General features: G+C 48.3%; 145 protein-coding genes, 1 tRNA gene, 1 other RNA gene and 1 riboswitch. Of the genes, 67 read left to right on the top strand and 80 right to left on the bottom strand.

Annotated features, from left to right (window positions below; translation table 11 throughout):
• Positions 1-319: 319 nt before the first annotated feature.
• The 6 genes from ACYQ2M_RS02740 to ACYQ2M_RS02765 form a co-directional block, all read right to left on the bottom strand.
• On the bottom strand, positions 320-4,723 hold the full coding sequence (locus tag ACYQ2M_RS02740) for a hypothetical protein (protein ID WP_459914781.1): 4,404 nt from the start codon (positions 4,721-4,723) through the stop codon (positions 320-322).
• Entirely contained in the window at positions 4,716-5,516 is an 801-nt protein-coding gene (locus tag ACYQ2M_RS02745; protein ID WP_459914782.1) for a hypothetical protein, read from the bottom strand. The genes ACYQ2M_RS02740 and ACYQ2M_RS02745 overlap by 8 nt, the downstream gene beginning before the upstream one ends.
• A gap of 13 nt (positions 5,517-5,529) precedes the next feature.
• On the bottom strand, positions 5,530-7,137 hold the full coding sequence (locus ACYQ2M_RS02750; RefSeq protein WP_459914783.1) for a hypothetical protein: 1,608 nt from the start codon (positions 7,135-7,137) through the stop codon (positions 5,530-5,532).
• 4 nt (positions 7,138-7,141) lie between these two features.
• A complete protein-coding gene (locus ACYQ2M_RS02755) occupies positions 7,142-7,717 on the bottom strand; it encodes a YkgJ family cysteine cluster protein (protein WP_459914784.1) in 576 nt (191 codons plus the stop codon).
• Between the two features lie 131 nt (positions 7,718-7,848).
• On the bottom strand, positions 7,849-8,016 hold the full coding sequence (locus ACYQ2M_RS02760; protein ID WP_459914785.1) for a YqaE/Pmp3 family membrane protein: 168 nt from the start codon (positions 8,014-8,016) through the stop codon (positions 7,849-7,851).
• 76 nt (positions 8,017-8,092) lie between these two features.
• Entirely contained in the window at positions 8,093-8,545 is a 453-nt protein-coding gene (locus tag ACYQ2M_RS02765; RefSeq protein ID WP_459914786.1) for an SRPBCC family protein, read from the bottom strand.
• Positions 8,546-9,039: 494 nt separating this feature from the next.
• Here ACYQ2M_RS02765 and ACYQ2M_RS02770 point away from each other — a divergent pair, with 494 nt between their 5' ends.
• Positions 9,040-9,369, top strand: coding sequence for a transcriptional regulator (locus ACYQ2M_RS02770; protein ID WP_459914787.1), 330 nt, complete (start codon positions 9,040-9,042; stop codon positions 9,367-9,369).
• Positions 9,370-9,668: 299 nt separating this feature from the next.
• Here ACYQ2M_RS02770 and ACYQ2M_RS02775 read toward each other — a convergent pair whose 3' ends face one another.
• From ACYQ2M_RS02775 to ACYQ2M_RS02795, 5 genes are all read right to left on the bottom strand, one after another.
• The gene (locus tag ACYQ2M_RS02775; RefSeq protein WP_459914788.1) at positions 9,669-10,244 is read right to left on the bottom strand and encodes a VOC family protein; all 576 of its coding nucleotides are present in this window, start codon (positions 10,242-10,244) and stop codon (positions 9,669-9,671) included.
• A 375-nt stretch (positions 10,245-10,619) separates the two neighbouring features.
• Entirely contained in the window at positions 10,620-11,963 is a 1,344-nt protein-coding gene (locus ACYQ2M_RS02780) for a hypothetical protein (RefSeq protein ID WP_459914789.1), read from the bottom strand.
• Positions 11,964-12,287: 324 nt separating this feature from the next.
• Entirely contained in the window at positions 12,288-14,048 is a 1,761-nt protein-coding gene (locus ACYQ2M_RS02785; protein ID WP_459914790.1) for a hypothetical protein, read from the bottom strand.
• Positions 14,048-15,538 (bottom strand): hypothetical protein, encoded by a 1,491-nt coding sequence (locus ACYQ2M_RS02790; protein ID WP_459914791.1) that lies wholly within the window; start codon positions 15,536-15,538, stop codon positions 14,048-14,050. The genes ACYQ2M_RS02785 and ACYQ2M_RS02790 overlap by 1 nt, the downstream gene beginning before the upstream one ends.
• 267 nt (positions 15,539-15,805) lie before the next feature.
• Positions 15,806-17,680 carry a hypothetical protein gene (locus ACYQ2M_RS02795; protein WP_459914792.1) on the bottom strand — a complete coding sequence of 625 codons (1,875 nt, stop codon included), beginning with the start codon at positions 17,678-17,680 and terminating at the stop codon, positions 15,806-15,808.
• A gap of 390 nt (positions 17,681-18,070) precedes the next feature.
• Here ACYQ2M_RS02795 and ACYQ2M_RS02800 point away from each other — a divergent pair, with 390 nt between their 5' ends.
• Positions 18,071-19,381, top strand: a complete 1,311-nt coding sequence (locus tag ACYQ2M_RS02800; RefSeq protein ID WP_459914793.1) for an amidohydrolase — start codon at positions 18,071-18,073, stop codon at positions 19,379-19,381.
• Positions 19,382-19,425: 44 nt separating this feature from the next.
• Here the strand turns inward: ACYQ2M_RS02800 and ACYQ2M_RS02805 are convergent, their stop codons facing one another.
• Positions 19,426-20,730 carry a KamA family radical SAM protein gene (locus ACYQ2M_RS02805; RefSeq protein WP_459914794.1) on the bottom strand — a complete coding sequence of 435 codons (1,305 nt, stop codon included), beginning with the start codon at positions 20,728-20,730 and terminating at the stop codon, positions 19,426-19,428.
• A gap of 684 nt (positions 20,731-21,414) precedes the next feature.
• On the opposite strand from ACYQ2M_RS02805, the gene ade reads away from it, so the two are divergent.
• The 13 genes from ade to ACYQ2M_RS02870 all read left to right on the top strand — a co-directional run bounded on the left by ade (position 21,415) and on the right by ACYQ2M_RS02870 (position 39,133).
• A complete protein-coding gene (gene ade, locus ACYQ2M_RS02810; RefSeq protein WP_459914795.1) occupies positions 21,415-23,133 on the top strand; it encodes an adenine deaminase in 1,719 nt (572 codons plus the stop codon).
• Positions 23,134-23,157: 24 nt separating this feature from the next.
• Positions 23,158-24,267 carry an S-methyl-5-thioribose-1-phosphate isomerase gene (gene mtnA, locus ACYQ2M_RS02815; protein ID WP_459914796.1) on the top strand — a complete coding sequence of 370 codons (1,110 nt, stop codon included), beginning with the start codon at positions 23,158-23,160 and terminating at the stop codon, positions 24,265-24,267.
• A gap of 211 nt (positions 24,268-24,478) precedes the next feature.
• Positions 24,479-24,946, top strand: coding sequence for a siroheme decarboxylase subunit beta (gene ahbB / locus ACYQ2M_RS02820; RefSeq protein WP_459914797.1), 468 nt, complete (start codon positions 24,479-24,481; stop codon positions 24,944-24,946).
• Between the two features lie 8 nt (positions 24,947-24,954).
• Positions 24,955-26,289 (top strand): B12-binding domain-containing radical SAM protein, encoded by a 1,335-nt coding sequence (locus ACYQ2M_RS02825; RefSeq protein WP_459914798.1) that lies wholly within the window; start codon positions 24,955-24,957, stop codon positions 26,287-26,289.
• Positions 26,290-26,541: 252 nt separating this feature from the next.
• Positions 26,542-26,967: a DUF1178 family protein gene (locus ACYQ2M_RS02830; protein ID WP_459914799.1), complete on the top strand. Its 426-nt coding sequence runs from the start codon at positions 26,542-26,544 to the stop codon at positions 26,965-26,967.
• Positions 26,968-27,048: 81 nt separating this feature from the next.
• Complete coding sequence (locus tag ACYQ2M_RS02835; protein WP_459914800.1) at positions 27,049-27,708, top strand: MlaD family protein; 660 nt, start codon at positions 27,049-27,051, stop codon at positions 27,706-27,708.
• An 8-nt stretch (positions 27,709-27,716) separates the two neighbouring features.
• Positions 27,717-31,355, top strand: a complete 3,639-nt coding sequence (locus ACYQ2M_RS02840; protein WP_459914801.1) for a translocation/assembly module TamB domain-containing protein — start codon at positions 27,717-27,719, stop codon at positions 31,353-31,355.
• Between the two features lie 111 nt (positions 31,356-31,466).
• On the top strand, positions 31,467-33,800 hold the full coding sequence (gene bamA / locus ACYQ2M_RS02845; RefSeq protein ID WP_459914802.1) for an outer membrane protein assembly factor BamA: 2,334 nt from the start codon (positions 31,467-31,469) through the stop codon (positions 33,798-33,800).
• An 84-nt stretch (positions 33,801-33,884) separates the two neighbouring features.
• Positions 33,885-33,981: signal recognition particle sRNA small type (gene ffs / locus ACYQ2M_RS02850), an RNA gene on the top strand.
• Positions 33,982-34,155: 174 nt separating this feature from the next.
• Positions 34,156-34,773, top strand: a complete 618-nt coding sequence (grpE, locus tag ACYQ2M_RS02855) for a nucleotide exchange factor GrpE (RefSeq protein WP_459914803.1) — start codon at positions 34,156-34,158, stop codon at positions 34,771-34,773.
• Between the two features lie 39 nt (positions 34,774-34,812).
• Positions 34,813-36,723, top strand: a complete 1,911-nt coding sequence (gene dnaK / locus ACYQ2M_RS02860; protein ID WP_459914804.1) for a molecular chaperone DnaK — start codon at positions 34,813-34,815, stop codon at positions 36,721-36,723.
• 120 nt (positions 36,724-36,843) lie between these two features.
• Positions 36,844-38,433, top strand: a complete 1,590-nt coding sequence (locus ACYQ2M_RS02865; RefSeq protein WP_459914805.1) for a class I adenylate-forming enzyme family protein — start codon at positions 36,844-36,846, stop codon at positions 38,431-38,433.
• 34 nt (positions 38,434-38,467) lie between these two features.
• Positions 38,468-39,133, top strand: coding sequence for a LolA family protein (locus ACYQ2M_RS02870; RefSeq protein WP_459914806.1), 666 nt, complete (start codon positions 38,468-38,470; stop codon positions 39,131-39,133).
• Positions 39,134-39,374: 241 nt separating this feature from the next.
• Here the strand turns inward: ACYQ2M_RS02870 and ACYQ2M_RS02875 are convergent, their stop codons facing one another.
• The 3 genes from ACYQ2M_RS02875 to radA form a co-directional block, all read right to left on the bottom strand.
• Positions 39,375-40,118 carry a YebC/PmpR family DNA-binding transcriptional regulator gene (locus ACYQ2M_RS02875; RefSeq protein WP_459914807.1) on the bottom strand — a complete coding sequence of 248 codons (744 nt, stop codon included), beginning with the start codon at positions 40,116-40,118 and terminating at the stop codon, positions 39,375-39,377.
• Positions 40,119-40,138: 20 nt separating this feature from the next.
• Positions 40,139-40,750 carry an SAM-dependent methyltransferase gene (locus ACYQ2M_RS02880; protein ID WP_459914808.1) on the bottom strand — a complete coding sequence of 204 codons (612 nt, stop codon included), beginning with the start codon at positions 40,748-40,750 and terminating at the stop codon, positions 40,139-40,141.
• Between the two features lie 134 nt (positions 40,751-40,884).
• Positions 40,885-42,246 carry a DNA repair protein RadA gene (gene radA / locus ACYQ2M_RS02885; RefSeq protein ID WP_459914809.1) on the bottom strand — a complete coding sequence of 454 codons (1,362 nt, stop codon included), beginning with the start codon at positions 42,244-42,246 and terminating at the stop codon, positions 40,885-40,887.
• A 433-nt stretch (positions 42,247-42,679) separates the two neighbouring features.
• Here radA and ACYQ2M_RS02890 point away from each other — a divergent pair, with 433 nt between their 5' ends.
• Entirely contained in the window at positions 42,680-43,582 is a 903-nt protein-coding gene (locus ACYQ2M_RS02890) for a lytic murein transglycosylase (protein WP_459914810.1), read from the top strand.
• A 12-nt stretch (positions 43,583-43,594) separates the two neighbouring features.
• Positions 43,595-43,795 (top strand): PLDc N-terminal domain-containing protein, encoded by a 201-nt coding sequence (locus ACYQ2M_RS02895; RefSeq protein WP_459914811.1) that lies wholly within the window; start codon positions 43,595-43,597, stop codon positions 43,793-43,795.
• 126 nt (positions 43,796-43,921) lie between these two features.
• Here the strand turns inward: ACYQ2M_RS02895 and ACYQ2M_RS02900 are convergent, their stop codons facing one another.
• Positions 43,922-44,185 carry a hypothetical protein gene (locus tag ACYQ2M_RS02900; RefSeq protein WP_459914812.1) on the bottom strand — a complete coding sequence of 88 codons (264 nt, stop codon included), beginning with the start codon at positions 44,183-44,185 and terminating at the stop codon, positions 43,922-43,924.
• 284 nt (positions 44,186-44,469) lie between these two features.
• Here ACYQ2M_RS02900 and ACYQ2M_RS02905 point away from each other — a divergent pair.
• Positions 44,470-44,544: transfer RNA gene (locus ACYQ2M_RS02905), tRNA-Glu, on the top strand.
• Between the two features lie 1,727 nt (positions 44,545-46,271).
• Complete coding sequence (locus ACYQ2M_RS02910) at positions 46,272-46,430, top strand: transposase (RefSeq protein ID WP_459914925.1); 159 nt, start codon at positions 46,272-46,274, stop codon at positions 46,428-46,430.
• Between the two features lie 138 nt (positions 46,431-46,568).
• Here the strand turns inward: ACYQ2M_RS02910 and ACYQ2M_RS02915 are convergent, their stop codons facing one another.
• Positions 46,569-46,727 (bottom strand): hypothetical protein, encoded by a 159-nt coding sequence (locus ACYQ2M_RS02915; RefSeq protein WP_459914813.1) that lies wholly within the window; start codon positions 46,725-46,727, stop codon positions 46,569-46,571.
• 331 nt (positions 46,728-47,058) lie between these two features.
• Between ACYQ2M_RS02915 and ACYQ2M_RS02920 the strand changes: the two genes are divergently transcribed.
• Entirely contained in the window at positions 47,059-47,781 is a 723-nt protein-coding gene (locus tag ACYQ2M_RS02920) for a GntR family transcriptional regulator (RefSeq protein WP_459914814.1), read from the top strand.
• 32 nt (positions 47,782-47,813) lie between these two features.
• Positions 47,814-48,188: a winged helix-turn-helix domain-containing protein gene (locus ACYQ2M_RS02925; protein WP_459914815.1), complete on the top strand. Its 375-nt coding sequence runs from the start codon at positions 47,814-47,816 to the stop codon at positions 48,186-48,188.
• Positions 48,189-49,224: 1,036 nt separating this feature from the next.
• Here ACYQ2M_RS02925 and ACYQ2M_RS02930 read toward each other — a convergent pair.
• Positions 49,225-51,108 (bottom strand): methyl-accepting chemotaxis protein, encoded by a 1,884-nt coding sequence (locus ACYQ2M_RS02930; RefSeq protein ID WP_459914816.1) that lies wholly within the window; start codon positions 51,106-51,108, stop codon positions 49,225-49,227.
• A 223-nt stretch (positions 51,109-51,331) separates the two neighbouring features.
• A complete protein-coding gene (locus tag ACYQ2M_RS02935; protein WP_459914817.1) occupies positions 51,332-52,042 on the bottom strand; it encodes a GntR family transcriptional regulator in 711 nt (236 codons plus the stop codon).
• 224 nt (positions 52,043-52,266) lie between these two features.
• On the opposite strand from ACYQ2M_RS02935, the gene ACYQ2M_RS02940 reads away from it, so the two are divergent.
• The 13 genes from ACYQ2M_RS02940 (at position 52,267) to ACYQ2M_RS03000 (ending at position 67,250) form a co-directional block, all read left to right on the top strand.
• Complete coding sequence (locus ACYQ2M_RS02940) at positions 52,267-53,721, top strand: trimethylamine methyltransferase family protein (RefSeq protein ID WP_459914818.1); 1,455 nt, start codon at positions 52,267-52,269, stop codon at positions 53,719-53,721.
• A 250-nt stretch (positions 53,722-53,971) separates the two neighbouring features.
• Positions 53,972-55,216 carry a trans-sulfuration enzyme family protein gene (locus tag ACYQ2M_RS02945; RefSeq protein WP_459914819.1) on the top strand — a complete coding sequence of 415 codons (1,245 nt, stop codon included), beginning with the start codon at positions 53,972-53,974 and terminating at the stop codon, positions 55,214-55,216.
• A gap of 195 nt (positions 55,217-55,411) precedes the next feature.
• Positions 55,412-56,611, top strand: coding sequence for a putative sulfate/molybdate transporter (locus ACYQ2M_RS02950; RefSeq protein WP_459914820.1), 1,200 nt, complete (start codon positions 55,412-55,414; stop codon positions 56,609-56,611).
• A gap of 135 nt (positions 56,612-56,746) precedes the next feature.
• Positions 56,747-57,508, top strand: coding sequence for an HDOD domain-containing protein (locus ACYQ2M_RS02955; protein WP_459914821.1), 762 nt, complete (start codon positions 56,747-56,749; stop codon positions 57,506-57,508).
• Positions 57,509-57,551: 43 nt separating this feature from the next.
• Positions 57,552-58,352, top strand: coding sequence for an outer membrane lipoprotein-sorting protein (locus ACYQ2M_RS02960; RefSeq protein WP_459914822.1), 801 nt, complete (start codon positions 57,552-57,554; stop codon positions 58,350-58,352).
• A gap of 176 nt (positions 58,353-58,528) precedes the next feature.
• On the top strand, positions 58,529-59,770 hold the full coding sequence (locus ACYQ2M_RS02965) for an ABC transporter permease (protein WP_459914823.1): 1,242 nt from the start codon (positions 58,529-58,531) through the stop codon (positions 59,768-59,770).
• Between the two features lie 48 nt (positions 59,771-59,818).
• Positions 59,819-61,039 (top strand): ABC transporter permease, encoded by a 1,221-nt coding sequence (locus ACYQ2M_RS02970; RefSeq protein WP_459914824.1) that lies wholly within the window; start codon positions 59,819-59,821, stop codon positions 61,037-61,039.
• Positions 61,040-61,047: 8 nt separating this feature from the next.
• Complete coding sequence (locus ACYQ2M_RS02975) at positions 61,048-61,737, top strand: ABC transporter ATP-binding protein (RefSeq protein WP_459914825.1); 690 nt, start codon at positions 61,048-61,050, stop codon at positions 61,735-61,737.
• 79 nt (positions 61,738-61,816) lie between these two features.
• Entirely contained in the window at positions 61,817-63,100 is a 1,284-nt protein-coding gene (locus tag ACYQ2M_RS02980) for a hypothetical protein (protein ID WP_459914826.1), read from the top strand.
• A gap of 184 nt (positions 63,101-63,284) precedes the next feature.
• The gene (locus ACYQ2M_RS02985; protein ID WP_459914827.1) at positions 63,285-64,277 is read left to right on the top strand and encodes a sugar ABC transporter substrate-binding protein; all 993 of its coding nucleotides are present in this window, start codon (positions 63,285-63,287) and stop codon (positions 64,275-64,277) included.
• 102 nt (positions 64,278-64,379) lie between these two features.
• Positions 64,380-65,123, top strand: coding sequence for an ATP-binding cassette domain-containing protein (locus tag ACYQ2M_RS02990; RefSeq protein WP_459914828.1), 744 nt, complete (start codon positions 64,380-64,382; stop codon positions 65,121-65,123).
• Position 65,124: 1 nt separating this feature from the next.
• Positions 65,125-66,093: an ABC transporter permease gene (locus ACYQ2M_RS02995; protein ID WP_459914829.1), complete on the top strand. Its 969-nt coding sequence runs from the start codon at positions 65,125-65,127 to the stop codon at positions 66,091-66,093.
• 2 nt (positions 66,094-66,095) lie between these two features.
• Positions 66,096-67,250, top strand: coding sequence for a double-cubane-cluster-containing anaerobic reductase (locus ACYQ2M_RS03000; protein ID WP_459914830.1), 1,155 nt, complete (start codon positions 66,096-66,098; stop codon positions 67,248-67,250).
• A gap of 224 nt (positions 67,251-67,474) precedes the next feature.
• Here ACYQ2M_RS03000 and ACYQ2M_RS03005 read toward each other — a convergent pair whose 3' ends face one another.
• The 7 genes from ACYQ2M_RS03005 to ACYQ2M_RS03035 form a co-directional block, all read right to left on the bottom strand.
• Positions 67,475-69,085, bottom strand: coding sequence for a long-chain-fatty-acid--CoA ligase (locus tag ACYQ2M_RS03005; protein WP_459914831.1), 1,611 nt, complete (start codon positions 69,083-69,085; stop codon positions 67,475-67,477).
• Positions 69,086-69,278: 193 nt separating this feature from the next.
• Complete coding sequence (locus ACYQ2M_RS03010) at positions 69,279-70,598, bottom strand: hypothetical protein (protein WP_459914832.1); 1,320 nt, start codon at positions 70,596-70,598, stop codon at positions 69,279-69,281.
• A 664-nt stretch (positions 70,599-71,262) separates the two neighbouring features.
• Positions 71,263-71,931, bottom strand: a complete 669-nt coding sequence (locus ACYQ2M_RS03015; RefSeq protein ID WP_459914833.1) for a response regulator transcription factor — start codon at positions 71,929-71,931, stop codon at positions 71,263-71,265.
• Complete coding sequence (locus ACYQ2M_RS03020; RefSeq protein ID WP_459914834.1) at positions 71,928-74,207, bottom strand: cache domain-containing protein; 2,280 nt, start codon at positions 74,205-74,207, stop codon at positions 71,928-71,930. Before ACYQ2M_RS03020 ends, ACYQ2M_RS03015 begins: the two co-directional genes overlap by 4 nt.
• A 765-nt stretch (positions 74,208-74,972) precedes the next feature.
• Complete coding sequence (locus tag ACYQ2M_RS03025; RefSeq protein WP_459914835.1) at positions 74,973-77,132, bottom strand: dipeptide ABC transporter ATP-binding protein; 2,160 nt, start codon at positions 77,130-77,132, stop codon at positions 74,973-74,975.
• A 281-nt stretch (positions 77,133-77,413) separates the two neighbouring features.
• Positions 77,414-78,310, bottom strand: coding sequence for an ABC transporter permease (locus tag ACYQ2M_RS03030; protein ID WP_459914836.1), 897 nt, complete (start codon positions 78,308-78,310; stop codon positions 77,414-77,416).
• Between the two features lie 379 nt (positions 78,311-78,689).
• Positions 78,690-79,988 (bottom strand): ABC transporter permease, encoded by a 1,299-nt coding sequence (locus tag ACYQ2M_RS03035; RefSeq protein ID WP_459914837.1) that lies wholly within the window; start codon positions 79,986-79,988, stop codon positions 78,690-78,692.
• A gap of 558 nt (positions 79,989-80,546) precedes the next feature.
• Between ACYQ2M_RS03035 and ACYQ2M_RS03040 the strand changes: the two genes are divergently transcribed.
• Positions 80,547-81,023 carry a CYTH domain-containing protein gene (locus ACYQ2M_RS03040; RefSeq protein ID WP_459914838.1) on the top strand — a complete coding sequence of 159 codons (477 nt, stop codon included), beginning with the start codon at positions 80,547-80,549 and terminating at the stop codon, positions 81,021-81,023.
• 217 nt (positions 81,024-81,240) lie between these two features.
• On the opposite strand, the gene ACYQ2M_RS03045 is transcribed toward ACYQ2M_RS03040, so the two are convergent.
• From ACYQ2M_RS03045 to aroF, 5 genes are all read right to left on the bottom strand, one after another.
• Complete coding sequence (locus ACYQ2M_RS03045; protein WP_459914839.1) at positions 81,241-82,218, bottom strand: NAD(P)H-dependent oxidoreductase; 978 nt, start codon at positions 82,216-82,218, stop codon at positions 81,241-81,243.
• Between the two features lie 167 nt (positions 82,219-82,385).
• On the bottom strand, positions 82,386-83,093 hold the full coding sequence (gene bamJ, locus ACYQ2M_RS03050) for a BamJ family beta-barrel-assembly machinery protein (RefSeq protein ID WP_459914840.1): 708 nt from the start codon (positions 83,091-83,093) through the stop codon (positions 82,386-82,388).
• 382 nt (positions 83,094-83,475) lie between these two features.
• A complete protein-coding gene (locus ACYQ2M_RS03055; protein WP_459914841.1) occupies positions 83,476-84,060 on the bottom strand; it encodes a class I SAM-dependent methyltransferase in 585 nt (194 codons plus the stop codon).
• Positions 84,061-84,366: 306 nt separating this feature from the next.
• The gene (aroB, locus tag ACYQ2M_RS03060; RefSeq protein WP_459914842.1) at positions 84,367-85,383 is read right to left on the bottom strand and encodes a 3-dehydroquinate synthase; all 1,017 of its coding nucleotides are present in this window, start codon (positions 85,381-85,383) and stop codon (positions 84,367-84,369) included.
• Complete coding sequence (gene aroF, locus ACYQ2M_RS03065; RefSeq protein WP_459914843.1) at positions 85,380-86,393, bottom strand: 3-deoxy-7-phosphoheptulonate synthase; 1,014 nt, start codon at positions 86,391-86,393, stop codon at positions 85,380-85,382. The genes aroB and aroF overlap by 4 nt, the downstream gene beginning before the upstream one ends.
• Before the next feature lie 645 nt (positions 86,394-87,038).
• On the opposite strand from aroF, the gene ACYQ2M_RS03070 reads away from it, so the two are divergent.
• The 3 genes from ACYQ2M_RS03070 to ACYQ2M_RS03080 are packed head-to-tail and all read left to right on the top strand — an operon-like array spanning position 87,039 to position 89,761.
• The gene (locus ACYQ2M_RS03070) at positions 87,039-88,160 is read left to right on the top strand and encodes an SPFH domain-containing protein (protein WP_459914844.1); all 1,122 of its coding nucleotides are present in this window, start codon (positions 87,039-87,041) and stop codon (positions 88,158-88,160) included.
• 3 nt (positions 88,161-88,163) lie between these two features.
• Entirely contained in the window at positions 88,164-88,847 is a 684-nt protein-coding gene (locus tag ACYQ2M_RS03075) for a zf-TFIIB domain-containing protein (RefSeq protein WP_459914845.1), read from the top strand.
• A complete protein-coding gene (locus ACYQ2M_RS03080) occupies positions 88,832-89,761 on the top strand; it encodes a DMT family transporter (protein WP_459914846.1) in 930 nt (309 codons plus the stop codon). The genes ACYQ2M_RS03075 and ACYQ2M_RS03080 overlap by 16 nt, the downstream gene beginning before the upstream one ends.
• Before the next feature lie 24 nt (positions 89,762-89,785).
• Here ACYQ2M_RS03080 and gap read toward each other — a convergent pair whose 3' ends face one another.
• The gene (gap, locus tag ACYQ2M_RS03085) at positions 89,786-90,850 is read right to left on the bottom strand and encodes a type I glyceraldehyde-3-phosphate dehydrogenase (protein WP_459914847.1); all 1,065 of its coding nucleotides are present in this window, start codon (positions 90,848-90,850) and stop codon (positions 89,786-89,788) included.
• A gap of 109 nt (positions 90,851-90,959) precedes the next feature.
• Positions 90,960-91,355 (bottom strand): adenosylmethionine decarboxylase, encoded by a 396-nt coding sequence (speD, locus tag ACYQ2M_RS03090; protein ID WP_459914848.1) that lies wholly within the window; start codon positions 91,353-91,355, stop codon positions 90,960-90,962.
• 349 nt (positions 91,356-91,704) lie between these two features.
• Between speD and ACYQ2M_RS03095 the strand changes: the two genes are divergently transcribed.
• The 4 genes from ACYQ2M_RS03095 to ACYQ2M_RS03110 all read left to right on the top strand — a co-directional run bounded on the left by ACYQ2M_RS03095 (position 91,705) and on the right by ACYQ2M_RS03110 (position 93,838).
• Positions 91,705-92,199, top strand: coding sequence for a hypothetical protein (locus ACYQ2M_RS03095; protein ID WP_459914849.1), 495 nt, complete (start codon positions 91,705-91,707; stop codon positions 92,197-92,199).
• Between the two features lie 92 nt (positions 92,200-92,291).
• Positions 92,292-92,870 carry an RNA polymerase sigma factor gene (locus ACYQ2M_RS03100; protein ID WP_459914850.1) on the top strand — a complete coding sequence of 193 codons (579 nt, stop codon included), beginning with the start codon at positions 92,292-92,294 and terminating at the stop codon, positions 92,868-92,870.
• On the top strand, positions 92,867-93,355 hold the full coding sequence (locus ACYQ2M_RS03105; protein ID WP_459914851.1) for an anti-sigma factor family protein: 489 nt from the start codon (positions 92,867-92,869) through the stop codon (positions 93,353-93,355). The genes ACYQ2M_RS03100 and ACYQ2M_RS03105 overlap by 4 nt, the downstream gene beginning before the upstream one ends.
• Positions 93,356-93,376: 21 nt before the next feature.
• Entirely contained in the window at positions 93,377-93,838 is a 462-nt protein-coding gene (locus tag ACYQ2M_RS03110; protein ID WP_459914852.1) for a hypothetical protein, read from the top strand.
• A gap of 530 nt (positions 93,839-94,368) precedes the next feature.
• Here ACYQ2M_RS03110 and ACYQ2M_RS03115 read toward each other — a convergent pair.
• Positions 94,369-95,055, bottom strand: coding sequence for a DUF554 domain-containing protein (locus tag ACYQ2M_RS03115; protein ID WP_459914853.1), 687 nt, complete (start codon positions 95,053-95,055; stop codon positions 94,369-94,371).
• Positions 95,055-96,593, bottom strand: a complete 1,539-nt coding sequence (locus tag ACYQ2M_RS03120) for a sigma-54 interaction domain-containing protein (protein ID WP_459914854.1) — start codon at positions 96,591-96,593, stop codon at positions 95,055-95,057. Before ACYQ2M_RS03120 ends, ACYQ2M_RS03115 begins: the two co-directional genes overlap by 1 nt.
• Positions 96,594-96,764: 171 nt before the next feature.
• Here ACYQ2M_RS03120 and ACYQ2M_RS03125 point away from each other — a divergent pair, with 171 nt between their 5' ends.
• Complete coding sequence (locus ACYQ2M_RS03125) at positions 96,765-97,970, top strand: GAF domain-containing protein (protein WP_459914855.1); 1,206 nt, start codon at positions 96,765-96,767, stop codon at positions 97,968-97,970.
• 130 nt (positions 97,971-98,100) lie between these two features.
• On the opposite strand, the gene ACYQ2M_RS03130 is transcribed toward ACYQ2M_RS03125, so the two are convergent.
• A complete protein-coding gene (locus ACYQ2M_RS03130) occupies positions 98,101-98,934 on the bottom strand; it encodes an NAD(+)/NADH kinase (RefSeq protein ID WP_459914856.1) in 834 nt (277 codons plus the stop codon).
• Between the two features lie 365 nt (positions 98,935-99,299).
• Between ACYQ2M_RS03130 and ACYQ2M_RS03135 the strand changes: the two genes are divergently transcribed.
• The 7 genes from ACYQ2M_RS03135 (at position 99,300) to recN (ending at position 107,070) form a co-directional block, all read left to right on the top strand.
• On the top strand, positions 99,300-100,415 hold the full coding sequence (locus ACYQ2M_RS03135; protein WP_459914857.1) for a branched-chain amino acid ABC transporter substrate-binding protein: 1,116 nt from the start codon (positions 99,300-99,302) through the stop codon (positions 100,413-100,415).
• Between the two features lie 176 nt (positions 100,416-100,591).
• A complete protein-coding gene (locus ACYQ2M_RS03140; RefSeq protein ID WP_459914858.1) occupies positions 100,592-101,500 on the top strand; it encodes a branched-chain amino acid ABC transporter permease in 909 nt (302 codons plus the stop codon).
• 18 nt (positions 101,501-101,518) lie between these two features.
• Positions 101,519-102,715 (top strand): ABC transporter permease subunit, encoded by a 1,197-nt coding sequence (locus ACYQ2M_RS03145; RefSeq protein ID WP_459914859.1) that lies wholly within the window; start codon positions 101,519-101,521, stop codon positions 102,713-102,715.
• Positions 102,716-102,739: 24 nt separating this feature from the next.
• Positions 102,740-103,525, top strand: a complete 786-nt coding sequence (locus ACYQ2M_RS03150; protein WP_459914860.1) for an ABC transporter ATP-binding protein — start codon at positions 102,740-102,742, stop codon at positions 103,523-103,525.
• A complete protein-coding gene (locus ACYQ2M_RS03155; protein ID WP_459914861.1) occupies positions 103,518-104,225 on the top strand; it encodes an ABC transporter ATP-binding protein in 708 nt (235 codons plus the stop codon). Before ACYQ2M_RS03150 ends, ACYQ2M_RS03155 begins: the two co-directional genes overlap by 8 nt.
• 180 nt (positions 104,226-104,405) lie before the next feature.
• On the top strand, positions 104,406-105,374 hold the full coding sequence (locus ACYQ2M_RS03160) for a nucleoside recognition domain-containing protein (RefSeq protein ID WP_459914862.1): 969 nt from the start codon (positions 104,406-104,408) through the stop codon (positions 105,372-105,374).
• Entirely contained in the window at positions 105,334-107,070 is a 1,737-nt protein-coding gene (recN, locus tag ACYQ2M_RS03165; RefSeq protein ID WP_459914863.1) for a DNA repair protein RecN, read from the top strand. The genes ACYQ2M_RS03160 and recN overlap by 41 nt, the downstream gene beginning before the upstream one ends.
• A 155-nt stretch (positions 107,071-107,225) precedes the next feature.
• Here recN and ilvY read toward each other — a convergent pair whose 3' ends face one another.
• The gene (gene ilvY, locus ACYQ2M_RS03170) at positions 107,226-108,104 is read right to left on the bottom strand and encodes an HTH-type transcriptional activator IlvY (RefSeq protein WP_459914864.1); all 879 of its coding nucleotides are present in this window, start codon (positions 108,102-108,104) and stop codon (positions 107,226-107,228) included.
• Positions 108,105-108,187: 83 nt separating this feature from the next.
• On the bottom strand, positions 108,188-109,336 hold the full coding sequence (locus ACYQ2M_RS03175; protein ID WP_459914865.1) for a hypothetical protein: 1,149 nt from the start codon (positions 109,334-109,336) through the stop codon (positions 108,188-108,190).
• Positions 109,337-110,211: 875 nt separating this feature from the next.
• Between ACYQ2M_RS03175 and ilvC the strand changes: the two genes are divergently transcribed.
• Positions 110,212-111,684: a ketol-acid reductoisomerase gene (ilvC, locus tag ACYQ2M_RS03180; RefSeq protein ID WP_459914866.1), complete on the top strand. Its 1,473-nt coding sequence runs from the start codon at positions 110,212-110,214 to the stop codon at positions 111,682-111,684.
• Positions 111,685-111,839: 155 nt separating this feature from the next.
• Here the strand turns inward: ilvC and ACYQ2M_RS03185 are convergent, their stop codons facing one another.
• Positions 111,840-112,319, bottom strand: coding sequence for a hypothetical protein (locus tag ACYQ2M_RS03185; RefSeq protein WP_459914867.1), 480 nt, complete (start codon positions 112,317-112,319; stop codon positions 111,840-111,842).
• A gap of 592 nt (positions 112,320-112,911) precedes the next feature.
• Between ACYQ2M_RS03185 and ACYQ2M_RS03190 the strand changes: the two genes are divergently transcribed.
• The gene (locus ACYQ2M_RS03190; RefSeq protein ID WP_459914868.1) at positions 112,912-113,691 is read left to right on the top strand and encodes an enoyl-CoA hydratase/isomerase family protein; all 780 of its coding nucleotides are present in this window, start codon (positions 112,912-112,914) and stop codon (positions 113,689-113,691) included.
• A gap of 7 nt (positions 113,692-113,698) precedes the next feature.
• On the opposite strand, the gene ACYQ2M_RS03195 is transcribed toward ACYQ2M_RS03190, so the two are convergent.
• From ACYQ2M_RS03195 to ACYQ2M_RS03235, 9 genes are all read right to left on the bottom strand, one after another.
• Positions 113,699-113,875 (bottom strand): helix-turn-helix domain-containing protein, encoded by a 177-nt coding sequence (locus ACYQ2M_RS03195; protein ID WP_459914869.1) that lies wholly within the window; start codon positions 113,873-113,875, stop codon positions 113,699-113,701.
• A 109-nt stretch (positions 113,876-113,984) separates the two neighbouring features.
• On the bottom strand, positions 113,985-115,283 hold the full coding sequence (locus tag ACYQ2M_RS03200; protein ID WP_459914870.1) for an ammonium transporter: 1,299 nt from the start codon (positions 115,281-115,283) through the stop codon (positions 113,985-113,987).
• A gap of 478 nt (positions 115,284-115,761) precedes the next feature.
• Positions 115,762-116,409, bottom strand: a complete 648-nt coding sequence (locus ACYQ2M_RS03205) for a cytochrome b/b6 domain-containing protein (RefSeq protein ID WP_459914871.1) — start codon at positions 116,407-116,409, stop codon at positions 115,762-115,764.
• Positions 116,410-116,414: 5 nt separating this feature from the next.
• A complete protein-coding gene (locus ACYQ2M_RS03210; protein WP_459914872.1) occupies positions 116,415-118,040 on the bottom strand; it encodes a tetrathionate reductase family octaheme c-type cytochrome in 1,626 nt (541 codons plus the stop codon).
• Between the two features lie 219 nt (positions 118,041-118,259).
• A complete protein-coding gene (locus tag ACYQ2M_RS03215; protein WP_459914873.1) occupies positions 118,260-118,610 on the bottom strand; it encodes a cytochrome c family protein in 351 nt (116 codons plus the stop codon).
• A gap of 10 nt (positions 118,611-118,620) precedes the next feature.
• Positions 118,621-118,794, bottom strand: coding sequence for a hypothetical protein (locus tag ACYQ2M_RS03220; protein ID WP_459914874.1), 174 nt, complete (start codon positions 118,792-118,794; stop codon positions 118,621-118,623).
• A complete protein-coding gene (locus ACYQ2M_RS03225; RefSeq protein ID WP_459914875.1) occupies positions 118,769-118,942 on the bottom strand; it encodes a hypothetical protein in 174 nt (57 codons plus the stop codon). Before ACYQ2M_RS03225 ends, ACYQ2M_RS03220 begins: the two co-directional genes overlap by 26 nt.
• Positions 118,943-118,956: 14 nt before the next feature.
• Entirely contained in the window at positions 118,957-120,657 is a 1,701-nt protein-coding gene (locus ACYQ2M_RS03230) for a DUF3373 family protein (protein WP_459914876.1), read from the bottom strand.
• A 5-nt stretch (positions 120,658-120,662) separates the two neighbouring features.
• Positions 120,663-121,325 (bottom strand): rhodanese-like domain-containing protein, encoded by a 663-nt coding sequence (locus tag ACYQ2M_RS03235; protein ID WP_459914877.1) that lies wholly within the window; start codon positions 121,323-121,325, stop codon positions 120,663-120,665.
• A gap of 670 nt (positions 121,326-121,995) precedes the next feature.
• Between ACYQ2M_RS03235 and ACYQ2M_RS03240 the strand changes: the two genes are divergently transcribed.
• From ACYQ2M_RS03240 to ACYQ2M_RS03260, 5 genes are all read left to right on the top strand, one after another.
• On the top strand, positions 121,996-123,387 hold the full coding sequence (locus ACYQ2M_RS03240) for a sigma-54 interaction domain-containing protein (protein ID WP_459914878.1): 1,392 nt from the start codon (positions 121,996-121,998) through the stop codon (positions 123,385-123,387).
• 1,068 nt (positions 123,388-124,455) lie between these two features.
• Complete coding sequence (locus ACYQ2M_RS03245; protein WP_459914879.1) at positions 124,456-124,659, top strand: hypothetical protein; 204 nt, start codon at positions 124,456-124,458, stop codon at positions 124,657-124,659.
• 139 nt (positions 124,660-124,798) lie between these two features.
• A complete protein-coding gene (locus ACYQ2M_RS03250; protein ID WP_459914880.1) occupies positions 124,799-125,284 on the top strand; it encodes a YchJ family protein in 486 nt (161 codons plus the stop codon).
• Between the two features lie 84 nt (positions 125,285-125,368).
• Complete coding sequence (locus ACYQ2M_RS03255) at positions 125,369-126,952, top strand: NAD(P)/FAD-dependent oxidoreductase (RefSeq protein WP_459914881.1); 1,584 nt, start codon at positions 125,369-125,371, stop codon at positions 126,950-126,952.
• A gap of 261 nt (positions 126,953-127,213) precedes the next feature.
• On the top strand, positions 127,214-128,914 hold the full coding sequence (locus tag ACYQ2M_RS03260) for an ABC transporter substrate-binding protein (RefSeq protein ID WP_459914882.1): 1,701 nt from the start codon (positions 127,214-127,216) through the stop codon (positions 128,912-128,914).
• A gap of 229 nt (positions 128,915-129,143) precedes the next feature.
• On the opposite strand, the gene ACYQ2M_RS03265 is transcribed toward ACYQ2M_RS03260, so the two are convergent.
• Positions 129,144-129,938: a cytidylate kinase-like family protein gene (locus tag ACYQ2M_RS03265; RefSeq protein ID WP_459914883.1), complete on the bottom strand. Its 795-nt coding sequence runs from the start codon at positions 129,936-129,938 to the stop codon at positions 129,144-129,146.
• A gap of 221 nt (positions 129,939-130,159) precedes the next feature.
• Between ACYQ2M_RS03265 and ACYQ2M_RS03270 the strand changes: the two genes are divergently transcribed.
• The 5 genes from ACYQ2M_RS03270 (at position 130,160) to ACYQ2M_RS03290 (ending at position 134,041) form a co-directional block, all read left to right on the top strand.
• Positions 130,160-130,984 (top strand): crotonase/enoyl-CoA hydratase family protein, encoded by an 825-nt coding sequence (locus ACYQ2M_RS03270; RefSeq protein WP_459914884.1) that lies wholly within the window; start codon positions 130,160-130,162, stop codon positions 130,982-130,984.
• A gap of 293 nt (positions 130,985-131,277) precedes the next feature.
• Positions 131,278-132,195, top strand: coding sequence for an AEC family transporter (locus ACYQ2M_RS03275; RefSeq protein WP_459914885.1), 918 nt, complete (start codon positions 131,278-131,280; stop codon positions 132,193-132,195).
• Positions 132,196-132,520: 325 nt separating this feature from the next.
• The gene (locus ACYQ2M_RS03280; RefSeq protein WP_459914886.1) at positions 132,521-133,219 is read left to right on the top strand and encodes a cytochrome c biogenesis CcdA family protein; all 699 of its coding nucleotides are present in this window, start codon (positions 132,521-132,523) and stop codon (positions 133,217-133,219) included.
• Positions 133,220-133,317: 98 nt separating this feature from the next.
• Positions 133,318-133,785: a thioredoxin family protein gene (locus tag ACYQ2M_RS03285; protein ID WP_459914887.1), complete on the top strand. Its 468-nt coding sequence runs from the start codon at positions 133,318-133,320 to the stop codon at positions 133,783-133,785.
• Between the two features lie 64 nt (positions 133,786-133,849).
• Positions 133,850-134,041, top strand: a complete 192-nt coding sequence (locus ACYQ2M_RS03290) for an FmdB family zinc ribbon protein (RefSeq protein WP_459914888.1) — start codon at positions 133,850-133,852, stop codon at positions 134,039-134,041.
• 128 nt (positions 134,042-134,169) lie between these two features.
• Here ACYQ2M_RS03290 and ACYQ2M_RS03295 read toward each other — a convergent pair whose 3' ends face one another.
• The 4 genes from ACYQ2M_RS03295 to ACYQ2M_RS03310 form a co-directional block, all read right to left on the bottom strand.
• Positions 134,170-135,963, bottom strand: coding sequence for an adenylate/guanylate cyclase domain-containing protein (locus tag ACYQ2M_RS03295; protein WP_459914889.1), 1,794 nt, complete (start codon positions 135,961-135,963; stop codon positions 134,170-134,172).
• 158 nt (positions 135,964-136,121) lie between these two features.
• Positions 136,122-136,706, bottom strand: a complete 585-nt coding sequence (locus ACYQ2M_RS03300) for a hydrolase (RefSeq protein WP_459914890.1) — start codon at positions 136,704-136,706, stop codon at positions 136,122-136,124.
• 8 nt (positions 136,707-136,714) lie between these two features.
• Complete coding sequence (locus tag ACYQ2M_RS03305) at positions 136,715-137,620, bottom strand: hypothetical protein (RefSeq protein WP_459914891.1); 906 nt, start codon at positions 137,618-137,620, stop codon at positions 136,715-136,717.
• Positions 137,621-137,624: 4 nt separating this feature from the next.
• Positions 137,625-138,476 (bottom strand): HD domain-containing protein, encoded by an 852-nt coding sequence (locus ACYQ2M_RS03310; protein WP_459914892.1) that lies wholly within the window; start codon positions 138,474-138,476, stop codon positions 137,625-137,627.
• Between the two features lie 326 nt (positions 138,477-138,802).
• Between ACYQ2M_RS03310 and ACYQ2M_RS03315 the strand changes: the two genes are divergently transcribed.
• Complete coding sequence (locus ACYQ2M_RS03315) at positions 138,803-139,753, top strand: substrate-binding domain-containing protein (RefSeq protein ID WP_459914893.1); 951 nt, start codon at positions 138,803-138,805, stop codon at positions 139,751-139,753.
• Positions 139,754-139,855: 102 nt separating this feature from the next.
• Here ACYQ2M_RS03315 and ACYQ2M_RS03320 read toward each other — a convergent pair whose 3' ends face one another.
• From ACYQ2M_RS03320 to ACYQ2M_RS03345, 6 genes are all read right to left on the bottom strand, one after another.
• Positions 139,856-140,560, bottom strand: coding sequence for an anaerobic ribonucleoside-triphosphate reductase activating protein (locus ACYQ2M_RS03320; RefSeq protein ID WP_459914894.1), 705 nt, complete (start codon positions 140,558-140,560; stop codon positions 139,856-139,858).
• Positions 140,561-140,719: 159 nt separating this feature from the next.
• Positions 140,720-142,813 (bottom strand): ribonucleoside triphosphate reductase, encoded by a 2,094-nt coding sequence (locus tag ACYQ2M_RS03325; protein WP_459914895.1) that lies wholly within the window; start codon positions 142,811-142,813, stop codon positions 140,720-140,722.
• 427 nt (positions 142,814-143,240) lie between these two features.
• The gene (locus tag ACYQ2M_RS03330) at positions 143,241-143,846 is read right to left on the bottom strand and encodes an NUDIX hydrolase (protein WP_459914896.1); all 606 of its coding nucleotides are present in this window, start codon (positions 143,844-143,846) and stop codon (positions 143,241-143,243) included.
• 136 nt (positions 143,847-143,982) lie between these two features.
• Positions 143,983-145,482 (bottom strand): B12-binding domain-containing radical SAM protein, encoded by a 1,500-nt coding sequence (locus ACYQ2M_RS03335; protein ID WP_459914897.1) that lies wholly within the window; start codon positions 145,480-145,482, stop codon positions 143,983-143,985.
• Positions 145,479-146,822, bottom strand: coding sequence for a B12-binding domain-containing radical SAM protein (locus ACYQ2M_RS03340; protein ID WP_459914898.1), 1,344 nt, complete (start codon positions 146,820-146,822; stop codon positions 145,479-145,481). The genes ACYQ2M_RS03335 and ACYQ2M_RS03340 overlap by 4 nt, the downstream gene beginning before the upstream one ends.
• A gap of 15 nt (positions 146,823-146,837) precedes the next feature.
• Positions 146,838-148,421, bottom strand: coding sequence for a DUF2284 domain-containing protein (locus ACYQ2M_RS03345; RefSeq protein WP_459914899.1), 1,584 nt, complete (start codon positions 148,419-148,421; stop codon positions 146,838-146,840).
• Between the two features lie 164 nt (positions 148,422-148,585).
• Positions 148,586-148,787: riboswitch (cobalamin riboswitch) on the bottom strand.
• Between the two features lie 307 nt (positions 148,788-149,094).
• Here ACYQ2M_RS03345 and ACYQ2M_RS03350 point away from each other — a divergent pair.
• Complete coding sequence (locus ACYQ2M_RS03350; protein ID WP_459914900.1) at positions 149,095-149,622, top strand: gamma carbonic anhydrase family protein; 528 nt, start codon at positions 149,095-149,097, stop codon at positions 149,620-149,622.
• A 125-nt stretch (positions 149,623-149,747) separates the two neighbouring features.
• Here the strand turns inward: ACYQ2M_RS03350 and ACYQ2M_RS03355 are convergent, their stop codons facing one another.
• The 8 genes from ACYQ2M_RS03355 to ACYQ2M_RS03390 all read right to left on the bottom strand — a co-directional run bounded on the left by ACYQ2M_RS03355 (position 149,748) and on the right by ACYQ2M_RS03390 (position 160,099).
• Positions 149,748-150,212, bottom strand: coding sequence for a biotin/lipoyl-containing protein (locus ACYQ2M_RS03355; RefSeq protein WP_459914901.1), 465 nt, complete (start codon positions 150,210-150,212; stop codon positions 149,748-149,750).
• A gap of 124 nt (positions 150,213-150,336) precedes the next feature.
• Positions 150,337-151,278 (bottom strand): choice-of-anchor U domain-containing protein, encoded by a 942-nt coding sequence (locus tag ACYQ2M_RS03360; RefSeq protein ID WP_459914902.1) that lies wholly within the window; start codon positions 151,276-151,278, stop codon positions 150,337-150,339.
• A gap of 30 nt (positions 151,279-151,308) precedes the next feature.
• A complete protein-coding gene (locus ACYQ2M_RS03365; RefSeq protein ID WP_459914903.1) occupies positions 151,309-152,457 on the bottom strand; it encodes a sodium ion-translocating decarboxylase subunit beta in 1,149 nt (382 codons plus the stop codon).
• Between the two features lie 15 nt (positions 152,458-152,472).
• Positions 152,473-154,011 carry an acyl-CoA carboxylase subunit beta gene (locus tag ACYQ2M_RS03370; protein WP_459914904.1) on the bottom strand — a complete coding sequence of 513 codons (1,539 nt, stop codon included), beginning with the start codon at positions 154,009-154,011 and terminating at the stop codon, positions 152,473-152,475.
• Between the two features lie 161 nt (positions 154,012-154,172).
• The gene (locus ACYQ2M_RS03375; protein WP_459914905.1) at positions 154,173-155,744 is read right to left on the bottom strand and encodes a class I adenylate-forming enzyme family protein; all 1,572 of its coding nucleotides are present in this window, start codon (positions 155,742-155,744) and stop codon (positions 154,173-154,175) included.
• A gap of 254 nt (positions 155,745-155,998) precedes the next feature.
• Positions 155,999-157,234 (bottom strand): beta/alpha barrel domain-containing protein, encoded by a 1,236-nt coding sequence (locus ACYQ2M_RS03380; protein WP_459914906.1) that lies wholly within the window; start codon positions 157,232-157,234, stop codon positions 155,999-156,001.
• A gap of 160 nt (positions 157,235-157,394) precedes the next feature.
• Entirely contained in the window at positions 157,395-157,619 is a 225-nt protein-coding gene (locus ACYQ2M_RS03385) for a hypothetical protein (protein ID WP_459914907.1), read from the bottom strand.
• A 590-nt stretch (positions 157,620-158,209) separates the two neighbouring features.
• Positions 158,210-160,099, bottom strand: coding sequence for a GNAT family N-acetyltransferase (locus ACYQ2M_RS03390; RefSeq protein WP_459914908.1), 1,890 nt, complete (start codon positions 160,097-160,099; stop codon positions 158,210-158,212).
• A gap of 481 nt (positions 160,100-160,580) precedes the next feature.
• On the opposite strand from ACYQ2M_RS03390, the gene ACYQ2M_RS03395 reads away from it, so the two are divergent.
• Positions 160,581-161,168 carry a DUF2889 domain-containing protein gene (locus ACYQ2M_RS03395; protein ID WP_459914909.1) on the top strand — a complete coding sequence of 196 codons (588 nt, stop codon included), beginning with the start codon at positions 160,581-160,583 and terminating at the stop codon, positions 161,166-161,168.
• Between the two features lie 249 nt (positions 161,169-161,417).
• On the opposite strand, the gene ACYQ2M_RS03400 is transcribed toward ACYQ2M_RS03395, so the two are convergent.
• The 13 genes from ACYQ2M_RS03400 to ACYQ2M_RS03460 form a co-directional block, all read right to left on the bottom strand.
• The gene (locus ACYQ2M_RS03400) at positions 161,418-162,071 is read right to left on the bottom strand and encodes a response regulator (RefSeq protein WP_459914910.1); all 654 of its coding nucleotides are present in this window, start codon (positions 162,069-162,071) and stop codon (positions 161,418-161,420) included.
• A gap of 278 nt (positions 162,072-162,349) precedes the next feature.
• Complete coding sequence (locus tag ACYQ2M_RS03405; RefSeq protein ID WP_459914911.1) at positions 162,350-163,597, bottom strand: radical SAM protein; 1,248 nt, start codon at positions 163,595-163,597, stop codon at positions 162,350-162,352.
• Positions 163,588-164,043, bottom strand: a complete 456-nt coding sequence (locus ACYQ2M_RS03410; RefSeq protein WP_459914912.1) for a hypothetical protein — start codon at positions 164,041-164,043, stop codon at positions 163,588-163,590. The genes ACYQ2M_RS03405 and ACYQ2M_RS03410 overlap by 10 nt, the downstream gene beginning before the upstream one ends.
• A gap of 21 nt (positions 164,044-164,064) precedes the next feature.
• Positions 164,065-166,122 (bottom strand): thiamine pyrophosphate-binding protein, encoded by a 2,058-nt coding sequence (locus ACYQ2M_RS03415; RefSeq protein WP_459914913.1) that lies wholly within the window; start codon positions 166,120-166,122, stop codon positions 164,065-164,067.
• Positions 166,123-166,215: 93 nt separating this feature from the next.
• Complete coding sequence (locus tag ACYQ2M_RS03420; RefSeq protein ID WP_459914914.1) at positions 166,216-166,437, bottom strand: hypothetical protein; 222 nt, start codon at positions 166,435-166,437, stop codon at positions 166,216-166,218.
• Positions 166,438-166,606: 169 nt separating this feature from the next.
• Complete coding sequence (locus tag ACYQ2M_RS03425) at positions 166,607-167,524, bottom strand: MBL fold metallo-hydrolase (protein ID WP_459914915.1); 918 nt, start codon at positions 167,522-167,524, stop codon at positions 166,607-166,609.
• 84 nt (positions 167,525-167,608) lie between these two features.
• On the bottom strand, positions 167,609-167,980 hold the full coding sequence (locus ACYQ2M_RS03430; protein ID WP_459914916.1) for a transporter: 372 nt from the start codon (positions 167,978-167,980) through the stop codon (positions 167,609-167,611).
• Positions 167,981-168,136: 156 nt separating this feature from the next.
• Positions 168,137-168,916 (bottom strand): acyl-CoA dehydratase activase, encoded by a 780-nt coding sequence (locus ACYQ2M_RS03435; RefSeq protein ID WP_459914917.1) that lies wholly within the window; start codon positions 168,914-168,916, stop codon positions 168,137-168,139.
• Entirely contained in the window at positions 168,913-169,785 is an 873-nt protein-coding gene (locus tag ACYQ2M_RS03440) for an acyl-CoA dehydratase activase (RefSeq protein WP_459914918.1), read from the bottom strand. Before ACYQ2M_RS03440 ends, ACYQ2M_RS03435 begins: the two co-directional genes overlap by 4 nt.
• Positions 169,786-169,805: 20 nt before the next feature.
• The gene (locus ACYQ2M_RS03445; RefSeq protein WP_459914919.1) at positions 169,806-170,966 is read right to left on the bottom strand and encodes a 2-hydroxyacyl-CoA dehydratase subunit D; all 1,161 of its coding nucleotides are present in this window, start codon (positions 170,964-170,966) and stop codon (positions 169,806-169,808) included.
• Between the two features lie 47 nt (positions 170,967-171,013).
• On the bottom strand, positions 171,014-172,342 hold the full coding sequence (locus tag ACYQ2M_RS03450) for a 2-hydroxyacyl-CoA dehydratase subunit D (protein WP_459914920.1): 1,329 nt from the start codon (positions 172,340-172,342) through the stop codon (positions 171,014-171,016).
• 95 nt (positions 172,343-172,437) lie between these two features.
• Positions 172,438-173,289 (bottom strand): 3-hydroxybutyryl-CoA dehydrogenase, encoded by an 852-nt coding sequence (locus tag ACYQ2M_RS03455; RefSeq protein WP_459914921.1) that lies wholly within the window; start codon positions 173,287-173,289, stop codon positions 172,438-172,440.
• A gap of 146 nt (positions 173,290-173,435) precedes the next feature.
• Positions 173,436-174,611 carry an acetyl-CoA C-acetyltransferase gene (locus ACYQ2M_RS03460; protein WP_459914922.1) on the bottom strand — a complete coding sequence of 392 codons (1,176 nt, stop codon included), beginning with the start codon at positions 174,609-174,611 and terminating at the stop codon, positions 173,436-173,438.
• Between the two features lie 820 nt (positions 174,612-175,431).
• Between ACYQ2M_RS03460 and ACYQ2M_RS03465 the strand changes: the two genes are divergently transcribed.
• Together ACYQ2M_RS03465 and ACYQ2M_RS03470 are read left to right on the top strand one after the other, a co-directional pair.
• Positions 175,432-176,550, top strand: coding sequence for a response regulator (locus tag ACYQ2M_RS03465; protein ID WP_459914923.1), 1,119 nt, complete (start codon positions 175,432-175,434; stop codon positions 176,548-176,550).
• Between the two features lie 396 nt (positions 176,551-176,946).
• The coding region (locus ACYQ2M_RS03470; RefSeq protein ID WP_459914924.1) for a hypothetical protein at positions 176,947-177,154 on the top strand (208 nt) is incomplete at its 3' end.

A 177,154-nucleotide genomic window follows, 5' to 3' on the forward strand; every position in this document is an offset into this window, starting at 1 on the left:
GAAGCAATTGGCATGCCGGAGGTACGGCCACAATGCACAGGACATTTTTTTACGTTGGACCATGATAAAATTTAACACCATCCCTCCCAACATAATTCAGAGAAGGGGAGATTTAGGCAAGAAAACGCCCCAAGAAACAGCATAAACAATGCACCGGCCCAGGTGTCGTTTTTTTTTACAGATTGTAAATCAAAAAAAGTATAATCACCAAACGGATAAAAGCGCAATCCCATAAAAAAGGATGGGCTTGATTATAACATCGACAACCCGTCACAATTGCTGAAACAGCGGGGTCAGGCGTGTGTTATTTTTTTTAAATTTACACGTCCTCCACATTTTGCTCAATGACCTCAAGGCTCTTGTAGGACTTCCCCCCCACCTGAATGTGGCTACCGCTGTGACGGATGGCCATTCGGTGCTGGAAAAGCCCCAGGGACTCCCGGTCGTTGATGCCGGTAAAATAAATACACTGAATACCCATGGCCCGGGCCACCTTAAGCTGGGTGTCCAGAAAATCGGACCGGTTGCACACCCCCAGGGGATTATCGGCAAGGAGAAAAGCGGGCAGACGATCATCCCTTTTGTTCCGTCGTCTCTGGCGCATGGAGGTAAGAAGGGAGTAGAGCAGCACCGCCGTGGTGAGGGCTTCCCCCCCGGAACCCAGGTCTTTGCCCACGGGCTCGTAAGTGCGCCCGGTGTCATCACATTTAAGCAGGCGGATGCCGAACTCCTGCTTTGCCGACGAAACCTTGAGCAGACGGTAGAGAAGTTCCATGGCAAGGGTATCGCCTGCCCTGGCACTCACCTCCGGAATATGATTTTTCTCAATCAGCTCATCCAGCCAGTTGTCAATGGTTTTACGGTAGATCATTGTGTGCCGGGTAAAATCCAGGCGGGTACCGGCCTTTAAAATGGGCTTGCCGCCATAAACAAACACGTTGTCCGGCATAAGCTGTTTTGAAGCGGTCTGGAGTTTCTGGTAGGCCACCCTTACATGCTGGAACAGCTGATCCACAAGGCTTTCAACAAACCTGGCAGACCGTGACAGATCACTTTCGATGTTGGCTGCAATGTAGCTGCATTTTTCCATGAGGTCACCGCTCTGCCCCCCCAGGCTTTCGGCATCGTGCCGGGAAAGCTCGTCCACAATGGCGGGAAGCTGATTTTTCAATGCCTCATCCTTGAGTTCCCCCTTCAGATGGTCAAAGGCGCGGCCCATGTTTTTGCGGCTGCTCTCCATGAGGGTTTCCATCTCTTTTCTGGCGGTTAAAAGGGTTTTCATTTCTTCCCGGAAGAGAAGGGTATTTTTCGCCGGATCTTCCACCGCCACAAGCCCTGGCCATTGCCTGCGGGGGGAATCACTGTCCCAGAAGGAAGCGTGATCACTCACCGTTGCCAGCCCCAGTTCAAGCTCGCCTGCCCATCGTCGATTCCTTTCCAGCTCAGCTATCCTGCGACCGGCGTTCTTTTTCAGCTCATTGATTTTTTCTTCCCGGGCTGCAGCCAGATTTTTATAATGTAAAATCAACCCCTCCAGATCTGTATTTTCAAGATCCCGGGAATCAATATCCCCATTTATACCACGGCTGGCAAGGGTTTTGAGTTCCGCCCGGCAGCGGGCAAGATCCCGTTCCCGCCCTTCGAGTTTACCTTTGTGTCCGGCCCGCTGTTCCTTTATTTCCTCCAGCTTACCCGAAAGAAATGCGGTGCGTTCGTCCCGCTCCCGGCTGCTTTTTGTGGCCCATGTACAGGCACACGCCTCGTCAAAGGTATTTTTTTTACGATATCGCTCCAGATCGTTGGTTGTCTTCTGCAGTGTCTGTCTTACCCGCTGCAGGTCGTTTCTCAATCCATCAATGCCAAGTTCGCTGGCAATGCGGATGGCGTTGCTCTGGGCCTGTTCATATTGACGTCTCAAGGCAGATAGATCCATGGACAGAGCCTCCTGCACCTGGAATTGGGCGAGAACCAGCCCCTCTGTGACGGGAATATCATCGGCCCGCTCCTCCAGATTTTTAAACTCCGCCCGTTTTCCAGCCAAGGTGCCATGGAGGTGGGAGAGGGTGTCAGCGGTTTCTTTTTCTTTTTTCCGGATCTGGGAGGCAATATGGTTCAGCTCCAGCCGTTTAATCTCTCCCCTGGAAAGTTCGATTTCCCACGCCGCCATCTCCCCATACTGGGAAAGCCAGTTTTTCAGCTGTTTTACCTGGTTTTCCAGGCGGGCATGGGTACGGGTTTCGGTGCGGGAAATTTCTTCCAGCTCCTTTTTTAACGTGTTATGGCCATCCATCTTTTTTTCCATGGCAAGGATATCAGATGTCATGCCCGCCAGGGTTTCCCGTGCCGATTCTAGACTCCGGGACAGGCCTTCCACAGCAACAAGATCGGGATATTGTGCCCGGTATTCCCGGAGCCGGGCCTCTGTGGCCTCCATGGATCGAATTTTAGAAATCCGTTCTGCCACCTGTTCCCTTAACGTATCGCATTGCCTGTAAAGGGACTTTTTTTGCTCCTCCAGGTAGGATTTACTGTACACCATGGGGTCTTTGGGGGAGATCACACAATATGCCGCAACCGACTCCCGTTCCATATTCCGGGGTGTTGACATCACCACCGGCTTGTGGAGCCAGTCGGGCACAGGCAGGGTTTTAATCTTTTCCATCACCTCTTCCGTAAGGGCCATGATACCTGAAAATCGTCCAGGATCACCTTCCACCACCCTGGCAATCTCCTGCGGGGTTTTATCCATGCCTGAAAGGTAATCCAGAAAGGGTTGTACTTCAGAAGAAGAAACCCCCTGGGCGGTGCAGTAAGCAACAAGCCTTGACACCTGGGCATCCACCAGAAGACAGTTCATGTTTTCCAGACGTCTGAGCTCGTTTTTCATCTCCAGAAGCTGTTCCTGAAGGCCTTCGGTGCGGGTGCGGCTGCGGGCAATGGATTCCCCCAGGCGCGTGGACAGATCCGCCCGGGTGGGTTCAAAGCTTGCGGAACCGGCGATGCGTATAAGATGGGCATCCCCCAGCAGCTTATCCCTTTTGAGCTTTTCATCTGCCATGGATTTCTGGACTTGTTTCAGGGCTTCCTCTGCCTGGATGCGGGAGCGGTGCAGCTCCTGAAAACGGGCCTGGCTCCGCTGCTGTCGTTCTTCCATCTCCTGGAGCCGGGTTGTGGCCTGTGCCATTTTTTCCCCACTGGCATGGATCTGCCGCTCAAGTTCTGCCAGACTTTCCCCGGGATTTTCCCCGGAGGCAAGCCCCAGATTCTTCCTTGCCACCCGGGCAGCTCCCACCTGGGCGGAAAGCCGGGTGAGAGTCTCATTGTGGCGTGCAATTTTTCGTTCCTGAGCCTTGAGGTCTTCCTTCAAGGCTTCATGTTTTTTTTCCGTGTCACCTCGCTCTTTTTCCATGGAGCGGATGGCGGATTCGTTCTCCATGCGCTGACTTCCCAGGTGGACATGGTACTGGGCCGCCCTTAAATCCGTCTGCTGCCTTGCCGGTTCCAGCTGGGAATCTTTACCGGCCAGGGCTTTTTCCCTGGATTCCCACTCGGCCTTGAGCTGTCTTAATGACGCCATCAAATCGGCAGCCTTGAGGGCCATACGTTCGGCCTCACAGTCTTTCAGATGCCCATCCGCCTCGGTGATCAGGCGTTTGAGCTGTGAAACTTCCCGGTCATGAGTTATCTCCTCAATCTTCACTTGATTGGCCTGGGCTGTCTCAAACTCACCCTTGATAACTTTTTGCCTGTCATAGGTCTGTCTTACCCCGGCATCGGCTACTTCAAGGACCAGAACCGCCTCTTTTTTTGCAGATGTGAGCAAATGGACCGCTTCCCCCAGCTGAATCCGGCTCTCCTCCATTTCCCCGTGAACACCCCGCCACTGTCTGCCGGTTTCGTGAAAGGTCTCCAGATTTTTTTTAAGTAAAATAACGGCGGCCAGCTGCTTTTTCTTTTCAGGACGGTTTTTCATCTTGTCAATGGTCTGGGCCGTGTTTTTCCGGATGGCCATGGCTCCGTCAAGATCAGATACGCATCCCAGAAAAAAACTTAAAAACTCGGCTTCACTTTTAAACTTAAACGACTCCTTTATGCCCCCTTCACTGCGGGAAAAATCCACTTGGCGATTCATCAGCCAAGGATCAAGTCCCAGGGATTCAAGGATTTGTGTCCACTCGGTCTGGTTGTCCGTCTGAAACACCTTGTCGTTGAGATACTCCTTTACGGCTGAATGGGGGCTGTTGCTCGCCGACAGGGCTTCCCATTGCAGACGGAGGCCATCAAAAAAATCGGCCGCCTGGGTAATCGAATCGGCAGCATCAGATCCGGCAATGAAATAGCTTCGCCGGATCTTGTCCGGGGCGGTCCTGTCACGATAAAGGAGCTGCCCGATCACAAGGTGCTCCCGTGGCTTTTCATCAAAAAGGGTGGGTGTCAGATTGATGGAAAGATCCAGCATAATCACGGCGGGTCGGCCGGGCACCAGGTATTGTTCCAGGCTCTTGTCTCCATTGGATTGCAGATACTGCACAAAACGGCGGCGGTCAGGGGCAAAAACGCTGAACAGAAAGGAGAGCAGCGTGGTCTTGCATGAACCGTTGGCCGCCACAATAATCCCATGATCGGCCCGGCTGTTTGTCTTTAAAATGGGGAAAAAACCATTTCTGAGAATGTTCTCCCCTGCCACAATATCACTTACAAAAAATCTGCTGAGTTTATACATTGCTCATCTCCCCTGAAGGGTCCCGGGGTGACGCTTCCCGATCTTTCCCTGCTGATACCACCGCTTTCTGATCCGCCACAAGCTCCCGGAAGGCATGGAACGCATATACAGCGGCCGTTCTCATGGCACTCTGATAGGCGGGGGTGGGTCGATACTCCACCACTTCATCCCCTTGTTCCTGAAATTCCAGGAGATAACCCGTTGCCACCAAGTGCTCCAGCACCCGTATGATCAGCTCAAGCCAGCTGTTGCCCCCCACGGCCCGCTTGCTGTCCGGGTTTTCTTCTGGAAGCTGCCTCAGTCTTCCGGCGGCGGTTCTCACCTCCGGGTGAAAAATCTCGTCTTCCGGATCCATGCGCTCTTCGGCCTTTGCAAACTGCCGCAAAATCTCAACGACATCACCGGGAACGATAACCCCCAGATCCTCCACCGGCGCATCCAGGTCAGATTCTGTGGGAAAAAACGCCGTGGCCACGGCACAGTGCACACAGAGCAATTCGCCGGCTTTAAGGGGGGTGCGAGCCAACATTCTTCCGTAATCGGTGAGGGTGGTGGCAAAAAAACTGCCGGAATTTCTGGACGACAGCCTCAGGGCCATGGGCTCCACCTCCAGGAGTTGGAGTTCCATGGCCCGCAGGTTTTCCATGACTGCCTGACGAAAGGCATCTTCTGCCTGGAAGCGTTGGAGAAGCTCCATCAGCTCAGTTTGATGCTCTGTGATTATGCGCTTATTACCATTGCTGTAGGCCAGACTCAGATAGACGAGACGGCTTGTTTCATAAATATTTTCCATGGTGATCTTTCACTTATTTTTTGGGGGAAAGGAATGGGTCTGAATTGACAGGAACCAAAACCAGATGGTGACCACGATAAAGCCTGCCACCGGGCAGGGTCATGGAGAACTGCCTTGCCGGGGAGGCAAGCTTGACCAGAAAACCATTACGCCCACCGATACGGTGATCAATGATGGCCTGAAACACGGTCATGGCAACGCCCATGGGCAACAGGTGGCCCTTGTTTTCAGGCGTGGGCTCTTTGGGGTTAATTTCCTGGATGTCACCCCCTTCAAGGATGGCCTCCTTCAGAAGCTCTTCCATCATGGTGCCCTCGGCGGTGCGGACCCGATCTTGAATCATGACAACTGCTTTTTCCATCAAGGCTTCTGTAAGTTCTGTTTCATAATGGACAATGGATTCCCCGTCAACCTCCTGGAGGGGCAGCACTTTATCACCGGTGCTCCCCCGGCGTTCCAAGGCCTGGCTCATGGTATCAATTATGGCACCAGGATCAAACAGGGGGATTTGAACCGGGGGATCAAACAGGGCCATGAACTCCCGGGCCACGGCGGCAGCATCGTTTTCTTCCATGCGGCACACCCGTCTCAACACTTCATCCATGGGCGGCAGGATTCCGGACATGCGTTTTCTGAACAGTTTATGGCTGTTCTCGTGATAATCATCGGGTAGGCGCTGCAATTCCCTCACCAGCTCCATCTGGCGGCGATTCAACTTTTTAAGATGCCGGGCCAGTTGAAGTAGTTTATTCTCCTGGGCCCCATCCTTTGTCATCAAAAGGTTATCAAGCACCATGTGATGAAGACGGCTGCTCTCAAATTGAATCTGGGTGGCCTGCCCTGCCCCCTGGTCGGCCATGGCATTGACCTTTTCAAAATCAATGGAGTGTATGTTTCTCTGTATGGCCCGGCGGATGTTTCTTATTTCGTGGGCCTTTCTGGTACACTGCTTGTTGTTCTGCTCGGCAACGGTAATGGCATCGTCCACGTTGCCCCGTTCTATTAAAAGCTTGATACGAAGATTACCGATGGCAGTGGAGTCAAGGGCACTGGTTTCATGGAGGCCAAAGTAGGCGGCATACCCTTCTTCTGTGAGGGAAAACAGGCTATCCTGTCCCTTGTCCGTGTACACGGCTTTAATCAACCAGAACCGACGAGATTTAAAGGTGCCGAAGGCCCCATCAAAATAGCGATATTTGAAAGGAAGATAGCGATTATCCCGGTTCACCAGGTGGTCAAACACCTTTTTGAGCAGGTTCAGCAATGCTTCCCGGGAAATCTCTTCTCCGGCGCTGCGGATCTGATTTTCAATGGCCGGGGTGACCTTGTCCAGCACCTCTTTTCGGGTAACCCCCACGTGGTACTCGGTGAGTTCAGACACGCTGTCAAGTATGGCAAAGGCCACCCACATGAGATCCACCAACTCCCGGATATCTGCCCCATCTTCTGGTTCATCGTCCATGGAGGAAGAAGTGTTGGTGGAAATAATGGTGAATCTGCGGGCCTCCAACTCATAGATGGGACGCATGATAAGGCTGGAGTGGACTGCCCTGGTTACGTCGGATTCCCGGGTTCTGAGCACCTGGGCCGCATCTGCCTCCAAAAAATCAACGGTACTCATTATTTTAGACCACCATCTTGTTAATGACGATCCTGTGGGATTTACCAAACACCATGATCTCTTCGGGTTTACACGCCCCTTTCAGGTAGGTATCCAGAAACTGGGGGATAGATAACATGTAAAGAATATAGGAGAGATGTCCTGAATATCCGGTGATATCCAGCTCCTGCAGAGCTTTAATGGCATCAGCAGCATCTTCCATGACCTGACGGCTGACCATGGGAGGATTTTCCCTGGTGCACACATGGGTGGAATAGATTCTTCTACAGGAGAAAGGCCTGTCCTCATAGATCATGCAGGCGCTATTTTTCATCAGAAACGGGCAGGGGGTGACAACGCCCTTTTCCCTTTTTTTGATCTCCTGCTGGAAAAGTTTTGTCAGGGTTTTCTGCCGGGACCGGGGAAGGGCTCTCATGGCGTTTCTTATGGCCAGGCCTTCAAGGGTGGTTATGTCAATGCTTCCAGCCTCCTTGCAGCAGAAGCCACACCCCTTTACACAGGCCTGTTCTCTTTTTGATTCATTGGCCTTGCGGGCAAAGGTTTCATAAATATCTTTTAATGCAGGTATTTTGTCTTCCATATTTTCCAATTTTATCATGATTATTGCGGTACTTCTGTCTGCAACGTGGCGAGCAGGCAGCACGCCTGCCCCGGTGATCCATCACCTATGATGGCCGGCCAATGTTTAGTGTGATATTATGATCAAGTCCGTTATTTTTTATTTTTCGCAATGATCCATACGGCATGAACCATGCCTGGAATAATACCCAGTATGGTCAATACAATATTGATCCAGAAGTGTTTCCCTATGCCAACCTGCAGAAAAGCCGCAACTGGTGGAAAAATGATTGCACATACAATTTTTATCAAATCTTTCATTTTTAATCCTTAAAATCTGGTTGCTCTTTTTTAAAAAAAGGGGCCTGAAAAAACAGGTATCTACACTTTTTCTTTATTACTTGAGAATAGCCTCAAAACGTTCCCGACGGTAATCAAAAATCTCATCCAGCAATGGTCTTATTAAGAACGGGTGTACCGCCCGGCCAAGCAGAGAAAATGGCGGAGAATAGGTCACATGATCCAGGATTTTAACACCGTTGTCCACAGCCCGGATTTCATGATAATGGTACCAGAAAGAATAGGGTCCCAGGCGCTGTTCATCCACAAACGAGCAATGGGGTCTGATATGCTTGATCTCTGTCACCCATGTGCGCCGTCCCCACAGGGGGATTTTAATCTCATACTCAATCAAAAGCCCGTTAAACATCTCTTGGGGTAACGGTGATTTTATTTCAAAGGCCAGAGAAGGGGGCGTTATCCCGTTGAGGTTGGCGGGATTACTGATAAATTCCCACACCTTTTCAATGGTTGAGTTCACCGTTTGATTTTGTTGTATGGTATACACCACGCGTAAATTGTCCCCGAAATTTAAAGGATAATAGAAAGTTAGGCCCGTATTGCCAGGGCTTCCGCCTCTACAGACTGTATGGCCTGCAAAAGGTCATAACTGTCTTACATGAGAAACCAGCTTTCAGGAGATCGACCAGACATTTAGACAAACGCAGGACCTTTCCCGGACGGATGGAACTATTTCTTTTGTCAGCCCTTATTATACAGCATGGCTCGCAACACTCAACGCTATTTTTCAAGGTGATGCCCCTTCATGATTTTTTTTCTACATTTTCAGCCCACAACCTACTTGACATCTACTGCTAATGCGGCCAAATTTGATGGGTTACAGATGAATTTGGGCCATCCGCAATCAAAAAACAAATGTATACCAATCCGGTTCAACAGCTGCTGCACTTTTATCAGCAAGCTGCGGGATGCGGCCGATGGCGTCCAGAGTTAAAGAGTCCGCGGAGTCAACTAACCAGCTCAATTTTAAGGAGACTTCTTTTCATGGTGAAATCTTTTAATAGCAATGAAAAAACACAGACCATCAGGCAGGAAATCATAAGTCGTCTTGAGAACGGCCCCATGACGGTACGGGAAATTTCCCAATCGGTTGGTATTATAGAAAAAGATGTTTACCATCATCTGATATCCATAGAAAAAACAGTTAAAAACCATAAGAAAAGAATAGATGTGGAACCCTATTATTGCCAGGATTGTGGATTTCAATTCAAGAAACGGAAGACTTTTAAAAAACCAGGTAAATGTCCAAGGTGCAGAGATGGCAGAATTGTATCTGCTGTTTTCCGGATTATATCTCAACATGATAAAGTATGATTCCAGCCATGTGAATTGAGGACTTGGTCACAAGATGGACCACCCGTAACCATTGATGGGCCAACGGGGTCAGGCTTGTGTTCTTGTGATTTTGCCAACCGCCTGGGTTTAAAAGCAATTTTAAACAAAAACGCCAATAACGCAAGCCTGACCCCTCCCTACTGACCCCTCCCTAAAATGGCCCACGTTGTGATCAAGCCCTGAATTGATGAGATCTTTCGAATTCTTATCTATTATTTCCATGTTATTTTTGGAACCTGCTTAAAAATATAATTGGCGCAGGTATTAAATATAGATCATTATTTTTCGCGTAAAATAATCCCCTCACCAGGATAAACCTCCCGGTCCGCTTCTGGAATGGGAGCTTTAATTTCCGGCCATCTGCCTTTCTGGGGTTCCGGCCCTTCAACCGCCATGGGCGACGGGCTGGTGTCAGCCATTTCAGGATGCTTTCGAAGACTCACCTCTGGAATTGCATAGCTGAATTCAATGGGAATATTATTGGGGTCAAAGGAATAGATGGAGTAGATAAACCCATGATCAATGACTTCTGAAACCCAGAACTCTGCGGCTTCAAGCTTTTGTTTTAAGGCCCAAAGATCTTCTTCTGCTTCAACACCAAGGGAAACATGATCAAAGGCCAAGGGACCTTTAACGGGGGCACCATGGTCTTTTTCAGGAATTTTTTCGACATCAGGCCATTCAAAAAAAGCTATCATGTCATATGGTGAAATCTCAAAAAAATAGTGGCGGTATCCCGGATGTCCAAGCCCTGCGACAAGTCTCATTCCCAAAAGATCTCTCCAGAAGCGGATGGTCATGTCAATGTCCGCCGTAGCCATGGCCAAATGATTTATACCTTTGTAGTTCACCATAGTTGCGTCCCCACATCATTGTTGTTGATAATTATAAACAAAGCTGTCCTTTTCTGGTCTAAAGCAAAAAGGGGACAGATTTGTTTGTCCCCTTTTTCTTCTTTCCATTCCTGCCCAAAAAATGCCGCCCCCTTATAAAATCAGGCAAAATCATACCCCCGTTCACCATGCAGAGATTGATCAAGTCCAAGATGGTCCCTTTCCGGATCAAGCCTGAAACCGATGTTTTTTTCCACTTCCATGGATTTTATAAATAACAGGGATCAAAATCAAGACAGAATTCTTTTTTGATGGCGGTCTTTAGCGCACAACTTGACCAGGAATACGCATCCGGGAAATCGACCATGGCTACCTCCACATAACGGCAACAGGCCGTTACCACTTATCAAGTTCTTTGATAATCTGGCTCTGGCTCACACCTTGTGGCGCATATTTTTTAAAAAAATGTATAATTAAAACTTTACGTTGGCTGGATGAAGGTTGGTTGATGATTATTTCTTTATCCACACCCTTGAGGGAAAGAACCCGCTGAAGACTCCGGAAATCCACCACCGTAAAAGCAAATGGGTTTTGCTGTTCTTCGACGCTTATGTCCTTCAGTTCAGTCCATTCCATCCGTCTGCTGCCAAGTGCTCCAAATGATGTAATACCTTTTTCATCAATATGAATACGTTGGGCAGAAAGGCTGGTGAACCACAACGAGAGTAAGGGCAAAGCAATAAAAACTGCAGGAATAGAAACAAAATGCAGGCCCGTAATCATCTGTTGTGAGGGCCAGTCGGGGACGATACCAAGTAGGGATGGCTGCCCCAGCACCTTTATCCAAAAAGAGTCGATGAAAAGCGCAAAGAAAAAAACAGATCCGCTAAGAAGGATAGTATCACAAAGAACACTCAGCCAGACTGACGCAACAGGGATACCTTGTCGTCTCCCGGCCAATCGATGGGCAGAAATCCCAACAGCAATCCCCAGTAGTATTGCCATTGCACCTAAAATTTGACAAAACCTCTTAAGCCAGGGGATTTTCAAGGTCCATGGTACCGGCTGATCAATTGTTCCACTGATAAAAAGTTTGCTGTTATAAGTAAAGGCGGGCCTGAATGAGTCTTGATCAAGAAATTTCTGCGCAAAACCCTTCCACAGTTTTGGCGTAATATTGAGTATTTTTTCATTGGGAACTGTTCCTTTTAAAAGCCCTTCCAGCTCCACTTTTATTCCGGGATAGTCCATAAAATCTTTTTCACTGAGCTGGGGAACATCGTCTTGTTTGCTGTCAATGTACCTGGCAAGAAAAGAAACTTCTAAACAAGTTGTATCAGCAACATCCTGGGTTAATAATCGCTCCACGCTGTTAATGCGGTAAATACCTTCATTAAAAGAAAACACTATTCCTGTCCCAACAGCTTCAGTGCGCTGAAATGTGCTTAAGAAAGAGGCCCATTGGGAACTGGAAACACACCCACCTCCAGATCTGTCCATCAAACCAAGAAAAACTTCCCGTACTTCAGGTTGGTGCGACAGCCTTTCATAACTGAGTTCTATAAAATCTGCACCAAAGCGCTTTGCAGCACTCAGCCTGGTATAGGGTGTATTTTCGATTTCCAAGATCAACATTTTTTTTATTCGTTCACCTGCAAGGCTAACTGGAAATTGCAAAAACTGCAGGGCTATTCCTGTTGCCAATAAAATGAACGTAATGAATTTACGAAACCATAACATTGAATCCCCCACATATTTTTTATAAACGCCATGTTTTTCAAAATAGAGGATCTTGTAAAAAATCTGCCATCATTATTAGCTGCCCGATGGCGGAAGGCGTACCAAAGGCTGTCTTACTGGGAAAAAGGTGGTATCAGTGCCGCTCTTAACTTAACTCCTGGGAAGTTGTGCCGCAATCAATAAACCCTTGACCAAATTCCCCGACTGTTTCCTGATATCTGCTTTGGTCTGCTCTGTTAACTGCAAGCCACAAGCCATCCTTGTTATTGGGAGGCGCTGGTCCACCTATTACGGAGATCATCGCCCCCCCCACTGCCTCTTTAATCAGACATGTGAAGCCCAGGCCAAATCAAAGGCCTGGTCGTTCTGCTCCAGATTAGTGATAATCAAAGAAGGCGTAATCCATGCCTGGTCATCAAATTCATGCTTGTCGGCAATCTTAATAACCGGATAGGCTGTCTGACGGGCAATTTTCTTCACCGTCAGAAATCGGGTGGCATTTTCCCCGGAGGCAATGCGGGTGAAAGCCAGATGTAAAACATTGTTTCGCTGGGCAGCCTTCTGGTAGTTTTCAAAATCCTCCATGTTGTACTGCTTGCCGGGAAGGATTTCCATGCGATTGGTGTAACGGGTGTCCACATCCAGAGCGATGTAATAGCGGTGCTCGTCAAAATCAATTTCATAGCCGTCATACAGGGTATAGACATTGCCAAGGATGGTGATGAGCTTTTCAAAATTTGCAATCTTCTTTGCGTAACGCTCCCCTTCCTGGTTTTTGCCCACATGGTAATAGTCGGCCATGAACAGACAATGCTCAGGCAAAAGCAACAGTTCTTCCTTGTTAAACTCCCGCAGAATAAACCGGGACATGATCTCCCGCACCTTGGGGGCCTTGGTGGGACGTCCGGAAATCAAAAAATAGATCCCGTCCAGGCATTGTTCCCTTCGCCACTCCTGGAGAAGCGCATATTGCTTGCCAAATAACAATTCCAGAAATCGGGAAAATTCTCTTTCAATGAAGACATCGGAATCCCACCATTTTTCTTCATCATCGGCATGGCGGGTTTCTCTAAAGAGCTCGGCAAAAAACTCGCCTGCCTTTTTTTCTGAAAAAGATTCCTTTCGCTTCAGGGTGGTGGTGATACCAAGATCCGGATCTTCAAAGGAGCGCATGAGCAAAATACTGGCATCGGTGGTCAAACCGCCGATGTCCACATGGCACACCACAAAGGTAAGCCCCTTCTTCTTTTCCTGGAGGGCGTTGCGTTTCTGGGAAAAAAGAAAGGCCACCTCCTGTAAATCCGGCAGGCGGTCCTTTTCGCTGGAAAGATCCCAGAAGGGCATGAGCTTGATAAGATTAAGAAAATACAACTCGCATGATCCGCTTTCATCGGCGGAAATGTTGACAAAGGTTTTTTTAAGGCCTCTCAGATTGGGGGGTAAAAGCACCTTCCATTTGTTGTGAGCGGCAAACTCCATGCACACGGAATAGATGCTTTCCCGGTAGCCATTTCTCAGATTCTCTATGAAAAGATCCGGCACCGTCACCCGGATCTCGGTGATCACCGGAACGGCAGGTCCATTCCATGGACGGCCTTCCTTTGGGGCCGTGATATATTTAAAGCTCTCCTCAAGTACCTTTTTTATATAAATGCGAAACTGAGGCACATTTCCCTTGTAAGCCGCAAACTTGCTGGCAAACACCGATTTTGCACTTTTAACAATCTGGCTGTTGGAGACATTGATGTCATCAAAATCATCCACAAAGGCAAAATCCCGCTCATCCCCGGAAGGTGGATTGATGAAGGCCGACGGAAATCCCCCGCCATTGCCCTTGCCGTTCTCATAGTGCACCACATACTGCCAGGTATCGGTGATCTTGTCCCGGCCAAAACTGCAGGGCCAGCACAGCACAGAGGTGCGGTAGGAGCCGAAATCCACAAACAGAATATATTCTTCACGGTTATTGGGATCCCGTGAGGTTCTGCCTGCAATGGTTTCATAATAAAGCCGATTGTCATCCGCCAGCTCCAGATGGAAATCATCCACCTTTTTTTTCTTTCGTTTAAAAAAATCAAAAAACATTATACGTCCTCCAGTACCCTTCCCATGAGCGCAATGTCCCCCCTGATCAGGGCATTTGGCACATAAAGTTCGGCACTGTTCATTATGATATAGGGCAAATCTTCTTCCCGGGTGCCCAGGAAACCCTTGTTTCCACCATCCAGTCGTTCCTTCAGATTTTCCCACAAAGCCTCAGACACCCCTCGGCACATGGCATCATTATCAAAGAACTGCATAAGATACTGGGCAAAGACCCCAGTCCAGAATCGTTGATGATTTTCCACAAGACCATCTGCCTGGGTGGCCATCTCATTATTGAAATACGTTCTGATGGAACGATACCGTCCCTGGACAATCAGCCTGCGCATCCGTTCTTTTACCTCGGATACCTCGTCATAGGTTTCAATTTCATTGAGGGTGGCCATGGCATGGGCAAGACAGTTTTCCGCAGTATCCATCCAGGGCATAAGAAAAATAATATCCAGGGCCTCTTTAATGGTTTCACCGACACAGATGGATTCAAGAAGATGCCGGGACCAGGCAATGCCGCCATCCAGGGTAATGCTATCCTGAATCTCTTCAAGATCTTTGTAGCGGCTCAGTCGGGAAATCCAGCCATCCACATAGGGACCGGGTTCTCCGAAGGTCACCGGATACCGATCATTGCAGGGATTTACCAGCTGAATCACCGTGTCAAAGGCAGGATAACTCTTGAAATCCGTTTCAATATCTTTTTCCACATGGGTATTGCCACAATATCCGGCAATGGCACTTTCACCCTGCAAAGACACCACCAGGGGCAGTTTCCTGTCCAGGGGACCGGTGTCCAGCACTTCACGGTATTTTTTCAGTATGATGTCCATGGGATGGCCCGGGGGAATGGCAATCTTATGCTGGAAACAAGCCACCAGGATGCCGGGAAAACGGATAAGATTATCCACCAGGTTTTTTTCAAAGGTTTTATGAAGAATCTGCTGGGACTCCAGAGCATCTGCCCCCTCCTTGATCCCGGGATACTCAATAACCGGAAGAGTCATGGGGGTCTGGGCGGCGGGCACCAGCACCTGGAGCAGGTAATCACCGGGCACAGCCCCCTGGGAAAGGTCATAGAGTTTCCCGAAAAGATCCGGTGAAATATCATCTCTCATGATCCCGCCGGTACTGATGGCCAGTTGACGGATCACAATGCGTGTTACGGTGTCCGAGGGCTCCACCAGACAGGGAACAGCAGTGTTCTCCGAAGTATTGTGGGCCTTCACAGAAAACAGTTCCCCCAGGTCAGCATGGTCAAACAGATCCAGGAGGTAACTGGTTTTAAAGGACTTGTCCGTGCCCATGATATGTACATACACCGGGGTATCCGTGGCCGGTACATGGTCCAGGCACTCCCTGCAAGCCGTTATGACCGAAGACGCTTTTTCCATCTGCTGGGCCGGCGTGGCTTTTAATTTTTCAATTATACTTTCAATACTATCTCTTAGCCGCGCCAGACGGCTTTCATTAAAACGCATGGGATTTTTTACTCCTGAGAACGGTTTAATCCGGGCTTGGTCTCAACATGAACCGCATGGGGTGGGTTCTGGCTTGGGTTATTGTACTTTTGTTAAAATCTGTCTTGAAACACAGACAGTTGTCAAAAGCATAGAGCCGGATAAATACTAAGGCCCTAATAGAACAAGCCTGAACCCGTCGGCCCGAACGATGACGATTGGCCCAGGTTATGACCAAGCCCTTTAATCCTGATGGGTGTGATGTTTTGTTATAATTTCCGTCACGGTTTAATCCAGCTCCATGATCTGATATCCGCCATCCACGGACTTGTTAATACTAAGTCTTTTCTGACCGATTTGAAATTCCATTCCGTTTATCTCATGTTTGTAACTGAAGGTGATACTGTCATTGTACACCATGAAAGAAAAGGGGTTAAACACATTGATATCCGCCCTTTCAAATTTAACTGTCCGTCCATTTTCAAGCTTTCCCCGGAAATGGTCAGCATCTTTAAAAAGGGAGACAATTCCTGATCTGCCAGGGCTGATATTCACAGCCTGGGTGGAAGAACTGTCGTCTTTGGACAGCTGCACAAGGGAGGTGTTGACCTGGATGGGGTCTCGTTTAAGGGTAACATGGCTGGTTTTTTCAAAGGAAGATTTGCTGATAAGATTGGACAGCACAAGAGAGGTCAACGGATCATAGCACTGGATACCATACTTTCCCTTGGCATCTTCCATCAACAGTTCACGGTGTACGGCCACGGGGAAATGGGAATCAATCCGACTGAGTTGCATCTGATCAATCTTTTCAGATATCAGTGCCAGCTTAAATGATTGGCCAACCTTTTCGGTGAAATACACCGCCGAGGTCTTGGAAATTTTTAATTCCTGCTGCTGATCATCGTCAATGGCATACCAGGTATAGGTCTCACCGGTTGATTCGCCTCCCATAAGGGCTGCAGCAACGCGCCGGGGCACCAGGGTGGACTCATCCCGCCGGAAAAAACCGGCAAAGGTCAATTTACCGTCGGCATTTCTCCCGGCCAGGAGATACCAGTCTATATCTTCCAAGGGGGCTTCGATCTTTAAGGGAGAAAAGGTATACACATCGGCAAGGAAATTTTTCAGTTTAAAATCAATGGTATCTGCCTTGAGCATCTGGGAAAACTCCTGGGAATCCCGCAGTCGCTTGTAATCTGTATAGGAGATCATGTTATCGCTTAGGAACTGGTTCACCTGGGGATGCTTGATGTTAAGATCCCCCACCTTGAAATAAAACACATTACTGGTGTAACCCGATGCTTCACAGGAATAAATCCGGGCAAGACGGTTCATTTCCGTGCCGGAAAGCTGCATATCATATTTTCTGAGAGCTTTGGTCACGTCCCGGTTGTAATTAAAATAAACAAAGAGGGCCAGCCGGTCACCCTTGAAATTGATATCACTGTCCGAGGCATCCCGGTAGGAGTCCTGATTCATGCAGGACAGAATATCCTTTACATAATCGGGATTCAAGAAGGTGTCTGCAATTTTTTTCTCATCGGGCAATTCAGAATCCCGCCATGCATACACCTCCGGAAAATGGCGGCTGTAAAACGTCATCTCCATGGAATCCGGATCAGAACTTCCCAAGGAAAAGTCAAAGGTCTTACCGGTGAAAAATTTATCGTAAAGGGCATAGCCACCGGCGGACAAAAGAGCAACCACTCCCAAAATCACAATCAGCTTGACCATAAAAACGGTTTTGGGTCCACCTTTCTGGAGTTCTTTAAGCAGGGCAATGGCCCGGGACTGCCCCTGGAGGGAATCCTTATACACCACATTGGCTCCATAGGCGGTTATGATTTTTTTATCTTCAGAGCGAAAAAAAACCCACCGGGAACCAATGTTATCTCCCCTTGTCACCCGCAGCTTAAGGTATTCAATGAACTCTTTTCTCGCACCTCCGGACAGCCTAGACATGGGGATCTGGGTCATTCCCTGTTCCAGGGGAATTCTCCCATTAATATCAATGATTCTCACATCCAGGCTGGAGGTTACACTTTGATATCGCCTTACATCCTGAAAGATACTGCATTCCGGCGGTACCAAGGCCTCAAAAACCAGGGGATATGCCTGAACTTTTTCAACGGGCAGCTCAAAATCATCAAATCGCCCCATTTATATTTTCTCCTGTAAAATCAAATTTGTAGATCAGCTGCATCGAGACTTGCAAGGCCGATTTTATGCATTTTAAATAAAATTAGTTATTTTATCTAAAAACTATCTAAAAGTCAATTTAGCTGAATTTTAATTCATGGGCACTTGCTCCAGGTTCAATCATCCCGGGCCATGGAGGATGTTGCCGGGATCTCAAAAACGAAATAACACTGGGGCAGCCATTCCCCATGGGCGAATCCTAACAACATCTGACGTTGGATAAAAAAACTCAGGGGGCCTGGGAACCCAACATCACCCCCCTTTACAAGCAATCCAGATCCTGTTATTTCCATTAAAAAACCCAGAACCCAGCATCTACCTTTTCACACCTCCCAAAAAAGGAAAACTCCCATGGACCTATTAATAAAAAACGGCCTGATACTGACCATGAATACGGATATGAAAATCATTGAAAACGGTGCCGTAAGGGTTAGGGATGGCGTTATTATTGCTGTGGGCAACCCGGAGGATACCTCATCATCCATCCCCACGCGGGAAATTGATGCCCGGGGGGGCATCATCATGCCAGGCCTTGTCAACAGCCATACCCATGCCGCCATGACCCTGTTCCGGGGCCTGGCCGACGATCTGCCTCTGATGGTGTGGCTCCATGACCACATTTTTCCGGCAGAATCCCGAATTACGGCAGACATGGTGTACCGGGGTGCTCTTCTTGCCTGTGCGGAGATGCTGCTTTCCGGAACCACCTGTTTTTGTGATATGTATCTCTTTGAAGAAGAGGTGGCCAGAGCCGCCGACCAGGCGGGCATGAGAGCCGTGGTGGGGGAGGTGCTCTATGATTTTCCGTCACCCTGCTATGGCCCCCTTGACAAGGGATTTGAGTATGTCAACACCATGATGGCAAAATGGGAAAACCACCCACTGATAACAGTGGCGGTGGAGCCCCATGCCACATACACCTGTGCCCCGGAACTGCTCACCCGGGCGGCTGATTTGGCCAGGACCCGTAAGGTGCCTTTTGTGATCCATGTGGCAGAAACAAGCAACGAAGTAAATCTCATTGAGGAAAAATACGGAAAAACCCCGGTGCAGTTCCTGGCAGACCTGGGCGTTTTAAGTCCCAACGTGGTGGCCTGCCATTGTGTACACCTCACCCAGGAAGACCGGGCGTTATTAGAAAAATTCAATGTCAAGATGGCCCATTGCCCGGAAAGCAACATGAAGCTTGCCTCGGGGGTGGCCCCGATACCTGTGCTTCTGGCGGAGGGAATCTGCGTATCCCTTGGCACCGACGGGTGCGCCAGTAATAATGATCTTGATCTTTTTGGGGAAATGAACTCCGCCGCCAAACTGCACAAGGTGTTTTCCATGAATCCCGAAGCCGTGGATGCCAAAACCGCCCTTAAAATGACCACCATTAACGGGGCAAAGGCTCTGGGTTTGGAAAGGCAAATCGGATCTCTGGAGGTGGGAAAACAGGGGGATATCATCGTTGTGGACACCCAGGCACCCCACATGGTGCCCATGTATAATCCCTATTCTCAACTGGTGTATGCGGCCCGGGGAAGTGATGTCACCACCACCATTGTCAACGGCAGGGTCTTGATGGAGAACAGAAAACTTGTCACCCTTGATGTGGATAAGATAATGGATGATGTCCGGATCCTTGCCAAGGAGATTGCAGCCGGGGATATATCCTGATCCTGCAGAATATTTACTCCAGTTTGTACCATTGCCTTAAAAAATCAGCTTTCCTGGAAAAAAAACCGTTCCCGGCCAAAGGCAGGCTTAAGGTCGTCCAGCCACGTGGCCGTTTCATCAAACTTTGCATAAAAGGGCCGATTAACCCAGCTGGTATCCCGGGCCTGGATAAACTTCAGGGCAAAGACCTTCTCCCCATGGATTTCGGGGATACCGTCCACAAGCACCTTGCCAGGAGCTGCAGACATGGATGGCCCCCGGACCGTACGGCACAGGCCGGACACGTTGGCATAGGCTCTGGTGAAAATATCATGGGCCCGGGCCAAGGGAACTTCAAAATACGCCTGGGGTCCGGTGTTACGGGCAATGAACATGTAATAGGGGATCATGCCAAGATGCACCTCTTTTTTCCACAAGGTCCGCCACACTTCGGAATCATCATTGATGTGACGAACCAGAGGGGCCTGGCAACGCATCTGTGCACCGGTACCAAGAATTCGTTTCACAGCCGCTTCCACCAGGGGAGATGCAATCTCCCGGGGATGGGTAAAATGTGCCATGATGGTCAGATGAATGCCGGACTGAACGATTTTTTCGAATAATCTTAAAAGGTCATCGGCATCCTTGTCCCCCAGAAAGCGATGAGGCCAGTAGGACACGGATTTGGTTCCCATACGGATACTGGTAAGATTACCAGATTTAAGGGCCAGAAGGGGTTCCACGTAACGGGCCAGGGTTTGGGTCCGCATGAACAGGGGGTCTCCTCCGGTGAAAAGGACATCATTGACCTCGGGATGTAGAGACAGATAATCCGTAAGATGTCTGGGGGAGGAAGATGCAAACTTCAGATCCTCCATGCCCACAAACTGAACCCATCGAAAACAATAGGTGCAGTATGCATGGCAGGTCTGTCCCTGGGTGGGAAAGAAAAGCACCGTTTCATTATATTTATGCTGCAACCCACTGAATTCAAATCCATTTTCAACGGGAACGTTTTTTTCAACCTGGGCTGCCGGATGGGGATTCATGGCCTCCTGAATCCGACGGACTTCCTGGGGCAAGGCCCCCTGCTGTCCCGGGGTGCGCTGAAGGTCTTTGATGCGGTTGAGATCTTCAGGAGAAAGCATAGCTGGCTGGGGAAAGGTCAGCTGAAAGATCGGATCCTGGGGCACCTTTGTCCAGTCAATGAGTTCATTGATCACATGATTATTGACACGAAAGGGAAATACCTCGGCCACAGCGGCCATGTTGTCCATCACCTCCCGGTCAATCTCGTTCATCTGGGGAATGGTTCTAAAATTCTTCTGGGTATACACCCTGTATTTTTGGCTGTTATCATTTGTTTTCATGGATACCTCCTTTAAATCGCTGATAGAAAAACTCCTTTTCTGTTGCAGGTCATTAATTTCTGCTGTAGGGCATTAGTTAAAATCTGGATCAAACGATGAAGGGCGGGGAATACACTGAAGGACACACATACGATCGGGTCAAGAAAAGACGGAAACCATTCATAAACTGAATGGCTCATTCACAAACTGGTGGGGTCAGGCTAATATGGTTATGCTTTTGATTGACAACTACCCGGTGCCCTTTGGTTTATATGAAATAGTAGGTAAGTCTAATACTCTTTCATGCTTCGTTGTGGGCAGAACGAGATCAGAATAAGGTTTGCCCATGGCAGTTATAAACAAAGCACATCAGCACGAGGCTGACCCCAGGCACCCGACATATTCCGAGTTGTCAATCATAACGATCAATCCAAAGCAAATATTAATCATAATAATAATCGGAATCTGCTTTTTTTCAAGGGTTACATATTTTTTGCTTATTATGCTCACACTTGACCTTCAAGTTTTTTATGCTGATAAAACTGGAGGAGAAGATACCCCGGAATTGAATTGTTGCATGAAAGCTGATAAGTTGGGCTTAGTGATTACATGGGCCATTCATCACGATTGACGGGCCAACTGGATCAGGATTAAATCATTGAAGGCTGACGGTCGGAACATAAGTGCCATCAAAAGGATAAACAGATGACAATGGATATTAAATCAAAAATTGCAGCGGCGGCAGGCAGAGAAATGGCGGACATTTTGTTTGTCAATGGAAACATTATCAATGTCTTCACTGGAGAGATCCTGCAGGAATCCGTTGCCATTAAAGCGGGGCACATCTGTGGATTCGGTGAATATGAGAGCCGGGAAACAGTGGATCTTAAAGGGGCTTACATGGCACCGGGATTCATGGACAGCCATGTGCACATTGAAAGTGCCATGGTAACCCCGGACGCCTTTGGTCGGGCTGTGGTCCCCCGGGGAACCACAACGGTCATTGCAGATCCCCATGAGATTGCCAATGTGCTGGGCTTGACCGGCATCACATACATGATACAATCTGCCCGTAGCCAGCCCATGAATATCCTATTTGCCCTGCCCTCTTGTGTACCGGCCACCGCCATGGAAACCGCCGGGGCAACATTGACCGCCACCGACCTGGAACCGCTTTTTTCCCACCCATCGGTCTGCGCCCTGGCCGAAATGATGAATTATCCCGGTGTCATTTTTCAAGACCCAGGGGTGATGGACAAACTCAATGTTGCCGGGAAAGCGGGTAAACCCGTGGACGGCCATGCCCCCGGCCTGACAGGAAAATCGCTTTATGCCTATGTGGCCGCCGGAATTCAAAGCGACCATGAATGCACCACCTGTGAAGAAGCCCTGGAAAAGCTGCGCATGGGGATGCACATCCTGGTGCGGGAAGGCACCTGCGCAAGGAACCTGGAGGCACTGATGCCAGCCATCACCGACCATACCTGGTCCCGCATGATGTGGTGCACCGACGATAGGCATCCCGGGGACATCCTCTTTGAAGGCCATGTGGATCATATCATCAGAAAAGCCATTTCCTTAGGGCTTGACCCCATCCGGGCCATACAGATGGGCACCATCAACTGTGCCCGATATTTCGGTATTCAGAATGCCGGGGCCATTGCCCCGGGCCGACGGGCCGATATTGTCATTTTTCAAGATCTGCAAAAACTCGATATTGAAAGGGTATATGCCAAGGGAGTGCTGGTGTCTGAAAAAGGAGAGACACTCTGCCCTGATGAGCAACTTGCACCCTCGTCCCCCTGCCTTGCCGCCATGGATGTCAACATGGATACCATAAATTTTTCCATTCCCCAGAAAAGTTCCCGGGTAAGGGTGATCAAGGCCATGGCCCATCAGGTTGTCACAGGGTATGAGACCATGGATGTCCTTGGAAGGGGCGGATATGCCGTGGCAGATCCTCAACGGGATATGGCAAAAATTGCGGTGATCGACCGGCATTCCGGGAACACCGGCATGGCCACAGCCTTTGTAACGGGCCTGGGGATTGTAACCGGGGCAATTGCCTCCAGTGTGGCCCATGATTCTCACAACATCATCGTGGTGGGAATGGATGATGGGGACATGATGCAGGCAGTGCGAGAAGTGGTAAACATGGGGGGAGGCGTCAGTGTGGTCAATGCAGGCAGAACCCTTTCCTCCGTTGCTCTGCCGGTGGCTGGATTGATGTCCCATGCCCCCATGGCCCAAGTGCACCAGGAGATGGAAAAGGCAATTGAAACGGCCCAGGCATTGGGCTCACCGCTCAGTGATCCCTTCATGACCCTTGGCTTTCTGGCCCTGCCGGTGATTCCTCACCTCAAGATCACGGATAAAGGACTGGTGGATGTGGACAAATTTGAACTGGTGGAACTTTTTGTATAATTAAAGATAAGGATACAGATAACAATGAAGGTTGATGGAAAAGAGATGAGACCCATCTGGTTTGGTACCACCTCACAAACCCCCTGGGTGATTGACCAAAGAAAACTGCCCCACCGGCTTGTCACAGCCAATCTTGACACAGTCAATGCCGTCATTGAAGCCATAAAGGAAATGTTTGTCCGTGGTGCCCCCCTCATCGGAGCCACCGGTGCCTTTGGGGTGTACACCGCCCTTTTTGAAAGCCAGGAAAAAAAAGAGATGGACACCGACCATCTCATCCATGAATGCCAGCGTATCAAAGATGCCCGTCCCACGGCGGTGAACCTGGCCTGGGGAGTGGACAGAGTACTTGAAATGGTTTTACCCCACACCACCCATGAAAAAAGACTAAAGGCAGCCCTTGACGCTGCCTTGGTCATTGTGGAAGAAGAAGCCGAAAACTGCAAACGCATCGGACTGCACGGGGTCTCCCTGATAGAAGCCATTGCCCGCACAAAAAAAGAGGGTCCCGTGAACATCCTGACCCATTGCAATGCCGGATGGCTGGCCACGGTGGAATACGGCACGGCAACAGCTCCCATGTACACCGCCTTTGATAAGGGCCTTGACATCCACGTGTGGGTGGATGAAACCCGCCCGTTGAACCAGGGCGCACGCCTGACGGCCTGGGAACTTGGCAAACACGGCATCGCCCACACCGTTATCACCGACAATGCCGGAGGCCATCTTATGCAGCACGGCATGGTGGATCTGGTCATTGTGGGCACAGACAGAACCACCCGCACCGGAGACGTGGCCAACAAGATCGGCACCTATTTAAAGGCCCTGGCAGCAAGGGACAACAACGTCCCCTTTTATGTGGCCCTGCCCTCCAGTACCTTTGACTGGACCCTGCGGGACGGCATTGCAGACATTCCCATTGAGACCCGTGATCCCCATGAGATCACCCACATCCAGGGACTGGATAGAAACGGTCATCTAACCACGGTGATGGTCCCCCCGGCCCACAGTCCGGCGGCCAACCATGCCTTTGACGTGACTCCGGCCCGCCTGGTGTCCGGATTCATCACGGAACGGGGAATATGTGAGGCATCCGAAGCAGGTATTCTTTCTCTTTTCCCCGAACGGACATAAGCACAACCATGTCAACTTCAGCCCCCCGGCAGTGGGTGATTTCAGGAGATAAAGAGTCAACGGGCGGACAACGGCCGTGTTCCAGATCTCCCCACCGCTGAAGGCGGCATAATAACATTTTCGTTGCAGGGCACAGCAACAGACAGAAATAAAAAGAACCCGACAAAATTTAGTACTTGACAATGAAAGGGTAAAATACATAATAAAACGCATGTTAACTGACATCGAAAAAAAAGTTGTGGCCTCCCTTCAAGGGAACATTCCTGTGTGTCAACGTCCTTTTCAGGACCTGGCCCAGGCCATTGGCATCTCAGAGGCGGAATATCTGGCCATTGTCACCCGGCTCAAAGAGCAAGGCATTATCCGGCGGTTTGGTGCCACCCTGAAACACCAGAAATCCGGATTCAAGGCCAATGCCATGGTGGCATGGAAGGTGGATGAAGACCGGGCAACTAAGGTTGGAGAAATCATGGCATCCTTCCAGGAGGTGACCCACTGCTACCGCAGAGATCCGGCAGCCACCTGGCCCTATAATCTTTACACCATGGTTCACGCCGCAGATGAGGCCACCTGCCACGCCATTGCAAAAAAGATTTCCCAGGCCACCGCCGTCAACGACTACACCCTGCTCTTTAGCCGAAAAGAATTGAAAAAAACCTCCATGCAGTATTTTGAGTGAGTCCCGGCGTGAAAGTTCCCCATATTCTCTGTGTCAACCCCTGGATACACGATTTTGCCGCCTATGATTTTTGGGCCAAGCCCTTAGGGCTTCTGGGGCTTGCCGCCATTTTAAGGGACCATGGCATGACGGTAAAATTCCTGGACTGCCTGGACAGGTTTCACCCCCGTGCCGGATCAGGGGCGAAGATTTTAAATGACGGCCGGGGCCCTTTCCTGAAAAAAGAAATCCCCCCACCCCGGGGTGTGGGGCACATGGGTCAGCGTTTTTCCCGGTATGGCATTGAACCGAACTGGTTCCGCCAAGACCTTAAGAACACCCCTGTGCCGGATATTATTTTTGTCACCTCCATGATGACATACTGGGCATCGGGGGTACAGGAAACCATTGCTGTAATCAAGGAAATGTTCCCCGGGGTTCCAGTTATTTTAGGAGGCGTATACGCATCTTTGTGTACGGACCATGCCCGGAAATTTTCCCTGGCCGATGAGGTCGTCACCGGCAGCGGCGAAGTGCAGATTCCTGCCATCATCCACCATCACACCGGATTTTCCTTTACCCCGAAATATGATCTCAATGAGCTGAATGCCCTGCCCTACCCGGCTCTGGATCTGGTCTCAAAGATGACCTACGCCCCCATTCTCACCTCCCGGGGGTGTCCCTTTTCCTGCACCTATTGCGCATCCTCGTTTCTGGAAAAAAGCCTTCGCCATCGCTCTCCGGAAACGGTGTTCCAGGAAATTGAGCACTGGCACAGGGTCCATGAAATAACAAACTTTGCATTTTACGATGATGCCCTGCTCATCCACCCCACTGAGCATATTCTTCCCCTTCTGGAAAAAATCATCCAATCCGCCATGCCCCTGTCTTTTCATACACCCAATGCCCTGCACATAAGACAGATCAGCCAGGAGGTGGCAACGATGATGTTCAGGGCCGGTTTTAAAACCATCCGACTGGGCCTTGAAACAGCGGATGTCTCATCCTCCCGCACCGAGGATCACAAAGTCCGGGGCAATGAATTTTCCCTGGCGGTGGATCACTTGAAACAGGCGGGTTTTTCATCGGATCAGATCGGTGCCTATCTGTTGTGCGCGCTACCGGAGCAGCCCCCTCGGGCCGTAGCCCGGTCCATCATGGCAGTTAAGGAAAAGGGGATACAGCCGGTGCTGGCTTATTATACCCCCATTCCCCACACCCTCATGTGGGAAACGGCAAAAAAACATTCCCGATTTGACCTGGAAGCAAACCCTGTATTCACAAACAACGCCCTGCTACCCTGCATGGAGGAAGACCATGCCTTTGAAACCATCCACAAACTCAAAGCGTTAACAAGACAATAAGATTCACAGCAGGGGTGGCAAGTGAAGAGTCAGATTTGCATTATTGGCACCATCCATGATATTTTGGGTTCGCAACGGGTTGGGTGGATAACGCCAATAACAAAAGCTAGACGCGTTCTTGCAAAGGCGGCCCAAAAAACTTGAACATCGAGATATAGTACTAAAGGTACTGTTTTTTAAAAAACATTACAACCAACAACGCGATGCGCCCCCAGGGGTACGCCATCGTCATGGTCACCAGGACAGCCAAACATGATTATATTTGATCTGGAATGCATTAACGGCCACACCTTTGAAGGATGGTTTGACGGCCGTGCCGATTTTGAACAACAATACCAACAGGGTCTTTTATCATGCCCAGTGTGCGATACCACATCTGTGGAGCAGATACTCTCCCCCGTGGCGGTGAAAACCTCTTCCCAGGCCACATCCATTCAAAGAAAACAACAAGATATGCTGGCCGGAATCAACCAGAAACTGACCCGTTACGTGGAAAAAAACTTTGAGAATGTGGGAACCGGTTTTGCCCGGGAGGCCCTGAAAATCCATTATGGCGCATCAGAACCCAAGAACATAAGAGGAATCACCACACCTGAAGAAGATAAACTCTTGGACAAGGAGGGGGTTCCGGTGATAAAATTTGCAATGCCGGAAAAAACCAAAGAAGAACTCAACTGATGGACGTAACCATAACACTTACCAATCTCGAACAATGCCGGTTTTATGAACATCCATTAAATGATCCACAGGGAGGACATCATGCATTACAGAGTAAAACACTTGTCAATAATGTTGTTCACGCTTCTGCTGCTCATGGGATGCAATAATTTTCTACTGAACCTGTCCTTTTCCGACATCCAGGGCCTTAAAAAAGAAGCCCCTCTGTTTTTCGATCAAAACAAAGTGGGCCGTGTCACCCACATTGCATACACCGACACGGGAGACTTTCTGGTATCTGTTGAGATTGATACTGCCTTCCAATCAGCCTTCACGGAGCATTCACGATTTGAAATCATCCCCTCCCCCCTGAAAGAAGATGAAAAAGCCATCCTCATGACCCTGACGAAAAAAGGAGGCGAAAAACTGGAAAAAGGGGCAACGGTAAAAGCCACCCCCCCGTCTCCTTTTCAGGGGCTGACACCCTTTTTTGACAAGTTCAAAAGCGGGTTTGACGACCTGATGAACAACATGAAGTCAATCCCTGAAAGCGACCAATACCAAAAACTTGAAAACCAGATCGACGAACTGACCCAAAAGATGAAAACATCGGGACAAGCCCTCCAGGAAAGTATCAGAAACGACCTCATTCCCAGACTGAAACAGCAGATTGAAGAGCTGAGCAGGCAATTAAAAGAAAAAGGAATGGAAGATAAAGCCGCGCCCCTGGAAAAGAAACTTCAAGCCCTTGAGGATGTCTAACAATTCATATGCTGAAAAAAATATCCATCATCACCGCTGCCACCCTTGCGGGGCTGGCTCTCCTACTCTGCATCACCCTTGTTTCCGGCCTGTTCTACATTGAGTCCCGCCCGGGAACTGAACGGCTGCAAAAAACCATCAATGACCGCATTCCCGGCAGCCTCACCTGGAAAACGCTTACGTTGTCCCCGGCCAGGGGCATATTGGAGATAACCGGGGCATCACTTGTTTCTGCAGAAAACAACCCGGTGGCAGACTTCAAACGCCTGCTGCTGTCTCTGGATCTGTCCGCCCTGTTAAATCGGGAACTTGTCATAAAAGAGTTCGCCATTGAAAATCCCACCGTCACCATTGAAAAAAACAGTGCCAATATATTAAACATCCTTGCCGCCCTCACCGATGCGCCGCCTTCATCCACAAAGGCCCCACCGGAACCGGAAGACTCCCCTCTGGTGCTGCCGTTTAATATCATTGCCCACACCATTGGCATCACCCATGGCACTATCTCCTTTGTTTCCGTTCCCGATGCAATCAATACCAGCGTTGGGGATTTATCCCTTCAATGCCGGGGCAACCTGGGCAAAAAACAGTTGGATCTCACCCTGACCACGGGCAGCGCAAGCATCAACCTTCCCCAGGCCCGCACCACCATCCACCGCCTGAACCTGACCGCCGCTTTTTTAAAAGATGCCCTTACAGATATAAATGTCCAGCTGGATACCGATGCCGGAAACCTTGCCCTTACAGGCAATGCCCATACCCTTTTTTCCACCCCGGAAGCAGATATCAACCTGACCGTGGACGGCGACATTGCCCGAACCTTGAAATCCATGGAAAACACCTCGGATATTTCAGGAACTATTGCGGCCCGGGCCACAATTAAAGGCCCCGTAAACAACCCGGAGGTCACCCTTTTTCTGGACTATCCCGGCGGAAAGATATTGGGTCATAACATCAACCGGGCACACATTGACATTGACATGAAAGATAAAATCTGCCGCATCGGTGAATTGCTTCTGGACCATGACAGTGGCAGGGTCAACGCAAAAGGAACGGTGGACCTCTCCCGTACCTTTCCTTCAGGATTTCTTTCCCCCGAACAAAAACTGGATGCCCTGGCCTGGGATATTCGTCTTGACGGCAAAGACATCATGCCGGGCCCCCTGCTTGATAGCTTTGACATCAAGGGCATTGCCGGTGTCTGCCAGCTGGCCATGGACTTTTCCGGGGGGATCTCCGCTCCCCCGACGGGAAACCTAACCCTTAAAGCCACAGGTGCCGGATATGGGCCCTATCCCCGGGCAGATGCAGATATCCAATTTTCCCTTGACAAGGGAATCCTCACCGTCAAAAAATGCACCCTGTCATCGGAACCTGTCAGCTTAGACCTTCTGGGAAAAATAGCCCTTCTGGAACCGGGTAAAATGATCCCCCTTAAAAATCCCCTGATCCAGCTCTCCCTCTCCTCAAGCCCCCTGGCCCTGGAAAACCTGAGTCCATATATCAGTGCGTTGAAAGATCAGGGTCTTAAAGGAATCCTCACTCTCAAGGCCGACATAAATGGCAGCAAAGAGGTCCCCAAAGCCCTGGTAACCCTGGCAGGCCAGCGCATTGAAGTGGCTGGAGAATCAGTGGAGAGAATAGATCTTATCGCCCGTCTTGACCTTCAGAAAGTTTTTTTGGAAAACCTGGACATCTACCTGGGAGAAAACCGGAAAATCAATGCCGTGGGATGGGCAGATACCCTTCACCAGTTTGACATAAAACTCAATGCCAACGGCATCCCCCTTTCCCGATTTAACCTCATCCGGGAAAAAAGCCCAGCCGACGGCATCTTTTTTGCCGACCTGTCTGCCACCGGCACCTTTGAAGACCCACAAGTTACAGGGGACATTGCGCTCAAATCCTTCACGGTGGATGGAAAACCCATTGAGGACCTTATTGCCAGCGTTGACATCAAAAACCAGTATGCCACCATAAAGGGGCGACTCAATTTTGACATCACCGCCGGGTTTAATCTGGGCACCCGGGATTTCAAGGGCAACCTGCTCTTTAAAGACACCAACCTGAGCCCCTGGTTTCAACTGGCAGGACAAGACGAAATATCCGGCAATATCACCGGGGAAATAGCCCTGGACGGCAATGCCGAAGCCCTCGATAACATCAACGTACGCACCGACATCAAAACCATTTCCATTGCTCTTCAGGAAAAATTCAATATCACCTCAACGGATATCAAGGCCCAGCTCCAGGGTAAAACCTTTCAGGTACCCCCTTTCACCACCTCTCTGCCCGAACAGGGAACCCTTACACTCGGGGGATCAGGAACGGTGGATGGCGATATCACAGCCAAAGCCAGTGCCAGGGTTCCGGTCAGTGCTGCCCGGCAGTTTGCCGACGACCTCCCGGATCTCACCGGAAATATTTCCCTGGATGTCACGGCCCTGATCAAAAAAGAGATAAAAGACTCCCGGTTTAATGCGCAACTATCCATCAATGATGTGGGGGTTACCCTCCCAGACTTTCCGTCAAAAATTCACGCCATCAACGGCACCATCCTGGCCAACAGGGATCAGGTGGAAATAAGAGAGATCACAGGCTTTCTGGATCAGGGGAACTTTTCCATCACGGGCAAAACCAGCCTCACCGATTTCATGCCCCGGGCCTACACGGCAAAACTCACGGCCCAGTCCCTACCCGTCAACGTCCCGGAGGGCCTTGATGCCCTGTTTGATGTAGATTTAAACCTTGCCGGCACCATGGAAAAATCAGCCCTCTCCGGCACCATTGTCCTTGATTCCGGGGAACTGACCCGGGAGATAAATATCAATAAAGAAATCATCTCCGCTGTGACCAATCCCCAGCGATCCAGAAAGGGAGTTAACCAACAACAAGAGGGCAACCCCTATCTGGATAACCTGACCCTGGATATTTTTGTCCAGGCCAAAAACAATTTCATCGTTGATACCAACCTTGCCAACTTGGAAATTCATCCGGATCTACGCATTCAGGGTTCTCCCATGGCACCGGTGGTTTCAGGGCGGTCCACCATTGATCCGGGTACCATTCACCATTACAATAAAGAGTTTACCCTGACCCGGGGCACCATTGATTTCATAAATCCGTATAAGATTGAACCGGAACTTGATATCCAAGCCCTGCATGAAATCAGGGACTGGGACATTACCCTGTCCGTCACCGGCACCCCGGATGCCCTGGTGCTCTCACTGGCTTCGGACCCGCAACTGGAACAGGCCGACATCACCTCCCTCCTGTTGAGGGGAAAAACCACCAACGAACTTATCTCCTCCGAGGGGGGAACCACCTTTTCTCCGGGGAACGCTCTTGCCCAGTTTGCCACCTCTTCCGTGCAGGACAATGTCCGGGCCGCCACTGGTCTTGATATCCTTGAAGTGGGGTTTGATGACCCCGAGGGCAATGGCAGTGTGGGCAATGTAAACCTCACCGTGGGGAAAAAACTCACCGATCGGGTGACCCTGAAATATGGCACGGCCTCCGAGGATGGCCAGATGATTCAGACCACCTCCGCCGAATATCAGATGACCGACACAATGACGGCCACCGGATTTCAGGACTCCCAGGGGAAATTTGGCGGTGAAGTGAAATATCGACTGGAGTTCAGATAAACGCCCCCTGCCCTGAAGGAACAGAGGATTTTCAAGCCTGACCACCCCATCGCCAAGAAGCTCCGGCCCGGGGAAATGGGAATAAGCCCAACAGGAGATTAAGAATTATTTATGAAAAATTTTCTCATCATTACCATGGTTGCCCTGACAGCATTTTTTATCACCTTACCCGCCGGGGCAGAAACAACCCCTCTTTCCACAAACTGCATCCGACTCCAAAACATTCAATTCAAAGGCAATAATCATTTTTCCACCACTCGACTCAAGCTTCGCATGAAGTGCTGGAGCACCTCTCTTTTACCCGGACAAATGAACTGCCTGAATGAAGACTGGCTGAAACTTGATGTAAAGAATCTGATCTCCTTTTACCGTGGGAAAAAATTTGCGGAAGCTTCCATTGAAACAGAAATAATCCCCATTACCGGTGGGGGAAAACACATTCTTGCCATCACAATTCAGGAAGGCCCCCGGTACGAAATCGTCTTTTCCGGCAACACCTTTTTTTCCCAACGTCAACTGAACAAAGAGCTCTCCATCTTTGAAAAGGGAGATCCCAATGGCTCGGGACTGAGAAAGGGCCGTTCCAACATCCGAAAAAAATATAAAAAGGCAGGATTCCCAGATGTGGAAGTAAAACTTGACACGGAAATCCTCAAGGAAAAGACAGAAAGCATCAAACAGGTCACCTATAGCATCACCCAAGGAAGACAAATGGTGGTACAAGCCCTTGACATTAAAGGAAACAACCGTGTTGATACCGCCAAAATAAAGGACGCCATGATCACCCGGCCCAAGGGCCTACTAGACCCCGGCGGATTCAATGAAGACACCCTTAAAAAAGATCTGGATGCCATTTCCCTGGTCTATATCAGCAACGGGTTTCTCAATGCACAGATTTCCCGGGAAATCCGAGTGGAAGAGAAAGAGGTCTCGGCCCCCGAAGAAAAACACAGCGACACCCCCCGGCAGGTCTTCATAACCATCCAGATAGTAGAAGGGATCCAGACCCTGGTCAACAGCGCCGTCATCTCGGGCCTGGAAGACATTATCTCTCCCAAAAAAGCCCTGGCAGCCATGACCTTATCCTCCGGCAAACCTTTCAGGGATTACATGGTTAAAAGCGATTCCAATGTATTGGCGGCACTGGTATCGGAAAGGGGGTATCCCCACGTCAAGGTCACCAGTGATACCCAGCTGAACCCGGACAAAACCCGTGCAGATATTTCCTGGCAGGTCATCCCGGGTTCTTATACCCGATTTGGAACGGTACATTTTTCCGGCAACCAGCGTTTAAAGCAGGAGACCATCCAGAAAAAAGTTAAAATAACCCCCGGGGCACCCTTTTCCCTGAAAAAACTGTTTGCCACCCAGAAACGTGTCAGGGAAATTTATTCCGTATCATCTGTTAAAATAACCGTCCCGGGCCTAAAGGCAAAGGAAGCACAGCCAGACATCAACATTGAGGTGACTGAACGTAAACCCTATTATGTGGAAGCCGCTGCAGGCTATGATACGGAAAACGAAGCCTATCTCAAGGTAAAAACCGGTGATACCAACTTCATGGGCCGGGACATGAATGCCTGGGTGCAGGCCAATGTCAGCGGCATCGGTCACCGCTTTGAAACCGGGGTCCGGGACCCCTTTTTCCTGGACACCCTAATCGCTGCCACCTTCACCATTTATCAGGAGGATGAACAGGCCTTAAACCAGGATTTCGGCATCCGTTCCTGGGGGGCAGACTCTGGATTTTCAAGGGATCTCACCCCTAGCCTCACAGCGGGTCTGAACTTTAAATATGAAAACAGAATTCAATATGACGGAGACAATGATGCAGAGGAAGAAACAAGAAACATTCTCATCACCTCCGCGTCCCTGGCATGGGACAAGCGCGATTCCGTCCTGAAACCCACCAGCGGATTTTTATCTTTTGCCTCGGTGGACCTGTTCACAGGGATCAACAGTGACCTTGACCGGTTTCTTAAATATCAGCTGGACATGAGGCACTATAGATCCCCTTTTAAGGGCTTGACCTTTGCCATGGCAGGACGTGTGGGGTATATCCAGCCCCTGGGGGCCGCCAATAGCGTTGCCGAAGATCAGCTTTTTTTTCTGGGCGGCATCTCCGACGTCCGGGGATTTGAGGAGAACATGCTCCGTGTGGACAGCGATGATGATGCCCTGGGGGGAAGAACTTCCCTGTCCGCCAGCCTGGAAGCCCGCATTGATCTGCCCGCCAATTTTGAACTGGCATTTTTTCTGGACACCGGTAAAATTGATGAAACTGACCAGGTAGATGCCTTGGATGACTTTCGATATGCCGTGGGTACCGGACTTAGATACAACACGCCCATCGGACCCATCGGACTTCTTTACGGGCATAAACTCAATCCCGAGGATGGGGAAAGTTCTGGACAGATTCATTTTTCCATTGGGTATACATTTTAATGTTTTTCCTTGTAAAATCCAGCAAATTAAAGTATAGAATTTATCTCCCGGCTGTGCTGTGTTAAATTGCCCCATGGGTATTCTGATCGGTCGCCGCGTAACAGAAGGTCATGAACCTCGTCAGATCCGGAAGGAAGCAGCGATAAGTGATATCATCTGTGTCGTGGATTGATCCCGGTCCTGCAATATTCCGGCAATTTACCAGCCAGCCGGGTCTCTCCTTAAAGCCCACCCCTTCCCCCATTTTTATTTCTTGACATGGCATCAAACGGTCTTATTTTCTCCTAAAATTAAATCTATGTTTATTATATACTTTTTAAGACGTTATATATCAAAATACTTGGATCAGGAGAAAATGTTGGCTGAAAAAGATGAATCCCTAAGGGAAGACACCGGCAAAGAATCCGTCAACGGTGACAGCAAAACAGAAGCAGCGTCATCCGAAGCAACGGATTCAGCATCTGAAAAAGATTCCTGCAATAAAAACAAATCAACCGAAGCACAACCGGACATTGAGACGCTTCAGACACAGCTCCGGGCAGAACAGGACCGTTGTCTGCGGCTTTCTGCGGAGTTTGACAATTACAAGAAGCGCTCTTCAAGGGAACTTGCGGACTTCAGACGATTTGCCAATGAATCGGTTTTCAAGAAACTGCTCACGGTGGTGGATAATCTTGAGCGTGCCCTTGATTCAGGGGAAAAGCACAGTGATGCCGCCAGCATCCTTGAAGGAATCCAGTTGACCCACAAAGAACTGATCAAACTGTTTGAAACCTTCAACGTGAAATCCCTGAAATCCCAGGGAGAACCCTTTAACCCGGCATTTCACCAGGCAGTCACCCAGCAGGAGACCGATGAACACCCGGAAAACACGGTGATCAACGAACTTCAAAAGGGATATCTAATCCACGATCGCCTGCTGCGACCGTCCATGGTGGTGGTTTCTAAATCCGTTGCAAAACAAGAAAATTAAAGACAGATCATATATACATCATATTTGGAGGAATAGATCATGGGTAAAATAATCGGAATTGACCTTGGAACAACCAACTCATGCGTGGCCGTCATGGAGGCGGGCGAAGCAAAAGTAATTACAAACCCCGAAGGCGGAAGAACCACCCCTTCTGTTGTGGGCATCACGGAAAACGGCGACCGCCTGGTGGGTCAAACCGCCAAGAGGCAGGCCATCACCAACCCTGAAAATACCGTATTTGGCGTAAAACGTCTGGTGGGAAGAAAGTTTAATTCCAAAGAAATCCAGGGAGACATCAATGTCCTTCCCTATAAGATTGAAGCCGCATCCAATGGCGATACAAGAATTAATCTGCGGGGAAAACAGCACAGCCCGGCGGAGGTATCGTCTTTTATTCTGGCCAACATCAAAAAAACGGCCGAAGAATATCTGGGAGAAGAGGTAACAGAGGCGGTTATCACCGTACCAGCATACTTTAATGACAGCCAACGCCAGGCCACCAAGGATGCCGGTAAAATCGCAGGCCTTGATGTAAAACGTATTATCAATGAGCCCACGGCAGCCTCCCTTGCCTATGGTCTGGATAAAAAAGGCGAAGAAAAAATTGCCGTATTTGACCTTGGTGGCGGTACCTTTGACGTCTCCATCCTTGAAATCGGCGATGGCGTATTTGAAGTAAAGTCCACCAATGGCGATACCCATCTGGGTGGTGAAGATTTTGACTTAAGGGTCATTGATTACATTGCCGATGAATTCAAAAGAGAGCAGGGCATTGACATCCGCAAGGATAAGATGGCACTGCAAAGACTGAAAGAAGCAGCTGAGAAAGCCAAAATGGAGCTCTCCACTGCAGTTGAAACCGATGTGAACCTACCCTTTATCACAGCCGATGCAAGTGGCCCCAAACATCTGGACGTGAAACTGTCCCGGGCCAAACTGGAATCTTTGGTGGCTGATCTTTTAGATAATCTCTCCAGACCCTGCCAGCAGGCATTGAAAGATGCCAAACTCCAGGCCAGTGACATCAATGAAGTGGTTCTTGTGGGTGGTATGACCCGCATGCCCGCCGTGCAGAAACGGGTGGAAGAAATTTTCGGGAAAAAACCCCATAAGGGCGTAAACCCCGATGAGGTGGTTGCCATGGGTGCTGCCATCCAGGCAGGTGTGCTACAGGGTGATGTCAACGACGTGCTCCTGCTGGATGTAACCCCGCTGTCCCTTGGTATTGAAACCCTTGGTGGAGTCATGACCAAACTCATTGAAAAGAACACCACCATCCCCACCAAGAAGAGCCAGGTGTTTTCAACGGCAGCTGACAATCAGCCGGCAGTGTCCATCCATGTGCTCCAGGGAGAACGGGAAATGGCCACCGGCAACAAGACTCTGGGTCAGTTTGAACTGTCTGAAATTCCACCGGCACCCCGAGGTGTTCCCCAGATTGAGGTCACCTTTGACATTGATGCCAATGGTATTGTCCATGTGTCCGCCAAAGACAAGGCCACGGGTAAAGAGCAGTCCATCCAAATCACCGCGGCAAGCGGTCTTTCCGAAGCCGAAATTGAAAAAATGGTCAGAGATGCCGAACTTCACGCTGACGAAGATAAAAAGAAGCGTGAGTTGGTGGATGCCAGAAACAATGCCGAGTCCCTCATTGATCAGACCAATAAAACCCTGAAGGAACACGGTGACAAGATAGATGAAGCCACCCGTAAAACCATAGAAGACGGTGTTGAAGCCCTCAAACAGATCAAAGACAGTGATGATGCCCAGGCCATCAAGGATAAAATTGAAGCCCTGACCCAGGCATCCCATAAGCTGGCCGAAGCCATGTACCAACAGGCAGCCAAAGAAGGTGCAGCCCCTGGTGCAGAGCAGGCTGGTGGTGCCCAGGCCCCGGATGATGATGTCATGGACGCCGATTTTGAGGAAGTCAATGACAACAAGAAATAAATTCTGATTCCACTGGATGGTTAATATAGATCCCGCTGTGCACCGGGTGCACAGCGGGATTTTCATATGTATCCTGGATCTGCTTCCAGGCTTCATAAAATTTCACACAGGAATATCACCATGATCATCACCGAGATCCTGGCAAGGAACAGCCGACTTTACAAAAACGAAATTGCCCTGGTTGAAAGGGTTCCAGAAGAATCTCTGCGCCGGGAAATCACCTGGAACGATTTTTACCGAGATGCCAACCGCATGGCCAATGCCCTTGTAAGAAAAGGGATTAAAAAGGGAGATGGGGTGGTGCAGCTCATGACCAACTGCCTGGAATGGCTGCCCATCTATTTTGGTGTTCTCAACACCGGAGCCTGGGCCGTCCCCCTTAATTTCAGATTTGAGGCCGATAAAATCCGTTTGTGCACCGAAGTGGCTGAAGCAAAGGTATTCATCTTTGGGCAGGAATTCATAGAACGCCTGGAGGGTATTCGCATCCTTCTTGAAACCACCGTGCACACTTGGATTTTCACAGGACCTGTGGAATTGTGTCCCGATTACGCCATTCCCTATGAAATATTCATTCACGGTGCCAAAGCAGATAGCCCGCCACCGGTTTCCATCTCCATTGAAGATGATGCCGCCCTTTATTTCACCTCCGGTACCACCGGTACCCCCAAGGCCGTTTTATTGACCCACAGAAACCTCGAACACGCCTGTTACATTGAAAACAACCACCACCGGCAGACCCGGGAAGATGTGTTCCTGTGCATCCCCCCCCTGTATCACACCGGTGCGAAGATGCACTGGTTCGGCAGTTTTCTGGTGGGGAGCAAGGCCGTGATCCTGAAAGGGGTACGGCCGGAATGGATACTTGAAGCCGTGTCCGAAGAAAGGGCCACCATTGTGTGGCTGCTGGTGCCCTGGGCCCATGATATTCTAATCTCCTTTGAACGTAACCTCATTGATTTTTCCAGATACAAACTGGATCAATGGCGGCTCATGCACATTGGTGCCCAACCGGTCCCTCCCTCTCTTATCAAAGAGTGGAAGGAGTACTTCCCTAACCATGACTATGACACCAACTATGGACTCACCGAATCCACCGGTCCCGGCTGTGTTCATCTTGGCATGGACAATGACCACAAAGTGGGTGCCATCGGTAAAGCCGGTTTTGACTGGGAATGCCGCATTGTGGATGGGTCCGGAAATGAACTGCCCCCCGGAGAAAGTGGAGAGCTCATTGTCAAGGGCCCCGGCGTAATGAAGTGCTACTACAAAAACCCCCAGGCCACGGCAGACACCCTGAAGAATGAATGGCTTCACACCGGTGACATTGCCCGGTGCGACAAGGATGGATTTATTTTTCTGGTGGACCGGAAAAAAGACGTGATCATCTGCGGGGGCGAAAATATCTTTCCCGTTGAAATCGAACATTTTTTCATGCAGAATAAAAAAATCCAGGACATTGGCGTCATCGGCATTCCCGATGAACGACTAGGTGAAATTCCCGCAGGCATCATTGCCGTCAAGCCCGGCATGGAGCTGACAAAACAGGAGGTAAAGACCTTTGGTCTTGGCCTGCCGCGCTACAAACGGTTGAAAAAAATTATATTTGCAGAGGTTCCCAGAAATGCCACCGGCAAAATTGAAAAGCCCAAGCTTCGACGGCTTTATGCCAGAGACAGCCGAAAAGATATCAATCAATTGGTTCGATAGGCCAACCGAACCGTCAAAAAAGGGGGTGATGGTCATGAAAAGAAAAATGCTTTTCCTCACAGTCTTGATTCTTTTCCTTGGTGTTTGCGATCTCTGCATTAAAGATGCCCGGGCAGAAACACCGAAAACCCGGGAGATTCTCAATCGCATGGAAAAGAAATATGCCGACAGGGATTTCAGTGCAGATTTTCATCAGATTTCCACCCTCACCGCCCTGGAAATAACAGAAACCGCATCGGGAAAAGCCTTTTTCAGCCATCCGGGTAAAATGCGCTGGGAATATCTTGTGCCCACCCGGCATCAGATCATCTCAGACGGCGATACCCTCTGGATTTACCGCCCCGACGAAAATCAGGTGGTCAAGGGGGATGCCCGGGCCTTTTTCACCGCTGGGGCCGGTGGTGCATTTTTGTCAAACATCTCCCTTGTAAGGGAGCAATACAGCGCAGATATAAGAGAAAATCCAACAGATGTCGATCACGTCACCTTAATTCTGGAACCTATAAAACCATCCTCCGAAATCAAATCCATTCATATCCGGATTCTCAAAAAAAATGATCACATTGTACAGGTTAAAACTATCAACCCCTATGGCGACGAGACCACCCTGGAATTCTGGAATATTGCATTCAACAAAATTGCTCCGGAGGTCTTTGATTTCAATGTGCCCGAGGGGGTGGATGTCATAAATATGGAGTAGGAACAAGGAGAATATCGCAGAAGAGACCAGACTGCCGGTCCAGGATTCATCTTTGAGTCCTGGCTGTCTGTTTATTAAAAATAAGGGCTGGTCACAACGTCAAGCCCCTTGGGTTGGCGTCAAGCTTGTGTTATTTGGAGCCCAATAAACGCTTCATCCTGTAAATAACACAAGCCTGACCCTGCTGACACACCCAATGATAAAGACTGGCCAATGTTATGACCAAGCCCCAAAAATCGTATTACATGGCATTGAAAACATCGTCGGAGATGTCGGCATTGGTATAAAATTTCTGGATATCATCACAGTCATCCATGGCATCCATGAATTTAATCATCTGCTCGGCTTCTTTTCCCTCAAGAACTGTCTGGGTCTGGGGAATCATGGTCACTTCGGCCATGGTATATTTTATTCCAGCCGCGTCCACGGCCTCTTTTACGGCATCAAAGTCTTCCGGGGCCGTGATCACCTCAAAGCAGTCACCTTCATCCTTTACATCTTCGGCACCGGCCTCGAGACCCACTTCCATAAGCGTATCTTCATCGCTTTCCGACTTGTCCACAGAAATCAGGCCTCTTTTATCAAACATCCATGACACACAGCCATCTGTGCCGATATTTCCCCCGGCCTTGCTGAAAATATACCGGACATCAGCAATGGTGCGGTTTCGGTTATCTGTAAGGCACTCCACCAGTACAGCAACGCCCCCCGGACCATACCCTTCGTAGACGATTTCTTCATAATCCACGCCTTCCAGCTCTCCGGTACCCTTTTTAATGGCCCGCTCCAGATTATCTTTTGGCATGTTCTGGGCTTTGGCGGCATTCACTGCGGTTCTCAAACGCGGATTGGAATCGGGATCTCCCCCCCCCATTCTGGCGGCAACGGTGATTTCCTTGATGAGCTTGGTAAAAATCTTACCGCGCTTGGCATCAGCGGCCCCCTTTTTATGCTTGATGGTCGACCATTTACTATGTCCTGACATGAATATATCCTCCTTAACTGTTATTTTTTACTCAAACCTATAATATATATCTCTTTACTGGATTTTCTGCAACTTTCGGGCTTAAATATGCGATGCTGTTTAAAATGCTGCTGCACCTGTTTTTCAAAAACCTTGAAATCCGCCCCCTGGAAAATTTTACACACAAAATGACCACCAGGCCCAAGAAGCTCCAGGGCCTTTCCCAGGGCCACCTCACAAAGGGCCTGGGATCTTGCGGCATCAATGTCTTTTCTGCCGGTGGTGGCAGGGGCCATGTCACTTAACACGGCATCATAGCTTTTCCCCGAAGGAGACACAATCTCTTCATTCATCTCAAAAATATCGCCCACATGGGCCACGGCATTAGCCGGAAGGGGAACCGCCACAGCTTTCAAATCAATGCCATGGGCACTTCCGTTATTTCCCACGGTTCTGGCCGTATATATCAGCCAAGAACCCGGTGCGCATCCCAGATCAAGAACGGTGTCCCCTTTTTTCAGAACATTGAATTTTTTCTGTATCTCCATTAATTTGTATACAGAGCGTGCCGGATAATTTTCTGCTTTGGCCTTGTGGGTGAAATGATCCGCCCACTGGGTCCCTTTCTTGCCTTTATTTTTTTTTTGTACCATTATTTATTTGCCTCGGGTCCGCTCCCCCGGTGTTACCACGGAAAAGACGGACTTAAACGGGAGACATTCCCAACCAGCCAGTTCCGGGATGTGTTATTGTCTTATTTTCCCTGGCTAATGTTGGCATGATCCCCCTAAAAAAGTATTTCCACCACCTGCTTTAAAGAGGTTATCCCCTGGATGGTCATGCCGGGAATATCCGGCACCTGTTTTATACTGTTTTGGGGCAGGAGACAACGGGTAAATCCCATCTTGGCAACCTCTTTCACCCTTGATTCCACATGCCCCACGGCCCTTATCTCACCGGTGAGACCGATTTCACCCACAACGGTGGTACCTTCAGGCACTGGCAAATCCAGAAAACTGGATGCCAGGGCCACCGCAATGCCCATATCTGCGGCCGGTTCCACCACCTTTACCCCCCCCGCCACGTTCATGAAAATATCCAGACCCGACAGGTTTATACCCAGTCTTTTTTCCATCACCGCCGCAATAAGCGCCACCCGGTTGGGGTCCAGTCCCAGCACTGTCCTCCGGGGATTCCCAAGCCCGGAGCTGGAGGCAAGCCCCTGTATTTCAACCAGAATGGGCCGGGTACCTTCCATGCTGGCTGTCACCACAGATCCCGGAGCATTCACCGATCGTTCAGCCAGAAAAATCTCAGAGGGATTGGGAACCTCTGCAAGCCCCATTTCCTTCATTTCAAAGACCCCGATCTCGTTGGTGGAACCAAATCTATTTTTAACCGCCCTTAATATTCTGAACACATGGCTTCGATCTCCCTCAAAATAGAGCACAGTATCCACCATGTGTTCCATGATTCTGGGGCCTGCAATGGCACCGATCTTCGTCACATGGCCCACAAGAAAAAGAGGCACTCCCGATTGTTTTGCCATATTAAGAAGACGTATGGAGGCTTCACGAATCTGTGTGACACTACCCGGAGTGGAGGAAATCTCAGGATTGTAAACCGTCTGAATGGAATCCACAACCATGGCATGGGGTTTTTCCGATTCCGCCATGGAAATGATGGAATCCAGGTCTGTTTCCGCTGCCACCAGCATGGACGTCACCCCGGATGAAAGGCGGTCTCCTCGCATTTTAATCTGGCGGATGGACTCTTCACCAGAGATATACAGGGTCTTTTTCCCGGCTTCCGCCAGCCGGGAAAGGACCTGGAGCATCAGGGTTGATTTGCCTATGCCCGGATCTCCTCCGATGAGCACAAGGGTTCCCGGTACGATACCCCCCCCAAGCACACGGTCAAACTCCTGTATGCCTGTCTCAATGCGGGGTTCTTCCTCAAAGGCAATGGCCCCCATGGGAACCGCCGCTGTCCTTGCCCTGGAAAACCGTGCCCCCGGCGCAGATGTCTGTACGGGTTTCTCCCCGGATAAGGTATCCCAGTCCCCGCATCCGGGACACTTCCCCATCCATTGATGTGTCTCATGGCCGCAGGAAGTGCACCGAAATATCAAGCGCTCTTTTTTTTTCAAAATGTTTCCCCACAGAATTCATTTCATGTATAACAATAGTGATAAATGGTGGTTGCTTTTTTAAAAAAAGCAGGTGCTAACTGCCCTGTGGGCTTATATCATTTTAATTTAACAGTATCAAGACAGGGCTTCCACGCCAACATGAAACTGGGCACAATCATAAAATGGACCCGCCAATGATGATGGATGGCATATGTTATCGCCAGCCCCATCAAACTCAGGTCATAATTTCTCAGGGCTTGATCACAACATGGGCCACTTTGGGAACCTGTCAGGCTCGCATTATTTGCATTATAGTTGGCTTTGGCGTTTGCGCAGGATGTGGTCGATAACGCAAATAACACAAGCCTGACCCCATTGACCCGTGACGGGTGGCCCATGTTGTGATCAAGCCCATTTTTCAACATAACTGGAACAGGAGAATCTTAAATCCATGACATACTATTTGCCTGCAACGACAAATCACGGACATTTCCGATCCAAGATGCTGGTGCTATTGATCCTGATGTTCACCCTTATTTTTCCGGGCCTTTCATCCGGAAAAAATTCACAAGATATCCAGGAACTGACTGCTGTTAAAACGCGTCTCATCAAGGATGGTTTTTCCAGGGATTTCATTGAAAACACCTATGCCAGTCCAAAGGTTGCCTTTTCTCTTAAAGGCGTTTCTCTATTTTTTGTACATTCTGAATCCAGCCTGAACTACGATCAGTTTCTGTCAGACAAATCCATATCCAATGCACTGAAATATATGAAAACACACAAAAAAGACCTGCAATCGGCAGAAACGATTTATGGCGTTGATAAGACCGTCATCACCGCCATTATACTGGTGGAAACCCGCCTGGGAACCTACCTTGGCAACCGAGCCGTCATCAATACCCTTTCCACCATGGCAGCGCTGTCGGAAAAGAAAAACAAGGAAGCCCTGTGGCAATCTCTAGCAACATCCAAACGCTTTACAAGGAAAAAATTTGACCAAAAAGCCCTCCAAAAATCCAAGTGGGCTTACACCGAACTGAAGTCACTTCTGCAATTTGCCCAACGAGAAAACATTGATCCCGTGGCCATCAAGGGCTCCTATGCCGGAGCCATGGGAATCAGTCAATTCATGCCAAGCAATGCCCTTACCCTGGCCAAAGACGGCAATGGAGATGGCAAAGTCAATCTTTTTGAACATGCTGATGCCATCCACAGCGTCGCCAATTACCTTAAACGCTATGGCTGGCAACCCAAGGTGAACCGACAAAAAGCCCACAAAATTCTATACAAGTACAACCACAGCAACTATTATGTAGACACTTTGCTTAAAATTTCAGACAAATTAAAGGGATAGAGAAAAAGATTTATGGATACATTTGTAGTAATTGCCGGCATCGGCGCAATTTTCTGGGGCTTGACCATGCTGGCCATGGTGGACATTATCTTAAAGGACTTCGGGTCCATCAAGACCAAAGCACTTTGGGGCGCTATCTCTTTGTTGCCCTTTGTGGGCTGGCTTATTTATTTTATGGCGGGAGCCAAAAAAGGGGTACGGAAAAAAAAATAAACAAAGGCCTGACAATACCGCGCGCATTTCCATTTTCCCGGTCGGGGGCATCATCATCAGGCAAATGGGAATGCGCCCGACAATACCTTCGCTAATTTTATCTTTAAATCAAACCATACCCTGTTCTTATTTTCCGATGTTGCCCAAGAAATTTTTCCGGCGCATTTTAAAAAGGGCCGCGTCTTCCCTTACCACGTAATAGTGTTTCTTATCTTTTTCATCAAAGCACTCATAAAGCGCATTGTATGAACCCAAATCGTCCACATCACGGAGGCGATGCACATCATCATTAAAGCGATTACAGACCGTTACCCAATCTTCAACCACCGCCCCCTTTAGAATTTCCAGAGTCTTTTTTTCGGCATCATATTCTACAAGAATTGCATCCATAGTGTTTGCTCCCTTATAAAGATGGATTCCCTTCCCGGGGAGTCATCCCGGGAGATGGAGACACGTCGTTCTCATTTGTAAAAAAACATTATCATACCTTGGTTGTCTGTCAACGCAAAAACCGTCTCTTAATGCCTGTGAAAATGTTTTAAAGAGCCGTCAACTGAATTTAAAGAAGGGATGACAACAAATCTTCCTCCCTGGAAATCCATATGGATTTTTTTAAAACCCCATATTTTTTATTGACAATGCTGTCATCTATCTATATAAAGTAGAGGTTTTGTGGCCCCATCGTCTAGCGGTTAGGACGCTGGCCTCTCACGCCGGAAGCCGGGGTTCGATTCCCCGTGGGGTCACCAATTAATAAATTAAAGGGTTTAGCTTAATTGCTAAACCCTTTTTTTATTGTAAAAACGCGGTCTCAGGCCAAAGCGTTAAGGTAAAGATAACAAATAAATGTGACTCAGTCAAAATACAAACCGCCTTCAAGCATCTCAGCATCACCCGGCAAGGAAAAAAGGAACCACCATCTCCCGGACCACATTATCACCTTACCGGGTGCCGGCACGATCACTGCCCACCGATCCCAGGGGTAGACACCCGCTCCAGGCCCGTGGGGGGGGAGCAGTTACCTTTGAAGGACTATCCCAAAACGGAATGGTGGTTAGAATCGTGCCCCTGGCATTAATCCCGGCCCTCGGGGGTTTGCCCTCTCCCGGTCAAGAGTACGCTTTGAATGCGTATCCTGTGCATCGCCCAAACCGGTCGGTGCAAGTATGCAGTTTCCCCGGTGGTAAGGGGGTAAATCCATGTCATTGAGTTTTGTTAAGTTTTAGGCATGGAGGATTCATAATTTCGCTCCTGAAAATTAAGGATTGAAACAGAAGATAGGCCCGAAACAGGCCGAGTGAATTTATGGAGAATTGAGAAAATGAGACACACCTGCGTATGGAGTCCAAAAACTTAGACTTATGTGCAAAGGGTGTGCTGTCATAGCATCCCCTTTGCCCAGGTCCCCGAAGGATGTCGGTGAAATGAAGGCCCCTGGAATAGCCCAAATCTCTGGAGCCTATGGCCTATGGTTTTGGTAACCGCTTGATTAACCATATTATGCGCTGTATCAGATCAGCAGTGGGGTGGGTCCTTTTTTATGGAGTCCCAAAAATCTCCGGAAAGGTTAACAAAAGTTAACATTTTAACCAGCACTGCCCAAATGTGGATAATGGTTTCGACTGCTCAATTTTGAGCGGTGGAGGGGTGTTGTGCAGCAACCTGGCGGCGCGGATCGGCAGGACACCGTTCACAGAATCCACGCATCCAGGGAAGGACGACGGCAGGCTGGGATATATTGCCCGGTGATGCCGGTACTCAAATATGAGTACCGGCCATTTACTTAGGTCGTCATGGGGAAAGCTGACGTACCGTTATGGTGCATCGGCACCTTGGGGCCCTAAAGGTCAATCCAAGTTTGGATGCCCTGAATTTGATATTCTCTCTGAGCATTCCGGATATGTGGTTTACCAGCTCACCCCACCGAGCTATTCCTCAATGCGTACGGCGTCCAAAAAATCCCCATGGGAACTCTGGATCATGGAACTTTTCACATACTATTTTGCGCCATAATGTGCTATAAGATATGGTAATAGATTTTTTTGTGTCTTTATTTATACATATATGGGGGTAAAAACATTACTAAATTATCCATACGTGATGACGTGACAGTTCCCGGCATAATTGACAAAGGTCTTGTGGTGCTGGTGGATGACTTTGGGCTGGTGGGAGTTGAGTCTGAAACGTTCATCAATAGCCATGATTGCCATGGTCGCGGAAAAGATGGGCATTGCCTTTATGTTCCGTTGGGGGCTGTGGTCCTGCTTTGAGATCACACATTAAAATCTGATCCCTTCATACTGTTCATTCAGAAACAGTTCATTATATGCTTTGAATTAATTTTTATCCAGAAGAGATTCAACCATCTTTTCCTGAAAGGAACTGTGAATAATTAATTGCTTTTTATTAAACCTCTGGCTATGCCAGAGCAACCCTAAAGGTTTGACAATTCCAGCGTGATTTAAAAATAGGCTTTATCAAGGGTAAAAGTGCAATACGAATACATAGAGAGTTGCTTCATACCAAACGGATGACAGGTATAAGCTTTTGGGCAAAAGGTTACTGTGTCGATACCGTAGGGATTGATGAAGGGCTTATCAAAAGTTATATCCGTGAGCAAGATAAAAATAGCTAAAAAATGAACTTTAACTAATAGCCCCCATCAGGGGCTTTCCTATCGCTAAGCCCCCTTCGAGGGGGCTTACTCATACTGCCTGCTATGCGGGTATAGAAGGTGATTGCATGTTCATTGTATCCCCCTTCAGCCAATTCCTTATGCACCATTCCCTGATATCCCGGTGAAGGGCTTACCATCTTCCAGGGTCCACCCCTGCATTAAGAAGAACATGGTCAAAAGGTATTTGGGGGAAGATTCCATGGATCTCTTGGTTTCCCCCACATTGACATGGAAACGGTATGTGTCTGTTGACATAATCAATCGCTCCTATGATGGATAAGTATTTATCCACAGCAATGTCATGACCACCCATCAAGGGAAAAAGCTCATTTTTCCAAAAAAGTTGCTGAAAAATTGGGGGGTTCTTGACCATTTTACAGCTTCATATACTTTACCACACCCTAACCGATTGATTGTTTATTTAATCAAAACAGCCTGTTGTGTTAATTGAACTGAATTTTGTAATCATAGATTTCCTCCATGAAAAAAACAGATATTTCCAATGCTTGCATCTTTGAATTTGATGCGTTATATATAACAAAATATATCGATATGGTCAAAGAATAAGTTCCAAGGGAGGCACGCTGTGAAAAAGTTCAATACACTTACCCACAAAGTCTATTGGTGGTTGAATCGGCTTATTCTCGATTCAGAAATTGTGCCCGGTCAGCGGCTGGTCTTCGCGGATATTGCCAGGCGACTCAACGTCAGCCGGACGCCGGTCAACAATGCATTGGCTATCTTGGCCCAGGAAGGGTATCTTGATTTTGTGCCCAACCAGGGATATGCGGTGCACCGGCTCAACCGGCAGGAAAAGCAGGATCTGTATGAAATCCGCGAGGCCATTGAGGTCGGTTTCATCGGCCAATCAATTCGTAAGATGACGGATACTATGCTGAAAAATCTTACTCAAAGAATGATCAAGCTGGAGAATTTAATTTCAGGAAATTTCAACCGCAAGGTATTCCTTTTAGATATGGAATTGCATGAGGCATTTCTGAACATGGCTGGCAATTTTAATCTTTCTTCACACTACCGGGAGATCTGTCAAAAAATTTACATCGGTTTCAGGCCAGACGATCTATCCGCCACACGGATTTTTGATCTTCAAAAGGAACATGAGGACCTGCTTGAAGCCGTGGAGCTGAAAGATACTGACAGGGCAAAAAAGATCCTCCATGAACACCGGATCATTCTCGAAAATCTTGAGCGTCCGGTAATACCGGCACCCGTATTCAGGAACCAGCCTTGCAGGGTCTCCCCCGGTGCTGAAACGGCGATTTCTCATCAAAAAATATATGGATCTTGAATAACAGAACTTTATTGATTATATATCGGAATATGAAAACTCATCATAAAAGAAAAATTCGTCCGAATGCGCCCTCGGGCTTATGTTGCCGTGGCCGAATATGGATTGAGAAGGATGGAGAAACATTTCTGGGCACAGGCAGAATCGTTCTATTGAGCAGAATAAAGGAGTTGGGTTCAATCTCAAAAGCCGCGAAATCCATGCAGATGTCTTATAAACGAGCATGGGATCTTGTCGATGCGATGAACCGTCATGCCGGGCAACCTCTGGTGATCACCAGTAAAGGCGGCAAAGGCGGCGGGGGTGCCGCATTGACCCAAAGGGGAGAAGAGATCGTCAGGGAATTCAACGAACTTCTTGGCAAGCTTCACCAGTTCCTTGAGGAAAAAACAAACACGTTACGGTAATAAGCTTTTTGGGGTTGATCATAAAATTACGGTGGTCCCCAAAAAGCGAACAATATGCTAAGCTCTGAATCAACAAAATGAGAGAAGCACTAAATGAGCAAGAAAAGGACGCAATACAGCCCGGAATTTAAGGCTAAAGTAGCACTAAATGATCAGACAGTGGCAGAGTTAACAGCCCGGTTTGAAGTCCACCCAACTATGATAAACAACTGAAAACATGGTCTGGTAAAAGAAGCCGCCGATGTCTTTGATAAAGGTCCCAAAAAGCAAAAACAGGTGAAAGCAAAATTAGATGATCTTTACCACCACATAGGCAAGTTAAAGGTGGAACGCGATTTTTTGTCGGAAAAGCTCAGTCTTTAAGCAGTACTCAAAGAAAAGAGATGATAGCCCCCCAACATCCCAATGGATTTAGCAGCATAGTGGTTGAGATTAATGTATAACTGCTGGAACTTTTTTTTACACGCCTTGCAGGCGTGTAAAAAAAAGATTCCACCCACAACTGCTTTTTCATTTTTTTTAAAAAATAAATTAAAATCTTCAGAGCTTATCCAAGCAAAATGGCTGTTCACACATTGGGGTCCACCGTAAGGGAGCAGGACAAAATCCTCATGAGACTTGCCCGTTCCGGCATTCAGGGAGACAAAGGTCCTCTCATGAACCCGGAAAAAGAGGATTCCTAATGGCTGAACCAGCCCGGAGCGTCCAAGGCAAAACTTGCCAACGAGAAACCCCAGGGCGAAACCGTTAATTATGACAAGCTCATTGAAGCCTGGCGGACGGGCAAGGTAAAATAAACCCTTTCAGGTTATCGATCAAATAAAGTTAAAATTGAGGAATTGTATGTGTAAGCGGCATACAATCCCTTTTTATTTAGGCGCAATGGTACAGTTCTTTTTATCCTGAGGATGTACGGGGGAAATTCACAATCTTAGCTCATGTCCACATTGATAGACTCATTCTCCGCACAATAAAACAAACCGGGTCTCACCCCAAGGTTGGCTGATCTTGCGCCCAAGCTCACCATTTAACCCCCTCACACCAATTTTATCTTACCGCCCTTACCACCAACAATGGCCGTCAAATCCTCAACAATATCCTTCATTCGCCCCGACTGAACATTCATCTCTTTGGATGCCATTGAAGATTTCTCCGCCCCGGCAGAATTCTGCTGAATCACCTTATCCATCTGTGCAACGGCCTTGTTGATCTGCTCAATACCCTGGGCCTGTTCCCCGGAAGCCGTGGTGATTTCACCCACCAGTTCTCTGATTTTAGTTGAAGATTCAGACATTTGCAGAAACGCGTCATTGGTTCTTGTCACAACATCCGCACCATCGGAAACTTTTTGCACCGTCCCCTTAATCAGCTCTGCTGTATTTCTGGCAGCCTCTGCTGTACGCATGGCAAGATTCCTGACCTCCTCTGCAACCACGGAAAAACTGGCACCGGCCTCACCAGCTCTGGCAGCTTCAACCGCCGCATTCAAGGCAAGCAGATTGGTCTGGAATGCAATTTCATCAATGGTTTTAATAATCCTTGAGGTTTCCTGACTTGCCGTTGAGATATCGGCCATGGACGTCGTCAATTGATTCATGGACACCGTGAGTGCCTCAACGATCTCCGAGGATGCCTGTACAAGAACATTGGTTTCCCCGGCATTCTGGGCATTCCGAGCCGTCATGGCAGCCATTTCTTCAAGGGATGAAGAAGATTCTTCTATGGATGCAGCCAGATCTGAAACCCCGGAAGAAAGAGAACGACTGGCGGCAAACACATCACTGGAGGAAGATGCCACCTGATCGGCCGCATCATTGGCCCGGACAATCACTCGACTGATGGGCTTTGACAACGAATTTGAAAATAATACCGCAAGGGGAATAATCAACACCATACAGCCCAGAGATACCAGCAACAGCATGGTTATCGTCTCAACGGTATGGGAGCGGGATACTGCCTTGGAATACAGTGCAACCACAGCCCCCAGATAGCCCGTATCGGCATGGATCGGTAAAAGAGCCTGAAAATATTCAATCCCGGACACGGTAACTTCATCAAAGGAAACCGCTTCCATGGCAAGATGGTAATCCCGACCTTTCTCAACAATTCCAGCCTCTCGTATATCCATTTGTGCGTACTCATCGAGGTCGCCTGCCGCAAGAGTGTTACCCATGAAAATATTTACCCTGGCACCAGTAAGTATCGATAATCGTTTTACAATGTCCTTATCCAGGCGCTGGATTCCCATGGCAGTTCCCACCTTTACGGAAACCACCTCCCCTTTATCTCGATCATACTGAGACCCCATAATGGGTATATAGGAGGCAAGACACATGTATTCCCCCACTTTTTCAAACCGAAAGAATTCATGTTCCGGCAACACAAGATCCAAATGCATGGCCACATTGGAACAAGCATCAAGCTTAACCCAGTCTTCCTTTTTTGAGTCATCATCTTGTTTACGGTTAACTGCCTGTACAAAAGGCTGGGGATAACCGGTGGCATACCCGTACATGTATTTATCATCGGTTAACACCGAAAAAGAAATCAGATCCCCTTCATTGTCGTAGACGGCCATCTTCCATGCTTTGGAGGCCTGTATGATAGTATAGAGTATATTGGTGATTTTGCGCAAAGGATAAACGGAAATCGTTTCATCCCCCCCCTGTTTATACTGCCCGACAAACTTAATGGTGGAGCCCATATCATTGGCTCCGGCAAGTTGCTGGGTCCCAGACACAAGCTTGTCTTGTCTCTGGGATATATCATCCAGAATCACCTTAAATGTATTTTTCAGAATCTGATGGGAAGCTTCCACACTCTGGGTATTAATGATGTATGAAACCACCGTGGTCAATGCCAGAACCATAAAAACAATAATAGTGACCGCACCAAGGATAAGCTTGTTTCGCAAATTCATCTTGTCCGTTCCTTATTTAATTGAAAATTTTTAGATTCTTATCTCTGATTTTCGTGTTATTTTGGCAAAAAAATCAGAAAACACTTTTGTGTTCTGGATCGTCCAAGTCAAGAAGTCAAATTTTATTGATTTACCATTTGTCAAGCCCAAGTCGGTGTATCCCATAAATGTCACCCAGGATAAACGGCAAATCCAAATCGGCTGATCTCCTTAAGTTTTCATATCAGGTGACATTGTCCGGCCCCATGCCCAGATGCCAGGAACCCGCCTCTTCTTGCATAATTCGGTCCATGATATGAATTTTAGTATCTTTGAGTTCTTTGCAGATGGCTTGTCTGGCAGCCATGGCATCTTTTTTCTTGAAGGCTTTTATCAGGGGTTCATGGATATCAGCCAGGTTTTTACCCGCCCGCCGGATCACCATAAAACGGGCCATGCGATCCAGAAGATGCCCCAGTTGAGAAGCAAGCTCCTGATTCCCCGATGACTGGGCAACAATATAATGAAATTGACGGTTTTCGTCCGTATAACGGGTATAGGAAAACTCATCATCCCCGGTATAACCAGCATGTATGTTCTCAAGCTGCTCAAGTTGCTCTGGTGTAATGTTTTCCAGGGCACGTTCAACGGCAGCTGTTTCCAAAATTTCCCGCAGATCCAGCATATCATGAAGATTCTTAAGCGTAATATGGGCCACATAATAACCGGAACGCGGTTTAATGGTGACCAGCGTTTCCTGATTTAACATCTGAAGGGCGTCCCGAACCGGTGTGACGCTTGTACCATAGGCCGTTTTCAAGGCTTCAATGGATAGACGTTCCCCTGGCTTTTTCCGTCCTGTAATAATCTCACTTCGCAGTCTGTTGTAAATGACGGTTTTGGCCGTAGCATCCTTTTGCCCTCTGGACATTTTTCCCCCATTGTTAATTCTCATACGCTCGGTTTTTCTCCATGTATCCTTTTATTTCTAGCATTGCCGAAAAATGATATCAACAATATATTAACATGAGCCACTCCTGGGATGACATCAACCCTACGTCAAAGGCATTATGATCCCTCCATGCATCTATTTTATAAATTATAGAATTGACATTTAAAAGTTGAAAATATAAATACATTATATCTATTCTTTAAACTGATACATCAAAGGGGTTAAAAATGATTTCAACACGTGATTTAAGCATGGAAAGTGGGCACTACGCACGTATGGGCGAGCAAGAATGCCAAAAAATTCACATGGCCACACTGGAGATTCTGGAACGCACCGGCGTGGATGTCCACGATGAAAAAGCAAGACTAATTCTGGAACGGGGCGGGGCAGATGTGGAAGGCCTTCGGGTGCGTCTGCCGGAATATATGGTCACCCGGGCGCTGGCAACGGTGCCCCAGCGCATAACCCTCTACGACCGAAACAAAAAACCAGCCATCCGGGCATGGGGCCACAACACCTATTATGGGGGGGGATCAGACTGCCTGAATATTCTGGATCACCGCACCGGAGAAAGAAGACGTCCTGTCCTTTCCGATGTGGTGGAAGCTGCCAAGGTAATGGATTCACTCCCGGAAATAGATTTTGTGATGTCCCTGATTCTGCCCGTGGATGTGGATCAGAGAATCTATGACCGTTATCAAATGGAGGTGATGCTCAACCACACCACAAAGCCCATTGTCTTTGTGGCCCCTGATTTTGAAGGCTGCAAGGCCGCTGTTGAGATGTGCGAAGCCATTGCCGGTGGAGAAAAAGCCTTTAGACGATACCCCTTTGCCACCTGCTACATCAACGTCACCTCAGGTCTGGTGGCCAATGACGAGGCCCTTCAGAAATGCATGTATCTGGCAGAAAAAGGCCTGCCCCAATTGTGGATCCCCCTCAACGCTGGCGGAGTGAACTCTCCTGCCACCACCGCCGGGTGCATGGCTTCCATGAACGCAGGCATACTTCTGGGTATTGTACTCTCCCAGCTGGTAAAACCCGGTGCGCCCGTTGCCGTTCCCGGCTGGAATGGTGGTCCCTACAACCTTCAGACCATGGTGGGGAATTATGTCCTTGCCGATGAACAGGGAGTTCCCACTTCCATGGGTAAGTATTACAACCTGCCGGTATTCGGGCTGGGGGGCTCCACGGATTCCAAGGTTCTGGATCAGCAGTGTGGTATTGAGATGACTTTAAGCCTTATGACGGCACTTATGCATGGTGCCAACATCGTCCACGACGTGGGATTCATGGATTCCGGGCTCCAGGGGTCCCTGCAGCTCCAGGTCATGGCCAATGAAACCATCGGATTTATACGGGCCGCCACAAGGGGTGTACCCGTAAACGACGACACCCTGGCGCTGGATGTCATTGATGAGCAGGGTCCCACTGGCCAGTACCTGCAGCATCCCCATACCATGAAACATTTCAAGACACCTTTTTACTCAAAACTGTTTGACAAAGGCACCTATTCCCAGTGGGAAAAAAAGGGAAAGATGACCATGGAAGAGCATGCAGCCAAAGTGGTTGACCAACTCATTGAAAATCATACCATTACCCCCCTGCCGGAAGAGGTGCAACTTAAAATTAAAGCCATCGTTGAAAGAGAACAGGCATGGATTGACGGCAGAGAAGCATAATATGTATATTTTATCCAGCATTAAACCGCCAATTGTGATGACTCAACCCAGAATGAAAGGGTTTTCTGATTCTCTTGCCAAACTCAAACTTACAAACAATCAGAGATAAAAATCGGCAACCTTCATATGTTTCCAACAGCACTTTACACTTTTTTAAATACGACCACTGAAGAATGGGCATTCACCTCATGAAAGTATAAAGCAGGAATCAGTGATGCCTAAAAATCGAAAGGCCCAATAAGGTTTTAATATGAACGATGACAAACATTTTTTCCTGAGAGATGCCTGGAAATACAACCCGGATGCCCCCCGTAAGGTTCGGGCGGACAACGCCACCGGCTTTGAAACAAAAACCCTGCACACGGGATTTCATCCCCTGAACAGCAAGGCTGACTTTTCCTCCTTCACCCCTCCCATGGTTCAATCGGTAACCTTTCCCTACGATACCTTTGAGCAGGTACCCTGCCCGGTGTACGGCAGGACTCAGACCCCCACCAACCGAGTTCTGGAACAGCGACTGGCTGCCATTGAAGGGGGAGAGGCCTGCTTAACCGCTGGTTCCGGCTCCCAGGCATTGTTCAACCTGATATTCACCATTGCCCGTCCCGGCGACAACGTGGTCACTTCCCTGAATATTTTTGGCGAAGGTTACAAGCAGGCCGTGGACATCTTTCCCAAACGCTGCAACATTAATTTCAAGTTTGTGAAGAATCCCGCAGACCCCGCATCCTGGGACGCACAAATAGATGATAAAACCAAACTGGTGTGGGTCGAAACCCCCAGTAACCCCACCCTTTTCATCACGGATTTAAAGGCTGTCACCGATGTAGCCCATGCAAGGAAGGTACCCGTATGCGTGGACAACACCACCTGCACGGCCGCCCTGCAGCGACCCATGGATTTCGGGGTGGATATTGTGGTGCTTTCCATTTCAAAATTCATCTCCGGGAATGGCTCCGTCCTGGGCGGTGCCGTGGTGGGCCCCGAAAAACTCATTGAAGATATCCGTTGGAACACCACGGAATTTATTGGCTCCATCATGCAGCCTACAGAAGCCTGGATGACCCTTCAGTACATGGAAACCCTGGGCATGAGAATGGAAAAACACAGCAGCAACTCCCAAAAAGTGGCAGCATTTCTGGAAGCCCATCCCCATGTCACCCATGTGAACTATTCAGGTCTTAAAAGCCATCCCCAGCATGACCTTGCCAGTCGTCAAATGAAAGCCCATGGTGGCCTGATGTCCTTTGTTGTCAAAAACGGCATGGAGGGCGCAGCCAAGGTGATGAACAACCTTAAATTGGTGGTTCATGCCGTCACCTTCGGCACCAGTCGTACCATCTGCATGCATCCCCCCACCATCACCCATGAGCACATGACCAGAGAAGAACGACAGAGCGTGGGTATTGACGACGGGCTCATACGCCTTTCCGTGGGCATTGAGACCCCGGAAGATATCATTGGCGATCTCAATCAGGCATTGAATGTGCTGTAATTTAAGGCATTCTTCATATCAGCCCCCAAATACCTTACGCCTTTGGGACAATACTTTCCGAGAAATGAACTTATTGCTCCGAGAGTAGTAAACTGGTAAATGAAGGATGCACCATTGAATTATCCATTTTTTATGGTTTCCTCCGGAAATAAAACCGTGTAAGGTACATAATAACTTTTTCCGGAGGCACTTTAAATGAGCAAAACCTGGCAGTTCAACCGCATGGAAATTGCAGGTTCCCTGGGAGACCTGGGAACCCTTTTACCCATTTCCCTTGGAATGATACTGGCCAATGGATTAAATCCAACCGGCACATTTTTGACCATTGGCCTTTTTTTTATTTTTTCGGGGATTTATTACAAGGTAACAGTGCCGGTTCAGCCCATGAAAGTCATAGGGGCCTATGCCATTGCCACGGGTATGAGCGCCAGTCAAGTTTCAGCATCGGGTTTTCTGGTGGGATGTTTTCTGCTTGTCATTGGTGGAACCGGCACCATAACCCTCATAGGAAAGTACATTACAAAACCTGTGGTTCGAGGGGTTCAACTTTCCACGGGTGTTCTGCTCATGGCAGAGGGTATCCGGTTCATGCTGGGAACTTCAAAGTTCCAGCTGATCAGAGGCAGCGCTGAGCCCTGGCTGTCTTTCCAGCACATGGGACCGGTGCCCATGGGCATAGTCCTTGGTATTGCCGGGGGCATTGCCACCCTGCTGTTTCTGGAAAACAAAAAATCCCCAGCCGGGCTGCTGGTGATCATGGGGGGGCTCATGGTAGGGCTGATGCTTGGCAACATGGATATTTTCAGCTCACTTTCCCCGGGACTTTACCTGCCTGAATTTCTGCCTTCAGGTCTTCCTTCCCAGGCAGACTTCACCTTTGCCCTTATGGCCCTGGTGCTGCCCCAGATTCCCATGACCCTTGGAAATGCTGTCATTGCGTACTCAGATCTTTCCATGGATTATTTTGGCAAAGACGCTGAAAAAGTCACCTATAAAGCCGCATGTATATCCATGGCCCTTGCCAATTTTGCTTCGTTTTTCATGGGAGGGATCCCTCTTTGCCACGGCGCCGGGGGCCTTGCCGCCCATTACCGTTTTGGTGCAAGAAGTGCCGGATCGAATCTGATCATCGGTGGTTTGTTTGTGTTCATGACCCTTTTGCTGGGTCCTGGAATCATCTCCCTTCTCCATCTCATTCCCATGGCCATTCTCGGCGTACTGCTGCTGTTTGCGGGAAGTCAACTGGCCTTGACCATCATGGACCTAAAGGAAAGAAAAGAACTCTTTGCGGCAATTATGATTCTGGGCATTACCCTTGCTTCCAATCTAGCTGCTGGTTTCATGGTGGGAATTGCGGTGAATTACATCCTGAAATCCGAAAAAATGGCAATATAGATTGAGAGCTTTGAAAAGTGCGCATCTTTAGAATTCTATATCAATAAAAAAAAGCTCCTTACAAGGCTTAGTTCTGGGCAAACCAAGGGTAAGCAAAGCTCTCAGACTAAACATCAAGGAGGATAAATCAGACAAATGCCACATTCTGAAAAAAACTTACTGCAGGAACAAACCATCGCTAACAGTATGGCACTTGACTCAATGCTGTCAAAGATTTCAATTCCTCCCATCCCCGCCAACAGGTTACAGGTTCTGGAAATAGTCCGGCAACCCAATGACAAAATAAACATTGACGTATTAACCAGACTTTTGTCAGTTGATCCGGGACTTTTCGCCATGATGCTGCAGGTAGCCAATTCCTCCTACTACAGGGGGATAGAAAAAATCAACAGTCTAAGGGGTGCCATCACCCGCATTGGCCTTTCGGACACAGTCAACTCAATTTCTTTTTTCTGCGTTAAAAATGCCCTGCCCCCACTTCCACCACTTAAAATTTTTTCCCATGAAGACTACTGGGCCTTTTCCTGGACATCTGCCATGGCTGCAAGGCGACTAGGTCATCCGAACCTGGGAATGAATTTGATTCCAGGAGAACTTTATATGGGCGGTCTGCTTCATGGCATCGGCAAGCTTATGATGGCCATCCATTACCCTGAAAAACTTGAAAAATGCTTTGTAAAAGCAAACAGGACAAAACAGCCACTTTACAAGGTAGAGCAGGAAGTCTTTGGAACAATCGATGGCTTTCTGGCAGCTAAAATCCTGAATTCATGGAATCTCCCGGATAATATCTGTATGGGAGTTGCCTATTACCAAATCCCGGAAGCAGCACCTGCTCAATACAGAGAAATGGCAGGATGTGTTTCGTTAAAATTAAAAGCTACGCACACGGCATGAGAAATGAGAACTTAGGACCCATAAGCACAGGAGGTGAAGTATTATGAAACTGTCCATCATCAGTATACTATGCATTTTAATGGGCGCCCCGGTCATAGCAAAGCCTGTGCCCATATCAGCCACAACGCCGCCAACCAAGCTTCAAAACAACACTCTCCCCGATGTCGCCCTGGAAACCATCATAAAACATTTGGATGAACTTTACAGAAGCGATACCGCTTATGCAGAAATGGAAATGACCATTCAGACCCCCCACTGGGAAAGAACCCTGACCATGAAAAGCTGGAGCCAGGGCATGGACAAGACCTTCATTGTCATTGACTTTCCTCCCAGGGAAAAAGGATTTTCCACCCTGCGCAAAGGAAACGAGATGTGGAACTTTTTTCCCAAAATCAACAAGGTGATGAAGGTACCTCCCAGTATGATGATGGGCAGCTGGATGGGGTCTGATTTTACCAATGATGATCTGGTGAAAGAAAGTACCCGTATAAAAGATTACCATGCCCGGCTGATGGAGCAGGAGAATCAGAAAACCTGCTTTGTGGAATTCATTCCCCGCAAAGAAACGGTTTCTCTCTGGGGCAAAATCGTCTCGGAAATTGACAAAAAAACCCTGTTACCCTCCTGTGAAATATTTTATGATGAAAAAAACAGAAAAATCCGGGAACTCTATTTTAAAGAAGTGAAAACCTTTGGTAACAAAACCATCCCTGCAGTCATGGAATTGATTCCCACCACTAAAACAAACCATAAAACAATTATACGCTACACACATGCCAAGTTTGATTTAGACCTTGATAAAGAAACCTTTACCCTGAGAAACCTGCAGAAAAAACGACGGTGATCACACCGGTATCCCAAGTTTCTTACCATTGATCCGTCCAGCAGTGGCCAAACTCCCGGCGGGCTTGATCACAACATGGCTGTAACCACCATAACCAACAGGCACAACGAAAAATTAAAATGGCATTATCTGCCCCCAAGGCCCGCTCAATCAGGGCCACTTGTTGAGAGGATCAAATGATGATAATCGGGAAAATCGCATTCAGAAATATCTTCCGACACAAACGCCGCTCCTTTCTCACGGCCCTGTCCATGATCATCGGTTTTATTCTCCTTGGCATCTCCTTTGCCTTTGGAGAAGGGGGCTATGGCCACATCATTGAAATGTTTACCCATTCCCACACCGGGCATATTCAGATCCACAGTCAGGGATACCTGGATCGCCCCGGTCTTTATAAAAATTTTGACCATACCCGTAAACTGCAGGCAGTTTTAAACACCATCCCCGACATCCGGGCCCTGGCACCACGGGTCTATTGCGGCGCACTTGCCTTTATTGATAAGAAAACCACGGCGATACAGGTCATCGGGGTGGACCCCCTTAGGGAGAAAGTCCTGTCCAGCCTGGCAGACAAGGTGGATCAAGGCAAATTTCTGGAACCCACCACCGTCATCGCTCCGCATAATCAGATCATCATCGGCAACGGCCTTGCCCGGATTCTCCATGCCGACATTGGAAGCGAAATCGCAATGGTCTCACAGGGTGCTGATGGTTCAATTGCCACTGACCTGTTCAAAGTGGTGGCAATTTTGAAAAAAATGGTGGACAGCACGGACCGCAACAATGGTTATATTCATATTTACAAAGCCCAGGAATTTCTGGCCATGGGAAACAGGGTTCATGAAGTGGCGGTGATGCTTTCCAGCCACAAAAAATCAAGGCAGGTTACAGCAAAAATAAGGGCAACGCTGAATAAAGCACAATTGACAGGACTTGAGGTTCACCCCTGGGAAGCGGTGGAATCGCTCTTTTATCGATCCATGAAGGCGGACAAAAAAGGCAACTGGGTATTTTTGTTTATCATCGGCCTCATTGTGGCACTGGGGGTTCTTAACACGGTGCTGATGTCCATCCTGGAGCGAACCCGGGAATTCGGGGTAATGCAGGCTGTGGGAACACGTCCCTCCCACATTTTTTTCCAAATTGTTCTGGAAACCCTGCTGCTCTCGTTGATGGCTGTGGCCATTGGTGGAGTTCTAACAGTTCCCGTTTTATGGCCCCTTGTGACCTATGGTATTCCCATGGACCAACCAATGACCATCGGCGGCATTGAAATTGCCACATTCAAAGCCGGTTTTGTGCCGGAGGCCTTCTTGGTTCCCTTTCTGGTCACGGTTATCACATCAACACTGGTCAGTGTCATCCCGGCCATCCGCGCGGCCCGAATCAAACCGGTGGATGCCATGAGAAGCTATTGATCTGCTTTGATCAACGCCTTGACCTGCCCACCCAATGGAAAAACGATCATGATTTATATGAAACTTGCCTGGCGAAACCTATTCAGAAACAAACGCAGAACCCTTCTATCCGCCCTGGCCATTGGAGTGGGCATTGCAGCCCTTATGTTTGTGGATGCCCTACTCATCGGATGGAAAGAAAACATGATCCGCACCGCCACCTCCACCTTCATGGGAGAGGGCCAGATGCACCACAAAGGATACAGAGACACCCTGGAGGTGGACAAAACCATTATCCATCCCGAAAAATGGGTGAACAAACTCAAAGCCAATCCGGATATCCACCAAGTTACCCGACGAACCCAGAGCTTTGGCATGATCGCAAGCCCCCGGAATGTACAATCAATTATCATCAACGGCATTGATCCAGTAACGGAAAAAGGGATCTCAAAACTGGATGAGGCCATCATTGAAGGGAAGTTTCTGAAGGAAAACAATGGAAATAACAAAATACTCATTGGGCGTAAATTGGCGGATATCCTGGGGGTGGAACCCGAAGATAAAATAATCCTCACCGTTGCCCAGGCCGAAACGGGGAATACGGCCCAGGAGATGTTTCGCATTGGTGGCATATTTGAATTCAAGATAAGACAAATGGACCGTTCCATGGCGTTTATATGCCTGAAACCGTCCCAAAAACTCTTTAACATCAAAAACAACGTGCATGAGATTGCCTTTACTTTCAAGAATCAGAGCCTATCCACCCATCCGGAACACCCCGTGTGGCACCTTGTGGATGAACCGGATCTGGAAATTCTCAGCTGGCTTGAGTTGATGCCGGAGTTAAAGGCCATGCTGAAATGGCTCAATGTGAGTATGCTCATCATGGCGCTTATTCTGTCTGGGATTGTGGCTGCCGGTATCGTTAACACCCTTTTCATGTCTTTATATGAGCGCATGTTTGAATTTGGAGTCCTTCGTGCCCTGGGTACCCGACCCGGAAATATGGCTGTGTTGATCGTGTTTGAAGCGGGCGCACTGGCGATTATCAGCTCCCTGTTCGGCACGTTTATGGGGGGCGTTCTGATTATGATTTTCAGCCGCCTGGGGCTGGATTACAGTGATACTGAATTTGTCAGTGTGGCCATTACTGATCGCATTTATCCGGTCATGGAAGCATATCAGTTCATCATCTATCCCCTGGCCCTGATTTTATTTACCATGTTTGTGGGGCTCTATCCGGCCATCCATGCCGCGAAAATATCTCCTTCAACTGCCATGAAAAAATAGGGAACAAAATGTCAGACATAATCATCCATGCAGAAAATCTGAAAAAAACCTACAAAACCGGAATGGTGGAGGTTCACGCCCTTGCCGGGGTTAATTTCAAAATCAGGCGCAGGGAGTTTACAGCCGTTGCCGGCCCATCCGGGTCCGGGAAAACCACCCTCCTGAACCTGATAAGTGCTCTGGACACCCCCACCTCCGGCAGCGTTAAATTAAATGGAAAAGAAATCAGCCGGATGAGCGGTGCCGAACTGGGGGATTTTCGGCGGGACCATATTGGATTTATCTTCCAGTCCTACAACCTGATCCCCGTGTTGACGGTTACAGAGAACATTGAATATATCATGCTTCTCCAGGGGGTGGAGAAAAAGGAACGGCAGCGCCGGGTGACGAAAATTCTTAACGAAGTGGGACTTGAGGGCATGGAAAATCGTAAACCCATTGAACTATCCGGTGGACAGCAGCAGCGGGTTGCCATTGCCAGGGCCATTGTAAGCCGACCCGATATTATTCTGGCAGATGAACCCACCGCCAATCTGGATTCAAAAACAGGCAGTGACCTTCTGGAAATCATGCAGAAACTCAACGAAAAATGGGGTATGACCTTTGTCTTTTCCACCCATGATCACATGATCATGGAACATGCCAAACGTCTGGTGAGTATCCATGATGGACGTATTGAAAAAGATGAAATACGCTAACTAAAAGGGATATGAATTTCGGGCCTGCCTCTGCCATCCCGGTGGCCGATGTTTAAACAAACTCCGAGAAAAAACAAATATGAAATATATTATTCCAATATGGGCCTTGATGATCTCTGCACTTCTTATTCCCCCCATCCCCCTGCTCCATGGCAATGACACCCCCCCGTCACTGACCGGGTATCTCAAATCCACAATGATGGTTCAACAATTTGCAAAAAATACGGTTCTCCCCCCCCTGGAAGAGGACAAATCCTACAGCATGTTTCAGAGTCAATTGAGGATGCGGCTTTTCCATGAGCCCTCCGATGTTTTTTCATTTGAAATAGCCTATGCCATATCTCCGACGGCTGCCAAGCCTTCTCTCATGACCTCCCAGGGATTTCTCAATCCCCGGGAAAATACCTGGCGCATGTATGACCTTGACGAAAAACTCCGGGAGGACACCCCTCGGGATCTGTCCCTGCTCCAGAATCTGGATCGATGTAATATCAATTTTTTCTTTCCATCTGCCGACCTTCATCTGGGCCGTCAGGCCATTGCCTTTGGCAGCGGTAAATTTATCAATCCCACGGATATTTTCTCCCCCTTTCTTTTCCAGGATCTCAACAAAGAGCACAAAACCGGTGTGGATGCCCTGCGCATGACCATCCCCACCGGCGATTTCAACGAAATTGATCTGGGAGTGGTCTTCGGAAAAGACGGAAAAATGGACAACAACGCCGTTTTTATGCGAACACGCATCTACCTTTTCAATACGGATTTCTCCCTCATGATCATGGATTTTAAAAACAATATAATGTTGGGATTTGACATGACCCGGTCCATATCACAGGCAGGTTTCTGGCTGGAGGCGGCCCATGTATTTGCCGGTCAACTGGACTCCCCCAATAAAGACGAGGATTATTTCCGCCTGGTCAGCGGATTTGATTTCAGTTTTCCTGACAATACCTATCTTTTTGTGGAATACCACTATAACATACCGGGAACAGACGCAAAAAATAAGTACATAAGCCATACCATGGGCACCATCAATCCCTTTACGGGCAAGGCCCCATTAAAAACTGCCTATGCCCATGGGGGCACCTACCTGATGGGAAGACATTATCTTATTCCCGGCATTACCTATGAATTCACCCCGCTTGTTACCGGCACCCTTCACAGTCTGATCAACCTGACGGATCTTTCGAGTTATATGGGTGCCCGTGTTGAGTATGGGTTAAGGCAGGATCTTTTCTTGGAAGCCGGGGGCTTTCTGGCCATGGGAGAAAGCGCTGACATGGAAGAGACAGGTCCAACTCCACATTCAGAGTTCGGTCTTTATTCCAATATGATCTATGCAGGTCTTCGTTTCTATTTCTGACTGGATATCTGCCGGTCAACAACTCAAAACACTGAGGAACCATCAAAACCATTGACATTGACTATCACCTTGTAAAGTTTCATAGGAATTCAGTATTTGACCTCACCTTTGATTCCTTATAGAGATAAGAATTTATATCCATCGCGTAATCAAAACCAATTATTTTTTATAAAGGAGTCCCTTCATGTTACGACGTTTACTATTGATTGCACTGTTGCTCCTATTCATGTACGCCCCTGCAGCAACGGCGGCAGATGGAGAAGCAAGAACCGGAACCGGAATGCACATCTGGTTTGACACAGGGGGACCGGTGGGTGGCACATACAACACAGTGGTGTACAATGGTGCAAAAGCCGCAGCCAATGACATCGGTGCCAGAATCACCTTTGTCTATTCCGACTGGAGCCCGGAAAAAATGATCGAAAATTTCAAAAAGGCCATTGCCGCCAAACCCACCGGCATTGTGGTCATGGGACATCCGGGGGATGCCGCATACATGCCCTTTATCAAGGAGGCGCGTCAAGCCGGCATACGGGTGACGGCCGTTGATACCCCCCTGCCAGAAAATCAGGCCCAATTCCATTCCCAGGGATTTGGATATGTGGGGCCCGACGCTTATAACCAGGGCGTGAGCATGGCCAAGGAATGCATGATGCGATTTAACCTTAAAAAAGGGGAGCGGGCCTTTGTGTGGGGGCTGAAACGGCTGCCCACCCGGGGACTTCGTGCAACGGCCATTCTGGATGTATTTGAAAAAGAGGGCATAACCGTGGATTATCTTGAAATCTCACCGGAAGTGGACAAAGATCCTTCCCTTGGCACACCCATCATCACAGGGTATCTGGCATCGCATCCCGACTGCAGGGCCATGGTTATTGATCATGGCGCACTCACCGCTCAGATGGAAAATTTCCTGAGATCGGCCGGCGCAGCACCCGATGATATTGATGTGGCAGGTTTTTCTCTCTCCCCGGCTACGGCCAGTGCCATTGAAAAAGGATATGTTGATCTCATCGGTGATGCCCAGCCCTTCTTGTTGGGATACTTTTCCGTACTTCAGATTGCGCTGACTGAAAAATATGGTTTTTCCGGACTCACCATTGACACAGGGGGGGGATTTGTGGATGCCGACAACCTGTCACTCATCGCACCCCTGGCCAAAAAAGGACTTCGATAAGTACCCACACATATATTTTTCACCATTCCAGGGATATATATATCTCATATCTCTGGATTTTATCTTGAGAAATATATAATCGGTTATTTAGCCCTATACATTATGACTCCCCTTATCCAGCTGTCTCAAATTACCAAGTCCTATGGCCATGTATCCGCCTTAAAAGGCGTTGACATGACGCTCCATGAAAACGAAATTCTCGGCATCATTGGCGACAATGGTGCCGGGAAATCCACCCTGATCAAAATTCTTTCCGGGGTTGAGAAATTTGATTTTGGAGAGATGTTCTTTTCAGGCAAACCCATCTCCCCCCACACCTTTTCCGTAAGCAGTGCACGAAAAATGGGCATTGAAACCGTATTTCAGGATAAATCTCTTGGTGAATCCCAGTCCATATGGCGTAACTTTTTCATGGGCCGCCACCGGAAAAACGCACTGGGCCTGATTCGGGTACGTCATGAAAAAAAAGAGGCCATGCGGGTGCTCACAAAGCTGCTTGGGATGGATGGTGTGGGTATCTCCCCGGGGGCGCCGGTATCGGTTCTTTCCGGTGGTGAAAGGCAGGGCCTTGCCATCGGCAGGGCCATGTATTTTGATGCCCGGGTGGTCATTATGGATGAGCCCACCACCGCCCTTGCCGTAAGAGAGGTGGGCAAGGTACTGGGCTTTGTTAAAGCCCTTAAAAAAGAGGGAAAATCCGGTATTTTTATCTCCCACAATCTGCACCATGTCCATGAAGTGGCAGATCGATGCCTGTTTATTCAACACGGGAAAGTAATGGCTGAGGTGCATCAAAAAGATGCCTCACCGGAAATCCTTATCGAAACATTGATGAAGTGTTCCTGACATGCCGCCTCTACCCGATTTCATAAAATTCAATTCCCTGCAGTGGGCGATTTCCATTATTTTTATTATTCTGCTCTTCTCCTTTATGGCCCTTGCTCCCAACACCTTTCTGCATTCCAGAATTTACATTGCCTATCTTTCCACCATCCCCTTTGCCGGAATGATCGCCGTTGCCATGACCCTTGTGGTGATCACAGGTGAAATAGACCTCTCCTTTCCATCGGTGATGGCCACATGTGGATTTGCCCATGCCACCATCTATGCCGCCACCGGCAGCCCCGCACTGGGGCTTGTGGCGGCCATGACAACAGGGGCAGTGGCCGGGGCTCTCAACGGCCTTTTGGTGGTGGGTTTCGGGGTACCGTCCATCATTGCCACCATCGGCACCCAGTTTTTCTGGCGGGGACTCACCATCCTGCTGGCAGGGGGGCTGGCCCTTAACATGGCTGAAATCAGGGACACCGCCTTTTATTATGTCATGGTGGGACGATGGTTTGGCTGGCTGCCGGCTCAGGCCGTATGGTTTTTCCTGCTGACAGCCTTTTCCTGGCTGCTTTTAAACCGCCATGTTTTTGGCGACCACATCCGGTTCTGCGGGGACAATGCCCCTGCGGCAAGGATGATGGGGATTCCTGTTGCCCGGGTCCGCGTGGGCATCTTTGTGTTCATGGGTATGGTAACCGGGCTTTCCGGGGCCATGGTATGCATGGAGATGGCCAGCTGGTGGCCCACCCAGGGAGAAGGATATATGCTGCTGGTTTTTGCGGCGGTATTTGTGGGGGGCACCTCTGTTTTTGGTGGAAAGGGAACCATTTACGGCACACTCATCGGTGCTGTCATCATCGGCATGATCGAGGCCGGAATCATCAGCTGTGGCCTGTCCGGACTCTGGACCCGCATGGTCTATGGCATCGTCATCATGGTTTCCGTTTCCAGCCACGCCACTTTAACAAAATTTTCAAAAGGATAAGTATGACAACGACACACCCTAAAGTTCTTGAAGCCATTAAACCCTTTGAAAGACTGTCTGAACTCTGCCAGGCCGATCTTGCAGAAGCACCGGATCATGGGATAAAGGTGGCCGGCATTTATTGCACGTTTGCACCCGAAGAGCTGGTTCGGGCGGCTGGCATGATCCCCGTCTCTTTGTGCGGGAAAGATGAAAGACCCATTGCAGCAGCAGAAAAAGATCTGCCGGCGGCCCTTTGCCCCTTGATCAAATCCAGCTATGGCTTTGCCATTTCCGACACCTGCCCCTATTTTCATGCAGCGGACATCATCATTGGCGAGACCACCTGTGACGGCAAGAAAAAGATGTTTGAACTCATGGGCAGGATCAAACCGGTTCATGTGATGCAGCTGCCCTATGCTGCAGATAATACCTCGGCAAACGTTTTCTGGCGGGCCGAGGTTAAACGGTTAAAAACCTTCATAGAGGCCCAGACGGGAAACCATATCACCGATGCGGCCCTGGCAAAACAGATTGATCTGATTAATCTGCGTAACGGAAAACTCATGGCCTTGTCAAATTCAATGGCATCCACCACCCCGCCCATGACGGGCAGAGAACTTCTCCAGATCATGGAATCACGAAATGTGGCCCCGAATATTAAAGCATATAACCAGTTGCTGGATAAACTGCTGGAAACCATTGCAAAACTTGAACCTGAACGGCCTTCTAAAAAAACCGGCCCACGAATTCTCATCACCGGTTGCCCCATGGGTTCAGGTTCAGACAAGGTGCTGAGAATCACAGAAGAGCTGGGAGGGCTTGTAGTGGTCCAGGAGCATTGCAGCAGCCTTAAAAGCATCTTTCGCCACACCGAAAAAAAGGAGCGTCTGCTTGAAGGTTTGGCTGATCACTACCTTGAAACCCCCTGTGCCTGCATGAGTCCCAACACCAGGCGGATGGCGTATCTACTTGCCTTAATTGATCAATTTCATGTGGATGGGGTGATTGATGCAACGCTGGAGAACTGCCAGCCGTATACGGTGGAGCATGTTACCGTGGCAAAAAAAATCGAAGACCGGTCAGGGGTTCCAGTTCTTCATATCAATACCGGATATTCCCCATCGGACACGGAGCAGATCCGCGTGCGGGTGGAGGCCTTTCTGGAGATGTTGTAAAAGGGTAAACCTTGACAAAAAACGGGGGTATCTCACTTTTTGCACAACTATTTTCGTGTCAATTATCGAAATCTGGGTTTAAAAAAACGGTAAGGTCTTCAGATAGAAATTCAACTTTTCGCCGATTCAGGAGGATGGTTAACAAATTATATCATTGTTTTCATCCAGGTACTTAAGAGCCCTTCCCGGGCAGGGAAGGGCATGTATCATAAAAATAGAAATGCTTAATTCACCATGCGTGAATGACCTTTCCACTCCTTTTCCCGGAGTTTGAATTTCTGGATTTTGCCGGTGGCGGTCTTGGGCAATTCTCCAAACTCTATGGCTTTGGGGGCCTTGAAACGGGCGATGTTCTCCTTGCAAAAGGCGATGATATCCTCAGCTGTGGGATTGGTGCCGGGCATGGGCACCACAAAGGCCTTGGGAACCTCGCCCCATTTTTCGTCCGGGATGGGAACCACAGCCACCTCCATGATATCAGGATGCTGGTACAGGACATTTTCCACTTCCACTGTGGAGATATTTTCCCCCCCACTTATAATGATATCTTTTTTACGGTCCATGATCTGTGCATAGTTGTTGGGGTGCATTACGGCAAGATCACCACTGTGGAACCATCCCCCCTTGAAGGCCTCTTCGGTGGCTTCGGGATCTTTGTAATAACCCAGCATTACATTATTTCCCCGCATGACGATTTCACCGATGGTCTGGCCATCTTTGGGCACTGGTTCCATGGTTACGGGGTTTACTACGTCCATGTACATGGCCACAATGTAAGGAACGCCTTGGCGAGCCTTGATTTGTGCTTTTTCTTTCAAAGGCAGGTTGTCCCATTTTGCTTGCCACTGGCAGACGCTGTGGGGGCCGAAGACCTCGGTCAAACCATAGGTCTGGGTGATATTGGCACCAATTTTTTCCATGTTCTGAATGACTGTGGGGGCCGGGGGGGCACCGGCGGTCATAATTTCCAGACGATGACCCAGGGTGATGTTCTGCTGGGTGGCATAGGTGGACATGCCAATCAGAATGGTGGGGGCCGCGCAAAGGTGAGTGACGTTTTTTTCTTCAATCAGGCGATAGATTTCTTCGGGAATTACTTTTCGAAGACAGAGATTGGTGCCGCCCATGGCCGTGATACCCCAGGTGAAACACCAGCCATTGCAATGGAACATGGGAAGTGTCCACAAATAGGTGGAGTGGCTGTTGACACCAAACTCCAGCTGCTCTCCCAGGGCGTTCATGTATGCACCACGGTGATGGTACATAACGCCTTTGGGTCGTCCGGTGGTACCGGAGGTGTAGTTCATGCTGATGACCTGATACTCGTCATCAATGTCCGGGAGCATGGCTTCGGGGGAACCTGTGGCCAGAAATTCCTCATATTCCATTCCCTCCAGGGGCCGTTCATCGCTGATATCGCAGATGTTAACGCAGGTTTTAATCTTTGGAATTTCTCCCATCATGGAGGGCAGACTTTTTGAAAACTCGTTGTCCGCAAAAAGGGCTTTGGCATCGGAATGATCAATTATATAGGTCAGTTCTCCGGGGGAAAGACGTACATTTATACTCACCAGAACAGCGCCGATCATGGGAACCGCAAAATGCGCTTCAAGCATGGGTGGGGTATTGGGGCAGATGAAAGCCACCTTGTCGCCTTTGCCCACACCCAGTTTTTTGAGAGCACTTGCCAGACGATTCACCCGGTGATAAAATTCTGTATATGAATATTGCTTGTCTTCATAGATAACCGCAATTTTGTCATCGTACACGGCTGCTGCTCGGCTGATGAAGTGTACAGGTGTCAGGATATCAAAATAAGCACTGTTATGGGACATATGAATTTTCCTTTGCTGAATAAGGTGAGAGCCAAGTGGCTGGCCGGGAAAATCTCCTAACCAGCGGTATTAATCATGATATAATCAATGCCTCATGAGTCGTAAGTTCTCATTTCACATAATACATGTGCTGTTTTAATTTATCATTGGGCACATCATGGGGTGGCAAATTGAAGAACTTATGACTGACGAGTCAATGCTCATGGACATAAAAGGGCCATTTATGAAAAAACCATTCATTCCAGAGCAGTGGAATAATCCACCAGAAATTCCACACCAGGGATTCTCCATGGGTGAATTTGTGCTCCCAGTGGGGATTGCCAAGGGCCCACTCGCCCCAGCCAACATAGTAAAAAACCACGTAATTAACAGCGCACAGCACCAGAACACCGATGGTCCTGAACCCAAATGCACCCCAGGAATCCTTGTCAGCCATGGGAACCATATCGTCAAAATAGTGATGCCAGATGAGAAAAGGAATAAGCGTAAATCCTGCGATTTCTGCCGCGTGATACCAGAGAAAGCGTAAAAGCTCTGCATTTTCAGGCTTTGCTTCCTGCAGGTGATGAAGTACATCATGGGGTAGCCACAATGGTGCGATGGCAACGCAGATCAGAGCAATAATATAGGCTGCAACCACATTAATTACAAAGGAGATAAGACCTTTCCAGGGTTGGGGAAGAGCAATGAGGCTCCAGGGTTTCATGCGCCATACATTGGCGGTCATGAAAAGAATGACAATCATCCATTCCCACCAGCCAAACACCCAGTGAAGATGGTTGAAGTTGGCAATGCCGCCCCACCAGGGGGTGTTAAGGCCAAAGGAGGATCCCAGGGCCTTGCCATATACAAGGCCCCAAAAGGGAACAATGAGAACGGTGTAAAAAATCAGGGTCCAGAAAGAACACCAGGTGATTTCCAGGAGACCTGCCTGGGGTTGGGAAAGATCACTGGGTTGGACGGGCCATTTACCGAATAATATGGTGACAAATGGATAGCTGTAAAAGCCGATTAATACGAAACAGACCACGGCGCTTTCGGCAAAATGTTTCGCCTGCATGGTGGCCAGATCTAATTTTCCTGCCTGGCCAGCGGCGGCCAGTGCTTCCAGATTGTCCTGGCTTAAAAAATTGAAGCCCAGTCCTAAAACCTTATAAAAGACAATGTGGATGATAAACCATACCAGGGCCAGGTTGACCATGGTCTCAACAATTCCCCGGGCAGGTTGGGGTAGCTTTGCAAAGGGCCAGTCGCCCAGAAACATATGTTGATACAGCCCCACCAGAATCATCATTGCCAAGTACATGACAAAGGGATAGGGAAACGCCTTTACCGGTCCCCTGGGGTCACTGAGTAAGTACCATAACCCCCAGGCAATTAAGGTAAAACAGATAAGCGAAATAATTCCGGTCAACGGCTGTCCCCACCGGGCCGTCAATTCCCCCGGGGACACCGTTTTTTTTGCTTGTGTTTTTATTGAACTTCCAGATTGAATAACCCCTGCTTCTGCCATACGTTTCTTCCTCCGTTGAATGTTAATCAGAAGTCCCCACTCTTTCTAACCTGTGGCGCTCTGCCTTTCATCGACGAAAACCATAAACCAAAATTACATTTCTCCTGTTCTGAAAAAGTTATGCATAATTTGAATAACTCTATATTTCTCCCCTGATTCAAAAAAGTATATGTCATGGTAACTGTTTCGTTCGGTCTTTTAATTAAATTGTAGATAAGTTCTCAATATTGAGACAGGCGAGACTCTCCTTGCAAAAGGCAAATAGAGTATCCACTTCAGGTTGGCTTGCAGTCTGTATGACCACAAATGCCTTGTATGCGTTTCCATTGTCATTGGCAGGGCAAACGGAGTCATTAACCGACAGTTAATGACTCGGCCGTTAAATATTTTGGCTCTTCGTGGATTCGTGTGATTGGGATAGGTTGAGAGGTACAATTATCAGTGTTTGCGTATTGTAAATACTCACACAAGTCCGTGATGAGCCAATATTTTTTTGAAGTTCTCTTCATCTAACAACAAGACGCAATAATTTCAATCGGTTGTTATCCGATATTTTAATTGCTGGAAACCTGAGGTGCCATAGGTTCTTAACCTACTTTGGGGTGATGGGTGCTGGGTACTTGGTTTCTGGGGTGTTGGAGATGCCCAATGACATCCCCTATTTTTATTTTTTGATCTTATTGGACCAGTGGACGGCAAATTTCACAAGTTCGGTATAGTGTTTCAGCTTAAGTTTTTCCTTAATGTTTTCACGATGGCTGCCAATGGTTTTAATGCTTAAATTGAGACGTTGGGCGATCTCTTTGGACTCCAGGCCATCCCCAATGAGTCGAAAAACCTCAAGCTCTCTGTTGGTTAATATGTCCAGAGAAAATTTATTACCGGGCTTTCTGGCAGATACCAACCGGTTAAATACCTTGTTTTTAATCTGGGGGCTTGCATAGATATCCCCGGACAGAACCTGGCGGATGGCACTGACAACCTGTTCAATGGCTTTTTGTTTCATGATATATCCCCGGGCACCGGCAATCAAAGCTCTTTCTGCATATAAAGATTCATCATACATGGAGAGCATCAAGACCGGCAGATCAGGATATTCCCTGGCAATGCTTTCCAATAGATCAATGCCGTTGCTCTCCTTTAATGAAATATCAAGAATAACCAGATCCGGTTGTTTTTGATTGATTGCCGTCCATGCACCCGATGCGGTATCTTCACTGCCACAGACCACCAGGTCCGATTCCTTATTTATCAGTTCCGCCATGCCAAGACAAAAGATAGGATGGTCATCCACAATCATTATGGTGAAGTTTTTTTTCAGCTGGGAATTCATGACACCAGGTCCTCTTCTTTAGCCATTGTTAATGGATATTTTATGCAGACTTTGATTTTTGAACCCTTTGAGGTCGTTTTAATATCAAATCCCCCATCAATTATTTTTGCCCTGTATGCCATGATTTGTAATCCTATTCCCCGTGTTAGGCCTGTGGTTTTTATCCATTTCCCGTTGTCTTCAATACGTAGATGCACAAACCCGTTTTTTTTGAAAAGGGAAAGTGTGATGCTATCACCCCCCGAGTGTTTCACCGCATTGTTAACCGCCTCCCTTGCAATGTGGTAAAGATGGGTTGCCACATTGTTGTCTTCGCATACAACGGTTCCACTGGTTTCAAAGCTAATCTTTATTCCTGGTGTGTATTTGAAGGTATTCACGATCTGTTCCAATGCGTTTTGAAGACCATGGGCCACCAGATGTACCGGACAAAGTCCCCTTGCCATACTCTGGGTCTTGGTGACGGCATCTTCAATGAGCATTACTATTTTTTCGGCAAGGGGAGCACTCCCATGTTTTTGTATGGCCAAGTCGTTTCTGACCACCGTGGCCAGACCTGTCACACCGATGAGATGGGGACAAAGATCATCGTGGAGATCCTGTCCTATTTTCTGGCGTTCCCGGTCGCCAGCATGCAGTAGTTGTTTTTCCAGTTGTTTGGACTTGGTGATGTCTCTGTGTATGATAATGCTGCCGGAGAGATCACCGTTGCGATCCCGGGTGGGTGCCCCGCTAATGCTGACGTGAACCGTCTGGGCATTTTTTGAATAACGCCGGGTTTCAATGTTATTGATGGCACGGCCTGAAATAATTTCATTGATCATCATCTCCGTTTCACTCCAACTGCCTTCTGGAACAAAATGGTCCATTTTCACTCCAATGCACTCTTCCAGGGACCATCCAAACACCTTGCTAAAGGCAGGGTTAATATAAAGGACATTTCCTTTTACATCATAGGTGATAATGGGGTCCGGGGCCGCTTCCATGAGCAGGAAGTATCGTTCCTGGCTTTCCTTCTGGGCCTCCTGGGCCAAGCGTCGTTCCTGGATCTGGTTCTGGAGGCTGTTGTGGTAGGTTTCCAGCTGTTCCATAAACCGGTTGAAATAAACGGCCAGTTGTCCAATTTCATCGGTGGATTCGTTGACCATGCGCACCGTAAAATCACCCCCGCTGATATTTTCAAACCGTTCCATGAGTTCATACATGGGGGTTGTAATGGATGCGCATATTTTAAGAATGATGGGGAGCATGAGTATGAGAAAGGCAATGAAAATCCCAAAGATACAATTTCGCAATGTGTCAAGGAGTTTATAAAATTCCTCAAGGTAGCAGGAGGAGGCAACAATCCATTTATATTCGGGGATATAATTAAATATAACAAGCTTTTTCCTGGCAACGGATTCATCAAGATTTTTCCAATAATAGATTAATTTGCCTTTTTTATTTTTCATCATATATTCAAAACACTGGTTGGTAAGTTCTTTGGTATTAAGAATATTGATGTCCTGGAGTTTGGGATGGATAATGGCATTACCAAGGTTATCTATGACAAATGAGTAGCCGGTTGCACCGAATTTAAGGGAAAGAATACTCTTGCGAAAATCAGCCACATTGATCAGCTTGTTAAATTCGGTGCGGTAGGTGCTAACGGAAATAATCCAGTCCCATGGTTCAAAGTAAACCATGTAAAGGGCTTTGGGCCGGGAACGCTCTTCTCCGGGATTTTTCCAGTCATATTCAAGATACCCCTGGGGGGATGCCATCTGTTGTGTGACAAAGGCGTGGTGGGCCACATTGGAGCCAAGAAGAGCGGGTTGGGGATGGATGAGCACGGTCCCCCTGCTGTCAACACAATAAATATATCCGGAACTGCCAATGGTTTGGCTGAGCAGTACGTCTGTAGCCTTTTGCTTTGCCTGGGATACCGTTAAGTCGCTGTCAATGGTTTGCTGGTATATGCTGGCGACGATTTCTTTGTTTTTTTCGGCCATGGCCCGCAAATAATTTTTTATGGAAACCGTTGCAGAAGTTTTGACCATGCTGTGGATCATCTGGGTGGTGTTGTTGAGTTCACTTTCAATGTTCTCTTTAATATTTTGTCTGAGAAATACATACACCACAAAGCTGCATAAAAGCATGAATAAAAAGAAAATTGTGGAAAAGCTGATTAAAAATTTATATCGAATTTCAAGGGATAATAACAGCCTTCTCAGCCGTTCAAACCACCTGCCGGTTATGATGCCCCGTTCTCCATGGGGCTGATGAATAATGCCCACACACAGTTCCTTTTAATTTTTACCTCAACTTTCGGTGTTCGCCTTTCGTGGTGGGGTCAGGCTTGCGTTATTGACATTATCGGGGCGTTTTTCGTTTGAAAAGGCCTTGGTCGATAACATCAATAACACAAGCCTGACCCCGTCGGCATGAATTGTATAAAAACGCCGACTTTGAAATGAAGTCCGAAAGTTGAGTTTTTACCTATTTTGCGCTCCACCCCACATAACCGATGAATTCAGGCAATGGAAATTTAAAACAGAAGCTGTAGCATATTTCTTCATCGGTACTGACATTTAAACAGAAATGAAAAGTGAGCATATGAGCATTCGAACAAGATGTACACAATTATTTACATTTTTTCAATAAAACAAATCTGCAATTATCAGAGAGGCTGCTGCTGCAACTGAGGTATCCCAAAGTAGGGTTCATAGACATCAACAGGCAATCGGGAATCGGAATCGATATCCGGAATCTCTCTCATGGGAAACAGAAACCGGTCAGATCTGATTCACAATTCTGGTATGTGCAACTCTGGGCTTGCTCACAACTCTTTATGTCTTTGGGATTCGTAGTGGTGTGGGTATGGAAAAGATTTCCGAATTTTTCAAGCTGCTTCGCCTTGAAAAAAGCATATCCGAATCTCTGCCACCAGCCTTCACAGGAAGGTCGCTGAAATAGAAAGCGTTATTTTGGAATACAAGAGAAACTTTTAAAAAAAATAGCGATCTTAATATTCTTGATTACTTCCATCGAAATGAAATTTTTCAGGCACCATTGCGCAGAGCCAGAACCGTAAGTTCCTCCGCCGGAATATGGCACATAATATAATGCCCATTATCCAGTTTCTGCATCTTTGGCTCTTCCCGTTCACAGATACTGCCCCCATCGGGAAGATGGCTTCTTCTGGGACACCTTGTGTGAAAATGACACCCCGTGGGCTGATCCAGTGCACTTGGCACATCCCCTTCCAGTCGATTGAATTTCTTCGCAGCCAGGGGATCCGGCACGGGCACCGATGCCAGAAGCGCCTCGGTGTAGGGATGATAGGGCGGGGGGTAAATGGACTCCACCGGGCCATACTCCACAATCTCTCCCAGATACATGACCGCAATATAATCGGAAATAAACCGCACCACGCTCAGATCATGGGCAATGAATATCATGGTGGTGTCAAGTTCTTCTTTAATCTCGTTCAAGAGATTCAGCACCGCCGCCTGCACCGACACATCAAGGGCAGATACCGGCTCGTCACAGATGACCAGATTGGGCTGAATGGCCAGGGCTCTGGCAATGCCCACCCGCTGCTTTTCCCCCCCGCTCAACTGGCGGGGCAGCCGGTCATAATAATATTCATCAAGCTTCACGGCTTTGAGCAGACGCTTGGCTTCGGCCTTTACCTGTCCCCGGGGAACGGTGTTGAATTTTCGCATGGGTCTGGCAATCTGTCGCCCCACGGAAAAAGAAGGGTTCAACGTGGAATCTGGATTCTGAAATACCATCTGCAGCTCTTTGATGACTTCGCCGGTACGCTGTGAGACAGAATCAGAAATATCAATACCCATAAGTGTTGCTTTGCCACCGGTGATTTTTTCAAGGCCCAGAAGGCCCTTGACCAGGGTGCTTTTGCCGCAGCCGGATTCCCCCACAATACCAAAGGTGGAGCCCTTTCGAATCTCCATGGAAATACCGTCCACGGCCTTGACATATCTTTTTTTGCCAAATCCCAGGGTTTCCTTGAGTGAGCCGGTGCGATGGTCGTAATAGACCTTCAGATTCTCCACCGATGCAATGATCTCATCGGACCCATCGGACATGGCATCAAAAGTTTCGTCGGATCGAGTAAGCTTTTTACGTTTTCCCCTCACATAGTCATTCCAGGGAATAGAAAGAGGTTTCTCTCCAAGAAAACAGCGGGATTTATGATCCTGTCCCAGATCCACCAGATCCGGATGCTGCACCGAGCATTTATCCTTTAAATCAACGATACCTTCCCCCTCCTGGGATCTTTTCAGCCAATCGCACCGGGGGGCAAAGATACAAGAATCGTGTTTTCTCTCTGAAGGATGGGGTACCCGGCCCCGGATGGACCAGAGACTTGAAAAGGAAAGATCATCGGTAAGCCTTGGAATACAGCACAGAAGCCCCCGGGTATAGGGATGGGCCGGACGTGCAAAGATATCCGTGGTTAAACCTGTCTCCACCATCTCTCCGGCATACATGACGCAGATGCGGTTGCTCACCCGGGCCACCACTCCCAGGTTATGGGTAATAAAAATAATACCGGTGTTGTAATCTTTTTTAAGATCTTCAATAAGATCCAGCACCGCCGCCTCCACCGTGACATCAAGGGCCGTGGTGGGCTCATCCATGATCAGCAAGGCGGGATTATTGAGCATGGCCATGGCAATGACCACCCGCTGCTGCTGCCCACCGGAAATCATGTGGGGAAATCGTTTCATCACATTGGCGGCATCGGGCATGTACACCCGGTCCAGCATCTTAATGCTCTTTTTTTCGGCATCAGCATAGGAGATCTCATGGTGGGTGGTCAACACTTCACACAGCTGGGCACCAATGGTTAACGAGGGATTCAAAGCCTGCATGGGGTCCTGGTATACAATGGAAATCTGATTGCCGCGAATCTTTTGCAATTCTTTTTTGTCCGTGCCCACAAGCTCTTTTCCCATGAACTTGATGCTGCCCCCCACCACCTTGCCATTGGACCCGAGAAAATCCAGGATACCGAATGCAATGGTGCTTTTGCCACACCCCGATTCCCCCACAACCCCGATGGTTTCACCAGGACGAATGGTAAAATTAACCCCACGTACGGCAGGAATGTCTCCCTTTCTTGTCTCGTAGGAGATGGCAAGATCTTTCACTTCAAGAACTGGACAGGATGCATCGGATCTGGATTTTTCCATATGAACGAACCACCATGACAGCCAAAGACTGCCTTAATAAAAATTTTTACCCCGGGTAGAATAATTCGATTTTTCCGGAGTTTCAGATATTCCTTCATGCTTGACCTCATGTGGAAAAGCATAAAAGCACACAAAGGTATTTTCCAAGCTTAGTCATAACATGGGCCACTTGTCACAATTATTGGTACAACGGGGTCACCCTCTCCAATTTCCCCATACTGACTCAACTTTCGGTATAGATTGACTCGGGGGGGCTCACAGGCACAAGTCCAAAAGTTGAGTTACTGATATCGTGACATCTCTTCTCTGAGTCCATCAGCCAGCAGATTTAAACCCACCACCAGGGAAGCAATGGCTATGGAGGGCCACATGGATGCCCAGGGGCTACCGGAAAGGATAAACTCCCGTCCCTTGGCCACCATGCTGCCCCAGTCTGGAGATGGTGGCGGCATGCCAAGCCCAAGAAACCCCAGGGTTCCCATGGCAAAAATGGCATATCCCACCCGGAGCATGGCATCAATGATAATAGGCCCTTTGGCATTGGGAAGAATTTCCACAAACATGATGCGAAGGGCGCTTTCACCCCTTGTCTCAGCGGCCCGGACATAATCTTTATTTTTTATATCCAGGGTCAACCCCCTTACAAGCCTTGCCACCCCCGGAGTCCCCACAATGGCCACGGCAAACACCACATTCACCGCCGAGGCCCCAATGGCTGCCACAATGATAAGATAAAGCAGAATCACCGGCACCGACATCATGGCATCCAGGCATCTCATGATAATCTCGTCGGCCCACCCCCCCTTATATCCACTGAGAAGACCCAGGTAAGACCCCAGAAGCAATGATGCAAATACACCCAGAATAGCCGTGCCGCCGGGAAGCCACAGCTTATCGTTCACCGGCAGAATCACAAGCACAATCCGGGCACCATAGACGATGCGGGACCAGATGTCCCTGCCCAGTTCATCGGTGCCCAGAATATGGGTGGTGGAAGGTCCCTGGTTGGGTGCTTTCCAGTCCTGCTCCATGGGACCATAGGAGGTCACAAGGGGAGCAAACAACGCCACGGAAAACCAGAAAACAACCATGATCAGCCCAATAAGTGCGGTTTTAGAGGAAAACAGCACAGAGAACATTTCCAGAAATTTATTTTTTTTCAGTTGCTCTTCACTCATAATTTTCCTGTTTCTTTATATGAAAAAGTAGGTACTGGGTACTAACAGCGACTGCTTTTTCATGCTTCGTTGTGTCCGACAGGACATGTGGGTTTATATGAAACTCCGACCAGATATTTGGAACCATTAGAGTTTCAATCTTCGTTGTGGCAGGTGGTTACTGCCATGTATGTTATATGAAAAGGTAGCCTTCAAGTTTACCTCAGCAAAGCCGCCCCCCGACGGGCAATAGGAACCGGCCAATTGGGCCGTCTACGGTTCCGGGACGGGCCCATTGCCCGTCGGGGGGCGGCGGCATGGTAGCATTTGGCTCCGCGTCTACGACCCAATATTCGTTGTGCGCAGGCCGTGTCCAAAATTCGGTCTACCCTTGGCAGTTTTATGAAAACCGTATCCTGGGATTTAAAAACGTATACAGAACATCCGCTACCAGCTGTGTACCCACGGCGATAAGCACCATGATCATGGTGCCAGCCTCAATGGCATTGACATCCTTGTAGAGGGCTGAATCCAGAAGGTACTGCCCCAGGCCGGGATAGCCGAACACCACCTCCACAATGACAATGCCACCCATGAGCCAGTTCACATGGAGCATGATAACGGTGATGGGGGCGATGAGAGCATTTCGAACGGCATGTTTCCACACCACCGTAAAATAGGGAAGTCCTTTAAGAAAGGCGGTCCGGATATAAGCCGACTGCATCACATCCGCCATACTGGCACGGGTGATACGAAGGACATAGCCAAGTTCAATCAGGGTAAGGGTCAGCACCGGCAGCACCAGCATGTCCGGCCGTTGCCAGGGTGCTTTTTCACCAAACACCGTGGCGCCGGGCACCAGATCCAGCCAGTGGGAGAGAATCAGAATCAAAAAAATACCGGTGGCAAACTCCGGTATGACGGAAAAAAACATGCCGAAAATAGAAAGAAAACGATCTTTAAGAGAGCCCACCTGAAGCCCTGCTATAATTCCCAGAAATAATGCCAGGGGCATGACGATGACAAAGGCAATGCCCGCCAGTACAAGAGAATTTCGAAGCCGAACAAAAAGACTTTTATTCACCGGTCGTCCGGTCCGAATGGAAACCCCGGGATCTCCCCGGACAAATCCTTTTTTAAGAGGAATATACTTTGAGGGCCCGCCGGTGGTTTTCTGCCATCCCGAGCCCGCAGTAAAGGTCCACACCTCTTTGCCGCCCCCTTTTTCCCATAAAACCGCGTGATTGGCCCGATCCAGGCCCCAGAAAAAACGATTGCCGTCCTTATCCGTTTTCCAGCGCTGATTATCTTTTTTGCGCGTGATGGTGCCGTCTTTTGCCCGGACATCAGCCATAAGATCATCGCCGTCAAGGGTCCAGCGCACCAGTGTACCGTCGGCTTCTTTGGCCCACCACTCTTCAAAACCGGTTTCCGTGGTGATACGGGCAAGCGGCATCTTTACCTTTCTTGCAGCATGCCAGTCACTGCCGGTGAGCCAATACAGATAACGGGTGGTCATGGGTTTATCGAACCCCATCTGGGCCAGAAAAGACGCCTCCTGTTCCGGTGTTATAAAGGCTCCCAATATGTTTTTGGCGATATTACCCGGTGAGGATTCCACGATGACAAAAACCGCAACGGAAACAACGAACATGGTCAACAATAGAAGAAAAAAACGCCTTACAATAAATTTGGCCATAGGATTCTCTGTTTAAAGGTTATCAGTTATGATGGGCGAAAATCAGGCACCCATCAGGTCCTCCATCTGGCATGGAATCAAACAGGTACAGAGGGACAAATGCCAAATAAAGGGCTTAATGACAACATGGGTCAACCGTCGCATCTGGCGGACCCACAGGAGGTCAGGCTTGGGATAAGCGCATCGGTGAAAATAACTTGCACATCGCATTTAAGGCCTTAAAATAAGGCCGAGAAAAAGTAGTTAGAAGTTAAACAAACTTTATGGGAAAAAGCAAGGCCTCACCTGATATTTTTTTAAAAAAGATTAATATATCAATCCAATAAATAAAAACATCTTTTCTGCTCAACTTTCGGTCTTGATGTATTCATGAGGGGTCAGGCCTGCATTATTGAACTTTTCAGCCTTTTAAATAAGCCCGTGCCCGTTCATCAACACATAAGACCGAAAATTGAGTGATCTGTAACTGCCAGGGTTACTCATGCCATATGTCCATCAGTTCTTGGGGGTGGACGATGGTATGGGGCTCCCCGACTTTTTCATAAGGAGACTCAAAACATGGGAATGGAAATAGAACGAAAGTACCTGATCAAGGAAATTTCCGGGAAAATGCCCTGGGAAAAACAGGGTGTACATTCATCCCTTTTGCAACAAGGATATCTACACAACAGTGAAAATGCGGTTGTAAGGGTCCGCACTGCAGACAACAGGGGGTTTCTGACCATAAAAGGAAAGACAGAAAATGCCTGCCGGAAAGAATTTGAATACGAAATTCCATTAGCGGAGGCCATTGAAATGCTTGCATTATGCCAGGGAGCCACCATTAACAAGAGACGTTATTGCGTGGATTACATGGGATTTATCTGGGAAATTGATGTATTTTCCGGTGACAATGCCGGGCTGGTGGTGGCGGAAATAGAATTGAAAGCACCGGATCAGGTCTTTCCTGAGCCGCCCTGGCTGGGCAAAGACGTCACACATGATCCCAGATATTATAATTCAAACTTGGTATTGCGCCCTTTTTGCCGTTGGTAGTTTCACCTGGATCTGGTTCATGAAGAGGGGCAGGTTTTCGTGTTTGACATTTTTACTACTCATGAGTCGTAAGTTATTAGTCTCCATACTGCATGTTCTGTTTAGAAATTTCAATCATCAATAAGACAAGCCCAACCCCATTGGGCCGCCAGATGTGACGGGTGGCCCATATTGTAACCAAACCCGGGTGGGATTAAGAAACACAGACGGATTCATCTCACGGGGACATTTCCCCTAAAAGGGTACGCACACGTTGAAAAATATCGTCCCTAATGGCAACAACTTCTTCAAGGGATTTTCCCGCAGGATCCTGCAGGTCCCAGTCCACCACCTTGCACCCGGGAATAAAGGGACAGGCTTCGCCGCAACCCATGGTGACAATCAAATCAACATTACCAGCCCGGGCCAGTGCATCCTTCAGGGAACAGGGCACACTAAAGGCAATATCAATGCCTTTTTCCGCCATGGCGGCCACAGCCATGGGATTAATCTGCTCCGCCGGAGTACTGCCGGCACTGATGACATCATATTTATCGCCTGCCAACTGCCTTGCAAAACCGGCGGCCATCTGGCTTCGCCCCGCGTTTTCACGACAGGCAAAAGCAATTTGCTTCCGATTTTCAAACGGAGCCAAAACCTTGTCAGCCATATGCCTTATATCATCTGCCACACCGGGAAAACCGGCAATCTCACCCCGATGGTCAACCCCGGGATAACAGCATTCTCCTTCGTATGTGCAATCCATTGCATCAAAGAAATAACGGGTGGTGAGGCGAATGCCATCAAATAAATTCTTGCCATGGGTGGCACCCACAGACAACAGAATCCCCCTCCGATGATCCCCCCCCGGATCTTTCAGGCCCAGACGATATTTTCTGGACCAGAGGGTCTGGATTCGATCTATGACAGCTTTCATGCGGGCCGGAACCCCATAAAAATAAACCGGCGATGCCAGCACAATCACATCGGCACGCCGCATCAGGGGGAAAAGATCCCGGGCAAGGGTATCCTTAATGGAACAAACCCCTTTTTTTTCACAATATCCGCACCCAATGCAGGGTTCGTAAACATCAAAGGCCGGTCGCACCGTGTGGGTTTCAAATCCTCTTTTCTGGGCCTGATCCATAAAAAGGGATAAAAGATATTCATTATTACCCCCGGATCTGGGGCTGGCATTCAAACCTAAAACAAGCATGCCTTTTCTCCTCATTCCTCAGTGAATATAAAGATGGACGTTTGGCGACACAAAAAGATATTGCAAATGGTATTATGCTGCCCCCAACGGCCGCCCGTTGGGGGCTCTCTGCTTACGGAATCGTCAATGAATGAATCCGCACACATCAGATCTTCACATATCCGTCGTTATTTGATGCCCAGTAATTCAACTTCAAAGAGCAGTGTAGAACCAGGGGCAATGGCATTTCCGGCGCCCCTGTCTCCATATGCCAGGTCAGAGGGAATAAAAAGTTCCCATTTGGAACCCACCTTCATCAGCTGCAATGCTTCGGTCCAGCCTTTAATAACCCCACCCACCTGGAAGGAAGCAGGCTTGCCTCTTTTATAGGAAGAATCAAATTCTTTGCCATCAATGGTGGTCCCCCTGTAATGGCATTCCACAGTGTCAGAAGCCTGGGGAACGGCCCCGTCTCCCGAGGTAATCACCCGGTACTGAAGCCCGCTTTCCAGGGTCACAATATCTTCTTTTTCCTTGTTCGCTTTGAGAAAGGCTTCACCCTTGGATTTGTTATCCTCGGCCGCAATCTTCATCTGAGCCATCTGTTTTTCCCGCATTCTATTCTGAAAAACCATCATGGCATCTTTCATTTCCGCTTCGGTCAGAATGGTTTCTCCCCCTTTCTGGCTCTCGGTGAACCCCTGGAAAAAAGAGGCCATATTAACATCAAAATCCCGTTTGAGATTCTGGCCGATATTGTACCCCAGGGAATAGCTTATTTTTTCATCTTCCGTTGTTACTGCTGTCTTTGTTTCATCTGCGGCAAAGGTGTGCCAGGCAGGGCACAGCACCATAGCAAAGGCACACAGTACAACCATTTTTCTTAAACCGATCACGAGACTCCTCCTGTAAGTTAATGTAACCCGACGTTCCGACGTGAGCGCCAATGCATGGGTTCAGGCATGTTTTCTTCAAATTTTTATCAACGAACTCCGTTCCGCTTCTCATGCCCCCAGGCCCTGCCCAAAATGGCAGAGCTTAAAACTAAGGAGCAAAGGATAAAGCCTGAAAAAATCGCCATGGTACCACCCGAACCCCGGGCAAATCCGCCAATTCCAAAAGTTTTGACTACAATGCATGTGGTATCAGAAACGGGGCTTAATGGCAATGACGTTCTCCCACTACGTGGCAATTCTGCCCCCAGCTCAAACTGGCCCATGTTGTGACCAACCTCTGAATTGCGATGATCACCAGGGGGCAATTCATGGACAGATGCCTTCAGACTGATCCGGATATTTTTTTCAGCACATAAGCCAGCCAGCACTCATCTGTTTTAAGAAGGGATGTGTTTTTAAAGGAATGCACGATGTCAAAGGGCATTGGATGAAAAATGTATTTCAACTCGGCTTCCTGCCACAGATAAAAGCTGCGACCTGTTGTGTCCTCACTTATACCGTTTCCCTGCTTAAGGGAAAGGAATAAAATGCCCCCGGGTTTAACACCGGCGGTGATGTGAGTCAAAAGGGGAGCAAGATCTTCCCGGCGCACATGCACAAGGGCCCCGGTCAGAAGAATGCCGTCCACTGCCACCCGGGAAAAGTCAAAGGTGGTAAAATCCCCCTTAATAATACGGCAGCCAGAGTGTTGCCCGGCCATGCGGACAAGCCCCCGGGAACGCTCTAGGCCCACGGCATTAAATCCCCGCTGTTTAAGCCACAAAAGATCCCTGCCGGCCCCGCACCCCACGTCCCACACCTCGGCCCCCGGGGCAAGATATTCCACCACAGGCCCAAGAAAAGGAGACGGATCCACATGAACGGTAGCCTTAAAATAGGCTTCATATTCCCTGTGATAGTAATCCATAAAACAAGAGTCATACTCCCAGACAAATAGAAGAACAGCATCTTTCACCAATACCGTCGCCAATTTTTAAAATGTGCTTTGATCAGGAGTAGAAGAATCAATATGATTGCATAATCATGATTTTGAAAGTACATCGTATAGATGACAAACTGATCAAAAATATAATTGGCGAAGGTCTTATTATCATAGTCTCAAAAGTAGTTAAGACTTTTTGATAAACGAGCCCGGGAAAATAGATATCCTTTCTAAAAAGTGTAAAATTGGCAACAATATGGTCCAAATGGGGATGGGATCAGGCTTGCGTTATTAAAACAATTCCCCCAGGGCCTCCATGCTGATTTTTTCCACAACAGCATTGCCGATCCCCTGTAAAAAAACAAAGCTGATGGCATCATTTTCTTTTTTCTTATCCCGGGTCATGGCGTCTAAAAGCGCTTCTGCATCGGCATTAAAGGATACCGGCAGCTGCAGACGGGTCAACACCCGGGAAATCCGCAGACACTCCTCCTGTGTCAACAAGCCTTTTTTTCTGGAAAATTGAGCGGCGGCCACCATGCCTACACTCACCGCCCGGCCATGCCCCATTCCGGTGAGTTTTTCCAGGGCATGGGCAAGGGTATGTCCAAAATTAAGCTTTTTTCGTTCTCCTGCCTCCCTTTCATCCCGCTGGACCACACCGGCCTTGAGTTTAACGGAATCAAGCACCAATCGATGAATCACGGTTTCATCCAGAGCCAGGGCCTTTTCGCAATTATCCTCAATGTAAGAAAGCATTCCGACATCGGCAATAAGCGCATGTTTGACAATCTCTCCGAACCCGTTGGAAATTTCATCAGGGGACAGCGTTTTTAAAAGAGAAATATCACACAGCACAAATTCGGGCTGACAGAACACCCCGATCATGTTTTTATAGGCATCCAAGTTTACACCGTTTTTCCCCCCAACACTGGCATCCACCTGGGAAAGAAGGGTGGTGGAAACAAAGCCGAACTTAAGTCCGCGCATGTAGGTGGATGCTGCAAAACCCGTGACATCACACACAATGCCACCACCAATGCCCAGAATAAAGGTGGAACGGTCCGCCCCAAGATCAATAAGCTCCCGGTAAATCCCCTCCACGGTGGCAAGGGTTTTATGACCTTCACCGGTGTTTATGGTAATCACAGGGACTTGGGGAAATACCTGCCCCCAGGCAGTCTTTACATTGTGATCGGTGATGATAATCACCTTTCCCGGTGGCAGGTACCGACCAACATTTTTCAGTTCCTCACCCACATGTATATGAGAAAGCCCCCCAGCCCCTTGAACGTCTATGGTTTTCAAAAAAAATCCCCCGTAATGGCGTGTATGGCATTGATCCGGGCCATGAGTTTTTCAAATTGATCCGGGTACAACGACTGGGCCCCATCGCTCAGGGCTTCCTGGGGGTTATGGTGTACCTCAATCATGAGTCCATGGGCCCCCATGGCCGCCGCCGCACAGGCCAGGGGTCCCACCTGATCCCGGACACCCGCCGCATGGCTGGGGTCCACGATGATGGGCAGATGGCTCTCCTTCTGCACCGCCGTCACCACGGACAAATCCAGGGTGTTTCTGCTGTGACGCACAAAGGTTCTCACCCCCCGTTCACACAGAATCACCTGTTCATTGCCCTCTTCCATAATGTATTCCGCCGCCATCAACCATTCCTGGAGCATGGCGGACATTCCCCTTTTTAAGATCACCGGCCGATGGGATTTCCCGGCTCGTTTGAGCAGACTGAAATTCTGCATGTTCCGGGTACCTATCTGCACCACATCGGCATAGGCTTCCACCGCATCAAAATTATCCACATCCATGACTTCGGTGACCACGGGCAGGCCGGTCTCTTCCCTCACCCTGGCAAGAATTTTAAGCCCCGCTTCTCCAAGGCCCTGGAAGGAGTAAGGAGAGGTTCTGGGTTTAAAGGCCCCTCCCCGGAACATGACGGCACCGGCTTTTTTAACGGCAGCAGCAATGGTCAACGACTGCATCTCGCTTTCAATGGCGCAGGGCCCGGCAATGACGGGCATGGAACCATCCCCGAACACGGCATTACCCACCTTGATCACTGTATTGTCCTGCTTTAACTCCCGACTCACCAGCTTATATGGTTTCGTCACGGGAATGACCTCCTTAACACCGTCAAGGCCCAGAAAATGAGCAGCATCCACGGACCCCTTATTGTGTAAAATACCAATGGATACGCGGTCTCCTCCTGGAATGGGGCGGGCCGTGTAGTCGCGTTTTTCTGCTGCAGCAACTACACCATTGACTTCACTGTCTGTTGCACCTTTTTTCATTACGATCAACATGGTTTTTTCCTCCGTTCAATATTTTTATCATCAAAGTTTTTTTCCAGCAACAAAAAAGGCTGCAGATCAATTCATCTGCAGCCCCAAGTCAAAAAGGCTGCAGGTGGTTACCCGCAGCCTTTGTTTAATTTCCTTTTTTTAAACCATCAGGATGAAACAAATCCGGGGCTACCTGGGATAAACCAGCTGGGCCACCAGAAACACACCCATAGATATACCACGCCCTGTGAAAGTACAGACATATTGTTTTCATGGCATTTTATGTGTGTGATGGATTTCATACCCCACCTTGTATCTCCACATAGATACAAGTGTCAAGAAAAAAATAATTGAGTTCCGCCCCCCAGATGCATTATGATTAATTTAACTGCCATGTCCTGATGGACACAACGACGAATGAAAATGGCATGATGCCACCCCCAACGGTTACCCGTTCCGACCCCGAACCGTCGGCAGCCCATTTATCCCACCGGTCTAAAGCGCAGGAACTGCGGGCAGGTTTGTCCTCAAACAGCCTGCGCTTCGTTACAGTCGGCAAGACAAATGGGCTGATCACCTTTGGCTCCGAATGGGCGACACCGGGTGACCGTTGGGGGCTCTGCTGTCGGCATTTTCATATACAAAAACAACCCCGGGAGGTGCACCATGACATTATGGGAAAAAGTAAAGGGCGAATTCATTGACATTATCCAATGGACCGACGACACCCCGAATACATTGGTGTACCGGTTTCCACGGTATGAAAATGAAATCAAATACAATGCCCAGCTGGTGGTGAGACAGTCCCAGGCCGCTGTCTTTGTAAATCAGGGCAAAGTGGCGGATGTGTTTTCATCAGGGCAGTATCAGCTCAACACCCAGAATCTGCCCATACTCTCCACCCTCATGGGATGGAAATATGGATTTAACAGTCCATTCAAGGCGGAAGTTTACTTTGTCAGCCTCCAGAATTTCACAAATCTCAAGTGGGGTACCAAAAATCCCGTCATTGTCAGAGACCCGGAATTCGGGCCTGTGCGTTTAAGGGCCTTTGGCACCTACGTGGTTAAAATAGTGGAACCCGGTCGGTTTATCCATGAAATCACCGGAACCCAGGGGCAGTTTTCCCTGGATGGAATTGTGGAACAGCTGAGAAATCTCATAGTGTCGCGTTTTTCAGACCTTCTGGGCGAAAAAAAAATCCCGGTGCTGGATCTCACAGCCAACTATGATGAACTGTCAAACCACCTTACCCGCACCATTGCCCCGGAATTTGTGACATACGGCCTGGAAATCACAAAACTCCTGGTGGAAAACATCTCCCTGCCGGTGACTGTGGAAGAAGCCCTGGACAAAAAAAGCAGCATGGGCATTGTGGGAGACCTGGACGACTATTTTAAATTTCAATCGGCCAATGCCATGGCCGCTGCAGCGGAAAATCCAGGTGGAGAGGCATCGGCCGGGGTGGGCATGGGCATGGGATTTGCCATGGCCAGTCAGATGGGAAACACCCTTATGCCCGGACAGAAAAAAGAAAATCACACCGCCACCCCACCACCTCTGCCGGAAACACCGCCGGAGCGGATGTATTACCTTGCCGTCAAAGGCAAACAGATGGGCCCCCTGGGCCAGAAAACCATCATTCATAATATTAAAATCGGCAAAATAAAACCGAGCATGCTCATGTGGCGTCAGGGACTTACAAAATGGAAACGGGCCACGGATATCCATGAACTTGCCTCACTGTTTGCCACCACACCGCCTCCCCTGCCGGAAAGTAAAGGATAACCCATGGCAAAATGCATCAGCTGTTCAGCCCCCCTAGCCCCCAACACCCTCGTGTGCGACTATTGCGGCACAAAAAATGACACCGATCTTGCAGGGGTACACGTATACACCACCCATGAGCCGGAATCGGGAAGAATCTGTCCCAGATGCCAGGTCTCCATGAAAACCATTGATCTTAAACTCCACGGCAAATTTTTTATTGAGCGCTGCGATACCTGCATGGGGTTATTCTTTGATCCCGGCGAGCTGGAGGTGCTGCTCAAAGCCTCGGTGAAAAACGTATTTCATATTAACCGGACAAAACTTGATCATATCAATAACACCATGGCCAGGTCCCAGACCTCGGTGAGGTATGTCAAATGTCCTGTGTGTGAAAAAATAATGAATCGGATCAATTTTGGTGCCAGAAGCGGGGTCATCGTTGACAGATGCGCCGAACACGGAGTATGGCTTGACGGCGGTGAACTTCGCCATCTGTTTGAATGGATGAAGGCCGGAGGAAGACTCCTGGACCAGGAGGTCCGGGAGGCAGAGATACGCAGAAAGGAAAAAGAACAGATGGCAACGAAAAAAAGCACAGATTCCCTCCGGAACGGGGGACTTCATATCTATGACAAGGTAGACGGCCCGGGGGACACGGATCTTTTCAGCATCATCCAGGGGGTGGTGCAATGGTTCATGAAATAATAACCGGCTACCGTGCCCGCATGGGCAATCTGGCAGGTCCGCTGCTCATGCTGGCCGCTGCGGTTTTGTTCACCCTGCTCAACTTCATGATCAAACTTCTGGACCCGGCGTACACAGTGTGGCACATTGTATTTTATCGTTGCTGCGGCGGGATGATACTCCTGGTGCTGATGTTTAGACGCAAAGGCAAAAATCCCTTTAAAGGCCACAACATCCCCCTTCTCGTCACCCGGGGACTCATTGGCGCCACCGCCTTCTGTTGCCTGGTAGTAGCCATCCGGATGCTGCCATTGTCCACGGCTTCGGTTATTTTTTATTCATATCCGGCATTTGCTGCCCTTTTTGCCTTTATCCTCTACCGGGAAACCCTTGGCATGGCGGAAGTTATATTCATTTTTGCGGTGATCGCCGGAGTGGCGGTGCTCTTTGATTTCCATCTGGCAGGTGGACTTTTCGGCCAGACCATGGCGGTGGTGGCCGCAGCCCTTGCCGGCATGACCGTTACCCTGATACGATCCCTGCGCTTTCACAATGGCCCTGTGGTGATTTACCTTTATTTCTGTACCATGGGGGCCTTGATTTCTCTTCCCCTTTTCATCCATGATCCCATTATACCCATGAATTCAAGGGATTTCTTCATCATTGCAGGTATGATCATAACCTCGGTGACTGCCCAGATTCTCATGAACCAGGGGTTTTTCTACTGCAAAGGCTGGGAAGGCGGGGTTTTCATGTCCAGTGAAGTTATTTTCACGGCCCTGGCAGGCATTATATTTTTAAATGACCCGGCGCCCTGGCGTTTCTGGGCCGGGGGGGGCATGATCATGTGCAGCGTCTTGATGCTGGGAAAACTCAAAAGCCGCACTGCACCTTCTGGTATTCCGGCAGCCCAGGCCCATGTGGAACCGAAATAAAAAAATTCGGGTTTGGTCACACGTTCAAATTCTTGTCATCCAGGCGGCCGTGGTATCAAGCATTCTGTTGGCAAAGGCCCATTCATTGTCAAACCAGGCCAGCACCTTCACAAGATTTTTACCACTGACCCGGGTCTGATTGCCGTCCACCACACAGGACCGGGCGTCATGATTAAAATCGCAGGAAGCAAGGGGTTCTTCGGTATATCCCAAAATCCCGGAAAGCCTTCCATGGGTTGCCTGTTTTAAAATATGATTCACTGCTTCCACACGGGTTTCACGCCCAAGAACCATGGTGATGTCCAAGGCAGATACGTTAATGGTGGGCACCCGCATGGACACGGCCTGGAAACGCCCGCAAAGTTCGGGAAGAATACGGTCGATCCCCCTGGCAAGCTCCGTGTCCACGGGAATAATGGACTGCCCGGCACAGCGGGTACGGCGCAGATCATGGTGATGATAGGCGTCAATCACCGGCTGATCGTTCATGGTGGAATGGATGGTGGTGATTATTCCGGATTCAATCCCCAACGCATCATTTAAAACCTTTAAAATCGGAATGCTGCAGTTGGTGGTACAAGAGGCATTGGAGATCACTGTGTGATCCTTTTTCAGCGTCTCTTCATTGACTCCGTAAACTATTGTGGCATCCACGTCTTCCTCTGCAGGCTGGGAGAAAATCACCCGTCCGGCCCCGCTTTTCAAATGCTGCTCGGCTATGTTTCTTTCCGTGAAGGCCCCGGTACATTCCATGACCACATCCACACCCAGGACCTTCCAGGGAAGTTGTTGTAAATCCCGCTCATGGGTTAATCGAATGTAATTGTTATTCACAAAAAAATCATTACCGCACAGTTCCACATCCCCGGAAAACCGACCATGGGTGGTGTCATATTTTGTGAGGTGGGCAATGGTTTTTGCCTCGGCCAGCTCATTTATGGCCACCACCTCAAGGTTTCTGTAATGATGGGACTCATAAAGCGCCCGAAGCACTGATCTACCGATTCTGCCATATCCGTTTATTGCAATTTTATAAGCCATATTTCCTGTACCAACTTCCTGCCGGGTCCGGATTTTCATCTTGTTCATGCCACAATGGCCAGAGGGTTGTTATCACAAAACACCGGTATTGTCATCCATCGAAACGGCATAATATCCCCAACGGCTGTTCTCCATATCAGACAACGGGAATGCACCCTCAGAAAACCCCCCTGTTTATGTCCGAAGAAACCACCACATGGTCTGAACCCAGAAATACCGCCAAAGCATCCATGGCTTTTTTAAAATCAATGTGTTTCCCACAGCTGAAGATATCCACGGCTGCATAATCATGCTCGGGCCAGGCATGAACCGTGAAATGGGACTCGGCAATGATCACCACTCCACTTATTCCCTGGGGCTCAAAGGCATGAAAAGAAGCGCTGATAACCGTGGCTCCACTTGTTTTGGCGGCAGACACAAAGGCTGCTTCCAGGGCAGCACAGTCGTTAAGGGCCTCCCGACGGCAATCATAATAATCAATGGTCAGCTGGCGGCCCAGGGTGATCCCCCGGGTCGGTGCCTTTTGTTTAGATATTATCATAATGTCTGACATATAATTTCATTCTCCCACACAATATCGTCTCTGCTCCTTACCCCGATGGCAGTTGCTGTGCACAACCCTTTTTATCATTTTCCATGGGCAAGTATACTGTCTTTGAATATTTTTTTTATTTTTTTTGAACAAATTCTTTTTTCCGGTGTCAATGATATCAGAAGAACAAAAAAATAGTATTTTTGTTCAAAACCATTTACGGTAACCAGATGATGGGATTTCTTAATTGTGACAATACCCGGGAAAGGGTCCAATGACCCTATTAGAAACCAAAACCGAAAAAATCGGTTTTGCTCACAAAATCGGGCCTGGTCACAACATCCGATCATCAGATGCAAGGAGAGACACCATGAAAAAGACATTAAGCATATTCCTGGCAGCAGCGCTGTTAATTAGTTTTTCCTTTTCCCAGGCAAAGGCAGATCCCGGGAAGAACCATGTACTTGAAACCGTCATCATTGGCACCGGAGTTGCCCTTCTGGGGGCAGCGTTGATACATGATTCAGGAAACCACAACAGGGACAGGCACTACGCCCATAATTACTACGAGAAAAAAACTCCCCCGGCGCATCACCGACGATTACAAAGACATGATATTGAACCCCGGGGCCGACAACACAACGGCAGACCATACCCTGCTCAAAGAAGAAAGGCCTTTACCCCCCACAAAACCCAGGGTCGCTGGATGATGCAAAAAGTATGGGTTTCTCCCAGATACGAAACACGATGGGTTCCCGGGCACCTAAACAAACACAACCGATGGATAAAAGGACATCGCGCACAGGTCATGGTGGAAAGAGGATACTGGGAAAAAAAGCGAGTATGGTCCCGAATGGACCGATAAACTCAGCCCCACTGTCAGAAGCCTTTTTCCCGGGATATACAACTAAAAAACCGGGTAAATACAGCAAACTGAATCCATAACGACAAAAAAAGGTGATAAACATAGCGCCCCGGGACGAAAAAGAGTTGATCACATGGCTTAAACAGGGTCGGGAATCGGCTTTCCGGATACTGGTAAACCAATATCAAGCACGACTCATGGCCATTGCCTGGGGAATCACCCTGAACCACGAAGAAAGCCTTGAAATCGTGCAGGATGTTTTCTTAAGCGTTCACAAAAATATCACTGCTTTCCGGGGGGATGCCGGGCTAATGACCTGGATGAGAAAAATCACCATCAACCATTGCCTTAACTGGAAAAGACGATGGAAAAGACGGTTTAAATGGCACCATCGTCCCCTGGAAGCAGAAGACTCCCCCGGGCCATGGAATGACCTTAAACCTGAAAACCCAGAATCACAATATCTGACCCGGGAACAGGAAAAAAAACTCATGGACCTTGTGGCAAATCTTCCGGAAAAAACAAGAACCGTATTTATTTTAAAAACAGTTGAGGGATTGTCCTATGAGGCCATCTCAAAATTGTTAAACATAAAAACCGGCACCGTCAGTTCCCGGCTGTACCATGCCAGAAAAAGCCTTGCCGGGGCACTGGAAAAGGAAGATTTATGAAAAAATGTAATGCATATCCTCCAGACAACATCAGCCGTTTTATGGATAACGATCTTTCCGAACAAGAGATGGCAGAACTTGAAAAGCATCTTGCAACCTGCCCGGAATGCCGAGAGCGGATGCACAGGTATCAGCGCCTTGGAGATGGGGTTATCCGCATGGTTTACGAACAGATTCCCACCACAGAAACCGACGTAATGGAACATGCTCTGCTAAGAAGAATAAGATCTGAAAACCAGAGAAAAAGGCCACTGACATCCACATTTCAACGTTTCATGGCCTTTATCCAGGGGAAAAAATTTTACTTGCAGATGGCCTCTTTTGCTGCAATACTTCTTTTAAGCACACTGTTTCTAAGGGATCAGGAAAAGGTTATCCGAGCCCCCAGTGCCATTGTAAACTCCATTGATGGCAATATGGCATCCGTGATGATTCTGGAAACCATGGAGCAGCGCCACACAATCATCTGGTACAAAGAAACCTGAAATATCGGGCGGATATATATTATGAAACAAAATTGGAAAGACCTTTCAGTAATCCTGATATCGTTGATATGCATATGCATTTCACTGCCCCGCACTGCCGTAGCCGGTAACCGTGTCACGGCACATCTTCGCATCATCCATGCCGCCACAGATGCCACATATATGGATCCCGGATTACGCGACCTGGGTCATGAACTGCAATCGGTTTTCAAATACACCGCTTACCGCCTCCTCAACAGAAAATCTCTTACCCTTGCCTACAACATCGTGGGCAGGGTAAGTCTTCCCGGTGCCAGACGTCTGGAAATTTCCCCCACGGGCTTTAAAAATGGTAGAATAAAATTTAAAATCAACATTTTCAAACAAAATCGTGCGGTATTCGGCACGGAAATACTGCTTAAAAATGGCAGCAGCATCACCATTGGTGGACCGGGATACGAAAACGGATATCTTTTGTTTAATATTTCAGGCACAACACAATAACAAGGCCCAAAGGGCGTATGTAAATATTCGGTCAGCACCCCATCTTCACTTAGTTGGGCCTGCTCACATAGCAATAGTATGCTACGCAGTCCCAACTAAGCGAATATGGGGCACTGACCAACATTTACGTGAATAAGCCCAATATTTACGGGCGTATTCCCTTTAACCCTTTAAACACCTTGTGTTTATTAGAAAATAAAACTTTGGGGCAACCTCTGCAGAGCCCCCAACGGGCGGCCGGTCCGGCACGATCGGACCTAAAGGCGATCAGCCCTTTTGCCCTGCCGGGCGTTAAGAAGCGCAGGCTGTTTGAGGACAAACCTGCCCGCAGTTCCTGCGCTTTAGACCGGCAGGGCAAAAGGGCCGCCGACGGTCCCGGGCCGGATCGGGCGGCCGTTGGGAGCGGCATATTACCATTTATATTATTCGTTATGTCCGCCAGGACATGCGGGTTATTCACAATAAATTCATGAAAGCCCGAACCTATTGAGACCTTACATTTCATGGAGCTTACTTCTGGACAAACGGGATCAGACCAGAATTTCCAGAATAACATACCACACCAGGGGCAAAAACACAGAAGGGATCATACTGCCGATGCGAATTTTGGCATCGGTCACAAAATTAAATCCGATGGCCATGATCAAAACCCCGCCCACCGCAGACATCTGGGCCACCACATCGGGCTGAAGATAGGGCTTGATAAAAACAGCAGCAAGGGTAATGCTTCCCTGGTATACCAACACCGGGATAAATGAGAATACCACCCCGATGCCCATGGAAGAGCCCAGTATTATGGAGAAAATACCGTCCAGACTGGCCTTGGCAAAGAGGGTTTGATGGTTCCCGGCAAGGCCGCTTTCAAGTGCACCCACAATGCCCATGGACCCCACGCAGAAAAGCAGAGTGGCAGTGACAAACCCCTTGTAAAAGCCTTCATCATCCCCGGCAAAACGTTTCTCAAGCAGCTTACCAAAGACAACAAGCCGTTCTTCGATTTTAAGGATTTCACCCAGCAGGCTTCCCAGTGCCAGGCTCAAAATAATGATGAGCAGCGCATCGGACTTCATGGCTCCCCGGATACCGATGAGCAGCACCGCCAGACTGATGGCATGCACCACGGTTTTATTATATCTCTCGGGGATGCCCCCCCGGCACAGAAGCCCCACAAGCCCCCCTGCAATAATGGCGGCGGCATTAACTATATTTCCCAGCATCAGCGGTAATCCTTATAATTGACTCCATATCTGGATGCCTTATAGGAAAATTTACGAACAGTGGTGCCCAGAAGTTCCGCTGCTTTTTTGATATTTCCCCGGGTATTTTTCAAGGAATCAATGATCATCTCTTTTTCCAGATTATGCACCGCAGCCTCCAGGGTCAAGGGAACAAGGGTACTGGATTCCTTGCCCGTTTGAAGGCTCGGGGGAAGATGATAGCTGTGGATGGCACCTTCATTACATAACAGAACTGCCCGCTCAATGCAGTTTTCAAGCTCTCGGACATTACCGGGCCAGTGGTACTGCATCATCATGTCAATGGCAGGGGTGGAAAATCGCTTGATTTTTTTAAAATGTTCCCGGGCATATTTTTCCAGAAAGAAATCAGCCAGCAGAATAATATCGGTGCGGCGCATGCGAAGGCTGGGAAGGTAAATGGGAAACACATTAAGCCGGAAATAAAGGTCGTCCCGAAAGGTGTTTTCCTCCACCATTTCTTCCAGATTGCTGTTGGTTGCGGCAATGATTCGCACATCGCTCTTGATGGTCTTGTAGCCCCCCACCCTTTCAAATTCACGTTCCTGGAGCACCCGGAGCAGTTTTACTTGAACCCCTGGCTGCATGGTACCGATCTCATCAAGGAAGATGGTACCCTTGTTGGCCATCTCAAATTTTCCCTTTTTCTGGGTGGCCGCCCCAGTGAATGCGCCTTTTTCATGGCCGAACAGTTCACTTTCAATGAGATTTTCCGGCAGAGCCGCACAGTTGATCTTCACAAAGGGATGGCTGTTTCTAAGGCTGTTGTAATGGATGGAATTGGCGATGAGTTCCTTGCCGGTGCCGCTCTCCCCCCGGATGAGCACAGTGGCATTGCTCCGGGAAACCTGGGAAATCATCTGAAACACTTCCCTCATCTTGTTGCTATTACCTATGATGTTGGAAAAACTGTACTTATTTTCCAATTCACCCTTAAGACGCAAATTTTCTTCCTTTAAAAACTCCTTTTCCATGTGAAGCGCTTCAAGATTAATCACATGACGGGCAATCATGGTGGCCACCACGGAAAGAATTTTTTCGCCCTTTTGCAGGGAGTCTTCCTCTCCCAGGGAGCTGTCAGCACTGAGTGCTCCCACCACCTTGTTTTCCCTTTTCACCGGCACACAGATAAAAGAATAATCCTGGGCAGAATCTACTTTTCGCCGGGAATCGGTTCGATCAAGAAACAAGGGCTCCTGGCTGATCCGGGGGACCACCATGGCCCTTCCCGTCTGAATCACCCGGCCGGTGATACCCTCCCCCATCTTATATCTCACATTCTTTTTGGCCTTTTCCGGAATACCATGGGCCACTTCAATGTGAATTTCCCTTGTTACAGGATCAAGCAACGTAATGGCGCCCCGGATCAAATTCAGCGATTCAGCCAGGATACTCAATACCCGGTAAAGGGCTCTTTTCATATCCGAGTGCTCATTCAAGGCCTCGTGGATTTCATAGAGCAATGAAATTTCTTCAAAGGATTTATTTCTGTTTTTCATATCTTCCACATTGCGGTCCTGTCAAAGTGATCAAATTAAAGCAGGTCATGATCTTCTGCCCCATCCCCCGCCGGTCATAAATCTTGATTTATATCATTTTAAGTGAGATACTGTCCACGTAGAAATTAATTTATCTTCAAAAACGGTTAACAGGCCAAACAGGAACCTGTCATGGGAAGAAAAACGGAGAAATCGTCTATCCACGAAAAAAAATATCATGAGGTGATGAATGTACTGCTTGAAATAGCTGAAGCTGTCAACCGAACCCAGAACCTAAACGAACTGTATCACGCCATCCACAATTCCCTTGGCAAAATTCTCAATGCGGACAATTTCTTTATTGCCATTCACCATCCGGAAAAAGATGCCATTTCCTTTCCATATTACGTGGATGAGTATGACAAAGACATTCATGAGATTACAGAATTCAGCAAGACGGCGTCCCTTACGGGAAGGGTTATCAAGGCTGAAATGCCATTGCTGTTTGAGAAAAAAGATATTCTCAGGCATGCCCGTTTCGTTCATAAAAAGACCATTGGCACCCTGAGCCACACCTGGCTGGGAGCCCCCCTGAAAATCGGCACCCGGGTAACCGGTGCCGTTGCCGTACAGAGCTACACCCCGGACATATCATACGGAGAAAAAGATCTGAACATTCTAGATCTGGTGGCCCGACACATAGCCCTTGCTCTGGAACGAAGAGAATTCAGTGATGCGCTCCAGGAACAGGGCCAGATTCTTGAAAAAATTCTGGAAACCTCCCCGGTGGGCATTGCCCTTGTGGAGAACAGATCTTTTAAATGGGTAAACCAGGAGATGGTAAAATTATTCGGTTACCAGGGAAAGGATGATTTCAAGAACCAGAGTGTGGAAATGATTTATCCCAGCAAAGAAGCCTTTCTGGCCGCAGGGAAATCCATATACGACCACTTTCCCCGCACAAACAAACTGGAACTGGATTTGTTGCTCATGCGCAGGGACAAATCAACATTCCAGGGCCATCTCAAGGTGGGAAGTTCCGATCCTGACAATCCCCTTGCGTGCCTTATTGCGACGTTTTCCGATATTACCGAACGAAATCGGGCGGAACAGGAACGGGGGGAAAAAGAACGTCTCCAGGGAGTTCTGGAAATGGCCGGTGCCGTATGTCATGAACTGAACCAGCCGCTGCAGACCCTACTGGGACATTCGGAACTGATCATCATGGACCAGGATCCCGAAAGCCAGCTTGTAAAAGACATGCACACCATCCAGGCCAACATTTCAAGAATCAGCCAAATTACCCGGAGACTGGCAGGCATCACAAAATATAAAACCATGAAATACCCCGGGAACCTTAAAATTGTGGATATCTGGGAATCCAGCAATACAAAGTAGTCTGGCGCATCACCATCCTCCCGGTCGGAGGCTTCATCAGCGATGAGGCCAAGCTTGCCCTGATCCCGTTTACCTGGAAATCACATTCACAGAATACCATGATCACAAAACGAGCAACTTCCGGGAAGGGTCAGCCCCGGCCGCCGCTCCACATGAGCCTTGCCTTTAACACATTAAAATAATTATCCCGGCTTAAAGAAATCATCCGCACCGGATGAGTGCCCTTTTTAACCACAATACGATCCCTGGAGTCAATGGCCATCCCCTCCTGGCCGTCAAAGGTCAGGACAATATCGGAAGGATCGTCCTCCAGATGCATTTCCACCTGGGCGGTATCCGGAATAATCAAGGGCCGATTTGTCAAGGTAAAAGGACAGATGGGTGTCAGGATAATACCCGGCACAACCGGATGAATCACAGGGCCCCCGGCGGCCAGGGAGTAGGCCGTAGAACCGGTTGGTGTGGCCAGGATAAGGCCATCTGCCTTGAATGTGGTCAGATAACTGGAATCAATGTACACCGCACACCTGGCAAGGCGTGAAAGTGCTCCCTTATTGAGCACCACATCATTTAAAACCCCCACCGATGCAATCTTTTTACCTTCCCGGATCACGGACACCTGAAGGCGCATGCGCTCTTCTATAACAAAATTTCCGGCAAGCACCTGCTCCATGGCCTCATACAGGTGGGATTCCAATGTTTCCGCCAGGAAACCCACCTCTCCGAACTTGATGCCCATGAGCGGGATATTAAGATTCCCCACCAGACGAGCAGCACTTAAAAATGTACCGTCCCCTCCCAGAACAACAATACAGAAAGGCGGATTTTGGGACAAGGAAACACCGGGATCATCGGCAAAAAGAACCTGCAGCCCCCTGTCTTCAAGCCACCCCTCAAGCTCTACGGCTTTTTTCTTTGCCCGCTCATCCCTTTTAACAAAAAGCCCGATACACTTATTTTCCATGGAAACCCACTCTCTTCCACCTGCCCGTGTTTGTAATTCCGGGAATGGATGCCAGCTCAGCTCATTTAAAGATTGATATAAAGTCGACAAAGCTGGAATCAATTCCTGATTTTATTTTGCAGGCAAGCCCCTGCGGAACTTGACCACACTGTGATACTGCATTCTGGCTTTTTACTTGCATCCGCCACACAGATGCAAGTTTTTTTTTATTTTCCCCCCCCGCACACCCACTGCTTCAGTGTTTCTAATCCCCTGATTTGTCGTGATTTTCCTTGACGCAACACTGTTGAATCAGTATAAATCAGAGATTAATTTATTTTTTAGAGACGTCCCTATTACCAACACAATCAAGTCAAGGAGAATCCATGAAAAAATTCAGCAAAGTACTGGCGGTCTTGGCAGTATCTCTTTTTGCTCTCACCGGGGCAGCATCGGCCGGTGATACCATAAAACTGGGCGTGGCCGGTGCCCACAGTGGGGATCTGGCATCCTATGGTCTGCCCTCTGTAAAGGCCGCAGAACTGGTAGTTAAAAAAATCAATGCAAAGGGCGGTGTCCTTGGAAAACAGGTTGAACTTCTGGTGGAAGATGACGTGTGCAAACCTGAAGTTGCCGGTAACACGGCCACCAAACTGGTTTCCGACGGTGCCGAGGTGGTAATGGGTCATATCTGCAGTGGTGCCACCAAATCAGCCCTTGGTATCTACAAGGACTCTGGAATTGTCACCATGTCGCCTTCCGCCACAAGCCCCGACCTCACCCTGAGCGGTGAGTACCCCAACTTTTTCAGAACCATTGCCCATGATGCGACCCAGGCCCAGCTCCAGACCAAATTTGCCATGGACGTTCTCAAAGTAAAAACCCTTGCCATCCTCCATGACAAGGGAGACTATGGTAAAGGGCAGGCGGAACTGGCCCAGAAATATTTCACCGAAGCCGGTGCAGAAGTGGTATTGTTTGAAGGCGTCACTCCTGGTGCTGTTGACTACTCCGCCATCGTCACCAAAGTTCGCAGCAAAAAACCAGATCTGGTGATCTGGGGCGGTTATCACCCCGAAGCCTCCAAGATTGTGACACTCATGCGAAAGAAAAGAATGAAGACTCTTTTCATGGGCGGTGATGGTGTTAAGGACGACACCTTCATCAAGGTTGCCGGCGAGTACTGTGAAGGCGTTTATGCCACAGGTCCAATGGATATCTCTAAAAACCCCCTTGCCATTGCTGCAAAAAAAGAACACCAGGATGCCTATGGGTCTGATCCCGGTGCTTTCTTTGACAATGCCTATGCGGCAACCCTGGCCCTCCTGAATGCCATTGAAAAGGCTGGTTCCACAAATTATGATGCCATCGTCAAGGCATTGCACACCGAATATGTGGATACCCCCCTCGGTAAAATCAAATTTGACAACAACGGCGATGCCACCGGTATTGGTTTCTCCGTGTACCAAGTGACAAACGGTGCTTTTGTGGAGCAAAAATAATCTAATCGTGCAGGAAAAGCCGTTGGCCTTTCCTGCAATATGGCACCGGAAGTCCTCTATTCAAAGGGTGTCATCACTTGAATCATTCAGGGGGACGGATGCATGTCCGCCCCCCTCTTCTCTTGTTTACTGTCCCATCTTTTCCCGGACAGGGCAGGCAGAAAGACAGGATTTATATGGACTTTGAATATTTTGCACAACTTTTCCTGGGGGGCCTGACCCGGGGCAGTATTTACGCCCTCATAGCCCTTGGCTACACCATGGTTTACGGCATCATAGAGCTGATCAATTTTGCCCATGGGGAGATCTACATGATTGGAGCCTTTACTGGCCTCATCATCGCAAGCGTGTTAACCATGGCAGGATTCCCCACGCTGGCCGTGGTGATTCTGGCCGGAATGGCGGCCATTATTTACTCTTGCGCCTATGGGTTCACCATGGAAAAAATTGCCTACAAGCCCTTGAGAAACGCCCCCAGGCTTTCGGCCCTTATTTCCGCCATCGGCATGTCTTTGTTTCTGCAGAACTATGTTCTTCTAGCCCAGACATCTGACTTTCTTCCCTTTCCCAGCCTGATCCCGGATTTTGAGTTCTGGGAACCCTATGCCCACATTCTGACATCCCCGGAACTGGTTATTATTATCACCACAGTGGTGGTAATGATCCTCCTAACCATCCTGATCAAGTTCACAAAAATCGGCAAGGCCATGCGGGCTACCTCCCAGGACAAAATGATGGCTGCCCTGCTTGGCATCAATGTGGACAGAGTGATCTCTGTGACCTTCATCGTGGGTTCCGCCACCGCCGCCATCGGCGGTATTCTCATTGCATCCCACATCGGTCAGATCAACTTTTACATGGGATTCATTGCCGGCATCAAAGCCTTTGTGGCTGCGGTACTTGGGGGCATCGGCAGCATTCCCGGTGCGGTACTGGGTGCCCTGGTGCTGGGCTGGACAGAAAGCTTTTTCACCGGTTACATTTCCAGTGATTATGAAGACGTATTTGCCTTTTTGTTCCTTGTGCTGATTCTGATTTTCAGACCCTCGGGGATACTCGGCAGAGCGGAAACCAAAAAGGTATAAAGACACCGGATTTTGACTATGACAGCAAAAAATGAAATAAAAAAATCGTTCCTGGCCTCCCTGTGGTTCATGTTCCTCACCTTTCCCCTCATGGTGATCAGGGTCAACACCGTCACCGACACCGTGGAATGGCGGTGGCACAACATGGCCCTTGTGGGTATCGGGGCCTTTGCACTTTCCATGCTCTGGCGATATCTTCTAAAACGCCAGGCTGACAGTGCCAAAAAAGACAAGCAACAGGGACCGGGCACCATCCAGACCCTGCTGCAGGATAAGAGATTCACCCTCCCGGGCATTATTTTGATTGGGGCTTTTACCCTGCTTTTTCCCCACATTTTTTCCATGTACCAGACCAACATCATGATATCTGCTCTGATCTATGTCATGCTGGGACTGGGTCTGAACATCGTCATCGGCCTTGCAGGACTTCTTGATCTTGGGTATGTGGCTTTTTTTGCCGTGGGAGCCTATTCCTATGCCCTTTTAAATCTGCATTACGGGCTGGTCTTCTGGATTGCCCTGCCCCTGGGGGGCCTGCTGGCGGCTCTGTTCGGTATTCTCCTTGGTTATCCGGTGCTGCGCCTCCGGGGGGATTACCTGGCCATTGTCACCCTGGGATTTGGCGAAATCATCCGACTGGTACTGGAAAACTGGAATGAGTTCTCCTTTGGACCCAGCGGCATTGCAAACATTCCCAAGCCCGGCCTGCCCGGCATGGACCTTTCTCTGGAAGGCTCCACCATTTTTATCTTCTACATCATTGTGGCCTTGGTGATCTTTACAATTTTTGTCATAAATCGCCTTGAAAACTCCAGAATAGGAAGGGCCTGGATTGCCCTGAAGGATGATGAAATTGCCTGCCAGGCCATGGGCATCAACAAAGCCAAAACCAAATTGAGGGCCTTTGCTCTTGGTGCCATGTGGGCGGGCATGGGGGGAGTGGTTTTCGCAGCCAAAACCACCTTTATCAACCCGGCAAGCTTCACCATCTGGGAATCGGTGATCATTTTGTGCACAGTAGTTCTGGGGGGAATGGGCTCCATTGCCGGCGTAATGTCCGGTGCATTGCTTCTCATACTTTTGCCGGAATATCTCCGGGATTTCGGACAATTCCGCATGATCACCTTTGGAACAGTACTGGTGCTCATGATGGTCTTCCGGCCCGGCGGCATCATTGAAAATGTCAGGAAAACATATAAATTTGAAAAAAACTAACCCTATCCCCCAAACTGACTCTTTATGAAACCAATTCTTGAAGTAAAAGATATGACCATGGATTTTGGCGGGCTTCGGGCCATAGACGACCTTAGCCTCTTCATTAACAAAGGTGAAATTGTGGCCCTCATCGGTCCCAATGGTGCCGGGAAAACCACCTTCTTCAACTGCATCACCGGTATATACACCCCCACCTCCGGTGACGTTCTCATTTTTCCCCAAGGGAAAAAAGAGCGGGTCAACGGACTCAAAACCAACATCGTCACCCGCAAAGGACTTGCCAGAACCTTCCAGAATATCCGCTTATTCACCTCCATGACGGTGCTGGAAAATGTCATGATAGGATGCCATGCCATCACAAAAACCGGGGTTCTGGGGGCCATTTTCCGGGGTAAAGCCACCCGGGCCGAAGAAAATTTCATTGTGGAAAAAAGCTATGAAATTCTTAAAAAAATCGGTCTTGCAAAATATGTGGATGAACTGGCCATCAACCTGCCCTATGGGGCCCAGCGCCGCCTGGAAATCGCCCGGGCCATGGCCACCGATCCGTTTTTACTCTTGCTTGATGAGCCCGCCGCCGGGATGAACCCCCAGGAAACCAGCGAACTGGATGAACTGATTTTAAAAATCCGGGATGAAGAGGGTATTTCCATCCTGCTAATTGAACATGATATGAAGCTTGTCATGAGCCTGTCCGAACGTATCTACGTGGTGGATTACGGTAAAAAGATCGGCGAAGGGACTCCAGAAGAAATCCGGAACAACCCCGTGGTGATCAAAGCCTATCTGGGGGAGGAAATTGATGCTTAAACTGAGAAACATTCAGACCTTTTACGGTAATATCCAGGCCCTGAAAAACATCAACATGGATGTGAAGGAAGGGGAAATCATCTCCCTCATCGGGGCCAACGGAGCAGGCAAATCCACCACCCTCATGACCATCTGCGGAGTTACCCGGGCACGTCAGGGCGAAATTCACTTCCAAGGACAGCCCATCCATGACATGACACCGGATAAAATTGTGGCGCTGGGCATCAACCAGGTACCCGAAGGCCGCCATATTTTTCCCCATCTCACCGTCATGGAAAATCTGGACATGGGGACCTTTCTTAGAAAAGACACCGAAAATATAAAAAAAGACCTGGAATATATCTTTGATCTTTTTCCCCGGCTTGCCGAAAGAAAAAGCCAGGCAGGGGGAACATTAAGCGGTGGAGAACAGCAGATGCTGGCCATCTCCCGGGCCATCATGACACGCCCGAAACTCCTTCTGCTGGATGAGCCCTCCCTGGGACTTGCCCCCATCATCGTTAAACAGATCTTTAATATTATCCAGAAGATAAACAAAGAAAACAACACCACCATTTTTCTGGTGGAGCAGAATGCCAACCTGGCCCTGAAAATTGCCCACCGGGGATATGTCATGGAAACCGGTTCCATCACCATGACCGATACCGGGGAAAACCTCTTGTCCAATGAGGCTGTGAAAAAAGCATATCTTGGGATATAACTCACATGTCGGCCTGCCGACACTTTCTTATAAACCCACGTGGCTGTATGCCACCAGCCACAACGAAAAATCAAACTCAAAGTATTTCAGCACCTTGGGCGGAATTTTATATAAAAAAGCCAAACAGGTCCCTGGCGACCTGGTCAACTCATGATATGAGTCATTGGAAAAACAGTAAATATGATACGTGAAAAATTAATACAAGGTATCAAAGACGGGCTGAAAAGGGGAATCAGCGGCTATATCTGGCTGCTGAAAATCCTGGTTCCCATCTCCCTTGGAACAGCTCTGCTGGTTTATTCGGGATGGCTTTATTCCCTTGATTTTCTCATCCAGCCGGTCATGGGCGTGCTTCATCTGCCGGCATCAGCAGCCCTGCCCCTGATCATCGGCCTGTTTACCGGGATCTACGGTGCCATCGGTGCCATGGCAGCCCTGCCCCTGACCATGGACCAGATGACCCTAATTGCCATTTTTCTGCTTATTTCCCACAATATCATTCAGGAAAGCATTGTCCAGGGGCAATCGGGCTTCAATGCCGTGACAGCAGCCTGCTTCCGGCTGTTGATGTCCCTGTGTGTCACCTTTCTTGCCGCCATTGTCATGGATGTTGCACCGCCTGTGGTTCTCACCGGCTCCGTGGCCGCTGGTAACACCCACTCAATGTCTCTGGGTACCATGCTCCTTGGATGGAGCTGGGACATGGCAGGCCTTGGCCTTCAGATCTTTCTCATCATCATGCCCTTGATGATGGTGATGGAACTTATGAAAATTTTTCATCTCATTGAATACATTGTCCGGGGCATTTCCCCCGTGCTCAAGCTCATGGGATTAAGTCAGGCTACAGGGGTACTGTGGCTCACCGCAGCCATATTCGGGCTGACCTACGGGGCCGCCGTTATTGTTGAAGAGACCCGGAACAACACCTTTGACCCGGATGACCTGAACCGGCTTCACCTGTCCATAGGCATCAATCACGCCATGATAGAAGACCCTGCCCTATTTCTACCCCTGGGCATCTCCCCCATCTGGCTGTGGATTCCCCGCCTTACTGCAGCCATTTTTGCCATCTACCTGCTTCACATTGTAAACCTTATCAGGAAATTTCATGCTCAGCGAACTGGCCATAAAAAACTTTGCGATCATTGATGACCTTCGGATTTCCTTTTCCCACGGCCTTTCGGTGCTCACCGGAGAAACCGGGGCGGGAAAATCCATCATCATTGAAGCGGTGAATCTTCTGCTGGGGGGACGGGCTTCGGCGGACCTGGTGCGCACCGGAAAAACAAGCGCCGAGCTGGAAGCCTGTTTTGACATTGCCCCGGATGGTCCTGCCGCCAGCATCATGACGGCCCAGGGACTTGACCCGTCAGAGGGCCTGATCATCCGAAGAATCATCAATACCAGCGGTCGACATCGGATCTTCATCAATTCCACCCAGGCCACCATGCAGCTCTTAAAAAAGGTCACGGCAAATCTTGCTTCCGTTTCCAGCCAGCATGCCCACCAGACCCTTCTCAGTGAAGACAACCACCTGGATATCCTGGACCATTTTGCCAATACCTGGCCCCTGAGAAACCAGGTATCCGCCATCTGCAATGAAATGGCTCCCCTGATCCGGGAGCTTGGACAATTAAAGGCAAGCATTGAAAAACTGACCGACGAACAGGAACTTATTCAATTTCAAATTGATGACATTGACAAGGCCAGAATTCTTCCCGATGAAGATAAGGACCTTGAAACCCGTAAGCAACGCCTGAAAAACGGTTCTGAAATATTCACTGGCCTTAACACCGGTGTGGAAAAAATTTATTCAGGAGAAGGGTCCCTGCTCGAAGAGCTGGGGGGCATCAAAACCGTCCTGGAAAAACATGGACATCTGGATGATAAAATTGCCGCCATCAGCGAGAAACTCTCCAAAACCATGTTTGATCTGGAAGACATCACCGATGACATGCGAAAACTTTCTGCAACCATAGACCTTGATCCCGGCTCCCTTGAAGAGACCGAAGCCCGTCTGGATCTCATACAAAAACTTAAGCGAAAGTATGGAAAACCTTCCCTGGAAGCCCTCTTTGCCTTCCATGCTGATCTAAAAAAAAAAATTGCCAGTACCGGAAACATGGCAGCAACGATAGAAGCCATGGAAAATCAATGCATTTCCCTATCCCGGAGCCTGGGAACAAAGGCTCTTGAGCTGTCTCAAGCACGCCAGAAAGCCTCAGAGAAACTGGCAAAACTAGCGGAGGATGAATTAAAAACCCTGGAAATGGATCAGATCCGCTTCACCATTACCGTGACCCAAACCCCTTCAGTCAAGGCAAAGGTTCAGCAGGATCTGTTCCCGGAGAACCGACAACAAGATCTGCTCTCCGTCAAGGGCATGAAGATTACTCACACCGGCATGGACAAGGTCTCTTTTCTCATGGCACCCAACCCCGGGGAAAGCCCCCGGCCCCTGGCACGCATTGCATCTGGGGGGGAACTGTCCCGGGTGGTGCTGGCCCTGAAGGCCATTCTTTCGGACACCGACGTGCTTGGAACCCTTGTGTTTGACGAGGTGGATTCTGGTATCGGCGGCAAAACCTCGGATAAAGTGGGAATTAAACTTAAAGCATTGTCTGAAAAATACCAGGTCATCTGCATCACCCATCTGGCCCAGATCGCCAAATACGGCAACACTCACTATAAAATTGAAAAACAGGTGGTGAACCAGCGAACCTCCACCATGATCAGCCCCCTTACAAACACGGAAGACCGAGTCCGGGAAATTGCACGGATGATGGGAGGAACTACCATCACCAAGGTCACCCTGGACCATGCTGAGGAACTATTGCGTACATAGTTTTTTCATTATTACTTGTGCAGGTGGTGATTGCCGTGGGCTTTTTTACATGAAATTATGTCTAACGGACTGCAATGATTAGAGTTTCATTTTTTTCGTTGTATCTGGTGGTTACTGTCTTGTGTGTTATATGGAAAAAAGTTAAAATACATAATTCAAGATACCGCCCTGGCGATGTTCCATAGAGCTTTTATCCTGGGGTTGGACAGCTGTTTTTTAAAGGTGCAGATGCCAATGGAAAACGGGGTCAGTTCCGGGGTATTTTTTAGAATTTCAACTTCACAGTAAAGGGGACTTTTTTCCAGCACCAGCCGGGGAATAACGGCCACGCCACATCCAAGGCTGACCATGGCTATGATGGCTTCGTTACCGGCCACCTGGGCATAGATGGTGCCACCAAGCTCTTCCCGGTGAAGCCACTTCTCCAGCTGCTCCCGGCTAAGGCCCTGTTCCGGCATAATGAGGGGGGTTTGCTGCCAGTCGATGGCAGTGCCCTTGTATACCACCGTATCCGGAAACTTTACAGGACCGATGAAAACCAGCGGCGTTTCGGCAACCTTGATATATGCCAGATCTTCGGGCATTTTTTCCGGCAGGGCAGCTATAGAGACATCCACTTCTCCATTCCAAAGTTTGGTTAAAGCCTTTGCCGCATCACCTGTTTCCAGGTTAATCTGCACCGCCGGGTGCATTTTTCGAAATTCAAATAGAATGCTGGATAAAATGCTGTACACCGCGGTGACAGACCCGTAAATGGACAGCTCCCCCACCAGACGTTCGGTGGTGGATAGGTCATTTTGAAGTTCAATCCAGCGCTGGCAGACGTCTTCGGCATATCGCAAAAATGCCATCCCGGCAGTGGTGAGAGACACACAGCGATTATCACGGGTAAAAAGAGATTCTCCCACATTCTGCTCCATGCGCTGTATCATCCGGGTCAGAGTCGATGGGGTCATGTTACAGGCCCGGCTGGTCTTACCGAAGTGCAGTGATTTTGCCAGATGTCTGAATGTCTGCAGTTCTCTGATGTCCATAACCCCTTCCTTTTATGAGGTTATTATGCTTGATAATAAACATCTAATCTGTTCATAAAAAAGAGTTCAGCTTTCGGCTATATTTATTTTTTTCTAATTCTTGTAAGGAACAGCAGACCAAGTGTCATTGTCAGCCATGTTGCAGGCTCCGGAATGGGTGGAATGTCATTGCCTGTATCCGGCTTGATTACAATGGGAAACACTGGTAGTTCTGGTTCAGACGGAGAATCCGGCGTTGTTGAATCCAGTGATTCACTTGTCTTGGGATTATCATCAGAGGAAGGCGTATCTGACGAATATCCACTGGAGCCGCCGCCATTGGTGTCAGGAATCCAGATGGAGGGTTCAGATGTGATTACAGAAGAATTATTGCCCGGTGATCCGGTGTTCTTATCTGCGTATAGTGGTGAAACTGAGTTGGTTTTCTGATTAAACACGTCTGCAACAATCCCGCTGCCATTTTCAGCTATGGCATTGTTTTCCGGTGGGAGAACTGCTCCGGAAAACTCCTTACATGGAAGAATAATTTCTGCCGGTCCGTTCCCGCAGGTATAAGGCAATATCCATTTGTGACGATCACCAGTGATAAATAGTGCCGGTTCCATTTTCCCCGTATACTCTACAGGCCCAAGGGATCCACCGTGTTTAAAGGGGAAGAAATACAAATATGTATTCTGGGAGAGCATTCCAAAAGAGACTCTAAATTTTCCAGATACAGCGATATTCGACCGTTCTGATTTCTGAAATCCCGGTGCTGTTGCCCATATTGTGAACGCTGGGATAAATTTTCGAAACAGATCCAAAACGGTATCAGGAACAGGGCGCCCCCATTGCTTTCCAAAGTCTTCCAGCATATCCGGATTATTCTTTAACATATTCAGACCGGCATCCAGCGGGTAGGATCCCAATGTATGGATTTGAACAAATTTTCTCCGAATATCCTTCAGGCATTTTATTTTTGAAAAATTTACTTTCTTATCCTTGCGGGAGAGCATGGCAACTGGCTGAACCTTGTTATCCACAACGATGGTACCAATGGGCATACTCTTGACATCGCCGGTTTTAGTTGGACTGGTGTTGGATGTGTCTGGCAAAATAACATAGCCCGCCCCATTGGTATAAAGTTCTTTACTCTCACCAGTTTCCATCATGGAAAATAGCAACACAACAAGACAAAGAATAATAATGCTTAATCCGATAAAAATATAAGGTTTTGATTTTGTAGAATACATTAGCATTTCCCTTGCTTGTCGATTAAATAACTTCGTTGCCCCAAAAAATAATTTTGCTTAAAAGTACACGTAAAATGACTACGTTAACCGTTTTTTTAAAATTCTGAATTTGTCTTTTCAGGCCATTATCAAAACAAAATTAGGGCTTGACCACAACATGGGGCAGCATTCACACATGGCGGAGCAACGGGGTCAGCCTTGTGTTCCTATGCTTTTCGCAAGCTCCCGTGTGTTAAGCCAAACTGCACGAAAAGCGCCAAGAATACAAGCCTAATTCCACCATAAAATGGCCCATGTTATAACCAAGCCCCACAATTTATACCACTGCATATTCTGATTTATAGAAAATATCTGTCGTAAGAGCCTTTTATCCAAAAAAGTTATGTTATTTTGGCTGCTCATAAGATTTGAATTTAAATCCGCAAAACAGAAAACAAATCACATGAGACATATTATCCTTCGAGATCCAAATACAAATCAAATTTCAGGAAATCTGCAATTATTTTTTACCAAATTATATGTTTAAAGCTGTAAGGTCAACTGTTATTCAAGATTATTATTTTCTTCAAATCTCGACATGTTATCATTGTCAGGGGCCGGCATCCGGGCCTGAACATTTCCAGGCATGGCAAATGTTATGAGCATCTATAATGTTTGAAAAGATATTGTTATTTTTGCAATACAACATCTCGCATAATTCACTTGACGCAATGATTGAAATAGGATTCACTTGGCACAATCGGTGGAAACAGAATAATATAAGGATTATGACATAAAGTCTGTACAAAAAAAATAATATATCTGGTTTAAAAAAGAAACGTCGAAAATTCCAAAAACAAAATGATTTCAATATAAAAATTAATCAGGAGGAACACATGGGACAAAATTATTTTAATACCTTACCCCTTCGCTTGCAGCTGGAAGAACTGGGACAGTGCCGGTTCATGGATTATTCTGAATTTGATGGGGTTGAAGCACTCAAGGGAAAAAAAATCGTCATTGTGGGGTGTGGGGCCCAGGGCCTTCACCAGGGATTGAACCTTCGAGACAGCGGTCTGGATGTCTCCTATGCATTGAGGGCCGCTGCCATTGAGTCAAAACGCAAATCTTACAAGAACGCGGTGGAAAACGGATTTGCCGTGGGTATTTATAAGGAGATGATCCCCATGGCAGATCTGGTGATCAACCTGACCCCGGATAAACAGCACACCCCGGTGGTATCTGCTGTGATGCCCCTGATGAAAAAGGGGGCCTGTCTGGCCTATTGCCATGGGTTTAATATTGTGGAAGAAGGGATGAAGATCCGAGAGGATCTCACCGTCATCATGGTGGCACCCAAATCCCCGGGAACCGAGGTACGGGAAGAGTATAAACGCGGATTTGGCGTTCCCACCCTCATTGCCGTTCACCGGGAAAATGACCCGGATGGATACGGCTGGGGCATGGCCAAAGCCTATGCCGCCGGTACCGGCGGGCATCGGGCTGGCGTTCTTAAATCTTCGTTCATTGCCGAGGTGAAATCAGATCTCATGGGAGAACAGACCATTTTGTGTGGCATGCTCCAGGTCGGTTCCCTTCTGTGCTATGATAAAATGATGGAAAAGGGGGTGGATTCCGGTTATGCGTCGCGATTGATTCAATATGGATGGGAAACCATCACTGAAGCCTTAAAGCATGGCGGCATCACCAATATGATGGACCGGTTATCCAATCCTGCCAAAATCAAGGCCTTTAATCTGGCAGAGGAACTCAAAACCATTCTCCAGCCCCTGTTCAATAAACACATGGATGACATCATGTCCGGTGAGTTCTCCCGTACCATGATGGAAGACTGGGCCAACGATGATGCCAATCTGTTGAAATGGCGAGCCGAGACCGCTGAAACCGCCTTTGAAAAATCGGTGTGCACCGAATCTGAGATTTCCGAGCAGGAATTCTTTGACAACGCAATATTAATGGTGGCCATGGTCAAGGCCGGTGTGGAAATGGCCTTTGACACCATGGTGGCGGCTGGCATTAAGGAAGAATCTGCCTATTACGAGTCCCTCCATGAGGTACCCCTGATTGCCAATACCATTGCCCGGCGTAAACTCTATGAAATGAATGTGGTCATCTCCGATACCGCAGAGTATGGCTGTTATCTGTTTGCCCATGCAGCAGTGCCACAGCTTAAAGGGTTCATGGAAACCATCAATGCCGATGTCATCGGAAAAGGGCTGGATGTAAAAGATAATGGCGTTGACAATGTGCAGCTGATCAAGGTCAATGCGGCCATTGGCTCCACCGGTGTGGAAATCATCGGGAAAGAGCTGCGCTCCCATATGGGGGCCATGAAAGCCATTTTGTAAACAAAACAACTCTGCTCTTGGTTTCTGCCTCTTTGGTGGGAAACAGTAAAGCCTGAGGTATCAGCGGCAGACACTTTTATCCAGCGCCATACTTTTGACAAGTAATTGTGCATAAATCATATTTCCAACGGCTTGGTCACAACATGGACAGCCTGTCACAGTTGGCGGGCGGTCCATGTTGTGACATGGTATTCATATTCCTTCCCAAAGGTGATCAGGCCAGACGATTCTTCTCCTTTGATCACTTCCCACTGATAACTCTCAACACATTCAGAGACGTCTTTACCACTTTGTTTAAACGCTTCTCTCAAAGCACTTAAAAAGCGGATGTTGGCCAGGCGGTCCGACTCCTGAACAAGGTCGATCTCCATGCGTTTGAAATTGTCGTTGATGGTACGGCTCTGAATGGCTGAAATATCATAATCCGTGAATGTTGTGCTGACATTGTCGTCTACCAGCAATTCAATATCAATTTTTCGCTTAATGAAGCTCACTTCATGGGCAAGCGACATAAGTGACAACCCAAACGCGACCACTCTTCCTCGGGCTTCCTGCTTTTTCAAATAGACAGGCGAATCTAAAGTTTTGATAATGTCCAGTATCACATCCACATCTTCTGCGCGTCTTAAACCCAAACGGAGATGTTAGTCCTCAAACAGTCTGCGCTTGGTTACAATCGGCAGGGCAAATGGGCCGAGCGCCTTTGGCTCCGAATGGGCCGCATTTATTTTAATCGGTTATACCATAAAATCAAGGAAATGCCCCCGCTTTTGATTTTTCGGTTTTGCTCACAAGACCGCAACTTCTGGGGGTGCCAGGCCCTGTTGCTCAATTAAAGCGACACAGATGGAAAAAACAGGCAATGGAGTGAGCTGTGTCTGCTCGCTTGTTTTCAAACACCAGGTATGTTAACAAACACTATTTGGATTTGGTTACAACATGGTCCACGAGTCACAGTTGGCGGATCAATGGCCAGCAGATTGTATTTTTTATAAAATTTGCTAAAAAAGCGCAATAGATGCCAACCCATCCATCCCATCGCCGCAAACACCGAGGCTGGGCTCTGGATTTTTATATAAAATTCCGTCCAACGTGGTGCAATGATGAGAGTTTTAATTTTGGTTATGGCAGCTGATTACTGCCATGTATTTTATTTTCGTTTAAGTGTCCTTTTATCAACCTGTTTTTACGATAACAAAAACGTATCATACAAAAAGGTGAGTATCCATGAACTATGAAAGTATTGTTGTTGAGATCGGTGAAGACTTTGTTGGACAGATAACCCTTAATCGCCCCGGACAGCTGAACACATTTACAACGACCCTGGCCACGGAACTGAACCACGCCCTGCTGGATCTGGACGGGAAAAAGACAGTGCGGGTTATTCTGATAAAAGGGGAAGGCAAAGCATTTTGCGCAGGCATTGATGTGGGGGATTTTTTTGGCAAAACCGCTTCGGAATATCGGCAATGGATTGAATGCATGGAAACCCCCCTGGTGAGCATCAGTAGAATGAGCAAACCCGTCATAGCCCAGGTTCACGGAGTGGCCGCAGCAAACGGTGCCGGGCTTGTGGCCGCAGCGGATCTTGCCATCGCAAGTGACAAAACACGACTGGGGCTGACGGCCATCAATGTGGGGTTGAACTGCATCGGTCCCATCATTCCGGTGAGCCGATCCATCGGTCGGAAAAGAGCCCTTGAGCTGTTATTTTACGGGGATCTAATCTCGGCCCAAACGGCCCTTGAAATGGGCCTGATAAACAAAACCGTACCTGCGGAAGATCTGGAAACAGAGGCAAGAAACTGGGCGGCCATCCTGGCCCGGAAAAGCCCGGTGGCCCTGCAGAATGCAAAAAAAGCATTTTATGCCACCGCCGATGGGGATTATTATAAATCCTTTGACTATATGAACGAAGCCTTTGCCAGGCTTTGCACCACGGAAGATGCCGAAGAAGGCATTAAAGCCTTTCTGGAAAAACGCAGCCCTGAATGGAAAGAAAAATAGGGGCTGATCACACTGGATAGGTTGTCTTTTTTACCCATTCATCCACCTGATTTTTCTTAAATTTCCAGAAACGACCGATCTTGTGAGCGGGCATTCCTTTTTCTCTGATCCATTTATAAATACTATCCCGCTTTACCCCGAGATAAAGGCATATTTCTTCCACTGACAACCATCGGTCTTCCATATTTTACTCCATATTTATTTAAATCCACGTTCAAACAGGCCGGTCAATTGCGTGAAAAATTGACCGGCCTGTTTTGCAAAATTTACCTGAAAGAATATGATCTCTTGTATCAGATCAATTCAAATCCCCGCTCTCCATGGATGGCGGAGTCAAGTCCTTCCCTCTCCTGATCAGCGTCCACCCGAAGACCAGATGTTAACATTTTTGTAATAAGCACCACCACAAAGGTGGCAATGGCGGAAAAGGCAATGGTGGCAATAACGGACAGAAACTGTGCCCACAGCTGACCGGGATTGCCATGGAACAGGCCTGCAATGTCACCGGTGATGGCGGGATCCGCAAACAGGCCTGTACCAAGGGCGCCCCAGACACCGCATACCCCATGGACACCGAAGGCATCCAGGGAATCATCATAACCCGCCTTCTTTTTCAGGACAGACACACTGAAATAACCGATGACACCGGCCACAGAACCCAAGATAATGGAGGCAAACAGCCCCACAAACCCTGCCGCCGGGGTAATGGCCACAAGTCCTGCCACAACCCCCGATGCAATGCCAAGCACCGTGGGTTTTCCGCTGAATTTCCACTCAATGAGCATCCAGGCAATGGCTCCAGCGGCAGCCGAGGTGTTGGTCACTAAAAAGGCTGATGCCGAAAGACCGTCGGCGGCCAGGGCACTTCCTGCATTGAACCCGAACCACCCGAACCACAGCAACGCCGCACCCAGTGCTGTCAGGGCAATACTTGAAGGAAACATGACATCTTTCCCATATCCCTTTCGTTTGCCAAGCATCAGCGAAAGCACAAGACCTGCCACACCCGCATTGATGTGAACCACATTGCCGCCTGCAAAATCAAGGGCACCCAGCACCTTGTCCATCCAGCCGCCCCCCCATACCCAGTGGGCCACAGGTGTATATACAAAGGTCAGCCACAGCACGGAAAAAACCAGCCAAGCAGAAAACTTCATGCGGTCCACCACCGAGCCCAGCACCAGGGCAAGGGTGATGCAGGCAAAGGTCATCTGGAACACCACAAACACAAAGCTTGGAATGGTACCGGAGAGGGAACTGATGGTCATTCCCTTTAGAAAAAGAGAATCAAGATTACCGATAAAGGCACCCTCCCCGCTGAAGGTGAGGCTGTATCCCCATCCCACCCAGATCAGACTGCCGATGCAGTAAGCCACAAAGGTCATGGCGTAGGTGTTTAACAAATTTTTGTACCGGGACATCCCGCCGTAAAACAGAGCAAGGCCCGCCGGTGTCATCATCATCACCAGGGCCGTTGCCACGATGATCCATGCGGTGTCTCCACTGTTTAATGTTGGGGTATCTCCAGCAAATGCCAGACCCGATAATAATGAAATGATAAACCCTGTTATCCCTGTAATTTTAATCAGCATGTAAACCCTCCGTCACCTGATGATCTATTAATCATTCGGTTAAAAAATTTGGCTAAACCTGAATTGTTCATAAAAGCAATTATTTGATATTTATAATACTCAAAATCCATGCCATACGCACAAAATGTGCATAAACAATTTATTTTAAAAGAAATATTTACCTTTTCCAAAAGAATAGCAATGAGCCAACATTACAAAAAACGACTACAATTTTGTTTTCATGCAAGTTAAAATTACATTTTGGTTCTAACAGATCAGGTGGGACCGAGAAATTTGGGGCAGGGGCAATGTTTTGGATTTTATTGCCTGGATATGCCATGCAAAAGTAGTGCGGAGGGAAAAAAGGGATAGGCTTGCTCACAAAATGGGCAAACGGTGGCAGGTGACCCATTTTGTGAGCAAATTCAGAACATTTTCAGATAATCATATTGATGTCCTGCAAAAACATCCACAGGACATCACCACCGATACAATAACGCTATTTTCGATGCCGGGCCGGAAGCTCCCACTCTTCCACCGTGGTGGTTTCGTAAATCTCCTCCCAGCCAGTGATCATGCCTGAAATATGACTGAACAGAGAATGTCCGGTGGTGGTCATGTACACATGCACCAGAAGAAAGGAAACCAGCATGAATGCCAGCAACGTGTGCAGCCAGGCCACCGGCGCCAGGGGAATCAACATCCCGGCCCAGGAGTTCCAGGTGTAATAGAAAAGACCCGTCAGCATCTGCACCGGCAACAACAGGGCTGAAAGCCCCAGATAGGTCAACCGCTGCAGCGGGTTGTGCTTAGCCCCGGGGGATTTCTCCACAGGGTGGGATTTTCCCTGGAAGATACCAAAGGCATAGTACATCATCACGGCAAAGAGTTTTTTAGTAGTGGGAACATATTGCTTCCACTCCCCGGTGGTGAACAACCAGAAGACAAAAAAGGCAAACAATACCAGCCAGGACAAACCGATGAAATTATGCACATTCACGGCCCGCTGGAACCCCAGCAGGGAATAGGTGCCGTGGATTTCAAACCCGGTGACAAGCAGGGTCATGATCATCAACGCCTGAAGCCAGTGCCAGAAACGTTCATATCGGGTATAGAGATATATTTTAATGATTTTTTTATCATTCATGGCTGTTACTCCTTTGCGTTTTTCCGGGTGAAAAATCGGCCCAGTCCATGGAGTCCCACACCGCCCAGGGAACCCAGTACAATCAACCAGCCCAGTGAATCCACAGGGGTGGATTTATCCCGGCCCGGCATGTAAAATCCCGTAAGGCTTGATAATCTACTCTCTTCCCGGTTGTGGCACTGGGTGCAGGAAAGGGCTTTGCTCTTGGGGGCCACCATGTGGGTGATGGGAAAGGCGTAGGTGGTCTCTACAAAATCAAATTCCCCGGAAAAGGGCAAATTCAGGGTTTTATTTCCCAGAGTCAGGGCCTCATCCCAGTTAAAGGTGGTCCAGTATCCCTTTTCTCCGGAAAGCAGCGGTGCCAGAAGGGTTTTATGCACCTTGTCATAGGGCTGTTTTCCCCGGTGGATCTTGAATGGAAAAATGCGGGAATCAGGATCATTGGCATCCCCCATGGGCTGGCTGACCTTGACCACTGTGCCAGGATCAATGACATCCTCTGCCGTGGTGCTGGTCTGGGTGCCGTTGGACCAGAAATATTCCGGCACCACATTTTTTTCCCAGGTCATCTCACCTTTGATGGATTTATAGGTTTCTTTCCCGAGATCTCCCACGATATCATAGGGTTTTCCCTCTTTAAGGTGTCCGGCCTTTGACCAGTCCCAGCTCATCTTGGTGGGATTGACCCTGGCATACTCAGGAATATGGCAGGACTGACAGGCCACCTTATCCGTGTGATCGTTCATTTTGGAATCGTTTTTATGGGGGGCATCACTGTGGCAGGAAACACAGGTAATCTTGGGGGCCAGATCATCTTCTAAAAGACTCTTGCTGCTCTCCACCGCCGGGTTGGTATAAATTCGACCGGCAATGTTATGATTGGTGGTGGTGTGGCACCGGGTACAGGTGAAATTTTTACCATCGGTGCCCATGTGGACATCCAGCATTTTATTGGGTTTCATCAACGAGGTATCCAGATCTCCGTGCTTGACCCCGTCGCCGCCGCCGCCTTTGAAATGACACTCACCGCAGTTATTACGGCCCGGAAGACCCACCTTGCCGGCAGCAACTGAGACGTCCGCCTGGATTTCGGCCATGATTTCCCTGGATTCTGGATCATTGTCTTCGGAAAAGGCCTTGATATCGGTGAAGGCCTCGGTGTAATTGAACTTCTCCGTGCCATGGCATTTCAGACAATTGACTTCATTTTCAATGCCGTTCCACCCGGCATGGCATTTCAGACAAGCCTTGTCTTCCATGTTATTGGCGGAAATACAAAAATTGTTAACAGAATAACCTGCCTTTCCATATTTCATATCCTTTTTATCGCCGGAGGCAAGCCAGGTCCAGTGAATGGTTTTATGAAACTGGGTGGATGCCTCGGTGTGACAGGAGAGGCATGCCCGGGTAATTTCATCGCCGGAGGTGAAGGGTTTCTTCAGGGCCTCATGCATGGTGTGATCGGTGGTGATCCATTTTTGTTCCCGTTTCACAGCCTGTTTGGCCAGCTTTCTGCCAGGAGCCTCCTCGTTCCCTTCACCGGTGGCAGACAGGGCTTTAAAAGAAGTGCCTGCCAGCAGAAAAACCGATAATAACAGCGTCAATACGATTGAGGCGGTTTTCTTTATCATTCAGACCTCCGTAGGGAAGAGACTCACAAAGGGGCCACATCGGTATGAGAAATGCACCGGTTAACGTCATTTCCCCTTCACCGTGGCCAAAATCATGATCCAGTCCCCTGCATTTACAATTGCAATATTCAGAGAAAATAATACCGATGCGCGTTTTGCGCCATGCCTTCCCATGAGATCAGGGGCATGGTCATTTATGATGCCATGCCCCTGCCAATATTATTTACAGGTTGCCGGAGAGGGTGAATCCGCTGCATATCCGTAGAGATAGGAATAAATATCAAGGACATCTTCATCACTCAATGCGGCCCACTCCTTACTGCACTTGAAGTCTGCAAAATCTTTGTTCTCAAAAATCCGCTGCCACTGGGCCATGGTTTTGTCGCTGGGGCTGATGGGGGGTTTCTGGGAATCGACTTCACCCCTTTCAGAACAGGCCTTATATACCTTTCTGTACGTATATTTCCCCTTTCTTTTGTTACCTGCAGGGCCTTCGTCGGCAAAACAGATCAATGTGGAAACCATCAGAAATACAAATGCCAGCGTGGAAACAATTATTCTCTTATTCATTTTTTTCTCCTTATTTTTTGGGGGATTGATCACCGCACCTGCATCTTTTCACAGCAGATACGCCAATGGAATCAAGCCCATTTTTTACATCTGCCACATCCATCTGGACAGATGCCATTCTTTTTAGAACCTCATGCTCAGTTCTTTTGCCGGGGGTATCACCACCAGCAGATGACCTTGTCATGATCAAAAATATCCGTCACCAGGCTATCCCAGTCCAGGCAGGGATCATAAAGTTCCACCACTGATATAACCATATCCCGGGAGAGCACATCAAACAATTGGCGCACCGTGTCATCGGGGGGAGATTTCAGTATATGCAGAACTTTCATTTCTCTTCTCCTGATCAGAATCTCATGGTGGCCGAAGCGTATACGTCCCAGACCTCATCCACGATGGGGAAAAGACCGTCAAAGGAGGTGGCCTTGGAAATTTTCACCGGCTCACCCAGAGGATTCCCGCTTCCGGTGTATTCGTAATCGTAGAAGCGGGCACCCAGTTTTACAAAAAAATTCCGGCCGAATACGGGCTGGATGTAGTAGCCTTCATACACACTGCCCCGTGTGGCAAGCTTACTGCCCACCAGAGAATCTTCTGCACCGGTGAAGTTAAACCAGTACTGGGACCCCCAGTTGTACTCCAGGCCCAGACGTCCTTCCAGGGGCATGGGAAAAATGGCGCCGGCATAGATGCTGTAACCATTGTGGGATTCAAGTTTACCGTTGGAGCTGAGCAGTCCCTGGCCCATCATCTCATAAAAAGGATTGGCGGAAATGCGGGAGGGATCGGTGCGGCTCCAGGAAGTGGCCAGAAACACGTCAATATCCTTTTCCGTCTCTTCATAGAGATTTTTTCGCAGGAGCAGTGATGCCGCGTCCCAGTCACCAATCTCCGTTGAGGGCTGCATGCGGGAAATGTATCCACCGCTGTTCTGGTCAAAATAGTACTCGGCAATGCCATCACCGTTCTGATCGGATTTACTCACGATAAAAGGCATCACAGTAAGCCCTGTGAAACCGTCGGTGATATCCCAGGCATGGGCATAATTGAGCACGGCACTGAAGGAATCATTGTCAAACAGGGTGGCAATGAATCCCAACAGATGGACATCATCCACACTGGCCTGGCTCTCCTGCAGGGAGTAAGAGTTGCCCCAGTCCCCTTCAAATCCCACGCCATAGCATAATTTGAAGGCGGCACCGGGAATACCGGTGGTCTCTTCCAGTCCAAAGCTTAAAGAGGCACCGTCAAACTGCCAGTTGATGATGGTGGCAAGGGGGGATCCCCCCACCAGATCATATTCGCCATACTCCAGCGGGGGACCATTGGTGGCGGGGCGACGGCCCAGGGAAAAACTCACCGGAACGTTATTGACATCTTTTCGGTACATGAAATAGGCCCGCTCCAGGCGGATGGTATCCCCATGGGGCAGAGAGGTGGTGGTGCCATCCATGGTGACATCACCCAGGCTGCCCTGATTAAATTTTACACCTGTGGAATCCCCCCACACCTTGTAGGCGGCAAGCCTGCCGGCAAAGCTCAAATTGGAGTTGACCTTGGCTGCCATGTCCAGATGAAATTTATTGGTATAGATGATATCGTTGTCCACATCATTTTCTTCCAGGGGGGGGACCATACCCGCCATGGCCATGCCCTGCATGCCCTGCTGGATCTGATTGAGAGTGGCACCGTTAAACCCCCCAGCGGTTGCCGGGGTAAAAAAGCTTCCCACCATGGCAGAAGGGGCTGACAACATGCCGTTGTAATGGATGGAGTCTGCCTTGGATCGAAGCTCAAGGCCAAGAGAAACCTTGTCCGTGGCCGTGTGAAGCTCTGCCTTGTCCAGACGTTTCCCGAGATACTCTACTTCTTCCTTATCCTTTTTATCGGCTTTTTCAAGGGTTTCAAGTTTGGTTTTCATCATCTCCATGGTACGACTCATCTCTTCCAGCTGTTGCTTTAACATCTCCACCTCGGTGGAGGCAAAGGCAGGCTGAAAAACCAAAACCATGGCAAGGGCTATTAGATAAATCAACGGTTTTTTCATTTTGATTATCCTTCCGTTTTTGTGATTTCAAAGGAACCGACTATCTTGAAGGAACAAGCGCCCTCAAGATCGTAGGTATTTTTAAGGGAAGGCCTTACATCCTGAACCATGTAGTAGGCCTCACCGCTTCTGGCACCGGTGGAACAGATGAACACAACGGGTTTATCCTGGGGCAGATCCTTTATCTTGCCCTCAAGGTGGTCCACAGGAATGTTCACCGCATTTTTAAATGAACCTTTTTCAAACTCATCCGTATCCCTTACATCCACGATCATCAGACTGTCGGGGCTACCGACCATGTTTTTTTTGAATATGGCGATGTCCATGCTGCCTTCCACTTCTCCGGGTTTCACCGCAATTTCTCCGGTGGCACCATGGGTCTTTTTCCATTCCGGATATCCCATGGAAAACACTTTAACATCGGTATACCCCAGCGCCAGGGCCGCCACAGCGGACTTATGGCTTAATTTGCAGGCCAGGCCGCCACAGTAGTAAATCAGCAACGCATCTTTATCCGCCGGAAGCAGATCCACTGATTTGTCAAACTGACTGTCCGGAATACTCACCGCACCGGGGATATGCCCATTTACATACTTGGGTTTATAAGGCCTTGCATCGATGATGTATGACAGTTTTCGGCATGGGATCGGCAATGTGATTTTTAACAAATTCCACATCTACAAGGCTGTGATACTGCCATTCCGGAGCGGATACGACATTTTTTTCAGCGGTGGCACAGGCCATTGTAGCCGTTAGAAGCAGCAGTAATATCACCCCCCCCAATACCTGTTTTCAACTTCATTCTTTTCCTCCTCTATTTCCATGAAATATGGACATCCTTCAAAAGTCGTTTATACGTTTCCGGCGCATTTCCCATTTTCAGGGGCATTTTCCCCAAAAAGGGGGAGGTAATTTGGGGCGCATTTGAAGGATGTCGAAATATGCTTAAAAAAATACGGACAAACGGAATACATATGATAAATAAAGCAAAGAACATGCCATCATGGACATTACAGACAAATAACCTCTGGGTTCGGACCGCCCCCTCTCAAGCAGATAGCACTAAAAAAACAATCATATCGTAGAGTTAATCACCACATCGGCCACATCAAGGAGAGGTCAGAATTGCCTTGTTGACACGTTTATTAAAAGCCTCTTTATGCACAGACCGTTGTTAAAAGCACAACAATACAGGCCTGAGTCCCCTGGTTCATTATGATAACTGACCGAAGTTATAACCACTCCCCATCTCGCTAAAATTTAGCTTTTTTTATTGTTAAGGGAAACCGTTTGTGTTAACGTTTGCTATTAACACAATTAACATCCAGGAGGTAACCTGTGGACATTGGTAAACACTGGCGCACCATTATTGAATCTGTCCAGGATGGCGTCATCATTGTGGACCCCCATGGAAATATCGTTACCGCCAATACCACGGCATTGCTCATGACCGGATACAGCGAAACAGAACTTCAGGGCCAGTCATGCCGAATTTTAAACTGTACCGGATGCAAAATCGTGGGCAAGGGACCAGGCCCACAGTGGTGCGGGCTCTTTTCCAGGGGATTGATCCGTGATAAAAAATGTCTGATTTCACACAAAGACAAACGATCTGTGCAGATACTGAAAAGTGCCAACGTTTTTTACGACGATGATGGCAATATCGTGGGGGCCGTTGAAACCCTGAAGGATATTTCAGATAATATTAAATACGAAAATGAACTGCTCTCCCTGAAAAAGACCTATCTGCTGGATGATGGTTTTCATGGTATTGTGGGCAGAAGTCCGGCAATGCAGAGCCTTTTTGAACTCATTGAACATGTTGCAGTGACACAAACACCGGTGATGATACTGGGGGACAGCGGGACCGGAAAGGAACTGGTGGCCCGGGCCGTGCATGAAACCGGTGCCAGAAAGAACAAACCCTTTATCAAGGTCAACTGTGCGGCCCTCAATGAAAGTCTTCTGGAAAGTGAATTGTTCGGCCATGTAAAGGGCGCCTACACCGGTGCCGACAGGAATCGCATCGGACGTTTTGAGGCGGCCCATGGGGGATCCATATTCCTTGACGAAATCGGGGATATCCCCATGCCCATCCAGGTAAAACTGTTGCGGGTGCTGGAGGAAAAAAAGATTGAAAAAGTGGGGGACAATGTCTCCATTGATGTGGACGTCCGCATCATCACCGCCACCAACAGAAACCTGGAAAAGCTGATTGAAGAAAAAAAATTCAGGGAGGATCTCTTTTTTCGAATCAATGTTTTTCCCATCCACTGCCCCTCCCTTTCCACGCGACTGGAGGATATCCCCCTCATCGCCCAGCACTTTGTGAATGTAAATGCCAGAAAGACCGGCAAAAACATATTGGGATTCACCCCCGGAGCCATGCGGCACCTGATGGCCTACCACTGGCCGGGCAATGTGCGGGAACTGAGAAATGCCGTGGAATATTCCTTTGTTCTTTGCAACAGCAGCAGCATTGGAGAAGAGCACCTGCCCGAACGGGTGATGCTCTGTGATCCCTCTGGAAAAAACGCAAAAGCTATCTACATGGCTTCGGATCTGGAACCCGCGGTCTCCCTTCAGGAAGAACGTGCCCAGCTCATCCAGGCATTGAAACAGGCCCGGGGCAATCAATCAAGAGCTGCCAGAGCCATTGGGGTCAGCCGGGTCACCGTGTGGAAGCGCATCAAAAAGCATGGCATTGATCTCAAGCGGGATCTTGCCTGACATGCAATGTCCCCCACGGATGGCAGATCTTGAATTCAAATCCGATTATTTATAAATATTCGGCTTGATCATGTAAATGTTTCGGCAGTGCCTCATATTCGGCTGATGGGTGTTGACGAATATTTACAATTATTTTATTATCTTATCGGGATCAATACCCGTTGTTTTATTTTTTTCATCCTTGCCTGCCACCTGACAGGCATTTTTCATTCATGTGGAAATTCCCATTTTGGGAAGGATATATGCCTGCAGCAGCACATACACACCAATAAATAAAAGTACCCAGACCATTTCTTTCATACTCGCCTCCATTTTATGTTGCGATCAACCCCCGAATCCAAAAACTGAGACCGCTTACCGGCACTTCAGGTAAAAAACAGGCTTGATCTTTTAAACAATTAAGTTGCCTGACCGGGACAAACCAGAGCCCAAAGGTTATCTGATGCTCTGACCCCACTTACACGAAAATTATAAAATAATATGCAAAATACAGACCAACATGACACAAAAAATTCAAACCATTAAAAAAACCGGGGCTAATTCACCCCTCCTGGGTCCACCAGTACCTGAAGCTGCATAAGGCCGGCCCCATTTTGTCTGTTTTTACTTTTATTTCCCGGGCATGTGTTGTAAGCATATTTCAATAATGACTGCAGGGTCAAGGGTTGTTATGAAAACCTGTGGCCCATGCTCCATCTCCACCGCCTTTGCTGCTGAAACCCGGGGTACAAAGTGGCACGAATATTGATTGTCTTACTGCCAATCACAAAATTTTCAGCTGATGATCACCTTTTTTCAGGCAGGTTTTTAAATTTAAACAGGATGCTCTCGTAAAAAGTCCCGGGTCCAGTTTTTAGGTGACATTTATTGTGGTCGAGCAGACATTAACCCTGCAACCTCACTTGCCGGAATTGTTTCAGCATATTGAGTGTATGCACTTTTTAAAACACAACATGTAACAAGGCTGAAAACAAGTAGCGTTGTAGGTTTAAACCCGAACATGATGTGGCAAATAATCCATGAACCGACGTTTTAGCGGTTCATCAAACAAAAACAGAGGAAAAAATAATGGGCAGATGTAAATTTCATCCAGAACGGGAAACAGCGTATAAATGCATGAAACACGACTATTACCTTTGTGAGGAATGCCTTGAGTGCAAAGATCCAGACCTATACTGCAAATTCAGATCTTCGTGTGCCATTCATTTTCTTTCCAGAAAAGGATTTGAAAGCGGTGATAAAAAAATAGCGGAAAAAATCACTGCTCAATGAGATTCTTCCATTAATGATCCGGGACATTCCCTTGTTTTTGGTGCTATTTTATGATAACTGCATCTCTTCAGCGCAAAACCTTTCATATTAAACATTCCGGGGTGCTGGATACCCAGCCCCATTATTCAAGGAGCCGTCCATGAGTGCATGTCCATGTTGTTCAGAAAAAGAGTACAGCCAGTGCTGCGAACCCATTCTCAAAGGAGAGCTGTTGGCCCAGACCCCGGAGGCTCTTATGAGATCCCGGTATACGGCCTATGTACTGGGCAATATTGACTATCTTGAAGAAAGTACCCACCCCGATGACCGGGGTGACTTTGATGCCCAGTCCACCCGGGACTGGTCGGAAAATTCCCAATGGCAGAAACTGGAAATTCTCAACGCCACAGGTCAGGAGTCGGAAGCCACAACAGGAACGGTTGAATTCATAGCCTTTTTTGCCAGGGAAGGCATTGACCAGAAACATCATGAACGGGCCGTATTCAAAAAAAAGGAAGCGCGCTGGTATTTTTCCGACGGCAATCCAGTGAAACCAGCCCCTGTAAAGAGAACCACCCCCAAAGTGGGCCGCAACGATCCCTGCCCCTGTGGAAGCGGTAAAAAATATAAAAAATGCTGTGCATAATCCCCCTGTCCCGGGCCTTCCCCTGACATCATGGATATTGCCGGACAAGAGAACAGGATCAGATGATTCACAAGGACATCACCAATGATCAAGGATATTTCCCTGGCAATTCCCCCTGAAAAAATCGGGGATCAGGCGTTTATTAAGAAATGTGCAGCCGGAAAGCTTGGACTTTCTCCTGAAGATATTGACGCCGTCCAGATAAGACGCAGGTCCATTGATGCCAGGGGACGAAAACCCCTGTACCAGGTTCACCTACTGATTTACCAGGGAGAAGGTCTCCAGGCACTTCATACACCGGTAAGGTATACACCCGTAGGTTCCGGACAGCATGAGACCGTGGTGGTGGGCAGTGGTCCTGCAGGACTGTTTGCGGCCCTTCGCCTCATTGAGCTTGGAATCAGACCCATTGTTCTGGAACGGGGTAAAAACGTGCGGGAACGGCGCTTTGATCTGAAAAAAATCAACACAGACGGTATCGTCGACCCCGATTCCAACTACTGCTTTGGAGAGGGGGGAGCCGGTACCTACAGTGACGGAAAGCTCTACACCCGATCTCTGAAGCGCGGCAATGTCAGAAAAATACTCTCCCTGCTGGTACAGCATGGTGCAGACAAAGACATTCTGGTAAATGCCCATCCCCACATTGGTTCCAATCGCCTGCCAAGAATCATCGCCGCCATCAGAAAGACCATTGTACAATGCGGCGGAGAAATTCATTTCAATACCCGGATCACGGACCTGGAGCTGGAAAAAGGCCGCATGGTGGGTGTCAACAGCCGGAACACATCCTTCCAGACCCGGGCCGTTATCCTTGCAACAGGTCATTCCTCCCGTGACATTTACCAGCTGCTTCGCCGGAAAAACATTCTCCTGGAGGCTAAGCCCTTTGCCCTGGGGGTTCGGGTGGAACACCCCCAGGAACTGATCAACCAGATTCAATATGGTACTTACGCAGACAGCCTCCACCTGCCGCCAGCCACCTATTCCCTATCCTGCCAAATCAATGGAAGGGGTGTTTACTCCTTTTGCATGTGCCCGGGAGGCATTCTGGTACCGGCAGCCACCGCCCCGGGGGAACTGGTCTTAAACGGCATGTCCAACTCCCGGAGAAACCTTCCCTTTGCCAATGCAGGGATGGTGGTGAGCATTGATGAAAGGGCTGTCAGTCAATTTGCTGATTTAAAGTCGTTTGCCGGTCTTGCGTTTCAGCAGGATATTGAAAAAAAGGCCTTTACTGCCGCTGAAAACACCCAGCAGGCACCCGCCCAGCGTCTGACGGATTTTATAAATGATAAGGTTTCCGCAAACCTACCCGCATCCTCGTATATTCCGGGAATTACCAGCCACCGACTCGATGACATTTTGGGGACACTGATTGCCCAAAGCCTGAGAGCGGCATTCACCATGTTTGACAAGAAAATGAAGGGTTTTGTGACAAGGGAAGCCAAGGTCCTTGCCGTGGAAAGCCGAACCAGCTCCCCGCTGAGAATTCCCCGGTTGCAAGACACCGGGATGCATCCCCATGTTCCTGGCCTGTTCCCGGCGGGGGAAGGGGCTGGATACGCAGGTGGCATTGTCTCATCTGCCATAGATGGGGAAAACAGTGCCAATGCCGTGGCACAATTTTTCTCCCCTACCCTTTTATCTTCTGATATCCGCCCATGACTTTTCGATTGAAAATATCCAGCACAAAGGGTATCCTCCACAGGGTTATACGAAACGCCCCATTTTTTTTAACCGCGCTCTTCACCATGCCCCGAATACAACACGCACTCATCACCCATGGAAGCGGAATAAAAATAAGCACTTGGCCCGCATATCGCTCAATCTTGATAACCAGTGGACACGCTGGTTCCGGCTGGGTAATCGGGCATAAAGCTCTGCCCGAAGATCATATCCGAATTTTTTTATGATGGAGGTTTTACCATGGTATTTAAACAATTATTACGTCCAGGCACATTAATTCCTCTTTTTTTATCAGTTTTTATTTTTGTAATTGCAAACCAGTGCATGGCATGGTCCTGGTCAAAAAAACAACAAGATAAGGATCTCCCCCAGATACTCCGATTTGCCGTCCATGTCAGTGATGTGGGCAAGATGGACCCCCATTTTGCGGCAGGGTCCCAGGATCGTTCCGTTGCAGACATGGTATTCAACGGGCTGCTGAGATACAAGCCAGGTAACGCACCCCACATAGAACCGGATCTGGCGGCTGGTATGCCGGAACTGTCCCTGGAAAAGGGTCGTCAGGTCTGGAAGGTTAGCCTGCAAAAGGGCATCCTATTTCATAAAGGCCCCAAAACCCCGGCCTACGAATTAACCGCAGACGATGTGGTGTATTCATTTAAAAAAGCCTCTGCTGATAAACGATCGGCCTATGCCGGGGATTACGAGGGCATAAACATTCAGAAAGTAGATAATTACACTGTGAAATTCATACTTTCAAAGCCCCTGTCCTCCATTCTCTTTTTCCCCAAGATCACCAACTATAACGGTGGTTTCATTGTCAGCAAAAAAGCCATGGAAGCCATGGGGGATACCGCCTACGCACAGCACCCTGTGGGAACAGGCCCTTTCATGTTCCAGGAACATATTCCTGGCAAAACACTAACCCTTGTGGCCAACCATGATTATTTCAGGGGGAAACCGGCCCTGGATGGTGTCACCCTTTATTTTCTTCCAGACACGGAAGAACGAAAAGCCGGGCTGCTCAATGGTACACTGGACGTTATCATAGGATCAGGTAATAAAGGCTTTGCACAGGAATTGCTCCAGCATGATGGCATTGATATTGATACCCATGGTGTTGGAGAGGTCACCGCCATTTATTTTAATACCAGTATCCCCCCCATGGACGACATCAAGGTTCGCAAGGCCATTGCCTATGCCCTTCATAAGGAATCATACCTTAATATATATAATGCCGACCATGCGGGGTACGTTTATTCGCAGGTACCGGCACAATTTCTTCCCGGGGGCTTGACACAGACAGATGTCAAGGCCCTGGGACTGGACTATGAAGAAGATGTCAAAAAGGCAAAAAAGCTTCTGTCCCAGGCCGGGTATCCCAATGGATTCATGCTGGATCTGGTGGGGTCAGAAAAGCGAACTTACAGCAATTTTTACAGAATTCTCCATGAACAACTGGCACGCATAGGAATTGTCTGCAACATCAAAATCCTACCCCATTCCGAAATGCACCGGGAAATCCGGAACAATCCCAGGCCCATTGTTATTTACACTGCCTGGAGACCCAATGCCGACGTATTTCTAACCCGATTTTTCCATTCGGACTCCATCCTTCTTACCGGTGTCAAACCCGATACCAATTTTTCCCACTACACAAAAATAGACAAACTCATTGAAGCGGCCCGCCATGAAAGCAACCCGGAAAAACAAATCAAACTGTGGCACCAGGCCCAGATCAGAATTTTAAGTGACATGGTGGCATACCCGGTCATATATGCCAACATGCGAACCCCACGCAGAAAATATGTCTCCTATGGGCACCCGGTGATTTCATCCATGGCCCTGTATCCCCAGTTCACAGAAAAAACAAGGCTGATGCCCCATCTACTGGGCACAACCGAAGTTGATACGCCCATGGTCACAATGCACCAAAGGTAAAAAATCGGGCTTAATCATGACATCGACCCGCCTGTGGAGAGCTCAGCCTTGCGTTATTGACGCTTTTATTGAAATCTGCCTTGAAAAAAGCATAGAGCCTGATACAAAACTCAGGCTCTAATACCACATAGCCTGACCCCGTTGGCCCACCAAATGTGACGGGTAGCCCATGGGTGACCAAGCCCGGAAAATGGGAATGCGGCCAACCGGAGAACTTATGACTGATGAGTCAATAATAAGGATTTATCTGAACTTTATATCCCAATATCCCCTTTATTTCTGACATTTGTTTTTCAACTCGCTCCTTAATGGCATCGCACTGGGACTCCGGCACTTTTAAAGTCACATTGACCTTTTTATTAGTGACGGAAACCACGGCACTTGGAAAATCAAAAAGTGCATAACTCACGGTGGCAGACAGCACTTGGTCCGCAAGGATTGTCTCAGACAGGGGCGTTTCCTGGAACAATGGCAGGCTGGCTGTGTTGGCAATAATATCAACGGCATCATCCTCAGAAAGATGACCGATACGTATCACCAAATTGTAATTGGCTGGCTCAAAGATATCAATACCATATAAAAACATGCACCAGCGACGTCGTTCTTCATCATCTTTTTTCAATATATACTGTGCCTTTTCCATGGAAATGCCCTCCCGGACCATTTCCCCTTCCACTCGGCTTTGGGTGTCGGCAATAATTCGTACCTTCAACACATGGGAAATGTCCTTTACCAGATGATGACCTGCCAGACCGTGGTACACCAGATTTCCTTCCATGAACCGCTGTAGTAATGCCCATCGAATGGCGGTTAGATACCGTTCTTTCCCGTTGGGGAAACGATCAAGAATCGAAAAAGCATCGTTCAAACCCCGTTTCAGCTTAATTTCCGGCAGATGAAAGTGCTCCAGATTGTCAAGCACTTGATCCCTCGATACACAGCCAAAATTCAGTTTTGAGGCCAATTTTTCAGCCACAGATTTACCGTGATAATAACTACCCCTGGAAATTGTGATAATAGGCATAATAGACTCCTTTGGATTCCCTTTTCGCTGATTTTAACAACAGGCTATAATGAAAACAAAGCGCTGCTTTTCAATTTTCGGGCTGGTTCATAGCATGGGCCATCCATCATAGTTGGCGGGCTTAATTATAACATAAAAAAACTTGATCATCGCGTTTAAAAACCCGATCCTGTATGATATGAAAAAAAACTCACATTAAACTAAAAATAAAAAGGAAAACCATGTTAACTTCAAAAGACTTTTATCTTGTAGTAAAAAAACCCCCCATTGCCTGGGTCTATCTCAACCGACCCCACAAAAAAAATGCCATGAACCTCTCTGCGTGGACTGATTCACCTGCCATATTTGAAGAGCTTGACAAAGATCCGGATATTCGTGCCGTCATAATGGCGGGCAAAGGTCCCTGTTTCTCTGCGGGTATTGATCTAATGGGCATGATCCCGGAACTGCCGGAACTCATGGATAACTCACAGAAAGGGGGGATTAAATGGAAATTAATTCCCAAAATAAAAAAACTGCAGGATGCCATCTCCTGCATAGCATGGTGCCGAAAACCGGTTATTGCTGCCATCCACGGGTACTGCATCGGTGCCGGCCTTGATATGGCAACGGCCTGTGACATCCGAATCTGCTCTGAAGATGCTGTTTTTTCCCTGCGGGAAGCAGCTGTGGGGTTTGTGGCCGATGTGGGGGTTCTCCAGCGCATCCCCGCCATTGTGGGTCAGGGCCATGCCCGGGAACTTGCCTACACTGCCAGAGACATCTCCGCCCGTCGGGCAAAGGAAATTTTGTTGGTGAATGATATCCATGAAAATCAGGAAACCCTCATGGTTAATGCAGAAAAGCTGGCCCTGGAAATCAGCAGCAATTCCCCCTTGGCGGTTCAGGCGTCCAAGGATGTGCTCAACTACGGAGTGGGGAAATCTGTGGAGGATGGCCTTAAATATGTGGCCTCCATGAGTGCCAATATCATCCCCTCCAATGATCTCATGGAAGCGGTGACGGCCTTTGCCGAAAAGCGTAAACCCACATTCACCGGAAGCTGAACTCAATCAGCAAGAAAAACCTCAGAAATAAGATTAAATGCATGAAGGGCGCATTCGCATTTTTCCGGTCGGGGGTATTCGACATGGGACTAACCTGCGTTATTGTCGCTTTTATTGAAGATTGACTTGAAATACAGACATCTGTAAAAAGCATAAAGACTGATAAAAACCTCAGCCTTCAATAGCAAACGTCTAGCCCCATTGGCACTACAGATGTGGCTAGAGATACATGTTGTGAGCAAACCCTGTCTTGATGCTGAACAATGCAGATATCTTTAAGGAAAAGTAATTCCATGGTTCTAAACAACCTATTCCCCGTCTTTGCCCTCCTGCTGATGGGTAAAATCTTAAAAATCACCAAGTTCATAAATGAAGGTTTTCTGGCCACATCAGACCGCCTGGTTTATTTCATCTTTTTTCCCTGCATGCTGTTTTACAAAATCGGTGGAAACAAGGCCGCAGAAACCCTTGATATGGCACTTCCCCTTGCCGGGCTGTGCGCCCTTTTTTTTGTCTTTATTCTAAGCACCCTTTACATTGTGTATGGCAGTGTCACCGATTTTCAGGCGGGGTCCTTTTCCCAGAGCTGCTACCGATTTAACACCTACATCGGCATGGCCATTGTGATGACTGCCCTGGGTGAAGAGGGTATTGTCAGATTTGGACTTCTCATCGGGGTGCTCATCCCCATCATAAATATACTTTCCGTATCCCTACTCATCTGGTTTTCAGGAAGGGAATACACCATTACCCAGCGGACAGTAAAATTTGTTAAAGAGGCGGTGTCAAACCCCCTAATCCTTGCATGTTTGGCTGGTTTTATTTTTTCGCACATGGGAAGTGGTTTTCCTGTCTTCATTGACAACAGCCTGAAGCTGATTTCCATGGTCACCCTGCCCCTGGCCCTTATTTCCATCGGCAGTGCCTTTACCCTGAAAAACATGAAAGGCTATCTGCGACTATCCATGGTCTCCGCCACCTTCAAGATGATTTTTCTTCCCCTTTCAGGAGTTTTGTTCATGAGCCTTTTTGGAGTCACCGGTGTAGAATTCAAGGCCGGACTTATCTTCTTTTGTCTGCCCACATCCACCTCCATTTACATTCTGTCTTCCCAGATGCAAAGTGATACAAACCTTGCTTCGGCAAGCATTGTTTTTTCCACCCTGGCATCATTCTTATCCCTGTCTGTGGCCCTTTTAATGATGCAATAAACAAATTTCCGGGCCTTCTCACAAAATAATTTCAATTAACCCATAAAAAGCAATCCAGCTTTTGGAAACCTTCATATGTTTCCAAAAGCACTTTACACTTTTTTAAAAATGACCATCGAAGAATGGCTATTCTCCTCGTGAAAGTGTAAAGCAAAAATGAATGATGCCCAGCTCTTTTTAACAATGGCACTATTATTGCATTATATTTTTGTTATTTAATGATGAAAAACAAACAGGGGGCATTTACAGTTAAACCCGCTTGATAAATGGCACTAAAATGTTTAGGATAACAAGACATCCCTTTATTTAGATGGAGGATTTTCATTTGTTTACAGAAACCATATCCTATCAGGCCGCATTGGTAGCAGGGCTGCTTTCTTTTTTCTCCCCCTGCATCCTGCCCCTGATTCCGGCCTATTTCACTTTCATCACAGGCTTATCCTTGGATGAGCTTACAACAGATACCCGCAAAACCCGGCAAAAGGTGATTCTGGCCACCCTTTCCTATGTCTGCGGATTTTCAACGGTGTTCATACTGCTTGGGGCATCAGCCTCGTTCATGGGGGGAGTCCTTACCCAATATTCCTGGATTGTAAGATACGTGGGAGGCGGTATCATTTTGTTATTTGGATGTCATCTTCTGGGAATTATCAACATCAAGGGTCTCAACTTTGAACGGCGGATGCATATCAATGAAAAACCCATGCATGTCATGGGCACCTTTGTCATCGGTATGGCCTTTGGTGCCGGGTGGAGCCCCTGCATCGGTCCCATGCTGGGCTCCATACTTATTGTTGCGGGCAGCCAGGAAACCGTCATGCAAGGTATTGTGCTTTTAAGCATTTATTCAGTGGGACTGGCCCTGCCTTTTCTTTTAATCTCTTTTTTCATCAACAGAATTCTTGTCATCATGAAGCGGGCCACCGGGATTCTTGGTTATGTAAATAAAGTGGCGGGAATTCTGCTCATTATCATGGGAATTTTACTGATCACAGATAAATTCAGACTCCTGGCCACCCTTTAACCCCCCGGCACCCACAACCAATGAACCCATCGCCCAGCAGCCATAAACCCAGTACCTAATTAACCCAACACCCATCCCAGCCCAAAAGGACCTGAAACATGAAAAACAAAAAAATATTGATCACAACCTTACTCCTGGCATTATTCTCACTGTCTTCAGCTTGGGCAGCCGCACCGGAACGCAAAAAGGAAATCGTCTGGACCACCTATAAAAAAGGCGTCACCATGGCAGAACAGCAGGACAAAAAAATATTTCTTTACTTTCATGCGGACTGGTGCACCTATTGCAAAAAAATGGAACTCACCACCTTCAAAGATCAAGGCATCATTGACTATCTCAATGAAAATTACATAGCCATCACCGTTGATTCGGACAAGGAAAAAAAAATTGCATCACGCTTCGGGGTAAGAGGACTTCCCACCACCTGGTTTCTGAAATCTGACATGAATAAACTAAGCAGCATGCCTGGATACATTGATTCTAACCGACTGCTGACCATACTCAAATTCATCAACACCGAAAGCTATGAAAAAATGAGCTATCAGGATTTCAAAAAAAACCTTTAATATGCAACAATTGAATTTTCAACATCTTGCAATCAGGGATTGATCACAACCGGAGGACAAACCCATGCCGATTTATGAATACCAATGTGAAAAATGTGAAACCGTTTTTGAAAAACTTATTTTTGCCGGAGACAAGGAGGTGGTGAACTGTCCCCGGTGTGGCAGCGATGAGGTCATAAAACTAATGAGTGCCTGCAGTTTCATGGGGGCCAGCATCGGCACCTGTGCCGCAGATGCCCCCAAGGGATTTTCATGAGCTGGCTGATCATTACTGCGGCAGTGTGTCGCAGCAATGCAAAGGGGGAATGGGCATCACCATGGACCTGACCTCAGATCCCCAAAACGGGGCATTCCATTCCCCTGCCCCCGTAAAGGCGGATAATCTCAATCCGGCAACGATTTATTAACACTTAGCTCTGGACGTTTGTTCATCCGGGCCAGGCGCAAGACCTTATGAACATGGGTTTCGCCGAGCCCTGGAATCGTTATTATCTCGGGCTCTGATATAATCCGGTCCTTTGAGTGGAGCCAGGTTTCTTCATCAATGAGCATGAACTGATTACTGGCACGACTCTCCAGTTTTGAAGCAAGATTCACCGAATTTCCCAGGTAAGTAAACTCCGTTTTTATATAGTTACCCAGAATCATGGCAAAGATCTCCCCGGTGCTGATGCCGATGCGCACATTTATCTTTGAATCAGCACCATAAACTGCCCCCAGTTTTCGATTTTTATGCTTCAAGGCCCGGTAGATGTCAATCCCCGAACGAATGGCATCCATCACCTTGCGGGGTGACACGGTGTCTCCATGTTCAAAGATGGCCATGAACCCGTCCCCCAGAAATTTATCAATATACCCGTTGTACTGATAAATAATCAAAGACATTCGATCAATGAATTCATCCACCATCTGTATGGTAAGACTTTCGTCAGACAGCTTCATCAGGCTGCTGAAGCCCACAATATCCACAAAAAGCGTACTGGCAAAAAGCCGGGTTTTGGTGCGTGAATTTTTAAAGGCACTGAAGCTTCGACTGATCCGGTTCTTCACAAACGCCGAATCCTGATAAACCAGATTGGACGACAACAATTCCCGGGCCTTGTATTTATCAATGATCCTGGCCGCTTCAAAGGAACGGATAATCACATCCTTGATGCCAAGCACCATGCCTATTCTTGCAGAATTACGGAAACACTCATAGGCCCGTTGCTCCTGATCCATGCGATAACAGGTCTGCCCCAGCCCGTAAAAGGCATCTGCGGCAACCTGTTGCATGCTTAAATGATGTTTTCGGGAGTGCTCAATAATCTCGTTAAATTTTGCTTCGGCCAGTTCATAGTCCAGAATTTTTTCATAGACCCTTGCAGACAGAAGCCCCGCCTGCAAGTTTTCTCTTATCATCCCCTGTTTTTCCAGTCGGGGTTCCAAAGAAAGGGCCATATCCAGGGCTCGTCCGATTTGATTCAGAGCAAACTTAAATTCTGCGGTCTCCAGATCACACATGAGGATGCATCTTTCATTGTTAAACTGAGACGCAATTTCAGCGGCTTCCTTAAGATTTTGCTCATTTTCCTGGTCCAGCACACCCATCATACGTCGGATGCGACTGTGGTTAATCAATGCGTACGCATAAATAACACTGCTGTTTTTATCTGCGAAGGTAGACTGATAATGCTCCCGGGACACCTTTTTTTCCAGGGCGGCACAATTATTTGCTTCGTGATGACGGCTCAACAGCAGGTTCACCTGGCTTAAATTGGAATAAATTTCCCCAAGAAATTTGTGCAATTCCGGTTCCGTCCGGGCCAGCTCCAGTGCATGGCTCAGATAAAATTCAGCATCCAGATAATTCCACTGATCCCGGTGCACATAGCCCAGGGAAATATAAATTTTCACCTTCCAGCGAAGAAAATATGAGTCCGGCTGATCATCAATGGTATCCAGAGCTTCATCGAGCAACTCCTCTGCCCGCTGAAACAGAAACGCCTTCTGAAAAAAAAGATTCTTATACCATTTAATAATGGCATTGAGCAGGGCATCCACTGTGAATTGAACTGTTTTTTTTTCAAACCCGGCAAGGAATTCAAGCAGTTCAACCGGGGAACCCTTTAATTTAAAACAGTGGAATGCAGCATCAATCTCCTCTATTTGTTCCTTAATCTGATGCATGGGCAACATAATGGGGTCAAACTCCCTTTTGACAGGTTCGAACAACTGTCACAGGTTCTCGTGGGTCATCAATGGTCTAATCTTCCATCAGCCGGGATAACAGGCGACAAAAACATCAGCACTTGATCACAACATGGGGATCTTCAGGTGGGTTCACATGTGCTTTCTCACACTGAAACATTACCCTGCAGACCAATCACTCCGGCAACACTTCGCATGCCTGCAATGGTTTCGATGATCAATTCCGTACGATCCATCTCCAGCATCTGCGCACCCTTATCAATGATACTGCGATCCACACCGGCGGCAAAGCGTTTATCCTTCCATTTTTTCTTAACGGATTTTGCCGTTAGATCCAGCACACTCTTGGAGGGCCTTACCAGGGCAGCACTGGCCACAAGCCCGGTGAGCTCATCAACGGCATAAAGGGTTTTTTCCAGCATGGTCCGGGGTTCAACATCGGAACAAATGCCCCATCCATGGCTGACCACCGCACGGATATAGGCTTCAGGCCAATTGTTTTCCATGAGAATTTCACGACATTTGGTGCAATGATCCTCAGGATACATTTCATAATCCAGATCATGGACCAACCCGATCACCTGCCAGGGTAGTCTATCTTCATTGAACTTATGGGCAAAATGCCCCATGACACCCTCCACTGAAAGGGCATGGCGCAGCAGGCTGTCACTCTTGTTATATTGCTTGAAAAGTTTCAGAGCATCTTCTCTTGTGGGAATATAAGAATTCATGTCACTCCTTATTGTTGGGCTTGGTCATCCGGGATCTGGGATACCAGAATGATCACCCGGCACTCCCGCATGAAACGATGGCGTTCCCGGGTCTTCTCAATTATGTCGGCATCAGATCTGCTGATGACAATGTACGAATTCCCAGGGCCTCCTGTCCTCAAGGCCTTAACTGTGATGGGATTCTCACCCACCCATCTAACGGTATCAACCGAATCCATGGAGCACACATAGCGACACACCCCCTGCTGAACCGCAATATCCCGGCTGATAAAAAGGGCACTGTATATTTCTGATCCCAGTTCACTGATCACCACCGGATAAAGTACCGGATAAAACCCAATGGGGGTGGCATCAATGATCAGGCCGGTGTATTCCGATGATTTTTTCTCCAGCACCGCCGGCGGATCAAGAATTTGAAGGGTGGGAATGGATTCAATTTCTTCCGGTAAGACCAGTTGAAGAAATCCCCCGAACAAGCTGGTTTCCAGTACCACTTCCATGGTGCGATCCGAGGTATAGGACTGTTTGATCAAGGTGGCATCCATGGCACTTTTTTCAATGCCCGCAAGAATATGATCATCCGATTCGGCAAGGGCCGCCACACTGTGCCCCCTGTAAATATCCAACGATTTCAATGTTTCAATGAGATTACGCCGGGCATCACTTCTGGCAAGACTTAAAATAAAGTCTGGGGATTCTGCCTTTTTTCGATCCACTGGAACGGCCCTTCCACGGGCATAAACCCTGCCGGTGCTCCAGTTAACTTCCCCCCGGGAAAGCGTGGATGTGCACTGGTAACGGGGCATATCAATTTTTTCTTCCCCCCGGCCAAGGGAAACGCACAGGCACAGACAGCATCCAATAAACAGTCCCCGGACGATTATTCCTTTAAATCTGCTGACAGACCATGTCATGGGGCTATCTGCCTGCACCGTTGCCGATGGCATGGGACAGTTCTTGATGGTCCCCCGGAATTTGATTAAAATCGTTCAGCGGTACCCGGGTATCCATATAATGATACACTTGGGCGATGGCCGCGTTCACCCGGGGAATATCGGGCAGGCATGCGGCTATTTTTTCAATGTACTTACGCTCTTTCACCCATTGAATGGATGGAGAAAAATTCAAATCAAATACCCAACTAATCTGCATGAGTTTAAAGTCATTGAGGCATTTGATTGCTGCACTTTTAACAAAGGTCCCGGCCATAATGGCATCCATGACATCGCTGGAAACCCCAGGGTCATCTGAAAGTCCCAGATTGATAGCCTGCTGACTTCCCGGTCGGGGATGGGTGTAATTTTCTATGACCACCCGCCAGATATCAAGCTTATCGGCATCCCGAAGCAATCGGATAAAAAACATCAGATCTCCATCTCCCTGCCGGGGAATCTGTGCAACATTATGAAACCCAATGGATTTTTTAATCAGGGTTGCCTCCCGGACAGTCAAGGAATCAAGAACACCATGGGCATCCATTTCTTGAAGGCTGAGGCGGGCATGGTTTTCTGATTGCTGGTCCAGAAAAGTTTTATAGATTTCATACTGCCTGAATCTTCCAAGATCATGGAAAAGAGCCATGGCTTCGGCCAGCATCATCTTGTCATCGTCCAGGCCAAGGGCCTTTCCCAAAGCAAGTATCTCGCTGCATACCCTGAGGGTATGGTCTTTTTTCAGCGTCAGGGGCTCAGGGTCATGGGAGCCTTGTATGTATTTATCTGCATATGCCAGAAAAAACCGTTTCAATTGCGTCAGTGTTTGATGATTCATAACGAAGCCCCTTGAAATAATTTTACCCACGCATACCACGGTTATTTAAATTCATCAAGACATACCGTGGACCATCTTGCCACCTGCCCCCCAGAACTCCCCATGTTGTGATCACATCCAAAAAACTGATCGGGACAGACCAGAAGCAAACAATTGTCTACTCCTTTTACAAAAACAACAAGAAAATAAGAGACAAGAATTCAATCATCGAGTAAGAAGGATAGTGATTTACGCTGGAATATGGTATGGCTCAAGAACAAAAAAAATAAATTGAGCAAGGGAGTTGGAAGCAATCTTCAACAGCCCATGGAAAAGGAGTCATAACAATGAGTGAATTACTTTCAACCCGGGAAGTGGCAAAATTTTTAAACATCAACGAAAAAATGGTTTACAGCCTCATATCCGACAAAGGACTTCCCGCCACCAAGGTCACCGGCAAATGGCTGTTTCCCATTGACCTGGTCCGCCAGTGGATTGAATCGGGGACCATCAATTATCCTGAACCGGCCGCCAAACTGCCCCCCTACCATGGACTGGTGCTCATTGCCGGCAGTAACGATCTGCTACTGGATGCCATGCTGACCCATTTTAACAGCCAGTCCCCCCATCACATGGCCATGTTTGGTTTCACCGGCAGCATGGGGGGCATCCGGGCCTTGAGAAAAAACATGTGCCACATCGCCTCCAGTCATCTGGTGGCAGACACCGACGGTCAGGATAAGGAGTATAATTTCCCATTCCTTGAAAAGGAAATGAAACGCATGCCGGCAGCGGTTAATTTCTGCATGCGTCAGCAGGGCATTCTGGTGAAGAAAAAAAACCCCTGGGGCATTAACGGCATACAAGATCTAGCCCAGCCGGGTATCAGCATTGTCAACAGAAGCCTTGGCACTGGAACGCGCCAGTTGTTTGATGGAGAGCTTAAAAAGGCGGGTATAAAGGGAAGTTCCATTAAGGGGTATGACAACATTGCGGCCAAACACATGGATATCGGCCTTGCGGTGCTATCCGGATCTGCAGATGCTGGCCCGGGAATCAAACCCGTGGCAGAGAAACTGGGCCTTGGTTTCATTCCCATCTGCTGGGAAAGATTTGACCTTCTCATCTCAAAGGAACGTTTCTTTGACAAGGGGATTCAGCTGTTTCTGGGACTGCTCAAGGAAGATATCTTTAAAACAACCGCCCAGGAACTGGGGGGCTATGACCTATCCAGATCCGGTAATATGATCTATCCCCTGGCAGATGAAAAGGATACGTCTAAAACCAACCAGGGATAAAGAATGCTAAAACGGTCAATTGTCAGCCACTGAGCCCTTATGACGGTCGAGTAAAAAATCAGTCCACTTCAATGGAGAGAGTAGACAATACGATAAGGTCCATCATCGAATGGAACATTTAACCACATGGGGCTCAACGGCCTTTTGAAGTGCCACCATGTCTTTCTCCTGGAAAAAACGATTTTCCAATTCAAAAAAAGAGGAGTTTAATACCGATACGTTCCGGGAACAATGCTGGAGCACATAGTGGGATGCCCCCTTGATCATCCGGCCAATGTCCGCCGCTATGGCTTCATCTATAAACGGGCGGACACAGGTGGTTCTGAACTCATAGGCGGGGGCACTGCCCATGATAAGTTTCACCGATTCCATGATGCTATCTGTCTTGAAATCCCCCCGGATAAAATCATCATATCTGTCAAGGCCGGTTTTAATGTCCATGGCCACACAATCCAGCAATTGCCGTCGCAGCAGACTTGCCAACACCTCGGGGTGGCTTCCGTTGGTATCAAGCTTGATTTTATAGCCCATATTTTTGATCTTGAAACAGAATCCTTCAAGATCCTTGTGCAACGACGGTTCTCCCCCGGTGATCACCACTCCGTCCAGCATGCCTTTTCTTTTCTCCAGAAAGGTAAACACATCTACTTCTGTTGGAGCATCGGGGGACACCTTTCCCCTTGCAAGATCGGGATTGTGGCAGTAAGGACAGCAGAAATTACACCCTGATGTAAACACCACGCAAGCCACCGTTCCTGGAAAATCAATCAAGCTGTTTTTCTGCAGTCCCCCCAGAATCATTGACATTGAATTTTGTTCCTTATTGTTCAATCTTATCGTGTTGGATCTTAACATGAAAAAAGCCTGATTCATGGAAAATGTGCCCGAATTATAAGCAAAGGCCCCTTTCCAATCCACAGGCTTAAAATCGACTCAAATCCACGGTGATCTTAATGGCAATACGCCTCAGGAGGCCACTTTAAAGGTTTTACGCATGCAGAACTCTGTCTGTTTGCCGTTGTTCCACTGCTTCACCGGCCGCAGATATCCAACCACCCGGGAGTACACTTCTGTTTCCCCACCGCACTTGGGGCACACGGATTCTTCTCCGGGGATATAACCATGGGAAGCGCAGACACTGAAGGTGGGGGTAAGTGTAAAATAGGGCAGCTTATAGTTATTGGCCACCTTTTGCACCATCTGCTTGACCACCTCCACATCGCACACCTCTTCTCCCAGAAACAGATGAAGCACCGTGCCACCGGTGTATTTTATCTGGAGACCATCCTGGAGATCCAGCACCTCGAACACATCATCTGTGTAATTCACCGGCAGATGGGTGGAGTTGGTGTAAAAGGGGTCGCTGCCCGCCGTATACTCGGCTTCATTGGCACAGATGATGTCAGGATAACGTTCCTTGTCTTTCATGGCAAAGCGATAGGTGGTTCCCTCGGCCGGGGTTGCTTCCAGGTTAAACATCTCGCCTGTTTCCACCTGCATTTTCTCAATTTCCGCCCGGAGATGGTCCATGACCCGGATGGAAAAAGCCTGTCCCTCCTGCGATGCAATCCCTTTACCCAAAAAATTCACACAGGCCTCGTTCATGCCAAGTATCCCGATGGTGGAAAAATGGTTACGCCAAAAACACCCGGCACTTTCCTTGATTTTTCTCAGATAGAATTTTGAATAGGGATAAAGGTTGCCATCGGTGAATTTTTCCAGCACCTTGCGCTTTATGCTCAGGGATTCTCCGGCAATCTTCACAAGATCATCGAGCTTGTCCATGAAATCCTGTTCCGTGTCCGAGGTGTATCCCAACCGGGGCAAATTAATGGTGACAACCCCGATGGAACCGGTGAGGGGATTGGCACCAAAAAGCCCCCCGCCCCTTTTTTGCAGTTCCCGGTTGTCCAGCCGCAGCCGGCAGCACATGGAACGGGCATCATCCGGGGACATATCAGAATTTACAAAGTTAGAAAAATAGGGGATGCCGTATTTGCCGGTCATTTTCCAGACATTTTCAAGGTTTTCATTGTCCCAGTTAAAGTCTTCGGTGATGTTGTAAGTCGGAATGGGAAAGGTGAAAACCCGACCCTTGGCATCCCCTTCCATCATCACCTCGGCAAAGGCGTTGTTGATCATATCCATTTCATGCTGATAGTCGGCATAGGTGTCTTCCCGGTATTCTCCACCGATAACCACCGGAGAATTTTTTAAAATAGAGGGAACCACAAGATCCATGGTGATATTAGTAAAAGGGGTCTGGAATCCCACCCGCGTAGGAATATTTATGTTGAATACAAACTCCTGAAGGGCCTGCTTCACCTCTTTGTAACCAAGGTTATCTTCCCGGACAAAGGGGGCCAGCAGGGTATCAAAATTGGACATGGCCTGGGCACCGGCTGCCTCACCCTGGAGGGTATAAAAAAAGTTCACCATCTGACCCAGGGCGGTTCTAAGATGCCGGGGAGGCAGGCTTTCCACCTTACCGGATACCCCTTTAAATCCTTCCATGAGCAGATCCTGAAGATCCCATCCCACGCAATATACGGACAACAGGCTCAAATCATGGATATGGATATCTCCCCTTTCATGGGACTCCCTCACCCCGGGGGGATAAATTCTGTTCAGCCAGTATTCGGCGGTTATGCCCGATGAGATGTAATTATTAAGTCCCTGGAGAGAGTAACTCATATTACTGTTCTCTTTTACTTTCCAGTCCATACGGCCGATGTATTTTTCCATGAGGTCCAGGTGTTCACGGATGGTGATCCGACGGATCTGGTTGTGCTGTTCCCGGTAAATGATGTAAGCCTTGGCGGTTTTATAAAAGGGGGAATCAAGGAGGACCCGCTCCACAATATCCTGGATTTCCTCCACCTCGGGACAGGCGCCAAGCCGCAGATCCCTGGCAAGAGTGATGACCTTGAGTGTCAGTTTTTTTGCTTCTCTTTCATCAAATTCACCGGTCTCCTTACCTGATTTGGCAATGGCATCACTGATTTTTGAAGAGTCAAATTCCGCAATTCGGCCGTCACGCTTTTTTATTTTTTCAAACATTCGTCGCTCCCTTGGATTCCCTGGTGCTTTATATTAATTTTGGCTGTTTTTGAATCAAATGCTGGCAGTTCGTGGATTTTCTGTAAGAATACCAGAGGCGACAAAAATAATCAATATATAGATTCAAGTCAAGGAATAAAACGACATATTGTGTAACATCGCCAAAAACAAGGCGGCCAACAACCTGAAAACACAGGAATAAAACGCCTAAACAGGCCTTAAAATAAAGACAGGTGCACCACATTGTGACACCCCATCATTCCAGACTGATTTTCCATAAAAAGGGTTGTTTTAATGCATCGTTTAAGGGCAGATTTCAGGCAAGAAAGGGGGCTCCGGGCGGCATAAAAAAACGGATTACCGAAACACCCCATGGACATATATCCATGGATGGATGAGGGAGGGGCCAGCAATATAATTGTCCGGATCAGGGCTGGGAAAAGTAGCTTGCGCCATTAGGATCTTCAGGCAGAATTTCCATTAGATGATGAATGATTTTTGCGGTGACCCCCCATATCACCACATCTTTGAATGGGTAGGTCAATTCACGAATATCGGGATATCTCCCATGAAAGCCCTTGTCCCTGTGAATCTGGGTAAAATGCTGCAATGGAATCCTGAAAACCCTGGATATTTCCTTCTCATCAAAATCGATATCTCCTGTTTGGTCCCATATCCCAAGGAATGCTTCGATATCCTTATTGTTGATGGTCTGAAAATGCCCAATGGAGCCCACCATCTCCACCTGATCCCGGGTGATGGCCAGCTCTTCTCTGAGTTCACGCAGGGCCGTGGCCCCCCGATCCGCATCATTGGGGTCTACATGTCCCCCGGGAAACGCCATCTGGTTCCGCCAAGGATAACCCTGGCGGTCTGCCTTTTGAATGAGTAGCAGAAAAGGTTCCGGGCGAATACCGGCAAGAGCCATGACACTGGTGGGTTCAAACAGATCCGCATCCGGCGCAGGGGGGTGGCTTGCGTCATTGACGACACGGGACAGCACTTCATGGCAATGGCATTCACGGGACAGCATGAAAATCATCTCCTTATTTTTTATGTCAAGTTTCGAATTTGAGCATTGTGGGGTTTGACCGCAAACCTGACCCCAATGGCGCGATAATTATGACCAGTGGCCCATATTATAACCAAGCCCACAAGTTCAATGGAGATCAGGCTCCCTGCAAAAGGGCTGAGATTTCTTTAAAAATTTTTTCTTCCATCTCCTCCAGGTTATCCACCGGACCCAGGGTCTCCACCTGGTCAAGCAGCCTGAAGAAAAGGGCCACCAGATAGGCATTCACCTTGTTTGACACAGAAATGTCCGGCAATGCCCAGTAAAGTGGAGATGCCTTGTCGGACATGAATCTTAAAACGGTGTGACAGGCAAACACCACGCGCCGGGACATCCATTCAACACCGGGATCCAGAAAGGCGACATCTCCTTCAAATCCGAATAAGCCGCTTTTTTCAAGGCGGTTCATCCGTTCAAAGGCCGCGTACCCGGATGTGCCGGAAAGCACAATCTGGCAATGGCACATGAGATTGGCGGTTCGTTCCAGGCGATCCAGGAGCTTGTTTTCCATCAAAAACGCCATGTTGTCCCGGAGATCCGCCACGGAACTGTCCGGCACAAACATTAAAAATCCAATCTCCGGCTCAATGCCATGGCGACGGCAAAGGGCAATGGCCCGGGCCCCCTCATTGGCTGCCGATTGCTTGTTAAGATTGCCAAGCACCCTTGCAGATCCGCTTTCAATGCCCATCAAAAGGGAATTAAAGCCTGCTGCTGTTAATTTTTCCAAGATCTCATCATCCAGATCTGCCGGTCGCGTTTCCATGCCAAAGGTTATGTTCAAGGGCGCTATCAGGTTCAGCAAATCCAGAATTCTTTGTTTTCCCCCACGGCCCGGGCCAATGAAATTGGGATCTGCAAAGTAAAAACGCTTCCCCCCGCGGTCAACCAGATCGGCCATCTCTTTTGCAATGTTTTCCGGGGATCGTCCCCGCCACAAAGGCCCCTGGTTGTAAAAAGATGGCACCGGGCAGAAGCTGCAATGGTTATAACATCCCCGGCTGGCAAGCACGGTAACGGTACCCTCCAGGGAAGCCCGCCAGGGAAAGGGGAAATCATCAAGATTCTTTGCCGGTGTGCGCACCGGTATTTTCTTAACTGCCGGGTCATCCTTTGAAGGCCCTTTAAGGGCAAGGCCTTCGATCCCCTGGAAGTGGTTTCCTTTTTGAAGTGCCCGGGCCAGGGCCACCAAGGTATGTTCAAACTCCCCCACGGCCACGGAATCCACCACCGGCTGATTTTCCAGAATTTCAGCATACACAAGGGTGGGAAAAAAGCCAAACAGATTTATATGACCAGGAAATCCCTGTTTTTTCAAATCCTCCAGGAATTTAAACAAGAATGGGGTGTGCTCCCAGAAATACACAGCATTAATGCACAAAAGCCACGGATCAAGTGCCAGTATTTTTTCTTTTGTTTCCTCAAAGGTCCAGAACCCCTGGGCCGCGTCCATGAATGTGGTCTCATATCCGGCGGCATCCAGGGCCGAGGCTGCATATCCCCCCATGAGGCAGGACCAAAGAGGGGTGTTGGCAATATCATTGAATCTTTTTTCAGAAGCCATCCGGGGATGTTCCAGTACAACAGCGTCCATCATTTTACAGTCTCCATGGCAGTTCCATTTATTTTCAGACGGGAAAATACACCGGCACTGTGACACGTTGCTTCAAATTCATGGAGCAGATGACTACCGTGGACGGGATTATGATACACCGGATAAAGCAGATCTGTTTCAGAATCAAGCATACCGTCTCGGATGAGTTTCCTGGTAATGGGTGCCCCGGGATAGAGCCGTATGTGATTAAATATCACTGCCCCCAAATTTCCGGCATCACCATGGATGTCAAGTAGTTCATCCAGCATGTCCCGGGCCTCCATGACATCTCTTGCTGTCTCCCCGGGCAGATTCACCAGGAAATGGCACATTGTGAGGACTTTTTTATCCGCCGTCAACCGGGAGGCGTTGAGGATATCCTGCCGGGTCATTTTTTTATTTAAAAGCTTCAATCCATAATCGGTGAGGGCATCCCCGGAGAAATACACAGCCACCACGCCCGCCCGTTGTGCCAGATCCAGGTTTTCGGCGGTCAGGGAATCCTCCCGGAAAAACCCAGTCCAGGAAACATTTAGTTTTCTGCGGATAAGTTCCCGGCACAGGGCCTCAAAATGATCCGCAGGACGATTTAAAACTCCGTCGGTGAAATGAAACAGACCAATATTGCATTCTTTGTGCAGGTGCTCCATCTCATCCACAATCTTTACAGGGCTTCTAAGCCGCATGGCAGCTCCCCCCAGGAAAGGATAAAGGCAATAACTGCACCACAGGTCACACCCCCTTTTACCTTCAATGCCCATGGCCGCCACATATGCATTGCCCCGGGTATACTTCTCCGGGGGAAAGGCCCTGAGATCCATGGGGGGAAGCAGGTCCACGTCCATCCTGGCACCGGGGCCATTGACAACCACCTGTCCCCGGTCCCGCCATAGAATCCCGGGGATATGAGGATAATCCGGATCCGGTGTAAGAAGGGACGGGAAAATCAACTCCCCCTCTCCCTTTAGTCCCACATCAATTTGGGGGACCTCCTCCATGAGTCTTTTGGCAAAAAGCGAAAAGGCCGGTCCCCCAGCTAGAAGCCCAGCTCCTGGCGCCATGTTTTTAACCATCCGGGCTGCGGTTTTCAAAGACGACAGATAGGATGCCTGATGCCCTGCCAGGGGATCAAGGTTCCGAAAGGAAAGGGCCACCACATCCGGGACTTCATCCATCAAGGCCTGGTGAAGGGCCTGCCAGGGGTCAGGGCAAATATTCATGTCCAGAACGCTTTTTTCAATGCCCTTCGGCACCGTGCTGGATAACCGGGAAAGGCCCAATGGGTACACTTTTTCTCCGGCCCCCAGGTGGGATGTGGGTACCTGTACCAGAAGTATTTTCATTGTAGACTCCATATTTTATTTCAGAAGCAAAAGCCCCATATATTTGACATAATCCAGGCTTTCCGTCACAGGGGCCAGGCGTATGCCAGCCCGGGATGCGGTTTCATACACATCAATGCCCGAGGACTCCATGGCTGGGCGTGACAGATGGGGGTGATGGCAAGTACCGTCGGCGGGACATTCCGGGCACACCGTGCAGGGACCAGCCCCAAACACAAAGGCCTTATGGAAACCTTTCAGAAAGGCGGTTTTTTCAAGGGACAAAAGCTGTTTATGAAAGGCGGTTCCCGGCGGGGCTCCCTCCACAAGGAACAAAGTCTCGTAACTGTCTATCATCTCCCGGGTTTCGTCGTGGGACATTCCCCGGGGCGGGCATTGCAGGTTTTTTCCAAACCCCTCACATCCCCACTGACATTTTTTTCGCACCCAGGGGGCTGTGATCACCGTTTCAGGGACAATCTTAACGGCACGTTCAAACCCATGGTCCAGGACGATGCGGACCCATTTTTTCCCCTCATCGCCGGCACTGCCGCTCCCCCCCGCCACCATGAGGGCGGTGTCTGTGTCAAGATCTATCACCTCACAGTTCCCCATACCCCCATCTCTGAGCCAGGCTTCAATGTCTCCGGCCTCGTGGCAGCACCCGTTGTAGGTATTGAGCATCATGGTCAAATCATAGAGGGCGCCTTTCTGGGGATCTCTTCCAGCCCGGTCGGGAAAATAGTCATGGATGAGTATCATGCCCCCTGGTTTTAAAAGGGAAATGGCTTTTTCAAGCAATTGTCTCGCCTCTTCCGGTCCATAGGCATGTAGAAAATTGCTCAGCACAATTACCCCGAATGTCTGTTCAAAACCATGGGTTCTAAAATCACCTGCCATGGTTTCAATGCCCTGCCAGGAGGCGGTTTCCGGATAAATCTTTCGTGCTGCATCAATAACCTCGGCAAGTTCAAACAGCACTGCGCGTCCCCCCGGAATCAAGGGAAGCAATGCCCGGATCATGCTGCCGGCCCCGCCCCCCACATCCAAAAGCGGTCCCTTCAGGGACTCTCCCTTTATTACTCCGGCAATTTCCAGGGCCTTTTCCTTTACCAGGGTATCCATGGCCGTGACATAGCGAAGGTTCCTTGCCCGGTAATCATGGTCCTCCTGCTCCCCTTGGTCCGAAACCGTCTCAAGGGGCTGGGATTTGGAAGTGGCAGCATGCTCTGATTTTTCCTGACATGAAACCCGGGAAGCAAGCTGTGTCCACTGGGGCTGCATGTATCGTCGATAAAGAAAAAACGCTCCCATAAAGGTGGATTTTCCCGGCACCAGATAGTGAGAAGCAAGAAACATATTGAACCAGGCATCCTTATACCGGGATACCAGGGCCATTTTTTCCAGGGCTCTCAAAAGGCGAGACAGTCCATCGACATGACACTGCGCTGCATGGGAAAGGGATTTAAGGGTGTGCTGGCCCTTGTCCAGGTGTTGAAACAGATTCAATTCCAGGGAAGCAAAAAATACTTCGGAATACCAGTAGGCCGTTGCCAGATTCTCCAGGTACTGGAAATCTTTGTGGGTGGCATCGGCATCTTGAAAGCCGGAAGAAATCAAAGGCTCTTCCTCCTGGCCCGGGGAAGGGCTATTTTAAAAAAAGAAAAGCTAAAAAACAAAAAGTGCCGGTATCCGTCCATGGATTCTCCATTTAAGGTCGGCACGCAAAAATCCCCACGCCGACAATGCATCGACCCGGGGATTTACCATCTCTCCGAAAGCCATCTGTTTTCACTGTTCCCACAGATATTCTGACTTGTGATTCATCCTATTTGCCGCGCCTTCCCATGCTGCTTCGGTGATTACATTTACAGCACAGTGGCAATGATGCGGCGTTCGTCCTCACTCACGGCGGCGGGTCCGTCCCGGAATTTCACCGGGTTCCCCGGGGACAGCGACATCCTGTATAAAAACGCGAAAATAATACCATATCCGGGGGGTTTGTCAAGAAAACGATGAACACCTACCCATCATGGCTGCCCTGCCTCCCTGCAAATGAAACCCGTTGGGATCAGAGCCTTATGATTTGCCTTTTCAATGGCGGCCATGATAAGAAACGCTTTGAACGATGAAGATATCCCTTTATTAATCCCGTTTTTTTCACCGACCGGATATGAACGATTTCAGGATTATGCCACCAAGGGACCGAGGGAGGAGACGTTGAAAGCCCACCCCACAAAGCGGACCCAATTGAACGGCAATTCAAACTGACAAAACTGAAAGGAGCTTTAAAATGTCCATCTACCGTTTCAAGAAGAAAACACCCCATATATCCCCGTCCGCCTATTTGGCCCCCGGCGCAACACTTATTGGTGATGTCACCCTGGCAGAAAACACCTCGGTGTGGTTCAACTGCGTGCTCCGGGGGGATTGCAATGCCATCATTGTGGGAGAAAATACCAACATACAGGATCTCACCATGTGCCATTCCGATTATGATGTCCCCCTTATCATAGGTAAAGGGGTCACCATTGGCCACAACTGCGTAATCCATGGATGCAGAATTGAAGATGACTGCCTTATCGGCATGGGGGCCATGGTGATGAACCATGCTGTCATCGGCCGAGGGTCCATTGTGGCGGCGGGTGCGGTGGTGCTTGAGAAAACGATTATCCCGCCATTTTCACTGGTTACCGGTTTACCGGGAAAAATAAAAAGTCAAATGGATGAATCAATGCTTGAACTGCTTCGACTGCCTGCGGAAAATTATGCCCAGCGAGCCATGGATTACGCCAGCTCTAAATTTGAAAAGATCAAATAGCTATTTCATGAAACAAAAATTCACAACACGCCCTCAATAGCTGATTCTTAAAAAACTCCATAATGCCCTATTTGTTTCCCGCATGTCCCTGTGAACACGGGCGGAGCAGTTTGTTGGATGGGAATTCACCCAATAAGCATAATAACCTCACCGTCGGCCACGGTGGCACCCTTGGTCACTCTGATCTCCAGTACCTTGCCGTTCATGGGACTGTTGATGTTGTTCTCCATCTTCATGGCCTCCATAATGCCCACTGTTTGACCAGCGGTCACCGCATCACCCACCGCAACCTTAATGTCAAGGATGAGCCCAGGAATGGGGGCTGCCACCGTGCCGTTTCCGGACGTAGCCGTCTGGACGGAAGCTGCGGACGCAACCGCCGCAGCCGGTATCGCCCGCGACATGGCCTGGGGAGGGGGTGTCGCCGGGACCGCCTGTGGTGCGGCAGGCGTACTGGAGGCATGCCCCATGAAGTTTTCTACACTTACCTGATAAACCGCGTCATTTACAGTCACGGCAACGCAACCAGCTTCCATGGCCCCGATCTCGACGGCATATTTTTTGTCTTCAATTGCCAATTGATAATGCATCGTTACCTCACTTTGTATTTTTTTATAAAAATATAGGGATGCCTAACATTACTTTCATGCTCTGTTGTGGGAGAACCAGGATTAAAAAATCGTGGCCCCCGTGGTGATTATATATTTTCAATTTTTAACAATTATGTGCACCTAAAGGATTCGCAGCAATGGCCCTTTGTCGTCCATGCTGAACCCAACCCGTGGCTCCGGGTGTTTTAAGCTCCATAAGTACCGGCTCCCGAACCGGGGAGAGAAACATATGCAGGGCCACCACAGCAGCTGCCATGCTTTCGGCATCCATCGTCCGACCCCCGCCATTACTTTTCCCGCCATCCGGAGATGATGTCGGTTCGGAACCGGATGGCGGCGGCCCAGGCTTTTGACTCCCCTGTTTATCCAATTTTTCAAAAATCATGCCGGAACAGAACATGCCGAACATCAGGATCGACAGCACCAAAAAAATGCCGAAAAATCGGATAAACAGCGTTCCCAACGCATACCCCCAGAATGAATCCTTAGGACCACCCACCAGTGTAATACTCCCATCGGCAATATTATCGGCATCCAATGGGCCGCCGTCTTCCACCGTTAAAATAATATCACGAATGAGGTCACCTCGGTCTATATTCCGAATATCGGCCTTGGTCCAGGCAGCTTCACGATTGGGATTGAAAATCCAAAACTCAGTGGATGAACTGAAAAAATCCGAAGACAGGGTAATCGTCGCCGTGCCCTCCACAGGTAGGTTATCCAGGGAAAGGACATAGAGGCCCGATTTAAAATCCTTCTCGTCCACCTCCGGCCGATCGACATCCTTAAAGGGTTTGGTTGTCATCGAAGCCAATTGCCCTCCGGAAACGTCAAAAATGATTCGAACACTTGTGCTTTTGGCCCGGGGAATGAGCGTGGCCACCATTTTCTCGCCTTCCCGTGTAAATTCGGGAATTTCCTTATTATTCCGGGACCCATTGTTAGCCCAGCCGGTTTGGCTATATATTACAATCAGTCCCACGATCAGCATCAGGCAGAGCCCTCCCTGCCGCAGGAACCCGTTTATGGTCTGGTCTTTTCTCATTTAAGTCCTCCTAACTTTGTCTTTATCGGACTAATTAAACATGGCAATAAACATACCGGCGGCTGCGGCCGAGCCGATCACACCGGCAAGATTGGGTCCCATGGCGTGCATGATCAGCCAATTGTCCGGGTCGGCTTTCAGTCCCTCGGAATGCGCCACCCGTGCGGCCATGGGTACTGCCGAAACACCGGCCGAGCCGATCAGCGGATTTATTTTGTTTTTGAGGAATTTATTCATGATATGAACGATCAGTATGCCACCAAATGTGCATATCACAAAATCAAACAACCCCAGGCTGAAAATCATCAGCGGCTTCCAAGTCAAAAATTTATCGGCCTGCATGGTGGCCCCCACTGACAACCCCAATAATATGGTAATGATATTCATCAAGGAATTCTGAGCCGTATCTGACAAGCGTTTAACAACACCGCATTCCCGCATGAAATTACCAAACATGAACATCCCCATGAGCGGCGCCACTGCCGGTATGAGCAAAACGATGAGACTGGTAGCAATGAGCGGAAACAAAATCTTCTCTTTGATCGATACCGGACGTAACTGCCGCATTTTTATTCTACGCTGCTCAGGGGTGGTCATCATGCGCATAATGGGTGGCTGAATCAGGGGCACCAAGGCCATGTAGGAATAGGCGGCCAAAGCATTGGCACCGAGCAGTTGCGGGGCCAGTTTGGCTGTCAGGTAAATGGTGGTGGGGCCGTCGGCGCCGCCGATAATGGCCACAGACGCGGCTTCTTTAAGAGTGAATCCCAGAAAAAGGGTTCCCAGATAAGTGACAAACACCCCCAATTGAGCACCGGCGCCAATAATAAGAACTTTTGGGTTTGCAATCATGGGGCCAAAATCGGTCATGGCACCCAGTCCCAAAAAAATCATGGGGGGAATGACCTCCCATTCAACGCCATACTTATAAAAAACACGGATAAGCTCGGGAGTACCATGCTCGCTGAACCCCATCAGCGGCGTCAGGGGAAAATTAACCAGAAAAATGCCGAATCCGATGGGCACCAGAAGCAAGGGCTCGTACTCCTTAACCACCGCCAGATATAGAAACACCAAAGCAATACAAATCATGAGCACCTGATTATAGGCAAGGTTCGGAATTCCGGTTTGGGTAATCAGAATGCTCTTTATCAACTCCAGTACTTGTTGCCAGGTCATTTGGCGTTCTCCTTTCTACAGGGGCATATTGCCATGTTTTTTGGGTGGATTGCTGTCCTGCTTTTGGGCCAGCATTTTCAGTGCCTGAATAAGCTTAGGTCGCGTATCAGCAGGATCCACCACCTCATCAATGTAGCCCAGTTCCGCAGCCTTATAAGGATTGGAGAACTTGTCTCGGTACTCTTTTATCAGGCGCTTCCGCTCGGCATCGGGTTTTGCCGCCGCCTTGATCTGATTACGGCAAATAATATTCACAGCGCCCTCGGCCCCCATTACGGCTATCTCGGCATTGGGATAAGCAAGATTGATATCACCGCGCAGATGTTTGGAACTCATGACGATATAAGCACCTCCGTAGGCCTTGCGGGTAATCAGGGTGACTCGCGGCACCGTGGACTCTGCAAAGGCATAAATCAACTTGGCACCATGCCTGATGATGCCGTTGTGCTCCTGCATGGTGCCAGGCATAAATCCGGGCACGTCTTCATAAATAATGAGGGGAATATTAAAACAGTCACAGAAACGGACGAAACGAGCGGCTTTGGTTGAGGCGTTTATGTCCAGCACACCGGCCATGACCGCCGGTTGATTGGCCACCACCCCCACGGTTCGCCCATCCAGACGGCCCAGGCCAATGACCATGTTTTGCGCCCAATGGGCCTGGATTTCAAAAAAATAGTTGTCATCCAGATTGGAGTGTATGATATCACGGATGTCATAGGGTTTATTGGGATCGGCGGGCACGACCTGGCCAAGGGTTTCATCCCGCCGTTGGGGATCGTCTGCTGAATTCAGACAAGGAGGTTCTTCCATGTTGTTCTGGGGCAGAAAAGACAATAATTCACGAATTTTCAGCAGGCACTCGCGGTCATTGGGGGTTGAAAAATGAGCCACGCCGCTTTTGGCATTGTGGGCCATGGCCCCCCCCAGCTCCTCCTTGTTTACCTCTTCCCGTGTTACGGATTTAATGACCTCGGGGCCGGTGATGAACATATGGCTGGTATTCTCAACCATGAAAATCCAGTCCGTCAGAGCTGGCGAGTATACCGCTCCCCCGGCCGAAGGCCCCATAATGGCAGTGATCTGGGGAACTACCCCCGATGCCATGACATTATTTTGGAAAATCTCACCATACCCGGCCAGGCTCATGACTCCCTCCTGGATCCGGGCTCCACCGGAATCGTTCAATCCGATAATGGGTGCACCCATCCGCAACGCCATTTCCATCACCTTGCAGATCTTTTCCGCATGGGCCAAAGACAAGGACCCCCCAAAGGCCGTAAAATCCTGGGCAAAAACGAAAACCTGCCGTCCATGGACTTCGCCGCTGCCCGTCACTACCCCATCTCCGGGAATCTGTTTATCAGCCATGCCGAAATCGGTGCAACGGTGGGTTTTGAATCGGTCCAGTTCAGCAAAGGTCCCCTTATCCAATAGCGTATCAATACGCTCACGGGCAGTGAGCTTTCCATCCGCGTGCTGTTTTTCTATTCGCTTTTTCCCACCTCCTTCAAGGGCACGTTGGTTCCTCTCGGTCAGTTCTGCTATTCCCATTTATCCTCCCTCTATCCACCTTTTATCATTTGTATAATTTTTTATAATTTGATACACTTCTTCCATTGCGCAAGCCAAAGTTTCTTGCCTGAAACATCTTACTGACCGGTACAACCTCTCTTTTTCTGAGAAACATCAAGAGACCGGAATCTTCTTGCCAATCAGAGCGTTTTCTCCTGGCCCTCCCAGTAGGGCTGACGCAGGATGCGTTTAAGAATTTTTCCAGTGGCGGTGCGGGGAAAATCATCCACGATATCCACCGTGCGCGGCCGCTTATATCCCGCCAGGTTGTTTTTACAGTACTCCAGAATTTCATCGACAAATGAAACATTGCCATTTTTCAACTTTACCAAGGCCTTCACCTCCTCTCCAAAATCGGGATGGGGGATGCCGATAACGGCAACCTCCGAAACTTCGGAAAGCTGGGTGATCACCTCCTCAATTTCAGCCGGATAGACGTTTTCGCCACCGCTGATAATCATATCGTGCTTCCGGTCGGCCAGATAATAATAGCCCTCTTCGTCAAAATAGGCTACGTCTCCGGCTGTGGACCATTCTCCGTCAATGGCCGCATTTGTTTTCTCGGGATCTTTGTAATAACCGATAAAGGCCGAACGGGCCTTGGCCCACAAAACCCCCTGCTTGTTCGGTTCGGTGATGACGGTGCCATCTTCTCCCACAAGCTTGATCTCAATGCCCGGATTGGGCTGACCGATGCTGCGCACCTTTCGCATCTGATCCTTATGGCGAAGGGTCGTCAAAGCCCCGGTTTCAGTTGAACCATAGCCTTCGCTGAAGCGGACATTCCTGAAAAAATCCAGGGCCGCTTCCTTGGTTTTGGTCAACAACGGTGCCGAAGAACTGCCAAGAGAAGTCAGGGATCTCATATCATATTTCTGTTTGACCTCTTCGGGCAGTTCCAGAATGCGGGTGATCATGGTGGGCACCATGGAACTGGTGGTCACCTTTTCTCTGTCGATAAGCTTCAGGACCTCTTCCGAATCAAAACGCCCCGACGGGAAAACAACATTGGTACCACCGCACCAGAGGGTTATCAGGGTCGACCAGACACTGTTGGAATGACAGATGGGAATGATGGCCAACAGCACGCGTTGATCCAGTTTAATGTAAGGTTTCCCGGCGGTACGCACAAAGACGTTTTTAACGATGTCCAGGGTACCGCGAGTGGTATTCATAGCCCCTTTGGGAAAACCCGTGGTACCCGAGGTGTATCCGATAAAGAAAATATCGTCCTCGCACTGATCCACTTCTCCCGGTTCATGCGTCGGATTACCGGCCAAAAGATCCTCGTAATGTGAAAAACCCTCCGGTATTTGATCTTTGGGGCCGACGATGAAAATATTTTCTTTTTTCACAGCCGGGATATTTTCCAGACGCAGCTTGCCAAACAGTTCTATCCCCACAAACAATGCCTCAGAATCTGAATTGTTGATAATATATTCGAGTTCCGTTGGAACCAGGCGGAAGTTCACCGGGACTGAAATCATGGCAGCCCGTGTCAGCCCATGATAGATTTCCAGAAATTCGATATTGTTGTACATGATAATCGAACATTTGGTCTGGCGCTTGTATCCCCTCTTAAGGATGGCGTGTGCCAGTTGGTTGGCACGTTCATTAAGTTCGCTATAGGTAATGCGCCGGTCTTCGAAAACCACCGCAGCCTTGTCAGGATAACGCCATGCATTAATTCTTAGGCCATCTGCCAGGTTCATATTTTCCTCCTCCACATATTGCCGCTGTATCCAAACGTATCGTCAATGGTCGTGCGGCACCGGAACCAGCTATTGCATGGTTTCCGCATTTTAGTTGTTCATTGCTTAGGCTCCATTAAAAAATTAACCATCTATATGCACCATCCATTGCCCCACCGGGGTGTCTCCGTCAGAGACTTTTGCATAGTTTGTTTTCTAACAGTTCCTTAGGTTTTAGATTTCGATTCTGTCTACTTTGATGCAGGCATTTATTCTTAGTCTTCAAACATCTCGATACGACAATAATCGTCTTCTTCCCCCTCGCATTTGCCCCATTTATAGGTACGTCCTTCGAACTCGCGACTGATATAGTCAGTGGAAGCGGGGATATATTTCTCGGGCGAAGCCCAGAACATCTGCGGCGGACCATAGGGAGGGATGTGTTCCAAGTTATTCGGCTGTATGCACCATTCCACCGGATACTTAATGGGGCGTCCCGCTTTAGTGGTCCAAACCGGCAGCGTTTTTTCCATGGTCCATTCGAAAACTCGGCCCAGAGAAAGCACATGATCAATATCAATACCGGTCCGAATGCCCATCTCGTCCAGCATGACCAGGGTGTCCTCGGTGGGACAATTGCCCACTTCCCATGAATTTGTATAGATAGGCCCGCTGCCCTTGCCGGGGACGCCATCCACCATGAATGCCGGTTGTCCGCCGCCCATGCCCAGAGAGGTCTCAATAACGCGGGCACCCGCCATAATGGCCGCCAAGGTATTGGCCAAGCTCTGTCCCCGGCATTCGTGAAAATGGGAAATTCTAAATTTAATCTGATCGTCGTATTTACCGTAACGATCCACCAAAGCCGACATATACTCAAAGGTTCTTCTGGGATTGGACTCGCCAGTGGTGTCGCAGGGTGTAAAATTGCGAATACCATGATCCATGCCCCAGTCCATCAATTCAAAAGTGTTCTCAATGGGAACCGGGCCGGCAATGGGCGAACCATAGGTACCTGCAATGGCCATGTCAATTTCAAAACCGTTGGCCTCGGCAATCTTTATCATTTCCGGAATCTCTTCCATGTATTCCTTACGTGTACGCCCGGAGTTGCGGCGACCATGCAAATCTTCCGCGGAAATGGTAAAGGCCATGCTGTTGGTGAGATAGCCTTTCTGGGCCATATCAGCGGCCCGCTCAAAGGCCTTTTTTGTCATACCATAGCATTTGAGGTGGGGTTTTTCCTCCTGGACGACTTTCAATTTGCATACCCGTTCCAGGATTTCTTCGGCATCAACACTTTGGGCCAGCAATTTCGGATGTCCAAAATTGGTAACCTCTATATGTTTATAGCCGGCCCGAACAAGTTGATCCGCATACCATACCTTGGCGTCGGTGGGAACGGTTTTATGAACATGCTGCAGACCGTCCCGCAGCAAAAGCTCCAACATGACAATTTCATCGGGCAATTGTTCGCCCAGTGTCTTGATATTATTATTGTTATGAACCATGTTTTCCTCCCTTAGATTCTTATCTCTTATTTTAGTAAGAGAATCAGAAAACCTTGTTCTTATTATTACTATTGAATAACAACACTGAATTCACGAATAGCTTATTTTTACTTGCTGCCTGAGAACCACCTACCGGTGTATTACAAAAACCCAATCCGTTTCAGGAAGTTGCCCTCACTTCCACTGCCCACTGTTCGAGTTTACGAAACGCGTCGGTGAGAGTTATGAACGTTTCCTCACCGCCGGTCTCCAACGCTCTGCCATTGGGCGAGTAGATTCTGATGCGTGCCCCTTTTTTCAGATCCGCCATCTTTGTCTCCCGCCATTTATTCATTCCCATGTCTTTAAAAATTTTCAGGTTGTCGCTTACTTGTTTAAGAATCATTTCCCTCTCCTTTCTGTCTTGCTTCGTAAACCTTCAAAGAGCTCAACTTGCCCCCAGAATGAAACGAAAAGCGAATAAAAATGAATCTGAATCCCCACCTACCAAGGCTTTGGTTAATAAAACCGTCTTATCCTGAGGTAGTGTGGATCAGGCGTTCCGACCTTATAATGTCGCTGATGATTGAATATAATTTATGACAAGTAGAAAAAAGATACAATCCATAGCAATGGCTATTTCCGTATAGTGATGATTACCCATGTAAGCGGCAGGAGATAAATTTCTTCCCCTTGATGCATCAAAGAATTGCCTTAATGATGGGTACTATTTCAATAGTAGCAGAAGAAAACGTGTAAAGGCTCAATAACTCGGGGAGAGAAATCTTGTTTAGCCTTTAAACTCCGGATGGTATTTAGAATGAATACCCAAACTTATTGAGAACTTACGAAAAAATTCGTTTATGCACTTAAGAGTTGTACAGGAGGTAGGAGGACCCGGTCCCATGTCCAGAGAAAGTACTTCTTCCGCCAATGCGCCTCTATCGGATGCTTTACTGTGGCTTGGAAAGAAATAAGGATTAATTTTAAAAAGCACTATCGGGGCCAGATGTATTGGTTTTCGGTACTGGTAAAAAAGTCCATTTCAATACGATACCCTTCTTTTTCGTCAAGGGTCACCTTGGCATTGGGGTAGCGCTTGGTGAATACCTGAATCATGGCCGAATTGCCTTCCAGCACCGAAGCCCCGAACCGCTTATAACCATTTAAAATGGCAATTTTCTCCAGCGCTTCGAGAAGATAGGAAGCAATCCCCATGCTTTGAAAATCTTCACGAACCACAAAGGCCACCTCCGCGCTTGAAGAATTTTTTTCCGCATAGGACCCCACGGCAATAATTTCTTTATGAGCGCCTTTCTGGTTCCGTCCGATGAGGGTAATATTTTTTCGATAATCAATGTTCGACCACTCCTGTTGCAACACTTCATGGCTAAACAGCTCCATATGAAAAAAGAACCGGCGGTAAATCGTCTCTTTCTGCAGCGAGTAAAAAAAATTACGGTAATCAAATTCATCCGACGGCAAAAGAGCCCTGAACGAAAGCAGCTTTCCGGTTTTCAGCAAATAGGTACTCTTATAATTTTCTAAAAACAACAGATCATCAACCGACGGAGGAATCTGATCCTTAAAAATATAATGACGATGTTTGGCCTCTTCGATCAATTCAGATCGAAAATCGGGGTGGGCAATTTGAGCCAATTCCATTACCCGCTGATAAACGCTTTTGCCGTGCAGTTTGGCAATACCGTATTCGGTCACCACATAATGAACATCACCCCGGGTGGTTGCCACCCCGGCACCAAGGCTAAGGTGGGGAACAATGCGTGACACCTGCCCATTACGGGCCGTCGATGGCAGGGCAATGATGGAAAAACCGCCCTTGGACATGGCACTGCCACGCAAAAAATCAACCTGGTCGCCAATGCCGCTGTAAAACATAAAACCCAACGAATCCGTACAAACCTGGCCGGTGAGATCGACTTCCAGGGCCGAACTAATCGAAATCATGTTATCATTTTGCGCAATGACAGTGGGATTGCTGACATAATCGGAGCTGTGAAAATAAAAACTGGGATTATCATTCACGTATTGATACAGTTTTTCGCTGCCCATGCATATTGACGCAACGCTGCGCCCGGTAAGCAGCGTTTTTTTCCTATTGGTGATAACCTGTTTTTCAAACAAAGGTAAAAAAGCATCGGTTATAAGCTGGGTGTGCAAACCCAGATTCTTTTTGTTTGCCAGGGATTCCAATATGGCAGCAGGCAACGGCCCGAAACCGACCTGAATCGTGGCTCCGTCTCCCACCAATTCCGAAACATAATGTCCGATGCGGCGCGCCACGCATTTGTCTTTTATCAGTGGCGTACTGGTCAACAAGGGTTCTGGATACCACACCAGATGGTCGACCTGATCAATGTGTACAAAGGTGTTGCCAAAAGTCCTGGGCATATGGGGGTTGACCTGGGCAATGACGACACGAGCGTTTTCCAGAGCTGCTTTGGTAACGTCCACTGAAATTCCCAGGCTGCAATAGCCAAAGTCATCCGGAGGGCTCACCTGGACAAGTGCAACATCCACACCTATGGCATGCTCTACAAACAGATCGGGAATTTGGGAAAGATAAACCGGAATGTATTCTATCTTACCCTCAAAAGCAGCAGCCCGCATAGGCCGGCTGATGAAAAACAGTTTGAGCGCAAAACGCTTAAAAAAACTCTCATCATCAATGTAACGAGCCAGTGTATTGGAAAGCATCTGATAAAAAACGCCGTCTTCAACGTCCGTTTCTTCAATGAGCATCCGGATCAAATGCTGTGGTTCACCACAGCCGGTGCCGAGGAAAATTCGACTGCCTTTTTTGATAATCGCCAGCGCCTTGAGAGCATCAACGCTTTTCAAATTTTTTGGTGGGGGAATCGTCATTAAATTCACTCGTATTATAGTGTTGAAATTCTCTGTTGGCCGCCGCTGATATAAGCCCTAAACATAATTCAGAATATCGAGAACAGGGCAATCCCACAATAGTTACTCATAGCTATTTCATCAGAGATGGACATTTAATACCAAGTAAGTTTTCCACAATGAACAAGCGTAATATCACTGCATGTCAAAACTAAATATTCATGCGGGTACATCTTTGCAAGTGCCCCATGTTCGCCTATTTGGAGCTGCGGAGTTTTCGAATGTTATGTCTGCAGGCCAAACTGAGGTAAAAATGGGGTACTGGGCGAATACTTACGGTCAAAATAGTGATGTCTCACCATTGACAGGTAGCTATCATAACGCTTAGGATCGTTGTCATATTTTGATTTGCCCATCCCAGCGCAAGCGGCAACACACAAACTAACTAAAATACGACGGCCGTTTACACTTTTCAGAAAACCTTCCAAGGACCGAATTAATTGTGAAATGGAAAAAAAGGAACCATCCAATGGAAAAGCACCTGGCACTCGTAAATACGGAAACGGAAAGACGGCTGTGTACACGCCGGAAAAATGTGGATATCTTTTTACTGCCATTGACCCGGCAACTGCACGTAGCAGCCGAAATGGAAGACAACATCCACCATTTACACATTGATATGTTCGTTAAGCAACCCTCATTGCGCATTACTGCCATCTCCTGCAATATGTCATCTGTCCCGGATCCAATATGTCAACAAGCCTATGACTGTTTTGATCATTTGATCGGCCAGCGTGTCGTTCCGGGGCTTGCCCGTAGGATCAAGCAAAAAGCATTCACAGGATGCACACATTTGTCCAATCTGTTCCACGATGCATGCTATAATCTCATCCTGGCCCAGAGTGTTGTCACAGGGGAAAAATTGCTTGCTAAGTATCCTGGTATTTCTGAAGCGCAAATATATAAAATATTCATGAAGTTTCGTCCTGAATTACGCAACAGCTGTATCCGTTACGCCAATACGAGTCCATTCATGGAGATCGTCGACAGTGCCTCTTTACCCGAAAAGTTCCCAAAATCTTTGAAATAAAAGGCATCTAACTATAAATATTCGGTTTAGCAATGTGAATATTTGATCTGTACCCCATATTCGCCTATTTAGGACTGCGTGACATACTATGTGATCAGACCAAAATAGCTAAAGATGGGGGTACTGCCCGGATATTTATGTCCACTAACTAAAGGGATCTACTACCTGCGGAGCGCCCATGGGGACGCATTGACAGGCTTGATGGCACAGCGAAACCGACAAATGGCAAAAGCCGGAAAGAAACTATGATTAGTCACCGGCAATATACCCCTCCTGAATGGCATATTTCACCAGATCAACGGCTTTTTTTATTTTAAGCTTTCTAATAATATTGGCGCGGTGATTGTTCACCGTGTAAATGCTGATAAACAACAAACTGGCAATTTCCCGACTCTCCCGACCTTCTGCCACAAGTTTCAAAACCTCCTTCTCCCGTGTGGTCAGGACCTCTTTGCGATATTGTCTGCCGTCCTGGTAGAAGGTTATCATCTCTGAAGTCAGTTCCCCGGAAAGGGATTTGGAGATGTAGCTGCCTCCTTTACGAACACAGCTAATGGCCTCAAACAACTCATCGCCGGTGGCTTCTTTCAGCAGATAACCATGCACCCCGGAGGCCAGAGCATTTTGGATATAACTGCGTTTTTTATGCATGGTCAGAATTATGATCTTCATCTTCGGATAGCAGCTTCTAATCTCCCGGGCGGCTTCGAGCCCTCTCAGTCCCGGCATGGATATGTCGAGCAAAACCATATCAGCATCTTGCCGGTTTAACAGAAGCAGCAATTCCAGCCCGTTTGCGGCTTCACCCACCACCTCCAGATCGGGCCTTTCATGGATAATATGCTTGATACCATCCCGTAAAATAATATGGTCGTCGGCCAATACTATACGATAAGAATTCATCTCTTGCACCTTCGCCCCCCCCGCTGCCCGCTCCACATGAAATTTTCCCTAAAATGAAGACTATACAATTATTTGTTGCCTGTATCCAAGAAAATTTTTATTTATCCCATCCGCCAACTAAGCTTAAAACAAGCGTATTGTCATTCATCATTGATATATGAGATCAGCGGTTTGTATAAAAATATAGATAAACATGCTTATTCCAGGACTAAGCCCAGCCAACCAATAATGAGCTGAAATATGACTTTTATGAAGTGATATTATACCATTGACTTCAACTATAAATCTTCCGTACTTAAGGCCAGTTCAGACGGATCCACAGCCTGGGGGATGCCCTGCCCTCCCTGAATCATTATTCGCCTCAGCCCTTTGTTTTCCAAAAAGCCAGCAGCCTCTTCCATGGTTTGTCGTGATACATAGGGCCAATGACGCATTCTGAAAGCCGGTTGCAGCTCTGTAAGGGTAACCGGAATATCTGGGTTTAACGCTGCCAGGGCAGTAGCCATTGCCTCCAATTCGCTTCTGGTATGAATTCGTGGATGACAGGGAATACTCACAGCCATAAAGATTTGATCAGCGTATCTTTTCTCTATGTACTCAATGGCCTGCCATATGGTCCGCATGTACCGGTCTGCCTGATTTTTATCATGAACCCCGCTTAAGGCCATAAAGCTTTTTATTTCAAATGCTTTGTAATCAGGAGATACATCGGTGATGCCGGCAGCAATCAGTTCATCAATATAATCCAGCGTTAAAAGCGAGGCATTTGTATCAAGCTGGATACGACTCTCTGGCACGGATCGTCGCAACTGCTGTACGGTGTCCACCAGCCATGGGCGGTTTATCGTCGGTTCGCCGCCGGATATACCGATCCAACGATCCTTTTCCGGCTGCAAAGCCATTTGTGCAACAACCTGCGCCGGGGTAAGGGATGAGGCCGTTGATGAAAACGTCAAGTCCCAATTATGGCAAAGATCACAGCGGAAATTGCAGCCATGGGTAAAAATTGATGGATGGCCGTGGGGAGCCGGACGCATAACACTTACCACGCGTTTGGGTGCCACCTGCTCCAAGGCCGTCGGGCTGGTTACTATTTTCATGCCGGAACGTAGCTCAGTAACACAGCCGCGGGTCTGCTTACCGTCAATTAAAACAGCGCATTTCCAGCACCCTCCAGTCCTGCATGCATCTGCAGTGTCCGTACAAGCGGATACGGATGTGCCTTGCTTTTCCGGTATGAAACCCAATCGTTCAAGGGCCTTGGAAACCGATATTGGCCCCTGCAGTTGATGGGGGCGACCGTTTACTTCAAAGTCGAGCTGATTTATTTTTTCTGTTTTGTCGGACGTCCTGCCTGCGGCTACGACTTTCAAACTGCGGGCCCCCTGGGGGCAGGCCGTCACACATGCACCACATCCGATGCAGCCATCGGTGCCAGCCGGGCAGACGATGTATTGTGTGCAAAAGCCACAGTGGATACAATTGTCATTACGAACAGCTACTTGACGATTCCGAATCACTGCCATTTGAGCCTCACCCCTTGGGCCTGGTAGGCAAATTCGAAGCGGTATTGCCCCCAGAACTCTTTTTCCGAGTTGATTTCAACTTCAGTAAAATCCCTGGCCCCTACTGCCTTCAGAAACTCTGCTTTGGAAGGCAGATTTAATATCAATTGGTCAATGCACGGCATGGGCACAAAATCGTAGGGATGCTCGTTATCCATATTGGCCCAGACCACGTCTCCCTTGGTGGCAACAGTACTATCGGCCAAAACAACAAATATTTCCCTGGGGAAATCTTCCCGGGTAAAAAGCTGTCGGACATAATTCACAATCATGTCGCGCGATAACGTTGTTTCATTCACATGGTCTACATGAAAATCACCTAGAAAAGTCAATTGCACCCCCTTTTTTCGCTCCGTACGATGACCAGCCGGAATGCCTGTGGCCATCTCCGGCCGGTTTTCATCCATTTATAATCTATACAGCACGCCTTATTTCAACCAATCACTTTTTGACTCATAACCAAGTTCTTTTTCAGTTACCGCTTCCCATGAATCAAAAATGGGCATTTCCGGCAATTTCTGAAGTTCAGGGAACCACCGTTTCAAGGTTGATCTACGGGAATGCTTGCCTCTTAAAGGAAGTTCGTCCCAGGGAAGGTGTGCATACATCAGCGAATACACCGGACCGATGACGGCCTTGTTCACAAGATGACGGTCCACGATGCAGTCCAGTACCACAGGTCCGGTCTTCTCTGCCATGCTATATGCCTGTTTGAGCATTTCTCGGAAATTCTCAGATCGATTACATTGCATGCCTTCCAATCCGCCGATCACTTTTGGAAGTTGGTCAAAACGCTGCATTGCAGTCGGGCGTTCTTCGCCATATTGCATAGCACCCAACCACTCACTGCCAATACTATCCTGTTCACCCAACACATCGTAATTTGGACCGTACCAGGGATATTTCATTCCCGGCATCCAGCCACCGTTATTAGTCACCAGATAGACGATGGGCAATTTATACATCACTGCCACGTGGATATCCAAGGCGGCATTCATCATGCCCGAGTCGCCCATCAGAGCCAAAAAGGGGATTCTGGACCCGTTCTCCAGATCACCGATGGCGGCGCCTATGGCCTGTCCCACTCCATGGCCCACACCGGCATTGTCGTTGGCACTCAAGCAAGAAGCCGGTCGCGTAAATTGAAGATAGGGCATCACAAAATCACTCATGGTGAAACCGTCTATGGAAACGCGCACGGCACTGCCGTACAGTTCTTCGTTCACCTCCCGGATGATCTGTGACATATAACCATGGTGCATAAAATCGTTGTCTCGGTAACGCGGATGATCCGGGCCATATTTATAGGCGCGTGCGGCACGCGCTTCCGTTGCCTCGGCCATGGATTTTTTGCAGCGTTCGGCCCATTCCTCACGCTCCCGACCAAGCTTGTCATACCCATTTCGTTTAATACACTCGTTGAGTTGTTTCAGAACCGTCTTGGTGTTTCCCACCAAAGCGGCCTTGGTATTCACGTAGGTCCATACATAATCATCGCAGGGTGCGATCTGCACACTTTCAGGCCATCCACCCGCGTATCCGTCAAAAAAACCAACTTTGAGCCCTATGGGAATCATCATGTCGACTTCATTGCGAAATTTCGGAAACCCACGATGGTGCATTTCATGTTTTTCGCTTACAGCTGCCCGTCCCAGTCGGCGGGTGTTAAACGGTATCTTCGTCAGGTTGATAAATTCTTCCAGTTCCTCTGAGGCCTGGTCCCAAGCAGCATAATCACCCAATATAATAAAGGGTTTCTTGGAATCAAAAATGGCCTTGGCCGCTTTTTCAATTTCCTGGGGGGCAGCACCCGACAGAATCGGTTTTGTGGTTTCTTCCTGACGCCAATTGGGTCGGTAATCCGCATGCTGGGCAAAGAAACCGCCCCAATAATGTTCGCGGGCTTCATCTTTCATGAACAGACAATCCACGCTCAATTCAAAAGCCACCGGCCCCATGGGTGCTGTCTGAGCCACCCGGAAACCTCGGGTCATAAATTGCTTTACAGACCAGGGATAAAAAATACGCTGGGCCCACTTGGTGACGCTGTTGAGAAATTCGGCACTGATGCTCTCTTGGATGGTATTGTAGAGATGGTCATGTTCCTGTTCAATCCCACCTGCCAGATAAATAAGCGGAGTATTGCTCAGGAATGCCTGTTGAATGGGACTGAAACCGTTTCCTACACCCGGTCCCACAGTACCGAAAGCCACTGCCGGTTTTTGGGTCACCTGACTGTAGGCTTCTGCTGCATATACGGAATTTTGTTCATGCCCAAAAATAACCAGTTTAATGCCAATACGTGAAATGGCGTCCACAAAATGCCAGATATGCCCTCCAGGAACCCCCCAGGCAACGGTAACACCTTGTTCACGTAAAATTTCTGCCACATACTTACCTGTAGAAGGATAAATTTCCCTTTTTCCTAAAGGAATTTCCAATTCTTTCTGGGCTTCTTCGTCGAATTCGATACCGAGCTTTGGCATTTTTTCTCCTTGATTTTTTTTGTATTAGAATATTTCACAGCCAATTTAGAAATCGGCAATATGATTTTGGACGATATTACCGGTTTTTCCTGATTACGTTTCCTTCACCTCCACGACCCATTGTCCGCTTTTAACGAATGCATCGGAAACCGTAAGGAATGTCTCCACACCGCCAGATTCCAACGGCCTTCCGTTCGGCGAATAGATTCTAATGCGCATACCCTTTTTCACATCGGTCATCAGCGTTTCTCGCCACTTATTCATGCCCATGTCCCTAAAAATTTTCCTGTCGTCATTTACTTGTTTGAGAATCATTTTGCCTCCTCGCGTTTGTAATGCCAATGCCGAGATATTATCAAAATTTTTTGCCCTCCTTTTCGTATTTTTGGATTGGTTTGGATTGATTTGAATTCATTTTACAATTATCATTTTTTTAATTATTAGCATGCCTATTCAAGTCTCGCCATAGTTAGCAATCACTGTTTTAAGTACGCTTCATGGCGTTTTCATCCCATGCACGACGTTCCTTTCGTTCGAGATATTCCCGAATCCCCCGGACACTCAAACAAAATGAAAAGTGCTGATCGGGATAGCGCCGCAAGCTCGGTTGCTGATCCAAAAAACATTTCCACATGGTTTGGGTGTCGATGTTCGGATTTTCATCGAGTATCTCAGCCACACGCCGAGTCCATTGCTCGTGGGCCTGTTTCAAATCTTCAAAAAATCCTTCCCTGGTATTTAAGCAATAGGTTCCACAATGAGCGAAATTGATCCGCTCGGATTTCAATGCCTGAATCCGATTAATATCACAAATAGATGCACGCTTGTCATAGCCACCCGGCGGCGTAAGTATGAAAACAGGACCCGGGGCAACCTTGGCTCCCAATGCATCACCGACAAATACCATCTTCCTGGACGAATCATGAAATATGACATGGTGTCTGGCATGTCCGGGGGTATGATGGACGTTCAAGCGAATGGCGCCCAAATCAATCGTATCTCCAGAATTAATGACCCTCAGATTGCCTTCAGGAACCGGCAGCATGGTACCTATAGCAGCGAAATATTCTCCATAGGCTTGCGCTGCCCCCTGCAGCAGTCTGGTGGGATCAACAAGATGGCGACTTCCCCGGCTGTGAACGCATACAACCAATTCCGGGTTCAATCGCGTCAGGTATCCTGCCCCACCGGCATGGTCCAGATGAATATGTGTCAAGGCCAGGTAATCAATATCACCGGGATCCAGGCCCAGTCGCTCCAGGCCTTCAAGCAAGCCGGGGTGATCCGCCGGATAACCGCAATCCACAAGAACTGTTTTAAGATCCCGCACCACGTAGCAGGCCCGATATCCGTCAAAGGTCAGAGACGCCGTATGTACGTCTATTTCTTCGATCTTGAGCATAGATCACTTTTTGATCCTAAACCTATGAAAATGTCTGAATTTTAAGGCAGCGGGGATCCAAAGTCTGGGTGAACATGGTCGTTGTCAAAAAATCCACATCCAGCGCAGATTGAAAACTTGACCCTGCAGCACGCTTTCACCATTAATATTCTCTACATACTTCAAGTTAAGCTGCATATTGGGCCTGAACATCCTGGGAATACCCCCTCCAATGGCGAGATTATACCCGTCGTCGTTCTGAGCTACCCCATCCACCTCACTCACCTGGAGAATAGTGTAGTCGCCCTGCAGGTAAAAACGCCAGGTGCCGACGTGATAACTGGGGATCATATTAATTTCGAAATAGTCCCTTCCAGAGGTTAATGTATCGCTCAGGTCATCAAAACAATGATAATACCCCATGGAACCGTCAATCCAAAAAACGCCGAATTGCTGTTCAAATGCAATCAACGGCATTAATCTCCGGTATTGATATGCAGCTCATCATCCCCATTCCGACTTCGGTATCGGCAATCTCACTCTTGTTTCCATTGGCATCTGCATACGTATCCGTACTGTAGAAGGAGGCCTGGGTTAATACGATCAGGGTATCTGGAAAATGATTACTGAAAATTATCCGGCACCAATCATTTCAGTATTTAGTGCCGCACCCACCGCGACAGCAAATTGTGGCAGATCAGGAATATGCAGACTCTCTCCGATTCTTTTTTCCACCTGTTTCAAAAGACCTTTGTCCAGGGCTCCGCCTCCGACCATGGCACACGGTCCCTCCAACCCGACGCGCTCCACCATGGTTACAATTTTTGTTGCCAACGCCATGTGGACCCCGGCCAGGATATCTTCTTTGGGTGTTCCCTGGGCAACTCGCGAAATAGCTTCGGATTCCCCAAAAACAGCACAGCCAGTGGCAAAGGGGATGGGATTTTGTGCAGTCAGTGAAAGGGTACCCACCTCCTGGATATTTATCTGCAACACCTTTGCAATTATCGTCAAAAAACGGCCGCAACCGCTGGCACATCGCTCACTCATTACGAATTTGATTGCCTTTCCGTTTTTATTTAGCCGCACCACTTTGCTTGCACGATCACCGACTTCAATGACCGTTCTAACGTCCGGCAGCAGGTAATGCGCCCCCTGGGCACAGCACGCCAAGTCACCAACGGTCCCATTGGTATTTGCCACCTGGGCCGCGCCGCATCCCGTGGTGTATATTTGAGAGATATCGTTTTGTTCCAGGTTTTCCTTGGCTGTAATTTCTTTCAACACCCGTATCGCTGTTTCTTGGTAGTTGTGCCCGGATGATATCTGATGAAACTGATACGGTTTCCCATCCTTGACGAGGACAGCCTTGGTGGTGGCGCTCCCTACATCGATTCCGCATATCCATGTCATAACTCTACTCCTAAAGCGGCTTCCTGAACTTGAACCGTTACGGTACCGGCATGCAACGGCTGGGATGACCGCTTGACCGAAACACCTCTTGCCAGATTGTTTTCCACAATTTTTTGCCCCATCAAGGCGGCTCCCAATGCCCCGGTTAACAAAGGCTCCGGGGCTATCAATACCGGATACCCCAAACGGGACTCCATTGCCTGAACCATACCGATATTTTTGGCCACACCCCCCGTGAAAACAACCTCCCGTTCAACACCGACTCGTCCGGCCATACTGAGCACACGTCCGGCAATGGCATCGTGAAGTCCGTACAAAATATTGGCCACCGGTGTACCATCGGCAAGGGAGGTCATCACCTCTTGTTCGGCAAAAATAGTGCAGATATTACTGATTTTTGCCTTTTCCGATGCCAGTATGGACAACTCCCCCAAATCGGCCAATGTCAGATCAAGTGCTCCTGCAATTACTTCCAGAAATCGCCCTGTTCCGGCGGCGCACTTATCATTCATGACAAAATTATCCACCATGCCGTTGTCTAATTTTATCCCTTTGGCATCCTGACCGCCAATGTCTATAACGGTACGGGCCGTGGGGAACAGCGCCGAAACCCCCCGGGCATGGCAGGTGATTTCGGTTATCTGTTTATCTGCAAAGGGGACATTGATCCGTCCATAACCGGTGGCAACCACATAGGACAAGGCTTCAAAGGGAAGATCGGCCAGATGCAGGGCCTCTGTCATCACCTCATGGGCCAAGTGGCGATGCTCCGGTCCTGTGGGACCTATGAAGTTTGCCAGCATTTTTTCTTCATTCACGATAACCACTTTGGTCATGGTCGATCCGATATCAATTCCTGCAAAAATCATAAGATTTTTCCCCCTGAAATTTATGCAATGGTTTCCAGAAAAGCTTCCACCCTGGTTTGTAAGGGCGCCAGTGCCACCCTGGTATATTCATGTTCCAGATAAATGGCCGGAATTCCCATCTGCCGAAAGTAGGACTTGGCATCCGGCACCTCAAATCCGTGGGTATCACAATACCGTACAGACTGAAGAATGACGCCGTCCACCTTCCATTTCTCGACATATTCCTTCAAATATCCGAAACGTGTTTCCATATCCGTGGAAAAAGAAGCGGTGGTCTGTCGGACGGTTCGCGGGCATTTGATACCGTCAAGATACCGTTGGGCAATGCCGTCCAGCGGATCCTCCGTAATTTCAACCTTGGGCAGGAAGTGCCGGGTCCCGGCGCATGTATCATCCATCACCACATGGGCATCGGCGCTTTCGATCATACGGATGATCCCGGTTTCCGTTAACGGCGTACCCCACAGCAGCAGCCGGGCACCTTTTTGGGCAGGGGCGTCCTTGCGTGTGGGCAGCTCTTCAATAATATCTTCGAGCATAAGAGATCCCTCTTCAATGGGCATACACATCAACGCAATCATGATCTGCAGCGTCTCAGTCCCGGAAAGCAGTGGCGGATCACTCTGCTTCAGGCGGTAAAGATCCGCAACCAGTTGTCTCTGCCGATTGTGAAGAGCTATCTCCTCTTTCAGCCGATCCATATCCATTTTACGTCCGGTATACGCCTCAAGGGAGGATTGAAAAAGTTTCAGCTTTGTCTTAAACTGATCCACAGAATCGGCATCCGCCACATGGGGCATATCTATCAGGTGAAAGTAGGAAGGTTTCATTGTATGCTGCCAAATCGAACAAAACTTTTCCTGGCAATCACAGGTATGCGCGGCCACAAATCCGTCCAGAAAAGTGTATTTCCCCTTTAATCCCAGATCAAGACCGGATCGGAGGATGGGGCATGCAATGGTTGGAATATGGGAGTCGGCTTTAGTAATGCTTTCATCCATACTGCCCTGTATTCTAAAGGGAACGAAATCCATGGCCGTCAGCATCTCAAGGGGGGCATAGGAACAAAAATATCCCATGATTTTTTTCCCGCTGGATGCCAGTTCCACAGCCGATTCATGCCTCGACTGGTATATTTTCAGTGCTTTTTCAAGTCCGCTGGTTACAGAAGTCTGCATCATCAATCTCCTTAATATCTCTTTGTATTACGGCAATAAAAAAGCCCTGCCTATTTTGCGCGAATCGTCCTGTAGTGATCCATGGCATCTTCAAACGCGGATACATTCTGCATCACACTTTCAGGATCGAAAACGGAAAAATCGATGATATCCCCCTCCATACTCATACCGGGGATGGAGAGTTCAGTCTCAAGCGCATTGGTGATATGGGTAAGCCAGTAGGTACAGGCACGACAGGATAAAAGAGAATGGGTCAAAATCCCGTCCGCCTCGTATTCAATCCCCCAGTTCAGGTATGCCTGGGGGATCATGGGACCTATCACCGGGTAATTTTTTCTTTTGGCGTTGATCACATGATCCACCTGGAACCAGTACGTGTTGGCCGCCAGCCGCTCAATGGGATCATTGGATATGTCAAGCAGCATGGGTTCAGGGGGATGATACATGACACTTTCCATCACAAAGTTCCACCCCCTCTCAGCCAGTTTTTCAAAGAAATTAAGGCTGTGCCATGGTGGTAGTTCGGAAAAGATCAAACGGTATTTTTCGTTGGCCACGGCCCCAACGCCGGCATCCACCCTCTCTTTTGCTTCATCAAAAACCTTTTTATATAAATCCAAAGATTCAGGATCCCAGGTCATGTAATATCCCAGAACCATCAAGGTCCAAAAATCCCGGGAATGGATGGGACAAGGTTTGGCTTTTCGAAGGTTATTGATCTCCCACCAGACTTTGAACACGGCTTCCTGGTTGCTGGTATAGTGCTCCAGAAGATCCATATCCAATTTTTTGTCCAGCAGATCTTCTAAAAATACGATGAATTTTTTGAGTTCCGCCGTTTTGTACTGAATATTGTTCCGATGGGCATCCGGTCTGATATCCTCCACCGGATCAAAGCTTGGCGTATCAAGTGTCCATAACGGGACTTGCCAATATTTACGCAGGGCTTGAAACCACTTGAAACGGGTATCACACAGAATTCCGGAACCTAACAACAGCATGGGTGCGGCCATGCCCCCCAATGGAGCATCCGGCGGAATTTTGCCCATTTTTTTCATCTCCGCCGAATATCCCAGCGAATTTCGTGCATACCCACACAGATGCGTGGGGAAGCCTTCTGCATCGCTGAGACCCTGGTATTTGGGAGACATGCCTTTGGCCGCGCTGACCGCAGCAAAGTTTTCCGGATAGATCGGTGTAACGCCCATGGCACGAAGCACCAGATCCGCCTCCCACCAGTTCACCATGCACCAGGCAACCGGTTTCCCGTTTTCGGTTGCATTGACGCCCTCCTGGTACATTTTATCAACAAAAGGCCGAACGAGTTTGGTTGATTTGAGACGATTTATATGGCCCTTCCCTTTTGATTTGGGTTCCATGTTTTTTCCCTTAATTTATGCGTTAATATCAAAATGATTTTTCCATCCAATGTCCGGCAACGTCAGGCCTTCCCCCAAGTCCTTGGGAAGTACTCCTATTGATATTTGTAAAATCCCCGACCCGATTTTCTGCCAAGCCATCCAGCTTCCACATATTTCCATAACAGGGGACAAGGGCGGTATTTGGAGTCTTTAAAACCGTCATAAAGGGTTTCCATGATTGCCAGACAGGTATCCAGCCCAATCAGATCCGCCAGTGCCAGGGGCCCCATGGGGTGGTTCATCCCCAATTTCATTACGGTATCAATGGCTTCAGGGGCTCCTACATTTTGGTAAAGGCAGAATACGGCCTCGTTAATCATGGGCATGAGGATACGGTTGGCGATGAATCCCGGAAAATCATTGGCCTCCGCCGGTGTTTTCCCGAATTTAACGGAAAGATCCCATGTGATCTGAAAGGTTTCATCGGATGTGGCCAACCCCCGGATGACTTCCACCAGCTTCATGACGGGAACCGGATTCATGAAATGCATGCCAATGACCTTGCCCGGGCGTTGGGTCTGGGCCGCAATCCGGCCGATGGGAATGGAAGAGGTATTGGTGGAGAGTATGACATCGGGTTTACAGATTTCATCCAGATCCTGAAAAATTTTAAATTTCAGGTCCTCTTTTTCCACAGCGGCTTCCACGACAAAATCAGCATTGGCCATCTCTTTGATGTCTGTGGTGGTTTTAATCCGGCCCAGTACCGCATCTTTTTCCCCTGCGGTCATTTTCCCTTTTTCCACATTTTTGAACAGAATTTTTGTGATATTATTCACACCGCTCTGAACGAATTCTTCTTTAATGTCGTTCATAATAACATTCAGGCCGCTCATGGCTGCAACCTGGGCAATCCCGTTTCCCATCTGTCCTGCACCGATAACACCGAACGTTTTGATGTCCATTTATTTATTTTCCTTTTTCATAAAAAACACTAATAGAGTCAGAAATTTTTAATTTACCACTTATCTTTTCCAAAATCGGAGAGATCGACTTTTCAGCCGGAATTGCAGGTAAATTGATACCACGACTCCCGAATAAATAATCCTGATCATCGATTCACAATCATCGCGACGGCTTCGCCGCCTCCGAGGCAGAGAGTCGCCAGACCGGTCTTTTTATCCTGACGGATCATTTCATTAAGCAGTGTCACCAGCACACGGCATCCGCTGGCACCGATGGGATGCCCCATTGCTGTGGCACCGCCGTTAACATTGACTTTATCCAGGTCCAGTTTCAGTTCATTGATGATGGCCACGGATGTCCCACTAAAGGCTTCATTGATTTCAAACAAATCCACATCCTCCATGGTGATACCCTGCTTCTTCAAACATTTGGGAATAGCCCATATGGGAGCCACCAGCACATATTTCATTTCAATGCTGTAGGAAGCCTGAGCGCCGATGGTAGCCATAATATTGCAGCCCAGCTCCTGGGCTTTTTCCTTTGACATGACCACAACTGCCGCAGCCCCATCGCTGATAATTGAGGCATTTCCAGCAGTTCCAACCCCGTCTTTTTTAAAGGCCGCTTTCATTTTGCTCAGAACTTCGTAGGGTGTTTCTTTGACACATTCGTCCGTATCAAAAATTTTCGGATCTCCCTTGCGCTGGGGAATTTCCACCGGCATGATTTCATTTTTAAATTTCCCTTCGGCAATGGCTGATAAGGCACGCCGATAGGATTCTGCCGCATAACGGTCCTGGTCTTCCCGGCTGACATTATATTTTTCCGAACAAATTTCGTTGGACATCCCCATGTGAAAATCATTGACTATATCCCAAAGACCGTCATGGACCATATGATCCTGAACCTGCCCCGGTCCCATACGATAGCCGAAACGGGCCTTTTCCAGATAATAAGGGGCCTGGCTCATGGATTCCATGCCACCGGCCACCACCACATCCGCATCCCCCACCTGTATGGCCTGGGCTGCCAGCATCACAGATTTAAGCGCGGAACCGCAGACTTTATTTACGGTAAAACATTCAGTTTTCCAGGGCATTCCCCCAAGGTGTGCAGCCTGTTTGGCCGGATTCTGCCCGGATCCACAGGGCAGTACCTGCCCCATGATGCATTCATCCACAACTTCTTTGTCGATTCCCGCCCGTTTTACGGCTTCCGCAATGACCATACCGCCAAGGGTGGTTGCCCCTATATTTCCCAGCATACCGTTAAAGGAACCCAACGGTGTCCGTACAGCACTTACGATGACTGCTTCTCTCATAGCTTTTTCCTTATGTTTTCAAGTAGATTTTTGATCTCTGATTTTCGTGTTATTTTGACAATAGAATCAGAAACTGATGTTTGGTCATCACCTCGGCCACTTTATGTCAATCCTTTACGATGCAATGCAATAAATATTGTAATTACAAGGCATTGAATGCGGCGCAACTTAAGTATCTATCTGAGTAGACCATCTTATGATCAAGCCCAAAATGCTTTTTAGTCAGGCTTATCCAAGTAAAATTTTTATCAATTCAACTAACCGCATTGCCGATATTATTCTTTAGTGAATACAATTTATTTTATTATGATATGCTTATTATTATGATATGCTTATACTGATATATCGAAACAGGATTCAATCCACAGCAATAACCATTTAGATATAGTTAACCTTAACTATGCGCAAAATATCAGCACACAAACGCTTATTTTTTTGCAGGCGCTTCCTGTAAAATCAGTCTTGACATCGGGCCATCCCAAGACTATAAATGGGCGTAACACGTCTGCTCGACGGCTAAAAAAACAGGACCTTTAAAGACCTGTCGTCGACTTTCTCATCCGAATCCTCCAGAAAAGGACCGGAAAAAAACAATGAATGGACCAAACTGGTTATGTTTTTCGTGATATAAAGGACTTCACTTTAATAGAATCACCCCCCTTTGCATGGAGAACTCGGATTAGTCTTTGTGGAGTTCATTAATGCTGGCCAGATTATTTCCAAAGAACTCCGTAACCTGGACAAGCCAGAACCAAAAAGGATTTCTGATTCTCTTGCAGAAATAACACGAAAACCAGAGATAAGAATCTAAGGAGCCATCATGAGCAATGATGTTTTACAAATGCCGGAGCAGGCCGATATTCTGGTCGTCGACAATGCCATCGAAAGCCTAAAGCTGCTTGACGATTTACTCTCGGGTCAAGGTTACCATGTACGTCCCGCCGCCAATGGAGAAATGGCACTGCGTTCCGTGGCCGAAAGTGTGCCTGATCTAGTCCTTTTGGATGTGAAAATGCCGGGCATGGATGGGTATGAAGTCTGCCGTCGCTTAAAAGCCGATAAAAAAACGAACCAGGTTCCCGTCCTCTTTATCAGCGGCGTTAAAAACATATCAAGTAAAATCAAGGGATTTGATACCGGTGGTGTGGATTATATCACCAAACCCTTTCAATCAGATGAGTTGCTGGCACGTGTGCGGATCCATCTGGAACTAAGATGGCTGCAGTTGCAACTGGAACGGTCTCACTCAGAACTTGAAAAGCGGGTGCAGAATCGCACCACCGAACTGACCCAGGCTTATCAGGCATTACAGGCCAGCGAAGTCCGGTTCAGAGACCTTTTTGAGAATTCACCGGTGTCTCTTTGGGAAGGAGATCTCTCCAAAGTCAAAGCGTTTATAGAAAGACTCAAGGATCAGAAAGTCGACGACTTGGAAGCTTACCTTGTTAAGCATCCAAAGACCGTGATGCAATGTGCCAAACAGATTGCCCTCTTTGATGTGAACAGAGAGGCAGTGGAATTATTCGGGGCACCGGATAAACAAACACTATTGGAAAGGCTGACAGATATTTTCACCTCAGAATCCCTGGGGCCCTTCAAGCACCTTTTATTATCTATCTGGGACGGAGAAACCAAAATGGAACAAGAGGGTGTGTTTACAAGATTGGATGGGAATAAGCGATTTGTCAAAATCAATTGGTCAATTTCTCCAAGCCAGGAACAAACCTTTTCGAGAATTGTTTTTTCCATTGTCGATATTACCGATCAGAAACAAGCTGAAGAAAAGATAAAGCGCCAATTGGCGGAACTTCGCGTATGGCAAAATATGATTTTGGACAGGGAGGATCGTGTACAAAAACTCAAACGCGAGGTCAACGAGCAGCTTGAACGTTTGAAAGAGCCGATTCGTTACCCCAGTCAACAGAAAATCTCTCAATGACCGCCATGGGCGGACCAAAATTCTGGTCTTGATTCGCCCACAACAGCGCATAAAAACAATTAACCACACCGACGCTTTCTTTGTATAAAACTCCATCCAAGGAATTGTAATTATAAGCGTTTCAATTTTTATTGTGCCAGACAAATCTGCCATGCAGGTTATAAAAAAACAAACAGTTAAAATGTAATGGAGGTCATTGTTCGAGTAAGCGAATAGGGCCATTGGCAGAAAAGAATATACCTGGAAGCACAGGATTGCATTCGTATCCAAGGCAGTTTTTTCGTGCATAGTGGTTCCATGTGCAGAAAAAGCCAACGTAAGAAGACGGATACAAGACAAGCAAACGGATATATGATATGACAAAAATGCCCTAAAATAGCCAGAAGGAAGTTGAGAATGTTCATCCAACTCACACAACAAAGGGTGGTTATTGATTCAAAAGACAATGGCAGAAACCAGCGGGTACCGGAAACATTCACAATCAAAAAATTATGGGCGTTTGCCATGATTGTGATGCTAATATTGCCAGGCAAGGCATGGGACAAAGCACTTCCCGGCTCTCACATCAAGGTATTTATTCCGAGTCTGCCGTACATTTACACCG

The organism is Desulfocicer niacini, from assembly GCF_054657595.1.

What these genes read in the sequence shown, in the direction of transcription:
- ACYQ2M_RS02740 (WP_459914781.1), bottom strand. Translation starts at nt 4,723, where the DNA reads ATGTATAAACTCAGCAGATTTTTTGTAAGTGATATTGTGGCAGGGGAG.
- ACYQ2M_RS02745 (WP_459914782.1), bottom strand. Translation starts at nt 5,516, where the DNA reads ATGGAAAATATTTATGAAACAAGCCGTCTCGTCTATCTGAGTCTGGCC.
- ACYQ2M_RS02750 (WP_459914783.1), bottom strand. Translation starts at nt 7,137, where the DNA reads ATGAGTACCGTTGATTTTTTGGAGGCAGATGCGGCCCAGGTGCTCAGA.
- ACYQ2M_RS02755 (WP_459914784.1), bottom strand. Translation starts at nt 7,717, where the DNA reads ATGGAAGACAAAATACCTGCATTAAAAGATATTTATGAAACCTTTGCC.
- ACYQ2M_RS02760 (WP_459914785.1), bottom strand. Translation starts at nt 8,016, where the DNA reads ATGAAAGATTTGATAAAAATTGTATGTGCAATCATTTTTCCACCAGTT.
- ACYQ2M_RS02770 (WP_459914787.1), top strand. Translation starts at nt 9,040, where the DNA reads ATGGTGAAATCTTTTAATAGCAATGAAAAAACACAGACCATCAGGCAG.
- ACYQ2M_RS02775 (WP_459914788.1), bottom strand. Translation starts at nt 10,244, where the DNA reads ATGGTGAACTACAAAGGTATAAATCATTTGGCCATGGCTACGGCGGAC.
- ACYQ2M_RS02780 (WP_459914789.1), bottom strand. Translation starts at nt 11,963, where the DNA reads ATGTTATGGTTTCGTAAATTCATTACGTTCATTTTATTGGCAACAGGA.
- ACYQ2M_RS02785 (WP_459914790.1), bottom strand. Translation starts at nt 14,048, where the DNA reads ATGTTTTTTGATTTTTTTAAACGAAAGAAAAAAAAGGTGGATGATTTC.
- ACYQ2M_RS02790 (WP_459914791.1), bottom strand. Translation starts at nt 15,538, where the DNA reads ATGCGTTTTAATGAAAGCCGTCTGGCGCGGCTAAGAGATAGTATTGAA.
- ACYQ2M_RS02795 (WP_459914792.1), bottom strand. Translation starts at nt 17,680, where the DNA reads ATGGGGCGATTTGATGATTTTGAGCTGCCCGTTGAAAAAGTTCAGGCA.
- ACYQ2M_RS02800 (WP_459914793.1), top strand. Translation starts at nt 18,071, where the DNA reads ATGGACCTATTAATAAAAAACGGCCTGATACTGACCATGAATACGGAT.
- ACYQ2M_RS02805 (WP_459914794.1), bottom strand. Translation starts at nt 20,730, where the DNA reads ATGAAAACAAATGATAACAGCCAAAAATACAGGGTGTATACCCAGAAG.
- ade (WP_459914795.1), top strand. Translation starts at nt 21,415, where the DNA reads ATGACAATGGATATTAAATCAAAAATTGCAGCGGCGGCAGGCAGAGAA.
- mtnA (WP_459914796.1), top strand. Translation starts at nt 23,158, where the DNA reads ATGAAGGTTGATGGAAAAGAGATGAGACCCATCTGGTTTGGTACCACC.
- ahbB (WP_459914797.1), top strand. Translation starts at nt 24,479, where the DNA reads ATGTTAACTGACATCGAAAAAAAAGTTGTGGCCTCCCTTCAAGGGAAC.
- ACYQ2M_RS02830 (WP_459914799.1), top strand. Translation starts at nt 26,542, where the DNA reads ATGATTATATTTGATCTGGAATGCATTAACGGCCACACCTTTGAAGGA.
- ACYQ2M_RS02835 (WP_459914800.1), top strand. Translation starts at nt 27,049, where the DNA reads ATGCATTACAGAGTAAAACACTTGTCAATAATGTTGTTCACGCTTCTG.
- ACYQ2M_RS02840 (WP_459914801.1), top strand. Translation starts at nt 27,717, where the DNA reads ATGCTGAAAAAAATATCCATCATCACCGCTGCCACCCTTGCGGGGCTG.
- bamA (WP_459914802.1), top strand. Translation starts at nt 31,467, where the DNA reads ATGAAAAATTTTCTCATCATTACCATGGTTGCCCTGACAGCATTTTTT.
- grpE (WP_459914803.1), top strand. Translation starts at nt 34,156, where the DNA reads ATGTTGGCTGAAAAAGATGAATCCCTAAGGGAAGACACCGGCAAAGAA.
- dnaK (WP_459914804.1), top strand. Translation starts at nt 34,813, where the DNA reads ATGGGTAAAATAATCGGAATTGACCTTGGAACAACCAACTCATGCGTG.
- ACYQ2M_RS02865 (WP_459914805.1), top strand. Translation starts at nt 36,844, where the DNA reads ATGATCATCACCGAGATCCTGGCAAGGAACAGCCGACTTTACAAAAAC.
- ACYQ2M_RS02870 (WP_459914806.1), top strand. Translation starts at nt 38,468, where the DNA reads ATGAAAAGAAAAATGCTTTTCCTCACAGTCTTGATTCTTTTCCTTGGT.
- ACYQ2M_RS02875 (WP_459914807.1), bottom strand. Translation starts at nt 40,118, where the DNA reads ATGTCAGGACATAGTAAATGGTCGACCATCAAGCATAAAAAGGGGGCC.
- ACYQ2M_RS02880 (WP_459914808.1), bottom strand. Translation starts at nt 40,750, where the DNA reads ATGGTACAAAAAAAAAATAAAGGCAAGAAAGGGACCCAGTGGGCGGAT.
- ACYQ2M_RS02890 (WP_459914810.1), top strand. Translation starts at nt 42,680, where the DNA reads ATGACATACTATTTGCCTGCAACGACAAATCACGGACATTTCCGATCC.
- ACYQ2M_RS02895 (WP_459914811.1), top strand. Translation starts at nt 43,595, where the DNA reads ATGGATACATTTGTAGTAATTGCCGGCATCGGCGCAATTTTCTGGGGC.
- ACYQ2M_RS02900 (WP_459914812.1), bottom strand. Translation starts at nt 44,185, where the DNA reads ATGGATGCAATTCTTGTAGAATATGATGCCGAAAAAAAGACTCTGGAA.
- ACYQ2M_RS02915 (WP_459914813.1), bottom strand. Translation starts at nt 46,727, where the DNA reads ATGTCAACAGACACATACCGTTTCCATGTCAATGTGGGGGAAACCAAG.
- ACYQ2M_RS02925 (WP_459914815.1), top strand. Translation starts at nt 47,814, where the DNA reads ATGAAAACTCATCATAAAAGAAAAATTCGTCCGAATGCGCCCTCGGGC.
- ACYQ2M_RS02930 (WP_459914816.1), bottom strand. Translation starts at nt 51,108, where the DNA reads ATGAATTTGCGAAACAAGCTTATCCTTGGTGCGGTCACTATTATTGTT.
- ACYQ2M_RS02935 (WP_459914817.1), bottom strand. Translation starts at nt 52,042, where the DNA reads ATGAGAATTAACAATGGGGGAAAAATGTCCAGAGGGCAAAAGGATGCT.
- ACYQ2M_RS02940 (WP_459914818.1), top strand. Translation starts at nt 52,267, where the DNA reads ATGATTTCAACACGTGATTTAAGCATGGAAAGTGGGCACTACGCACGT.
- ACYQ2M_RS02945 (WP_459914819.1), top strand. Translation starts at nt 53,972, where the DNA reads ATGAACGATGACAAACATTTTTTCCTGAGAGATGCCTGGAAATACAAC.
- ACYQ2M_RS02950 (WP_459914820.1), top strand. Translation starts at nt 55,412, where the DNA reads ATGAGCAAAACCTGGCAGTTCAACCGCATGGAAATTGCAGGTTCCCTG.
- ACYQ2M_RS02955 (WP_459914821.1), top strand. Translation starts at nt 56,747, where the DNA reads ATGCCACATTCTGAAAAAAACTTACTGCAGGAACAAACCATCGCTAAC.
- ACYQ2M_RS02960 (WP_459914822.1), top strand. Translation starts at nt 57,552, where the DNA reads ATGAAACTGTCCATCATCAGTATACTATGCATTTTAATGGGCGCCCCG.
- ACYQ2M_RS02965 (WP_459914823.1), top strand. Translation starts at nt 58,529, where the DNA reads ATGATGATAATCGGGAAAATCGCATTCAGAAATATCTTCCGACACAAA.
- ACYQ2M_RS02970 (WP_459914824.1), top strand. Translation starts at nt 59,819, where the DNA reads ATGATTTATATGAAACTTGCCTGGCGAAACCTATTCAGAAACAAACGC.
- ACYQ2M_RS02975 (WP_459914825.1), top strand. Translation starts at nt 61,048, where the DNA reads ATGTCAGACATAATCATCCATGCAGAAAATCTGAAAAAAACCTACAAA.
- ACYQ2M_RS02980 (WP_459914826.1), top strand. Translation starts at nt 61,817, where the DNA reads ATGAAATATATTATTCCAATATGGGCCTTGATGATCTCTGCACTTCTT.
- ACYQ2M_RS02985 (WP_459914827.1), top strand. Translation starts at nt 63,285, where the DNA reads ATGTTACGACGTTTACTATTGATTGCACTGTTGCTCCTATTCATGTAC.
- ACYQ2M_RS02990 (WP_459914828.1), top strand. Translation starts at nt 64,380, where the DNA reads ATGACTCCCCTTATCCAGCTGTCTCAAATTACCAAGTCCTATGGCCAT.
- ACYQ2M_RS02995 (WP_459914829.1), top strand. Translation starts at nt 65,125, where the DNA reads ATGCCGCCTCTACCCGATTTCATAAAATTCAATTCCCTGCAGTGGGCG.
- ACYQ2M_RS03000 (WP_459914830.1), top strand. Translation starts at nt 66,096, where the DNA reads ATGACAACGACACACCCTAAAGTTCTTGAAGCCATTAAACCCTTTGAA.
- ACYQ2M_RS03005 (WP_459914831.1), bottom strand. Translation starts at nt 69,085, where the DNA reads ATGTCCCATAACAGTGCTTATTTTGATATCCTGACACCTGTACACTTC.
- ACYQ2M_RS03010 (WP_459914832.1), bottom strand. Translation starts at nt 70,598, where the DNA reads ATGGCAGAAGCAGGGGTTATTCAATCTGGAAGTTCAATAAAAACACAA.
- ACYQ2M_RS03015 (WP_459914833.1), bottom strand. Translation starts at nt 71,931, where the DNA reads ATGAATTCCCAGCTGAAAAAAAACTTCACCATAATGATTGTGGATGAC.
- ACYQ2M_RS03025 (WP_459914835.1), bottom strand. Translation starts at nt 77,132, where the DNA reads ATGGAAAAATCCAGATCCGATGCATCCTGTCCAGTTCTTGAAGTGAAA.
- ACYQ2M_RS03030 (WP_459914836.1), bottom strand. Translation starts at nt 78,310, where the DNA reads ATGAGTGAAGAGCAACTGAAAAAAAATAAATTTCTGGAAATGTTCTCT.
- ACYQ2M_RS03035 (WP_459914837.1), bottom strand. Translation starts at nt 79,988, where the DNA reads ATGGCCAAATTTATTGTAAGGCGTTTTTTTCTTCTATTGTTGACCATG.
- ACYQ2M_RS03040 (WP_459914838.1), top strand. Translation starts at nt 80,547, where the DNA reads ATGGGAATGGAAATAGAACGAAAGTACCTGATCAAGGAAATTTCCGGG.
- ACYQ2M_RS03045 (WP_459914839.1), bottom strand. Translation starts at nt 82,218, where the DNA reads ATGCTTGTTTTAGGTTTGAATGCCAGCCCCAGATCCGGGGGTAATAAT.
- ACYQ2M_RS03055 (WP_459914841.1), bottom strand. Translation starts at nt 84,060, where the DNA reads ATGGATTACTATCACAGGGAATATGAAGCCTATTTTAAGGCTACCGTT.
- aroF (WP_459914843.1), bottom strand. Translation starts at nt 86,393, where the DNA reads ATGTTGATCGTAATGAAAAAAGGTGCAACAGACAGTGAAGTCAATGGT.
- ACYQ2M_RS03070 (WP_459914844.1), top strand. Translation starts at nt 87,039, where the DNA reads ATGACATTATGGGAAAAAGTAAAGGGCGAATTCATTGACATTATCCAA.
- ACYQ2M_RS03075 (WP_459914845.1), top strand. Translation starts at nt 88,164, where the DNA reads ATGGCAAAATGCATCAGCTGTTCAGCCCCCCTAGCCCCCAACACCCTC.
- ACYQ2M_RS03080 (WP_459914846.1), top strand. Translation starts at nt 88,832, where the DNA reads ATGGTTCATGAAATAATAACCGGCTACCGTGCCCGCATGGGCAATCTG.
- gap (WP_459914847.1), bottom strand. Translation starts at nt 90,850, where the DNA reads ATGAACAAGATGAAAATCCGGACCCGGCAGGAAGTTGGTACAGGAAAT.
- speD (WP_459914848.1), bottom strand. Translation starts at nt 91,355, where the DNA reads ATGTCAGACATTATGATAATATCTAAACAAAAGGCACCGACCCGGGGG.
- ACYQ2M_RS03095 (WP_459914849.1), top strand. Translation starts at nt 91,705, where the DNA reads ATGAAAAAGACATTAAGCATATTCCTGGCAGCAGCGCTGTTAATTAGT.
- ACYQ2M_RS03105 (WP_459914851.1), top strand. Translation starts at nt 92,867, where the DNA reads ATGAAAAAATGTAATGCATATCCTCCAGACAACATCAGCCGTTTTATG.
- ACYQ2M_RS03110 (WP_459914852.1), top strand. Translation starts at nt 93,377, where the DNA reads ATGAAACAAAATTGGAAAGACCTTTCAGTAATCCTGATATCGTTGATA.
- ACYQ2M_RS03115 (WP_459914853.1), bottom strand. Translation starts at nt 95,055, where the DNA reads ATGCTGGGAAATATAGTTAATGCCGCCGCCATTATTGCAGGGGGGCTT.
- ACYQ2M_RS03120 (WP_459914854.1), bottom strand. Translation starts at nt 96,593, where the DNA reads ATGAAAAACAGAAATAAATCCTTTGAAGAAATTTCATTGCTCTATGAA.
- ACYQ2M_RS03125 (WP_459914855.1), top strand. Translation starts at nt 96,765, where the DNA reads ATGGGAAGAAAAACGGAGAAATCGTCTATCCACGAAAAAAAATATCAT.
- ACYQ2M_RS03130 (WP_459914856.1), bottom strand. Translation starts at nt 98,934, where the DNA reads ATGGAAAATAAGTGTATCGGGCTTTTTGTTAAAAGGGATGAGCGGGCA.
- ACYQ2M_RS03135 (WP_459914857.1), top strand. Translation starts at nt 99,300, where the DNA reads ATGAAAAAATTCAGCAAAGTACTGGCGGTCTTGGCAGTATCTCTTTTT.
- ACYQ2M_RS03140 (WP_459914858.1), top strand. Translation starts at nt 100,592, where the DNA reads ATGGACTTTGAATATTTTGCACAACTTTTCCTGGGGGGCCTGACCCGG.
- ACYQ2M_RS03145 (WP_459914859.1), top strand. Translation starts at nt 101,519, where the DNA reads ATGACAGCAAAAAATGAAATAAAAAAATCGTTCCTGGCCTCCCTGTGG.
- ACYQ2M_RS03150 (WP_459914860.1), top strand. Translation starts at nt 102,740, where the DNA reads ATGAAACCAATTCTTGAAGTAAAAGATATGACCATGGATTTTGGCGGG.
- ACYQ2M_RS03155 (WP_459914861.1), top strand. Translation starts at nt 103,518, where the DNA reads ATGCTTAAACTGAGAAACATTCAGACCTTTTACGGTAATATCCAGGCC.
- ACYQ2M_RS03160 (WP_459914862.1), top strand. Translation starts at nt 104,406, where the DNA reads ATGATACGTGAAAAATTAATACAAGGTATCAAAGACGGGCTGAAAAGG.
- recN (WP_459914863.1), top strand. Translation starts at nt 105,334, where the DNA reads ATGCTCAGCGAACTGGCCATAAAAAACTTTGCGATCATTGATGACCTT.
- ilvY (WP_459914864.1), bottom strand. Translation starts at nt 108,104, where the DNA reads ATGGACATCAGAGAACTGCAGACATTCAGACATCTGGCAAAATCACTG.
- ACYQ2M_RS03175 (WP_459914865.1), bottom strand. Translation starts at nt 109,336, where the DNA reads ATGTATTCTACAAAATCAAAACCTTATATTTTTATCGGATTAAGCATT.
- ilvC (WP_459914866.1), top strand. Translation starts at nt 110,212, where the DNA reads ATGGGACAAAATTATTTTAATACCTTACCCCTTCGCTTGCAGCTGGAA.
- ACYQ2M_RS03190 (WP_459914868.1), top strand. Translation starts at nt 112,912, where the DNA reads ATGAACTATGAAAGTATTGTTGTTGAGATCGGTGAAGACTTTGTTGGA.
- ACYQ2M_RS03195 (WP_459914869.1), bottom strand. Translation starts at nt 113,875, where the DNA reads ATGGAAGACCGATGGTTGTCAGTGGAAGAAATATGCCTTTATCTCGGG.
- ACYQ2M_RS03200 (WP_459914870.1), bottom strand. Translation starts at nt 115,283, where the DNA reads ATGCTGATTAAAATTACAGGGATAACAGGGTTTATCATTTCATTATTA.
- ACYQ2M_RS03205 (WP_459914871.1), bottom strand. Translation starts at nt 116,409, where the DNA reads ATGAATGATAAAAAAATCATTAAAATATATCTCTATACCCGATATGAA.
- ACYQ2M_RS03210 (WP_459914872.1), bottom strand. Translation starts at nt 118,040, where the DNA reads ATGATAAAGAAAACCGCCTCAATCGTATTGACGCTGTTATTATCGGTT.
- ACYQ2M_RS03215 (WP_459914873.1), bottom strand. Translation starts at nt 118,610, where the DNA reads ATGAATAAGAGAATAATTGTTTCCACGCTGGCATTTGTATTTCTGATG.
- ACYQ2M_RS03220 (WP_459914874.1), bottom strand. Translation starts at nt 118,794, where the DNA reads ATGACAAGGTCATCTGCTGGTGGTGATACCCCCGGCAAAAGAACTGAG.
- ACYQ2M_RS03225 (WP_459914875.1), bottom strand. Translation starts at nt 118,942, where the DNA reads ATGAAAGTTCTGCATATACTGAAATCTCCCCCCGATGACACGGTGCGC.
- ACYQ2M_RS03230 (WP_459914876.1), bottom strand. Translation starts at nt 120,657, where the DNA reads ATGAAAAAACCGTTGATTTATCTAATAGCCCTTGCCATGGTTTTGGTT.
- ACYQ2M_RS03245 (WP_459914879.1), top strand. Translation starts at nt 124,456, where the DNA reads ATGGGCAGATGTAAATTTCATCCAGAACGGGAAACAGCGTATAAATGC.
- ACYQ2M_RS03250 (WP_459914880.1), top strand. Translation starts at nt 124,799, where the DNA reads ATGAGTGCATGTCCATGTTGTTCAGAAAAAGAGTACAGCCAGTGCTGC.
- ACYQ2M_RS03255 (WP_459914881.1), top strand. Translation starts at nt 125,369, where the DNA reads ATGATCAAGGATATTTCCCTGGCAATTCCCCCTGAAAAAATCGGGGAT.
- ACYQ2M_RS03260 (WP_459914882.1), top strand. Translation starts at nt 127,214, where the DNA reads ATGGTATTTAAACAATTATTACGTCCAGGCACATTAATTCCTCTTTTT.
- ACYQ2M_RS03265 (WP_459914883.1), bottom strand. Translation starts at nt 129,938, where the DNA reads ATGCCTATTATCACAATTTCCAGGGGTAGTTATTATCACGGTAAATCT.
- ACYQ2M_RS03270 (WP_459914884.1), top strand. Translation starts at nt 130,160, where the DNA reads ATGTTAACTTCAAAAGACTTTTATCTTGTAGTAAAAAAACCCCCCATT.
- ACYQ2M_RS03275 (WP_459914885.1), top strand. Translation starts at nt 131,278, where the DNA reads ATGGTTCTAAACAACCTATTCCCCGTCTTTGCCCTCCTGCTGATGGGT.
- ACYQ2M_RS03285 (WP_459914887.1), top strand. Translation starts at nt 133,318, where the DNA reads ATGAAAAACAAAAAAATATTGATCACAACCTTACTCCTGGCATTATTC.
- ACYQ2M_RS03290 (WP_459914888.1), top strand. Translation starts at nt 133,850, where the DNA reads ATGCCGATTTATGAATACCAATGTGAAAAATGTGAAACCGTTTTTGAA.
- ACYQ2M_RS03295 (WP_459914889.1), bottom strand. Translation starts at nt 135,963, where the DNA reads ATGTTGCCCATGCATCAGATTAAGGAACAAATAGAGGAGATTGATGCT.
- ACYQ2M_RS03300 (WP_459914890.1), bottom strand. Translation starts at nt 136,706, where the DNA reads ATGAATTCTTATATTCCCACAAGAGAAGATGCTCTGAAACTTTTCAAG.
- ACYQ2M_RS03305 (WP_459914891.1), bottom strand. Translation starts at nt 137,620, where the DNA reads ATGACATGGTCTGTCAGCAGATTTAAAGGAATAATCGTCCGGGGACTG.
- ACYQ2M_RS03310 (WP_459914892.1), bottom strand. Translation starts at nt 138,476, where the DNA reads ATGAATCATCAAACACTGACGCAATTGAAACGGTTTTTTCTGGCATAT.
- ACYQ2M_RS03315 (WP_459914893.1), top strand. Translation starts at nt 138,803, where the DNA reads ATGAGTGAATTACTTTCAACCCGGGAAGTGGCAAAATTTTTAAACATC.
- ACYQ2M_RS03320 (WP_459914894.1), bottom strand. Translation starts at nt 140,560, where the DNA reads ATGTCAATGATTCTGGGGGGACTGCAGAAAAACAGCTTGATTGATTTT.
- ACYQ2M_RS03325 (WP_459914895.1), bottom strand. Translation starts at nt 142,813, where the DNA reads ATGTTTGAAAAAATAAAAAAGCGTGACGGCCGAATTGCGGAATTTGAC.
- ACYQ2M_RS03330 (WP_459914896.1), bottom strand. Translation starts at nt 143,846, where the DNA reads ATGCTGTCCCGTGAATGCCATTGCCATGAAGTGCTGTCCCGTGTCGTC.
- ACYQ2M_RS03335 (WP_459914897.1), bottom strand. Translation starts at nt 145,482, where the DNA reads ATGATGGACGCTGTTGTACTGGAACATCCCCGGATGGCTTCTGAAAAA.
- ACYQ2M_RS03340 (WP_459914898.1), bottom strand. Translation starts at nt 146,822, where the DNA reads ATGAAAATACTTCTGGTACAGGTACCCACATCCCACCTGGGGGCCGGA.
- ACYQ2M_RS03350 (WP_459914900.1), top strand. Translation starts at nt 149,095, where the DNA reads ATGTCCATCTACCGTTTCAAGAAGAAAACACCCCATATATCCCCGTCC.
- ACYQ2M_RS03355 (WP_459914901.1), bottom strand. Translation starts at nt 150,212, where the DNA reads ATGCATTATCAATTGGCAATTGAAGACAAAAAATATGCCGTCGAGATC.
- ACYQ2M_RS03360 (WP_459914902.1), bottom strand. Translation starts at nt 151,278, where the DNA reads ATGAGAAAAGACCAGACCATAAACGGGTTCCTGCGGCAGGGAGGGCTC.
- ACYQ2M_RS03365 (WP_459914903.1), bottom strand. Translation starts at nt 152,457, where the DNA reads ATGACCTGGCAACAAGTACTGGAGTTGATAAAGAGCATTCTGATTACC.
- ACYQ2M_RS03370 (WP_459914904.1), bottom strand. Translation starts at nt 154,011, where the DNA reads ATGGGAATAGCAGAACTGACCGAGAGGAACCAACGTGCCCTTGAAGGA.
- ACYQ2M_RS03375 (WP_459914905.1), bottom strand. Translation starts at nt 155,744, where the DNA reads ATGAACCTGGCAGATGGCCTAAGAATTAATGCATGGCGTTATCCTGAC.
- ACYQ2M_RS03380 (WP_459914906.1), bottom strand. Translation starts at nt 157,234, where the DNA reads ATGGTTCATAACAATAATAATATCAAGACACTGGGCGAACAATTGCCC.
- ACYQ2M_RS03385 (WP_459914907.1), bottom strand. Translation starts at nt 157,619, where the DNA reads ATGATTCTTAAACAAGTAAGCGACAACCTGAAAATTTTTAAAGACATG.
- ACYQ2M_RS03390 (WP_459914908.1), bottom strand. Translation starts at nt 160,099, where the DNA reads ATGACGATTCCCCCACCAAAAAATTTGAAAAGCGTTGATGCTCTCAAG.
- ACYQ2M_RS03400 (WP_459914910.1), bottom strand. Translation starts at nt 162,071, where the DNA reads ATGAATTCTTATCGTATAGTATTGGCCGACGACCATATTATTTTACGG.
- ACYQ2M_RS03405 (WP_459914911.1), bottom strand. Translation starts at nt 163,597, where the DNA reads ATGGCAGTGATTCGGAATCGTCAAGTAGCTGTTCGTAATGACAATTGT.
- ACYQ2M_RS03410 (WP_459914912.1), bottom strand. Translation starts at nt 164,043, where the DNA reads ATGGATGAAAACCGGCCGGAGATGGCCACAGGCATTCCGGCTGGTCAT.
- ACYQ2M_RS03415 (WP_459914913.1), bottom strand. Translation starts at nt 166,122, where the DNA reads ATGCCAAAGCTCGGTATCGAATTCGACGAAGAAGCCCAGAAAGAATTG.
- ACYQ2M_RS03420 (WP_459914914.1), bottom strand. Translation starts at nt 166,437, where the DNA reads ATGATTCTCAAACAAGTAAATGACGACAGGAAAATTTTTAGGGACATG.
- ACYQ2M_RS03425 (WP_459914915.1), bottom strand. Translation starts at nt 167,524, where the DNA reads ATGCTCAAGATCGAAGAAATAGACGTACATACGGCGTCTCTGACCTTT.
- ACYQ2M_RS03430 (WP_459914916.1), bottom strand. Translation starts at nt 167,980, where the DNA reads ATGCCGTTGATTGCATTTGAACAGCAATTCGGCGTTTTTTGGATTGAC.
- ACYQ2M_RS03435 (WP_459914917.1), bottom strand. Translation starts at nt 168,916, where the DNA reads ATGACATGGATATGCGGAATCGATGTAGGGAGCGCCACCACCAAGGCT.
- ACYQ2M_RS03440 (WP_459914918.1), bottom strand. Translation starts at nt 169,785, where the DNA reads ATGATTTTTGCAGGAATTGATATCGGATCGACCATGACCAAAGTGGTT.
- ACYQ2M_RS03445 (WP_459914919.1), bottom strand. Translation starts at nt 170,966, where the DNA reads ATGATGCAGACTTCTGTAACCAGCGGACTTGAAAAAGCACTGAAAATA.
- ACYQ2M_RS03450 (WP_459914920.1), bottom strand. Translation starts at nt 172,342, where the DNA reads ATGGAACCCAAATCAAAAGGGAAGGGCCATATAAATCGTCTCAAATCA.
- ACYQ2M_RS03455 (WP_459914921.1), bottom strand. Translation starts at nt 173,289, where the DNA reads ATGGACATCAAAACGTTCGGTGTTATCGGTGCAGGACAGATGGGAAAC.
- ACYQ2M_RS03460 (WP_459914922.1), bottom strand. Translation starts at nt 174,611, where the DNA reads ATGAGAGAAGCAGTCATCGTAAGTGCTGTACGGACACCGTTGGGTTCC.
- ACYQ2M_RS03465 (WP_459914923.1), top strand. Translation starts at nt 175,432, where the DNA reads ATGAGCAATGATGTTTTACAAATGCCGGAGCAGGCCGATATTCTGGTC.